General features: G+C 60.4%; 224 protein-coding genes, 2 tRNA genes and 4 pseudogenes (2 of these 230 only partly in view). 126 read left to right on the forward strand and 104 right to left on the reverse strand.

The window, feature by feature from the left end:
* On the reverse strand, positions 1-1,608 hold the 5' portion of the coding sequence (locus ACKLNA_RS14255) for a penicillin acylase family protein (protein WP_408986210.1). The gene continues 843 nt to the left of window position 1, outside the view; only the first 1,608 of its 2,451 coding nucleotides appear in the window; its start codon is at positions 1,606-1,608; the stop codon falls past the left edge of the window.
* 144 nt (positions 1,609-1,752) lie between these two features.
* Entirely contained in the window at positions 1,753-2,397 is a 645-nt protein-coding gene (locus tag ACKLNA_RS14260) for a glutathione binding-like protein (protein ID WP_119427228.1), read from the reverse strand.
* Positions 2,398-2,536: 139 nt separating this feature from the next.
* Here ACKLNA_RS14260 and ACKLNA_RS14265 point away from each other — a divergent pair, with 139 nt between their 5' ends.
* Positions 2,537-3,094 (forward strand): cysteine hydrolase family protein, encoded by a 558-nt coding sequence (locus ACKLNA_RS14265; protein ID WP_408986211.1) that lies wholly within the window; start codon positions 2,537-2,539, stop codon positions 3,092-3,094.
* A 78-nt stretch (positions 3,095-3,172) separates the two neighbouring features.
* Here ACKLNA_RS14265 and ACKLNA_RS14270 read toward each other — a convergent pair whose 3' ends face one another.
* The 4 genes from ACKLNA_RS14270 to ACKLNA_RS14285 are packed head-to-tail and all read right to left on the reverse strand — an operon-like array spanning position 3,173 to position 4,887.
* Positions 3,173-3,376 (reverse strand): SEC-C metal-binding domain-containing protein, encoded by a 204-nt coding sequence (locus tag ACKLNA_RS14270; RefSeq protein ID WP_003198420.1) that lies wholly within the window; start codon positions 3,374-3,376, stop codon positions 3,173-3,175.
* A gap of 5 nt (positions 3,377-3,381) precedes the next feature.
* Positions 3,382-3,867 (reverse strand): LEA type 2 family protein, encoded by a 486-nt coding sequence (locus tag ACKLNA_RS14275; protein WP_085712931.1) that lies wholly within the window; start codon positions 3,865-3,867, stop codon positions 3,382-3,384.
* Positions 3,868-3,908: 41 nt separating this feature from the next.
* The gene (locus ACKLNA_RS14280) at positions 3,909-4,385 is read right to left on the reverse strand and encodes a YchJ family protein (RefSeq protein ID WP_085712932.1); all 477 of its coding nucleotides are present in this window, start codon (positions 4,383-4,385) and stop codon (positions 3,909-3,911) included.
* Positions 4,386-4,389: 4 nt separating this feature from the next.
* Positions 4,390-4,887, reverse strand: a complete 498-nt coding sequence (locus tag ACKLNA_RS14285; protein WP_065261926.1) for a DUF6231 family protein — start codon at positions 4,885-4,887, stop codon at positions 4,390-4,392.
* A gap of 199 nt (positions 4,888-5,086) precedes the next feature.
* Between ACKLNA_RS14285 and ACKLNA_RS14290 the strand changes: the two genes are divergently transcribed.
* From ACKLNA_RS14290 to ACKLNA_RS14305, 4 genes are all read left to right on the forward strand, one after another.
* Positions 5,087-5,782 (forward strand): OmpA family protein, encoded by a 696-nt coding sequence (locus ACKLNA_RS14290; RefSeq protein WP_085712933.1) that lies wholly within the window; start codon positions 5,087-5,089, stop codon positions 5,780-5,782.
* Positions 5,783-5,870: 88 nt separating this feature from the next.
* Positions 5,871-6,593, forward strand: coding sequence for an OmpA family protein (locus ACKLNA_RS14295; RefSeq protein ID WP_408986212.1), 723 nt, complete (start codon positions 5,871-5,873; stop codon positions 6,591-6,593).
* 163 nt (positions 6,594-6,756) lie between these two features.
* Positions 6,757-7,035, forward strand: a complete 279-nt coding sequence (locus ACKLNA_RS14300) for a DUF1145 domain-containing protein (RefSeq protein ID WP_114881704.1) — start codon at positions 6,757-6,759, stop codon at positions 7,033-7,035.
* Positions 7,028-7,786: a collagen-like protein gene (locus tag ACKLNA_RS14305; protein WP_408986213.1), complete on the forward strand. Its 759-nt coding sequence runs from the start codon at positions 7,028-7,030 to the stop codon at positions 7,784-7,786. Before ACKLNA_RS14300 ends, ACKLNA_RS14305 begins: the two co-directional genes overlap by 8 nt.
* Before the next feature lie 90 nt (positions 7,787-7,876).
* Here the strand turns inward: ACKLNA_RS14305 and ACKLNA_RS14310 are convergent, their stop codons facing one another.
* Positions 7,877-8,341: a CopD family protein gene (locus tag ACKLNA_RS14310; RefSeq protein ID WP_408986214.1), complete on the reverse strand. Its 465-nt coding sequence runs from the start codon at positions 8,339-8,341 to the stop codon at positions 7,877-7,879.
* Positions 8,342-8,440: 99 nt separating this feature from the next.
* Here ACKLNA_RS14310 and dinG point away from each other — a divergent pair, with 99 nt between their 5' ends.
* The 5 genes from dinG (at position 8,441) to pdxH (ending at position 16,161) form a co-directional block, all read left to right on the forward strand.
* Entirely contained in the window at positions 8,441-10,585 is a 2,145-nt protein-coding gene (dinG, locus tag ACKLNA_RS14315) for an ATP-dependent DNA helicase DinG (RefSeq protein WP_408986215.1), read from the forward strand.
* A 95-nt stretch (positions 10,586-10,680) separates the two neighbouring features.
* Positions 10,681-13,038, forward strand: a complete 2,358-nt coding sequence (locus tag ACKLNA_RS14320) for a beta-agarase (RefSeq protein WP_408986216.1) — start codon at positions 10,681-10,683, stop codon at positions 13,036-13,038.
* A 94-nt stretch (positions 13,039-13,132) separates the two neighbouring features.
* Positions 13,133-14,278: a serine hydrolase domain-containing protein gene (locus ACKLNA_RS14325; protein WP_408986217.1), complete on the forward strand. Its 1,146-nt coding sequence runs from the start codon at positions 13,133-13,135 to the stop codon at positions 14,276-14,278.
* Positions 14,279-14,391: 113 nt separating this feature from the next.
* Complete coding sequence (locus tag ACKLNA_RS14330) at positions 14,392-15,489, forward strand: OmpA family protein (protein WP_408986218.1); 1,098 nt, start codon at positions 14,392-14,394, stop codon at positions 15,487-15,489.
* Positions 15,490-15,513: 24 nt separating this feature from the next.
* Entirely contained in the window at positions 15,514-16,161 is a 648-nt protein-coding gene (gene pdxH, locus ACKLNA_RS14335; RefSeq protein ID WP_408986219.1) for a pyridoxamine 5'-phosphate oxidase, read from the forward strand.
* A gap of 5 nt (positions 16,162-16,166) precedes the next feature.
* On the opposite strand, the gene ACKLNA_RS14340 is transcribed toward pdxH, so the two are convergent.
* Entirely contained in the window at positions 16,167-16,403 is a 237-nt protein-coding gene (locus ACKLNA_RS14340) for a hypothetical protein (RefSeq protein WP_085712943.1), read from the reverse strand.
* Between the two features lie 168 nt (positions 16,404-16,571).
* On the opposite strand from ACKLNA_RS14340, the gene ACKLNA_RS14345 reads away from it, so the two are divergent.
* Complete coding sequence (locus ACKLNA_RS14345; RefSeq protein ID WP_007969461.1) at positions 16,572-17,036, forward strand: glycine zipper 2TM domain-containing protein; 465 nt, start codon at positions 16,572-16,574, stop codon at positions 17,034-17,036.
* A gap of 75 nt (positions 17,037-17,111) precedes the next feature.
* Here the strand turns inward: ACKLNA_RS14345 and ACKLNA_RS14350 are convergent, their stop codons facing one another.
* The 3 genes from ACKLNA_RS14350 to nhaA all read right to left on the reverse strand — a co-directional run bounded on the left by ACKLNA_RS14350 (position 17,112) and on the right by nhaA (position 19,880).
* On the reverse strand, positions 17,112-17,363 hold the full coding sequence (locus ACKLNA_RS14350; RefSeq protein ID WP_408986220.1) for a pyocin S6 family toxin immunity protein: 252 nt from the start codon (positions 17,361-17,363) through the stop codon (positions 17,112-17,114).
* An 11-nt stretch (positions 17,364-17,374) separates the two neighbouring features.
* Positions 17,375-18,571 (reverse strand): S-type pyocin domain-containing protein, encoded by a 1,197-nt coding sequence (locus ACKLNA_RS14355; protein ID WP_408986221.1) that lies wholly within the window; start codon positions 18,569-18,571, stop codon positions 17,375-17,377.
* Positions 18,572-18,692: 121 nt separating this feature from the next.
* A complete protein-coding gene (nhaA, locus tag ACKLNA_RS14360; protein WP_408986222.1) occupies positions 18,693-19,880 on the reverse strand; it encodes a Na+/H+ antiporter NhaA in 1,188 nt (395 codons plus the stop codon).
* A gap of 246 nt (positions 19,881-20,126) precedes the next feature.
* On the opposite strand from nhaA, the gene ACKLNA_RS14365 reads away from it, so the two are divergent.
* The gene (locus tag ACKLNA_RS14365; RefSeq protein WP_096819518.1) at positions 20,127-21,221 is read left to right on the forward strand and encodes a PLP-dependent cysteine synthase family protein; all 1,095 of its coding nucleotides are present in this window, start codon (positions 20,127-20,129) and stop codon (positions 21,219-21,221) included.
* Positions 21,222-21,287: 66 nt separating this feature from the next.
* Here the strand turns inward: ACKLNA_RS14365 and ACKLNA_RS14370 are convergent, their stop codons facing one another.
* The 3 genes from ACKLNA_RS14370 to ACKLNA_RS14380 all read right to left on the reverse strand — a co-directional run bounded on the left by ACKLNA_RS14370 (position 21,288) and on the right by ACKLNA_RS14380 (position 24,309).
* On the reverse strand, positions 21,288-22,901 hold the full coding sequence (locus tag ACKLNA_RS14370; protein ID WP_408986223.1) for an NAD(P)/FAD-dependent oxidoreductase: 1,614 nt from the start codon (positions 22,899-22,901) through the stop codon (positions 21,288-21,290).
* A gap of 95 nt (positions 22,902-22,996) precedes the next feature.
* Positions 22,997-23,650 (reverse strand): COG3650 family protein, encoded by a 654-nt coding sequence (locus ACKLNA_RS14375; protein ID WP_408986224.1) that lies wholly within the window; start codon positions 23,648-23,650, stop codon positions 22,997-22,999.
* Positions 23,651-23,709: 59 nt separating this feature from the next.
* Positions 23,710-24,309 (reverse strand): short chain dehydrogenase, encoded by a 600-nt coding sequence (locus tag ACKLNA_RS14380; RefSeq protein ID WP_085712951.1) that lies wholly within the window; start codon positions 24,307-24,309, stop codon positions 23,710-23,712.
* A 103-nt stretch (positions 24,310-24,412) separates the two neighbouring features.
* Between ACKLNA_RS14380 and ACKLNA_RS14385 the strand changes: the two genes are divergently transcribed.
* Entirely contained in the window at positions 24,413-25,327 is a 915-nt protein-coding gene (locus tag ACKLNA_RS14385) for a LysR family transcriptional regulator (protein ID WP_085712952.1), read from the forward strand.
* Here the strand turns inward: ACKLNA_RS14385 and ACKLNA_RS14390 are convergent.
* The 9 genes from ACKLNA_RS14390 to ACKLNA_RS14430 all read right to left on the reverse strand — a co-directional run bounded on the left by ACKLNA_RS14390 (position 25,318) and on the right by ACKLNA_RS14430 (position 32,923).
* The gene (locus tag ACKLNA_RS14390; protein WP_408986225.1) at positions 25,318-25,791 is read right to left on the reverse strand and encodes a DoxX family protein; all 474 of its coding nucleotides are present in this window, start codon (positions 25,789-25,791) and stop codon (positions 25,318-25,320) included. The genes ACKLNA_RS14385 and ACKLNA_RS14390 overlap by 10 nt on opposite strands.
* Entirely contained in the window at positions 25,788-26,546 is a 759-nt protein-coding gene (locus ACKLNA_RS14395; RefSeq protein WP_408986226.1) for a DUF2063 domain-containing protein, read from the reverse strand. Before ACKLNA_RS14395 ends, ACKLNA_RS14390 begins: the two co-directional genes overlap by 4 nt.
* Positions 26,543-27,430, reverse strand: a complete 888-nt coding sequence (locus ACKLNA_RS14400; protein ID WP_408986227.1) for a DUF692 domain-containing protein — start codon at positions 27,428-27,430, stop codon at positions 26,543-26,545. Before ACKLNA_RS14400 ends, ACKLNA_RS14395 begins: the two co-directional genes overlap by 4 nt.
* 25 nt (positions 27,431-27,455) lie before the next feature.
* Positions 27,456-27,764, reverse strand: a complete 309-nt coding sequence (locus ACKLNA_RS14405; RefSeq protein WP_085712955.1) for a DUF2282 domain-containing protein — start codon at positions 27,762-27,764, stop codon at positions 27,456-27,458.
* A gap of 157 nt (positions 27,765-27,921) precedes the next feature.
* Entirely contained in the window at positions 27,922-28,623 is a 702-nt protein-coding gene (locus ACKLNA_RS14410; protein ID WP_003222380.1) for an ABC transporter ATP-binding protein, read from the reverse strand.
* Positions 28,624-29,391 carry a high-affinity branched-chain amino acid ABC transporter ATP-binding protein LivG gene (gene livG / locus ACKLNA_RS14415; RefSeq protein ID WP_007969480.1) on the reverse strand — a complete coding sequence of 256 codons (768 nt, stop codon included), beginning with the start codon at positions 29,389-29,391 and terminating at the stop codon, positions 28,624-28,626. It lies immediately after the preceding gene.
* A complete protein-coding gene (locus ACKLNA_RS14420) occupies positions 29,388-30,644 on the reverse strand; it encodes a high-affinity branched-chain amino acid ABC transporter permease LivM (protein WP_408986228.1) in 1,257 nt (418 codons plus the stop codon). The genes livG and ACKLNA_RS14420 overlap by 4 nt, the downstream gene beginning before the upstream one ends.
* Positions 30,641-31,564 (reverse strand): high-affinity branched-chain amino acid ABC transporter permease LivH, encoded by a 924-nt coding sequence (livH, locus tag ACKLNA_RS14425; RefSeq protein ID WP_169429164.1) that lies wholly within the window; start codon positions 31,562-31,564, stop codon positions 30,641-30,643. The genes ACKLNA_RS14420 and livH overlap by 4 nt, the downstream gene beginning before the upstream one ends.
* A 231-nt stretch (positions 31,565-31,795) precedes the next feature.
* On the reverse strand, positions 31,796-32,923 hold the full coding sequence (locus ACKLNA_RS14430; protein WP_408986229.1) for a branched-chain amino acid ABC transporter substrate-binding protein: 1,128 nt from the start codon (positions 32,921-32,923) through the stop codon (positions 31,796-31,798).
* A gap of 352 nt (positions 32,924-33,275) precedes the next feature.
* Between ACKLNA_RS14430 and ACKLNA_RS14435 the strand changes: the two genes are divergently transcribed.
* Positions 33,276-33,581, forward strand: coding sequence for a DUF2288 domain-containing protein (locus ACKLNA_RS14435; protein ID WP_096819503.1), 306 nt, complete (start codon positions 33,276-33,278; stop codon positions 33,579-33,581).
* 302 nt (positions 33,582-33,883) lie between these two features.
* Here ACKLNA_RS14435 and ACKLNA_RS14440 read toward each other — a convergent pair whose 3' ends face one another.
* A complete protein-coding gene (locus ACKLNA_RS14440; protein ID WP_085712961.1) occupies positions 33,884-36,085 on the reverse strand; it encodes a hypothetical protein in 2,202 nt (733 codons plus the stop codon).
* A gap of 197 nt (positions 36,086-36,282) precedes the next feature.
* Between ACKLNA_RS14440 and ACKLNA_RS14445 the strand changes: the two genes are divergently transcribed.
* On the forward strand, positions 36,283-37,179 hold the full coding sequence (locus ACKLNA_RS14445) for an NAD(P)-dependent oxidoreductase (protein ID WP_408986230.1): 897 nt from the start codon (positions 36,283-36,285) through the stop codon (positions 37,177-37,179).
* On the opposite strand, the gene ACKLNA_RS14450 is transcribed toward ACKLNA_RS14445, so the two are convergent.
* A complete protein-coding gene (locus tag ACKLNA_RS14450; protein ID WP_408986231.1) occupies positions 37,070-39,352 on the reverse strand; it encodes a putative bifunctional diguanylate cyclase/phosphodiesterase in 2,283 nt (760 codons plus the stop codon). The genes ACKLNA_RS14445 and ACKLNA_RS14450 overlap by 110 nt on opposite strands.
* 148 nt (positions 39,353-39,500) lie before the next feature.
* Positions 39,501-39,854 carry a YkgJ family cysteine cluster protein gene (locus ACKLNA_RS14455; RefSeq protein WP_119427285.1) on the reverse strand — a complete coding sequence of 118 codons (354 nt, stop codon included), beginning with the start codon at positions 39,852-39,854 and terminating at the stop codon, positions 39,501-39,503.
* A gap of 302 nt (positions 39,855-40,156) precedes the next feature.
* On the opposite strand from ACKLNA_RS14455, the gene ACKLNA_RS14460 reads away from it, so the two are divergent.
* Complete coding sequence (locus tag ACKLNA_RS14460; RefSeq protein ID WP_119427253.1) at positions 40,157-41,506, forward strand: MFS transporter; 1,350 nt, start codon at positions 40,157-40,159, stop codon at positions 41,504-41,506.
* A 67-nt stretch (positions 41,507-41,573) separates the two neighbouring features.
* Here the strand turns inward: ACKLNA_RS14460 and rapA are convergent, their stop codons facing one another.
* On the reverse strand, positions 41,574-44,420 hold the full coding sequence (gene rapA / locus ACKLNA_RS14465; protein ID WP_408986232.1) for an RNA polymerase-associated protein RapA: 2,847 nt from the start codon (positions 44,418-44,420) through the stop codon (positions 41,574-41,576).
* A gap of 241 nt (positions 44,421-44,661) precedes the next feature.
* On the opposite strand from rapA, the gene ACKLNA_RS14470 reads away from it, so the two are divergent.
* From ACKLNA_RS14470 to ccoM, 3 genes are all read left to right on the forward strand, one after another.
* Positions 44,662-45,003 carry an aspartate-semialdehyde dehydrogenase gene (locus tag ACKLNA_RS14470; protein ID WP_085712966.1) on the forward strand — a complete coding sequence of 114 codons (342 nt, stop codon included), beginning with the start codon at positions 44,662-44,664 and terminating at the stop codon, positions 45,001-45,003.
* 141 nt (positions 45,004-45,144) lie between these two features.
* Positions 45,145-45,306 (forward strand): hypothetical protein, encoded by a 162-nt coding sequence (locus tag ACKLNA_RS14475; RefSeq protein WP_408986233.1) that lies wholly within the window; start codon positions 45,145-45,147, stop codon positions 45,304-45,306.
* A gap of 146 nt (positions 45,307-45,452) precedes the next feature.
* Positions 45,453-45,569 carry a cytochrome c oxidase subunit CcoM gene (gene ccoM, locus ACKLNA_RS14480; RefSeq protein WP_007959205.1) on the forward strand — a complete coding sequence of 39 codons (117 nt, stop codon included), beginning with the start codon at positions 45,453-45,455 and terminating at the stop codon, positions 45,567-45,569.
* Between the two features lie 680 nt (positions 45,570-46,249).
* Here the strand turns inward: ccoM and ACKLNA_RS14485 are convergent.
* Positions 46,250-47,725: an inorganic phosphate transporter gene (locus tag ACKLNA_RS14485; protein WP_085712967.1), complete on the reverse strand. Its 1,476-nt coding sequence runs from the start codon at positions 47,723-47,725 to the stop codon at positions 46,250-46,252.
* Positions 47,726-48,101: 376 nt separating this feature from the next.
* A complete protein-coding gene (locus ACKLNA_RS14490; protein ID WP_007957826.1) occupies positions 48,102-48,302 on the reverse strand; it encodes a hypothetical protein in 201 nt (66 codons plus the stop codon).
* Positions 48,303-48,946: 644 nt separating this feature from the next.
* On the opposite strand from ACKLNA_RS14490, the gene pcaR reads away from it, so the two are divergent.
* The 11 genes from pcaR to pcaC all read left to right on the forward strand — a co-directional run bounded on the left by pcaR (position 48,947) and on the right by pcaC (position 59,791).
* Positions 48,947-49,789, forward strand: coding sequence for a pca regulon transcriptional regulator PcaR (gene pcaR, locus ACKLNA_RS14495; RefSeq protein ID WP_007963153.1), 843 nt, complete (start codon positions 48,947-48,949; stop codon positions 49,787-49,789).
* A 294-nt stretch (positions 49,790-50,083) separates the two neighbouring features.
* A complete protein-coding gene (locus ACKLNA_RS14500) occupies positions 50,084-51,430 on the forward strand; it encodes an MFS transporter (RefSeq protein WP_408986234.1) in 1,347 nt (448 codons plus the stop codon).
* A gap of 188 nt (positions 51,431-51,618) precedes the next feature.
* Entirely contained in the window at positions 51,619-52,476 is an 858-nt protein-coding gene (locus ACKLNA_RS14505) for a CoA transferase subunit A (RefSeq protein WP_003222404.1), read from the forward strand.
* Positions 52,476-53,255: a CoA-transferase subunit beta gene (locus tag ACKLNA_RS14510; protein ID WP_248742786.1), complete on the forward strand. Its 780-nt coding sequence runs from the start codon at positions 52,476-52,478 to the stop codon at positions 53,253-53,255. Before ACKLNA_RS14505 ends, ACKLNA_RS14510 begins: the two co-directional genes overlap by 1 nt.
* Complete coding sequence (gene pcaF / locus ACKLNA_RS14515) at positions 53,252-54,457, forward strand: 3-oxoadipyl-CoA thiolase (RefSeq protein WP_408986235.1); 1,206 nt, start codon at positions 53,252-53,254, stop codon at positions 54,455-54,457. The genes ACKLNA_RS14510 and pcaF overlap by 4 nt, the downstream gene beginning before the upstream one ends.
* 36 nt (positions 54,458-54,493) lie before the next feature.
* Positions 54,494-55,198, forward strand: coding sequence for a protocatechuate 3,4-dioxygenase subunit beta (pcaH, locus tag ACKLNA_RS14520; protein ID WP_007957831.1), 705 nt, complete (start codon positions 54,494-54,496; stop codon positions 55,196-55,198).
* A 1-nt stretch (position 55,199) separates the two neighbouring features.
* Entirely contained in the window at positions 55,200-55,766 is a 567-nt protein-coding gene (pcaG, locus tag ACKLNA_RS14525; RefSeq protein ID WP_408986236.1) for a protocatechuate 3,4-dioxygenase subunit alpha, read from the forward strand.
* Positions 55,767-55,877: 111 nt separating this feature from the next.
* Complete coding sequence (locus ACKLNA_RS14530; RefSeq protein ID WP_408986237.1) at positions 55,878-57,173, forward strand: MFS family transporter; 1,296 nt, start codon at positions 55,878-55,880, stop codon at positions 57,171-57,173.
* 46 nt (positions 57,174-57,219) lie between these two features.
* On the forward strand, positions 57,220-58,584 hold the full coding sequence (locus ACKLNA_RS14535; RefSeq protein WP_408986238.1) for a 3-carboxy-cis,cis-muconate cycloisomerase: 1,365 nt from the start codon (positions 57,220-57,222) through the stop codon (positions 58,582-58,584).
* Between the two features lie 12 nt (positions 58,585-58,596).
* The gene (pcaD, locus tag ACKLNA_RS14540; RefSeq protein WP_408986239.1) at positions 58,597-59,388 is read left to right on the forward strand and encodes a 3-oxoadipate enol-lactonase; all 792 of its coding nucleotides are present in this window, start codon (positions 58,597-58,599) and stop codon (positions 59,386-59,388) included.
* A 10-nt stretch (positions 59,389-59,398) separates the two neighbouring features.
* Entirely contained in the window at positions 59,399-59,791 is a 393-nt protein-coding gene (pcaC, locus tag ACKLNA_RS14545; protein WP_011332825.1) for a 4-carboxymuconolactone decarboxylase, read from the forward strand.
* A gap of 51 nt (positions 59,792-59,842) precedes the next feature.
* On the opposite strand, the gene ACKLNA_RS14550 is transcribed toward pcaC, so the two are convergent.
* The 5 genes from ACKLNA_RS14550 to emhA all read right to left on the reverse strand — a co-directional run bounded on the left by ACKLNA_RS14550 (position 59,843) and on the right by emhA (position 68,142).
* On the reverse strand, positions 59,843-60,649 hold the full coding sequence (locus ACKLNA_RS14550) for a methyltransferase domain-containing protein (protein WP_408986240.1): 807 nt from the start codon (positions 60,647-60,649) through the stop codon (positions 59,843-59,845).
* A gap of 177 nt (positions 60,650-60,826) precedes the next feature.
* The gene (locus ACKLNA_RS14555) at positions 60,827-62,086 is read right to left on the reverse strand and encodes an OprD family porin (RefSeq protein ID WP_408986241.1); all 1,260 of its coding nucleotides are present in this window, start codon (positions 62,084-62,086) and stop codon (positions 60,827-60,829) included.
* 291 nt (positions 62,087-62,377) lie between these two features.
* Positions 62,378-63,838 (reverse strand): efflux RND transporter outer membrane subunit EmhC, encoded by a 1,461-nt coding sequence (gene emhC, locus ACKLNA_RS14560; RefSeq protein WP_085712977.1) that lies wholly within the window; start codon positions 63,836-63,838, stop codon positions 62,378-62,380.
* Complete coding sequence (emhB, locus tag ACKLNA_RS14565) at positions 63,835-66,984, reverse strand: efflux RND transporter permease subunit EmhB (protein WP_248738080.1); 3,150 nt, start codon at positions 66,982-66,984, stop codon at positions 63,835-63,837. Before emhB ends, emhC begins: the two co-directional genes overlap by 4 nt.
* A gap of 3 nt (positions 66,985-66,987) precedes the next feature.
* Positions 66,988-68,142, reverse strand: a complete 1,155-nt coding sequence (gene emhA / locus ACKLNA_RS14570; protein ID WP_085712979.1) for an efflux RND transporter periplasmic adaptor subunit EmhA — start codon at positions 68,140-68,142, stop codon at positions 66,988-66,990.
* A gap of 267 nt (positions 68,143-68,409) precedes the next feature.
* On the opposite strand from emhA, the gene emhR reads away from it, so the two are divergent.
* A complete protein-coding gene (gene emhR, locus ACKLNA_RS14575) occupies positions 68,410-69,042 on the forward strand; it encodes an efflux system transcriptional repressor EmhR (RefSeq protein WP_408986242.1) in 633 nt (210 codons plus the stop codon).
* A gap of 240 nt (positions 69,043-69,282) precedes the next feature.
* Here the strand turns inward: emhR and ACKLNA_RS14580 are convergent, their stop codons facing one another.
* The 3 genes from ACKLNA_RS14580 to ACKLNA_RS14590 are packed head-to-tail and all read right to left on the reverse strand — an operon-like array spanning position 69,283 to position 71,865.
* Complete coding sequence (locus ACKLNA_RS14580) at positions 69,283-70,332, reverse strand: alkene reductase (protein ID WP_408986243.1); 1,050 nt, start codon at positions 70,330-70,332, stop codon at positions 69,283-69,285.
* A 32-nt stretch (positions 70,333-70,364) separates the two neighbouring features.
* Positions 70,365-71,528, reverse strand: coding sequence for an MFS transporter (locus ACKLNA_RS14585; RefSeq protein ID WP_408986244.1), 1,164 nt, complete (start codon positions 71,526-71,528; stop codon positions 70,365-70,367).
* A gap of 34 nt (positions 71,529-71,562) precedes the next feature.
* The gene (locus ACKLNA_RS14590) at positions 71,563-71,865 is read right to left on the reverse strand and encodes a helix-turn-helix transcriptional regulator (RefSeq protein WP_007957866.1); all 303 of its coding nucleotides are present in this window, start codon (positions 71,863-71,865) and stop codon (positions 71,563-71,565) included.
* 171 nt (positions 71,866-72,036) lie between these two features.
* Between ACKLNA_RS14590 and ACKLNA_RS14595 the strand changes: the two genes are divergently transcribed.
* On the forward strand, positions 72,037-72,609 hold the full coding sequence (locus tag ACKLNA_RS14595; RefSeq protein ID WP_408986245.1) for an ACP phosphodiesterase: 573 nt from the start codon (positions 72,037-72,039) through the stop codon (positions 72,607-72,609).
* 14 nt (positions 72,610-72,623) lie between these two features.
* Here the strand turns inward: ACKLNA_RS14595 and ACKLNA_RS14600 are convergent, their stop codons facing one another.
* Both ACKLNA_RS14600 and olsB read right to left on the reverse strand, forming a co-directional pair.
* Positions 72,624-73,418, reverse strand: a complete 795-nt coding sequence (locus ACKLNA_RS14600) for a lysophospholipid acyltransferase family protein (RefSeq protein ID WP_408986246.1) — start codon at positions 73,416-73,418, stop codon at positions 72,624-72,626.
* Positions 73,418-74,173 (reverse strand): L-ornithine N(alpha)-acyltransferase, encoded by a 756-nt coding sequence (gene olsB, locus ACKLNA_RS14605; protein WP_408986247.1) that lies wholly within the window; start codon positions 74,171-74,173, stop codon positions 73,418-73,420. Before olsB ends, ACKLNA_RS14600 begins: the two co-directional genes overlap by 1 nt.
* A 153-nt stretch (positions 74,174-74,326) precedes the next feature.
* Here olsB and ACKLNA_RS14610 point away from each other — a divergent pair, with 153 nt between their 5' ends.
* The 5 genes from ACKLNA_RS14610 (at position 74,327) to ACKLNA_RS14630 (ending at position 78,473) form a co-directional block, all read left to right on the forward strand.
* The gene (locus ACKLNA_RS14610; protein ID WP_408986248.1) at positions 74,327-75,232 is read left to right on the forward strand and encodes an acyl-CoA dehydrogenase; all 906 of its coding nucleotides are present in this window, start codon (positions 74,327-74,329) and stop codon (positions 75,230-75,232) included.
* Positions 75,233-75,263: 31 nt separating this feature from the next.
* A complete protein-coding gene (locus tag ACKLNA_RS14615) occupies positions 75,264-76,343 on the forward strand; it encodes a serine hydrolase domain-containing protein (RefSeq protein WP_408986249.1) in 1,080 nt (359 codons plus the stop codon).
* Entirely contained in the window at positions 76,340-76,642 is a 303-nt protein-coding gene (locus ACKLNA_RS14620; protein WP_408986250.1) for an amidase, read from the forward strand. The genes ACKLNA_RS14615 and ACKLNA_RS14620 overlap by 4 nt, the downstream gene beginning before the upstream one ends.
* Before the next feature lie 81 nt (positions 76,643-76,723).
* A complete protein-coding gene (locus ACKLNA_RS14625; RefSeq protein WP_134825748.1) occupies positions 76,724-77,314 on the forward strand; it encodes a YceI family protein in 591 nt (196 codons plus the stop codon).
* 1 nt (position 77,315) lies between these two features.
* Positions 77,316-78,473 carry a phospholipase D-like domain-containing protein gene (locus ACKLNA_RS14630; protein WP_408986251.1) on the forward strand — a complete coding sequence of 386 codons (1,158 nt, stop codon included), beginning with the start codon at positions 77,316-77,318 and terminating at the stop codon, positions 78,471-78,473.
* A gap of 53 nt (positions 78,474-78,526) precedes the next feature.
* On the opposite strand, the gene bglX is transcribed toward ACKLNA_RS14630, so the two are convergent.
* Positions 78,527-80,818: a beta-glucosidase BglX gene (bglX, locus tag ACKLNA_RS14635; RefSeq protein WP_408986252.1), complete on the reverse strand. Its 2,292-nt coding sequence runs from the start codon at positions 80,816-80,818 to the stop codon at positions 78,527-78,529.
* A gap of 260 nt (positions 80,819-81,078) precedes the next feature.
* On the opposite strand from bglX, the gene ACKLNA_RS14640 reads away from it, so the two are divergent.
* The 4 genes from ACKLNA_RS14640 to ACKLNA_RS14655 all read left to right on the forward strand — a co-directional run bounded on the left by ACKLNA_RS14640 (position 81,079) and on the right by ACKLNA_RS14655 (position 84,406).
* Complete coding sequence (locus tag ACKLNA_RS14640) at positions 81,079-81,687, forward strand: LemA family protein (RefSeq protein WP_265812086.1); 609 nt, start codon at positions 81,079-81,081, stop codon at positions 81,685-81,687.
* 13 nt (positions 81,688-81,700) lie between these two features.
* Positions 81,701-82,453, forward strand: coding sequence for a TPM domain-containing protein (locus tag ACKLNA_RS14645; RefSeq protein ID WP_408986253.1), 753 nt, complete (start codon positions 81,701-81,703; stop codon positions 82,451-82,453).
* 28 nt (positions 82,454-82,481) lie between these two features.
* Positions 82,482-83,099 (forward strand): TPM domain-containing protein, encoded by a 618-nt coding sequence (locus tag ACKLNA_RS14650; RefSeq protein ID WP_119428784.1) that lies wholly within the window; start codon positions 82,482-82,484, stop codon positions 83,097-83,099.
* An 89-nt stretch (positions 83,100-83,188) separates the two neighbouring features.
* Positions 83,189-84,406: a class I SAM-dependent methyltransferase gene (locus tag ACKLNA_RS14655; RefSeq protein WP_408986254.1), complete on the forward strand. Its 1,218-nt coding sequence runs from the start codon at positions 83,189-83,191 to the stop codon at positions 84,404-84,406.
* Here ACKLNA_RS14655 and ACKLNA_RS14660 read toward each other — a convergent pair.
* Positions 84,396-85,310, reverse strand: a complete 915-nt coding sequence (locus tag ACKLNA_RS14660; protein ID WP_248742805.1) for a DMT family transporter — start codon at positions 85,308-85,310, stop codon at positions 84,396-84,398. The genes ACKLNA_RS14655 and ACKLNA_RS14660 overlap by 11 nt on opposite strands.
* 169 nt (positions 85,311-85,479) lie before the next feature.
* Here ACKLNA_RS14660 and ACKLNA_RS14665 point away from each other — a divergent pair, with 169 nt between their 5' ends.
* A complete protein-coding gene (locus tag ACKLNA_RS14665) occupies positions 85,480-86,061 on the forward strand; it encodes a DJ-1/PfpI family protein (protein WP_408986255.1) in 582 nt (193 codons plus the stop codon).
* A 22-nt stretch (positions 86,062-86,083) separates the two neighbouring features.
* A complete protein-coding gene (locus tag ACKLNA_RS14670) occupies positions 86,084-86,428 on the forward strand; it encodes a YegP family protein (RefSeq protein WP_065257599.1) in 345 nt (114 codons plus the stop codon).
* Between the two features lie 61 nt (positions 86,429-86,489).
* Here ACKLNA_RS14670 and ACKLNA_RS14675 read toward each other — a convergent pair whose 3' ends face one another.
* Both ACKLNA_RS14675 and ACKLNA_RS14680 read right to left on the reverse strand, forming a co-directional pair.
* Positions 86,490-87,371 carry a dihydrodipicolinate synthase family protein gene (locus tag ACKLNA_RS14675; RefSeq protein ID WP_408986256.1) on the reverse strand — a complete coding sequence of 294 codons (882 nt, stop codon included), beginning with the start codon at positions 87,369-87,371 and terminating at the stop codon, positions 86,490-86,492.
* A gap of 26 nt (positions 87,372-87,397) precedes the next feature.
* The gene (locus ACKLNA_RS14680) at positions 87,398-88,180 is read right to left on the reverse strand and encodes an aldolase (protein ID WP_007957912.1); all 783 of its coding nucleotides are present in this window, start codon (positions 88,178-88,180) and stop codon (positions 87,398-87,400) included.
* Between the two features lie 108 nt (positions 88,181-88,288).
* On the opposite strand from ACKLNA_RS14680, the gene ACKLNA_RS14685 reads away from it, so the two are divergent.
* Positions 88,289-88,831, forward strand: a complete 543-nt coding sequence (locus tag ACKLNA_RS14685; protein WP_085710196.1) for a helix-turn-helix domain-containing protein — start codon at positions 88,289-88,291, stop codon at positions 88,829-88,831.
* On the opposite strand, the gene ACKLNA_RS14690 is transcribed toward ACKLNA_RS14685, so the two are convergent.
* Positions 88,832-89,851, reverse strand: a complete 1,020-nt coding sequence (locus tag ACKLNA_RS14690) for a DUF4917 family protein (RefSeq protein ID WP_408986257.1) — start codon at positions 89,849-89,851, stop codon at positions 88,832-88,834.
* A gap of 154 nt (positions 89,852-90,005) precedes the next feature.
* Here ACKLNA_RS14690 and yiaY point away from each other — a divergent pair, with 154 nt between their 5' ends.
* A complete protein-coding gene (yiaY, locus tag ACKLNA_RS14695) occupies positions 90,006-91,154 on the forward strand; it encodes an L-threonine dehydrogenase (protein WP_408986258.1) in 1,149 nt (382 codons plus the stop codon).
* Here yiaY and ACKLNA_RS14700 read toward each other — a convergent pair.
* From ACKLNA_RS14700 to ACKLNA_RS14710, 3 genes are all read right to left on the reverse strand, one after another.
* Positions 91,151-92,317, reverse strand: coding sequence for an MFS transporter (locus ACKLNA_RS14700; RefSeq protein ID WP_408986259.1), 1,167 nt, complete (start codon positions 92,315-92,317; stop codon positions 91,151-91,153). The genes yiaY and ACKLNA_RS14700 overlap by 4 nt on opposite strands.
* Positions 92,318-92,334: 17 nt before the next feature.
* Entirely contained in the window at positions 92,335-93,570 is a 1,236-nt protein-coding gene (locus ACKLNA_RS14705) for an aminotransferase class I/II-fold pyridoxal phosphate-dependent enzyme (RefSeq protein WP_408986260.1), read from the reverse strand.
* A gap of 209 nt (positions 93,571-93,779) precedes the next feature.
* A complete protein-coding gene (locus ACKLNA_RS14710; RefSeq protein WP_408986261.1) occupies positions 93,780-94,268 on the reverse strand; it encodes a DMT family transporter in 489 nt (162 codons plus the stop codon).
* A 78-nt stretch (positions 94,269-94,346) separates the two neighbouring features.
* Between ACKLNA_RS14710 and ACKLNA_RS14715 the strand changes: the two genes are divergently transcribed.
* From ACKLNA_RS14715 to ACKLNA_RS14750, 8 genes are all read left to right on the forward strand, one after another.
* Complete coding sequence (locus ACKLNA_RS14715) at positions 94,347-95,258, forward strand: LysR family transcriptional regulator (protein ID WP_408986262.1); 912 nt, start codon at positions 94,347-94,349, stop codon at positions 95,256-95,258.
* A gap of 18 nt (positions 95,259-95,276) precedes the next feature.
* On the forward strand, positions 95,277-96,008 hold the full coding sequence (locus tag ACKLNA_RS14720; RefSeq protein WP_408986263.1) for a hypothetical protein: 732 nt from the start codon (positions 95,277-95,279) through the stop codon (positions 96,006-96,008).
* Positions 96,009-96,047: 39 nt separating this feature from the next.
* Positions 96,048-96,767: a hypothetical protein gene (locus ACKLNA_RS14725; RefSeq protein WP_408986264.1), complete on the forward strand. Its 720-nt coding sequence runs from the start codon at positions 96,048-96,050 to the stop codon at positions 96,765-96,767.
* A 4-nt stretch (positions 96,768-96,771) separates the two neighbouring features.
* On the forward strand, positions 96,772-97,188 hold the full coding sequence (gene fos / locus ACKLNA_RS14730) for a fosfomycin resistance glutathione transferase (protein ID WP_408986265.1): 417 nt from the start codon (positions 96,772-96,774) through the stop codon (positions 97,186-97,188).
* A 60-nt stretch (positions 97,189-97,248) separates the two neighbouring features.
* On the forward strand, positions 97,249-97,887 hold the full coding sequence (locus ACKLNA_RS14735) for a LysE family translocator (RefSeq protein ID WP_408986266.1): 639 nt from the start codon (positions 97,249-97,251) through the stop codon (positions 97,885-97,887).
* A gap of 76 nt (positions 97,888-97,963) precedes the next feature.
* Complete coding sequence (locus ACKLNA_RS14740) at positions 97,964-99,313, forward strand: bifunctional diguanylate cyclase/phosphodiesterase (RefSeq protein WP_248742817.1); 1,350 nt, start codon at positions 97,964-97,966, stop codon at positions 99,311-99,313.
* 117 nt (positions 99,314-99,430) lie between these two features.
* On the forward strand, positions 99,431-99,586 hold the full coding sequence (locus ACKLNA_RS14745) for a KGG domain-containing protein (protein ID WP_082302357.1): 156 nt from the start codon (positions 99,431-99,433) through the stop codon (positions 99,584-99,586).
* Positions 99,587-99,661: 75 nt separating this feature from the next.
* Positions 99,662-100,165 carry a DUF4142 domain-containing protein gene (locus ACKLNA_RS14750; RefSeq protein WP_408986267.1) on the forward strand — a complete coding sequence of 168 codons (504 nt, stop codon included), beginning with the start codon at positions 99,662-99,664 and terminating at the stop codon, positions 100,163-100,165.
* Positions 100,166-100,209: 44 nt separating this feature from the next.
* On the opposite strand, the gene ACKLNA_RS14755 is transcribed toward ACKLNA_RS14750, so the two are convergent.
* Positions 100,210-100,620 carry a low affinity iron permease family protein gene (locus ACKLNA_RS14755; protein WP_408986268.1) on the reverse strand — a complete coding sequence of 137 codons (411 nt, stop codon included), beginning with the start codon at positions 100,618-100,620 and terminating at the stop codon, positions 100,210-100,212.
* Between the two features lie 213 nt (positions 100,621-100,833).
* Here ACKLNA_RS14755 and ACKLNA_RS14760 point away from each other — a divergent pair, with 213 nt between their 5' ends.
* Together ACKLNA_RS14760 and ACKLNA_RS14765 are read left to right on the forward strand one after the other, a co-directional pair.
* A complete protein-coding gene (locus tag ACKLNA_RS14760) occupies positions 100,834-101,919 on the forward strand; it encodes a type I restriction endonuclease (protein ID WP_119428768.1) in 1,086 nt (361 codons plus the stop codon).
* Positions 101,920-102,080: 161 nt separating this feature from the next.
* On the forward strand, positions 102,081-102,905 hold the full coding sequence (locus ACKLNA_RS14765; RefSeq protein ID WP_408986269.1) for a methyltransferase domain-containing protein: 825 nt from the start codon (positions 102,081-102,083) through the stop codon (positions 102,903-102,905).
* Between the two features lie 41 nt (positions 102,906-102,946).
* Here ACKLNA_RS14765 and ACKLNA_RS14770 read toward each other — a convergent pair whose 3' ends face one another.
* Positions 102,947-103,675, reverse strand: a complete 729-nt coding sequence (locus ACKLNA_RS14770) for a class I SAM-dependent methyltransferase (RefSeq protein WP_408986270.1) — start codon at positions 103,673-103,675, stop codon at positions 102,947-102,949.
* 508 nt (positions 103,676-104,183) lie between these two features.
* Between ACKLNA_RS14770 and ACKLNA_RS14775 the strand changes: the two genes are divergently transcribed.
* Positions 104,184-104,552: a DUF6124 family protein gene (locus tag ACKLNA_RS14775; protein WP_408986271.1), complete on the forward strand. Its 369-nt coding sequence runs from the start codon at positions 104,184-104,186 to the stop codon at positions 104,550-104,552.
* An 80-nt stretch (positions 104,553-104,632) separates the two neighbouring features.
* Here the strand turns inward: ACKLNA_RS14775 and ACKLNA_RS14780 are convergent, their stop codons facing one another.
* The 10 genes from ACKLNA_RS14780 to ACKLNA_RS14825 all read right to left on the reverse strand — a co-directional run bounded on the left by ACKLNA_RS14780 (position 104,633) and on the right by ACKLNA_RS14825 (position 110,917).
* Positions 104,633-104,992, reverse strand: coding sequence for a type II toxin-antitoxin system HigA family antitoxin (locus ACKLNA_RS14780; RefSeq protein WP_065257616.1), 360 nt, complete (start codon positions 104,990-104,992; stop codon positions 104,633-104,635).
* Entirely contained in the window at positions 104,992-105,294 is a 303-nt protein-coding gene (locus ACKLNA_RS14785; RefSeq protein ID WP_408986272.1) for a type II toxin-antitoxin system HigB family toxin, read from the reverse strand. Before ACKLNA_RS14785 ends, ACKLNA_RS14780 begins: the two co-directional genes overlap by 1 nt.
* Positions 105,295-105,511: 217 nt before the next feature.
* The gene (locus ACKLNA_RS14790; RefSeq protein ID WP_408986273.1) at positions 105,512-105,919 is read right to left on the reverse strand and encodes a type II toxin-antitoxin system HicB family antitoxin; all 408 of its coding nucleotides are present in this window, start codon (positions 105,917-105,919) and stop codon (positions 105,512-105,514) included.
* A 34-nt stretch (positions 105,920-105,953) separates the two neighbouring features.
* Positions 105,954-106,133, reverse strand: coding sequence for a type II toxin-antitoxin system HicA family toxin (locus ACKLNA_RS14795; RefSeq protein WP_085710214.1), 180 nt, complete (start codon positions 106,131-106,133; stop codon positions 105,954-105,956).
* Positions 106,134-106,355: 222 nt separating this feature from the next.
* Entirely contained in the window at positions 106,356-106,766 is a 411-nt protein-coding gene (locus ACKLNA_RS14800) for a PaaI family thioesterase (protein WP_408986274.1), read from the reverse strand.
* A gap of 270 nt (positions 106,767-107,036) precedes the next feature.
* Positions 107,037-107,110: transfer RNA gene (locus ACKLNA_RS14805), tRNA-Gly, on the reverse strand.
* 169 nt (positions 107,111-107,279) lie between these two features.
* The gene (locus ACKLNA_RS14810) at positions 107,280-108,167 is read right to left on the reverse strand and encodes an alpha/beta fold hydrolase (RefSeq protein ID WP_085710215.1); all 888 of its coding nucleotides are present in this window, start codon (positions 108,165-108,167) and stop codon (positions 107,280-107,282) included.
* Positions 108,168-108,479: 312 nt separating this feature from the next.
* Positions 108,480-109,172: a pseudouridine synthase gene (locus tag ACKLNA_RS14815; protein WP_408986275.1), complete on the reverse strand. Its 693-nt coding sequence runs from the start codon at positions 109,170-109,172 to the stop codon at positions 108,480-108,482.
* A 33-nt stretch (positions 109,173-109,205) separates the two neighbouring features.
* A complete protein-coding gene (locus tag ACKLNA_RS14820; protein ID WP_408986276.1) occupies positions 109,206-109,424 on the reverse strand; it encodes a cysteine-rich CWC family protein in 219 nt (72 codons plus the stop codon).
* A gap of 5 nt (positions 109,425-109,429) precedes the next feature.
* Complete coding sequence (locus ACKLNA_RS14825) at positions 109,430-110,917, reverse strand: diguanylate cyclase domain-containing protein (RefSeq protein ID WP_408986277.1); 1,488 nt, start codon at positions 110,915-110,917, stop codon at positions 109,430-109,432.
* Between the two features lie 207 nt (positions 110,918-111,124).
* Between ACKLNA_RS14825 and ACKLNA_RS14830 the strand changes: the two genes are divergently transcribed.
* On the forward strand, positions 111,125-111,382 hold the full coding sequence (locus tag ACKLNA_RS14830; protein ID WP_192553046.1) for a hypothetical protein: 258 nt from the start codon (positions 111,125-111,127) through the stop codon (positions 111,380-111,382).
* A gap of 178 nt (positions 111,383-111,560) precedes the next feature.
* On the forward strand, positions 111,561-111,950 hold the full coding sequence (locus ACKLNA_RS14835; protein ID WP_085710220.1) for a hypothetical protein: 390 nt from the start codon (positions 111,561-111,563) through the stop codon (positions 111,948-111,950).
* Positions 111,951-112,001: 51 nt separating this feature from the next.
* Here the strand turns inward: ACKLNA_RS14835 and ACKLNA_RS14840 are convergent, their stop codons facing one another.
* Positions 112,002-113,114, reverse strand: a complete 1,113-nt coding sequence (locus ACKLNA_RS14840; protein ID WP_408986278.1) for an enoyl-CoA hydratase/isomerase family protein — start codon at positions 113,112-113,114, stop codon at positions 112,002-112,004.
* 132 nt (positions 113,115-113,246) lie between these two features.
* On the opposite strand from ACKLNA_RS14840, the gene ung reads away from it, so the two are divergent.
* Positions 113,247-113,942 (forward strand): uracil-DNA glycosylase, encoded by a 696-nt coding sequence (gene ung, locus ACKLNA_RS14845; protein WP_085710669.1) that lies wholly within the window; start codon positions 113,247-113,249, stop codon positions 113,940-113,942.
* Between the two features lie 3 nt (positions 113,943-113,945).
* Here the strand turns inward: ung and ACKLNA_RS14850 are convergent, their stop codons facing one another.
* From ACKLNA_RS14850 to ACKLNA_RS14870, 5 genes are read right to left on the reverse strand one after another with little or no spacing between them, the layout of a single operon-like run.
* Positions 113,946-114,974 (reverse strand): AbrB family transcriptional regulator, encoded by a 1,029-nt coding sequence (locus ACKLNA_RS14850; RefSeq protein WP_408986279.1) that lies wholly within the window; start codon positions 114,972-114,974, stop codon positions 113,946-113,948.
* Positions 114,967-116,481 carry a tripartite tricarboxylate transporter permease gene (locus ACKLNA_RS14855; RefSeq protein ID WP_085710226.1) on the reverse strand — a complete coding sequence of 505 codons (1,515 nt, stop codon included), beginning with the start codon at positions 116,479-116,481 and terminating at the stop codon, positions 114,967-114,969. The genes ACKLNA_RS14850 and ACKLNA_RS14855 overlap by 8 nt, the downstream gene beginning before the upstream one ends.
* A gap of 1 nt (position 116,482) precedes the next feature.
* Positions 116,483-116,941, reverse strand: coding sequence for a tripartite tricarboxylate transporter TctB family protein (locus tag ACKLNA_RS14860; protein ID WP_114886620.1), 459 nt, complete (start codon positions 116,939-116,941; stop codon positions 116,483-116,485).
* Positions 116,942-116,999: 58 nt separating this feature from the next.
* Positions 117,000-117,977, reverse strand: coding sequence for a tripartite tricarboxylate transporter substrate binding protein (locus ACKLNA_RS14865; RefSeq protein WP_119428757.1), 978 nt, complete (start codon positions 117,975-117,977; stop codon positions 117,000-117,002).
* Positions 117,978-118,016: 39 nt separating this feature from the next.
* Positions 118,017-119,309: an OprD family porin gene (locus tag ACKLNA_RS14870; RefSeq protein ID WP_408986280.1), complete on the reverse strand. Its 1,293-nt coding sequence runs from the start codon at positions 119,307-119,309 to the stop codon at positions 118,017-118,019.
* 238 nt (positions 119,310-119,547) lie between these two features.
* On the opposite strand from ACKLNA_RS14870, the gene ACKLNA_RS14875 reads away from it, so the two are divergent.
* Both ACKLNA_RS14875 and ACKLNA_RS14880 read left to right on the forward strand, forming a co-directional pair.
* Entirely contained in the window at positions 119,548-120,219 is a 672-nt protein-coding gene (locus ACKLNA_RS14875) for a response regulator (RefSeq protein ID WP_085710230.1), read from the forward strand.
* Positions 120,212-121,597, forward strand: coding sequence for a sensor histidine kinase (locus tag ACKLNA_RS14880; RefSeq protein ID WP_408986281.1), 1,386 nt, complete (start codon positions 120,212-120,214; stop codon positions 121,595-121,597). Before ACKLNA_RS14875 ends, ACKLNA_RS14880 begins: the two co-directional genes overlap by 8 nt.
* Before the next feature lie 3 nt (positions 121,598-121,600).
* Here ACKLNA_RS14880 and ACKLNA_RS14885 read toward each other — a convergent pair whose 3' ends face one another.
* Entirely contained in the window at positions 121,601-122,422 is an 822-nt protein-coding gene (locus tag ACKLNA_RS14885; RefSeq protein WP_114881789.1) for an HDOD domain-containing protein, read from the reverse strand.
* A 35-nt stretch (positions 122,423-122,457) separates the two neighbouring features.
* On the reverse strand, positions 122,458-123,402 hold the full coding sequence (locus ACKLNA_RS14890) for a YgfZ/GcvT domain-containing protein (protein WP_408986282.1): 945 nt from the start codon (positions 123,400-123,402) through the stop codon (positions 122,458-122,460).
* A gap of 149 nt (positions 123,403-123,551) precedes the next feature.
* On the opposite strand from ACKLNA_RS14890, the gene ACKLNA_RS14895 reads away from it, so the two are divergent.
* Positions 123,552-123,806 carry a succinate dehydrogenase assembly factor 2 gene (locus ACKLNA_RS14895; protein ID WP_065257636.1) on the forward strand — a complete coding sequence of 85 codons (255 nt, stop codon included), beginning with the start codon at positions 123,552-123,554 and terminating at the stop codon, positions 123,804-123,806.
* Positions 123,790-124,242: a protein YgfX gene (locus ACKLNA_RS14900; RefSeq protein ID WP_408986283.1), complete on the forward strand. Its 453-nt coding sequence runs from the start codon at positions 123,790-123,792 to the stop codon at positions 124,240-124,242. The genes ACKLNA_RS14895 and ACKLNA_RS14900 overlap by 17 nt, the downstream gene beginning before the upstream one ends.
* Here the strand turns inward: ACKLNA_RS14900 and nadB are convergent.
* On the reverse strand, positions 124,211-125,827 hold the full coding sequence (nadB, locus tag ACKLNA_RS14905) for an L-aspartate oxidase (RefSeq protein ID WP_408986284.1): 1,617 nt from the start codon (positions 125,825-125,827) through the stop codon (positions 124,211-124,213). The two genes, ACKLNA_RS14900 and nadB, sit on opposite strands and share 32 nt — an antisense overlap.
* A gap of 558 nt (positions 125,828-126,385) precedes the next feature.
* On the opposite strand from nadB, the gene rpoE reads away from it, so the two are divergent.
* The 4 genes from rpoE (at position 126,386) to ACKLNA_RS14925 (ending at position 130,213) form a co-directional block, all read left to right on the forward strand.
* Positions 126,386-126,967, forward strand: coding sequence for an RNA polymerase sigma factor RpoE (gene rpoE / locus ACKLNA_RS14910; RefSeq protein ID WP_003172477.1), 582 nt, complete (start codon positions 126,386-126,388; stop codon positions 126,965-126,967).
* A gap of 31 nt (positions 126,968-126,998) precedes the next feature.
* Complete coding sequence (locus tag ACKLNA_RS14915; protein ID WP_408986285.1) at positions 126,999-127,586, forward strand: sigma-E factor negative regulatory protein; 588 nt, start codon at positions 126,999-127,001, stop codon at positions 127,584-127,586.
* 8 nt (positions 127,587-127,594) lie between these two features.
* Positions 127,595-128,557 (forward strand): MucB/RseB C-terminal domain-containing protein, encoded by a 963-nt coding sequence (locus tag ACKLNA_RS14920; protein WP_085710237.1) that lies wholly within the window; start codon positions 127,595-127,597, stop codon positions 128,555-128,557.
* Positions 128,558-128,764: 207 nt separating this feature from the next.
* Positions 128,765-130,213, forward strand: coding sequence for a DegQ family serine endoprotease (locus tag ACKLNA_RS14925; protein ID WP_134825788.1), 1,449 nt, complete (start codon positions 128,765-128,767; stop codon positions 130,211-130,213).
* Positions 130,214-130,277: 64 nt separating this feature from the next.
* On the opposite strand, the gene ACKLNA_RS14930 is transcribed toward ACKLNA_RS14925, so the two are convergent.
* On the reverse strand, positions 130,278-131,711 hold the full coding sequence (locus ACKLNA_RS14930) for a M48 family metalloprotease (RefSeq protein WP_408986286.1): 1,434 nt from the start codon (positions 131,709-131,711) through the stop codon (positions 130,278-130,280).
* 97 nt (positions 131,712-131,808) lie between these two features.
* Here ACKLNA_RS14930 and ACKLNA_RS14935 point away from each other — a divergent pair, with 97 nt between their 5' ends.
* Together ACKLNA_RS14935 and ACKLNA_RS14940 are read left to right on the forward strand one after the other, a co-directional pair.
* On the forward strand, positions 131,809-132,048 hold the full coding sequence (locus tag ACKLNA_RS14935) for a sulfurtransferase TusA family protein (protein ID WP_007963279.1): 240 nt from the start codon (positions 131,809-131,811) through the stop codon (positions 132,046-132,048).
* Between the two features lie 32 nt (positions 132,049-132,080).
* Positions 132,081-133,151 carry an AI-2E family transporter gene (locus ACKLNA_RS14940; RefSeq protein WP_408986287.1) on the forward strand — a complete coding sequence of 357 codons (1,071 nt, stop codon included), beginning with the start codon at positions 132,081-132,083 and terminating at the stop codon, positions 133,149-133,151.
* Between the two features lie 34 nt (positions 133,152-133,185).
* Here ACKLNA_RS14940 and ACKLNA_RS14945 read toward each other — a convergent pair whose 3' ends face one another.
* On the reverse strand, positions 133,186-133,659 hold the full coding sequence (locus ACKLNA_RS14945) for a peroxiredoxin (RefSeq protein WP_408986288.1): 474 nt from the start codon (positions 133,657-133,659) through the stop codon (positions 133,186-133,188).
* Positions 133,660-133,669: 10 nt separating this feature from the next.
* Positions 133,670-134,230, reverse strand: a complete 561-nt coding sequence (locus ACKLNA_RS14950) for a glycine cleavage system protein R (RefSeq protein ID WP_085710242.1) — start codon at positions 134,228-134,230, stop codon at positions 133,670-133,672.
* A gap of 312 nt (positions 134,231-134,542) precedes the next feature.
* Here ACKLNA_RS14950 and dapA point away from each other — a divergent pair, with 312 nt between their 5' ends.
* The 18 genes and pseudogenes from dapA to ACKLNA_RS15040 all read left to right on the forward strand — a co-directional run bounded on the left by dapA (position 134,543) and on the right by ACKLNA_RS15040 (position 148,180).
* The gene (gene dapA, locus ACKLNA_RS14955; RefSeq protein WP_085710243.1) at positions 134,543-135,421 is read left to right on the forward strand and encodes a 4-hydroxy-tetrahydrodipicolinate synthase; all 879 of its coding nucleotides are present in this window, start codon (positions 134,543-134,545) and stop codon (positions 135,419-135,421) included.
* 17 nt (positions 135,422-135,438) lie between these two features.
* Entirely contained in the window at positions 135,439-136,554 is a 1,116-nt protein-coding gene (bamC, locus tag ACKLNA_RS14960; RefSeq protein ID WP_085710245.1) for an outer membrane protein assembly factor BamC, read from the forward strand.
* 4 nt (positions 136,555-136,558) lie between these two features.
* A complete protein-coding gene (locus tag ACKLNA_RS14965) occupies positions 136,559-137,320 on the forward strand; it encodes an MBL fold metallo-hydrolase (protein WP_085710246.1) in 762 nt (253 codons plus the stop codon).
* A gap of 28 nt (positions 137,321-137,348) precedes the next feature.
* Complete coding sequence (gene purC / locus ACKLNA_RS14970) at positions 137,349-138,062, forward strand: phosphoribosylaminoimidazolesuccinocarboxamide synthase (protein WP_007958019.1); 714 nt, start codon at positions 137,349-137,351, stop codon at positions 138,060-138,062.
* Positions 138,063-138,145: 83 nt separating this feature from the next.
* Positions 138,146-138,235, forward strand: a tRNA-Ser gene (locus ACKLNA_RS14975).
* Positions 138,236-138,994: 759 nt separating this feature from the next.
* Positions 138,995-139,123, forward strand: a pseudogene (locus ACKLNA_RS14980) (DUF2116 family Zn-ribbon domain-containing protein); the annotation flags it as partial.
* A gap of 36 nt (positions 139,124-139,159) precedes the next feature.
* Positions 139,160-139,663: a hypothetical protein gene (locus ACKLNA_RS14985; protein ID WP_408986352.1), complete on the forward strand. Its 504-nt coding sequence runs from the start codon at positions 139,160-139,162 to the stop codon at positions 139,661-139,663.
* Entirely contained in the window at positions 139,663-139,932 is a 270-nt protein-coding gene (locus ACKLNA_RS14990) for a hypothetical protein (protein ID WP_408986289.1), read from the forward strand. The genes ACKLNA_RS14985 and ACKLNA_RS14990 overlap by 1 nt, the downstream gene beginning before the upstream one ends.
* A complete protein-coding gene (locus ACKLNA_RS14995) occupies positions 139,929-140,300 on the forward strand; it encodes a hypothetical protein (RefSeq protein ID WP_408986290.1) in 372 nt (123 codons plus the stop codon). Before ACKLNA_RS14990 ends, ACKLNA_RS14995 begins: the two co-directional genes overlap by 4 nt.
* Positions 140,297-142,534 (forward strand): hypothetical protein, encoded by a 2,238-nt coding sequence (locus tag ACKLNA_RS15000; RefSeq protein ID WP_408986291.1) that lies wholly within the window; start codon positions 140,297-140,299, stop codon positions 142,532-142,534. The genes ACKLNA_RS14995 and ACKLNA_RS15000 overlap by 4 nt, the downstream gene beginning before the upstream one ends.
* On the forward strand, positions 142,531-142,833 hold the full coding sequence (locus ACKLNA_RS15005) for a hypothetical protein (RefSeq protein ID WP_408986292.1): 303 nt from the start codon (positions 142,531-142,533) through the stop codon (positions 142,831-142,833). Before ACKLNA_RS15000 ends, ACKLNA_RS15005 begins: the two co-directional genes overlap by 4 nt.
* A gap of 298 nt (positions 142,834-143,131) precedes the next feature.
* Positions 143,132-143,299, forward strand: coding sequence for a hypothetical protein (locus ACKLNA_RS15010; RefSeq protein WP_408986293.1), 168 nt, complete (start codon positions 143,132-143,134; stop codon positions 143,297-143,299).
* Positions 143,300-143,319: 20 nt separating this feature from the next.
* Positions 143,320-143,958: a helix-turn-helix domain-containing protein gene (locus ACKLNA_RS15015; RefSeq protein WP_408986294.1), complete on the forward strand. Its 639-nt coding sequence runs from the start codon at positions 143,320-143,322 to the stop codon at positions 143,956-143,958.
* Between the two features lie 530 nt (positions 143,959-144,488).
* On the forward strand, positions 144,489-144,794 hold the full coding sequence (locus ACKLNA_RS15020) for a hypothetical protein (RefSeq protein ID WP_408986295.1): 306 nt from the start codon (positions 144,489-144,491) through the stop codon (positions 144,792-144,794).
* Positions 144,795-145,078: 284 nt separating this feature from the next.
* Positions 145,079-145,216 carry a multidrug transporter gene (locus ACKLNA_RS15025; RefSeq protein WP_408986296.1) on the forward strand — a complete coding sequence of 46 codons (138 nt, stop codon included), beginning with the start codon at positions 145,079-145,081 and terminating at the stop codon, positions 145,214-145,216.
* A gap of 60 nt (positions 145,217-145,276) precedes the next feature.
* Positions 145,277-145,492: a hypothetical protein gene (locus tag ACKLNA_RS15030; protein ID WP_408986297.1), complete on the forward strand. Its 216-nt coding sequence runs from the start codon at positions 145,277-145,279 to the stop codon at positions 145,490-145,492.
* A 127-nt stretch (positions 145,493-145,619) separates the two neighbouring features.
* Positions 145,620-146,174 (forward strand): tyrosine-type recombinase/integrase, encoded by a 555-nt coding sequence (locus ACKLNA_RS15035; protein WP_102688293.1) that lies wholly within the window; start codon positions 145,620-145,622, stop codon positions 146,172-146,174.
* Between the two features lie 1,256 nt (positions 146,175-147,430).
* Positions 147,431-148,180 (forward strand): hypothetical protein, encoded by a 750-nt coding sequence (locus ACKLNA_RS15040; RefSeq protein ID WP_408986298.1) that lies wholly within the window; start codon positions 147,431-147,433, stop codon positions 148,178-148,180.
* A gap of 129 nt (positions 148,181-148,309) precedes the next feature.
* On the opposite strand, the gene ACKLNA_RS15045 is transcribed toward ACKLNA_RS15040, so the two are convergent.
* Together ACKLNA_RS15045 and ACKLNA_RS15050 are read right to left on the reverse strand one after the other, a co-directional pair.
* Positions 148,310-149,776, reverse strand: a complete 1,467-nt coding sequence (locus tag ACKLNA_RS15045; protein ID WP_408986299.1) for a tyrosine-type recombinase/integrase — start codon at positions 149,774-149,776, stop codon at positions 148,310-148,312.
* A gap of 200 nt (positions 149,777-149,976) precedes the next feature.
* A complete protein-coding gene (locus ACKLNA_RS15050; protein WP_408986300.1) occupies positions 149,977-150,267 on the reverse strand; it encodes a DUF3077 domain-containing protein in 291 nt (96 codons plus the stop codon).
* Between the two features lie 219 nt (positions 150,268-150,486).
* Here ACKLNA_RS15050 and ACKLNA_RS15055 point away from each other — a divergent pair, with 219 nt between their 5' ends.
* The 3 genes and pseudogenes from ACKLNA_RS15055 to ppk2 all read left to right on the forward strand — a co-directional run bounded on the left by ACKLNA_RS15055 (position 150,487) and on the right by ppk2 (position 151,805).
* On the forward strand, positions 150,487-150,675 hold the full coding sequence (locus ACKLNA_RS15055; RefSeq protein ID WP_408986301.1) for a hypothetical protein: 189 nt from the start codon (positions 150,487-150,489) through the stop codon (positions 150,673-150,675).
* A pseudogene (locus ACKLNA_RS15060) lies at positions 150,668-150,883 on the forward strand (type II toxin-antitoxin system HicB family antitoxin); the annotation flags it as partial. The gene ACKLNA_RS15055 and the pseudogene ACKLNA_RS15060, both read left to right, overlap by 8 nt.
* Before the next feature lie 97 nt (positions 150,884-150,980).
* Entirely contained in the window at positions 150,981-151,805 is an 825-nt protein-coding gene (gene ppk2 / locus ACKLNA_RS15065; protein ID WP_408986302.1) for a polyphosphate kinase 2, read from the forward strand.
* Positions 151,806-151,892: 87 nt separating this feature from the next.
* Here the strand turns inward: ppk2 and ACKLNA_RS15070 are convergent, their stop codons facing one another.
* Positions 151,893-152,084, reverse strand: coding sequence for a DUF1508 domain-containing protein (locus ACKLNA_RS15070; protein WP_064383113.1), 192 nt, complete (start codon positions 152,082-152,084; stop codon positions 151,893-151,895).
* 279 nt (positions 152,085-152,363) lie between these two features.
* Between ACKLNA_RS15070 and ACKLNA_RS15075 the strand changes: the two genes are divergently transcribed.
* The 7 genes and pseudogenes from ACKLNA_RS15075 to ACKLNA_RS15105 all read left to right on the forward strand — a co-directional run bounded on the left by ACKLNA_RS15075 (position 152,364) and on the right by ACKLNA_RS15105 (position 159,007).
* Positions 152,364-153,332, forward strand: a complete 969-nt coding sequence (locus ACKLNA_RS15075) for a glycosyltransferase family 2 protein (protein ID WP_408986303.1) — start codon at positions 152,364-152,366, stop codon at positions 153,330-153,332.
* 3 nt (positions 153,333-153,335) lie between these two features.
* Complete coding sequence (locus tag ACKLNA_RS15080; protein ID WP_408986304.1) at positions 153,336-154,046, forward strand: class I SAM-dependent methyltransferase; 711 nt, start codon at positions 153,336-153,338, stop codon at positions 154,044-154,046.
* Between the two features lie 14 nt (positions 154,047-154,060).
* A pseudogene (locus ACKLNA_RS15085) lies at positions 154,061-154,228 on the forward strand (GtrA family protein); the annotation flags it as partial.
* The gene (locus ACKLNA_RS15090; RefSeq protein ID WP_408986305.1) at positions 154,228-156,324 is read left to right on the forward strand and encodes a DUF6311 domain-containing protein; all 2,097 of its coding nucleotides are present in this window, start codon (positions 154,228-154,230) and stop codon (positions 156,322-156,324) included. The pseudogene ACKLNA_RS15085 and the gene ACKLNA_RS15090, both read left to right, overlap by 1 nt.
* A gap of 72 nt (positions 156,325-156,396) precedes the next feature.
* On the forward strand, positions 156,397-157,317 hold the full coding sequence (locus tag ACKLNA_RS15095) for a LysR family transcriptional regulator (RefSeq protein ID WP_085710257.1): 921 nt from the start codon (positions 156,397-156,399) through the stop codon (positions 157,315-157,317).
* A 62-nt stretch (positions 157,318-157,379) separates the two neighbouring features.
* Entirely contained in the window at positions 157,380-158,588 is a 1,209-nt protein-coding gene (locus ACKLNA_RS15100; RefSeq protein WP_408986306.1) for a low temperature requirement protein A, read from the forward strand.
* Between the two features lie 53 nt (positions 158,589-158,641).
* Positions 158,642-159,007, forward strand: coding sequence for a 5-carboxymethyl-2-hydroxymuconate Delta-isomerase (locus ACKLNA_RS15105; protein ID WP_134825796.1), 366 nt, complete (start codon positions 158,642-158,644; stop codon positions 159,005-159,007).
* A gap of 3 nt (positions 159,008-159,010) precedes the next feature.
* Here ACKLNA_RS15105 and ACKLNA_RS15110 read toward each other — a convergent pair whose 3' ends face one another.
* Positions 159,011-159,946, reverse strand: a complete 936-nt coding sequence (locus ACKLNA_RS15110) for a LysR family transcriptional regulator (protein WP_085710261.1) — start codon at positions 159,944-159,946, stop codon at positions 159,011-159,013.
* Between the two features lie 213 nt (positions 159,947-160,159).
* A pseudogene (locus ACKLNA_RS15115) lies at positions 160,160-161,344 on the reverse strand (cyanate transporter).
* Positions 161,345-161,652: 308 nt separating this feature from the next.
* Between ACKLNA_RS15115 and ACKLNA_RS15120 the strand changes: the two are divergent.
* From ACKLNA_RS15120 to ACKLNA_RS15135, 4 genes are all read left to right on the forward strand, one after another.
* A complete protein-coding gene (locus ACKLNA_RS15120) occupies positions 161,653-163,296 on the forward strand; it encodes a phosphoethanolamine transferase (RefSeq protein ID WP_408986307.1) in 1,644 nt (547 codons plus the stop codon).
* A gap of 131 nt (positions 163,297-163,427) precedes the next feature.
* A complete protein-coding gene (gene rnd, locus ACKLNA_RS15125) occupies positions 163,428-164,561 on the forward strand; it encodes a ribonuclease D (RefSeq protein ID WP_408986308.1) in 1,134 nt (377 codons plus the stop codon).
* Complete coding sequence (locus ACKLNA_RS15130; RefSeq protein ID WP_408986309.1) at positions 164,558-164,851, forward strand: YcgL domain-containing protein; 294 nt, start codon at positions 164,558-164,560, stop codon at positions 164,849-164,851. Before rnd ends, ACKLNA_RS15130 begins: the two co-directional genes overlap by 4 nt.
* A gap of 106 nt (positions 164,852-164,957) precedes the next feature.
* Positions 164,958-165,890, forward strand: a complete 933-nt coding sequence (locus tag ACKLNA_RS15135; protein WP_085710268.1) for a D-2-hydroxyacid dehydrogenase — start codon at positions 164,958-164,960, stop codon at positions 165,888-165,890.
* 47 nt (positions 165,891-165,937) lie between these two features.
* Here the strand turns inward: ACKLNA_RS15135 and ACKLNA_RS15140 are convergent, their stop codons facing one another.
* Positions 165,938-166,531 carry a nitroreductase family protein gene (locus ACKLNA_RS15140; protein ID WP_007958056.1) on the reverse strand — a complete coding sequence of 198 codons (594 nt, stop codon included), beginning with the start codon at positions 166,529-166,531 and terminating at the stop codon, positions 165,938-165,940.
* Positions 166,532-166,813: 282 nt separating this feature from the next.
* On the opposite strand from ACKLNA_RS15140, the gene ACKLNA_RS15145 reads away from it, so the two are divergent.
* Positions 166,814-167,263, forward strand: a complete 450-nt coding sequence (locus tag ACKLNA_RS15145) for a YcgN family cysteine cluster protein (protein ID WP_085710269.1) — start codon at positions 166,814-166,816, stop codon at positions 167,261-167,263.
* A gap of 50 nt (positions 167,264-167,313) precedes the next feature.
* Complete coding sequence (locus ACKLNA_RS15150; protein WP_408986310.1) at positions 167,314-168,543, forward strand: hypothetical protein; 1,230 nt, start codon at positions 167,314-167,316, stop codon at positions 168,541-168,543.
* 3 nt (positions 168,544-168,546) lie between these two features.
* On the opposite strand, the gene ACKLNA_RS15155 is transcribed toward ACKLNA_RS15150, so the two are convergent.
* The 4 genes from ACKLNA_RS15155 to ACKLNA_RS15170 all read right to left on the reverse strand — a co-directional run bounded on the left by ACKLNA_RS15155 (position 168,547) and on the right by ACKLNA_RS15170 (position 170,682).
* Entirely contained in the window at positions 168,547-168,924 is a 378-nt protein-coding gene (locus ACKLNA_RS15155; protein WP_096819384.1) for a DUF2892 domain-containing protein, read from the reverse strand.
* A gap of 81 nt (positions 168,925-169,005) precedes the next feature.
* Complete coding sequence (locus ACKLNA_RS15160; RefSeq protein ID WP_007958066.1) at positions 169,006-169,476, reverse strand: RNA methyltransferase; 471 nt, start codon at positions 169,474-169,476, stop codon at positions 169,006-169,008.
* A gap of 98 nt (positions 169,477-169,574) precedes the next feature.
* Positions 169,575-169,946 (reverse strand): YajD family HNH nuclease, encoded by a 372-nt coding sequence (locus ACKLNA_RS15165; RefSeq protein ID WP_007944009.1) that lies wholly within the window; start codon positions 169,944-169,946, stop codon positions 169,575-169,577.
* Between the two features lie 49 nt (positions 169,947-169,995).
* Positions 169,996-170,682, reverse strand: coding sequence for a hypothetical protein (locus tag ACKLNA_RS15170; protein ID WP_114881810.1), 687 nt, complete (start codon positions 170,680-170,682; stop codon positions 169,996-169,998).
* 78 nt (positions 170,683-170,760) lie between these two features.
* Between ACKLNA_RS15170 and ACKLNA_RS15175 the strand changes: the two genes are divergently transcribed.
* On the forward strand, positions 170,761-171,045 hold the full coding sequence (locus ACKLNA_RS15175) for a hypothetical protein (RefSeq protein ID WP_265812015.1): 285 nt from the start codon (positions 170,761-170,763) through the stop codon (positions 171,043-171,045).
* Here the strand turns inward: ACKLNA_RS15175 and ACKLNA_RS15180 are convergent.
* Together ACKLNA_RS15180 and ACKLNA_RS15185 are read right to left on the reverse strand one after the other, a co-directional pair.
* Entirely contained in the window at positions 171,042-171,515 is a 474-nt protein-coding gene (locus tag ACKLNA_RS15180; RefSeq protein ID WP_408986311.1) for a cyclic nucleotide-binding domain-containing protein, read from the reverse strand. The two genes, ACKLNA_RS15175 and ACKLNA_RS15180, sit on opposite strands and share 4 nt — an antisense overlap.
* Positions 171,516-171,624: 109 nt before the next feature.
* Positions 171,625-173,679, reverse strand: coding sequence for a S9 family peptidase (locus ACKLNA_RS15185; RefSeq protein WP_408986312.1), 2,055 nt, complete (start codon positions 173,677-173,679; stop codon positions 171,625-171,627).
* Positions 173,680-173,778: 99 nt separating this feature from the next.
* On the opposite strand from ACKLNA_RS15185, the gene ACKLNA_RS15190 reads away from it, so the two are divergent.
* From ACKLNA_RS15190 to ACKLNA_RS15200, 3 genes are read left to right on the forward strand one after another with little or no spacing between them, the layout of a single operon-like run.
* Positions 173,779-174,279: an MFS transporter gene (locus ACKLNA_RS15190; RefSeq protein WP_085710282.1), complete on the forward strand. Its 501-nt coding sequence runs from the start codon at positions 173,779-173,781 to the stop codon at positions 174,277-174,279.
* A gap of 16 nt (positions 174,280-174,295) precedes the next feature.
* The gene (locus ACKLNA_RS15195) at positions 174,296-175,072 is read left to right on the forward strand and encodes a class II glutamine amidotransferase (RefSeq protein WP_003222625.1); all 777 of its coding nucleotides are present in this window, start codon (positions 174,296-174,298) and stop codon (positions 175,070-175,072) included.
* 14 nt (positions 175,073-175,086) lie between these two features.
* Positions 175,087-175,629, forward strand: a complete 543-nt coding sequence (locus ACKLNA_RS15200) for a DUF2937 family protein (protein ID WP_085710286.1) — start codon at positions 175,087-175,089, stop codon at positions 175,627-175,629.
* Between the two features lie 34 nt (positions 175,630-175,663).
* Here ACKLNA_RS15200 and ACKLNA_RS15205 read toward each other — a convergent pair whose 3' ends face one another.
* The gene (locus tag ACKLNA_RS15205) at positions 175,664-176,575 is read right to left on the reverse strand and encodes a LysR family transcriptional regulator (protein WP_408986313.1); all 912 of its coding nucleotides are present in this window, start codon (positions 176,573-176,575) and stop codon (positions 175,664-175,666) included.
* A gap of 146 nt (positions 176,576-176,721) precedes the next feature.
* Between ACKLNA_RS15205 and ACKLNA_RS15210 the strand changes: the two genes are divergently transcribed.
* Genes ACKLNA_RS15210 through ACKLNA_RS15225 form a run of 4 tightly spaced genes read left to right on the forward strand, consistent with a single transcriptional unit; the run spans position 176,722 to position 180,433 of the window.
* Positions 176,722-178,008, forward strand: coding sequence for an MFS transporter (locus tag ACKLNA_RS15210; RefSeq protein WP_085710290.1), 1,287 nt, complete (start codon positions 176,722-176,724; stop codon positions 178,006-178,008).
* A gap of 60 nt (positions 178,009-178,068) precedes the next feature.
* Positions 178,069-178,821: a 5-oxoprolinase subunit PxpA gene (locus tag ACKLNA_RS15215; protein ID WP_408986314.1), complete on the forward strand. Its 753-nt coding sequence runs from the start codon at positions 178,069-178,071 to the stop codon at positions 178,819-178,821.
* Positions 178,818-179,522: a 5-oxoprolinase subunit B family protein gene (locus ACKLNA_RS15220; protein WP_408986315.1), complete on the forward strand. Its 705-nt coding sequence runs from the start codon at positions 178,818-178,820 to the stop codon at positions 179,520-179,522. Before ACKLNA_RS15215 ends, ACKLNA_RS15220 begins: the two co-directional genes overlap by 4 nt.
* Complete coding sequence (locus ACKLNA_RS15225; RefSeq protein WP_408986316.1) at positions 179,519-180,433, forward strand: biotin-dependent carboxyltransferase family protein; 915 nt, start codon at positions 179,519-179,521, stop codon at positions 180,431-180,433. Before ACKLNA_RS15220 ends, ACKLNA_RS15225 begins: the two co-directional genes overlap by 4 nt.
* Before the next feature lie 36 nt (positions 180,434-180,469).
* Here ACKLNA_RS15225 and ACKLNA_RS15230 read toward each other — a convergent pair whose 3' ends face one another.
* The 3 genes from ACKLNA_RS15230 to ACKLNA_RS15240 form a co-directional block, all read right to left on the reverse strand.
* Positions 180,470-181,648 carry a VWA domain-containing protein gene (locus ACKLNA_RS15230; protein WP_007956512.1) on the reverse strand — a complete coding sequence of 393 codons (1,179 nt, stop codon included), beginning with the start codon at positions 181,646-181,648 and terminating at the stop codon, positions 180,470-180,472.
* Positions 181,649-181,660: 12 nt separating this feature from the next.
* Positions 181,661-182,506 carry a MoxR family ATPase gene (locus tag ACKLNA_RS15235; protein ID WP_007911294.1) on the reverse strand — a complete coding sequence of 282 codons (846 nt, stop codon included), beginning with the start codon at positions 182,504-182,506 and terminating at the stop codon, positions 181,661-181,663.
* Between the two features lie 176 nt (positions 182,507-182,682).
* Entirely contained in the window at positions 182,683-183,759 is a 1,077-nt protein-coding gene (locus ACKLNA_RS15240; RefSeq protein ID WP_408986317.1) for a DUF748 domain-containing protein, read from the reverse strand.
* Between the two features lie 129 nt (positions 183,760-183,888).
* Here ACKLNA_RS15240 and cysK point away from each other — a divergent pair, with 129 nt between their 5' ends.
* Entirely contained in the window at positions 183,889-184,863 is a 975-nt protein-coding gene (gene cysK, locus ACKLNA_RS15245) for a cysteine synthase A (protein ID WP_085710303.1), read from the forward strand.
* Positions 184,864-185,050: 187 nt separating this feature from the next.
* Positions 185,051-185,989 (forward strand): aspartyl/asparaginyl beta-hydroxylase domain-containing protein, encoded by a 939-nt coding sequence (locus ACKLNA_RS15250; RefSeq protein WP_408986318.1) that lies wholly within the window; start codon positions 185,051-185,053, stop codon positions 185,987-185,989.
* Positions 185,990-186,036: 47 nt separating this feature from the next.
* Here ACKLNA_RS15250 and ACKLNA_RS15255 read toward each other — a convergent pair whose 3' ends face one another.
* Positions 186,037-186,216: a hypothetical protein gene (locus ACKLNA_RS15255; RefSeq protein ID WP_139831861.1), complete on the reverse strand. Its 180-nt coding sequence runs from the start codon at positions 186,214-186,216 to the stop codon at positions 186,037-186,039.
* Positions 186,217-186,648: 432 nt separating this feature from the next.
* On the opposite strand from ACKLNA_RS15255, the gene ACKLNA_RS15260 reads away from it, so the two are divergent.
* Positions 186,649-187,512 carry a DMT family transporter gene (locus ACKLNA_RS15260; protein ID WP_408986319.1) on the forward strand — a complete coding sequence of 288 codons (864 nt, stop codon included), beginning with the start codon at positions 186,649-186,651 and terminating at the stop codon, positions 187,510-187,512.
* Positions 187,513-187,569: 57 nt separating this feature from the next.
* Here the strand turns inward: ACKLNA_RS15260 and ACKLNA_RS15265 are convergent, their stop codons facing one another.
* The gene (locus ACKLNA_RS15265) at positions 187,570-188,478 is read right to left on the reverse strand and encodes a DMT family transporter (RefSeq protein ID WP_408986320.1); all 909 of its coding nucleotides are present in this window, start codon (positions 188,476-188,478) and stop codon (positions 187,570-187,572) included.
* Between the two features lie 84 nt (positions 188,479-188,562).
* The gene (locus ACKLNA_RS15270) at positions 188,563-190,188 is read right to left on the reverse strand and encodes a methyl-accepting chemotaxis protein (protein ID WP_408986321.1); all 1,626 of its coding nucleotides are present in this window, start codon (positions 190,186-190,188) and stop codon (positions 188,563-188,565) included.
* A 417-nt stretch (positions 190,189-190,605) separates the two neighbouring features.
* Here ACKLNA_RS15270 and aceK point away from each other — a divergent pair, with 417 nt between their 5' ends.
* The 5 genes from aceK to ACKLNA_RS15295 all read left to right on the forward strand — a co-directional run bounded on the left by aceK (position 190,606) and on the right by ACKLNA_RS15295 (position 198,687).
* Positions 190,606-192,327 (forward strand): bifunctional isocitrate dehydrogenase kinase/phosphatase, encoded by a 1,722-nt coding sequence (aceK, locus tag ACKLNA_RS15275; RefSeq protein WP_408986322.1) that lies wholly within the window; start codon positions 190,606-190,608, stop codon positions 192,325-192,327.
* A gap of 123 nt (positions 192,328-192,450) precedes the next feature.
* Positions 192,451-196,362, forward strand: a complete 3,912-nt coding sequence (gene hrpA, locus ACKLNA_RS15280) for an ATP-dependent RNA helicase HrpA (protein WP_408986323.1) — start codon at positions 192,451-192,453, stop codon at positions 196,360-196,362.
* 212 nt (positions 196,363-196,574) lie between these two features.
* Positions 196,575-197,696, forward strand: a complete 1,122-nt coding sequence (locus ACKLNA_RS15285) for a beta-ketoacyl-ACP synthase III (protein ID WP_114881826.1) — start codon at positions 196,575-196,577, stop codon at positions 197,694-197,696.
* 149 nt (positions 197,697-197,845) lie between these two features.
* On the forward strand, positions 197,846-198,457 hold the full coding sequence (locus ACKLNA_RS15290; protein WP_408986324.1) for an RNA polymerase sigma factor: 612 nt from the start codon (positions 197,846-197,848) through the stop codon (positions 198,455-198,457).
* On the forward strand, positions 198,451-198,687 hold the full coding sequence (locus ACKLNA_RS15295) for an anti-sigma factor (RefSeq protein ID WP_248742865.1): 237 nt from the start codon (positions 198,451-198,453) through the stop codon (positions 198,685-198,687). Before ACKLNA_RS15290 ends, ACKLNA_RS15295 begins: the two co-directional genes overlap by 7 nt.
* A gap of 135 nt (positions 198,688-198,822) precedes the next feature.
* Here the strand turns inward: ACKLNA_RS15295 and ACKLNA_RS15300 are convergent, their stop codons facing one another.
* Positions 198,823-200,154: a putative porin gene (locus tag ACKLNA_RS15300; RefSeq protein WP_408986325.1), complete on the reverse strand. Its 1,332-nt coding sequence runs from the start codon at positions 200,152-200,154 to the stop codon at positions 198,823-198,825.
* Between the two features lie 280 nt (positions 200,155-200,434).
* On the opposite strand from ACKLNA_RS15300, the gene ACKLNA_RS15305 reads away from it, so the two are divergent.
* A complete protein-coding gene (locus tag ACKLNA_RS15305; protein WP_408986326.1) occupies positions 200,435-201,559 on the forward strand; it encodes a GNAT family N-acetyltransferase in 1,125 nt (374 codons plus the stop codon).
* A gap of 18 nt (positions 201,560-201,577) precedes the next feature.
* Here the strand turns inward: ACKLNA_RS15305 and aqpZ are convergent, their stop codons facing one another.
* From aqpZ to ACKLNA_RS15330, 5 genes are all read right to left on the reverse strand, one after another.
* Complete coding sequence (gene aqpZ, locus ACKLNA_RS15310) at positions 201,578-202,273, reverse strand: aquaporin Z (protein WP_408986327.1); 696 nt, start codon at positions 202,271-202,273, stop codon at positions 201,578-201,580.
* Positions 202,274-202,458: 185 nt separating this feature from the next.
* Positions 202,459-204,291 carry an ABC transporter ATP-binding protein gene (locus tag ACKLNA_RS15315; protein ID WP_408986328.1) on the reverse strand — a complete coding sequence of 611 codons (1,833 nt, stop codon included), beginning with the start codon at positions 204,289-204,291 and terminating at the stop codon, positions 202,459-202,461.
* Positions 204,292-204,379: 88 nt separating this feature from the next.
* Entirely contained in the window at positions 204,380-204,943 is a 564-nt protein-coding gene (locus ACKLNA_RS15320) for a peptidylprolyl isomerase (protein WP_408986329.1), read from the reverse strand.
* Between the two features lie 3 nt (positions 204,944-204,946).
* Positions 204,947-205,750, reverse strand: a complete 804-nt coding sequence (locus ACKLNA_RS15325; RefSeq protein WP_085710330.1) for an alpha/beta fold hydrolase — start codon at positions 205,748-205,750, stop codon at positions 204,947-204,949.
* Between the two features lie 14 nt (positions 205,751-205,764).
* Entirely contained in the window at positions 205,765-206,688 is a 924-nt protein-coding gene (locus ACKLNA_RS15330) for a LysR family transcriptional regulator (protein ID WP_007956543.1), read from the reverse strand.
* Positions 206,689-206,737: 49 nt separating this feature from the next.
* Between ACKLNA_RS15330 and ACKLNA_RS15335 the strand changes: the two genes are divergently transcribed.
* The 3 genes from ACKLNA_RS15335 to ACKLNA_RS15345 all read left to right on the forward strand — a co-directional run bounded on the left by ACKLNA_RS15335 (position 206,738) and on the right by ACKLNA_RS15345 (position 208,915).
* Entirely contained in the window at positions 206,738-207,052 is a 315-nt protein-coding gene (locus ACKLNA_RS15335) for a 3-phosphoglycerate kinase (protein WP_085710332.1), read from the forward strand.
* Positions 207,053-207,221: 169 nt separating this feature from the next.
* A complete protein-coding gene (locus ACKLNA_RS15340; protein ID WP_134825822.1) occupies positions 207,222-207,821 on the forward strand; it encodes an FMN-dependent NADH-azoreductase in 600 nt (199 codons plus the stop codon).
* Positions 207,822-208,033: 212 nt separating this feature from the next.
* Positions 208,034-208,915 (forward strand): carboxylate/amino acid/amine transporter, encoded by an 882-nt coding sequence (locus ACKLNA_RS15345; protein WP_408986330.1) that lies wholly within the window; start codon positions 208,034-208,036, stop codon positions 208,913-208,915.
* Here the strand turns inward: ACKLNA_RS15345 and ACKLNA_RS15350 are convergent.
* On the reverse strand, positions 208,860-209,765 hold the full coding sequence (locus ACKLNA_RS15350; RefSeq protein ID WP_408986331.1) for a LysR substrate-binding domain-containing protein: 906 nt from the start codon (positions 209,763-209,765) through the stop codon (positions 208,860-208,862). The genes ACKLNA_RS15345 and ACKLNA_RS15350 overlap by 56 nt on opposite strands.
* A 169-nt stretch (positions 209,766-209,934) precedes the next feature.
* On the opposite strand from ACKLNA_RS15350, the gene ACKLNA_RS15355 reads away from it, so the two are divergent.
* Positions 209,935-210,576, forward strand: coding sequence for a hydrolase (locus tag ACKLNA_RS15355; protein ID WP_007956548.1), 642 nt, complete (start codon positions 209,935-209,937; stop codon positions 210,574-210,576).
* A gap of 63 nt (positions 210,577-210,639) precedes the next feature.
* On the opposite strand, the gene ACKLNA_RS15360 is transcribed toward ACKLNA_RS15355, so the two are convergent.
* Positions 210,640-211,938 carry a mechanosensitive ion channel family protein gene (locus tag ACKLNA_RS15360; protein WP_085710335.1) on the reverse strand — a complete coding sequence of 433 codons (1,299 nt, stop codon included), beginning with the start codon at positions 211,936-211,938 and terminating at the stop codon, positions 210,640-210,642.
* A 191-nt stretch (positions 211,939-212,129) separates the two neighbouring features.
* On the opposite strand from ACKLNA_RS15360, the gene ACKLNA_RS15365 reads away from it, so the two are divergent.
* Positions 212,130-213,470 (forward strand): DEAD/DEAH box helicase, encoded by a 1,341-nt coding sequence (locus tag ACKLNA_RS15365; protein ID WP_085710336.1) that lies wholly within the window; start codon positions 212,130-212,132, stop codon positions 213,468-213,470.
* A gap of 62 nt (positions 213,471-213,532) precedes the next feature.
* Here ACKLNA_RS15365 and ACKLNA_RS15370 read toward each other — a convergent pair whose 3' ends face one another.
* The 4 genes from ACKLNA_RS15370 to ACKLNA_RS15385 form a co-directional block, all read right to left on the reverse strand.
* Positions 213,533-214,132, reverse strand: a complete 600-nt coding sequence (locus ACKLNA_RS15370) for a hypothetical protein (protein WP_408986332.1) — start codon at positions 214,130-214,132, stop codon at positions 213,533-213,535.
* Between the two features lie 12 nt (positions 214,133-214,144).
* Positions 214,145-214,729, reverse strand: coding sequence for a papain-like cysteine protease family protein (locus tag ACKLNA_RS15375; RefSeq protein ID WP_408986333.1), 585 nt, complete (start codon positions 214,727-214,729; stop codon positions 214,145-214,147).
* Between the two features lie 221 nt (positions 214,730-214,950).
* Positions 214,951-215,226, reverse strand: coding sequence for a hypothetical protein (locus tag ACKLNA_RS15380; protein ID WP_408986334.1), 276 nt, complete (start codon positions 215,224-215,226; stop codon positions 214,951-214,953).
* Positions 215,227-215,307: 81 nt separating this feature from the next.
* Complete coding sequence (locus ACKLNA_RS15385) at positions 215,308-216,042, reverse strand: DUF899 domain-containing protein (protein WP_408986335.1); 735 nt, start codon at positions 216,040-216,042, stop codon at positions 215,308-215,310.
* Positions 216,043-216,218: 176 nt separating this feature from the next.
* Here ACKLNA_RS15385 and ACKLNA_RS15390 point away from each other — a divergent pair, with 176 nt between their 5' ends.
* On the forward strand, positions 216,219-216,611 hold the full coding sequence (locus ACKLNA_RS15390) for a transcriptional regulator (protein ID WP_085710345.1): 393 nt from the start codon (positions 216,219-216,221) through the stop codon (positions 216,609-216,611).
* A gap of 58 nt (positions 216,612-216,669) precedes the next feature.
* Here the strand turns inward: ACKLNA_RS15390 and ACKLNA_RS15395 are convergent, their stop codons facing one another.
* The gene (locus ACKLNA_RS15395; protein WP_408986336.1) at positions 216,670-217,539 is read right to left on the reverse strand and encodes a DUF6279 family lipoprotein; all 870 of its coding nucleotides are present in this window, start codon (positions 217,537-217,539) and stop codon (positions 216,670-216,672) included.
* A 71-nt stretch (positions 217,540-217,610) separates the two neighbouring features.
* Positions 217,611-217,806: the end of a TorF family putative porin gene (locus ACKLNA_RS15400; RefSeq protein WP_408986337.1), read on the reverse strand. It continues 521 nt past the right edge of the window; the window shows 196 of its 717 coding nt (coding positions 522-717); the start codon falls outside the window, past its right edge; the stop codon is at positions 217,611-217,613.

Raw genomic sequence — 217,806 nt, forward strand, 5'->3', positions numbered from 1 at the left:
GCCGGCCAGTTCCGCGAGGCGCTCGCCACGCTCCGGCGCGGCCCAGGAGTTGGACAACTGCATGCCGTAGCCGTGAGGAATGACCCGCTGGTTGGCGGTGCCGAGCCAGCCCTGCGCCGGATCCTGATCGTAGGGGTGCAGCATCGGGTCGGCGTAACCGTCCCAGTCGTAGCGACCGTCCCAGCCCGGCGACGGCAGCAGGCCTTCGCCTTCGCGGCGGTTCGGGAAACGCCCGGTGACCTGCCAGCCGATATTGCTGGCGTCGGCAAACACCAGGTTCAGCGCGATGGCGCGGATTTCCCGGCTGGCGTCCGAGGCGCGTTCAGCGGTTTGCGCGCGGCTCAGATCGAAAAACGCATCGAGGGATTTGTCGTCGGTGAAGCTTGGCGTCTGCAAGGCCAGACCGAAACCTGCGCCTTGAGCGGCGGCCTGAGCACTGTTGAGCAGCGCGCCGTGGCGGGTTTCGTACACTGCTTCACGAATCGGCCGCTGGCCTTTGACGAAATAGGTTTCGTTGCGCACGCCCAGCGGCTGCCATTTGCCGTTGACCTCGTAGGTCAGGCTGCTGCCCTGGCGTCGGATTTTTTCCAGGAACAGGTCCTGGTTGTCGCCGAAGACGCTGGTCGCGCTCCACGCCACTTTGCCGTTGAAACCACCGAGGACCATCGGCAGACCGGCCACGGTGACGCCGGCGGCCTGGTATTTCGGTGCGTGAATCTGCACGAAACTCCACAGCGACGGCGCGGCCAGCGGGCCATGACTGTCGCTGGCCAGCAGGCTCTTGCCGCTGCGGCTGCGTTGCGGGGCAATCGCCCAGTTGTTCGAAGTGCCGGCGCCGAGCAGGTTCATCGCCGCCAGTTGTTCGCTGGCGTTGCTCAGCTCGCTCAAACCGGGAATCTGCCCGTTGAGTTTGATGCCTTGCAGCTTGTCGGCTTCGGCCACCGGCAGGTTTTCGTCCGGGGCGGACGGGGTCAGCCAGGCGAGCTTGTCGTTGGTCACGGTCTGGGCCAGCACCAGCGAAGCGATTTCTTCTGGCAGGTTGGCCGACTGGCTGAAATTCAGCAGGCAGAAAATCAGCGCCGAATCTTCCGGTTTCCAGTATTCAGGCTTGTAGCCGCTGGAAGCCAGATCCCCCGGCAACTTGTCGGCGTAGCGGAACAGGTAGGCGTTGACGCCCCGGGCATAGACTTCGAAGAAGCGCTTGAGCCGTGGCGACGAGGCCTTGTACAGCTCGCCGGCGCTTTTTTTCAGGTTGACGGCGCGCATGTAGCGGTCGGCGTCGAGCATCGACGCACCGGACATTTCCGCCAGACGCCCCTGGGCCAGCAGGCGCAGGGTGACCATCTGATTGATGCGGTCGCTGGCGTGCACATAACCGAGGGCGAACAAGGCGTCGTGGAAGCTGTTGCTTTCGATCAGCGGCATGCCCATGGCATTGCGGCGTACCGAAACGTTTTGCGCCAGGCCCTTGAGCGGCTGTACACCGGAGGTCGGCGGGAGGGAGTCCTGAGCATTCCAGGTCTGGCAACCGGAGAGGCTCAAGACACCGGTCACTGCAGCGGCAACGCCGAACCGGGGAAGAAAATGTGAAAGGGCTGGCGAGGCCATGGCAAAGCTCCTGCGGGGGTGTAGAGGCTGGGGGCGCAATAAAGCCGCTACGTTAGTGAGCAGGAGGGGGCCGCGCAAGCGGGGCAAGCGGTTATTTCTGCCCGTTGATCGTTCCCGCGAACGGGAACGATCAGGCCGGGTGACTCAAGCCTTCGGCGGATTGATCTTCTGCACCAGCGCGTAGGCCTTCACGGTCGCCGGGCGATCCTTGATGTGGTTGAACCAGCGCAGCACGTTCGGGAAGTCTTCGAGGTTCTGGCTCTGCCATTTGTGCGAGACGATCCACGGGTAGATCGCCATGTCGGCGATGCTGTATTCGCTGCCGGCGACGAACTCATTGTTGGCCAGTTGTTTGTCCAGCACCCCGTACAGACGGGCGGTTTCATCGATGTAGCGCTTGATCGCGTAGGGGATTTTTTCCGGGGCGAACTGACTGAAGTGATGATTCTGCCCGGCCATCGGCCCCAGCCCGCCCATCTGCCAGAACAACCATTGCAGCGCCACCTGACGGCCACGCAGATCCTTGGGCAGGAACTTCCCGGTCTTTTCCGCGAGGTACAACAGAATCGCGCCGGACTCGAACAGCGACAACGGCTCGCCGCCATCGGCCGGCTCATGATCGACGATGGCCGGAATGCGGTTGTTCGGCGCGATCTTCAGGAAGTGCGGCTGGAACTGCTCGCCCTGGCTGATGTTGATCGGGTGCACGTTGTAGCGCAGGCCGGCTTCTTCGAGGAACAGGGAAATCTTGTGGCCGTTGGGCGTGGTCCAGTAATACAGGTCGATCATGGAAAGCTCCAAATCAGGAAGGGTACGGACAGCAAACGCCGGCTTCAGGTTGTCCTGTGTGCGTTCGATAGCTTGCTTAGTGACAGGAGGTGATGCTCAAGTACGGGAAATTCAATGACCGCGCGTGAGAAAAATCGCCATGGAGCTCAAGGCCAACGCTGCACTGATCATCATCGACCAGCAAAAAGGCATTCTGGAGCCGCGTCTGGGGCGGCGGAATAATCCGTTGGCCGAAGAGCGTATCCTCGATTTGCTGAACTTTTGGCGGCGCAGCGGGCGGCCGGTGATCCATGTGCAGCACTTGTCGCGCTCACCGGATTCGGTGTTCTGGCCCGAGCAGTCCGGGGTGGAATTTCAGGAAAGGTTCTTGCCGCAGGGCGGGGAGTGGCTGGTCCAGAAACAGGTGCCGGACGCGTTTTGTGCAACAAAGCTTGAAGTGAAGTTGCGTGAGGCCGGGATCGGGCAATTGGTCATCGTCGGCGTGGCAACGAACAATTCGGTAGAGTCCACGGCGCGCACGGCGGGCAACCTGGGGTTCGAGACGTGGGTGGCGGAGGATGCGTGCTTTACCTTCGACAAGGCCGATTATTTCGGCACGCCGCGTTCGGCTGAAGAGGTGCATGCCATGTCGCTGGGAAATCTGGATGGGGAGTATGCGACGGTGGTCGATACCGAGCAGGTTCTGGCAGCAGGCTGAAAGCTGCGGAGGAGGGTGCTATCGCGAGCTGGCCCGCGATAGCGATCTATCGGGCGAAACGAAAGTCCGCCCGAAACATCAAGCGCCGTGGCACTTCTTGAATTTCTTGCCGTTGCCGCACGGGCAAGGGTCGTTGCGGCCGACGTCTTTCAGGGCGTTGCGCACCGGTTCCTGGTGGGCGTGGCCGCAGTTCGGGCCGTGGACATGGCCATGGTCGTGATCATGGTGATGGTCATGATCGTGGTTGCAGTCTGGGCCATGGACATGAGGTTGCTGGGTCATCGGGGTCACTCCGTAATCAAATCGGCGGGGATTATCACGCCATTGCGCTCCAGGTGCACGTAGTGGGCGATGAATAAACCGGTTTCCATCTCGCCTTGCAGCCGGTAGGGAACCTGCTGGTGCGGATTCTTCAGCATTTTCACCACGTCCTTGACCTTCGGCCACAGGTTGGTGCGGATCGGCACCTTATAGAAAGCACTGCTTTTGGCGCCGACGGTGATCCAGTGCTCGTGCTCGCCCTCGGCCAGCAGCATGTCCGCCAGATGTACGCGGTACTCCAGGCCGCGCACGGTCAGCTCGCTGTCATTGGGATTGTCGATGCGAAAGTGCAGGATGAATTTCTGTTCGAGCAACTTGGCGCGCACCACTTCGACTTTCACCAGGTGCACGGCGGGGTCGAGGGTGTCGTCGGCGAACCATGAGGCACAGCCGCCGAGCCCCAGAAACAGCAGCAGCGTGAAGGCTTTGAATGTGTGCCATTGACCGACCATCGCAGAACTCCCTTTTGCGCCCAGTCTAGTCGCCACTCACCTCACGCGCCGAAATAGCCCGCGCAACACTTCTTGAACTTCTGCCCGCTGGCGCAAGGGCAGCTATCGTTGCGCCCGAGCTTGAGCTGCACGGTCGGGTCGATGAAGTACCAGCGCCCGCCGTTCTGTACGAACGAGGAGCGCTCGCGGTGACTGTGCTCACCCTGACTGTCGTGCCAGCGTGCGGTGAAGGTGACAAAGGCGTGTTCCGGCTGGCCGCCGAAGACTTCCGAGCTCTCGACGTTGAGGCCGAGCCAGGTGCTCGATGCGCTCCAGTTGCTGATCGACTGCCGATCGAGCCCGGCTTGCTGGGCGGGCAGGGTGGTCGCCACCAGATAATCGATCAGGCCCAGCACGTAGGCGCTGTAGCGCGAACGCATCAGGGCTTCGGCGCACGGAGCCGGATGGCCGGCGTGATAATGGCCGCAGCAGGCATCCAGCAGGTTGCCGCTGCCGCAGGGGCAAATGGCTGTACTCATTGCATTACCACCAGTATTTCCCGAAGTTTTCCGGATTGGCCCAGAACCGCGAGTTGAGCCAGTCGGGGACTTGTTTGTAGTCAAGCAGATCATAGGTGAACAGGGTCAGCACCTGTTCATCCCGGGCGAAGCGTTCGCTGGCCTGGAGGGCGAGCGAATAGAAATCGGTTTCCTGCCAGCCGCTGGCCGGCAGGTCGGCCAGCACGGCGATGCGGCTGGCGTTGAGGTTGCGAATCCCGCCGAGCAGATTCAGGCCATCGCGCTTGGGCAGATGCTCCAGGCAATCGACCACCAGCGCGAGGTCGAAACGCTGCGCGGCGAGGTCTGCGGGCAAGGCGCCGGGCGCGGCGTGAGCAACGCAAGTGTCCGGGTGCGCATCCTTGAAAGCGGCCAGCGCCGGAAATTCGCTGGCGCCGATCAGCAGCAGACGTGCCGGGGCGTAGCGGTCGAGCAGAGCGGCCAGTGCCTGCTGTGGCGTGCGGGAAGAAATCGCGACGTTCATCGAAGCTCCTCAATCAGATCGCCAAGACTAGCCTGCCCGAGCGTCGAGGCCTAGATCTCTGTTCTGCGGGTTTGCGGCAAATGCCTCGAAGTCCTGTGAACATGCTCGCAAACAGCAGTGGCCTATTGCTGGCGGAGATTAAAACTCCGGTCTTTACTCCCTGAATCGGTTCTAAGCCGATCCCTCAGGAGAAAACTAGATGAGCATAGTTCGGACAGCATTACCCTTGGTTCTGCTAACCAGTGTGTTGACTGGTTGCGCAGGTTTGCAGAAAACCGACTGGCCGACCTGTGCGGCAGTCGGCGGTGTCGTCGGTGCGGGTCTCGGCGCGACGGAAAGCTCTGCATGGGCAGGCTATGGCGCATTACTCGTTGGCGGTACGGCGGCAGCCTATTGCTGGGTGCACGGTGATGGCGATGAAGACGGCGACGGTGTGCCGGACAGTCGCGACAAGTGCCCGCACACGCCTCGCGGCACCAAGGTCGACGCAGACGGCTGCCCATTCCCGGCCCCTGCACCCGTGGTTGAAGAAGCTGTAGTGGTCAAGGAAGAAACCATCGTCATCCGCGATGTGCACTTCCAGTTCGACAAGGCCACCCTGACGCCTTCCGACAAGCTGGTTCTCGACAAGGTCGCCACGCGCCTGAAACAGGAATCGAGCACAGCGCGGCTGACCGTGACCGGTCATACCGACAGCGTGGGCAGTGATGCCTACAACAAGAAACTGTCGGATCGTCGCGCGCACTCGGTGGTGGAATACCTGATCCATGACGGTGTGCCACGTTCCAGCTTCGTTTCGGTGACCGGTGCCGGTGAAAGCCAGCCAGTGGCGGACAACAAAACCGCCGATGGCCGCGCGCTGAACCGTCGCACGGAAATCAAAATCGAGCGTTGACGCCCTCGCATCCGCGGCTTGTGCAGTCGCGGATGCGGGTCTTTACTCCTGTGTAACCGGTATGGGCCGGTGACACAGGAGCTTTCATATGAGTGTTCTCTCACGGTCCGTCTTACCGGTGCTGCTGGCAGGCAGCCTGTTGACCGGCTGCGCTACCCACAGCGATGGCACTGCCCCCCTCAATCAACGTACCTGGCCGATCTGCAGCGTCATTGGCGGACTGGTCGGCGGCGGTCTCGGCGCCATTGAAAACGGTGGCTGGGCCGCAGGCGGCGCGGCACTGGGGATCCTTACCGGCGGGCTGATCTGTTATGCCCAGGATGGCGACGAAGACGGCGATGGCGTGTTCGATCGCCGCGACCGTTGCCCTGACACCCCGGCCAACACCCCGGTCGACCATCGCGGCTGCCCGCTGCCGCAATACCCGGTCACCGAGAAACCGGCCGAACCGGTCCCGCAATCCGAAGTCATCACCCTGAGCGATGCCGGAAACGTGTTGTTCGCGTTCGACAAGTCCGACCTGACTCCGGCCGCGAAAAGCCAGCTCGATGCGCTGATGGACAAGTTGCGCAATGCCGACGTGGTGAGCATCAAGGTGATCGGCCACACCGACAGCAAGGGCACCGATGCCTACAACCAGGCTTTGTCGGAACGTCGCGCGAGCAGCGTGGCTGCCTATCTGTTGAGTCAGGGGCTGGCGCCGGAAAAACTCACCAGTGAAGGGCGTGGCGAGCGCGAACCGGTCGCCGACAACGAGACCGAAGAAGGGCGCGCGCAAAACCGCCGCGTGGAACTGCACATCAATCGCTAGGACTCTTCTGTAGTCCGCAGGCTAGAGCTGTCGGTCGACGATCATCGTCGAACCGGCAGCCATCCGACGAGTGCCCGGAACTTTTTTATTTGCCCCTCTGGCTTATCCCGTACGGAAGCCGTTACTGTGCGCCCAAAGAATAATTCGCAACACGGGGGAGCGTATGAAGGTGTTCTGTGGGCTGGGGCGATTGTTGACCCTGGTGTTCTGCTGCGTGGTACTGGCCAATCAGCTGGTGCCGTTTGTTCATCCGTTGCATCTGCTGGTCAATCTGGCTGGCGTCCTGCTGCTGGCCATCCACCTCCTTGAAGTGCTGCTGTGCAACGCCAGCCTCAAGGGGCGGCCGCACCCGTGGCGTGATCGTGGCCGTGTCCTGCTGTTCGGCGTTTTCCACCTGCAAACCATCCCGGCCCCGGCCGCTCCGGAGGCTTCCCATGCGTAAACTCTGCCTGCTCGCTGCATTCATCAGTCCACTGGCCTGCGCCCAGGTGGTCAGTGTCGAAGCCAACTCCCTGATGCGTCTGCCCAACACGGCCAGCACGCTGCAGCTGGAAAAACTGGTGGTCGCCGATTACGGCACCTTGCTGGTGCCCTCGAACGTAACCGAGCTGAGCGTCGGCGAACTGCAGCTGGGCCACGAAGCGCGCATTGCCATCGTGCCGGGCGAACAGGCGCTGGACATGAAAGTCATCCGCGCCCGGTTTGCCGACGGTAGCCGCATCACGGCCCACGGCGCACCGGGCACTTATGAAAAAGCGGCTCGCGCCGGGCGTAACCTGAACCTGCAATTCAAGGCGCTGGAGGCTCCACGGCTGATTGTCGATGCCCGTGGCGGCACCGGTGCACCGGGCTTTGTCGGGCTCGACGGGGCCAACGGTCAGGAACCGGGCTGCACATGGGGCCAGGCCGGGCACGGCTTCGACGGCAGTGACGGCAGCAACGGCCAGCCGGGTGCCCCGGGCGCGCTGGTGCGGCTGGAAGTGCCACGGGAGTTTCCGGTGGAGCTGATCAAGGTCGACGTGGCCGGTGGTGCCGGCGGGGTGGCGGGGCCAGGTGGCAAACCGGGCGCCGGTGGCAAGTCCAAGGGCTGCCTGGTGTATCGCGCCGATGGCGGCAAGAACGGCAAGCCGGGGGCTGACGGTCAGCCGGGGCCGGCCGGTGCGGCGGGTTCGGTGACGGTTCAGCGCCTGTAACCTTTCATCAGTTTGCTTCCGTGCCGTTGATCGTTCCCACGCAGAGCGTGGGGAACGATCAATAACCAAGCGGGAACGATCCGCACCCCATCAGAACGAAGGTCGTGCCGCCGCAATCGCCACCAGCAGCACGCCGACCAGCAAATTGATCCCCACCACCCGACGAATCCGCCCCAGTACCGCCGCACCCGCCGGCCAGTCCTTCGCTTGAACCGCCGTGCGCAGTTCCGGCAGCATCAGCCCCTGAACCCGGATGAACAGCGCGGTCATCACCACGTACAACCCCATCATCACCTGCACGTACTTCGGCGCGGTCTCAAAACCGATGTGCTGCAGATGCAACATGCCGACCCCGGTCACCGGCAGCAGAATTACCGCACCCCACACCCAGCGGAAAAAACCTTGAAACACTTCCACCCACAGGGTCAGCCGTCCGGGGCCGTCCAGAGCCTTTACAGCCGCGGGGCGCAGCACCATCCAGGCGAAAAACATGCCGCCGACCCACACCAGGGCGGCCACTACATGAAGGGGGTAAACGAGGCTAAAAGGTGTCATTGGGGTACTCCGATCTGCGCAGGATTGATTAGCGGGGTATGATAGCGGCCGATCCGAACCACTGAAAATTTATCCAGCGTTTTTTGCGCCCGACACTCAATGATCACCACTGAACTCAAAACCACGATCCAGGGCGCCTACTCGCGTTTTCTAGAGGCCAAGAGCCTCAAGCCGCGTTACGGCCAGCGCCTGATGATCGCTGAAGTCGCCAAGGTCCTCGGGGATATCGACACCGACGACGAAGGCCGGCGCAGTGGCGACCCCGCGATTGTCGCGGTGGAAGCCGGCACCGGTACCGGCAAGACAGTAGCCTACAGCCTGGCCGCGATCCCCACGGCGAAACTGGCCGGCAAGCGCCTGGTGATCGCCACCGCCACCGTCGCCCTGCAGGAGCAGATTGTCTACAAGGACCTGCCCGACCTGATGCGCAACAGCGGGCTGAACTTCAGCTTCGCCCTGGCCAAGGGCCGTGGCCGCTACATGTGCCTGTCCAAGCTCGACATGCTGCTGCAGGAAGGCCACGCGCAAACCGCCACGGCGCAGCTGTTCGAGGAAGAAGGCTTCAAGATCGAGGTCGACGAGGCCAGCCAGAAGCTGTTCACCAGCATGATCGAGAAGCTCGCCGGCAATAAATGGGACGGCGACCGCGACAGCTGGCCCAACGCGCTGGAGGACGCCGACTGGGCGCGCCTGACCACCGATCACAGCCAGTGCACCAACCGTCATTGCCCGAACTTCGGCCAGTGCGCCTTTTACAAGGCCCGCGAAGGCATGGGCAAGGTCGACGTGATCGTCACCAACCACGACATGGTGCTGGCCGACCTGGCGCTGGGCGGCGGGGCGGTACTGCCCGATCCGCGCGACACCATCTACGTGTTCGACGAAGGCCATCACCTGCCGGACAAGGCCATCGGCCACTTCGCCCATTACACGCGCCTGCGCTCCACCGCCGACTGGCTGGAAACCACCGCCAAGAACCTCACCAAACTGCTGGCCCAGCATCCGCTGCCGGGGGACCTCGGCAAACTGATCGAGCAGGTGCCGGAGCTGGCGCGGGAGATCAAGACCCAGCAGCAGTTCATGTTCACCGCCTGCGAACAGATCGCCGACTTCAAACCCGGCGAAGACGTCGAGGGCCGCGAGCGCCCGCGCCATCGTTTCATCGGCGGGGTGATTCCCGAGCACATGCGCGAGATGGGCATCGAACTGAAGAAAGGCTACTCACGTCTCAACGACCTGTTCACCCGTCTGACCGACCTGCTCAAGGAAGGCATGGACGGCGAGGTCAACATCGGCATCGCCAGCAACCAGGCCGAAGAATGGTATCCACTGTTCGGCAGCCTGTTGTCCCGTGCCTCCGGCAACTGGGAGCTGTGGACCGCGTTCACCGCCGAAGACCCGGAAGAGAGCCCGCCGATGGCCCGCTGGCTGACCCTGGCCGAAAGCGGTTCGCTGTTCGACATCGAGGTCAACGCCAGCCCGATTCTGGCCGCCGAAACCTTGCGTCGCAGTCTGTGGAACGTGGCCTATGGCTGTCTGGTGACCTCGGCGACATTGACCGCGCTCGGCACGTTCGACCGTTTCCGCATGCGTGCCGGGCTGCCGAAAAAAGCCGTCACCGCCGTGGTGCCGAGCCCGTTCCATCACGCCGATGCCGGTGTGTTGCGGGTGCCGGACCTGAAAGCCGATCCGCGTGATGCCGCCGCCCACACTGCCGCGATCATCCGCGATCTGCCGGAGCTGGTTGAAGGCTCGCGCGGCAGTCTGGTGCTGTTTTCGTCGCGCAAACAGATGCAGGACGTGTTCGACGGCCTCGACCGCGACTGGCGCAAGCAAGTGTTCATTCAAGGCAACCTGTCGAAACAGGAAACCCTGAACAAGCACAAGGCGCGGGTCGATGGCGGTGATTCCAGCGTGCTGTTCGGTCTGGCCAGTTTCGCCGAAGGGGTGGACTTGCCGGGGGCCTATTGCGAACACGTGGTGATCGCCAAGATTCCGTTCTCGGTGCCGGACGATCCGGTCGAGGCTGCGCTGTCGGAGTGGATCGAGGCCCGGGGCGGCAATCCGTTCATGGAAATCTCGGTGCCCGACGCCTCGCTGAAGCTGGTTCAGGCCTGTGGCCGTCTGCTGCGTACCGAGGAAGACCGCGGCACCATCACCTTGCTGGATCGGCGACTGGTCACCCAGCGCTACGGCAAGGCGATCCTCAATGCGTTGCCTCCTTTCCGTCGTGAAATATCCTGAGACATCGGTGGGCAGTTTTGCCCGCCGCGTTGTCTATCTCTACGCCATCGCTTTTCCATTGGCCATTGCTGGTCGTTAGGGAGAAATCCGTTCTCATGATTCGTCGTTCGTTGCCTGCACTTTTTGCCCTGGTTTTCGCTGCGCCTCTGTTGGCGGCACCTGCCGGGCAGCAGACCTTGTTCAACTTTGTCCGCCCCGCCGACGTGGTGAAAGTGGCGACCGAAAACGCCGACCTGCCACAAGCCAACGCCGAGCAGACCCCCGAGGGCGAAGTGCTGCGCCGGGTGACTTTCAACCCGGTGGCGCGCCCGACCTTGCGCCTGACGCCTCAGACCGGTGCCTGGGACTGGTCGCAGTCCGGGATGATGAGCCTGCGTATTCAGAGCGCGATGAACTGGGCGGTGACCGTTTACGTACAGATCCAGAGCAACGACGGCAAGACACTGGTCAGCCGCGTCGATCTGCCGGCCGGGCCGGCGCAGACCTTGCTCGTACCGTTGACCGCAACCTCGCCACTCAGCCAGGGCATGAAAGCCGGGCCGTTGATGCCGATGACCATCGACGGGCAGCGCATCCTGCTGGCCAGCAGCAGCGGTGAGCTGGATCGCAGTCAGGTGGTATCCGTCAGTCTGTCGATGGACCAGCCGAAAGCCGCGCAAAGCCTGTTGCTGGAGCGCTTCGGCGTGCAGGACGAGGGCGAGGTGATCAAAGCCGCCTACGGCAATCTGGTGGATGCCTACGGTCAGTCGACCCGCAGCAAGTGGCCGGAAAAAGTCGCTAATGACGAACAACTGAAGTCCTCCGCCGCCAGGGAACAGCAACAGCTGAAAACCTGGCTGGCCGAACGCGAAAAGTCGTCGCTGGACAAGTTCGGCGGCTTGAACAAAGGCCCGACGTTCAAGGCCAGCGGCTTCTTCCGCACCGAAAAACTCGACGGTCGCTGGTACCTGGTGACGCCGGAGGGCCATCCGTTCTATTCCCTGGGCGTGAACACCGTCAGCCCCGAGGTCAACCAGACCTACGTGGCCGGGCGCGAGTACATGTTCGAGTCCCTGCCGAAATCCGATGAGCCACTGGCCATTCACTTCGGTGAAGGCGACAACCGTGGCGGTAATGGTGCTGATCAGGGCCGTGGCTACGGCAATGGACGCTGGTACGACTTCTATGGCGCCAACCTGCAGCGCCTGTACGGCGAACCTTGCGCGACGCCGGCGGCGACCGAGAAAGCGCCTGCTGCGCCGTGCAAGGCCGCCATCGACGAGCAGAAGTGGGCCAGCCATACCCTCGACCGCCTGCAGGCGTGGGGCTTCAACACCGTCGGCAACTGGAGCGCACCGCAACTGGGCGACGCCGAGCGCGTGCCGTACACCTTGCCGCTGTCGATCGTCGGCGATTACACCAGCATCAGCACCGGCAACGACTGGTGGGGCGGCATGCCTGACCCGTTCGATCCGCGTTTCGCCATGGCCACCGAGCGCGCCGTGGCGATTGCCGCCCGTGATCACCGCGACGATCCGTGGCTGATCGGCTACTTCGCCGACAACGAACTGGCCTGGGCCGGTCCCGGTGATGATGCTAAGTCGCGTTACGCGCTGGCTTACGGCACTTTGAAAATGACCACCGACGTCCCGGCCAAGCGTGCATTCCTCAAGCAGTTGCGCGACAAGTACCGCAACCAGGCGGGGCTGTCGAAGGCCTGGGGTATCGATCTGCCGGCGTGGGAATTGATGGAGGACCCGGGGTTCGAGGCACCGTTGCCGAATCCGGAACACCCGGAAATCGAGGCGGACTTCAAATACTTCCAGAAGGTCTTCGCCGACACCTACTTCAAGACCATTTCCGATTCGCTGAAATGGCACGCGCCGAACCAGTTGCTGCTCGGTGGGCGCTTCGCCATCAGCACCCCGGAAGCGGTGGCCTCCTGCGCGCAGTATTGCGACGTGCTGAGCTTCAACATGTACACCCTGAAACCGCAGGACGGTTATGACTTCGCCGCGCTGCGCAGTCTCGACAAACCGGTGCTGATCACCGAATTCAACTTCGGCTCCACCGATCGCGGCCCGTTCTGGGGCGGCGTGACGCCGTTGAACAAGGAAGAGGACCGTGGCCCGGCCTACGCCAACTTCCTCAAGCAGGCGTTGAGCGAGCCGTCGATTGTCGGCGTGCACTGGTTCCAGTACCTCGATCAACCGGTGACCGGGCGTCTGCTCGATGGCGAAAACGGTCACTTCGGTCTGGTTGGCGTGACTGACTTGCCGTATCAGGGTTTCGTCGAAACCGTGCGCAAGAGCAATCTGGCGACCCTCGATCAGCTCGGCAAAGAAGCCGAGAAAGCCGCAGCGGCGGCGGACAAGGCCGGTCACGAGACCGAAGGCGGCCGCAAGGGCGAGGCCGGCAAAGGCCCGGGGCAGGGCGCCGGCCATACCGGCGGGCACTCCGGCAACGGTCATTAAGGCAGGACCGCCCGGCCCGCCGCTGTTCCCAAAACCCTCAAGGGCTGGAACAATGCGGGCCACTTTGTAGAGCGTTTTCGCGGGGGAGTTGCGGGTGCAGATTCAGGGACATTACGAGCTTCAATTCGAAGCGGTGCGCGAAGCCTTCGCGGCACTGTTCGACGATCCCCAGGAACGTGGCGCCGCGTTGTGCATCCGGGTCGGCGGGGAGACCGTCCTCGACCTCTGGGCCGGCACCGCCGACAAGGACGGCAGCGAAGCCTGGCACAGCGATACCATCGCCAACCTGTTCTCCTGCACCAAGACCTTCACCGCCGTCACCGCGCTGCAACTGGTGGCCGAAGGCAAGCTGCAACTCGATGCCCCGGTCGCCCGTTACTGGCCGGAATTCGCGGCGGCTGGCAAGGAGTCCGTGACCCTGCGCCAACTGCTTTGCCATCAGGCCGGTCTGCCGGCCCTGCGCGAACTATTGGCCCCCGAAGCCCTGTACGACTGGCAAACCATGGTCGACGCCCTCGCGGCGGAAGCGCCGTGGTGGACGCCGGGCACCGGTCACGGATATGCCGCAATCACTTACGGCTGGCTGATCGGCGAGTTGCTGCGCCGGGCCGACGGTCGCGGGCCGGGGGATTCCATCGTGGCGCGGGTCGCCAAACCTCTAGGGCTGGATTTCCATGTCGGTCTGGCCGACGAAGAGTTTTACCGCGTCGCGCATATCGCACGGGGCAAGGGCAATGTCGGCGATGCCGCCGCCCAGCGCCTGCTGCAAGTCTCGATGCGTGAACCAACCGCCATGACCACCCGTGCCTTCACCAATCCGCCGTCGGTGCTCACCAGCACCAACAAGCCGGAATGGCGGCGCATGCAGCAACCGGCGGCCAACGGCCACGGCAATGCGCGCAGCCTCGCCGGGTTCTACGCGGGTCTGCTCGACGGCAGCCTGCTGGAAAGCGAAATGCTCGACGAGCTGACCCGTGAACACAGCCTCGGCGAGGACAAGACCTTGCTGACCCGCACCCGTTTCGGTCTTGGTTGCATGCTCGATCAGCCTGATGTGCCGAACGCCACCTATGGCCTCGGCCCACGGGCGTTTGGTCATCCAGGCGCGGGTGGCTCCATCGGTTTTGCTGATCCGGAGCACGATGTGGCCTTCGGATTTGTGACAAATACCCTGGGGCCGTACGTCTTGATGGATCCGCGCGCGCAGAAGCTGGCGCGGGTACTTGCCACTTGTCTGTAAAGCGTTACCCGAGGATCCAGGGCCGGAACCTCATGCGGTTTTTCGATTCAAAGCGTCTGTTTATCCGGGCGAAAGTCCTCTGATAGTCCATTACTAATTTTTGTGGGTTTCCAATGTCGTCCAAACAAACTCTCGCTCTGGCCCTGTGTTTCGCGATCACCGGTTGCGCTCAGACTCCCAAGAATGACGCCGATGGCGGCAGCTGGTGGCCGTTCGGTTCCTCCGACAAGGTCGCGGCCAAGGAGCCGGCCCCTGCACCTGCACCGGTGAAACCCGCCGCTACCGCCCCTGTCGCCAAGACCGAGAGCAGCAGCCACTGGTACTGGCCGTTCGGCTCCGACGATTCGGCCGACAAGGCCAAGGCCGACGTGAAGCCCGAAGTCAAACCGCAAGCCGCGCCTGCTGTCGTTGCCAAGGCTGATGCCGACACCGGCACCAAATGGTGGTGGCCGTTCGGCGGCAAGTCTCAGGACACCGCCAAAGCCGTACCGATGCCTGACCCGAAAGTGACCCAGGCCTGGCTCGACGACTACGAGCCGCGCCTGCGTGACGCGATCAAGGGCAGCAACCTGCAATTCGAGCGCCGTGAAAACGTCCTCGTGGTAACTGCGCCGGTTGAAGGTTCGTTCAACCCGAAACGCCCGGCCATGCTGTTGCCGGTGACCCTGAGCCCGTTCACCAATATCGCCAAGATCCTCGAAGCCGATCCGAAAACCGCGGTGCTGGTGCTGGGCCACAGCGACAACGCCGGTGTCGCAGCAGACAACACCAAACTGAGCCAGGAACGTGCCCAGTCGGTGGCGGCAATCTTCCGCCTCAGCGGCTTGCAGCGCGATCGCCTGATGCTGCGCGGCATGGGCGCCGATGCCCCGCGTGCGGCCAACGACAGCGTTGAAGGCCGTGCCCTGAACCGTCGCGTCGAACTGCTGGTGACCCCGCAGAACACCATGGTCGCGCTGCTGAGCAAGTACAACATGCCGGCACCGAAGCCGGTGACCATGGTCGCGGCCCAGGACGTCAAGCCAGTCGCCAAACCTGTGACTCCGGCACCTGCCGCGAAGAAAGCCGCTGTCCCGGCCACCAAAAAGGCACCGGCCAAGAAGGCTGCTGCCAAGGCGCCAGTGAAGAAGGCCCCGGCGAAGAAAACCGCTCCAGCCAAAGCCGCCGCAACCGACAAGAAAGTCGCGGCGACCGACGCGGCAAAACAGTGATCCGCTAACGAAAAGGAATGCGCCATGACCCAGGCTCTGGCAGATATGCGTCGTGATTACACCCGGGACGGCCTGACCGAGGCGCAAGCCCCGGCCGAGCCTTTTGCGCTGTTCCACCAGTGGTTCGCCGACGCGGTGAAAACCGAGCAGGCGCCCGTGGAGGCCAACGCCATGACCCTGGCCACGGTCGATGCGGACGGGCGTCCGCACTGCCGCATTCTGCTGCTCAAGGGCCTGGACGAGCAGGGCTTCACCTTTTTCACCAACTACGAAAGCGCCAAGGGCCAGCATCTGGCCGTGAATCCGTTCGCAGCCATGACGTTCTTCTGGCCGACCCTGGAGCGCCAGGTGCGCATCGAAGGGCGAGTGGTGAAGGTCACGCCGCAAGAGTCCAACGCCTACTATCAGGTGCGTCCGCTGGGCAGCCGTCTGGGCGCCTGGGCTTCACCGCAGAGCCGGGTGATCAACGGCCGGGGTGAACTGGAAGATTTGCTCAAGGCCACCGAGCAACGCTTCACCGACACCCAGCCCGACTGCCCGGAACACTGGGGCGGTTACCGTTTGCTGCCGGAGCGCATCGAGTTCTGGCAGGGCCGCGCGAGCCGTCTGCACGATCGCCTCAACTACCGTTTGCAGGGCGCCGACTGGATTCTTGAACGTCTGGCACCTTAAGCAGTCTACCGAGCGGGATAGCCTGCCGCAGCGGCCTCAAGCCACTTCGGCAGGTCCCGACGCCTGATCTTCTGTGATCGGGCTTGCGCCAGCCGTTCGAGCATGTAGGCGCGTTTGCCTTCATCCTTGCCGGCCAGCGACAATGCCAGATCGCGGTCCATCCAGCGTTTGATCCGCACGTACAACCACCAGTGGAAGTACAAACCGGCGACGGTTGTGACGACAATGATGAAGTAATCCATGAAAATCCTTGGGGTCGGCGGCGCAAGCTCTGTATTTTGGCGCTACTGTTGGGTGAGTTCGTGGAGGCCCTGTACCGGGCCTGAATGAAACCAAATTTATCCGGGCGGCGCCGTGACAGGCGTCAAGCTGCGGAGTTTAATGAATACCTGTCCTTTGGAGTTGATCCTATGCGTAAGTCTGTTCTGCTGGTTGCTTCCTTTTCCACGATGGCGATGTTGCTTACCGGCTGCCAATCGAGCCTGACCGGTGACTCCTACTCCCGTGACGAAGCGCGTCGCGTGCAGACGATTCGCATGGGCACCATCGAATCCCTGCGTCCGGTGAAAATCGAAGGCACCAAGACCCCGATCGGCGGCGCTGCCGGTGCAGTGGTCGGCGGTGTCGGCGGCAGCGCCATCGGCGGCGGTAAAGGCAGCATCGTTGCAGCCGTTATCGGTGCCGTGGCCGGCGGCCTGATCGGTTCCGCCACCGAAGAAGGCCTGACCCGTACTCAAGGTGTTGAAATCACCGTGCGCGAAGACGACGGCAGCATGCGCGCCTACGTGCAGCAAGTGCAGGAGAACGAAGTGTTCCGCGTCGGTGAGCGCGTACGGATTTCGACTGTCGGCGGGACCAGCCGCGTTTCGCACTAAGCGGGAACGAGCGGTAAAGGAAAACCCCGATCAGGTGACTGGTCGGGGGTTTTTGTTTGTTGCCGGCTTGTAGTGTCAGTACTTGGCACAGGTGCCCATAAAATATTCCAGACCCTTCGGGAAGCTGACATTTAGAAGGGCCTCCAGTGCCGTTACCTGATCTTTGCTCAGTAACAATTCGCCAGGCTCCAGTTCGCTCAGGGGCTTGGACTCAATGAGCTGTGCAACTTTTTCATTCATTTCGTTGCCGTTGATATCTAACTCGAACTGCAGTGTGTCGTCTTGGACGTCATCTGGGTAAAAGCCGGTTATGGAAAGGAAGAGCATGGTTTTTATCCTTAATTTTTAGTGGTTCTTCTATCTGGCTCTGCGGGACCGATTTGCTCGCCTGTAAGGTGATTGAACTCCCCCAAATGTGTGGTTCCTAGTTTGTCGTATTTTTCTACTGCATTACTTTTGTAATCCCACTCATAAATCCGGCCTTTACGGTCTACCCAACGTGCTCGCCGCTTTCCTCCACCTCGAACCGATGACTTCGACTTCACCCTGATTGCATCAGGGAACGCTGGTAGCGTTTTTGGATGACCGTAATAAGCATGGTCGGGGGGCTGGCTGAGAACGATGTATAACGGCTTAACTCCAGAATCCGCCGGAAACACCAATATGAAATCCCGATACTCTGGCGGATAAACCGGATTCACCAGAATCCCGTCCGCCGCTTTCGTCGGCGGATACACCCAGATATGCGGTGCCTGCGGAGCGGCTTCCAGCGCGGGGATGCCGAGGATGTCGGAGCCGTCCACGGCGGGCGTCCAGATCAGTTCGATGCCTTCGCCGAGGTCTGCGACAAACCGGTTACCGCGTGCGGTGAACTGCGCGACATCGACCATTTCCCAGTCGCGGTTCTTGCCGGTGTAGAAGCCGTAACCCTTGAGGCTGCCGTCGGCCTGCTGTTCGACGTGCAGGCGCACGCGGGTTCGAGCCTGTTTGAGGGCGCGCAACTGGTCTTCGGTGTAGAGGGCGCTGTCGCCGAGGGTTGGCGTCCAGAGCGCAGCGACCAGGCCCGAGAGTAAGGCAGCTCCGCCCGCCCCGAGTGCCGTGATCGTTGGAAGCGCGAGTGCCGGTGCCCTGAGTGCAAGTCTGCCGATTTCGAGTGAAACCGTGCTGCCGCTGATGGTTTCAAGATTCAGCAGGCCTGCATCGTCAACTTCACGAGCACCGAGCCAGACGACCTCGCCGTAATCTTTCAGGCTGTCCGTCGGCACCATCCCCGAAGGGTTCGTGTAATCGATGATCGCGTCCGGCAACTTGCAGGACTTGGCAAACGTGCAGCCGGCGCGTACCGGCTCAGGCTTGTTCGACGCGACCTTACGGCCGCGTTCGAAGGCGTCCTGCCGCGCCAGCATGGCGTCGTACTTGTTTTGTCGCTCGTCCTGATCGGCCAGTTCGGTGGCCGTAAGGTAGCGGTAGGTGATGTGATGGCCGTCGCCTGCCGGTGGGTTGGGAACCCGGGGAATGTCCTTTTGACCAGCCACTGATTGTCCTTTCGTTCATGCATCGGCAGCCCCTCGGAAGGGGCTGCACGACGTTAACGAAGCAGGAAAATCGTGGCTGTAGGACGCGTCTCTAAAGACGTGGGGATTGTTCGCTACGGCATCAGGAAGGCAGCGCGGTGTTCTTTTTGCTTGCCGCCAAAGTCACCGCATAACCGATCAATGCGGCGAACACCGAGCCGGTGAGAATGCCCATCCGGTCCATCCCGGCGTATTCACTGGCGCCCGGCACGAAGGCGAGGGAGCCGACAAACAGGCTCATGGTGAAGCCGATCCCGCAGAGGATCGCCACGCCCAGCACCTGGCCCCAATTGGCGTTCTGGGGCAGGGCGGCGATGCCGGTTTTCACGGCGAGCCAGGTCAGGCCGAACACGCCGATGGTCTTGCCCAGCAACAGGCCGACGGCGATGCCCATCGGTACGTGGTGAGTGAAGCTTTCGGCGGTCACACCGGTCAGCGACAGGCCGGCGTTGGCGAAGGCGAACAGCGGCAGGATGCCGTAGGCCACCCATGGGTGCAGCGCATGTTCCAGAGTCAGCAGTGGCGAAGGCTCTGCGTTTTTCGTGCGCAGCGGGATGCAGAATGCGAGAGTCACGCCGGCCAGCGTCGCGTGGACACCGCTTTTGAGCACGCAGACCCACAGGATCAAGCCGATGATCATGTACGGCCCGAGCTTGACTACCCCGAGCCGGTTCATCGCCACCAGCGCCGCGATGCACGCTGCCGCCAGGCCCAACGACAGGGTCGAGAGTTCGCCGGAATAGAAGATCGCGATGATCACAATGGCGCCAAGGTCGTCGATGATCGCCAGGGTCATCAGGAACAGCTTCAGCGACACCGGCACCCGCTTGCCGAGCAAGGCCAGCACGCCGAGGGCGAAGGCGATGTCGGTGGCGGTGGGGATCGCCCAGCCATCGAGGGCGGCCGGGTTGTCACGGTTGAGGAACCAGTAGATCAGCGCCGGCACCAGCATGCCGCCGATGGCCGCCGCGCCGGGCAGGACGATCTGCGACGGCTTCGACAGCTGGCCGTCGAGCACTTCGCGCTTCACTTCCAGGCCGATGAGCAGGAAGAACAGCGCCATCAGGCCGTCGTTGATCCACAGCAGCAGGGGTTTGGCGATTTTCAATGCGCCGATCTGCGCGACCACCGGGGTGTCGAGCAGGCCGGTGTACAGCCACGACAGCGGCGAGTTGTTGATGATTAGAGCCAGGATGGCCGCGGCGATCAGTAACAGACCGCTGGCAGCTTCCAACTGAAAGAAACGCGTGAAAGTGCTACGCAGAGGCAAGGTCGCTCTCCATCGATAAAGTCAAAAGGTGGGACACCCTAACCCGTACTGTTAGTTGTTAAAACAAAAGTTATATTCTTTTTTGTTATATATGGTTACAAGGCGCATGCCAGACCTGCAGCAGAGCCTAGCAGTTGCCGACGGTATTGAAGTTCAGCTGTATCTGTCAGTGCAGTAGGATTTTTCCTAAGCTTGGGGGCTAAGCCTGTGAAGGCACTTCTGCCCGATTCAACGAGAACAACAGCCATGAGCGACAACCGACAGTGGGCCCGCGAAGCCATCCGGATCATCGAAGCGGACTTCCAGCGCAGCGCCGACACCCACCTGATCCCCTTGCCGCTGCCGGGGTTTCCGGGCATCGAGTTGTACTTCAAGGACGAGTCCAGCCATCCCACCGGCAGCCTCAAGCATCGTCTGGCCCGTTCGCTGTTTCTCTACGCCTTGTGTAACGGCTGGCTCAAGCCCGGCGCGCCGGTGATCGAGGCGTCCAGCGGTTCGACGGCGATTTCCGAAGCGTACTTTGCGCGGATGCTCGGGCTGCCGTTCATTGCGGTGATGCCGGCGACCACCTCCAAGGAGAAGATCGCCCAGATCGCCTTCTATGGTGGCAAAAGTCATCTGGTGGACGATCCGACCCAGATCTACGCCGAATCCGAACGTCTGGCCCGGGAGCATGACGGCCACTTCATCGACCAGTTCACCTACGCCGAGCGCGCCACCGACTGGCGGGCGAACAACAACATCGCCGAGTCGATCTTCCAGCAGATGCGCTACGAGCAGCACCCGTGCCCGGCGTGGCTGATTTCCAGCCCCGGCACCGGCGGCACCACCGCGACCCTCGGTCGTTATGTGCGTTATCGCCAGCACTGCACCCGCGTGCTGTGCGCTGATGCCGAGCGTTCGGTGTTCTTCGACTTTTACCAGACCGGTGACGCGAGTTTGCGTCTGGACCACGGTTCGCGGATCGAAGGCATCGGCCGGCCACGGGTGGAGGCCTCGTTCCTGCCGAAGGTGATCGATGCGATGGTCAAGGTGCCAGATGCCTTGTCGCTGGCGGCCATGCATTACCTGGCGCAGCGTCTGGGCCGACATGTGGGCGGGTCGAGCGGCACCAACCTGATCGGCGCGCTGATGGCGGCGCAGCAGATGAAGGCGGCGGGGGAGTCGGGGTCGATCGTGGCGATCCTGTGCGATGGCGGCGAACGCTACGCAGACACCTATTACGATCAGGCGTGGCTCAAGGCGCAGGGCTATGAGCTGGATGGATTGATGGCGGCTGTGGCAGCGAGTGCCGAAAAGGGTGAGGCGCTGCCGGCCTCGGTGCTGCGCGCCAATATCTGACGCCGGAAACGACTGTGGGAGCGAATTCGCTCCCACAGTTTTTTGCATCGCTTAAGGTGTGGCGTATCAGGCCTCGAGGCCCAGGATGTCACGCGCCACAGCTTCGGCAATCCGAATCCCGTCAACGCCCGCCGACAGAATCCCGCCCGCATAACCCGCGCCTTCACCGGCCGGGAACAGACCTTTGACGTTCATGCTCTGCAGCGACTCGTTCCGCGTGATCCGCAGCGGCGACGAAGTCCGCGTCTCGATCCCCGTCAGCACCGCATCGTGCAGCGAATAACCGCGAATCTGCTTCTCGAACGCTGGCAAGGCCTCGCGGATCGCCTCGATGGCAAAGTCCGGCAAGGCCAGCGCCAGGTCGCCCAGCGCCACACCCGGTTTGTACGAAGGCTCAACCTCGCCCAGCTCGGTGGACGGCGTACCGTTGATGAAGTCGCCAACCAGTTGCGCCGGCGCCTTGTAGTCGCTGCCGCCGAGGATGAACGCGTGGGACTCCAGACGCTCCTGCAACTCGATCCCCGCCAGCGGGCCGCCCGGATAATCGACTTCCGGGGTGATGCCGACGACGATGCCGGAGTTGGCGTTGCGCTCGTTACGCGAGTACTGGCTCATGCCGTTGGTGACCACGCGATTCGGCTCGGAAGTCGCCGCCACCACGGTGCCCCCCGGGCACATGCAGAAGCTGTAGACCGAGCGGCCGTTCTTGGCGTGGTGCACCAGTTTGTAGTCGGCAGCGCCGAGTTTCGGGTGACCGGCGTATTTGCCCAGTCGCGCGCGGTCGATCAGCGATTGCGGGTGCTCGATGCGGAAACCCACCGAGAACGGCTTGGCTTCCATGAACACGCCACGGCTGTGGAGCATGCGGAAGGTGTCGCGGGCACTGTGGCCGAGGGCCAGGATCACGTGTTTCGAATGCAGGGTTTCGCCGCTGGCCAGCTCGACGCCGACCAGTTGGCCGTCTTCGATCAGCACGTCGGTGACGCGCTCCTGGAAGCGTACTTCACCGCCCAGGGCGCGGATCTCTTCGCGCATGGTCTCGACCATGCCGGTCAGACGGAACGTACCGATGTGCGGCTTGCTGACGTAGAGGATTTCTTCCGGCGCGCCGGCCTTGACGAACTCGTGCAAGACTTTGCGGCCGAGGAATTTCGGATCCTTGATCTGGCTGTACAGCTTGCCGTCGGAGAACGTGCCCGCGCCGCCTTCGCCGAACTGCACGTTGGACTCGGGGTTGAGCACGCTTTTGCGCCACAGGCCCCAGGTGTCCTTGGTGCGCTGGCGCACTTCTGTGCCGCGTTCGAGGATGATCGGCTTGAAGCCCATCTGCGCCAGCAGCAGGCCAGCGAAGATCCCGCACGGGCCGAAACCGACCACGATCGGGCGCTGGTTCAGGTCGCTTGGCGCCTGGCCGACGAATTTGTAGCTGACATCCGGCGCCACGTTGACGTTGCGGTCATCGGCGAACTTGTCCAGCACTTTCGCCTCGTCGCGCACTTCGAGGTCGATGGTGTAGATGAAGCACAGTTCGGAAGATTTTTTGCGCGCATCGTAGCTGCGCTTGAACAAGGTGAAATCGAGCAGGTCATCGCTGGCGATGCCCAGGCGTTGCACGATTGCAGCGCGCAGGTCTTCGTCGGGATGGTCGATCGGCAGCTTGAGTTCAGTGATTCGTAACATGACAGGATCCGGTTCGCGGGGCGCACAACTGCGCCAGGGCGTTTGAAGGCGGCGATTATAAGCCGCAACGGCCGGATCCCGTGAGGGTAAAACGATCAGTCGTTGCGCGAACCGCCGAAATACCCGCAACCGCGTTGCACCTTGCCGTCGATACGCAACTCGGCGCTCATGTGCTGCACGCTGCCGGTGTTGCTGTCGACGCAGCGCTGCGGCGCTACCCACAACTCGATGCGCTGGTTGTTGGCTTCGCTGCTGAGGTTGAAACGACCGTCGCCCAACTGTTCTTCGACGTAAGGCACGGCGAGCGGTGGCTGGCCTTCGCGATCGATGACCATGCCTTTGCCGCTGACCTTGACGTTCCACTCCGGGCCATGGCCGGCGCCGCGAAGGATCAACTGTTTGAAGTTCGGATCATCGCAAGCGGTGCCGGAGCGTTCGACGCGATAGAGCTGGGTCAGGTCGAGACGGTCACCGGCGATCTTGCCGCGCACGTCGGCGAACAGCTTGCCCTGCTGGTCGGCAAGGGTGGCGGCCTCTTGCAGAATGCTGGTGCCGCCAATGTCGTTGACCACGTACTGACGCTGTTCGCCGCACGACTGGAACACCAGCTTGCCGTCGGCAGCGGTCAGTTGCCCCTGCATCCGCGTCTGGCCGACGTGGGAGGCGCTGGTCCGCGCACCGTCGAACAACTGGCACGCGGCAAACAGAGGGAGAAGGGCAACAACGATCAAGGAACGGGCAACACGCATCTTCGGCTCTCCAGACAAGTGCCGCCACGTTACGCAGGCTGACCGTTCATCACAAGGGTTTAGCCCACGTGAAATGTCTGACCTGTCTGCAAGCCTTCGACACTTTTGGCGTAGGCCAATGCCACATCCGCTGCCGGAACCGGCTTGTAGCCGCGGAAGTACGGGGCGTAGCTGCCCATGGCTTCCACCAGCACGGTCGGGCTGATCGAGTTCACGCGCAGGCCTCGTGGCAGTTCTATCGCGGCAGCACGGACGAAGCTGTCCAGCGCGCCGTTGACCAGGGCCGCCGAAGCACCGCTGCGGATCGGGTCGTGGCTGAGTACGCCGGTGGTGAAGGTGAACGACGCGCCATCGTTGGCGAATTCACGGCCGATCAGCAGCAGATTGACCTGGCCCATCAGCTTGTCTTTCAGGCCGAGGGCGAAGCTGTCTTCGTTCATGTCGCCCAGCGGGGCGAAGGTCACGTTGCCGGCGGCGCAGACCAGGGCGTCGAACTTGCCGGTCTTTTCGAACAGCTTGCGAATCGACGCGCTGTCGCTGATGTCCACCTGGAAATCGCCGCTGCTGCGGCCGATGCGAATGACTTCGTGACGCTGCGACAGCTCTTTGTCCACGGCCGAACCGATGGTGCCGCCGGCGCCGATCAACAGAATTTTCATCGTGCTTGCCTCGAGTGATTGAACGAGCTTTCAGTCTAGAGTGGTTTTTTCCGCTGATAAGCGCGCTAATGGGCAACCTTTGGTTTTCAAATGGAAACAATCCATGAGCGAGATGGATGATCTGGCGGCGTTCGCGGTATTGATCGAGGCTGGCAGTTTTACCCTGGCGGCGCAGCAACTGGGGTGCAGCAAGGGACAATTGTCCAAGCGCATCAGTCAGCTGGAGGCGCAGTTTTCCGTGGTGCTGCTGCAACGCACCACACGTCGGCTCAGCCTGACGGCGGCCGGTGCGGCGCTGTTGCCCCAGGCTCAGGCGCTTGTCGTCCAGGTCGAAAGGGCGCGTCAGGCATTGGCGCGTTTGAAGGACGACATGGCAGGCCCCGTGCGGATGACGGTGCCGGTGTCGCTAGGGGAAACCTTCTTCGACGGCCTGGTGCTGGAGTTTTCGCAGAAATACCCCGAAGTGCAGATCGAGCTGGAGCTGAACAACAGCTATCGCGATCTCTCCCGCGATGGCTTTGATCTGGCGATCCGCACCGACGTCGCCAATGACGAGCGTCTGGTGGCCAAGCCTTTGCTGGCCTGGCAGGAAATGACCTGCGCCAGTCCGGCCTACCTTGAGCGTTTCGGCGAACCGGCGACGCCACAGGCGCTGGCCGAACATCGTTGCCTGCTCAACAGCCACTACGGCGGTCGCGAAGAATGGCTCTATCACCAGCAGCACGAGTTATTGCGGGTGCGGGTATCGGGGCCGTTCGCCAGCAATCACTACAGCCTGCTGAAAAAAGCCGCACTCGCTGGCGCCGGCATCGCCCGCCTGCCGTCCTATCTGTTGCAGACGGAATTGGCTGACGGCCGATTGCGCTGGCTCCTGCGGGATTTTCAGACCCGGCGTATGCCGATGTACCTGGTGCACCCGTATCAGGGTGGGTTGCCGAAGCGTACCCAAGTGCTGGCGGATTACCTGATCGACTGGTTCAAGCGCAGTGGCGAGGCGCTCGACCGGCTTCAGCGGTAACGCCGGGCGATCAGATGATCGATCGACAGTTTGCCCGGGCCGGTGGCCATCAGGTACAGCAGAACGGCGGCCCAGGTTCCGTGGGTCGGGTAGGCGTCGGGGTACACGAACAGCTCGATGACCAGCGTCATGCCCAGCAGCGCCAGCGCCGAGAATCGCGTAGCGAAGCCGACAAGGATCAGGATCGGGAAAAAGTGTTCGGCGAATGCCGCCATGTGCGCGGCGATTTCCGGTGACAGCAGCGGCACGTGGTATTCGCTCTGGAACAGCGGAATCGTCGAGTCCGCCAGGTGCGGCCAGCCGATCTGGAAGGTGCCGTCGATCAGGTCGATGGCCAGGCCCTCGACCTTGGTCTGCCCGGATTTCCAGAACACCGCCGCGATGGAAAAACGTGCGATGAAGGCAATCAGGCTGTGCGGGATCTTTTCCAGCAGCGCGATGGCGCGGGCAATGAGGCTGTTCATGGCGAAACCTTGTGATGTAAGTGGGTGATGGCGTGGCGACTGATCAACAGGGCGAGGGTCTGGCTGAGATCGAAGGCTTCTGCGGACTCCAGCGCCTGGGTGAGTGACAGGCCGGCCTTTAGCTGGCCGATGAACTGGCTGGCGCCGGGATCCACGGCGAACACCTCGACCTCCAGGCCGTTGCGCAGGATCAGCGCGTGCTGGGCCTGATTCAGATCGATCCCGGCCAACGTGGCGTCTTGCTGATGCGCGGCCCAGATATCCACCACCGCAAAGGCTGAATCGAGCACGTGCAGCGAAGGATGCAGACCGATTTGCAAGCGACTCAGACCTTCCTGATCCGCGAAGGCCGCAGCGATCCGGTCCTGGCTGAGTGGCGCGATATCGGCGGAGTGGTAGGCCAGCGTGCGCAGGCGTTCCAGTCGCGCTACATCCGCCAGGTAAGGCACGCTCGACGCCGGTTCGAATCCGCTGATGAAACCCGCCAGATCACTGCCGTACTCGCTCATCAACGGGCTTCGTGGTGGATGGTTTTGAATGAAAACGCCGGCCATGGCGCGGAAGAATTCCTCACCCACCAACTGCATCACTACGGGGTAGCTGTCGGCCAGTGCATTGCTCAACGAGCCTTGCACGTTGTTGCGGTACACCGCGAATCGACTGGCCGGATCGGCCCCGTTGGCGCTGCACAATCCGTCTGGGCAGGGCAGGCCGGCATCGAGCAGTGCGGCGCTGAACACGGCTTGGGTACTCATGGCCGACCTCCTGCGCAAAGCAGAAGCTCGTCGGCCTGTTGCGCCTCGGCCATCAGCACGTCGAAGGCCGGCACCTGATTGTCCCGTTCGATCAGCGTCGCCACCGGGCCGACGCGTTTCAGCGCCTGCCGGTACAGCGACCAGACGGCCTGATCGATCGGTGCGCCGTGATCGTCGATCAACAGGCGATCGCCGAGGTTGTCGGAATCTTCGGCAAACCCCGCCAGATGGATCTCGCCGGCGGCGTGCAACGGCAGTGCGTCGAGGTAGGCCAGAGGATCGCGTTGATGATTGATGCACGAGACGTAGACATTGTTTACGTCCAGCAACAGACCGCAGCCGCTGCGCCGGATGACCTCACGGATGAACTCCGCTTCGTCAATCGTCGAACGCTCGAACGCCAGATAGGTCGCCGGGTTTTCCAGCAGCATCGGACGCTTGAGGGTGTTCTGCACCTGGTCGATGTGATCGCAGACGCGATTCAGCGTCGGCGTGTCGTAGGCCAGGGGCAATAGATCATTGAGAAACACCGGGCCGTGAGTCGACCAGGCCAGGTGTTCGGAAAAGGAGTGGGGTTGATAGCGCTCGATCAGCGCGTTCAGGCGTTTGAGGTGTTGCACATCCAGCGGGCCTTCGGCACCGATGGACAGGCCGACACCATGCAACGACAACGGATATGCCTCGCGGATCAAACCCAGAAAGTGATGAAACGGGCCGCCGGCCACCATGTAGTTTTCGGCGTGGACTTCGAAGAAGCCGATGTCCGGTAGAGAGCCGAGCACTTCACGAAAGTGCCCGGTCTTGAGCCCCAGCCCGGCACGGGGCGGGAGCCCGGTGAGGGCTGCCCGAGTGCGGGGGGAGGCATGGTCGCAGGAAGTGATCATGATCGACACTCGGGCAGCCTCCGGATCAGGACTTGGCCTTGAAGGCTTCCATCTGACCGAAACCGGTCGGCGAGGTTTTGCTTTCGGTGGTGGTGCAGGTGCCTTTCGGAACGAACTTCCAGGAGTTGGCCTGGTAATCCATTTTCGCCGTGCCTGCGCAGGTGGTGCCGGCACCGGCGGCGCAGTCGTTATGACCTTTCATGGCCACGCCGAAGCATTTTTCCATGTTGCTGTTATCGGCCGCCTGAACGGTCGAAACGGCGGCCATGCTCAGAGCAGAACCAAGGGCCAGAACCAGGGCGGTAGCGGACAGGGTACGGGTGGTAGCAGTCATGATGTTTCTCCGGTTTCAACTTGGGTTGGAACAAGCGATGTGCGCTTGCTTACCCCACTAGAGAAACGACCTGGTGATGCGTTACAGCGATCGACAAAATATTTTTCAAAACGCAAAAAAAACGGCCCGAAGGCCGTTTTTTGTTTGAAGCGATCCATCAACCGCCGAGGTACGCCTCGCGCACTTTCGGGTCGGTCAGCAACGCTTCGCCGGTGCCTTGCATCACCACCCGGCCGTTCTCCAGAACGTACGCACGGTCAGCGATTTTCAGCGCCTGATTGGCGTTCTGTTCGACCAGGAACACCGTCACACCGTCCTTGCGCAGTTGCTCGATGATGTCGAAGATCTGCTGGATGATGATCGGTGCCAGACCCAGCGACGGCTCGTCGAGCAGCAGCAGTTTCGGCTTGCTCATCAGCGCCCGGCCGATGGCGAGCATTTGCTGTTCACCGCCGGACATGGTGCCGCCGCGCTGGTTGAAGCGTTCTTTCAGGCGCGGGAAAAGTCCGAGAACCTTGTCCATCTGTTCCTGATAGTCGCCCTTGTCGGTGAAAAATCCGCCCATGGACAGGTTCTCTTCGACAGTCAGTCGGGCAAACACCCGACGACCTTCCGGCACCACGGCGATGCTCTTGCGCATGATCTGCGACGAGTCCTGGCCGACCAGTTCCTCACCCATGTAGCGGATGCTGCCGCTGTGGGCCTGCGGCGAACCGCACAGCGTCATCAGCAGGGTGGACTTGCCGGCACCGTTGGCACCGATCAGCGTCACGATCTCGCCCTGACGGACTTCGACGTTGACGCTGTGCAGTGCCTGGATCTTGCCGTAGAAGGTGGAAACGTTTTCGAACTGCAGCATTTACGCTTCCCCCAGGTAGGCTTTGATCACTTCAGGATTATCACGGATCTGTTCCGGCGTGCCGTCGGCCAGAGGCGTGCCCTGGTTGATCACGACGATGTGGTCGGAAATGCTCATGACCAGTTTCATGTCGTGTTCGATCAGCAGCACGGTCACATTGTGCTCTTCACGCAGCACACTGATCAGCGCCTTCAGGTCTTCGGTTTCCTTCGGGTTCAGACCGGCGGCCGGTTCGTCGAGCATGAGGATCCGCGGGCGGGTCATCATGCAGCGGGCGATTTCCAGACGACGTTGCTGACCGTAGGCCAGGGTGCCGGCGGTACGGTTGGCGAACTCCTTGAGGTTGACCTTTTCCAGCCAGTATTCGGCGTATTCCATGGCCTCGCGCTCGCTCTTGCGGAACGCCGGGGTCTTGAACAGGCCGGACAGGAAGTTGGTGTTCAGGTGACGGTGCTGGGCGATCAACAGGTTCTCGACCGCCGTCATGTCCTTGAACAACCGCACGTTCTGGAAGGTGCGCACCACGCCCTTGAGGGCGATCTTGTGCCCCGGCAGGCCCTGGATCGGCTCGCCGTCCAGCAGGATGCTGCCGCCCGACGGCTGATAGAAACCGGTCAGGCAGTTGAACACGGTGGTCTTGCCCGCGCCGTTCGGCCCGATCAGCGCCACCACTTGTTTTTCCTTGACGGTCAGGGCCACGCCATTGACCGCCAGCAGGCCGCCGAAGCGCATGCTCAGGTTTTCGACTTTAAGGATCTCGCGGCTCATTTTCGCAACTCCATATGTGGGCGTTGCATCGGCAGCAGACCTTGTGGACGCCAGATCATCATCAACACCATCAGGGCACCGAACATCAACATCCGGTACTCGCTGAACTCACGCATCATTTCCGGCAACAGGATCATCACCACGGCCGCGAGAATCACGCCCAGTTGCGAGCCCATGCCACCCAGCACCACGATGGCGAGAATGATCGCCGACTCGATGAAGGTGAACGACTCCGGAGTCACCAGTCCCTGACGGGCGGCGAAGAAGCTGCCGGCGAAACCGGCGAAGCTCGCGCCCAGGGTGAACGCCGACAGCTTGATCACGGTCGGGTTGAGGCCGAGTGCACGGCAGGCGATTTCATCTTCACGCAACGCTTCCCACGCACGGCCGATCGGCATGCGCAGCAGGCGGTTGATGATGAACAGAGCGGCCAGCGCCAGCAGCAGGGCAACCAGGTAAAGGAAGATCACCTTGTTGATCGAGTTGTATTCCAGGCCGAAATACTCGTGGAAGGTTTGCATGCCTTCCGCGGCCTTGCGTTCGAAGGTCAGACCGAAGAACGTCGGCTTCTCGATGTTGCTGATGCCGTTCGGGCCACCGGTGATATCGGTCAGGTTACGCAGGAACAGACGGATGATCTCGCCGAAGCCGAGGGTCACGATCGCCAGGTAGTCACCGCGCAGACGCAAGACCGGGAAGCCCAGCAGGAAACCGAACGTTGCCGACATCAGGCCGGCGATCGGCAGGCAGATCCAGAAGCTCAGGCCGTAGTAGTGCGACAGCAGCGCGTAGCTGTAGGCGCCGACGGCATAGAAGCCGACGTAACCCAGGTCGAGCAGACCGGCCAGACCGACCACGATGTTCAGGCCGAGGCCGAGCATCACGTAGATCAGGATCAGCGTCGCGATGTCCACCGCGCCCCGTGAGCCGAAGAACGGCCACACCAGTGCACCGAGAATCAGCGCAATGATGATGTAGCGCTGGGTGGTCGGCAGGGTCAGGAAGTTGCTGGCCTTTGCCGGGATCAGCGGCAGGCCCGGCGAGGATTTCCAGGCCTTGCTGATCTGCTGGTTGAACAGCACCCGCAGGAACATCAGCACCGAGCAGATGGCGATGGTTGCCAGGATGGCCGGACTGGTGTTGTGAACTTCCAGGTTGATGCCGACGATGGTCAGCTTCAGACCCAGTACCGGGTAGGCCACGGCCCACACCAGCAAAGCGCTGAACAGCGCCTGTTTGAGATTCCTGTTCATACTTTCTCAACCTCCGGACGGCCCAGAATGCCGGTCGGACGGAACAACAGCACCAGAACCAACAAGCCGAAAGCCACGACGTCCTTGTACTGGTCGCCGAAGATATCGGCACCAAAGGCTTCCGCCACCCCGAGCACCAACCCGCCGAGCATGGCGCCGGGGATGCTGCCGATCCCGCCCAGTACCGCGGCGGTGAAGGCCTTGAGGCCGACGAGGAAACCGGCGTTCGGGTTGATCACGCCGTACTGCATGCTCAGCAGTACCGCAGCGACTGCCGCCAGTGCGGCACCGATGACGAAGGTCAGGGCGATGATGTTGTTGGTGTTGATGCCCAGCAGGTTGGCCATCTTGATGTCTTCGGCGCAGGCGCGGCAGGCACGACCCAGGCGAGAGCGGGAGATGAACATGGTCAGGCCGAGCATGGCGACCAGGGTCACCACGAACACCACGATTTGCATGTAGGAAATCAGCACTTCATGTGCGCCACCTGGCCCGATGGAAAAGTTTCCGGGGATCAGGTTGGGGATGGATTTGTCCTTGGAGTCTTGCGCCAGCAGAACCGTGTTCTGCAGGAAGATCGACATACCGATGGCGGAGATCAGCGGAATCAGACGGTTGCTGCCGCGCAGGGGGCGGTAGGCGATCCGTTCGATGCTGTAACCGTAGGAACTGGTGACGACGATGCTGGCGATGAACGCCGCAGTCATCAACAGCGGAACGTTGTCGAGTCCCATCATGGCCAGCCCGGCGATGGCGATGAACGCCACGTAGGAACCGATCATGTACACCTCGCCGTGGGCGAAGTTGATCATTCCAATGATGCCGTAAACCATCGTATAGCCGATGGCGATCAGGGCATACGTGCTGCCAATGGTCAGACCATTAACCAGCTGCTGGAAGAAGTGATAGATGTCAGGCATTACAGCGCTCCTAAAAACCTGATACGCATTTCACTGGTGGAGTCATTTTCCCGCCCGGTCCCGTGGATCTTCATCCACTTCGAATCCGGGTTTTGCCAGCGAACCGCTGATGACGGTTTTGAGATTTTCAGGTGGGGAGACTGGCGGATCACGCCAGCGCGGCCCAATACATTCGTAAAACAAAGCCCACGGCACGCCGTGGGCTTTATTGGCAGTCAGTCAGGCAGCGCCTTACTGAGGCGAAACTTCGGTTTTAGGTTTGCCGAAGTGCCACTCGTAGACCACGAATTTGAAGTCCTTCAGGTCGCCCTTGGCGTCGAAGCTCAGGTCGCCGGTCGGGGTCTTGAAGGAGCCGGCGTGAATGGCAGCGGCCACTTTGGCAGGGTCTTCGGATTTGGCTGCAGTGATACCGCCGGCAATCACTTCAACTGCCGAGTAGGACGGGAACACGAACGGGCCGCTCGGGTCTTCTTTCTTGGCCTTGAATGCATCAGCCAGCGCAACGTTGGCCGGATCCTGGTCGAAGGACTTCGGCAGGGTCACCAGCAGGCCTTCGGACGCGTCCTTGGCGATCTGCGAGATGGAGTCGTTACCCACGCCTTCCGGACCCATGAACTTGGCTTTCAGGCCTTTTTCCTGGGACTGACGCAGGATCAGGCCCAGCTCCGGGTGGTAGCCGCCGTAGTAGACGAAGTCGACGTTGGCTTGCTTGAGTTTGGAGATGATCGAGGAGAAGTCCTTGTCGCCGGCGTTGACGCCTTCGAACACGGCGACTTTGACGCCTTTCTTCTCCAGAGTTGCCTTCACGGCGGTGGCGATGCCTTCACCGTATTGCTGTTTGTCGTGCAACACGGCAACGATTTTCGGCTTCACGTGATCGGCAATGTAGTTACCGGCGGCAGGGCCCTGGGCGCTGTCCAGACCGATGGTGCGGAACACCATTTTGTAACCACGATTGGTGATATCCGGGCTGGTGGCAGCCGGGGTGATCATGATCACGCCTTCGTCTTCGTAGATGTCGGAAGCAGGCTGAGTGGAGCTGGAGCACAGGTGACCGACCACGAACTTGACGCCGTCGTTGACGACCTTGTTCGCAACGGCTACCGCTTGTTTCGGGTCGCAAGCGTCATCGTATTCAACGGCTTCGAGCTTCTTGCCGTCGACGCCGCCCTTGGCGTTGATCTGCTCGATGGCCATTTTGGCGCCACTGAACTGCATGTCGCCGTACTGGGCTACCGGGCCGGTTTTAGGGCCGGCGATACCGATCTTGATGGTGTCAGCTGCGAACGAATGGCTGGCAACCCCGGCCAGTACCATAGCGGCAAACAGTTTGGAAATCTGCTTAGTAGCCTTAGTCATAGTGCTCCACTCTTACTGTTGTATTTTTTTAGAGTCCTGACGCCGTAGCAGCAGAACCGGGCTGGGTATCTTCGCGATACCGTCCGGAAATGCCCCCGGCAACTGTACCGGTACAGTGTAGAGCGCCGGTTGTTGGCCTGGGAAGCTGGCGCCCAGGGGCAAATTCTGGAGATGTCGCTTTAGTGAAAGAAAAAGACAGAATTGCGGCGGGGCTTTCTAAGGGCTTATGCCCCAATCATCAGCATTCCTTGGCTTTCCTGCGCTTTTCGTTCGGTACAGCCTTTTGCTATCGGGTTTTTCTGCCGAACCACCGACGTTATCATTCGCGCCGATTTCTTTTCCGGACAGTCCCATGAATCAAGAACCTAGCACCCTCTATGCCAAGCTGCTTGGTGAAACCGCATCTATTACCTGGAAGGAGCTGGAGCGCTTCTACGCCCAGGGTGCCCTATTGTGGGTCGACGCTGACCTGGATTTGATCGCCGTGGCCGAGGCCGTGGCATCGGATCAGGGCGAGAAAGTCGCTGCCTGGCTGGCTGAAGACAAGGTCGCCAAGCTGTCTGAAACGCGGGCGCTGGATATTTTCGAACGTGATCCGCAGATGTGGGCGGTGGTGGTCCGGCCGTGGATTCTGGTCCAGGAAAGGGCGTCGGCCTGAGGGATTGCACCTCGTTGGTGCGACAGACTGCCGGAAAAAAGTGTGTAGCCGAGTAGCGTGATGGCACGTTGCCGTAGAGAAATGCCACAAGCGTGCGTGGCATAACGGTGACGTAAACGTAACGGGCACAGTTTAGTAAGCAGCCTAACGGCTGCTTAATTGTTTCTGGATGTTGGAAAGGCTGAGCTGTGTGGCGTTTTCACGGGCCCCATCGCGAGCAAGCTCGCTCCCACAGGTTTTGTGCTCGACACGAACACTGTGGGAGCGAGTTTGCTCGCGAATGGCGGCGACGCGGTCTTGGATCAGACCGAGTAAGTCTTGCCGGTATGGTTGTTCAGCGAAATAACCTTGGTCTTGCCGATCCGGTGGCGATAAATCTCGCGCAGGTATTTGATCGACTTCTTCACGCAATCACGCGACAGACGAATGTCGTTGATCGAGACAAATTTCTCTTTGTCGTTGATCAGCTCGCGGTATTTCTTCTCGTACATCGGCTTGATCGCGTACCAGTTGGTATCGAGGATCTTCGCCGGGTTCTCGAATTCGTTGAGCAGGTCATCGATACGTTCTTCGTCGAATTCTTCATTGATGATGAAGTCGAGGATCGAGTTGTCGAGGGTCTCGTCGAAACGGTACGGATTCTTCGCGAAGCAACGCTTGATGAACGCCACGATCAGGGTCAGGAAGTCGTCCGACAGGCACGGGCTCTTGGCGATCAGGGTGGTCAGCGACAGGTTGGCCGAAGCACCGATCACCAGCGCGTAGCGCTTGAGCGTGGTGTTGGGGAACAGGCTGTTGAGGTGGGTCTTCAACCGGTTCAGGTCCATGTACGACAGCTTGTAGTCTTTCGGCAGCGAAACGATCGAGACCACCGACGAGCAGTTCTTGAAGAAGTGCAGGTCGTGCAGCGCGGCCGCGTCGTAGCCGGAATTCTTGTACTGCTCCAGCGACGCGCGATAACGCTTGGATTCGATCGGCAGCAGGCTGATGCCTTCGATGGCCTGGGTCACCTTGTTGAAGTGTGGCAAGTCGATCGAGCGGAAGAACAGATCATCGATGTTCAGGCGCTGTGGCTCTTTGTCGAACACCTTGAACTTGTCGCTGCTCGGCGGCGGGGTTTCCGGCACCACGGATTCGGCGTAGGCAATGGCGACCGGGCCGGCCAGGCTCATGAACAGGTCGTTGGCGTCCAGGCGAATGGTCTCGCCGATGTCGATGCCGGCGCGACGGAAATAGTTCTGGTCGTAGTCGGTGGTGACGGCCTGGGCCGTCAGAATGTTGAAGATCTGCTGCGAGATGTACTGGTTGGCGTGCTTCTCCATCGCATTGACATCAATGTTCTGGATGTTGCCGTCGTCGCTCTCTTCGGCGTAACGCATGATGTCGTTGGAGATCAGCATCATCGCGTTCCATGGGCGGATACGGCCCATGACGCTGGCTTCGCTGCTGTCTTCATTGGCGAAGTTGTACGAGAAATCCCATTCTTCCGACAGGTATTTGCACAGCAGGCGACCGGCGTTGATGTGCAGCGCCTCGGACATTTCGCTGCGGTGGTCGGAAATGTTCGGCAGCACGCAGATGCCGCTGGTGAAGATCGGCTCGAACACGAACGAATGACCGCTCTTGCCGTCATGTTCGTCCATCGGCTTGGTGTCGAACGTCTTGTTCATGTACGAGTGCTGCTGGGCCAGGCCGAATTCCGAGGCCATGCCCGAACCGGTACCGCCGCCGGCACTGAAGATCGAGAAGTACAGGCGCGACTGGTTGGCCTTGATGCCGCAGCTGTCGATCAGGTACGAGTGGATCATTTTCCAGTCGGGGCTGGAGAAGCGCTGGGTGTCCTTGTTCAGGATGATCTTCGCCAGGTACTGGCCGAGGATCGGCGCGTTACCGGCACCACCGGCGTGGACTTCGGACAAGTCCATGATCTTCATTTTGCTGTAGTCGCGCAGGAAGCCGCTTTTCTCGCCCTTGCGCGAGAAACGGATGCGTCCGGCAATATCCTTGTCCAGGTCGCCGAGCATTACCAGCGGCTCGACCAGGAACACCGGTTTGGTCGACTTGTTCGGGCCGATCCGCAGGTTCTGCTTGATCCACTGGGCCGGGCTGTAGCCTTTGTCGGAGGCCAGACGACGGTCAGCCACGCGGTCTTCGTTGTTGAATTCGTTGAGGTAGAACTTGCGCGCGTTGTACACCAGCTCCGCCACGTCGAGGGCGATGTTGGAGCCGCAGCGACCGAGGCCGATCAGGCACACCGACGGGAATTCCTGGTCGTTGTGCTGCTCGTTGTCGCCTTCCAGGTGCGGCGGACGCGGGAATACCAGGTCACGCAGGCCGTCGAGGTTGTCGAGGATGCGGTCAGTATTGGTTTCGGTGAAGTACAGGTATTGCTGGGTGCCCAGAGGGCGCGAGGGAGGTAATGGCTTCATCGGGGCAGGGCTGTTCGCCGCAGGGCTCAGGGTCAGATCGGATACCGCGGTGGCCGGATTGTTTTTAGAAGTCATTGTGCGCCATTTACCTGGACTGGTTGGCTCGGCGACCACTGTCGTCGAGCCTCACGGAATGGGAATCTCGCGTCTTTTTGCTGCGCGTATTTGGCCCGTGCGTCAGGTGCTTTGCCTGTGTGTCGCACGGGGGAATCCTTTCCTGATTGATGATGGATCGGCCATTATTCGGCGATCTTTAATCAAAAGGAGGCTAAATGATGTCAACGCTACCTTCGTTGGGGTTTGCCGGAATCGGCCTGATGGGGCTGCCGATGTGCCGGCGTCTGCTGGCGGCGGGTTATCCGCTGACCGTGTGGAACCGCAACCCGGCCAAGTGCGCGCCGCTGGTGGAGGCGGGTGCCCGGCAAGTCGCGACCCCGGCCGAACTGTGCGGGCAGGCCGACGTGGTGATGCTCTGCCTGGCCGATACGGCGGTGGTCCGCGAGGTGGTGTTTGGCCCGGCCGGTGTTGCTGAAGGCGCAAGGAACGGTCAGTTGCTGGTGGACTTTTCCAGCCTTGAACCGACGGCGACTCGCGAGATGGCAGCAGAACTGGCGCAAAAGACCGGCATGGCCTGGCTCGACTCACCGGTGTCCGGCGGCGTCGTTGGCGCGGAGGCTGGCAGCCTGGCGATCATGGTCGGTGGTGATGCTGCAGATCTTGATCGGGTTCGCCCGATGCTGCTCGCCCTCGGTCAGCGCGTCACGCACATGGGCGGGATCGGCGCCGGCCAGGTGACCAAGGCCTGCAATCAAATGATCGTTGCCTGTAATGCGCTGGTGATTGCCGAAGTGGTCGCGCTGGCCGAACAGTCCGGGGTCGACGCCAGCCTGATTGCCGAGGCGCTGGCCGGTGGTTTTGCCGATTCGAAGCCGCTGCAGATCCTCGCCCCGCAAATGGCCGAAAGCCGTTTCGAACCGGTGAAATGGCACGTGCGCACGCTGCTCAAGGATCTCGATACGGCGGTGAAGTTTTCCCGTGAAGTCGGCTCGGCCACGCCAATCAGCGGATTGGCCGCACAACTGATGCGCCTCCATGGGGCGCAGGGCTTTTTGGAGAGAGATCCATCGACACTGGTGAAAATGTACCGCGAGCCAGCGTCAGCGGATTGACCGAGTGGGCGTGTTTGCGCTGGTTGATCTCTTCGAGAACCGCGCGCAATTCGTGCAGCGGCACCGGACGGCTGAGCAGATAACCCTGAATGAAGTCGCAGCCGGAACGCTCGAGGAATTCGTATTGCTCCAGGCTTTCCACGCCTTCGGTGACGACCTGCAAGTGCAGGGTGTGGGCCATGACGATGATCGCCTGGACGATTTCCATGTCGGCGGTGGCCTTGGGAATGTCGAGAATGAACGAGCGGTCGACCTTCAAGGTGTTGAGCGGCAGACGCTTGAGATAGGCCAGGGACGAATAACCGGTGCCGAAGTCATCGATCGATAGCGACACACCCAGGGCGCGGATCTGCCGCAACAGCACCAGCGTATTGGCGATGTTGCCCATCAGGGCGTTTTCGGTCACCTCCAGCTCAAGGCGTTCGGGGGCGACGCCGGCGCTGCGCAAGGCGCGTTCGATTTCATTGGCCAGTTCTTCCCGGGCCAGATTCAGGGGGGAGCAGTTCCAGGCGATCTTCAGGTCATCGCAGCCGTGGCGCGACAATTCACCCAGGTCTTCGCAGGCCTTGCGCAGCACCCAGTTGTCGAGCTCGGCGATCAGCCCGTTGTTTTCGGCGATGGCGATAAAACGATCCGGGGTCAGCAGGCCATGTACCGGATGCTGCCAGCGAATCAGCGCTTCGAGCTTGGTGACCTTGCCGGTCTTCAGTTCGAATATCGGCTGGTAATACAGCATCAACCCGTTCTCTTCGCGCAGCGCATGACGCAGTTCTTCCTCCAGTTGCAGTTCCAGGCTCGCACGGTTTTTCAGGTTGGAATCGAAAAAGTGCACGCCGTTGCGCCCGGCGCCCTTGGATTGATACAGCGCCAGGTCCGCGTGCTTGAGCAGTTCATCGCAGGTGGTGCCGTCTTCGGGAAACAGGCTGATGCCGATGCTGGTGGTCATCACCATGCGCCGCCCGGCCAGTTCGATCGGCTCCTTCATCTTGAGCATGATGCGCTGGGCCAGGTTGCGTGCTTCTTCGCGGTCGCGCAGGCCAATGAGAATGCAGAACTCATCACCGCCGAAACGGGCGACCACGTCTTCGTGGCCACGTACCGATCCCTTGATGTGCTGGGCGATGACCTTGAGCAACTCGTCACCGGCATCATGACCGAGGCTGTCATTGATGCGCTTGAAGTGGTCGATGTCGAGAAACATCACCGCGAGCATGCCGCCCTCGGTGGATTTCTGGCTGAGCTTTTCGGCAAAGAGCTGGTTGAAGCCGCGACGGTTGATCAGGTTGGTCAGGGCGTCGTAATTGGCGGCCTGTTGCAGCGACATCCGCGCCTGATCGAGCTGGCTGAGCAACATGTTGACCCGGCGCAGGTCTTGCTCCTTGTTCTGCAGTTTCTTGTCGGCGAGTGCGGCGCTGATGGCGCTGCCGAGGATCAGCAGGGTGATGAAGGCGACGGTGAGCCCCAGCTGCAGGTGGCTGGTTTCGGCCCTCAGTGTGGGAATGCTTCCCTCCGGCAGGACCAGATGCAATGCCGCCATGCCGGTGAAATGCATGCTGATGATGCCGGCCCCGAGAATCAGGGTGGCCACGTATTTGAGCATCTGGTTGTGCAGGCCGCTGCCTTCACGCAAATTCCCGGCCACCCACAGCGCGGCGAAACTGGCACCGATGGCAATCAGGATCGACAGACCGAACAGGGTTGGCTCGTAGTAGGCGGTGGCGGCGGACTGCATGGCGGCCATGCCGACGTAATGCATGCCGGCAATGCCCAGGCCGATGACGATGGCGGTCTTGAAGTATTGCAGCAGGCTGGGCTGCGGTTCGCTGAGGGTGTGCATCGCCAGCCAGGAGGCCAGCACGGCGATCACCAGGGAGAACAGGGTAATGGCCAGGTCGTACTGGATGTCGATCGGAGTCTGGAACGCCAGCATGCTGATGAAATGCATGGCCCAGATGCCGCCGGCCAGGCAAGTGGCGCCGATCCAGCGCCAGAGCCGGCGCGATCCGGGGTCTTCGGCATGGCCGACGCGTTCCGCCATGTCGAGGGTGGCGAAACTCGCGGCGCACGCCACCAGATAGGCGACCAGCACCAGCAAGGGGTTGTGTGTGCAATTGAGGATGACCTGCCCGCTCTCCGGCAGCTCGGCAACAAACTGCAAACCAAGCCACTCCATAGCATGCCCCGTCTCTGAGTGCTTCCTTACTGCGTCATCAACGCAGGCGAATGAATGCAGTATAGAGGCCGATTTCGGGGCGCAAGCCGTGGTGGCACATTGGTTCTAATGATTTTGGCATGAGCGCCATAGCGATTGGCGCTAAGGCTCAGGCGACCTCGTTCCAGTGCGGTTGCAACGGCGGCAGGCCGAAACGGGCGCGGGCCTTGTCACAGTCAATGTTTTGTTCACCGTTTTCCCACGATGCCTCGAACTCGCGGCAGGGGCTGGAGCGCTTGTCGTAGATCGTGCAGCTCACGGCCTTTCCGACTTCGCCTTCCAGCGCGGTGCAGCGTGGCGCCTTGCGGTCGGTACCGATCATGGCGACCCGGCTGGGCGTGATCTGGGTGACCAGTTCATCAGGTACGGTTCCGCCGGAGGATGCGCATTCACCCCAGAAAAATGACACACGAAAATGGGAACAGCAGGCACCGCAATTCAGACACGGACTGACATCGGACATGGGAGGGGCATCAAAGGGATTGATCGGCTGGATCCGGACGGATCCGGCGGCCATTCTAGGCTTTGCCACGGCGTTGGGAAGGGGGGCGCGAAAGTATTTTTTCATTGCCGGATTTTTCCGCAAAACCCCCGGTTTTCGGGGGAATCTAGCCTTTTCAAGGGCTTACGTTTCGTTACAGTGCCATGGGTCAACATCAGCCTGACGAATGATGACAGACAGGTCCTACCTGCCTGACTAGATTGCAGGTTCCGGGCTCGGATGCGTCGGCAGTGAAGCCCTATAACAATAAAAGAGACGGACCCATGCAGAACTCGACCCAAGCGGCGAATGCCTGGCGCATTCTGTTCCTGTTGTTCCTCGCCAACCTGTTCAATTTCTTCGATCGCACCATCCCGGCGATCATCATCGAGCCGATCCGCATGGAATGGCACCTCAGCGACTTTCAGCTGGGGATCGTCGGCACCGCGTTCACCATCGTCTACGCGATTGCCGGCCTGCCGCTGGGGCGCATGGCCGACACCGGCTCGCGCAGCAAACTGATGGGCTGGGGCCTGGCGACCTGGAGCGCGCTGACGGCGGTCAACGGTCTGGTCGGCAGTTTCTGGAGTTTTCTGCTGGTGCGCATGGGCATCGGCATCGGCGAGGCCAGTTACGCGCCGGCGGCCAACTCGCTGATCGGTGACCTGTTCCCGGCCCACCGTCGGGCGCGAGCCATGGGCATCTTCATGCTGGGCCTGCCATTGGGGCTGCTGCTGGCGTTCTTCACCATCGGTGCGATGGTCAAGGCCTTTGACAGCTGGCGTGCACCATTCTTTATCGCCGCGGTGCCGGGGCTGCTGCTGGCGGTGTTCATGTTCTTCATCAAGGAACCCAAGCGCGGTGCAGCGGAAACCGTGCAGGTGTCGCAAGAGAAAGTCGACAAGCCGATCCGCCGGGTGCTGGCGGTGCCGACGTTCCTGTGGCTGGTGCTGGCGGGGCTGTGCTTCAACTTTGCGACTTATGCCTGCAACTCGTTTCTGGTGCCGATGCTGCAGCGCTATTTCCTGATGCCATTGCAGGAGGCGGCGGTGGCCACCGGGATGATCGTCGGGGTGACCGGCTTGATCGGCCTGACCCTGGGCGGCTGGATCGCCGACAAGATTCACCAGCGCGTGGCCAGCGGCCGGCTGTTGTTTGCGGCGTTCAGTCTGATCATCTCGACGGTGTGCACCGCTTGGGCGCTGCATGCCGGACGGATCGAGATCGGTGTGTTTGTCGCGCTGTTCAGTGTCGGCTGGCTGTTTGCCTATAACTTCTACACCTGCGTCTACACGGCGATTCAGGACGTGGTCGAACCGCGCCTGCGGGCCACGGCGATGGCGCTGTTCTTTGCCGGGCTGTATCTGCTCGGCGGCGGTCTGGGGCCGGTAGTTGTGGGTGGTTTGTCGGATCACTTTGCCAAGTCGGCGATGATTTCGGCGGGTGCCGAGCAGATGACCGAGGCGTTCAAGGCTGTCGGCCTGCATGACGCGATGTACCTGATCCCGGTGGCGCTGTTCTTTACGATGGTGTTTCTGTTTCTGGCATCGCGGTGTTTTGTCCGGGATGCCAAGCGGATGAAGGAGGGGTTGTCGGCAGTGGTGGAGCCGGATGGCGCAGCGGTGACTGCGTAACCTCAGACAAACAAAAAGGCCCGCATCGCTGCGGGCCTTTTCGTTTTTGGCGATGGAGCAGGGCGGTTTAGCCTGCGACCAGCACCCGGATCGCTTCCAGTCGCAGCGCAGCCTTGTCGAGCATGGCCAGGCCTTGCTCGCGCTGTTTGCGCAGGGCCACCAGCTCGCTGTCGCGCACGGTCGGGTTGACCGCCTGCAACGCGGTCAGGCGCGCCAGTTCTTCATCGGTATCGGCTGCCAGACGACGGCGGGCCTCGGCCACGCGCTCGGCGTGACGCGGGGTGACCTTGTCTTCACCGGCGTTGATCCGTGGCGTCAACTGATCGCGCTGAGCCTGGATGAACTTGTTGGCGCTGGCGCGAGGTACGCTTTCCAGCTGATCGTTCAGGGTTTCGAACGCCACACGGGCCGACAGGTCGTTGCCGTTGGCATCGAGCAGGCAGCGCAGGGCGGCCGGTGGCAGGTAACGGCCCAGTTGCAGCGAGCGCGGCGCAACCACTTCGCTGACGTACAGCAGTTCCAGCAGTACGGTGCCCGGCTTCAACGCCTTGTTCTTGATCAGCGCGACGGCGGTGTTGCCCATCGAACCGGACAGCACCAGGTCCATGCCGCCCTGCACCATCGGGTGTTCCCAGGTGATGAACTGCATGTCTTCGCGCGACAGCGCCTGGTTGCGGTCGTAGGTGATGGTCACGCCTTCGTCGTCGCCCAGCGGGAAACTGGCGTCGAGCATCTTCTCGCTCGGCTTGAGGATCAGGGCGTTTTCCGAATGGTCTTCGCTGTCGATGCCGAAGGCGTCGAACAGGGTTTCCATGTAGATCGGCAGGGCGAACTGGTCGTCCTGTTCCAGAATCGCCTCGACCAGTGCTTCACCTTCGCCGGCGCCGCCGGAGTTCAGTTCCAGCAGACGGTCGCGACCGGTGTGCAGCTCGGCTTCCAGACGCTCGCGCTCGGTGCGTGCTTCGTCGATCAGCGTCTGCCACTCGCCGTCGTCAGCCTCTTCGAGCAGCGGCAGCAGGCGCGGGCCGAACTGATGCTGCAAGGCGTTGCCGGTCGGGCAGGTATTGAGGAATGCGTTCAGCGCTTCGTGATACCACTGGAACAGACGCTCTTGCGGGCTGGTTTCCAGGTACGGCACGTGCAGTTCGATGATGTGTTTCTGGCCGATCCGGTCCAGACGACCGATCCGCTGCTCCAGCAGGTCCGGGTGCGACGGCAGATCGAACAGCACCAGGTGGTGAGCGAACTGGAAGTTGCGACCTTCACTGCCGATTTCCGAGCAGATCAGCACCTGTGCGCCAAACTCTTCGTCGGCGAAGTAGGCGGCGGCGCGGTCACGCTCGAGGATGTTCATGCCTTCATGGAACACCGTGGCCGGGATGCCGGAACGCACGCGCAGGGCGTCTTCCAGGTCCATCGCGGTTTCGGCGTGGGCGCAGATCACCAGCACTTTGGTGCGTTTGAGCATTTTCAGCTGATCGATCAGCCACTCGACGCGCGGGTCGAATTTCCACCAGCGTTCTTCTTCGCTGGCGTCCGGTTGGGCCTGGAAGCTGACTTCCGGATACAGCTCGGCGTGATCGCCCAGTGGCAGTTCGAGGTATTCGTCCGGGCACGGCAGCGGGTACGGGTGCAGCTTGCGCTCCGGGAAACCCTGCACGGCGGCGCGGGTGTTACGGAACAGCACGCGGCCGGTGCCGTGGCGGTCAAGCAGTTCACGCACGAGGCGGGCGCTGGCTTCGGTGTCGCCATCGTTGACGGCGGTCAGCAGGGCTTCGCCTTCGTTGCCGAGGAAACCGTGAATGGTCTTGTGCGCTTCGGCCGAGAGGCGGCCCTTGTCCAGCAGCTCCTGAACGGCTTCGGCCACCGGGCGATAGTTCTCGCTTTCGGCGCGGAAGGCAGCCAGGTCATGAAAACGGTTCGGGTCGAGCAGGCGCAGGCGGGCGAAGTGGCTGTCCTGGCCGAGTTGTTCCGGGGTGGCGGTAAGCAGCAGCACGCCCGGGATCGTCTCGGCAAGCTGCTCGACCAAGGAGTATTCCGGGCTGACCTTGTCTTCGTGCCACACCAGGTGGTGCGCTTCGTCGACCACCATCAGGTCCCAGCCGGCGGCGAACAGCGCGTCCTGGGCCTTTTCGTCTTCGACCAGCCACTCCAGGGCCACCAGGGCCAGCTGGGTGTCTTCGAACGGGTTGGAGGCATCGCTTTCGATGAAGCGTTCTTCGTCGAACAGCGCAACCTGCAGGTTGAAACGGCGGCGCATTTCCACCAGCCATTGGTGCTGGAGGTTTTCCGGCACCAGGATCAGCACGCGATTGGCGCGGCCGGAGAGCAACTGGCGATGGATCACCAGACCGGCTTCGATGGTCTTGCCCAGGCCCACTTCGTCCGCCAGCAATACCCGTGGCGCGATGCGGTCGGCGACTTCACGGGCAATGTGCAACTGGTGCGCGATCGGCTGCGCACGCACGCCGCCCAGGCCCCACAGGGAGGACTGCAACTGGCGGCTGGTGTGTTCCAGGGTGTGGTAGCGCAGGGAGAACCACGACAGCGGGTCGATCTGCCCGGCGAACAGACGGTCGCTGGCCAGACGGAACTGGATGAAGTTCGACAGCTGGGTTTCCGGCAGGGTGACGGCTTCGTTCTCGGCGTTCAGGCCGTGGTAGACGAGCAGGCCATCGGCATCCTCGACTTCGCGCACGGTCATCTTCCAGCCTTCGAAGTGAGTGATGGAGTCGCCCGGCGAGAATCGCACGCGGGTCAAAGGCGCATTCCTTAGCGCGTACTGGCGGGTTTCGCCAGTGGCCGGGTAAAGCACGGTCAACAAGCGGCCGTCCTGTGCCAGAACGGTGCCTAAACCAAGCTCTGCTTCGCTGTCACTGATCCAGCGTTGCCCCGGTTGATACTGCTGCGCCATGCTGCCTGACTCCCACCTTGAAAAAGCGGGCTATCTTAACGGAATGAGGCCCTGAGGCCAAAGGATTAGGCGTCGCGTACGGCTATTAAATGCCGACGGCCGACTGAGGGAAGATTAGGTCATGCGTCGGTTTCAGGAGCGCTGGCGGCACGATTGAGTGCCAACCCGGTCACAAGTTTTCGACCGATGGCTCAAGGCCCCGATGCCGCAGCCGATAGCCTGCTGACAGGAGACCCTTCATATGCTGCCACCGATGCTCCCCCTGAGCGCCGTGCCGATCACATCCCAGCAGGACCCGATCCGCCAGCGGCCGGACATTCCCCCGGTGGTGCCTGTGCAGGAAAGCTCCAACGAAAGCACCATCGACCTGCAAAAGCGCGACCCGGAAGAAGACGGTTATCTGCTGCGCGAAGAACAGCGGCGCCAGCAGGAGCGTGAGCGTCGCAAGCGCGAAGCCGATGAAGATCCGGAAGAACACCTCGCCGTGCCGGGCACCGAACTCAATGCCGACAACACTGTGCCGGTGGTGCCGCTGATGGAAGACCAGCCGCGTCAGGGCTTGTGGGTCGACATCGAGATCTGAGGCTGTCCGACCATCGCGTCTTGAATACACGATTTGTTGTACGTCGATGGCTGGTCAGCGCCGGCCCGAGGCCGCATTATTGGCGCAGTCCTGTCGGCGATCCGGCAGTTGTGATTCAGTCCAAGCGATGCATCGAACGCCATGAGCCAAGACGACAAACTGATCGACCTCAGCACCGAACGCGCCAAGCGGGTTCACGACCTCAACGAAAAACGCCTGAATGAAGTGCGCAAGGCCTTCGAACAGGCCATGCCGTTGGGAAAAACGAAGAAAAAGTCGAAAAACAAACCGAAAAAGCGTTGATCTCCCCCTGTATCCGTTGATGCAGGTCAGTTATTTCCCTTCCTTTCCTACGCACCTTGACCGGCATTGATCCCGGTCAATTCCTGTGCCTGCCTGATTGGTTAACTTAGCTCCATCGCAGCAAAGCAGGGGCCAGGAGGCCAGTCATGTTTTTCGATAACGTGGTGTTTGCCGGGGTTCTGACGGTGGGGCTCATGGTTCTGTTTTTTGCAGGGTTTGGATTTTTTATCTGGAAGGATGCGAATAAGCGCAAGAAGCCTTAGTTCTTCCGGGTTTGATGAGCACGCAAGGCATTTTGGGCAACTTCGGTTGCCCTTTTTTTTGTGTCTTGGCGGCCTTTGGGCCGACCATGCTTTGGGTGTTCTTTGTGAATATCCGTTGCTTCGGGTGTTGCGGCTGGCGGTTTCGCTCTTACAGCGAGTCACTTTTTTCAAACGCCAAAAAAGTAACCAAAAACGCTGGGCCCCGGCGTACGGCACCTCGCTGAGGCTCGGCGTTCCTTCGTTCCGGGATTCATCCGGGGGCATCGCCTACGGTTTGCTTCGCTGCACCTCCTCTCGATGTGTTCGACTTCGTCGAACGGCGCTTCGCGCCCACCCCCGGATGAATCCCTCCACTCAGCCTGCCGAATGGGCCAGCACGTCAAAAGCGGTACTCGAGCTAACGCTCATTGTGTTGAGTGGTGGGAAGCCAAAGCCAAAGCCAAAGCAGGTGCGGGATGTGGGTTTTTGAGGACCGGAGTTCACCTCGGTATCTCACGTCGGCGTACCTTGCTCAATCAACTCGGTCGGCTCCCTCTCCCTACGGGCGGTCCGACGTTTCGGGAGGGCTGGGGTGAGGGCGCTTTTGATGTTTATCATTCTCAGGCTCTTCATTCCCTTTCTAAAACCAACAAAAAAGGCGTGATCCTCTCGAATCACGCCTTTTTCATTACCACGATCTATCAGCTACCCAGCGCCTTCGACGCCAGCCAGAACAAGCCGGCCGACAGGGCCACTGTGGCCGGCAGGGTCAGGACCCAGGCCAGCAGGATGGTTTTCACCGTGCCGCCTTGCAGGCCGCTTTTGTTGGCGACCATGGTGCCGGCCACGCCCGAGGAAAGGACGTGGGTGGTGGACACCGGCAGGCTGAAGATGTTGGCCAGGCCGATCATGCTCGCAGCGGTGATCTGTGCCGACATGCCCTGGGCGTAGGTCATGCCTTGCTTGCCGATTTTCTCGCCGATGGTCAGGACCACGCGTTTCCAGCCGATCATGGTGCCCAGGCCCAGGGCCAGGGCGACCGCCAGAATCACCCAGAACGGGGCGTATTCGGTGGTGGTGGTCAGGTCTTTGCGCAGCTTGTCCAGGTCGGCCTTTTCTCGAGCCTCAAGGCCCGGGAGTTTGGCGACTTTCTTCGCGGTGTCGTCCAGGCAGAGCAGGTAGCGGCGCACTTCGATGCGGCTTTCCGCCGGCAGCGAGTGGTAGTCCGATACACCTTTGAGGGTGTGGAGCAGGGCGGAAATGGTCGGTTCGGTCTGCTGCGGGTTGCAGCGGAATTTCTCCGGCAGGTCGCCTTCTACGCTTTTGCCCAGGGCCAGGAACTCGCCAAGGGTGGCGGCGTTGCGCTGGTAGAACTGGCTCAGGTGCAGGGTCGCGTCACGGGTGCGTTCGATCTGATAGGTGGTGCTGTTCAGGTCGAGCACGAACTGCGCAGGCACGATACCGATCAGGACCAGCATGATCAGGCCGATGCCTTTCTGACCATCGTTGGAGCCGTGCACGAAGCTCATGGCCATGGCGGACATCACCAGCACCAGGCGATTCCAGAACGGTGGATGTTTCTTGTCGTCGATCTTGCGGCGTTGTTCCGGCGTCTTGTGCATCTTCGACAGCGGGCGCCACCACTTCAGGCCGATCAGCACCAGTGCGGCCACCAGGAAGCCAGCCATCGGCGAGAACACCAGCGAAGCACCGATATCGATCGCTTTCTGCCAGTTCACGCCATCACCCAGCGGAATGTCGTTGATCAGGGCGTTGGCCAGGCCGACACCGAGGATCGAACCGATCAGGGTGTGGGAGCTGGAGGCCGGGATACCGAAGTACCAGGTGCCCAGGTTCCAGGCGATGGCGGCGGCGAGCAGCGAGAACACCATTGCCAGACCATGGCCGGTGTTCACGTTGATCAACAGTTCTACCGGCAGCAGGTGGACGATGGCATACGCCACGCCGACGCCGCCCAGCAATACGCCGAGGAAGTTGAACACGCCCGAGAAGAACACCGCCAGGTGAGGCGGCATCGCTTTGGTGTAGATAACAGTGGCTACCGCGTTAGCGGTGTCATGAAATCCATTGATGAACTCGAAGGCGAGGACAAATGTCAGGGCGAGCAGGAGGCTCACAAGCACCCAGGCATCCAGTCCGCTGAATAAATCGATCATGAAGGTTTTCTGACCCGGTCATAAGGGGGCGCGATTATGCCAGAAAAGACTGGAAATCGATCCCCTACCTGCTCATCGGTAACCTTCTTCGCCAAATTAATTTGTATCAAGGTGCATTGCCCGAGCTTTTTGCAGGGTTTTGCAAGCTATTGATTAGGTTGATAAAAATACAATAAGACGGCTTGTTGGCCGGTGTGCGGGAGGGTACAGCGGCTTGTATGAAATATCTGAGAAACGTGTCTGACATGCTCCAAACCTGTGCAATACAGGGAGAGTTGGCCGCTGCCCGCGGGTAGCGGGCGCGCAAGGCATCGTCAGTCCACCGTGCTTGTAACCCGGTGAGTACGCTTACCCTCGAAAGTCTCAAAGGAAGGCATCAAGGCTCCTCGGCTTTGAGTTCCTCTTCCATTTTTTTCAGTTCTTGCTGGAAGACCTGATCCTGAACGGTGGGGCGTTTACGCCATGCTTTGCGTTCCGGTTCCGGCTGAGCGGCGTAGGTGGTGACTTCCCCGCCGTAAACTTCCTTGTAACGTTGTTCCTGGCGCTCAAGTTCCGCGCGCAGTTCGTCTTTCGTCACAGTGCTACCTGTATGAGTTGAGATAAATGTCTGGTGAAACGCACTGCAACGAATCGATTGAACCGGTTCGCCAGCAAGACGCGGCCTGAACAGGCAGCGGTGTTGTCGGCAGGGCGGTCAAGACTTCCATGTTACAGGCGGCTACGGCACCAGATTAAAACTGACGCAGCATCAGTTTCCTGTTTCAGCGAGCGCGCTGGCGGTGCATGGGTGATGATCATCAGGCGCTGGCCGGGGCTGAAGGCAATGGACATTACCTCAGCGAATGACGTCGACGGCCAATAAAAGTGCGACGCCATTGAGGTGCATTATAGCGGCCGATTCGGGATTGACTATCTTTGCCAAGTTAAAAACGGTTCCGGATGTGTGATTGTTTTGTGACTCGCAACTTTTACCGGTAGTTGCATCGTTGTTTCCGGGTGTTGTGTTTCTGGCGTCATTTAGTCGATCAACTAAGGGGGCGGGCGAATGAGTGATATCGCGTTGGAAACTTTACAGAGTCGCTTCATCCGGGTTGGAGGGCGCGTTTGCGATTATCGGTCGACGGTTCGATAATCGCCCGGTGTTGGCGATCTGGCGCTTGTGCATCTATCTGCGAGCCGCTTGTATAGCCTTTGATCCGAACAAGAAAAAAAGGACCTGACATGAACGATCAAATGCGCAATTCCTTCACCTCGGTAGCGCCGCCGATCGTCGCCTCGCCGGCCAAACGCATCCAGGCCCTGACCGGCGATCCGGACTTCATGACTTCCCTGGCCCGAGGCCTGGCGGTGGTCCAGGCGTTTCAGGAGCGCAAGCGCCACCTGACCATCGCCCAGATCAGCCACCGTACGGAAATCCCCCGCGCCGCCGTGCGCCGCTGCCTGCATACCTTGATCAAACTCGGCTACGCCACTACCGACGGCCGTACTTATTCGTTGCTGCCCAAAGTGCTGACCCTCGGTCACGCCTATCTGTCTTCGACGCCGCTGGCAGTCTCCGCCCAGCCGTACCTCGACCGCATGAGCGAACAACTGCACGAAGCCTGCAACATGGCCACCCTGGAAGGCGACGACATTCTTTACATCGCTCGTTCGGCCACCACCCAGCGCCTGATTTCGGTGGACCTGTCGGTGGGCGGGCGCCTGCCGGCGTATTGCACGTCCATGGGCCGGATTTTGCTGGCGGCACTGGACGACACGTCGTTGCGCGAATACCTCGACCACGCCGAACTGGTGGCCAAGACCAGTCGCACACTGCACACCCCCGAGTCCTTGCTCGAATGTCTGCAGGAAGTGCGGCAGCAGGGCTGGTGCATCGTCGATCAGGAACTGGAGCAAGGCCTGCGTTCGATTGCGGTGCCGGTGTATGACGCTTCCGGCCAGGTGGTGGCCGCGCTCAACGTCAGCACCCACGCCGGTCGCGTCAGCCGTACCGAACTGGAACAGCGCTTTCTGCCGGGTCTGCTGAGCGCCAGTCGCGACCTCAGCGCGCAGTTGTTCGCCTGATGAAGCTGTTCGATAAACGCACAGAGTTGCGTTTATCGAATTGACGCTAAAACCCCCGGATCATTAATGTCGCGGCAGCGTCATCCGGCGCTATTGTGAATGAGCCCGCCGGATTGTCGACTCCCATAATAATGACAAGAGGCAACTTCCCATGCGCACGTTCCCCGACTGTCGCCGCTCCCGTTCCTGTTGCCGGTTTTAGCGCAACGCCTGATTCCCTCCTTATATGCTTGTGTCCGTGCCAGTCTTTGGCCGGTCGCCGTTCGACTGCGTTTTTTGCGTGGAATAAAAATAATGAACCAGCCTCAGTCCGCTGTAGGTCACTGCCTCGACGTGCAGTCCTTCATCAACGCCCAACCGATCTCGCGCTATCAGTGGCGGGTGGTGATTCTGTGTTTCCTGATTGCCTTTCTTGATGGCCTCGACACGGCGGCCATGGGGTTTATCGCGCCGGCCCTGTCCCAGGACTGGGGCATCGACCGCGCCAGCCTCGGCCCGGTGATGAGCGCCGCGCTGATCGGCATGGTCTTCGGCGCACTGGGCTCCGGGCCGTTGGCTGACCGCTTCGGGCGAAAAGTCGTACTGGTCGGAGCGGTCTTTCTGTTCGGTGCTTTCAGCCTGGCGTCGGCCTACGCCACCAACGTCGAGCAATTGCTGGTGCTGCGTTTTCTCACCGGTCTGGGATTGGGCGCGGGCATGCCGAACGCCACCACGCTGCTGTCGGAATACACCCCGGAGCGCAAGAAGTCGCTGCTGGTGACCAGCATGTTCTGTGGCTTCAACCTCGGTATGGCCGGCGGCGGATTCATCTCGGCCAAGCTTATTCCGGCGTTCGGCTGGCACAGCCTGTTGCTGATCGGCGGGATTCTGCCGCTGATCCTCGCCGTGGTGTTGCTGCTCTGGCTGCCGGAATCGGCGCGTTATCTGGTGGTGCGTAACCGTGGCACCGACAAAGTGCGCAAAACCCTTGCGCCCATTGACCCGGCCATCGTCGCCCAGGCAGCAAGTTTCAGCGTGCCGGAGCAGAAAACCGTAAAAGCCCGCAATGTATTCGCGGTGATTTTCTCGGGCACCTACAGCGTCGGCACGTTGCTGCTGTGGCTGACCTACTTCATGGGCCTGGTGATCGTTTACCTGCTGACCAGCTGGCTGCCGACCCTGATGCGTGACAGCGGCGCGAGCATGGAGCAGGCGGCCTTCATCGGCGCGTTGTTCCAGTTCGGCGGGGTGTTGAGCGCGGTCGGCGTAGGCTGGGCGATGGACCGGTTCAATCCGCACAAGGTCATCGGCATTTTCTACCTGCTGGCCGGGGTGTTTGCCTACGCGGTCGGGCAGAGCCTGGGCAACATCACGCTGCTGGCGACGCTGGTGCTGGTGGCGGGCATGTGCGTCAACGGCGCGCAATCGGCGATGCCGTCGCTGGCGGCGCGATTTTACCCGACTCAAGGCCGGGCTACCGGTGTGTCGTGGATGCTCGGGATCGGTCGCTTCGGTGCGATTCTCGGCGCATGGATGGGCGCGACCCTGCTGGGCCTGGGCTGGAATTTCGAGCAGGTGCTGACGGCGCTGGTAATTCCGGCCGGGCTGGCCACGGCCGCGGTGGTGATCAAGGGTCTGGTCAGTCACGCGGACGCGACCTGATATCGGGATTGATCGCTTCGCACTCGGGGGTGATCATTAGGTTGATAACAATCTGTTCGATAAACGAACACTCAGTCGATTATCGGATTGTTTGGCGAAAATCAGCGGCTTAATCTTCAGTGACTCCGGCGCACAACCTCGCGCCTTTTTATCACTGGCGATCCACTACAAAAACGGGAGCCCGCTCCATGGCTGAGATCCTTTCGCTGCACGACGCGGTGAAGCAATTCGTCAATGACGGCGACACCGTCGCGCTCGAAGGCTTCACTCACTTGATCCCTACGGCGGCGGGTCATGAAATCATCCGTCAGGGCAAGAAAGATCTGACCCTGGTGCGGATGACGCCTGACCTGATCTACGACCAACTGATCGGCGCCGGCTGTGCACGCAAGCTGATCTTCTCCTGGGGTGGCAACCCTGGCGTGGGCTCGCTGCACCGTCTGCGTGACGCAGTCGAGAAACAATGGCCCCACGCGCTGGAAATCGAAGAACACAGCCACGCCGACCTGGCCAATGCCTACGTCGCCGGCGCCTCCGGCCTGCCGTTTGCGGTACTGCGGGCCTACGCCGGTTCCGACCTGCCGAAGGTCAACCCGCTGATCAAGTCCGTGACTTGCCCGTTCACCGGTGAAGTGTTGGCGGCGGTGCCGTCGGTGCGTCCGGACGTGACTGTGATCCACGCCCAGAAAGCCGACCGTCAGGGCAACGTGCTGTTGTGGGGCATCCTCGGCGTGCAGAAAGAAGCCGCACTGGCCGCCAAGCGCTGCATCGTCACCGTCGAAGAAATCGTCGACAACCTCAACGCGCCGATGAACGCCTGCGTACTGCCGACCTGGGCGTTGAGCGCGGTCTGCCATGTACCCGGTGGCGCGCATCCGTCCTACGCCCACGGTTACACCGAGCGTGACAACCGCTTCTATCAGGCGTGGGATCCGATCGCCCGCGACCGTGAGACGTTTACCGCGTGGATCAACGAATACATCCATGGCTGCGCTGACTTCAGTGAGTTCCAGGCCAAGTTGGCCGCTGCTTCGGAGGCCAAGTAATGACTTACACCACCAATGAAATGATGACCGTCGCCGCGGCCCGTCGCCTGAAGAACGGCTCGGTGTGCTTCGTCGGCATCGGCCTGCCGTCGAAAGCCGCCAACCTGGCGCGCCTGACCTCGTCACCGGACGTGGTGCTGATCTACGAGTCGGGCCCGATCGGCGCCAAGCCAAGTGTGTTGCCACTGTCCATCGGTGACGGCGAACTGGCGGAAACCGCCGACACCGTCGTGCCGACCGGTGAGATTTTTCGCTACTGGCTGCAGGGCGGACGCATCGACGTCGGTTTTCTCGGCGCGGCTCAGGTCGACCGTTTCGGCAACATCAATACCACGGTGGTCGGCGATTACCATCAGCCGAAAGTTCGACTGCCGGGTGCCGGTGGCGCGCCGGAGATCGCCGGTTCCGCGAAAAGCGTGCTGATCATCCTCAAGCAGTCGGCGCGTTCGTTTGTCGACAAGCTCGATTTCATCACCTCGGTCGGCCATGGCGAGGGCGGCGATTCGCGCAAACGTCTGGGCCTGCCGGGTGCCGGCCCGGTCGGGATCATCACCGACCTGTGCATCATGGAGCCGGAAGAGGGCACCCACGAATTCGTGGTCACCGCATTGCACCCCGGTGTGACCCGCGAGCAAGTAGTCGCGGCCACCGGCTGGGCCATCCGTTTTGCCGACAGCGTGGCCACCACTGCCGAACCGACCGAGGTCGAGCTGAGCGCTTTGCGCGATCTCGAAGCCCGCACCGCAGCGGCCCACGGCCAGGCACCGGGAGAAGCATGATGCGCGACGTTTATATCTGCGATGCGATTCGTACCCCCATCGGTCGTTTCGGTGGCGGTCTGGCGGCGGTTCGCGCCGACGACCTGGCCGCCGTGCCGATCAAGGCCCTGATGGAACGCAATCCATCGGTGGACTGGAGCGCCATCGACGAAGTATTCCTCGGCTGCGCCAACCAGGCCGGCGAAGACAACCGCAACGTGGCGCGCATGGCGCTGTTGCTGGCGGGTCTGCCGGAGAGCGTTCCGGGCGTCACCCTCAATCGCCTTTGCGCGTCGGGTATGGACGCCATCGGTACGGCGTTCCGCGCCATCGCCAGTGGTGAAATGGAGCTGGCGATTGCCGGCGGCGTCGAGTCGATGTCCCGCGCTCCGTTCGTGATGGGCAAGGCTGATTCAGCGTATTCGCGCAACATGAAGCTGGAAGACACCACCATCGGCTGGCGTTTCATCAACCCGTTGATGAAGGCGCAGTACGGCGTCGACGCGATGCCGCAGACCGCCGACAACGTCGCCGACGATTACGAAATTTCCCGCGAGGATCAGGACGCTTTCGCCCTGCGCAGTCAGCAACGTACGGCCGCCGCCCAGGCTGCCGGTTACTTCGCCGAAGAAATCGTCGAGGTGCGGATCGCCCACAAGAAAGGCGAAACCGTGGTCAGCCAGGACGAACATCCTCGGGCCGACACCACCCTTGAAGCCCTGACCAGACTGAAACCGGTCAACGGTCCGGACAAGACCGTCACCGCCGGCAACGCGTCGGGTGTGAATGACGGTGCCGCCGCGCTGATTCTGGCCTCGGCCGAAGCGGTGAAAAAACACGGTCTGACTGCCCGCGCCAAAGTGCTGGGCATGGCCAGCGCCGGGGTTGCGCCACGGGTGATGGGCATCGGCCCGGTGCCGGCGGTGCGCAAACTCACCGAACGCCTCGGCGTGGCGGTCAGCGATTTCGATGTGATCGAACTCAACGAAGCGTTTGCCAGCCAGGGTCTGGCGGTGCTGCGCGAACTGGGGCTGGCGGACGACGCGGCCCAGGTCAACCCGAACGGCGGGGCGATTGCCCTCGGCCATCCGTTGGGCATGAGCGGCGCACGTCTGGTGCTGACCGCCCTGCATCAACTGGAAAAGACCGGTGGCAAGAAAGGTCTGGCGACCATGTGCGTCGGTGTCGGCCAGGGGCTGGCATTGGCCATCGAACGCGTCTGACGCAAGCCGTGACGAACAAGAACAGAGGAAAGCGAAATGACTGACAAGCCTGGTTACCGCCGCCCGCAGGAAGGCACCCAGCCGCCGTATCTGCACCCGAATTATCAATCCACCAATCTGCGCTCGCCGTCCAAGCCGTTGGTGTTTCTGCCTCACTCGCTGTCGGAAATCACCGGCCCGACCATCGGCGCCGAACGAGTGGCTGACACCGATAACGATCTGACCGCCCAGCATCAGGGCGAACCCCTCGGCGAGCGGATCATCATTCACGGGCGTGTGCTCGATGAAGACGGTCTGCCGGTGCCGGGAATTCTGGTGGAGATCTGGCAGGCCAACGCCGCCGGTCGCTACAACCACGCCCGTGACCTGCACGACGCGCCGCTGGACCCGAATTTCACCGGCACCGGCCGCACCGTGACCGACGCCGACGGCTGGTATCAGTTCCAGACCATCAAGCCCGGCGCCTACCCATGGGGCAACCACCACAACGCCTGGCGCCCGGCCCACGTGCATTTTTCGCTGTTCGGGCCGAGCATCCTGACGCGTCTGGTCACGCAAATGTACTTTCCGGGCGATCCGCTGCTGCCGTACGACCCGATCTACAACTGCGTTCCGGACACCTCGGCCAAGGAACGCCTGATCGCCGCTTTCGATCTGGAAAAAACCATTCCGTCCTACGCTCTCGCTTATCGCTGGGACATCGTGCTGCGCGGCCGCGAAGCCACGCCGATGGAGAAATGAGATGACCCTGACTGCGACCACGTCCCACACCGTCGGGCCGTATTACCACATCGGCCTGACCTGGCTGAACCGCGAAAACCTCGCCAACGAGTTGACCCTTGGCCAGCGCGTGGCGATCTCCGGGCAAGTGGTGGACGGCAACGGCGATGTCGTCAACGACGCCATGCTTGAAGTCTGGCAGGCCAACGCCGCCGGCAAATACGATCACCCGGAAGACGAGCAGGCCAAACCGCTCGACCCGAATTTCGAAGGTTTCGGCCGGGTGCCGGTGGATGCCGAAGGGCGTTTCCGTTTCACCACGATCAAACCGGGTACGGTCGAAGGCCTGAAAGGCGCGACCCAGGCGCCGCATCTGGTGGTGCTGGTGTTCGCGCGCGGTCTGGTGAAGCACTTGCTGACGCGGATTTATTTCGAAGGCGATCCGGCAAACGTGAATGATCCGCTGCTCGAATGCGTACCGGCAGAGCGCCGCAGCACATTGCTGGCGAAGGCGGATGCAGAGGGTGTCTATCAGTGGAATGTGATCCTGCAGGGCACTGACGCGGAAACCGTGTTCTTCGATTATTGAAAGAACACTGCACCTTCCCTGCCACAGGGAAGGTGTGTCGCTGTTCCAATGTGGAACGGGACTGTTGCGAAGTGTGTCTAGACTCTCACTGTCCCTATCGAGTGAAAAACAATGACAACCTCCACCTCTCATTACACCGGCGAAGAGCGCAGCAAGCGTATCTTCGCGATTGTCGGCGCCTCGTCCGGCAACCTCGTCGAATGGTTCGACTTCTATGTCTACGCCTTCTGCGCGATCTATTTCGCCCCGGCGTTCTTCCCTTCGGACAACCCCACGGTGCAACTGGTCAACACCGCTGGCGTGTTCGCGGCCGGGTTCCTGATGCGACCAATCGGCGGCTGGATCTTCGGCCGGGTGGCGGACAAGCACGGGCGCAAGAATTCGATGCTGATCTCGATTCTGATGATGTGCTTCGGCTCGCTGCTCATCGCCTGTCTGCCGACCTACAACAGCATCGGCGTCTGGGCACCGGTGCTGTTGCTGTTCGCGCGTCTGCTGCAAGGCTTGTCGGTGGGCGGTGAGTACGGCGCCACGGCGACCTACATGAGCGAAGTCGCGCTCAAGGGCCAGCGCGGATTCTTCGCCTCGTTCCAGTACGTGACGCTGATCGGCGGGCAACTGCTGGCGGTGCTGGTGGTGGTGATCCTGCAACAGTTCCTCTCTGAAGACGAACTGCGAGCCTACGGCTGGCGGATTCCGTTCGTGGTCGGGGCGGTGGCGGCGCTGATTTCGCTGTTCCTGCGTCGCACCCTGAAAGAAACCACCAACAAGGAAACCCGTGAACACAAGGACGCCGGCAGCATCGCTGCGCTGTTCCGCGATCACAAAGCCGCGTTTATCACCGTGCTGGGTTACACCGCCGGTGGCTCGCTGATTTTCTACACCTTCACCACGTACATGCAGAAGTACCTGGTGAACACCGCCGGCATGCACGCCAAGACCGCCAGTTTCATCATGACCGGCGCGCTCTTCTTATATATGTGCATGCAGCCGCTGTTCGGCATGCTCGCCGACAAGATCGGCCGGCGTAACTCGATGCTCTGGTTCGGTGCCCTCGGTACGCTGTTCACCGTGCCGATCCTGTTGAGCCTGAAAAGCGTCAGCAGCCCGTTCCTGGCCTTTGTGCTGATCACCGTGGCGCTGGCGATCGTCAGTTTCTACACCTCGATCAGCGGCCTGGTGAAAGCCGAAATGTTCCCGCCGGAAGTCCGCGCCCTTGGCGTCGGCCTGGCCTATGCGGTGGCCAACGCGATCTTCGGCGGCTCGGCGGAATATGTGGCTCTGAGCCTCAAGGCCGGGGGCATGGAAAACGCCTTCTACTGGTACGTCACGGTGATGATGGCGGTGGCGTTCCTGTTCAGCCTGCGTCTGCCGAAGCAGGCCGCCTACTTGCACCACGATCTCTAAACCGAAGTGCGCGGGCCGCGATGGCCCGCGCCGGCAAGGACTGTTTATGACTCAGCGACCGGGCAATCAATTGTTCGATGCCTACTTCACTGCCCGCGAAATGCGCGAGGTGTTCTGCGATCAGGGCCGGGTGCAGGCGATGCTCGATTTCGAAGCCGCTTTGGCCCGGGCCGAAGCGCGGGTCGGGGTGATTCCGGCGAGCGCTGTGGCATCCATCGAGAACGCCTGCCGCGCCGAGCTGTTTGATTTCGCAGCCTTGGGCGAAGCCATCGCCACGGCGGGCAATTCGGCGATTCCGCTGGTCAAGGCATTGGGCAAGCGGATCGCGGCATCCGATGCTGAAGCCGAACGTTATGTGCATCTGGGCGCCACCAGTCAGGACGTGATGGATTCCGGGCTGGTGCTGCAATTGCGTCAGGCGCTGGCGCTGATCGAAGCGGAGCTGGCGCAACTGGCTGACTCCCTCGCCACCCAGGCGCAGCGCCACGCCGCGACGCCGCTGGCGGGGCGCACATGGCTGCAACACGCAACGCCGGTCACTCTCGGTATGAAGATCGCCGGCTGGCTCGGGGCTGTGACCCGCAGCCGTCAGCGTCTGCGCGAACTCAAGCCGCGCCTGCTGGTGCTGCAATTCGGCGGCGCGTCCGGCACCCTCGCGGCGCTGGGTGAACAGGCGTTGCCGATTGCTCGTGCGCTGGCCGAAGAACTGCAACTGACCCTGCCGGAACAACCCTGGCACACCCAGCGTGATCGCATCGTCGAGTTTGGCGCTTTGCTCGGACTGATCGCCGGCAGCCTCGGCAAACTCGGCCGCGACATCAGCCTGTTGATGCAGACCGAAGCGGCGGAAGTGTTCGAACCGTCGGCGCCGGGCAAGGGCGGCTCCTCGACCATGCCGCACAAGCGCAACCCGGTGGGCGCGGCGGTGCTGATTGGCGCAGCCACCCGCGTGCCGGGTCTGGTTTCGACGCTGTTCAGCGCCATGCCTCAGGAACACGAACGCAGCCTCGGCTTGTGGCATGCCGAATGGGAAACCCTGCCGGAGATCTGCTGCCTGGTGTCGGGCGCGCTGCAACAGGCGCGGCTGCTGGCTGAGGGGATTGAAGTCGATGCCGCGCGCATGGGCCGCAACCTGGAATTGACTCAAGGCCTGGTGCTGGCCGAAGCGGTAAGCATTGTGCTCGCGCAACGGGTCGGTCGCGACACTGCGCATCATCTGCTCGAACAATGCTGCAAACGGGCGGTGGCCGAACAGCGTCATCTGCGTGCGGTACTTGGCGATGAACCGCAAGTGACCGCCGAACTCAGCGCAACTGAACTGGATCACCTGCTCGATCCCGCCCGTTACCTCGGTCAGGCGCAGGTCTGGGTCGAGCGGGCGGTCGCCGAACACAACGCATTGTCTGATTGAAAGGAGAGGGCTGTGGCTTTCGTTCAACTCGCCGATGGCGAACTGCATTACTCATTGGAAGGCCCGGTCGATGCGCCGGCGCTGGTGCTGTCCAACTCGCTGGGCACCGACCTGCACATGTGGGACGTCCAGATGCCGGCGTTCACCGAGCACTTTCGGGTGCTGCGTTTCGACACCCGTGGTCACGGCCAGTCGCTGGTGACGCCGGGCCCCTACAGCATCGAGCAACTGGGTCGCGACGTGCTGGCGCTGCTGGATGCGCTGCACATCGAACGTGCGCATTTCTGTGGTCTGTCCATGGGCGGGTTGATCGGTCAGTGGCTGGGGATCAATGCCGACCAGCGTCTGAACAAACTGATCGTCTGCAATACTGCCGCGAAAATCGGCGACCCATCGGTGTGGAATCCACGCATCGAAACCGTGCTGCGCGACGGCCCGGCGGCGATGGTCGCGTTGCGCGATGCATCGATTGCCCGCTGGTTTACCCCGGACTTTTCTGCCGCCAATCCGGCAGCGGCCAAGCAGATCACCGACATGCTGGCCGCGACCAATCCTGAAGGTTACGCCGCCAACTGCGCGGCGGTGCGCGATGCGGATTTCCGCGATCAACTGGCGTCGATCACGGCACCGCTGCTGGTGATTGCCGGTTCGGAAGATGCGGTGACGCCACCGTCCGGCGGACATTTCATTCAGGAGCATGTGCGCGGCGCCGAGTACGCCGAGTTTTATGCGGCGCACCTTTCCAACGTTCAGGCCGGCGACGCGTTCAGCGAGCGCGTGCTGACATTCCTGCTGGCCGATTGAGGGGACATTTGTGGACGAGAAACAACGTTATGACGACGGCATGCAAGTGCGCCGCGCAGTGCTCGGCGATGCCCACGTCGACCGCAGCCTGACCACGCTGACCGAGTTCAACTCGGAGTTCCAGGAGATGATCACCCGGCACGCCTGGGGCGACATCTGGACCCGTCCGGGCCTGCCGCGCCACACCCGCAGCCTGATCACCATCGCCATGCTGATCGGCATGAACCGCGAGGGCGAGCTCAAGTTGCACCTGCGAGCGGCGGCCAACAATGGCGTGAGCCGTGGCGAGATCAAGGAAGTGATCATGCAGAGCGCGATCTACTGCGGGATTCCGGCGGCGAATGCGACCTTTCATCTGGCCGAATCGGTGTGGGATGAGCTGGGTACCGAATCACGCGAGTGATCGTCGAATTCGTGGGATCGCAGCCTGTGGAAGGCTGCGATCCTTTGAATTTCACACCTTGGCCACAATGAAAATCCGCTTGAACGGAAACAACGTATGCCCGTCGTCCTCCTGCGGATAATGCGCATGCACCCGCATCAGGTAGTGATAGATGAAGCGCGCCTGTTCCTCTGAGGTCAGCCCCTGCATCACCGGCCGCAGCGCCGACACTTTCACCCAGTCATAAACCGGCGACTTGCCGTCGACCACCTGCAACTGCTCGCTTTCCCAGATATCCAGCGACCGGGTCAGCGGTGCGAGCAAACGGTAGTAATCCTCCAGCGCCAACAACGGCCGCGCCGCCATGCGCTGGCGCAGTTGCGGGCTGCCCAGCGGTTGGCCACCGGGGCCGGCATCCTCGAGGGTATCGAGCATCAGGCGATACCACAGCGCATCGCGCCAGTCCGGCATGTGCGCGGCCAGGCAGCCGCCGGGGTTGAGGTGGCGGAGCAATCCCGGCAACAGCGTTTGATGGTCATCGATGAAATGCAGCACGGCCGCGGCGAACAGCAGGTCGGCCGGCTTGCGGGGTTTCCAGTGTTGCAGCTCGGCGTGTTGCCAGCGCGCCTTGATCGGCAGACAGCGGGCGACCTGAAGCATGTCTGGCGAACTGTCGATGCCCTTGATATCTGCTCCGGGCCAGCGATCTGCAAGAACCTTCGTGGCAATCCCGGTGCCGCAACCGAGATCGTAGATGCGTTGAGGATCGTGCAGATCGACGCGGCCGAGCAATTCATCGACCGGTTGTTGCCTGAGACGGGAAAACTGCTGATACGCCTTGGCATCCCAATCGGGAGCCGGTTTGACTCGAGTGATCATGAGGTGGTCCTCCGATGATCGGCAGTGTCTTCCGGTGACAGCCTGGCTCAAGTCCCGGGGGACCAACATCAACAGATAACGGAAGCGGGAAGGGTGGAGCGCCTGAGTCCTTCAGGTGCATCCACTCTACTCAACGATGGGTGACGATCCATGAATTCTGACGGATGGCGCAGCCCTCTAGAGCAGGTTGATCGGGTAGCTGACGATCACCCGGTTTTCGTCGAACTCGTTGTTGCTGTAGTCACGGCGCATGGTCGAGTTGCGCCACCGCACATTCAGGTTCTTCAGCGTGCCGCTCTGCACGGTGTAGCCCAGTTCCGATTCGCGGCCCCATTCCTTGCCGTCGGTAATGGTGCCGGTATGCACGTTGTCGCCGCTGAGGTAGCGGTTCATCAGGGTCAGCCCGGGAATGCCGAGGGCGGCGAAGTTGTAGTCGTGGCGGATTTGCCAGGAGCGTTCCTGAGCGTTGTCATAGCTTGAGTTGTAGCTGTCGTTGGCCAGGGTCCCGCCGCTGGTGCCGTTGACCCGCATCCAGTTGTTGTCGCCGGTGAGTTTTTGCAGGCCGACGTAAAAGGTGTTGCCGCCGTAGCGCGCGGAGAACAGTCCCGACCAGGTCTTGTTGTCGAGCTTGCCGGCCCGGGCGCTGCCGTCGTCCTTGCCGTAGAAGAATCCGAGGTTGGCGCCCAGGGTCCAGTCGCCGAGTGGCTGGCTGTGGATCAGGTTGATGTATTGCTGGCTGTAGATGTCCTTGAGTTCGGCGTTCCACAGGCCGATCTGCGTGCGCTTGCCGTTGAACGCGTATTCACCGCCCTGGAAGTTGAAGCGATCCGAGGTGAACGCCGGTTTGCCGAACATCGACATGTCGCTCATGCTGCTGTCGTCGCGCGGGCTGTTGGCGCGGAACTGGCCGCCGTAAAGGGTCAGGCCGTCGATTTCCTTCGAGGTGATCTGCCCGCCACGAAAGGTCTGCGGCAGCGAGCGACCGTCATCCGAACGCAGGATCGGCAGTACCGGCATCCATTCCCCGACCTTGATTTCGGTCTGCGACAGTCTGGCCTTGAAGGCCACGTTGGTGCGGCCGAAGGTGTCCGCCGGGCGACCGTCATGATCCAGCGGCAACAGTTGCGTGCCCCCCGTGCCTTTGCCGCCATCGAGCTTCACCGAGTACAACCCCAACACGTCCATGCCGAAACCGACGGTGCCCTGGGTAAAACCGGATTTGGCGTCGAGGATGAAACTTTGCGTCCATTCCTGCGCCAGGCCCTGGGTCTTGGTCGGGTTGGTAAAATTGCGGTTGATGTAGAAGTTGCGCAGGTTCAGGTCGGCCTTGGCACCGTCGATGAAGCCTGCTTCTTCCGCGATCGCGGGCAGGGCGGTGCCGAGCAGAGCCAGGGCAATCAGGCCGGGGAGGGCGTATGGCGCAGTGGGATGGGTCATCGCAGGGTCTCTTTTTTATTTTTTGAAGACGAACGGGATCCGTTGCAGCCGCTTTCAGGGGCTGACACGAGGTTGCAACATCGGGAGGTTTCGGCTGGTGTCAGCCGGACGGGGCAGGGCGCGGATACATGGTGTCGAACCTGTTGTTATTGGTTTTGTGGCTGGAATGGTGCGGGGCGTGAGTGACGCGGTTCAATCGCTGAAAGCGGGTTCCGGGCGATTATCGAACGCAAGATGAGCGGGCAACAAAAAGCCCGCCAATGGGGCGGGCTTCTTGTGTTCACCGGATGATCAGAACAACTTCATCTTCGGCGCTTCTTCTTTCAACGGCTCGTTCTGCGCGGTTTGCGCATTCCAGCCGCCACCCAGTGCCTTGTACAGGTTGACCGCACTGGTCAGCTGCGCGAGGCGGTCGGTGATCAGGGCCTGTTGGGCGCTGAACAGCTGACGCTGGGCATCGAGGAAGGTCAGGTTGCTGTCGACGCCGATGCGGTAGCGACGCTCGGCCAGACGGTAGTAGTCCTGGTTCGCGGCGACGAAATCACGCTGGGCCTGCAACTGCTCGGTGTAGGTCTGGCGCGCGGCCAGGCCGTCGGCGACTTCCTGGAAGGCCGTTTGAATGGACTTCTCGTAGTTCGCCACGCCAATGTCCTTCTGGATCTTGGCGTAGTCGAGGCTGGCGCGCAGGCTGCCGGCGTTGAAGATCGGCAGGTTGATCTGCGGCTGGAACAGCCACGTACCCGAACCGCCCTTGAACAGGCCGGACAGGTCCGGGCTCAGGCTGCCCGCGTTGGCGGTCAGGCTGATGCTCGGGAAGAACGCTGCACGGGCCGCGCCGATATTGGCGTTGGCGGCCTTCAGGTTGTACTCGGCCTGAAGGATGTCCGGACGGCGTTGCAGCAGATCCGACGGCAGACCGGCCGGCACATCGCTGAGCAGGTCATCCGACAGCGGTTTGGCCGCTTGCAGGTTGGCCGGCACGCCGGTGCCGAGCAGCAGGGTCAGGCTGTTTTCGTCCTGGGCCACCTGGCGGGTATAACGCGCCAGTTGGGCACGGGCGTTCTCGACCGAGGTACGCGACTGCGCCAGGTCCAGCGCCGAGGCCACACCGACTTCGTTGCTGCGGCTGGTCAGCTTGTAGCTTTCCTCGAAGGCACCGAGGGTGTCCTGAGTCAGCTTCAGCAATTCCTTGTCGGCCTGCCAGGTCAGGTAGGCGTTGGCCACGCTGGCCACCAGGCTGATCTGGGTGCTGCGGCGCGCTTCTTCGGTGGCGAAGTATTGTTGCAGCGCTTGTTCGCTCAGGCTGCGAACCCGACCGAACAGGTCGAGCTCGTAGGCGCTGATGCCGACGGTGGCGGTGTAGGAGCTGGTGATGTTCGCTTCACCGGTCTGCGACGCACGGGCCGGAACCCGCTGACGGCTGCCGCTGGCATTGGCCGAAACCGCCGGGAACAGGTCGGCACGCTGGATGCGGTATTGAGCCGCGTAGGCGTCGATGTTCAGCGCCGCGACACGCAGGTCGCGGTTGTTTTCCAGGGCGACCTGGATCAGCTGTTGCAGGGCAGGGTCATGGAAAAACTGCTTCCAGCCCTGCTCGGCAGCGGCCTGCGCCGGTGCCTGGGCCGGCGAGTACGCCGGGCCCTGCGGGAATTGCGCGGCCACCGGTGCTTCAGGCTGCTGATAATCCGGTATCAGCGAGCAACCGCTCAGCACGAAGGCGGCGACTGCGATGGAGAGTAGCGACTTGCTCATTGGCCAGCCTCTTTAGGAGTTTCTTTGGTGTCATCCTCGCCAGCGATTTTGCGCTGACCCATGGACGACACAGTGACGAAGAACAGTGGGACCCAGAAGATCGCCAGGATCGTGGCCGTGAGCATACCGCCAATCACGCCCGTACCGATCGCGTGTTGACTGCCCGAGCCTGCGCCGGTGGAGATGGCCAACGGTACTACACCGAGGACGAACGCCAGCGAGGTCATGATGATCGGTCGCAGACGCATGCGGCAGGCTTCGATCGCCGCATCGCGCAGACTGCGCCCTTGCTCGTGCAGCTCCTTGGCGAACTCGACGATCAGAATGGCGTTTTTAGCCGCCAGGCCGATGGTCGTCAACAGGCCCACCTGGAAGTACACGTCGTTCGACAGACCGCGCAGGCTGGTAGCCATCAGTGCACCGATGATCCCCAGCGGCACCACGAGCATGACCGCGATCGGAATCGACCAGCTTTCATACAGCGCCGCCAGACACAGGAACACCATCAGCAGCGACAGGGCGTACAGCGCTGGCGCCTGCGAGCCGGACAGACGTTCCTCGTAGGACAGACCGGTCCAGGAGATACCGACACCCGGCGGCAGCTTGGCAGCAATCGCTTCGACTTCGGCCATTGCTTCACCGGTGGAGTAACCCGGCGCCGGAGAACCGAGGATTTCCATCGCTTCTACACCGTTGTAACGCGCCAGTTTCGGCGAACCGTAGATCCACTCGCCCTTGGCGAACGCGGAGAACGGAACCATGGTGCCGGCGCTGTTGCGCACGTACCACTTTTTCAGGTCTTCAGGGCTCATGCGAGCACCGGCCTGACCTTGTACGTAAACCTTCTTCACACGACCACGGTCGATGAAGTCGTTGACGTAGCTACTACCGAAGGAGATCGACAGGGTGCTGTTGATGTCGGACAGGCTCAAGCCCAGGGCACGGGCCTTCTCGTCGTCGATTTCCAGGTGGTATTGCGGCTCGTCGTTCAGACCGTTCGGACGCACCTGGTAGAGCACCTTGCTCTGCGCGGCCATGCCGAGGAACTGGTTACGGGCTTCCATCAGCTTGTCGTGACCGATACCGGCGCGGTCCTGCAGGAACACGTCGAAACCGGTGGCGTTACCCAACTCCAGTACGGCCGGCGGGGCAAAGGCAAACACCATCGCATCGCGGAAGCTGAAGAAGTGCTGCTGGGCGCGCTGGGCCAGGGCGAACACGCTGTTGCTCGCGTCACGCTCGTGCCAAGGCTTGAGCATGATGAACGCCAGACCGGAACTCTGGCCGCGACCGGCGAAGTTGAAGCCGTTCACGGTGAACACCGAGGCTACCGAACTGGACTCTTTATCCAGCAGGTAGGTACGCATTTCATCGATCACCACCTGCGTGCGTTCGGCACTGGAACCGGCAGGCGTCTGTACCTGGGCGAACAGTACGCCTTGGTCTTCTTCCGGCAGGAACGCGGTCGGAATGCGGGTGAACAGCCAGATCATGCCGACCACGATCAGGATGTAGGCCAGCAGATACGGCGCCTTGCGCTGCAGAATGTTGCCGACACCGCGCTCGTAGCTGCGCACGCTGCGGTCGAAGTTGCGGTTGAACCAGCCGAAGAAACCTTTTTTCGGCGTGCCGTGCTCGCCTTTCGGAATCGCCTTGAGCATGGTGGCGCAGAGCGCCGGGGTGAAGATCAGCGCAACCATTACCGACAGGGCCATGGCCGAGACGATGGTGATCGAGAACTGACGGTAGATCACACCGGTGGAACCGCTGAAGAACGCCATCGGCAGCAGTACCGCCGACAGAACCAGGGCGATACCGACCAGGGCGCCCTGGATCTGGCCCATGGACTTCTTGGTCGCCTCTTTCGGTGACAGGCCTTCCTCGGCCATCACCCGCTCGACGTTTTCCACCACGACGATGGCGTCGTCCACCAGCAAGCCGATGGCCAATACCATACCGAACATGGTCAGGGTGTTGATGCTGAAACCGGCGGCCGCGAGGATGCCGAACGTACCGAGCAATACCACCGGCACGGTCATCGTGGTGATGACGGTGGCGCGGAAGTTCTGCAGGAACAGGAACATCACCAGGAACACCAGCGCGATCGCTTCGACCAGGGTTTCAACCACACCCTTGATCGATTCGGTCACCACCGGGGTGGTGTCGTACGGGAACACCACTTCCATGCCTTGCGGGAAGAACGGCTTGAGGTCGTCAATCGTCTTGCGCAGGGCCTTGGCGGTGTCGAGGGCGTTGGCACCGTTGGCCAGTTTCACGGCCAGACCGGAAGCCGGTTTGCCGTTGAACTGGGCCGCGATGCTGGAGTTTTCACCGCCCAGACCGACGTCGGCGACATCACCGACACGTACTTGCGAGCCATCCTGGTTGACCTTCAGCAGAATCGCCTTGAACTGCTCGGCGGTCTGCAGACGGGTCTTGCCGATGATCGTGGCGTTCAGTTGCTGGCCTGGCAGCGCCGGCAGACCGCCGAGCTGACCGGAAGAAATCTGCACGTTCTGCGCCGAGATCGCGGCGCTGACATCGGCCGGGGTCAGGTTGTACTTGTTCAGCTTGGCCGGGTCGAGCCAGATACGCATCGCGTACTGGGCACCGAAGACCTGGAAGTCACCGACACCGGCGGTCCGCGAGATCGGGTCCTGCATGTTCGACACGATGTAGTTGGACAGGTCGTCCTTGGACATGCTGCCGTCACGCGATACCACGCCGATTACCAGCAGGAAGTTCTTCACTGCCTTGGTCACGCGGATACCCTGTTGCTGCACTTCCTGCGGCAACAGCGGGGTGGCCAGGTTCAGCTTGTTCTGGACCTGGACCTGCGCGGTGTCGGAGTTGGTGCCTTGCTCGAAGGTCGCGGTGATGGTCATGCTGCCGTCGGAGTTACTTTCCGACGACACATAACGCAGGTTGTCGATACCGTTGAGCTGTTGCTCGATCACCTGTACCACGGTGTCCTGGACCGTCTGTGCCGAAGCACCCGGGTAGGTCACGGAAATCGCAATGGCCGGTGGCGCAATGCTCGGGTACTGGTTGATCGGCAGCTTGAGGATCGATAGAGCCCCGACCAGCATGATCACCAGGGCAATTACCCAGGCGAAAATCGGACGGTCGATAAAAAATTTCGACATGAGTTACTCCCCTTTGCCGCCGTAGGCTTTGTCAGCTGCCTTGGCGGGTGCCGGGTTCTTGGCTACGTTGGTCGCTTCGGTCGGATTGACCTGAACACCAGGGCGGACGAATTGCAGCCCTTCGGTGATCAGACGATCCCCGGCTTTCAGGCCGTCTTCGATCAGCCACTGGCTGCCGACGGTGCGGCTGGCCTTGAGCTGACGCAGTTCGACCTTGTTGTCCGCACCGACGACCAGCGCGGTCGGGGTGCCCTTGAGGTCACGGGTCACGCCTTGTTGCGGCGCCAGGATGGCGGCGGCGTTGACACCGGCCTGCAGCTGGGCGCGCACGAACATGCCTGGCAACAGGGTGTGATCCGGGTTCGGGAACACGGCGCGCAGGGTCACGGAGCCGGTGGTCGGGTCGACCGACACTTCGGAGAATTCCAGCTTACCGTCGAGTTTGTACTGGCTGCCGTCTTCCAGGGTCAGCTTGACCGCAGCGGCGTTGTCACCAGCCTTCTGCAGACGACCGCTTTCCAGTTCACGGCGCAGTTCCAGCAGTTCGACCGAGGACTGCGTCACGTCGACGTAGATCGGGTCCAGTTGCTGGATGGTCGCCATCGCATCGGCCTGACCGCTGCTGACCAGCGCGCCTTCGGTGACCGAAGAACGGCCGATACGACCGGAGATCGGCGCGTAGACCTTGGTGTAACGCACGTTGATCTGCGCGCTCTGCAGCGAAGCTTCCGATTGCAGGCGGTTGGACACGGCGGTGTCGTATTCCTGACGGCTCACGGCCTGCTCGTCGACCAGTTGCTTGTAGCGGTCGGAGATCGACTTGGTCGAACGCAGGTTGGCTTCGGCGCTTTTCAGGGTCGCTTCATAGACCGACGGATCGATCTGATACAGCTGCTGGCCGGCTTTGACATCGCCGCCTTCCTTGAACAGACGCTTGAGAATGATGCCGTTGACCTGCGGACGGACTTCAGCGATGCGGAACGCACTGGTGCGGCCCGGAAGTTCCGATGTGAGGGTAAAGGCTTGTGGTTGCAGGGTGACGACGCCGACCTGAGGAGGTGGTGCGGCGGGAGCCGCCTCTTCCTTTTTACATCCGCTGAGCAGCGATGCCAGGGCGACGGCAGTGACCAGAGCGGTAACAGCTGGCTTGAATTGCATGAAGATCCTCGGGTCAGGCGCGCGAAAAGCGCACAAGAAGTGTGGAAGGGTAAAAAAAGGTTACCGGGTGGATAAGTAGCTTGCTAAGGAATATACTTACGTTCATGGTTGTTTGTAAACACCTTGGCTGCGTACCCAACCGGTTACAAAGGTCGTGGCAAGGTCTGAAATTGTAGGCCGGGGGAGTCGATCCGCGAGAGATCCACCCCTTTTTATTCAGCGGATATTCAGCCATCCCTGAAACATCCTGTTTGAGGTTTTACTGCCATGGTTCGTCGTACCAAAGAGGAAGCTCAGGAAACGCGAAGCCAGATTCTGGAAGCCGCCGAGAAAGCTTTCTATGAAAGGGGCGTGGCCCGTACGACGCTGTCCGACATTGCGAGCCTTGCGGGTGTAACGCGCGGCGCCATCTACTGGCACTTCAGCAACAAGGCCGATCTGTTGCAGGCGATGCTCGATACGCTGAAGGAACCGCTGGATGAACTGGCAAAGGCCAGCGAAAGCGAGGACGAACCCGATCCGCTGGGCTGTATGCGCAAGCTGTTGATTCATTTGTTTCATCAAATTGCGCTGGACCCTAAAACCCGGCGTATCAACGAAATTCTGTTTCATAAGTGCGAATTCACCGATGAAATGTGCGATCTGCGCCAGCAGCGCCGGACCGCCAGCCTCGATTGCAATGTGCATATCGCGCTGACATTGAGTAATGCAGTCAATCGTGGGCAACTGCCGGCGGACCTCGACACCGCCCGCGCTGCCATCAGCATTCACGCCTTTATCGATGGCATCCTGTATCAGTGGCTGCTGGCCCCGGACAGCTTCGAGCTGTACGCCGAAGCCGAGCGCTGGGTCGATACAGGGCTGGATATGCTGCGCCTGAGCCCAAGCCTGCGCAAATGAAACAAAATGCGTAATTGGATCTGCTTGTGTCAATGAAGGAGGCGGATGAAGATCCCTGTTCGTTCGCCTCGCCGCAGTGGATTGCTTTTATATACCTCAACCCATCGAGTTGATACGTAGCGAACTACGTATTTTGTAGGGATTTTGTGTCAAACCTGTGAGCGATTCGCGAACCCCGCGCCCAATAAAAAGCCCCCGGCTCTCACGAGTCGGGGGCTTTTTGCGTTTCTGCGCTGCGACTTACAGCGTCGGGTAGTCGAGGTAACCGACTGCGCCTTTGCCGTAGAAGGTTTCCGGGTGCGGTTGGTTCAGCGGCGCGTCGGCCTTCAGACGGGCCGGCAGATCCGGGTTGGCAATGAACGGGATGCCGAATGCCACGGCGTCAGCCTTGCCCTCGGACAGCCACGCGTTGGCGCTGTCCTTGGTGAAGCGCTCGTTGGCGATGTACGCGCCGCCGAAGGCTTCTTTCAGTTGTGGGCCGAGGCTGTCGGCACCTTCTTTCTCACGGGAGCAGATGAATGCGATGCCACGCTTGCCCAGTTCGCGAGCGACGTAGGTGAAGGTCTCGGCCAGGTTGTCGTCGCCCATGTCATGGGAGTCGGCACGCGGAGCCAGGTGTACGCCGACACGGCCGGCGCCCCAGACTTCGATGGCGGCGTCGGTCACTTCCAGCAGCAGGCGGGCACGGTTTTCCAGGGAACCGCCGTAGTTGTCGGTGCGCTGGTTGGTGCTGCTTTGCAGGAACTGGTCGAGCAGGTAGCCGTTGGCGCCGTGGATTTCCACGCCGTCGAAGCCGGCGGCCTTGGCGTTTTCCGCACCGACGCGGTAGGCGTCGACGATGTCGGCGATTTCAGCGGTTTCCAGCGCGCGTGGGGTCGGGAAGTCGGCCAATGGGCGAACCAGGCTGACGTGGCCTTTAGGCTGGATGGCGCTCGGTGCAACCGGGGTTTCGCCGTTCAAGTACGACGGGTGGGAAATCCGGCCCACGTGCCACAGTTGCAGGACGATCTTGCCGCCGGCGGCGTGTACAGCCTTGGTCACGTTGGTCCAGCCACGTACCTGATCGTTGGACCAGATGCCCGGGGTGTCCGGGTAGCCGACGCCCATCGGGGTCACCGAGGTGGCTTCGCTGAGAATCAGGCCGGCCGAAGCGCGTTGCACGTAGTACTCGGCCATCAGCGCGTTCGGTACGCGACCTTCGTCGGCGCGGCAGCGGGTCAGCGGCGCCATGATGATGCGGTTGGACAGCTCGAGGTCGCCCAGTTTGATCGGATCGAAAATTGTTGCCATGAGATACAACCCTCGTGAAGTAAGTGAGTGAATCAGTTAGCGGTGGCCAGCTCGGGATTACCGTTCCGGCGGAATGTGATCAGGGTTACCAGCAGGGCCAGGATCGCGAGCGCCGCAGCAGCCAGAGGCACGCTGGTCAGGCCGTAGCCGTGGGCGATGACGCTGCCGCCGACCCAGGCGCCGAGGGCGTTGCCGACGTTGAAGGCGCCGATGTTCAGGGTCGACACCAGGTTCGGTGCGGCCTGGCCGTAGGTCACGACGTTCACTTGCAGGGCAGGCACGGCGGCGAAACACGCGGTGGCCCAGAGGAACAGGGTGATTTCGGTCGGGATCAGCGCAATGCTGGTCCAGGTCAGGACGGTGGAGGTCACGGCCATGGCGATGAACACGCCGATCAGCGTCGCGGCCAGGCCTTTGTCGGCCATCTTGCCGCCGATGATGTTGCCGACGGTCAGGCCCAGGCCGATCAACATCAGGGTCCAGGTCACGCCACGGGGCGAGACGCCGGTGACATCGCCCAGCAGCGGCGCGACATAGGTGAACAGGGTGAATACAGACGCAGCGAACAGTGCAGTCATACTCAGCGACAGCCAGATCCCGGCGCCCTTGAGCGCGGTCAGTTCGGCGCGCATGTCGAGTTTTTCTTCGTCACGCTTGGCCGGCAGGAAGCGGATCAGGCCGATCAGCGCGATCACACCGATCACGGTCACTGCCCAGAAGGTCGAACGCCAGCCGGCTTCCTGACCGAGGGCTGTGCCCAGCGGCACGCCGAGGACGTTGGCCAGGGTCAGGCCGGTGAACATCAGGGCCACGGCCGAAGCACGTTTGTTCGGCGCCACCAGGTTGGCCGCCACCACCGAACCGATGCCGAAGAACGCACCGTGACACAGGGCGGTGACCACTCGGGCGAACATCAGCACCTCGTAGTCAGTGGCGATGGCGCAGAGCAGGTTGCCGATAATGAAGATGCCCATCAACGCCACCAGTGCAGCCTTGCGCGGCAGTTTGGCGGTGGCCATTGCCATGAACGGTGCACCGATGGCCACGCCCAGGGCGTAACCGGTCACCAGCCAGCCGGCGCCGGGAATCGACACGCCGAGATCCGCCGCCACATCGGGCAACAGGCCCATGATGACGAATTCCGTGGTGCCGATGGCGAAGGCGCTCAGGGCGAGTATGAGGAGCGAGAGGGGCATCATTTAGTCCTTTTCGGCTGGCTGACGTTAAGGGTCAGAGCTCTTTACTGAGAGTGCTGAGGAACGCCTGGATCACGTCCTCGTTGCGTTTGAAAAAGTGCCACTGGCCGGCCTTCTGGCTGCTGATCAGCCCGGCCCGTTGCAGGGTGGCCAGGTGGGCGGAGACGGTCGATTGCGACAGGCCGCAGCGTTGGTCGATCTGCCCGGCGCAGATGCCGTACTCGTGGTTGTGGATCTGTTCCGGAAACTGGGCTTTCGGGTCTTTCAGCCAGTTGAGGATGTCTCGCCGTACTGGGTGTGCCAGGGCTTTTATTATTTCGTCGAGGTCAATGTTCATGGCTGGTTGCTCGTGATGTGTGTAGCGCTATATCGCGATGAGGCGAACTTTAAATCGGTATTTCGCGATATACCAATATGAATTCGATCTGACGACCGCATAAATCGGTATATCGGGTTATAACGATATGTGAGGTGTAAACAAACGCGGGCGCGGTGCTAAGCTGCGCCCATGAACTATCTCGCACATTTGCACCTCGGTGGCCAGCGCCCCGGTCAACTGCTCGGCAGTCTGTATGGCGATTTCGTCAAAGGACGGCTGCAAGGGCAGTTCGACCCGGAGATCGAAGCGGCGATTGCCTTGCATCGTCAGATCGATGTGTTCACCGATCGCCACCCTTTGGTGGACGCTTCATTGGCGCGGTTTTCCTCGACCCGCCGCCGTTACGCCGGCATCGTTCTCGACGTGTTCTTCGACCATTGCCTGGCCCGCGATTGGGCGTTGTACGCCGACCGGCCGCTCGGCCAGTTCACCACCGACGTTTACCGCGTGCTGTCCAGCGAGCGGCAATTGCCCGAGCGCCTGGCGAAAATCGCCCCGCACATGGTGGCCAATGACTGGTTGGGTTCGTATCAGGAGTTCGAAGTGCTGGACCAGGTGCTACGCGGGATTTCCCGGCGTCTGAGCAAGCCTGAAGAACTGGCGGGGGCGATGCAGGAATTGCGGCGGTTGTATGAACCGCTCAGTGATGACTTTCGCTTGTTCTACCCACAGCTGCAGGACTTCGCCGGCCGGCAGCTGTAGGCAGAGGATGACGATCAGGCAGCGATGAGTTCGCCTGCGCGACGCGGTTCGGCCGGTTTGGCCACCTCGCCGAACAACGCTTTCTGTACCGCTTGCTGGGCTTCGTACGCCAGTGCAGCGCGTTCCCGGCCCTGACAGGCAATCGGCTTGAGCAGGTGAACTTCCACCTCGCCGCAATCGTTGCTGAACAGACGCATCAGGTGCGACAGCAGATCATCGTCACCAATGAACGGTGCCAGCGAATCGATTTCGCCATCGCGCAGATAACGGATCGCCACCGGTTGCAGCATCACTTCCGAATCAATCGCCGCCGACAGCAGACGACCATGAAAGGTACGCAGCGAACGGCCATCCGTGGTGGTGCCTTCCGGGAACATCAGCAGCGGGTGATCGGTTTGCAGGTGACGGGTCATCTGCTTGCGGATCAACTGGCTGTCGCCCGAGCCGCGACGGATGAACAGGCTGCCGGCCTTCGCTGCCAACCAGCCCGCCACCGGCCAGGTGCGCACCTCGGCCTTCGACAGAAACGACAGCGGCGTGAGCATGCCGAGCAGCGGAATGTCAGTCCACGACACATGGTTGCTGACCCACAGCATCGGTTGCTTCGGCAGCTCACCGTGCACGGTTACGCGAAAGGGCAGGGCATTGCTCAGGCGCGCCATGAAAAACCGCGACCAGCGCTGCCGGCGTTGCATCGAATGAGCCAGCCCCAGACGTTCGAAAACCCCGAAGACACTGGCCATGCTCAAGCCCAGCGTCACCACCAGCAGCACCCGCGCGATCCGCGCGTACACCCGCAGCCGGCTCATCACACGGCCGCCTTGAAGTGCTTGGCGTAGCGCGGGCAGAGCTCGTCGCGCTTAAGCAGGATGAACACGTCGGCGACCTGGAAGTCTTCGTCCCAGCACGGCTCGCCGCAAATCTTCGCGCCCAGGCGCATGTAAGCCTTGAGCAGCGGTGGCATTTCGGCGATCACGTTCGAAGGAAGATCCAGCGTTGGCAGCGGGTTCTTCGGCTCGGCGCGCAAGTGTTCGGTGCACAGATAACGTTCGCGCAGGCGCTGCATGATCGCGTGGGCCTGCACGCCGCCGTCCTGCATCGGGATGCTCGCGCAACCCATCAGGTAGCTGTAGCCGCCCTGTTTGAGGACTTCGGCCAGTTCACCCCAAAGCACGGCGATGGTGCCGCCGTTGCGGTAGGCCGGGTCGACGCAGGTGCGGCCGATTTCCAGGATCGGGCCTTGCAGACCGGCGAGGCCGTGCAGGCTGAATTCTTCTTCGCTGTAGAACTTGCCCAGGCTGCTGGCGGCGGTGTGATCGAGCAAACGAGTGGTCGCCACCAGGCGGCCGGTGTTCAGGTCACGCACGCCGATGTGGCTGCAGTGAACATCATAGTCATCCATGTCCAGACCCAGTTCCGCGCCTTTCAGCTTGGCGTTGAACTCGCCGCTGAACACGTTGAAACGCAAGGCCTGGGCTTGCTGCAAGGCCTCGGCGCCGATCAGGCGTTCGGCTTGCAGGCGGCGTTCATTGCCGGTGTCGCTGATGCGGGCGATCTGAGTCATTTGAATCTCCGTACGGGCCTTTAACCCGTCGTGGGTTACAGCCGATCGACTTTCTTTATGCAGCTGTGTTGTGCAAAGTCAGGCTATGTAGCCCCGGTGTCATCGCCATGAATGTTTGGTGATGCTTATATGACAGCCCACGAGGAGCCTCTGATGACCTGGTCGACCCTGCTTGAGTGTCGCGAACGCCTGCCCGCCGTTGCCGATCTGGCGGAGGGTTTCGCCACGCTGCTGCATCAACTGGGCAGCGTCACGCCGTTCGAACTGGCGGTGGCGGGAGGGCGGCGGATGGCGACGCCGGGGCTGGCGTTTCTGGTGGGCTATCAGGCCGCGTTGCGCATGCTCTGGCCGAGCGCGCCGCCGAGCCTGGGCGCGTTGTGTGCGACCGAACAGCGCAGCCTGCGCCCGGCGGACATGCAGACCCGGCTGACGGATTTGCGCCTGAGCGGGCAGAAGGATTTCGTCACCGCCGGCGACGCGGCGGACTGGCTGCTGATCGCTGCGCGCAGTGAGCAACCCGGTGAATCACCGCGCCTGAGCCTGGCGGTGGTGTACCCCGGCGAATCCGGCGTGCGTGTGGAAAAACTCCCGGCATTGCCGTTGATGCCGGACATCAGCCATGGCCGCTTGCACCTCGACGACGCCCTGTGCGAGCTGCTCGCCGGGGACGGTTGGGACGCTTACGTCAAACCGTTCCGCACCCTTGAAGATGTTTACGTGTTGAGCGCAATGACTGCATGGCTGTACGGCGTAGGTCAGGACAGCGGCTGGCCGCAGCCGCTGCAATTGCGCTTGCTGGCGCTGTTGGCCGGGTGTGCGGAAGTCAGTCGCCAGCCGCCGAACAACTCGGCGGGGCATGTGTTGCTCGGTGGCTTGTTTGCACAATTCGACGGGCTCAAAGCGGAAGTCGATCAGGCTCTGCGCGACGGCAATCCTGAGTGGGCGGCGATGTGGCAGCGCGACCAGGCACTGATGCAACTGGCAGCAGGCGCACGGGCCAAGCGACTGGCCAAGGCGCTGGCGGCAAGCCAAAACACATCTGTCATGAACGCCGGCTAGGCTTGGCAGGTTCATCCCCAGAGCCCTCACCATGTTCAAAGGCCTGTCCCTGTTTCTGCTGCTGATCAGCTTCACGGTTCAGGCCGAACAATGGCCAGGCGAGCAGTGGCCGGCCGGTCCGAAAATCGCCGGTCCGGCCGTCGAAGCACTGGAGGCTTATGCCTTCCCGACCCGTGATGACAACACCCGCCAGGGCATCCGTACCGACGCCTTGCTGGTGATCCGCGACGGTCAGCTCATCTACGAACGCTACGCCGCCGCGACCACCGCCGACACCCCGCACCTGACCTGGTCCATCAGCAAAAGCCTGATGGCCACGGTGTTCGGCGTGGCGTACGGCGAAGGCTTGTTCAAACTCGATGACCCGGCCGCAAAATATTATCCGGTGCTGGAAAAACACCCCGCCATCACGATCAAGGATCTGCTGCACTGGGCCTCGGGCATCGACTGGCAGGAAGACTACGAATACGCCCCGCTGAAATCCTCGGTGGTGGCGATGCTCTACACCCGTGGCCACCGCGACATGGCCGCCTTCACTGCCGATCACGACAGCTACGCGCCAGCGGGTCAGGCGTTCCGCTATTCCAGCGGCGACAGCAATCTGTTGGCCGCCGCGCTGAAAACCATCGTTGGCCCGCAGCGTTATCCGGACTATCCGTGGACAGCGCTTTTTGATCCCTTGGGCATCCGCCACTCCACCTGGGAAACCGATGCCACGGGCACCTTCGTTGCCTCTTCCTACGCTTATTTGACCGCCCGGGATCTGGCGCGAGTCGGCCTGCTGATGGAACGGGACGGACGCTGGAACGACCGGCAGTTGTTGCCCAAGGATTGGGTCGCGTTCAACCGCCAGCCCTTCACCGGCTACAAGGCTCACCAGGACGAAGCCGTGCCCGGTGGCCACTGGTGGCTCAATCGCCCGGCGGACGGCGCGCCCTCGCCGTGGCCCGACGCACCGCCCGACACCTTTGCCGCCCTCGGCCATTGGGGCCAGGCGCTGTACGTGATCCCGAGCGAAAAACTGGTAATCGTGCGCTACGGCGATGACCGCGACGGCAGCTATCGACACAACGAATTGCTCAAGCGCGTGCTCGCGGCAGTGCGGCCATGAAACTGTTCAGACGAATCCTTCTGGTGCTGCTGGTCGTGCTGATGGGCTGGTGCTGGCACGAGCGCGAGAACCTGTGGGCCTTCCCGGACATCATCAGTGCCTATACCGCCAAGGAATACTGTTCGTGCCGCTACGTGATGAACAACGACGCCGAATACTGTCGGGGCTACGTGAAGCAGTGGCTGCCCGGCGAGCTGACCGATGACAGCACGCAAAAACTCGTCAGCGCCAGTGGCATGGGCCGTAGCAACAGCGCCCAATGGCAGGGCGAACGTCAGGGCTGTCGCCTCAAGCCCTGATCCGCAAAATCAACTACCGGTTTGCATCCCGGCTTCAGGCAGTTAAGGTTCGTGCAGGTTTATCGGCCCCACGAGTCTTCAATGTTCAACCGTTCTCTGTGCAACGCCTTCGCCGGCCTGCTGCTGGGCGCCGCCGCGCTGCCGGCCCAGGCCAACTGGTATCTGGACGGCGAGTCATCGCGGCTGTCGTTCGTCAGCACGAAAAACGCCAATATTTCCGAGGTGCAGCGCTTTCTGGTGTTGCACGGCAAGGTCGATCCCGATGGCCGCGCCGAAGTCGAGGTCGAGCTCGATTCGATCAACAGTGGCATCCCGCTGCGCGACGAGCGCATGCGCAAGGAGCTGTTCCAGATCGAGCAATTCCCCGAAGCGACCATCACCACGCAAATCGACCTGCGCCCGATCAACGATCTGGCCCCCGGCGCGCAGCTTGAATTGCGCCTGCCGCTGACCGTCAACCTGCACGGCAAGCAACACGAATACCCCGCCGAACTGCTCGCCACGCGTCTCGATGACCGACGCTTTCAAGTGGTGACCCTGGAGCCGCTGGTGATCAGTGCCGAGGATTTCGATCTGCTGCCGGGCCTGGAAAACCTGCGCAAAATGGCCGGCCTGTCGGCCATCAGTCTGTCGGTGCCGGTGGGTGCGGTGCTGATCTTCACGGCGCGCTGACATGCGCGGCGCAGTGTTCCCGTGGCGTGACGGCAACCGCTTCGAACTGTTGATCGACGGCCCGCAATTTTTCCCGCGCATGCTGGAGGAAATCGCCAGCGCCCGTGAGCAGATCGAACTGGAGCTGTATCTGGTGGAGGCCGGCGCCTGCGCCGAAACCGTGATTCAGGCACTGGTGCTGGCGGCCGAGCGGGGCGTGCGGGTGCGTTGCCTGTTCGATGATTACGGCAGTCTTGCGCTCACCCTGACCTTGCGTCAGCGCCTGACCCTCGCCGGGGTCGAGCTGCGTTTCTACAACCGCTTGAGCTGGCGGCGCTGGGTCGGCAACTTCTATCGCGATCACCGCAAACTGTTGCTGGTCGACCAGCGTCTGGCGGTGGTCGGCGGCACCGGGCTCACCGACGAGTTCTGGCAGCCGGGCCACGACACCAGCGAATGGCACGAAGTGATGGTGCACATCACCGGCCCCCTGGTGCTCGACTGGCAACTGCTGTTCGACCGCCAATGGATTGCCAACCGCCATCGCCGCGCCTGGAAACCCCATGCGAATTTCGGCCTGCCGCGATTGCCGCGCGTACCCGACACGGGGGCGGGCATGGGCCGCGTGGCCTATGCCGATGCCCGCCAGCATCGCGACATTCTGCAATCGCTGTTCCGTGCCCTGAACAGCGGCCAGAAGCGCATCTGGCTGGCCACGCCGTACTTCCTGCCGACCTGGAAAATCCGCCGTTCCCTGCGCAAGGCCGCCGCCCGTGGCCTCGACGTGCGCCTGCTGCTGACCGGGCCGCGCACCGATCACCCGTCGGTGCGTTACGCCGGGCATCGCTACTACCCGCGCCTGCTCAAGGCCGGAGTGAAGATCTTCGAATACCAGCCGTGTTTCCTGCACTTGAAAATGGTGCTGGTGGACGATTGGGTAAGTATCGGTTCGTGCAACTTCGACCACTGGAATCTGCGTTTCAACCTTGAGGCGAATCTGGAGGCGCTGGATCCGTCATTGACGGCAGCGGTGGTGGCGAGTTTCGAGAAGGACTTTGGCCTGAGTCAGCAGGTGAGTCTGGAGGAGTGGCAGCGCCGGCCGTTGTGGCGGCGGGTGAAGCAGCGTATCTGGGGCTGGGTGGATCGGGTGGTGGTCAATTTGCTGGATAGACGCGGCTAAGCGCAGTTGATCGTTCCCACGCAGAGCGTGGGAACGATCGGAGCGAGGCGGGATTACAGCAATTCAAAGCTCTGCTGCGTCACGTCCTGGGAGTCCAGGCCGATCTGCACGTTGAACTTGCCAGGCTCGGCCGCGTACTTGAGCTGGGCGTTGTAGAACTTCAGGTCGTCTTCGCTGATGGTGAAGTGCACGACTTTCTGTTCACCGGCCTTGAGCATGATTTTCTGGAAGTTCTTCAGCTCCTTGACCGGACGGATCATCGAACCGGTGACGTCCTGGATGTACAGCTGCACCACGGTTTCGCCGTCACGCTTGCCGGTGTTTTTCACCGTGACACTGGCGTCGAGCTTGCCGGTGGCGTTCAGGGTGGTCGACGACAGCGCCATGTCGCTCAGGGCGAAATCGGTGTAGCTCAGGCCGAAACCGAACGGGAACAGCGGTCCGGTGGTGTCATCGAAATACTGCGAGGTGTAGTTGCCCGGTTTGCCCGGCGTGAACGGCCGGCCGATGCTCAGGTGGTTGTAGTAGGTCGGGATCTGGCCCACGGAACGCGGGAAGGTCACCGGCAGTTTGCCCGACGGGTTGTAGTCGCCGAACAGCACGTCGGCGATGGCGTTGCCGCCCTCGGTGCCGCTGAACCAGGTTTCCAGGATCGCGTCAGCCTGTTCTTTCTCCTGAAGGATCGTCAGCGGACGGCCGTTCATCAGCACCAGCACCAGCGGCTTGCCGGTGGCTTTCAGGGCGCGGATCAGCTCACGCTGGTTTTCCGGGATGTTCAGGTCGGTACGGCTCGACGATTCGTGGGACATGCCACGGGATTCGCCCACGGCCGCGACCACCACGTCAGCGTCCTTCGCGGCTTTCACCGCTTCGTCGATCAGCACGTTGGCCGGGCGCGGGTCATCGACCACTTCCGGTGCGTCGAAGTTGAGGAAGTTCAGGTAGTCGAGGACTTTCTTGTCGCTGGTGATGTTGGCGCCACGGGCGTAGATCAGGTTCGACTTGTCGCCGATCACGTTGCTCATGCCGTCGAACAGGGTGACCGATTGCGCCGGACGGCCGGCGGCGGCCCAGCTGCCCATCATGTCGATCGGGGCCTTGGCCAGCGGGCCGACCAGGGCGACTTTCGCGTTTTTCTTCAGCGGCAGGGTTTCGTTCTGGTTCTTCAGCAGCACCAGGCTGCGACGCGCCACTTCGCGGGCGTCGGCGCGGTGCAGACGGCTGTCGGCGTAGGTGTCTGCCGGGTCGTCTTCAGCCTTGCCGATGCGCAGGTACGGGTCCTTGAACAGGCCCATGTCGTACTTGGCGGCGAGGACTTCGCGCACGGCGTTGTCGATGTCTTTCTGTTCGATCTCGCCGGACTTGAGCAGCCCCGGCAGCTCTTTGCCGTACAGGGTGTCGTTCATGCTCATGTCGATGCCGGCCTTGATCGCCAGCTTCGCCGCTTCGCGACCGTCGGCGGCGACGCCGTGCTTGATCAGCTCGAAGATCGCGCCGTGGTCGCTGACCGCCAGGCCCTTGAAGCCCCATTCCTTGCGCAACAGGTCGTTCATCAGCCAGGTGTTGGCGGTGGCCGGGATGCCGTTGATCGAGTTCAGCGCGACCATCACGCCACCGGCGCCGGCATCGATCGCGGCGCGGTACGGCGGCAGGTAGTCCTGGTACATCTTCACCGGGCTCATGTCCACGGTGTTGTAGTCGCGGCCACCCTCGACCGCGCCGTACAGGGCGAAGTGCTTGACGCTGGCCATGATGCTGTCGGCCGCGCTCGGCGTGTCGCCCTGATAGGCCTTGACCATGACTTTGGCGATGCGCGAGGTCAGGTAGGTGTCCTCACCGAAACCTTCGGAGCTGCGGCCCCAGCGCGGGTCGCGGGAGATGTCGACCATCGGCGCGAAAGTGATGTCGAGGCTGTCGGCGGCGGCCTCTTTGGCGGCGATGCGCCCGGACTGGCCGATGGCGTCCATGTCCCAGCTTGATGCCAGGGCCAGGGGAATCGGGAAAATCGTACGGTGACCGTGGATCACGTCGTACGCGAAAAACATCGGGATCTTCAGGCGGCTGCGCATGGCAGCGTCCTGCATCGGACGGTTTTCCGGGCGGGTGATCGAGTTGAACGTGCCCCCGATGTTGCCGGCGGCGATCTCTTTGCGGATCAGTTCGCGGGGCATTTCCGGGCCGATGCTGATCAGGCGCAACTGGCCGATCTTCTCGTCGAGGGTCATTTGTTTCATCAGGTTACTGATGAACGCGTCCTTGTTTTCCAGGGGTACCGGGGTCGTGGCGGCCAGTACTTGATGACTGGCCAGGCTGACGAACAGGCCCAGCAAACACAGCTTCTTCATGAATAGTTTTCTCAAGGGCCTAAACGGCGTTACAACGCCGGCCAGCCAAAATTTAGGGAGCGACTATTGTTGTTCGGGTGCTGATTCAAAAAACGACAGCCGAATGTACGGCGCCAGTTTCGGCGACGTGATCGCGCAGGGCCTCTTTTTAGCCCATCGGCCCGCTGCAATCCAGTGGCGCGGGCGATTATGCCCCAAGAGCCGCCCCGGAAGGTTTCAAGCGCGATCATTCATGAAATGTGCAAGGGAGCTCCCGAACGATGAATGTCAGTCCTGTCTACCGCTCGCGTTTGCAGGTCGCCACCTTGCTGGTGCTGGCCACGTTGCTGACCGCCTGCGGCATCAACAACATCCCGACCCTCGACGAACAGGCCAAGGCAGCCTGGGGCCAGGTACAGAACCAGTACCAGCGCCGTGCCGACCTGATCCCCAACCTGGTGGAAACCGTGAAGGGCTATGCCAAGCATGAAGAGGCCACCCTGACGGCGGTGGTCGAGGCCCGGGCCAAGGCAACGTCGATCCAGGTCGATGCCAGCACCCTCGACAACCCGGAAAAGCTCAAGCAGTTCCAGCAGGCCCAGGATCAGCTGACCGGTGCCTTGAGCCGTTTGATGGTGGTGTCCGAACGTTATCCGGACCTGAAGGCCAACCAGAACTTCCTCGCCCTGCAATCGCAACTTGAAGGCACGGAAAACCGCATCGCCGTGGCCCGCCGGGATTTCATTCTGGCAGTGCAGAAGTACAACACCGAAATCCGCACCTTCCCCGGTCGCCTGTGGCACAGCGTGATGTACAGCGACCTGCCGATCCGCGAGACCTTCGAAGCCACCAGCCCCGGCGCGGACAAGGCCCCGGAAGTGAAATTCTGAGCCGGTGATGCCCATGCGTGCGTTGAAGATGGGCCTGGTGCTGATGCTGTGGTTGTTCGCCATCAGCGCCCGGGCCGAGTTGACTTTCCCGGCGCTGACCGGGCGGGTGGTGGACGACGCGCAGATGATCGAGCCGGCGGTGCGCGCGCAGTTGAGCCAGCAGTTGCAGGCCCACGAGCAGGCAACCGGCGAGCAACTGGTGGTCGTGACGTTGCCGAACCTGCAAGGCGCCACCATCGAGGACTACGGCGTCGAACTCGGCCGGCACTGGGGCATCGGCCAGAAGGACAAGAACAACGGCGCCTTGCTGATCGTCGCCCGGGACGAGCGCAAGTTGCGCATCGAAGTCGGCTACGGGCTGGAGGATCGCCTGACCGACGCCCAGAGTTCAGTGATCATCCATCAGGTGATCACGCCGGCGTTCAAGGCCGGCAATTACAGCAAAGGCATCAGTGACGGCGTGGCGGCGATGCTGGTGGTGCTGGGCGGCAATCCGCTGGACGAGCCTTCCACGGTGTACGAATCGTCCGGCGATCCTTCGGACGACTTTGTCTCGCGGCATCCGGGAATTTTCGTATTTCTGGTGATGTTGTTCATCCTGACTGTTTTTGTCTGCCAGATGCTCGGTATCCTTCCCGTCGGCCGGGGCGGGTCCGGAGGAGGGGGCGGCTTCGGTGGCGGTGGTTTTGGCGGCGGTGGTGGAGGCGGGGGCTTCAGCGGCGGCGGTGGCAGTTTCGGCGGGGGCGGTTCCTCCGGCGGCTGGTGATAACAATAATGAGCAGGCACTTCACGACATGGCATTACTGACTGAACACGAACAACGCAAGGTCGCCGAGGCCATCGCCCGGGTCGAGCGCGACACCGACGCCGAGCTGGTGACGGTGCTCGCGGCCCGTGCCGATGACTACGCGTACATTCCGTTGCTGTGGGCCAGCCTGCTGGCGCTGGTGGTGCCGGGCATCCTGCATTACCTGACCGGCTGGCTGACGATGCACAGTCTGTTACTGGTGCAATGGATCAGTTTTGTCGTGCTGTGCCTGGTGTTTCGTTTGCCCAAAGTCACCACCCATCTGATCCCGCGCCATGTCCGCCACTGGCGCGCCTCGAACCTGGCGCGTCGGCAGTTTCTCGAACAGAACCTGCATCACACGGTGGGTAGCACCGGCATGCTGATCTTTGTCTGCGAGGCCGAGCGTTACGTGGAAATTCTGGTGGACGAAGGGATTTCCAGACGGCTGGACGACAAGAGCTGGGACGCGATTGTCGCGGCGTTTACCGAGCAGGTGCGCCAGGGCCAGACGTTGCAGGGGTTCGTGACCTGCATCGAGGCATGCGGGGAATTGCTCAAGGTGCATGTGCCGGTGACGCAGGTGAGGAATGAGTTGCCCAATCGCCTGGTGGTGCTGGGATAAGCCGTTCGGGAAATTAGCCGTGCCCTCGAACGCCATCCCCCCTAAACTAGCGGCCATTCCCGATTTGCCCGTCCGAGGCCGTTTTCTGCATGTCTGCCACCGCCGTTTCTACCCCCGATCACCACGCCCGGTTCATCGAGCTGCTGCAAACCAGCCTCGAACAGAACGGTTTCATCAAACTGGTGCTGGCCAAGTACGTCGGCGAAGAAGCGGAGCTGCAGCGGATCATCATCAAACCGGTGACGGTCAAGGCGCAGCCGAACCTGTCGTTCGTGTATCGCTACAAGACCCGCGACATCACCAAGAACCTGCCGCTGGACGAGGCGGTGGCAATGATTGCCGAGCTGCTGCCGGCGGCGTTCAAGAATGCGCATTTGCTCACGCTGACTGACGAAGCCCAGCTCGAATACAGCAAAAAGGGCAAGAGCTCGCTGTTCATGAGCAAACCCCAGCAATTGCGCGAAGTGCCGTCCGCCGAGCATAACCGCGAGAAAAACCGCTTCCTCGAGTTGAGCCGTCCTTTCCTCAAGGATCTGGGCGTGACCAATGCGCAACACGAGCTGATCCCGGCGATGTCACGCAAGTGGAAGCAGATCAACAAGTTCATCGAAGTCTTCAGCCACGCGCTGACGTCCTCGCCGCTGGCCCTGGACAAACCGGTGCGGGTGGCGGATTTCGGATCGGGCAAGGGTTACCTGACGTTTGCCATTCATGACTATTTGCGCAACACGTTGAAGGCCGAGGGCGAAGTCACCGGCGTCGAATTGCGCGAAGAGATGGTCAATCTGTGCAACACCGCCGCGCAGAAGCTCGAGCACCCGGGGCTGGTGTTCAAGTGCGGCGATGTGCGCAGCGTGGCGCCGAGCGAGCTGGAAGTGATGATCGCTTTGCACGCCTGCGACATCGCCACCGACTACGCGATCCACACCGGCATCCGTTCCGGCGCAGCGATCATCATGTGCTCGCCGTGCTGCCACAAGCAGATTCGCCTGCAGATCCAGAGCCCGGCGCTGCTCAAGCCGATGCTGCAATACGGTTTGCATCTGGGCCAGCAGGCGGAAATGGTCACCGACAGTCTGCGTGCGCTGTTCCTCGAAGCCTGCGGTTACGAAACCAAGGTGTTCGAGTTCATCTCGCTGGAACACACCAACAAGAACAAGATGATCCTCGCCGTGAAGCGCGCCGAGCCGGTGGACCCGGCCCAGTTGCTGGTGAAGATTCAGGAACTCAAGGCGTTCTACCACATCAGCGAGCACTGCCTGGAATCCCTGCTGCTCGCCGATGGTTTGCTGCCGCTCAAGGCTTGAGCTGGACCCCGGCCGGTAACGTGCCCGGTTGAGCCGGGCGCACCGCCGTCTTGCGCCCAAGCATCACCGTCGCGATCACCCCGCAGGCGAACAGCCAGGTGATCGGCTCCACGTGTTCGCCGAAGAACAGCGCGGAAAATGCGATGGTGAAGAAAATCTGCAACAGCTGGATCTGACTGACCCGGGCAATGCCGCCCATGGCCAGCCCGGCGTACCACGCGAAGAATCCCAGGAACTGCGAAAACAGCGCGACGTAACCGAAGGCCCACCAGGTTTTCGTCGACACCGCGCCCTGATGCTGCAACGCCAGATACAGCACCGGGCCGATCAGCAAAGGCGTCGACAACACCAGCGCCCAGCAGATCACCTGCCAGCCACCCATCTCCCGGGCCAGACGCCCGCCCTCGGCATAACCCAGACCACCTACCGCAATCGCACCCAGCATCAACAAGTCACCGGCCTGAATGCTGCCGGCGCCGGTGTACAACGCGTAACCCAACACCAACGCACTGCCTAAAGCGGCGCAGGCCCAGAAGGCTTTCGATGGACGCTCGTGGGACAGCCACGCGGCATACAGCGCCACGCACAGTGGCTGCAAGCCGTTAACCAGCGCGCCGTGAGACGCCGGTAGCGTCTGCATGGCCCACGCCGACAGCACCGGGAAACCGAGAATCACCCCGGCGATCACCAGGCTCAGGCCCTTGACCTGCTGCCAGGTCGGCCACTTTTCCCGGCGCCACAACAGCAGCAACGCCGCCGGAATTGCCGCGAACAACGCACGGCCGAGGCCATTGAGCAACGGATGCAGTTCCTGCACCACGATGCGGGTGAAGGGCAGGGTGAGGCTGAAGATCACAACGCCGAGCAGGCCCAGGGCCATGCCGGTGTTTTCGCGCGAAGACATGATGGCAACCAGATTCGAAGGTGGCAGGGAGGTGCGTTCATCTAGCCACAAACCACGGCAACCGGGCTGTTACAGCTGGGCGCAGAGTTATCCATACAGTTTGCGGACGCCATCGCGGTCCTTGGACTACTTTGAATACTCCTGTGCATTCACCAGAGGAGTCCTGTCCATGGCCGCGAAAAAGATTCTGATGCTGGTCGGCGATTACGTCGAAGACTACGAAGTGATGGTGCCGTTCCAGGCCCTGCAAATGGTCGGTCACACCGTGCATGCCGTGTGCCCCGATAAAGCCGCCGGCAAGACCGTGCGCACCGCGATTCATGATTTTGAAGGCGATCAGACTTACAGCGAAAAGCCCGGTCACCAGTTCGCCCTGAACTTCGATTTCGCCAAGGTCGACGCCAAGGACTACGACGCGCTGCTGGTGCCCGGTGGTCGTGCGCCGGAATACCTGCGGCTGAACGAAAAAGTCCTGGAACTGGTGCGAGCCTTCGACAAGGCCGGCAAGCCGATTGCCGCTGTCTGTCATGGCGCACAACTGCTGGCGGCGGCGGGGATTCTCGAAGGACGCGAATGCAGCGCCTATCCGGCCTGTGCCCCGGAAGTACGGCTGGCCGGCGGCACTTACATCGATATCCCGGTCACGGACAGTCATGTCCAGGGCAATCTGGCCACGGCTCCAGCGTGGCCGGCGCATCCGAAATGGCTGGCCGGGTTCCTGGGACTGCTAGGGACTAAAATCACCCTGTGACCCATCGATAAGGAGACGCAGCATGTCCGGATGGTATGAATTGAGCAAAAGCAGCAACGGCCAGTTCAGGTTCGTGCTGAAAGCGGCGAATGCCGAAACCATTCTGACCAGCGAGTTGTACACCTCTCACAGTGCCGCCGAAAACGGTATCGCGGCGGTGCAGGGCAACAGTCCGCTGGATGAGCGCTACGAGAAGAAAACGACGAAGGACGGCCATCCCTACTTCAACCTGAAAGCGGCCAATCACCAGATCATCGGCAGCAGCGAGTCCTATTCATCGGACGCCGCGTGTGCCAAAGGCATCGCTGCCGTGAAGAGCAATGGGCCGACGAAGGTGATCAAGGACAAAACCCTGCCGGTACTTTGAATCCAGCACAAAACCTGTGGGAGTGAGCTTGGTCCCACAGGTTTTTTTGTGTTGCCTGAAGTCAGCGCAGGGTTTTGAGAATGGCCTGCAACTGATTGCGTCCGGCCTCGCTCAGCGGGAACACCGGCAAGCGTGGATCACCCACTTCCAGCCCGGTATCACGCAGCCCGGCCTTGATCGTCGCCGGCAAACCACCCTTGAGGATGAAATCCAGCAGCGGCAACTGGCGGTAGAACAGTTCCCGTGCCTTGCCCAGATCCCCCGCCAGCGTGGCTTCGTACAGATCCAGGTTGAGCTGCGGAATCAGGTTCGGCGCCGCCGTGCACCAGCCCTTGGCGCCGGCCGCAAAGGCTTCCAGCGCCAGCGGGTTGCAGCCGTTGTAGAACGGCACCCGGCCTTCGCCGAGCAGTTGCAGCTTGTGCATGCGCTGGATGTCGCCGGTGCTCTCCTTGACCATGGTCACGTTTTCCACGCCGTTGACGATGCGCAGGATCAGTTCCACCGACATGTCGGTGCCGCTGGTGGCCGGGTTGTTGTAGAGCATGATCGGCACGCCGATGCTGTCACCGATGGCGCGGTAATGAGCGAGGATTTCTGCTTCGGTGAGCTTCCAGTAGGACGCCGGCAGCACCATCACCACGTCGGCGCCATGGGCTTCGGCGAAACGTGCGCGACGCACGGCGTTGGCGGTGGTCAGGTCGGAGACGCTGACCACAGTCGGCACCCGTTTGGCCACGTGCTTGATGCTGAATTCGGCGACCTGGTCCCACTCCGCATCGCTCAGGTAGGCGCCTTCGCCGGTGCTGCCCAGTGGCGCGATGGCGTGGACGCCGCCGGCGATCAGGCGGTCGATCGAACGGCCGAGGGCCGGCAGATCAAGACCTTCGCCGTTGGCGCCGAACGGGGTGATGGTGTAGCCGATGATGCCGTGAATGTTGGTCATGTGAGTGCTCCGCAAGGATGGGGTATTCAGTTCAGGCAATCGGCGTGCTGGCGCAGGTTCTGCCGGGCGTAGTAGTTGAATGCAGCGGCGTGGCGTTTGGGTTTCGAGACCCAGTCATGGGCCTCGCGACCCAGCTCGGGGATGATCGGTTTGATCGTCCCGGCGGCCATGGCCAGCAACTGCAGTTTGGCGGCGCGCTCGATCAATTGGGCGATGACACAGGCTTCCTCGATGGTCGTGCCGGTGGACAGCTGACCGTGGTGGGAAAGCAGAATCGCCCGTTTATCGCCCAACGCCCCGGCAATCAACTCGCCTTCTTCGTTACCCACCGGGACGCCCGGCCAGCCTTCAAGGAACGCGCAGTCGTCGTACAGCGGGCACAAGTCCATGTGGGAAATCTGCAACGGTACTTCCAGCATCGACAGCGCGGCAATGTGCGTCGGGTGGGTGTGAATGATGCAGTTCACATCCGGTCGGGCGCGGTACACCCAGCTGTGGAAACGGTTGGCCGGGTTGGCCATGCCGTGACCTTCGAGCACTTCCAGGTCTTCGTTGACCAGCAGCAGATTGCTTGCGGTGATTTCATCGAACCCCAGCCCCAGTTGCTGGGTGTAGTAAGTGCCCGGCTGCGGGCCACGGGCGGTAATCTGCCCGGCCAGGCCCGAATCGTGGCCGTTTTCGAAGAGGATCCGGCAGGTCAGGGCCAGCTTTTGCCGGTCCGTCCACGTATTATCCGCCAGGCTTTTTTGCATCTGGGTCAGCGCTTGCTTGACCAGTTCGTCTTTGGGTAGTGCTAATGTCTTCGCCATATCCGTGTCCTGTGGTGGTTGCCATGGATGACACTTAAGAGGCTATATGACACTTTGTGTCATTGGCAAGGACAAATCGTCTTTCCTTTGCTGGATTAATCGCTTCGCATGTCTATCCGTTTGAAATTATTGAGAAAAAAACTTGGCGTAACCCTTGAGGCACTCGCCGAGAAATCCGGCATGACCAAGAGTTATCTGTCGAAAGTCGAACGCGGGTTGAACACGCCGTCGATTGCCGCCGCGTTGAAACTGGCGAAAGCGCTGAACGTGAAGGTCGAGGAATTGTTCTCCGAAGACAACGTCAGCCTCGACAGCTACAGCCTGGTGCGCAGCCACGAGCGCCAGTCATTGGCGGCCAATGATCACAGCCCCGGCTACGCAGTGCTGGCCCATCAGGTCAGCGAGCGCAGCCTGCTGCCGTTCATCATCTATCCGCCGACTGAATTCACCGACAAAACCTTCAAGGAGCATTTGGGCGAGGAGTTTTTGTTCGTTCACGAAGGCCGGGTCGAAGTGGACTTCATGAACGAACGGGTGCTGCTGGAGCGGGGCGACGCGTTGCACTTCAATGCGCAGAAACCGCACCGGATACGCTCGGTGGGCGAGGAGCAGGCACAACTGCTGGTGGTGGTGCACAGCAGCGAAGAGTGATCAGACCTCGACCGGCACCGACAGCTTCGGATTCCCCAGCGCATGGCTCTTGGAATCAAAGAATCGCAACTCGGCGCCCGTGCCCTCGAATACCTTTGCGTAATGCCGCTTCTGGTGCTGGATGAACGCCGCGCTGCGCGGGTAGATCGAGATCGCCACGGTCTTCGGTTTCGCCAGTCGCAGGGCACGCACGATGTGGCTGTCCTGCTCGCCCAGGGCGTGGCCGAAGATGCACAGGCTGTCGCCGTGTTCGAGCAACTGGTCGTAGCAGAACGACAGGTAATCGGAGCTGCGGATGGTCTTGAGCTTGTCCGCGCTCGGCCCTTCGTTGACGAACAGCGGCACGTCGTCGAGGGTCTTGAGGGTGTTGTTGATCGCGAAACTGCCGAGCAACGTGCCTTCGGTGGCGGTCAGTTTGCGGGCGCTGCCGTCCTGGTTGCGCACCAGATGCAGGCCGCCGTGCAGGTACAGCAGGCGCGGTTTGTCAGTGCTGCTTTCGCACAGATCAAAGCTGGCGTCGGGGCCGTTGAACAGGTCGTCGATGGCCTCGCCCTGATGCTGCAGCGCCCAGTAGTTGAGCAGGTCGTAATTGGTGGTGAACACCGTGCGATAACTGGCCAGTTCGCGGTTCAGGATCGTCAGGGTCGATGCTTCGACCAGTCGCCACGGAATGTGCAAATCGTGGACGGCATTGATCAGCGCTTCCTTGATCGCGTAATAACGGTTGCGCGGCGCGGCCGAGCTGACAGCCAGTGCCTTGTTGACCCGGCTGGTGGTTTTCAGCGCGCCGAGCACCTGCTCGAAACTGCGTGTCTGCAGGGCGTCGAACACGCTCAGTTCCGACGGGCTCAGCGGCTTTTCTTCCACTGTGCGGGCGTTTTCGAACAGCGAGTCGTAGCCGAAATCGTCCCACACCGCGCGGCTGGCGCCGTTGCCCACCAGCAAGCCGCTGAAGTCGGTGGTGGCGCGTAACGCGTTCCAGTCTTCGAGGGTGGCGTCGACATCCAGAAAATCGGTCATTGCAGGGCACGTCTCAAAACAAGGGGCAGATGGGCGGCGACTTTATCACGAGCGGGCATTGAGCCAGATCAACATCCGCCGTGACCGATCGGTCGATCCTGTATGCATCCGCCGGATCGCAGGAGTCGATCCGGCCCCTGTCAGGAGACGCGCCATGAGCAGCACCTTTTTCATTCCCGCCGTAAACATCATGGGCAGCGGCTGCCTCGACGAAGCCATGAATGCCATCCGCAATTACGGTTTTCGCAAGGCGCTGATCGTTACCGACGCGGGCCTGGCCAAGGCTGGCGTGGCGACGATGATCGCCGAGAAACTGGCGATGCAGGACATCGATTCAGTGATCTTCGACGGCGCCAAACCCAACCCGAGCATCGCCAATGTCGAGGCCGGGCTGGCGCTGCTCAAGGACAGCCGCTGTGATTTCGTCGTGTCACTCGGCGGCGGCTCGCCCCACGACTGCGCCAAGGGCATCGCCCTGTGCGCGACCAACGGCGGACAGATCCGTGATTACGAAGGCGTCGATCAATCGGCCAGGCCGCAATTGCCGCTGATCGCCATCAACACCACGGCCGGCACGGCCAGCGAGATGACCCGGTTCTGCATCATCACCGACGAAGCCCGCCACGTAAAAATGGCCATCGTCGACCGTAATGTCACGCCGCTGCTGTCGGTCAACGATCCGGCGCTGATGGTCGCCATGCCGAAAAGCCTGACCGCCGCCACCGGCATGGACGCACTGACCCATGCCATCGAAGCCTATGTGTCCACCGCCGCCAACCCGATCACCGACGCCTGTGCGCTGAAGGCGATGACCCTGATCAGCAACAACCTGCGTCTGGCGGTACGCGACGGCAGCGATCTGGCGGCGAGGGAAAACATGGCGTATGCGCAGTTCCTCGCCGGCATGGCGTTCAACAATGCGTCCCTTGGCTACGTGCATGCGATGGCGCACCAGTTGGGCGGTTTCTACGATCTGCCTCATGGCGTGTGCAACGCGGTGTTGTTGCCCCATGTGCAGACGTTCAACGCGCTGGTCTGCGCTGATCGCCTCACCGATGTGGCCCACGCCATGGGCGCCGACATCCGTGGTTTCAGCCCGGAGGAGGGCGCAAAAGCTGCGATTGACGCAATCCGTTGCCTGGCCAAAGACGTCGACATCCCCGGCGGCTTGCGTGACCTCGGCGCCAAATGCACCGACATCCCTATTCTTGCCGCCAATGCCCTGAAAGACGCCTGCGGTTTCACCAACCCGCGGGCGGCGGATCAGCGGCAGATCGAGGAGATTTTCCGCAGCGCGTTTTAAGCGGACTGACGATCGGGCGTGAACCTCGTGCAGAGCACCGCGCCCGCCGCCAGAAAGCAACACAGCAGCGACAGCGGCCACGCGTGTGGACCGGCCAGCAGGCTGGCCACCGCGCCGATCAACGCGGCCATCAATTGATGAATGAAACCGCTCAGGGCCATCGCATAAGCGCCGGCAATCGGCGCTCCATCGTTGGCCCGCGAGAGGCTGATCGGATAGTTCAGCGACTGGCCGAACACGGCGACGCAGTAAGGCAACCAAAGCAGCCAGGCAACGGAGCTGGCCAACAGGCTGCCCGCCAGCATCACCCCGCTTCCGGCCATTACCAGGCCCACACCCGACGCCATCAACCGATGCTGACCGGTACGCAGCACAAAGCGATTGACCGCCAGCGCCCCCAGAAAATACGCCGCACTGATCGGCCAGCCCAGCAGCCCATAGTCGGTCGTCGACCAACCGAACGGGCCTTGCAGAATCAACGGCGCAGCGCTGTTGAACGCGATGATCACGCCATAACCCAGACCGCCCGCGAGCGCCGGCAGAAGAAACGCCCGATGGCTCAGAATTGTTCCGTATACCGCCCAGGGCGACGCGGTTGCGGGCGTCTCGACGAGTTTCGGAAAATTCAGGCGCGAAACAATCGCGGCCATCGACAGGCTGACCGCACCCAGCAGATAGAAGATCGCCTGCCAGCCCAGCGTCACCTGAATCAGCGAGCCGGCGTATTGCCCGATCCCTAGCGCGACAACGAACGAAATCGAAATCCACGACAACGCCTTCGCCAGCAGATTGCCCCGGAAACTGTCTCGGATCAGCACCCGCGCCATCACCGAAATACCGCTGGCGCCGATCCCTTGAAGCAGTCGCAACAGCAGGAACGATTCCAGCGTCGAACCCAGCGGCAACGCCAGGTTCGCCAGCCCGTAAATCCCCAGTGCCGCCAGCAGCACCGGTTTGCGCCCGATGCGTTGTGCAAGGCTGCCCCAGAGCAACATTGGCAATGCCATGCCGATCAGGTACAGCGACAAGCCCCAGGCCACCTGCGTTGCATCGACCTGCAAGTGCCCGGCGATCTGCGGCAGCGCCGGCAGGTAAATGCTCATGCCCAGTTGGGCGAGGAACACGGTGGAGCAGGTGATGAGCAGGATGAGTCCGGGATTCATGAGTCGTCCGTGAAGGTTCAGCGGTTGCGATGGCCGCCGTGAGTCAGTAACAGTCCGGTGATCAAATCACAGAAGTGGTGGATCAGTGTCGATTCCATGTCGGCACGCAGGGTCACGCGGATCGCAGCTTTACCTTGCGCCACCACCGGGAAGAACACGGCGCTGGTGAAAAAGCCGTGTTCGGCCAGTTCAATGGCGATTCGAGTGGCCAGGGCGGCCTCGCCGCAGTTGATCAAACGGATGGCCATGGGGCTGCCGTGCTGTTCGGTGCTCACCAGGCTGTCGAACAGGCGAATATTGGCCTGGAGCCGAACCTGCAACGCGCGCAGCTCTGCACTACGATGCAGCTGGATCGAGGCCAGGCCCGCACCGATGGCCGCGCAATTGAGGCTTTGCGACCAGTTGCTCGGCCCGCCGTAACGCTGGATCAGTTTCCGCTGCCGCTCATTGCCGAGCATCACCAGACCGCCGCTGGCCCCGAACGATTTGGCCAGTGACGCGACGATCAGGCAGTCCTCATCCAGCGCCGGCATTCTTGGCCGTACAAGACCGGCGCCGCTGCTACCCACCGCCGACAACGCGTGGGAGTCATCGAGATAAAGAAACAGGCCGTAACGTTCTTTCAGGTACAGCAGACCGTCCAGATTGGCCACGCCGCCCATGCTGTAGGCACCGTCGGCGATGTAGGCGACGGTGGTGTGGCGCTGGCACACCGATTCGAGAAAGTCCATGTCGTTATGGGGGCAGGTCAATACCTGGGTTTCGTCGGCGCAACTGGCCTTCAGGTGATTCATCGAATAGTGAGCCAGACGATCGAACACCATCACCGGTGGACGGCCCAGGGTAAACACACCGCTGGCCAGCAGCGGCAGGATCCCCGCACTCGCGGCGCTGCAGGACAGAGTGCTCAGACACACGGCGCCAAACAATCGCGACAGCTCGCTTTCGTATCGCTCGAGCAGCGCCAGTTTGCAGCGGTTTTTCGAGTTGGCAACGCGCAGTGTGCCGGTTTCACGTAATGCCGCGATGGCGCCTTCCAGCAGGGCGGGGTGGTGATCCAGGCCCAGATAGGACGTGGTGCAGAAATGATGGAACTGGCGCCCGTGCTGATCGAGCAACTGGTTGCAGCCTTTGACCTCAACATTGAGGGCGGCGACCTTTCCGGCTTCGGCGGCCTCCCAGTCGTGGTCGGCCAGCGCGATGACTTTGCGGTAGTTGGAGAAGGTGTTGGCGGATTCCGGCGAGTGATTCATAGGCAGCTCTCCTTGAGCATGGCAATCCATGGGGTGTTGCAATTTGTGTGTGTTGCCAGACTTTACAGAGCGCGATGCCGGGTCAGAATCGGCTGTATCCGATAGCGCTGAGGGCTGTTGGTGTTTTGCTTGTAGGGCGATGCCTCGCCAGGTTGTAAGGCGGTGAAATGCCCGACAACCAAGGTAGTGAAGGGCTTACCTTTGCCCTGTTATCCAACGGTGGTGGCGCTCTTTTCCAGCGCCGGGGAGAACTGGATCAGCACCACGCCCGCCATCAGCAACACCGCGCCGAATACCCGGGGCAACGTGAGTTGCTTCTCCAGCAGTCCGAACCACCCGAAGTGATCCAGCACCATCGAGGCCAGCACCTGGCCGGCCAATGCCAGCGCGACAAAACCCGATGCCCCGAGCTTCGGCACCAGCACCACCGCCAGTGCTACAAAACACACCCCGAACGCGCCACCGGCCCACATCCACAACGGCGCCTTGCCGATGAACGCCAGCGATGGCAACGGCAAGCGCAGCGCGACTATCACCGGCAACAACACCAGAACGCTGACCAGCAATGACGCCAACGTCGCCCACAACGGATGTCCCAGCCCCCGGGCCAGGTTGGTGTTGATCGCACTTTGAAACGGTACGACGGCCCCGGCCAATGCCGCCAGCAGCAACAGACCGGCCCAATGCAACGTACTCATGATCGTTCTCCAGCAAGGTTTTGCTGGACTCTAGGGTATTCGTCGCGCAGATTTAAATTCTGTTTTGTCATGCGGAACATGCATCAGATGAATGATCTTCGGCGCATCGATCTCAACCTGCTGGTGATTCTCGATGCCTTGCTCAGCGAGCAGCACGTTACTCGTGCTGCGGAGCGTCTGCACTTGAGCCAACCGGCGGTCAGCCATGCGCTGGCCCGATTGCGCGACTTGCTTGGTGATCCGCTGCTGGTGCGGGCCGGTGCGGGACTGGCGCCCACCGCCCGGGCGCTGGAACTGGTTGCGCCGCTGGCCGAAGCCCTGGCCCAGCTGCAATCGTTGCTGGCGCCGAACACTTTCAACCCGGCCAGCGCGCGCCGGACTTTTCGGCTTGCGATGTCGGATTACGGAGCGGCGATTATCCTGCCTGGTTTGATTCGCACGTTGCGCGCGGAAGCTCCGGGTATTGATCTGCAAATCAGCCATGCCAGCCGCGAAGGGATGGTCGAGGGGCTGCTCAACGGCGACATCGACCTGGCTGCTGGCGTGCTCCCGGAATTGCCCGGTGAGTTGTGCAGCACGCCGCTTTTCGAGGAGCGCTATGTCTGCCTGCTGGATCGTCAAAGCCTTCCCGCCGAAGGTGTTCTCGACCTGCCAACCTACCTTTCCCGACCCCACGTTCTGCTGGAAATGCGCGGCAGCGGCACCCCGGAAATCGAACGTACCCTGACCGCCCTGCGCGAGCGCCGCCGCGTTGCCGTCAGTCTGCCGCACTGGAGCGTCGCGCCGCAGTTCATCAGTGGCACGGACCTGATCCTGACCGTGGCTTCGCGAGCGTTGAAGGATGTGGATGACGACTCGCTGATCGTCGTGCCGCCGCCGTTCGAGATCGCACCGTTTACCTTTGTCTCGGCATGGCACAAGCGGCGTGGTGGGGATCAGGCGTTGAACTGGTTGAATCGGCGGATCGGGGAGGGGATAGTGCGCGGCTGAAACTTTAAGGAGCGGGGCGTGACAGTGAAGTCTGGGGTGATGGGGTGTCTGGCGCTGTGTGGGGCGTTGATGGCGGGGCTGGTGTGGGCTGATTGTGTGCCTGCGCCGGTTGCGAACGAGCGGGATTTTTCTGTTTGCAAGGATTGGCCGGCTTATCCCGGACTGACGCTGAATGCGGTTTCGAAGTTTGAGCCGGATCCGGTGTATGGCAAGGACAATGATGTCGGCAGTTATGACCTTGGGTTATCGGTTACGACACATGAGTCGAAAGCGCTTGCCACCTATCATTTGCCCTCTGCATTCATGTCCGATGCCATCGCGTTGGAAAGCGTGGAGTTCGATACGGCGCGTTATAAGCTCACTCCCGAGCTTCGGGCTTTTGGCGTTCGTGTGAGATTCAAGGGCTCCTCTCGCGTAAATCCTATGGATCAAGTCCTGTTGTCGCTCTATGTGAAAGAGGGCGACAAGTTGCGTCCGGTGCTGGATCGACTGGTGATGTATGACTACGGTGGCGAATGGGATGGTGGGTGCGCGGGTGAGCGTTATTACACGGAACGCACCATTGAAATCGGTAAAACCAGTTCGCACGGTTACGCCGACCTGATTCTTAAGTCCGTCTCTACCGGCCTTGTGGGCGAGGGGCCACCGGAGACTTGTGAATTGAAGACTACGGCCGATAAACCCGTATTGACCACACTTCGGTATGACGGCAAGTCTTACGTCCTGCCTCAAGGTTTCAAAGGTTCGTGACTGACGCCTGCTTAACACGACTTATTTCAAGGAAGAACAATGCTCACCCCAACCCGACTTTTCATCGCCCTCGGTTTTCTGGTCGTCACCACTCAGGCCCACGCCGCCTGTGAGATAAAGAAATTCGACGGTCACTCCCTGTCACGCTGCAAAGTGTGGCCGGCCTACCCGGACAAGGCGATCTCGGCAAAGTCCACATTCGTGTCCGACTCCGAAGGTGATCACGACGGCGTATTCGATCTGGAGTTGTCGCTCCTCAACGCCGCGAATGCCAAGCCGTTGGCGACTTACGCCAAGCCTGGAGCCTACAACTCCGATGCCATCCGTTTCGAGGACCTGACCATCGACACGGCTCGCTACCGCCTGGCGTCCGACGTTCGCGCATTTGGCTTGCGTACGAAGTTTGCCGATCAGCTTTCTCGGGCCAACCCCTACGCGAAAACCGATCTGGCGCTGTATGTACGCGAAGGCGTCAAATTGCGACCGGTGCTGGAAGGGCTGGTCATTCGCAAGGAATTTGGTGAGGGTAGCGGTGAGTGCGATACCAAAGACACGAAAATCCTCAGGACCGTGGAAATCGGCCCATCCAGCCATAATGGCTTCGCTGACCTGATCGTTTCCTCAAGTGGAGTGGTGTACACCTCGACCCAGTCAGGCAATGAGTGCGTTTCCAAAACCACCGACCTGAAAAACACCCAAATCACCCTGACCTACGACGGCAAGCAATACACCATCCCCGAAGACCTCCGAGGTTACTGACCTGATGCTCACCGGCCTCAACCACCTGACCCTCGCCGTCAGCGACCTGGATCGCAGCCTCGCGTTCTACCGCGATGTCCTCAAGCTGCGAGTCGAGGCCACGTGGGACGCCGGCGCCTACCTGTCGCTCCCGGGCCTGTGGTTGTGCCTGTCCCTCGATGCGCAACGCCAACCCGAGCCTGCCGCCGACTACACCCACTACGCCTTCAGCCTCGGCGCGGCGGACTTTCCACGATTCGTGCAACAGCTTCGCGCTGCGAACGTGCAGGAATGGCGCGACAACCGCAGCGAAGGTGCGTCGTTCTATTTCCTCGACCCGGACGGTCACAAGCTCGAAGCGCATGTTGGCGATCTGGCCTCGCGACTGGCCGCGTGTCGGCAAAAGCCTTACGCGGGGATGCGTTTTTTCAACGAGTCGTGAATATTCACAAACCGCTGGGATAGACTGGCGGCCACGTTTTCCGGCGCTTGCAGGTATTCCATGACTCCATCGTTGCTTTTGGCCGTGCTGGCCTCGGGTTTCATCTACGGCATCACGCCGGGGCCGGGTGTGCTGGCGGTGTTCGGCATTGGCGCCGCGCGCGGTCGTCGGGCCGGGGCGGGATTCCTGTGCGGGCATCTGCTGGGCGATGTGATCTGGTGCAGCACCGCGCTGATCGCGATTGTCGGCGCCCGGGAAATCGGCAGCACCGCATTCGACGTGCTCGGCGTACTCAGCGGTCTGTACCTGTTCTGGCTCGGCTGGCGTGCGGTGCGGGCCAAACGCAGCAACGGTGATCAGCCTCAGGGCGCGGCGCGTCAGCCGTTCTGGCACGGCATCCTGTTCGGCCTGACCAACCCCAAGGCCTACCCGGTGGCGGTGGCGACGTTCACCGCGCTGCTGTCGAGCCGCGCCGAACTGCTCAACTGGTCGATGCTGCCGATGCTGATTGCCCTGAGTTTCCTCGGCGGATTGCTCGCCTACGCTATTCTCATTGGCGTTGTCGGCGCCCGTCAGGTGCGTACGCTGTATCAGCGCCATGAACTGGCCATCACCCGGTTGTGCGGGGTAATGTTCATCGGTTTCGCCATCAATGCTCTGGTGCACGCGTTGCCGGGGCTGATGCCGAGCAAGACTTAAAAAAATCGCTGGGATGCGAGGTTGAGGTCAGGGACGGTTGATCAGTGCTGCATTGCCCGGACACCCACGCTGAACCATGGAAAGCCGAAATTCTGCGCCCTTGGCGAGTTACATCGATCTGTTGCTGGACGCCGTTTGCGCGGTCGACAAACAAGGTCGCTTCGTTTTTGTCAGCGCAGCCTGCGAGCGGATTCTCGGCTATACCCCTGACGAGTTGATCGGCCAGTCGATGATCGACTACGTCTATCCCGCCGACCGTGAGCGCACCCTGGCGGCCGCCAGCGACATCATGGGCGGCGAGCCCAAGCACAATTTCGAAAACCGCTACGTGCGCAAGGACGGCAGCCTTGTGCACATCCTCTGGTCGGCACGCTGGTCGGAAGTCGATCAACTGCGCATCGCCGTGGCCCGGGACATCACCGAACGCAAACTGGCCGAGTCCCGTCAGGCCGCGTTGTATGCGATCTCCGAAGCGGCCCATGCGGCGGAGGATCTGCTGGCGCTGTTCAAACGCATCCACCTGATCATCGGCGAGTGGCTGCCGGCGCTGAATTTCTCCGTGGCGCTGTACGACGAACACTGCGCAAAACTGAATTTCCCCTATCACGTCGACGATGACGAGTTGCAACCGGAGCAACCCGGCACCGTGACCGGTCGCCTGTGCGCCGAGGTCATCCGCAGCGGCCAGCCGATCCTGCTGACCCCGGATTGCCCGCAGGCCCCGGCAGGCTTCGAAGCGCTGGTGGCGGGGCAGCAATCACCGTGCTGGCTCGGCGTGCCGTTGAACTCGAAGAACGGCACCATCGGCGCCCTGATCGTCAAAAGCCTGCCCGGCGGCGAACGCTATACCGAGCGCGACAAGGAACTGCTGCAATACGTCTGCGCCCAGGTTGCCACCGCCATCGAGCGCCAGCAGTTGCACGCTCGCCTGCGCCGTATGGCGCAATACGATCAATTGACCCAATTGCCCAATCGCGAGTTGTTGCGTGATCGACTGAAGGCGGCGCTGGCCAGCGCTCGCGAAACCTCGGGGCACATGGCGCTGCTGTATGTCGATCTGGATCGCTTCAAACAGGTCAATGACACCTTCGGCCACGGCGTCGGCGACATGCTGCTGCAGACCGTGGCCAACCGCCTCAAGGGCTGCGTGCGCGAGACCGACACCGTGGCGCGGATCGGCGGCGACGAGTTCGTGGTGCTGCTGCACAGCGTCCACGCCCCCGACGATGCCGACAGCGTGGCGGAAAAAATCCGACAGGTGCTGGTGCAACCCATGCGCCTTGACGGGCACAACCTGCACATCGAGCCGAGCATCGGCGTCGCGCGCTTTCCCGAACATGGCCATCATGAGCAGCAACTGTTTCGCCACGCCGATCAGGCCATGTACGCCGCCAAACGGGAAAATCATCGGGCGCGGGATATCTGACTGGCGGCCGCCGTTCGTCGCGGCAACGGCAACTTTTCTAAACCTTTGGGGGCTGGCGAATTCTCAATCCAGGCGGGCATCTGCTCGCTGACGATCAATACCAAGAGGAAGAGAATCATGCCTAACTCAAGAAACTCGAACTCGGGAAACTTTGCCAACGATCGAACGAAGGCCTCTGAAGCCGGTCGCAAGGGTGGGAAAACCACCACCACGACTGTCGATAAAGAACCTAAAACTGAAATGGGCCGCAAGCCCGCTCAGAAATCGAAGTAGTCGGCGAAGGTTGTTTTGATTGAGAGGCGGGGGCGCAAGCTCCCGCTTGAATTTGCCGAGAAGGAGGGCGCGACCATGAGCCGGATGGCCACCCGAGTATGCAACATCAGTTTTGTCACCCTGCTGGGCCTGAGTGCCGGCAGCGCATTTGCCCAGTCGCCCGCCGACTTCATCAACGAAGCCTCGGCCAAAGGCATGGCCGACATCGAAGCCAGCCGCCAGGCCCACAGCAAGGCTGAATCCAAAGAGGTCAAGGATTACACCATCGTGGTCATCAACGACCGCACCACGGCCAACCAGCATCTGGCGAAAATCGCCAAGAAACTGGACCTGCCCATCGCCCCCCGTGAAGAAATCGCCGACAAGGCCAAAGCGCTGATTCCGGAAGTGAAGGACGGCGTGTCTTTCGATCAGGCCTATGCCGCCAGCCAGGTCAAAGCCACGGAAGAAGCCATCGAACAGATTCAGCAGGAAGCCCAGACTACCGACGTACCGGAGATCAAGGCCTTCGCCGACGAGACCCTGCCGAAGCTGCAAAGTCACCTGGAAATGGCGCGGGCGCTGCAGGCCAGTCGCTGAAACCGGGTTAAATAAAAACGGCGCTCAAGGCGCCGTTTTTTTGCTCAGCAGTCATTCAGGTCCTGCTTCGGTTTGCTCTTTTCACCCAACCCGTCAAGGTTGAAAACCTCGCCTTCACCCAATGCCCGGTAGTGTTTGCGCAACGCTTCAAGTTGTTTGAGATCCAGCGCTTCAAGCCCGAGCATCGCGTTCTGCGCTTCTTTGGTTACCAGCAACAATTCGTCGATCTTCAAATGCAGGATGTCGGTATCGCGGTTCTGGGTGTTCTGGATCAGGAACACCATCAGGAACGTGATGATCGTGGTCGAGGTGTTGATGATCAACTGCCAGGTGTCATTGAAATGAAAAATCGGCCCGCTCAACCCCCACAACCCGATCAGAATCAAAGCCCCCATGAACGTCTTCGGACTGCCGGCCCAGAGTGCAAGCTTCTGGGAAATCTTTGCGAATTTCATGGCGGTGTTCCTTGTGGAGGGAGCTTGAAATTCAGACAGCGGGGGAGGGAGGAAAATTCTGCTTGCCGATGCTTGCGGTCGATGGGAAATGATTGCCCTGCATCAGGGGTTTAGCTGGAAGACTTTCATTGTCTGGGTTTGCGTCTACGATCAAATGGCAATCAATTTGCCAGCATGCGAATGCACAGATAGAAACCCAGTCAGAGGCCGCTCATGGAATTCTTCGAAAAGTTAGCCAGCCTTGCCGCCAAAGTCCGGTTGCAGAGCGCTGCAATCCAGACTGAAGAGGCGACAAAAAATGCGTTTGTCATGCCTTTCATCAGTACGGTTCTGGGTTACGACGTATTCGACCCGACAGAGGTGACGCCGGAGTTTGTCTGCGACATCGGCACGAAGAAGGGCGAAAAAATCGATTACGCGATCATGAAAGAGGGAGAGGTACAGATCCTCATTGAGTGCAAGAAGATCGGCGAGCCCCTGCACATCAATCACGCCTCGCAGCTGTTCCGTTATTTCCACGTCACCAGTGCCAGGATTTCCATCCTCACCAACGGTCAGGTCTACAAGTTCTTCACCGATCTGGATGCGCCGAACAAGATGGACGAGAAGCCCTTCCTTGAACTGGATCTTCTGGATATCGATGAGTATTCGGTGCCAGAACTCATCAAACTCACCAAGTCCGCATTCGACGTCGAGTCGATCATCAATGCCGCAGGTGAGTTGAAGTACGTCAGCCAGATCAAGAAGGTCATCGCCTCGCAGGTCAGCAAACCGGATGACGACTTCGTTAAGGTTTTTGCTTCCCGAGTCTACGACGGGGTTATTACGCAGAAGGTGCGTGATCAGTTTCATGAGCTGACGAGAAAGGCAGTCGTACAGTTCCTGAATGATCAGATCAATGATCGTCTCAAGTCCGCCATGAGTGGGGCGATCCAGCCGGCGTTGGCATCTATTCCGACGGTAGCCAGTGGAACAGATCCGGTCGAGTCTCGTGATGAGTCAGACGACAAGATCATGACCACTCTGGAAGAGCTGGAGGGTTATCACATTGTTCGGGCAGTCGTTCGATCAATTGTCGATGCCAAACGAATCGTACAGCGTGACACCCAGAGTTATTTCGGAATCTTGCTCGATGACAACAACCGGAAACCGATTTGTCGCCTGCACTTCAATCGTTCGCAAAAATACATTGGCATTTTTGACGAAGAGAAAAACGAAACTCGCCATCCCATTAGCTCGGTAGACGATATCTACGAGTATTCGGAGCAGTTGAAGAAGACAGTTGGCTATTACGACTAGTGCGGAGTCTTTCAAAAAACCGGCCATCGGCCGGTTTTTTATGGAAGCGAGGTCCTCGAAAAGAAACACTCAATGCCGCCACGTCTTAAGTCGGATAGGGAATGCACAGGGAGTCGATGTATCGTAGCGAACCACTGCAAAAGTCCTGACAGGAGAACGCAATGACCTGGTCCGCCAAACAATACGTCGCTTTCGAAGATGAACGCACCCGCCCGGCCCGTGACCTGCTGGCGGCGATTCCCACGCGAGAGGCGCGTTCCGTGGTTGATATCGGTTGTGGCCCCGGCAACTCGACCGAGCTGTTGGTGGAGCGTTTTCCGGGGGCGAACGTGCAGGGGCTCGACAGCTCGACGGACATGATCGATGCCGCGCGCAAGCGTCTGCCGCAGTTGCAGTTCGAGGTGGCGGACATGATCGATGCCGCGCGCAAGCGTCTGCCGCAGTTGCAGTTCGAGGTGGCGGACATTGATCAATGGGCGGATGCGGGGCCGTTCGATGTGATCTTCGCCAACGCCGTTTTGCAGTGGGTGCCGGATCACGGGGCGTTGTTGCCGGCGCTGGCGGGCAAGCTGGCGCAGGGTGGCAGTCTGGCGATTCAGATGCCGGACAACCTCAACGAGCCGTCCCATCGATTGATGCGCGAAGTCGCTGCCAACGGGCCTTGGGCCAGCAAACTGGCCGGTGCAGCGGGGCAGCGGACCGAGATGGCGGATGCCAGTGCCTATTTCTCGATGCTGCGTCCGCATTGCTCGCGGGTCGATGTGTGGCGCACCACCTATCACCATCAACTGGCGGGCGGCGCTTCAGGCGTTGTCGAGTGGTTCAAGGGCAGCGGTTTGATTCCATTCCTCAGCCCGCTGACGGAAACGGAGCGGGCGGAGTATCTGACGCACTATCTGGCGGAGGTTGCGAAGGCTTATCCGGCGCTGGCGGATGGTTCGGTGTTGTTGCCGTTTCCGCGGTTGTTCATCGTCGCCACACGTTGAAATGAAAAAGGGCCGATTGGATCGGCCCTTTCTTTTTGCGGTCAGCGCTGTACGGCGACCAGCATCATCATCGGCCGCTCGCGTTCCTCGGCGAGCGCCGGTTGTGCGGCCACTTCTGCATCGCTCGGGCCCCATTCGTTGACGTGTTGAATCGTGAACCCGGCGTCGATCAACGCGTTGAGCAGCGTGCCAACAGTGCGATGTTGCTTGATCACGCCGTCCGCCAGCCAGTTCGTAACCCGTTCGCCTTCCATCTGATAGCTGTCCAGCGGCCAGCGCTTGTTGCCTTCGCTGTCGACCAGCCAGCCCGGATTGCGCGGCGCCATGAAGATCGGGTGCTCGATGGAAAACACGAAGTGCGCACCGGGTTTAAGCGCGGCATGCAGCTTGGCAAACAGCCCCGAGAGATCCTTGATGTAGTGCAGGGCCAGCGAGCTGTAGGCCAGATCGAAAGTACACGCAGGCAAGTCGAGCTGTTCCAGGTCGGCACGTTCGTAGCGGATGTTCGCGGCCGAGGTGGTTTCCTTCGCTCGTTCGAGCATTTTCTCCGAGACATCCAGCCCCAGCACCTCGGCTGCACCCTGTTCGCTGGCCCAGCGGCAGAACCAGCCATAGCCGCAGCCCAGATCCGCTACCTGCAAACCGTGCAGGGAAGGCAACAAGGCTTTCAGCGCCGGCCATTCCGGCGCGGCGTCGAGGCCGCCGATGGAGCGGTTCATCTGGCTGTAGCCCTGGAAAAATTCGGGGTCGTCGTAGATGTTTTGGGTCATGGTGCGGTGCTCATTTGAATTTGATTTGAGTGGCGCAACGGCCACGATTTGAAGTCCCTCGAAAGGTGATGGCGCGTATTCGTCGATGGCCGGGTGGGTGATGGGGAAATGCTAGCGGGTCGTGGCGAGCGTGAGAACCGACGGAGTGTTGGGGATCTGTAAACGTGGTTTTTCGATTCGGGATGTTTAAAGAGTGGGTCCAGTTTGCTGATCCTTCCCACAAGGTTTTCAGGTTGTCCGTCGGAAGTGCGGGCTCTAGCCTGTGAGGGTCGCTGATGAATCGGCGATCGGGATTGGAACCCCCGCGACTTCACTGAATGCAAAGCGCCGTTCATGACGTATGCTTGCGCACCTTGATGGTGTGCACTCTGTTATGGCGGCTGTGCGCGGGAGACTTCGAGTCTGTCGGGTTTTGCTCAGTGGCCCGGGTTCCAACCTGCGTACAGCTGCCACCCCTTCGCGTGGAACCGAATGGGTCAGCTCTAACCATCACACTGGGTATCAAATCATGTTCAAACCAACGCCGAATCCACCCGAAGTCGAAACCGATCCAACGTCCCCCTACACCTCAATCGACTCCAGAAAACTCAACGACGCCGCCAATCGCGCCCTCGATCACTATCTCTGCCCCGGCGCCAATGTCATGGGCACGACCAACCAGCCTGAACCGATGTTCCTCGCCAACCCGGCCTACAACGCCGAATCCCTGCTCGCCAACGCCTGCGAATCCCTGGGCTCGGCCAGCGAAATGCTCAGCAACTTCGCCGCCGTGCTCGATCCGTCCCATCGCAAGACGGCACTGGGGATCGCGCAGGTCGTGATGCTGGGGGAATTGGCGGTGAATCAGGCGCTGGATCATGTTGAGGTGAAGGGCTGAATTGCAGCTGTTCTGGCAGGCATAAAAAAACCGGTCATCGCGACCGGTTTTTTGGTTTCCGTATCCCTGGATGATTTCTGTCAGGAAACGCCCGAAAGCAAACTTTCGTAAGGAATTCGCAATCCATCGTGAAGGCGTTTGATCATCGACAGGCTCAATTTTCGTTTGCGGTTCAGTACTTCTGACACGCGTCCGCTGGTGCCAATGAAAGGCTCCAGGTCACGAGGAGTCAGGCCTTGCTGTTCCATGCGAAATTTAATTGCCTCAATCGGATCAGACGGCGGTATTGGGTAATGTTCTTCTTCGTACTTCTCGATGAGTAGCACGAGGATTTCCAGTTCATCACCTTCAGCCGAGCCGATCTCGGCTCCCCAGAGCTGTTCTACTCGTGTCAACGCCGCAGCCAGATCTTCCTGGCTACGAATTGGCTTGATGTTCATTACACGGTCTCCGCGTTGATCTGGTCATACTGGGCATGGGTGCCGACGAACCGGATGAAGCCAAGCTGCCGCTGGTAATCAATTGCCAGAATCACTCGATATTTGTTTCCACCGATATTGAAGACAACCCTTGCACCCTTGAGGATGCTGGCTGTTCTGAGCTCGGCCTTGATCTCTTGTGGCGTGCGGTAGAGTGCCTTTTCCATATGGCGATACCATTCAACCAGCGGGGTCTGGGAATCAAAATGAGCTGGATTGCTCTCCCAAAATTCCCGCAAGGTTGCTCTTGCAATTATCCGCATCCATGCCTCCTCCCGTTTTGGGAGATAGTAGTCTTCGCCTAACAGAGATGCAATCTCTGATATCCATTGAGCAAAGCGGGTGAGTCGCTTTGTCGTAAGCGTAGGGGCCCACGTTGAAGCATGTGATCTGAATTATTTATCAAGGAATGACGGCCTGAGGTTTCATCAAAAACGGACATAAAAAACCGGTCATCAGGACCGGTTTCTCAATTTAGCTTCAACCTTGCTGCAACACCTTGAGCGCCGCCGAGGCCAGGAATCCGGAGCGGCTTTTCTCTTCCGGGTGGTGCAACACGTATTCATCAATACGGTTCAGCAGGTAGCCCGGCAATGTGATGGTGAGTTTCTGGGCTTTGCCCAGGTATTTGGTTACATCGATGTCCACCAACGCCCACGTGCAGCCAGCGTATTTTGGATTGGCGGCATGCAGCGTGACCTTGTTGGCTGGCGGGATCGGCGAACCGTCCTCGGCCAGAATCTCGAAATGGCCTTCGATGGCTTCGCGAGCCATGGCCATTGCGTCGTCCAGATCATCTCCAGCGGAGAAGCAGCCCGGAATATCCGGCACCTCCACTCCCCAGGCATGTCCTTCATCACCCACTGAAATCGCGATCGGGTAAAGCATGTGTCGTCCTCCACGGCGCAGTTGACCGAACGAGTCAAAGCAGCGCCTGTTGCAAAATGCTGATGGCCGTTTTCTTGAGCAGATCCTTCTTCGGGTGAGGCACTGTGACCAAACCAGGTTTGGTCGGATGCTTGAAGTGATGATGACTGCCCCTGATGCGCACCAGATACCAACCGTCTGCGACGAGCTGGCCAATTAGAAAACGGCTGTTCACAACACCTCCTTGTGGTGTGCTTGGTGGGTACTATACCCACGATTTTTTTACGATCAACACTATAACCACCGAGCGGTCATCGTCCTTTGATGAGGCTGGTGTTCACGAAGGAGTCTAGGCGGGGGTCATGCAGCAGGATCAGAAGTGTATTGCGGGCCGTTGCTGCGAAATGAAACGGGCACAAAAAACCTGTCATCAGACCGCTTGGATTCGTCTGGGGTACTACTGCGGCACAGCGAACACTGCGCTGGCACGGGCAACCATTCGATCACCGACATGCAACCCGACAGTGGCAAACGCTAACTGCCGTCCTTTTTTGGAGTGCTCAACGCGTACCTCGAGCCACTCATTGATCTGCACAGCGCTGAGGTAGTCCAGGGTCATGCTCGCCGTGATCAATGGCAGGGGAGGGTCGCTGGAGAATGCCATGGCGTAACCCATGCCGACGTCCGCCAATGTCGCCAGGACCCCGCCATGCAACGTGCCCCGTCCATTGGCATGTCGTGAGTCTGTCCGCAGACCGATTTCAAGTTGCAAGCCGCTGCCTCTGGTATAGATCGGGCCAAGCAAGTCGAGCAGCGGACTGCTGCGGGTCAGCGAAGTGAAGCCCTCGGGAATAGCAGTGTCGTTCATGGTCAATCCCTGTGCCGGTTGGTTACCAGCTTCTTTGGCCTGAATACGGAGCGTTGCTTATGAGGGTTTAAACCTGACTTCGCCGTCGGAGAAGGATCATACGTATGCGGAATTTGCAGCGATAAGCTGATCACGATGGAGGCGACGGTAACGATCTTTGGATTTACCAATGAAAACTCAAATCGCAGACACAAAAAAACCGGCCATCAAGGCCGGTTTTTTCTGTTTGCGCATCCCCCGTCAAACCACGACGCAGGACATGAATTCGATTGGAGCGGGTGAAGGGAATCGAACCCTCGTTATCAGCTTGGGAAGCTGGAGTAATGCCATTATACGACACCCGCTCAGAGCGGCTGACTTTGTACCAGACTCGGCCACGGATTTGAAGTTTTCTTTGCGTGTGGCGAGCGGAAAAGCCTGAATCAGAGCCGGATCGGTCAATCGCGGGCAAGCGCTGAGGGCTGGAGGACGGCTTTATCTCAGACCCGCAGGCTTGCTCGCGACGACGCTGTTTCAAACGGCCAATGCATGGTGATCCTGAGTAAACGGGTGACGCGTTCGGCTGATGGGCTGCTGTGCAGGTTTCAGGAAGCCGAGCAGGGCGTTCTGGCTGTCCCGGCAAGCGGACTTGTGTTCCATGTCGAGAAAGTGCCCGGTGGCCTGCAGGGTGGTGAAGGTGCTTTGCGCCACGTGGTTGCCGAACAGCCGGGCATCTTCGGCGGCGGTGTATTCGTCCCATTCGCCGTTCATGAACAGCACCGGCACGTTGATCTTCTTCGCCGCGTTCAGGTAGCACTGGCGATCACTGTTCAGCACGTTGCTGATGTGAAAGTGCATCTGCCCGTATTCGTGCTCGGCGAGGCTGCTGACATGGCGATAGTTGAAGCGCTTGAACAGCGAGGGCAGGTGCTTGCCGATGGTGTTGTTGACCAGATGGCCGACCCGGTCGCCGTCGCGTTTGCCGAGGCATTCGACGCCGCGCTCCAGGTAGTCGAGCATGTGCGCGTTGACCACCGGAGAGAAGGAGCTGATCACGGCTTTTTCGATGCGCCGGGGCTGGTGCGCGAGAGCGACCATGGTCGCGGCGCCCCCCCAGGAAAACGACAGCACATGTTCGGCGGCGAAGTGGTCGATCAGTTCCAGCAGGATCAGACCTTCGACTTCTTTCGTCAGATGTTTCTCGTGACGATTGTGGATTTTCGACCTGCCCGCGTAGGGCTGGTCGTAGCAAACCACGTTGAATTGCGGGTGCAGATTTTTCACGGTCTGTGCAAACGACGCAGTCGTGGCCATCGAGCCGTTGACCAGAATAATGGTCTTTTCCGCGGCGTCTGCGCGATAGAACTCCGTGTAAACCCGATACTGACCCTGTATATCCAGCACAGCGATTTCTGGCCTCATGTCATAAGACTCCTGGCAAGCGGGTATGCGCGCAAATAGAGATTGCACGAGCTTTGTGACAGGTAGGCATACGCCTGGAATTTTGGAGCCCATGTCGATCCGGAACGGCAGGTCGACGGGTATTGTTATTGGCGGGCAATCTGCCGGCTGAGGCGGAGCCCTGATGGCTCTCTACCGGCAAAAGGTTTCTTAGAAGTTATGTGTGACTCGTCGGTCACAATTTGGCCGACGTCCTGATTCAAGCAGGGGGATCCGGATCGCGCAAGTGCCGTTGGTAAATTGTTCGACAACTTCTGCTGAGCGGTCGGCGGCTTAGAACAAATGGATCTCTTCGGTGCGCAGGGCGCGGTATTCGCCCGGTTTTAGCGCGTTATCCAGGTGCAGCAGGCCCATGGATTCGCGGTGCAGGCGCAGCACTTTATTGTTGAAGTGACCGAACATGCGCTTCACCTGATGGTAGCGACCCTCGACGATGCTCAGCCGCGCTGTTCGCGGGCCGAGCACTTCCAGCTGCGCCGGTTGGGTGGTCAGGTCTTCGAAGGCGAAGTAGATCCCCTCGGCGAACGTGATCGCATATTCCGGGCCGATCTCCTGCTCGGTCTCGACGTAATAGACCTTCGGCAGTTTGGTCTGGGGCTGGGTCAGGCGCCGGGACCAGCTGCCGTCGTTGGTGATCAGCATCAGGCCGGTGGTGTTGAAGTCCAGGCGCCCGGCAATGTGCAGGTCATCCTTGTCCGGCTCATGGATCAGGTCGAGCACGGTCGGATGCTCGGGATCGCGCGTCGCGCTGACGTAGCCCCGGGGTTTGTGCAGCATGAAGTAGCGCGCCGGTTTCCCCGTTTGCAGCACTTCGTCGTCGACTTCGACGCGGCTGAATTCCAGGACTTCGCTGTGGGGATCGCTGACGACTTTTCCGTCAATGCGCACGCGCTTTTCCACCAGCAACAGGCGAACCTGCTTTCGGTTGAAGCGGGGCAGGTTACTGAGGAAACGGTCGACACGCATGATCAGGAATCGGCAGGGAGCGGGGCGCGCATCTTACGGGATCGATGGCTTGGCCGCTTGCAGTTGTGCCTCGACCCGGGCGCAACGCGGGCACAGGCAGGACTTGTCGCGCAGTTCCGGCGGCAGGGCTTCGAGCACTGCCGGGTCAATGGACACGCCGTAGCACCAGCAGGCGTGGTCGGCGGTGCGCGGGTCGGCCAGGGTGCAGCCGTTGCGGGCGCCGCAGGCCGGGCAGAGGTCAGGTTTGTTCATGGGGCTCAGGCATAGGTCGATTGATGCATTTCCACGCAGATGCGGTTGCGGCCGGTCTGTTTCGCCCGGTACATCGCATGATCGGCCCGGGACAGCAGGCTGTGCAAGGTGTCATCTCGTTGCAGGGTGGTGGCGCCGATACTGACCGTCAGATTCAGGGTGTGACCGTTGTAGGCATATTCATGCTGTTCGACGTGCTGGCGGATTTTCTCGGCAATCTTCTGACCGGTCTCGCCGTCGGTGTCCTTCAGCAGAACGATAAATTCCTCACCGCCCCAACGACAGACGATGTCGGAATGGCGCAGACAGCTTTGCAGGTCCCGGGCGAAACCGATCAAAACCTGATCGCCGGCCATATGCCCGTAGGTGTCGTTCAACACCTTGAAGTGATCGAGATCCAGCAGCAGCGCGGTCAGCGGTTTCGGCTCGCGATGGGCTTCCTGCAAGGCCTGCCCGGCGAGCAGGTCGAAACCCCGCCGGTTGGGCAGTTCGGTGAGGCTGTCGAGGGTAGCCTGGGCGTGGATCTTGTCCTGATAGCGTTTGATCAAACGATTGACCAGCGCCAGCACGATCAACGTCACCAGCAGGCAGATCAGCAGGTTGAGGTACAGCGACTGGCGAATCTCGCTCAGTGCACTGTCTTCGCGTTTATCGACGAACAGGTACCAGTTCAGCTCCGGAATAAACCGCACGTTGAGGAAATGTCCCTGGCCGTGGGCGGAATATTCGTAACTGCCGCTGTGGGGTTTGGGTAACTGGCTGACCAGACCTTTCATGCTGTCGAGATCCGTCAGGCTTTTCCCGACCCGCGCACCTTCCGGCCCGCCCTCGGCGCCGGTCAGTACCAGTCGGCCAAAAGTGTCGACGAAGTAAACGCTGCGTTGATAGCGCTGCTGGTACTTGTCGATCAGCTTGATCACGGCATCCACGGTCAGTCCCACGCCGGCGGCGCCGATGAAGCGATCGTTGTAATCGAAGACCTTGTAGTTGATGAAAAAGGTCATGTTGTCTTTGTTGGCCAGATCCGGGTCGACGTTGATCTCGTACGGATCCTTCATGTCGCGCACGCGGAAGTACCAGGCGTCGCGCGGCTCGTCGATCTTCACCTGCTTGAGCACACCCTTTGCGTGATAGTAGGTGTGGCTGCTGTTGGAGACGAAGAATGCGGTGTAGGCACCGTAGTGGGTCATGACCTCGTCGAGGTAGCGGGTCATCTGGTCGCTGTCTTTCTCGCCGTTCACCACCCAGTCGCGCATGAAGGTGTCGCGGGACATCATCGAGGAAATCAGGATCGGTCTGACAAGGTCTTTCTGGATTTCCGAATAGACGGTGTCGGAAGTCAGCGGCAGTTCGGTGTTGACGATGTTGTCGCGGATCGAGGCGCGCGAGGCGTAGTAGCTGAGCAGCGAGGTGGCGAGGAAGCCTGCGCCGAGGAGGGCGACCAGCGTCAATACCAGCGAACGTTGGGAGTAAAACGCAGATCTGAGCGGCATTGGCAATTCCGTTGACGGTGGCCCGATGGCAGCATTCTAGTGGCAGTGGCGGGGAAAAGGTTGCGGCATATTTGCCTGAAATGAGCAGCCTGTTGCGCCGCTGATCCGACGGGCGATGGAAGTTGGCACTCGGCAGCGGTCAGCCAGTCAAAACTGTTGTCAGCCGGTCTGTGCCGACTGCTGTCACAGGTCTTCCAGGAGGCCGTCATGAGAACTGCAAAATTGCTGCGTCGGGTGCTGCTGGGAGCAGTGCTCGGTCTGGGGCTGTCCGGCTGTTATTACTACGGTGGCGGCTACGACGTTTACTCCGCGCCTTATTACTATCCAGGCTATTACTCGCCCTATTACTACGGTGGCTACTACGGCCCGCGCTATTACGGTGGCGCCCGTTACTACTATGGCGGTTACGGGTATCGAGGCTACGGGCGAGGTTATCGCGGCGGCTATCACGGCTGGCATCACTGATCGGTGGCTGAGTGCGGCGTCGTTTTCGTGAACAAGGTTTCATCAAGCACATGTTTCAAGTTGTTACAGAAACGCACCAGATTCCGAAAACGCTGTCAGATATTTCGTCAGTCGCCGAATGAAAGACTGACGCCTGCCAGCGTCGCTGGTGTGGCTACCCGCGGTCCAGGAGGCCGCCATGTATCGCCGAATTCTTCTGCTTGCCGCGTTGCTTTTTTCCGTTGCCGGTTGCGTCCCTTATTCCTACGGAGACAGCTATTACAGGTCAGAGGTCTACACATCCCCCGCACCGGCTTATTACACAGGTGGCGGCACTTATTACAGCGGTGGCAGCACCTATTATTCAGCCCCGCGTTACTACCAGCCTGCACCACGCTATTACCAACCGGCGCCACGTTATTATTCGGCGCCCCGGTACTACCAACCGGCCCCGCGCTACTACGAGAGCCGCCGCTGGCACGGCGATGATCGTGGACGCTGGGATGGCCACCGTCGTGGTGGCTGGGACGATCATCGCGGTCGTGGTAACCATGACCGTGGCGATCACTGGCGCGGCAACCGCTGGTAACCCCCCGCAAAAAAGCGGCGCATTGAGCGCCGCTTTTTTTATGCCCGGATTTCAGTAACTGGAGAGATCCGCCAACGGATGCCGCCCCTCCCAGACCTTGTGAAAGTGCGCCTCGACCACCGCTTCCGGCACCCGTGCGATGTCCGGCCAATGCCAGTGCGGTTTGTGATCCTTGTCGATCAACCGCGCGCGAACCCCTTCGCTGAACTCCGGATGCCGGCAGCAATTGAGGCTCAGGGTGTATTCCATCTGAAAGACTTCGGCCAGTGACAAGTGGCGGGCGCGGACGATCTGTTCCCACACCAGATGCGCGGTCAGCGGCGAACCTTCACTCATGGTTTTCGCCGCCCGGGCAATCAGCAGGTCGTTGCTGTCCCGTTGCAGGCTGATGGCTTTCCAGGCGCAGCTCACGTCGCTGACATCCAGCAGATCATCGATTGCCTGACGACGCGGCAGCCATTGCGCCTCAGGCATTTGCGCCACAGCTTCCTGCTGCAACGCCTTGAGCAGGCTGTTGAGCTGCATCGCGGTCTGTTCCTGCCAGTTCAGTTGCAGCAGGCCATCGATCAGTTCCTGCTGCTGTTCGTCGAGCAGGAAGCGGTCGGCCAGATCCAGGTCGAGCGCATCACGGCCATTCATGTGCGCGCCGGTCAGGCCGAGGAACAAACCGAGCTTGCCCGGCAGTCGCGACAGAAACCAACTGGCACCGACATCCGGGTACAGGCCGATACTGATTTCCGGCATCGCCAATCGACTGCTCGGCGTGACGATCCGGATGTGTGCGCCTTGCAAGAGGCCCATGCCGCCGCCGAGCACATAACCATGACCCCAGCAGATCAACGGCTTCGGGTAGGTGTGCAGGCTGTAGTCGAGACGGTATTCCGCGCTGAAAAACTGCGCAGCCAGTGGCGGCACTTCGCCGGGATGGGCGCGGCAGGCTTCCACCAGGCTGCGCACCTCGCCGCCGGCACAGAAGGCCTTGGCGCCATTGCCGCGCAGCAGCACGCAGACAATTTGTGGATCCTTGGCCCAGGCGTTCAGTTTGTCGCTCAGGGCGTGGATCATCGGCAGGGACAGTGCATTGAGCGACTTTTCGGCATCCAGCGTGGCTATGCCGATGCGCGCGCCGTCGGTGCCGGTCAGTTCTTCGAAGTGCAGATTCATCGTGACCTCGATCGGGAATTTGAACGATCAGTATGATCGCTGTGTGGGAAAGTGCCGGATCTGCGTCAGATCAATTGACAAGCGTGGTCGGCTTTCCTAGGGTTCGCCCCATTGTTTTTGCCGGGTATGACCATGACTGCTGACGACCGTATCAAACTCGAACCGAGCTGGAAGGAGGCACTGCGTGCTGAGTTCGACCAGCCCTATATGGCAGAGTTGCGCAATTTTCTGCAGCAGGAGCGGGCGGCCGGCAAGGAAATCTATCCGCCGGGACCGCTGATTTTCAATGCACTGAACTCGACGCCGCTGGACAAGGTGAAAGTGGTCATCCTCGGCCAGGACCCCTACCACGGCCCGGGCCAGGCCCACGGCTTGTGCTTCTCGGTGCAACCGGGCGTGCCGGCGCCGCCGTCGCTGGTCAACATCTACAAAGAGCTGAAACGCGATCTGAACATCGACATCCCCAACCATGGCTATCTGCAGAGTTGGGCCGATCAGGGCGTGCTGATGCTCAACACCACCATGACCGTCGAGCGTGCCAATGCCAACGCGCACAAGGACAAGGGCTGGCAGTTTTTCACTGACCGGATCATCGAAGTGGTCAGCCAGCGGCAGCCGCATCTGGTGTTCATGCTCTGGGGCTCCCATGCCCAGAGCAAACAAAAGCTGATCGACGCCACCAAGCATCTGGTGTTGACTTCGGTGCACCCGTCGCCGCTATCGGCCTATCGCGGCTTCCTCGGCTGCGGGCACTTCAGCCGTACCAACAAGTTCCTGGAGCAGAACGGCGAAGCGCCGATCGAGTGGCGCCTGCCGTCGGTGGTCTGATGCTCAAGGCTGGCGGTTCCAGTATTTGAACAACGGTTCCGCCAGAAACAACACGAACAACAGCCGCATCACCTGCATCGCCGTCACCAGCGGCACCGACAGTTGCAGGGTTTCCGCCGTCAGGCTCATCTCGGCGATCCCCCCGGGCATCATGCCCAGGGTCAGCGAACGCAGATCCAGATGCGTCATTGCGCTCAGCCCCAACGCCGCCAATGTGGCGATCAACATGGTCAGCGCCGTGCCGATCAACGTGCGCCCCATGAACGACGGCGCACGTCGGAAGAACTGCCGGTTGAAGTGACAGCCCAGTCCGCTGCCGATCAGCCACTGACCAACCTGACTGCCACCATTGGGCAGACCGATATGCAGATCCCAGCCAATACTCACCGCCGCGCTGACCAGCAACGGCCCGAACAGCCACGGATTGGGTTGACGCAGACGTTGCCAGAGCCAGGCGAGCAAGCCGCCCGCCGGAAACAGAATCGCCAGCCAGCGCCAATCGACGCTGCCGGCATGAGAAATCGGGGCACCATCGCCCAGCAGATATTTGAATGCCGCCGGCACACACAGCACTACCACCAGCACCCGCAGACTCTGCCCGGCCGCGACATGGCTGAGCAGCGCGCCGTTGCGTGCGCCGAGGTTGACCATCTCGCCGGAGCCGCCAGGCATGCTGGAGAAAAACGCCGTGGCGCGGTCTTCGCCGGTGCGGCGCATAAGCCACACGCCAACCACTGCCGACAGGCTGGTGACCAGCGCCCCGAAGAAGATCAGGCCAAAGTGACTCAGCACCTGCTCCATCACCAGCGGGGTGAAGTGCAGGCCGATGCCGATCCCGACGATCCACTGGCCGCACTTGCGGCCGCCGGGGATTTCGGTGAGTTGCCACGGCGTCAGGCAGCGCACCAGGATGATCGCCAGCAACGAGCCGACCATCCACGGCAGCGGCCAGCCGATCTGGCTGGCGATGAAACCGCCAAGCAGACCGACCAGCGGGGTTCCCCACCAGGTTTTGAAGGACCGATCAAACATCGGCGATGGCGCGCCGCGCGACCGAACGTTTGCGCCAGATCCGCAGCAGCGGCATCAGCAACATGATCGCGGTCAGCACCCAGACGCCGAAGGTGATCGGGCTCGACCAGAGGATTTCCAGCGCACCGTTGGAGATCGACAGCGCACGACGCAGGTTCTGCTCCATCAGACCACCGAGGATGAACCCCAGCAGGACCGGCGACAGCGGGAAGTCCAGTTTGCGCAGGATGTAGCCGAAGATGCCGATGCCGACCATCAGGAACAGGTCGAACGTGGTGGCATGCACCGCGTACACGCCGATCCCGGTAATGATCGCGATCACCGGCACCAGCGCCCAGTTCGGCACGGCGAGGATGCGGGTGAAGATGCGGATCATCGGGATGTTCAGGATCACCAGCATGATGTTGGCGATGAACAGCGACGCGATCAGGCCCCAGACGATGTCCGGTTGTTGCTGGAACAACAGCGGGCCCGGAGTGATGTTGTACAGCGACAGGGCGCCGATCATCACCGCCGTGGTGCCCGAACCCGGAACACCGAGGGTCAGCATCGGCACCAGCGCGCCGCAGGCGGATGCACCGATGGCGGTTTCCGGGGCGGCGAGACCGCGCTTGTCACCTTCGCCGAATTTGCCGTCGGCACCGGCGATGCGTTTCTCGGTCATGTAGGCCACGGCACTGGCCAGGGTCGCGCCGGCGCCCGGCAATACGCCCATGATGAAGCCGAGCAGGCCGCAACGGATGTTCACCACGAACACTGACGCCGCTTCCTTGAAGTTGAACATCATCCGCCCGGTGGCTTTCACCGCTTCCTGGCCGCGATGGGTTTTCTCCAGCAGCAGAAGGATTTCGCTGATCGAGAACAGGCCCAGCACCAGCACCACGAACTGAATGCCGTCGGTCAGGTGAATGTTGTCGCCGGTAAAACGGTATACGCCGCTGTTGGCGTCGATGCCGACGCTGGACAGGAACAGACCGATCAACGCTGCAATGAACGTCTTCAGCGGTCGGTCACCGGCCATGCCGCCGAGGCAGACAATCGCGAACACCATCAGTACGAAATATTCCGCGGGCCCGAAGGCAATCGCCCATTTCGCCAGCAACGGCGCGAACAGCACCATGCCGCAGGTGGCGATGAACGCACCGATGAACGAGCTCCACGCCGACAGCGACAACGCAACCCCGGCCAGACCCTGGCGGGCCATCGGGTAGCCGTCGAGGGTGGTCATCACGGTGGAGGCTTCGCCGGGAATGTTCAGCAGGATCGAACTGATCCGGCCGCCGTATTCGCAGCCCAGGTACACCGCCGCGAGCAGGATCAGCGCCGACTCCGGCGGCAGACCGAGGGCGAAGGCGATCGGAATCAGCAACGCCACACCATTGATCGGGCCGAGGCCCGGCAACAGCCCGACCACGGTGCCGATCAGCGTACCGGTCAGCGCGGTGACCAGGTTGTACGGGCTCAGCGCGACGCCGAAGCCCTGTCCCAAATATCCGAGCGTATCCATATCAGTTCTCCAGAACGTCGAGCAGGCCGAGGGGCAGCGGTACGTCCATCAGGCGGTCGAACAGCAGGTACAGACCGATGGCCATCAGCGTGGTCACCACAATGCTGGGCAACCAGCGGCCGCCGTACAGGCGCGCCATCGGGATGCCGATCAGGCAACTGCTGAGGATGAAGCCCAGCGGCTCGAACAGACCGGCGAACACCAGCAGCAACAGCACGCAGATGCTGATCTTGGTCAGGGTTTCGCGGTCCAGCGGCGGCTCGTCTTCACTGTGTTTGATCGGTGCCGGGCGAAACACCATGTACAGCAGCGCCAGGCTCATCAGGCCAAGCATCAGCAGAGGAAACGCCCGCGGGCCGACCGGCTCGTAGGAAAACGCAGCCTGATAGGGCCAGGCCATCAGTGCCAGACCGGCACAAGCCAGCAGCAACACCGAGGCAAAAATGCGTTGAATCAGCATGAGGAACTCCTGGGCCATGACCTCGATGCGCGAGGCCATGACCGCTAGACAGAGACGATCACTGGATCAGGCCGAACTCTTTGGCCAGCACTTTGTAATCCGCGACTTGCTTCTTCACATAGGTGTCCAACTCCGGGCCGGTCATGGCGAACGGGAACAGTTCACGCTGATCGCGCAGCTTGGCGAACTCGTCGGAAGCCAGCAGTTTGTCGAAGGCACCTTTCCACCAGGCGTAGTCTTCATCGCTGACTTTCGGCCCGAGGTAGAAACCGCGAACCACCGGCCAGACGATGTCGTAGCCTTGCTCGCGAGCGGTCGGGATGCCTTTCATTTCCGGCTCGTCCAGACGGTTTTCGGCGAACACGGCCAGCAGGCGCATGTCGCCGCTCTGGATGTGCGGCATGGAGTCGGAGATGTCGGTGCTGCCGACCTGGATGTGGCCGCCGAGCAGGGCGGTGGCGATCTCGCCGCCACCTTCGAGGGCGACGTAGCGCAGGTCACGCGGGTTGATCCCGGCGGCTTTGGCGATCAGTGCGGTCTGCATCCAGTCCTGGCTGCCGACAGTGCCGCCGGAACCGATGACCACGGCGCTCGGATCTTTCTTCAGCGCCTGAACGAGATCATCGAGGGTTTTGTAGGGCGAATCGCTTTTCACTGCGATGGCACCGTAGCTGGTGCCGACCGCCGCCAGCCAGCGCACGTTGGTTTCATCGAAACGGCCGAACTTGCCTTGTGCCAGGTTCAGCAGAGAACCGCTGGACCAGGCCACCAGCGTACCGGCGTCTGCCGGGCGCTGCGCCACAACGGCGTTGTACGCCACCGCGCCGACACCACCGGGCATGTAGGTCACGCGCATCGGTTTGGTCAGCAGTTTTTCGTTGACCAGCGCGCTTTGCGCCAGTTTGCAGGTCAGGTCGAAACCGCCACCGGGGGAGGCCGGGGCGATGCATTCCGGACGTTTCGGTTCAGCCATCAGTTGACCGGCGAACAGCATGACGCCAGCGGCCAGAGCGACTTTACGCAGTGATAAGTTCATCTATGTCTCCTTGGGAGTTGTTGTTATGGACGTACTGAATTACCAAAGGGCAACGCTATAGCTCACCAGCAGACGCACTTCATCGGCATCGCGAGCGGAGTAGTTGGAACGGTAAGTGGCATTACGCAAACGCACGGCAACGTCCTTCAGGGCGCCGCTTTGTACTACATATTTGATCTCGGTGTTGCGCTCCCACTCCTTGCCTTCATCGCCGTTCTTGAGCTTGATGTTGTCACCGCTCAGGTAGCGGCTCATGAAGCTCAGGCCGGGGATGCCGAGTCTGGCGAAGTCGAAGTCGTAGCGTGCCTGCCAGGAACGTTCTTCGGCGCCGGCGAAGTCGTTGATCTGCACGAAGTTGACCAGGTACGGGTCGCTGCCATCGACATAAGGGAAGGCGCTGTCGCCGGACATGTGCTGATAACCGGCGGTAAACTTGTGGCCGCTCAGGGCATAACTGACCAGACCGTTGAGCGAGCGGTTGTCGATCTTGCCGCCACGGGCGGCGCCCTGATCGTCACTGACGGCGAAACGCAAGTCGGTGGCGAAAGTGCCCGGGCCCATCGGCCGCGAGGCGACCAGTCCGAAGAAGTGCTGGTTGTAGACTTCGTCGAGCTGGGCGAAGTGGTAACTGCCGGTGATCTTGTCGGTGAACTTGTAGTCCACGCCGGCAAAGTCGAAGTGCTTGCCGGCGACGGTGCCGGCGAAACGGCCGTTCTTGTTGTTGAGGGCAATGTCCTCGAAATCGGTGCTGTCGCGGTCCTTGGCCTTGTCCAGACGGCCACCGGTGAAGGTCAGATTCTTGATCTCTTTGGAGGTCAGCAAACCACCTTCGAAAGTCTGCGGCAGGATGCGCCCGTCGTTCGGCTTGAGGATCGGCAGTTCCGGAATCAGGCTGCCGATTTTCAGTTCGGTGGCGGAGATCTTCACTTTGCCGGTCAGGCCAACCTTGGAGTATTCGTTTGCCGCGCGCCCGTCATCGTGAGTCGGCAGCAGGCCGGTGCCAGTGCGGTCCGGGCTTGAATCGAGCTTGACCCCCAACATCCCCAGTGCATCGACACCGAACCCCACGGTGCCGTCGGTATAACCCGATTGCAGATTGAGCATGAAGCCGTGGGCCCACTCGTCGCGCTTGGACTGCTGGGCACTGGTGCCGTCGCGAAAGTCGCGGTTGAAATACATGTTGCGGGTTTCGAAGGTGGCGGAACTGTCTTCGATGAAATCGGCGTAGCTCATCGGTGCAAAACCGGCGAGGGCGGCGGCACTGGCAAGGGCGGTGTGGCTGAAACGGGAAGGACGGACAGGCGTAGGAGCCTTGGTCTGCAAGGACGGCATGCGGGGTGTACTCCGTTTATTGTTCTTATTGGTCGAAAACGCTTCGAGGCGTTTTTCGTATCGCGGTGTGGCAGCAGCGACGGAAGCCGAAACATTCCGTAACCCGACTCTATCGGCCAAACCTTTCGCTAACCTTTCAGCGGGCTTTAACGCGTTTTCGGGCTTCACAGCGGCGGTTGCGGCTGTAAACTCCGCGGCAAAGAATGGCGCCGGCCATCCCTGAATGAGGTAGAGATCCATGCGTGTTCTGCTCGTCGAAGACCATCTGCAACTGGCCGAAAGCGTCGCCCAGGCGCTCAAGAGCACCGGTCTGACCGTGGACGTGCTGCACGATGGCGTGGCCGCCGACCTGGCGCTGGGCAGCGAGGAATACGCGATGGCGATCCTCGATGTCGGCCTGCCGCGCATGGACGGATTCGAAGTGCTGGCGCGTCTGCGGGCACGGGGCAAGAACCTGCCGGTGCTGATGCTGACGGCCCGCAGCGACGTCAAGGATCGGGTTCACGGGCTCAATCTCGGCGCCGACGATTATCTGGCCAAACCATTTGAATTGACGGAGCTTGAGGCCCGGGTCAAAGCCCTGTTGCGTCGCAGCGTGCTCGGCGGCGAACGCATCCAGCGCTGTGGCGTATTGGCCTATGACCTGGAGACCCGGCGCTTCACTCTTGGCGAAGAACTGCTGACACTGACGTCCCGCGAACAAGCGGTGCTCGAAGCGCTGATCGCCCGCCCTGGCCGGGTGATGAGCAAGGAGCAACTGGCGTCGCAGGTCTTCGGGCTCGACGAGGAAGCCAGCCCCGACGCCATCGAAATCTACGTGCATCGCCTGCGCAAGAAACTCGACGGTCATGCGGTGGCCATCGTGACCTTCCGTGGCCTGGGTTATCTGCTGGAAAGCCGCGATGCATAAGCCCAGCAGTCTGCGCTGGCGGTTACTGTGGAACCTCGCACTGCTGCTGGTGGTGTTGATGCTGGCCAGCGGCCTGAGCGCTTACTGGAACGGTCGCGAAGCCGCCGACACCGCTTATGACCGCACGTTGCTGGCGTCGGCGCGAACCATCGCCGCCGGCCTTTCGCAGCGGGACGGCAGCCTCAGTGCCGACGTGCCTTACGTGGCCCTCGATACCTTCGCCTACGACAGCGCGGGACGAATCTATTACCAGGTCAACGACATTCACCAGAAGCTGATTTCCGGCTATGAAAACCTGCCGGGCCCGCCGCCGGGAACGCCGAGAACCGACAGCTATCCGGCACTCGCGCGCTTTTACAACGCCACGTATCAGGGGCAGAACGTGCGCGTCGTCAGTCTGTTGAAAGCCGTGACCGAACCGAACATGAACGGCATGGCGGAAATCCGCGTCGCCGAAACCGACGAAGCACGCGTCAGCATGGCCCGCAGTCTGGCGGCCGACACTTTGTTGAGGCTGGGCATGCTGGCAATCGGAGCATTGTTGCTGGTGTGGTTTGCGGTCAGCGCGGCGTTGCGACCGATCGAGCGACTGCGCACTGCAGTGGAGGAACGTCAGCCCGACGATCTGCGACCCTTGCCGTTGGTGGAAGTGCAGCACGAATTATGGCCGCTGGTGCGGGCGCTCAATCACTTCACCGAGCGCTTGCGCGGGCAATTCGAGCGGCAGGCGCAATTCATCGCCGATGCGGCCCACGAACTGCGTACGCCGCTGGCGGCGCTCAAGGCGCGTCTTGAATTGGGGTTGCGCTCGAGCGAGCCGCAAACCTGGCGCGACACGCTGGAATCATCGGCACAAAGCACCGATCGCCTGACCCATCTGGCCAACCAATTGCTGTCGCTGGCCCGGGTGGAAAACGGCGCCCGGGCGATTGCCGAGGGCGGCGCGCAGTTGCTCGATCTAAGCCAGTTGGCCCGGGAGCTGGGCATGGCCATGGCGCCGCTGGCTCATGCGCGCGGCGTGGCGTTGGCACTGGAAGCGGACGAACCGGTCTGGCTGCGCGGCGAGCCGACCTTGCTCAACGAGCTGCTGAGCAATCTGGTGGACAACGCGCTGGCGCACACGCCGTCGGGGGGCAACGTGATCTTGCGAGTGAAGTCGCCGGCGGTGCTGGAGGTCGAGGACGACGGCCCGGGCATTCCCCAGGATGAGCGTGACCGGGTGTTCGAACGTTTTTACCGACGCAATCAGCAGATCGCCGGTTCCGGGCTGGGGCTGGCGATTGTCGGGGAAATCTGCCGCGCGCATCTGGCGCAGATCACGCTGCATGATGGCGAGCAGGCGGGGTTGAAGGTGCGGGTGAGTTTTATTGCGGGTTGAGACTCAGTAGAACATCGACCGCGATTCTTCCAGATCCGCGCACAACACCTTGTTGTCGATGTCGATCCCGAGCTTGCGAAAGGCCGGAACGCTGAGCGGGTCGATCCGGGCGAGGGGATGATCGCTGTCCTTGTGGCAATACAGGCTGGCCACTTGCACCAGATCCACGTAATCGACCTGGGGCGATTCGCGTTTCAGGTCCTGATACAACCCCGGCAACTCCACGAGGCGCTCCGGGAATTCCCAGACCCGCAGCAACTTGTCGCCGATAAGCGGATGAATGTGGTCGATCACATGATTGAGGCTGACGGGGTCCGACAGCAGTTCGTAATGGTCTTCGGCATAGGTCAGGATCGGCAGTACGCCAATCTGATGCACCAGTCCGCCCAGCGCAGCCTGATCGGGCTTGAGCTGGGTATAGCGGCGGCACAATGCGTAGCTGACCCCGGCGATTTCCAGACTCTTGCGCCAGACTTCGCGCATTTTCTGTTCCACCACCTCGGAGCGGGCGTGGAAGATCTGCTCCATCACCAGACCGATCGCCAGGTTACTGCTGTAGTTGACGCCCAGCCGGGTGATCGCGGTGTGCAGGTCGGTGACTTCCTGGGTGGCGCGCAGCAGCGGGCTGTTGACCACTTTGATCAGGCGCGCCGACAGCGCCGTGTCGCGGCCAATCACTTTGCTCAGGTCGCTGACGCTGATATCCGGGTCTTCGGCGGCCTTGCGAATCTGCAGGGCCACTTCCGGTAACGTTGGCAGAACCAGGTCATCGTTATCGATGGCCTCAACTAAATCCTGTTGGACCTTATCCGCCAGATCACTCATGTCATTTCTCTAGGGTGTTGCAACAAATGCTGCGATCAACGCTGGATTTCGCGGTCGCGATCCAGTTCGTAAGGCAGGTCGAGCAAGTGCAGCGCCGGACCTTCTTCGGCCGTGCCCAGATGCAAATCGCCTGCGTCGGCAGCTTCGGCCTGCAACACCGCCAGCAGTTCAATATTTTTCTCGGCGCGGGCGGCCAGCACCACTTCGCCGATGGAACTGCCGTGGCTCGGGGCGAACAGCGGGGTGCCAGGCTCCGGCAATTCACTGGCGTCCAGTTGCACGCGGTACAGGCGACGCTTGAGCTTGCCCAGGTACTGCATGCGCGCGACGATTTCCTGCCCGGTGTAGCAGCCTTTCTTGAAGCTCACGCCGCCGACGGCTTGCAGATTGAGCATCTGCGGAATGAACAGCTCGCGGGTACTCGGCATGACCTGGCCGATACCGGCGCGGATCTGGCCCAGCAGCCATTGATTGAGTTCGGCTTCGCTCAGTTGTGCAGACAGCTTGCCTTTGATGGCGTCGGCCTGATCGGCTGGCGCCCAGAGTTCGGCACGATCGGGGGAGACGCGAATCGCGATCAGCCCTTCGTGGCGAACCACGCTGTCGGTGTCCACCGGCAGTTCCAGACCCAGGCTGCTCAGGGCTGCGTCCCCATGCTCCAGCCCGAAGCGCACCCATGAGGCACTTTCCTCGGTCAGTTTCGATTTGGAAAACACTGCGTATTTTTTCAGATCCGCCAGTTGCGGCTCCAGCAGTTCGCCGGCCATGGCCAGCAGCACGCCGTCGCCTTCAAGCACGATGCGGAAACTCGACTGCATCCGGCCTTTCTGCGTGCAACGGGCGCCGAGGCTGGCCCGGTCATCACTCAGGTAATTGATGTTGCAGGTCAACTGGCCTTGCAGGAATTTGCCGGCATCCGCGCCGCGAACCGCGAGAACGCCTTCATGAGACAGGGTGCAGAAAAAAGCAGAATCGGCCATGGGTCATCGCAGGGTAAATAGACTGGGGCACATCATAAGGGGGTGGTGTTGAAATGGGTAGTTCATAAAGGATCGGTGGTGCCCGACCAAAGCCGACTGTTCGGCCCGCCTCGGGCCTGTATACTTGCGGCCTATTTGAGGAGCGCTCCATGGTCGAACAAGTTGAACTGAATCGCCTCTTTTGGCACAGCCGTCGCGGCATGCTTGAGCTTGACGTGTTGCTGGTGCCGTTCGTGAAAGAGGTCTACTCGAATCTGAACGAGGTGGACCGTGCGCTGTATGTCCGCCTGCTGGAATGCGAGGATCAGGACATGTTCGGCTGGTTCATGGAACGCAGCGAATCGGAAGATCCCGAGCTGCAACGCATGGTTCGCATGATTCTGGATCGTGTCCAGCCCAAGTAACACGTTCGAATGCCGCTGGCAGGCCTCACGGCAATTGCTGGCGGCGTATCTCCTGGCTCAGGCGTTCGCCCTGTGCGCCCTGTTTCTGCTTGTCATCCCTTTCTGGGTCAGTCTGCTCGGTGCAGTCGCCTGCCTGATCCATGCGTCGTGGGTGTTGCCCCGCCAGATTCTGCTGAGTCATCCCAAGGCATTCTGCGGATTGCGTCGTGACGCCGATGGCTGGCAATTGTGGAATCAGGCCGATGGCTGGCAGCCGGTGCAGTTGCGCCCGGACAGCCTGGCGCTGCCATTGATCGTGGTGCTGCGCTTTCGGTTGCGCGGCGAGCGTCGGGTCAGGTCGATCTGCGTGCCCCGGGATGCGCAGGCGGCGGATCTGCACCGACGCCTGCGGGTGCGGCTCAAGTTCAGCCGGCGTAGGTGGGCGGCACCAGAATAGTGTCGAGCGCTTCGGGCAGCAGATCCGGGTAGTCGAGGGTGTAATGCAGGCCTCGGCTCTCCTTGCGCTCCATGGCTGAGCGGATCATCAATTCCGCCACTTGTGCCAGATTGCGCAACTCGATCAGGTCGCGGCTGACTTTATAGTTGCTGTAGAACTCGTCGATTTCGTCCAGCAACAGACGTACACGGTGTTGTGCCCGTTGCAGACGTTTGTTGGTGCGCACGATGCCGACGTAGTCCCACATGAAGCGCCGCAGCTCGTCCCAGTTGTGCGCGATGATCACGTCTTCGTCGGAATCGGTCACCTGGCTCGCATCCCAGGCGGGCAGGGCGCGGGGGATGGCGATATCGGACAGTTGTTCGAGAATGTCCGCGGCTGCCGAACGGGCATAAACGAAGCATTCCAGCAACGAATTGCTGGCCATGCGGTTGGCGCCGTGCAGGCCGGTGAAGCTGGTTTCGCCGATGGCGTACAGGCCGGGCACGTCGGTGCGGCCCTGTTGGTCTACCATGACGCCGCCGCAGGTGTAGTGCGCCGCCGGGACGACCGGGATCGGTTGTTTGGTGATGTCGATGCCGAATCCGAGGCAGCGCTCGTAGACGGTCGGAAAGTGCGATTTGATGAAGGCTTCGGGCTTGTGGCTGATGTCGAGATAGACGCAGTCGACACCCAGACGCTTCATCTCATGGTCGATGGCCCGGGCGACGATGTCCCGTGGTGCCAGTTCGGCGCGCGAGTCGAAACGCTGCATGAAGCGTTCGCCGTTGGGCAACTTCAAATGTGCGCCTTCACCGCGCAGGGCTTCGGTCACTAGGAAGCTCTTGGCCTGCGGGTGATAGAGGCAGGTGGGGTGGAACTGATTGAACTCCAGGTTCGCAACACGGCAACCCGAACGCCAGGCCATGGCGATGCCATCGCCGCAGGCGCCGTCAGGGTTGCTGGTATAGAGGTAGACCTTGGCGGCGCCGCCTGAAGCCAGAATCACGAATCGGGCGCCGTAGGTGTCGACTTCGCCGGTCTTGCGATTGAGCACGTAGGCGCCGAGGCAGCGGTCGCCGTCCAGCCCCAGGCGGCGCTCGGTGATCAGATCAACGGCGACGCGCTGTTCCAGCAACTCGATGTTCGGGCGTTCTTTTGCCTGGGCCAGCAAGGTTGTGAAAATCGCGGCGCCAGTGGCATCGGCGGCGTGGATGATGCGGCGGTGGCTGTGGCCGCCCTCGCGGGTGAGATGGAATTCGAATCCGCCGTCTTCAGTGCCGGACTGTTCATCACGGGTGAACGGTACGCCCTGGTCGATCAGCCACTGGATCGCCTCTTTGCTGTGCTCGACGGTGAAACGTACCGCATCTTCATGGCACAGGCCGCCGCCGGCATTGAGGGTGTCATCGACGTGGGATTCGACGGTGTCTGTGTCGTCCAGCACGGCCGCCACGCCACCCTGGGCCCAATAAGTCGAACCGTTGGCGAGATCGCCCTTGCTCAGTACGGCGATGCGCAAGTGACCGGGCAGGGTCAGCGCGAGACTCAAACCGGCAGCGCCGCTGCCAATCACCAGAACATCGTGTTGAAACTGTTGGCTCATTTCAGGATTCCGCTCAATGCGACCCGGGTCGGGGTTGGCGCAAGACAGGCGGATGGGCGAGTCGAGACAGCCACACAGCCCACTAGTATATAGAGGGGTGGGGCGGCACAATAGCCGGGTGGATATGGCATTGTGAAACTACTGTAACGGTGAAATGCCGACGCTTTGTCGGAAGTTTTTTCCGCCGGTTTTGGGAAAAAGCGACTGTATCGCAGATGAAACACGCTTTTTCCGCTCACGGTCGCCCAATGTCGGCGTGGCCCGTCTATAAATATTTGGAACTTTTGCCAGAGGCCCAAGATCAATAGACAGTTGCCCGAAACAAGGGACAGTGTCGGCTTCAACGCGGAATCTGCGGTTGGATTCTCGCCGGTGAGCCGATGAAAAGATTATTCGCGCAGCCGGTTTATCCCGCGCTGCGTTTTTCGTGCGTGCCAAATCAGAGCCCGCAGGAAACTTGCTTGGAGGGGGAGAACTTTTGCGAAAAGCCCGAGTCTATGTTTGCAAGTCCGGTCGTTTAGTCATGCAAGCTTCCTCCGAGTTTATCGAGGAGTGTTCATGCTAACCCAGGAAGAGGATCAGCAGCTGGTCGAGCGCGTTCAGCGCGGCGACAAGCGAGCTTTCGATCTGCTCGTGTTGAAGTATCAACACAAAATTCTCGGGTTGATCGTGCGTTTCGTGCACGACACCCATGAAGCCCAGGATGTTGCGCAAGAAGCCTTTATCAAGGCGTATCGAGCGCTTGGAAACTTTCGCGGAGACAGTGCCTTTTATACATGGCTGTACCGCATCGCCATCAACACGGCGAAGAACTATCTGGTTTCACGCGGCCGCCGGCCGCCGGATAGCGATGTCAGTTCCGAAGATGCGGAGTTCTATGATGGCGATCACGGCCTGAAAGATCTCGAATCTCCTGAACGCGCATTGCTGCGGGATGAGATCGAAGGCACCGTCCATCGAACCATCCAGCAACTGCCAGAAGATTTGCGCACGGCATTAACTTTGCGCGAATTCGACGGTCTGAGTTACGAGGACATCGCGAGCGTCATGCAATGTCCGGTTGGTACCGTGCGCTCCCGGATTTTCCGCGCCCGGGAGGCCATCGATAAAGCCCTGCAGCCGTTGTTGCAGGAAAACTAAAGACAGCGGCGACAGCCAAGAGAGGAACGCCATGAGTCGGGAAGCCCTGCAGGAATCGCTGTCCGCAGTGATGGATAACGAAGCGGACGAACTGGAATTGCGTCGAGTGCTCAATGCACTGGACGATGTTGAAACCCGCGAAACCTGGGCTCGTTACCAGATCGCTCGGGCAGCCATGCACAAGGATCTGCTGCTCCCACGCCTGGATCTCGCTGCGGCGGTGTCTGCTGCGCTTGAAGATGAAGCCAGTCCAGCCAAAGTGTCCCGCGGTCCATGGCGCAGCCTGGGTCGTCTGGCCGTTGCAGCCTCGGTGACCGTTGCCGTTCTGGCAGGCGTTCGTCTGTATAACCATGACGAAATCGCAGGTGTCGAACTGGCGCAGCAATCCAATCAGCCAGCGCTGGCTACTCCGCAGGTCAAGGGGCCGGCGGTACTGGCAGGCTACAATGAGAGTTCTGAAGCCACGGGTCCTATGGCCAATGGTGTGCTGCAGGGCCAGCCAGGCTGGCACGATCAGCGTTTGCCGGGTTACCTGCGTCAACATGCTCAGCAAGCTGCGCTGAAAGGTACTGAAAGCGCACTGCCTTATGCACGAGCAGCCAGTCTGGAAAACCGTTAAGGAGGATCATGCGCGCCATACCTCTACTTTCGCTTCTGCTCAGTGGCTGGTTCATCGTTCCAGCCCACGCCGATGAGGCCCAGGATTGGCTGACCCGCCTGGGCCAGGCCGAGCAGCAGCAAAGCTTCCACGGCACATTCGTTTACGAGCGTAACGGTAGTTTTTCTACCCACAGCATCTGGCATCGCGTCCAGAACGGGCAGGTTCGCGAGCGGTTGCTCCAGCTCGACGGTTCGGCACAGGAAGTCGTACGCATTGATGGGCATACTCAATGCGTCAGCGGCACCCTGATTGCGGGGCTGGGAGATTCTCCAAACTCTGCCGCTCGTCCACTCGATCCACAGAAGCTGAAGAATTGGTATGAGCTTGCCGTGATCGGCAAGTCGCGTGTGGCCGGGCGTGACGCGGTAATCGTATCGCTGACGCCACGGGATCAGTATCGCTACGGATTCGAACTGCACCTGGACAAGGAAACGGGATTGCCGCTCAAGTCGTTGCTGCTCAACGACAAGGGCCAGTTGCTCGAGCGGTTCCAGTTCACTCGACTGGATACTGCCGAGGTTCCATCCGACAAGGATCTTCAGGCAGCCTCCGACTGCAAGCCTGTCAACCTCGACAGTGACAAGGCTTCAGCCGTCAAGACCGCACAGGTCTGGCGATCCGACTGGTTGCCGCCGGGCTTTGAGCTCACCAGCAGTTCCTCGCACAAGGACCCTGACACCAAGACCCAGGTCAACAGCCTGCTGTATGACGATGGTCTGGCGCGTTTCTCGGTATTCCTGGAACCGCTGAACGGTGCCGTCGTTACGGATACACGTACTCAGCTGGGGCCAACGGTTGCCGTATCCCGCCGTCTGACTACGCCACAGGGCGAGATGATGGTGACGGTGGTCGGCGAAATTCCAATCGGTACTGCCGAGCGGATTGCCTTGTCGATACGCAACGATGGCGCTGCAACCAGCAAGCAGTGAGCTGATTTCAGCAGTTTCCACTTCGTGTTCGAGACATGAAATGTTTGCTGAGCATTTTCATTTGCAAATAATCCAAAAATTTTTTATAGGTCAGAGCCTCACGGCTCTGGCCTTGTTTTGTTGTTCCCGGAACAAAAATGCCGGCCTGTAGTTCCCGGTGTTCCTTGCTCCATATCGCTTAACCCTGCTCGTCGTAACGGGAGCTGTATGTCGATACCAAGCTTGAAGTCTTATCTCTCCATTGTCGCCACCGTGCTGGTGCTCGGTCAGGCTGTTCCTGCAGTCCAGGCGGCTGACGCGGCCAGTCCGGTCAACCTGCCGGATTTCACCCAGCTGGTCGAACAGGCCTCGCCTGCGGTGGTGAACATCAGTACCACGCAAAAGCTGCCGGATCGCAAAGTGAACCAGCAGATGCCTGATCTGGAAGGCTTGCCACCGATGCTGCGCGAGTTCTTCGAACGGGGCATGCCGCCGCAACAACGTTCGCCGCGTGGTGATCGCCAGCGTGAAGCGCAGTCGCTGGGTTCGGGCTTCATCATCTCGCCTGATGGCTACATCCTGACCAACAACCACGTGATTGCCGATGCGGACGAAATCCTCGTTCGCCTGGCGGATCGCAGTGAAATGAAAGCCAAGCTGATCGGCACCGACCCGCGCTCCGACGTGGCCCTGCTGAAAATCGAAGGCAAGGATCTGCCGGTACTCAAACTCGGCAAATCCCAGGATCTGAAAGCTGGGCAGTGGGTCGTCGCGATCGGTTCGCCATTCGGCTTCGATCACACGGTGACCCAGGGCATCGTCAGCGCCGTTGGCCGCAGTCTGCCGAACGAAAACTATGTGCCGTTCATCCAGACCGACGTGCCGATCAACCCGGGCAACTCCGGTGGTCCGCTGTTCAATCTGAACGGTGAAGTGGTGGGGATCAACTCGCAGATCTACACCCGCTCCGGGGGCTTCATGGGCGTCTCCTTCGCCATCCCGATCGACGTTGCCATGGATGTATCCAACCAGCTGAAAAGTGGTGGCAAGGTCAGCCGCGGCTGGCTGGGCGTGGTCATCCAGGAAGTGAACAAGGATCTCGCCGAGTCGTTCGGTCTGGAAAAACCGGCCGGTGCGCTGGTGGCGCAGATCCAGGATGACGGTCCGGCAGCCAAGGGCGGCCTGCAAGTGGGCGACGTGATCCTGAGCATGAATGGTCAGCCGATCGTCATGTCCGCAGACCTTCCTCATCTGGTCGGTGCACTGAAGGCTGGTGCCAAGGCCAGTCTGGAAGTGATTCGTGACGGCAAGCGCAAGACTATCGATCTGACGGTCGGCGCAATTCCTGACGAGGACAAGGAGCTGGATGCCTTGCCGAAATCCGGAGCCGAGAGCAGTAGCAATCGCCTGGGTGTTTCGGTGATCGAGCTGACCGCCGAACAGAAGAAAACCTACGACCTGAAAGGTGGTGTGGTCATCAAGGATGTGCAGGACGGCCCTGCCGCCCTGATCGGCCTGCAGCCAGGCGACATCATCACTCACCTGAACAACCAGGCCATTGGTTCGGCCAAGGAGTTCGGGGAGATCGCCAAGGCACTGCCGAAGAATCGCTCGGTATCGATGCGGGTTCTGCGTCAGGGTCGTGCCAGCTTCATTACGTTCAAGCTGGCTGAATGACCCGATAGCGGTTGAGTAAAAAAAAACCGCCTCGAAAGAGGCGGTTTTTTTATGCCTGCAGCTTTTACCCCATCATGTCCTTGATCATGCGTTCCTGCTCCATCAGTTCGCGCTGACGAGCATCGATCCGTGACGACAGCGGGAAGTTGCTGCCAGCCTTGCGTTTGGCGAAATCCAGTTGCTGGATGGCCTGGCGGTAATCGCCGACCAGCGCGAAATATTCGGCACGGGCCTGATGCAGGCCAATGATGTTGCCGGACAAGCCGCGGGTCTCCGCCACCTGATACCAGACGTCAGGATCGTTCGGGCGTGATTTCAACAAGCCTTCCAAGGCCTTTTCCGCATCGGCGGTGCGGTTCTGTTTCAGCAACAGATCGACGCGTACCTGATTCAGCGGGTAGTTGCCGGGGTATTGAGTCAGCATGCGGTCGACGCGGGACTGCGCATCGGCCAGACGATTGTTGGTGATGTCCAGATCGACCTGGGCGAGGTTGTAGATGATCTCGTTCGGGGATTTTTCCAGCAGTTGCTTGAGATTCTCCCGCGCTTCATTCAACTGGCCACCCTTGATCTGGGCGATCGCCAGGCCATAACGGGCCACATCGTTTTTTGGGTTCTCGTCCAGTTGTGCCCGGAAGCGTTTGGCACCCATCCCCGGGGTTTCTTCGTAGATCAACTGTACCCGCGCGCGGATCAGTTGATAGCGCATGCTGTCCTCGATACCGCCGGGCTTGGCTTGTTCCGCACGGTTGCGGGTGTCGGCGATACGCGATTCGGTCACCGGGTGAGTCAGCAGGAATTCTGGCGGCTTGGCGTCGTAGCGATACTGGCGCATCAGGCGTTCGAACATGGTCGGCATGGAACGCGGGTCGTAGCCGGCCTTCTCCAGGTTGAGGATGCCGATGCGGTCGGCCTCTTGTTCGTTCTGGCGGGAGAAGGTCCGTTGCGACTGGATCGCCGCTGCCTGGGTGCCTGCAATGGTCGCGATCCCGGCCTCGCCGCCACCGGCGGCCGCAATGACGATCCCGGCCAGCAGCGCGGCCATCATTGGCACCTGCATCCGCTGCGACGCCTCGACGCCTCGGGCGAAGTGGCGTTGGGACAAGTGAGCCAGTTCGTGAGCCAGTACCGAGGCATATTCACCTTCGGTCTGGGCATTGAGGAACAGGCCGCCGTTGACCCCGACAATCCCGCCCGGCGCCGCGAAGGCGTTGAGCTGCGGGCTGTTGATCAGAATGAATTCCAGGCGTCGGTCGTTGACCTGACTGGTTTCCACCAGCTTATAGACGCTGGACTCGACGTAGTCCTTGAGTTGCGGATCGTTGAGTTGTGAAACCTGGCTGCGCAGCAGTGCCAGCCAGGCGCGGCCCAATTGATATTCCTGTTGTGGCGAGACGATGGCAGAGCTGGCGTCACCGAGTGACGGCAGGTCGTCGGCGAAGCCCGGTGAGGCGAGCAGGCAAGCGAGCGTCAGCAGGGTAGGGCGCAAAAATGTCATGCACAAAGCCTTAGTCGACAAAGACCTTACTGTAGCCGGACACCGGGCTTGCGACCAGATATTCTAGGCAGCCTGACCCTCTGAACCGGAGTAACGCATGACCGACGCTGTAGCCCATGACTGTGAACTGGACGCCAGCGGCCTGAATTGCCCGTTGCCGTTGCTCAAGGCCAAGATGGAGCTGAACAAGCTGCCCAGTGGCGCAGTGCTCAAGGTGATCGCCACGGATGCCGGCTCGCAGCGCGACTTTCGCACCTTTGCCCGGTTGGCCGGTCATACGCTGCTGCGTGAAGAAGACGAGGCGGGCGTCTACCGGTACTGGTTGAAAAAAGCCTGAAATCGACAGCGTAAAAGACCTAAGGATTATTGATGTTCAAAGTGTTACGCGACTGGATTCAGCGCTACTTTTCCGATGAAGAGGCGGTGGTGCTGGCGGTGTTGTTGATTCTCGCCTTCACTGCTGTGCTTACCCTTGGCGGAATGCTCGCGCCCGTGCTGGCCGGGATGGTGCTGGCGTATCTGATGCAGGGGCTGGTGGTCACGCTTGAACGCCTGCGCATGCCCGGTGGCGCGGCGGTGGGGCTGGTGTTTGCGCTGTTCATGGGCATGCTGCTGTTGTTCATCGTCGTGGTGCTACCGCTGCTCTGGCATCAATTGATCACGCTGTTCAACGAGCTGCCGGGCATGCTCGCCAAGTGGCAATCGCTGCTGTTGCTGCTGCCGGAGCGCTATCCGCATCTGGTGTCCGACGAGCAGGTGCTGCAAGCCATCGAAGCGGCGCGCGGCGAGATCGGTAAATTCGGGCAGTGGGCGCTGACGTTCTCACTCTCGAGTCTGCCACTGCTGGTGAACATCATGATCTACCTGGTCCTGGTGCCGATCCTGGTGTTCTTCTTCTTGAAAGACCGGGTGATGATCGGCGAATGGGTACGCGGTTATCTGCCGCGTGAGCGGGCGCTGATCACTCGGGTTGCCGAGGAAATGAACCGGCAGATCGCCAACTACATTCGCGGCAAGGTCATCGAGATCGTGATCTGTGGCGGGGTGACCTACATCGCCTTCGTCGCCCTCGGGCTGAACTACGCGGCACTGCTGGCATTGCTGGTGGGCGTGTCGGTGGTGGTGCCGTATGTCGGGGCGGTGGTAGTGACGGTGCCGGTGATGCTGATCGCGCTGTTCCAGTGGGGCTGGAGCGATCAGTTCATCTATCTGATGGCGGTCTACGGGATTATTCAGACCCTGGATGGCAACGTGCTGGTGCCGTTGCTGTTCTCCGAAGCGGTCAACCTGCACCCGGTGGCGATCATCTGCGCGGTGCTGTTGTTCGGCGGGTTGTGGGGCTTCTGGGGTGTGTTCTTCGCGATTCCGCTGGCAACGCTGTTCAAGGCTGTCCTTGATGCGTGGCCGCGCAAGGAACCGGTGGTGGCGCCATTGCTTTGAAAGCAATTCGGCGCCCGCCAGGGCGCCGAAAGCATCAGGCCTTGTTCAGCGCCTGAGCAGCCGCCAGCACTGCATCAACGTGACCCGGCACTTTCACGCCGCGCCATTCCTGACGCAGAACGCCATCCTTGTCGATCAGGAACGTGCTGCGATCCACGCCCATGTATTCCTTGCCATAGAGCTTTTTCAGCTTGATCACGTCGAACAGCTGGCAGACGGCTTCGTCCTTGTCGCTGATCAGTTCGAACGGAAACTCCTGCTTGCACTTGAAGTTCTCGTGGGACTTCAGGCTGTCGCGGGAGATACCGAAGATTTCCGTGTTGGCAGCCTTGAACGCGGCGTACTGATCACGAAAACCCTGACCTTCAGTGGTGCAGCCCGGGGTGCTGTCCTTCGGGTAGAAGTAGATCACCACTTGCTTGCCCTTGAGGGCCGAGAGGCTGAAGGTCTGCCCGCTGGTGGCGGGGGCTTCGAAGTCGGCAACCGGTTGATCGATAGCTACGGCCATGAAAGCTTCCTTACATTGGGTTCTGTGGGCGCCACGGTTCGATCAGTGCGTCGAGGTTCATGGCATCGGCGAAGTCCAGGAACTGGTCGCGCAGCCAGCTGATCTGGGTGCCGGCCGGCAGGGTCACGGTGAACGTGGCGTTGAGCATGGTGCCGCCGGTCTGCGGTGCCTGATAGGTATCGCAGGTCAGGTTTTCCAGTTCGACGTTGTGATCCATGAAGAACTGGCACAGCTCGTTGATGATGTCCGGGCGATAGGCCGACGACACGTAAGCCACATACGGCAGGGCTTGCGGACGGTTTTCCAGGGCGGCGCTGCGCACCACGTTGACCGTGAACGAGTGACGTTTGGCCAATGTTGGCAGGCTGCCTTCCAGGCGGGCCAGGGCGTCCCAGCTGCCGGAGACTTCGAGCACCAGTGCGCTGCACTCGCCGTGGCGGGTCAGGCGCGAGGTGACGACCGCGCAGCGGTTTTCATGGCTGGCGCGGCACAGGACGTTGGTCAGCTCCATGGGATTGGCGCCGAGGGCACTGATGACAAGGAATTGTTCGCGAACTGTGGGGGTGGACATGCAGCATTCCTAAAGCGATGAGCGGTCGGTAGAGTGAGGGCGTTGAGTGCCGGGGCATACCTGTCCGCAAGACCCGATTCGCCTGTCGCCACGGCTCCAATAATAAGGGAGCGTAAGGCGGCGGCGCTGGAACGGGGTCTGGAAGGCCGAAACGGGGGGCAGGAACCCGGCGCACAAGCTGATCAGTACCGATCAAAGTCTGAAGGGTAGCGAAAAGCGGCGCCAAGGGGAATGGCGGCGCAGTACTTCGCTTGTGCAAGCATCTTGGCGCCAGTACCATTACCGCTCTCTTTTTCCGGCAGGAGCGGTTTCATGATTGCGGGCAGTATGGTGGCACTGGTCACACCCATGGATGCACAAGGGCGTCTTGACTGGGACAGCCTCAGCAAACTCGTGGACTTCCATCTCAAGAACGGCACCCATGCCATTGTCGCGGTCGGTACTACCGGCGAGTCGGCAACCCTTGATGTAGAAGAACACATTGCCGTCATCAAAGCCGTGGTCAAACAGGTGGCAGGCCGCATTCCGGTGATCGCCGGTACCGGTGCCAACTCGACCCGCGAAGCCGTCGAGCTGACCCGCAACGCCAAGGAAGCCGGCGCCGATGCCTGCCTGCTGGTCGTCCCGTACTACAACAAGCCGACCCAGGAAGGCCTGTACCAGCACTTCAAGCACATCGCCGAAGCGGTCGACATCCCGCAGATCCTCTACAACGTTCCCGGCCGCACCTCCTGCGACATGCAGGCCGAGACCGTGATCCGTCTGTCCACCGTGCCGAACATCATCGGTATCAAGGAAGCCACTGGCGACCTGAAACGCGCCAAGGCAATCCTCGACGGCGTGAGCAAGGACTTCATCGTGCTGTCCGGCGATGATCCGACCGCCGTAGAACTGATCCTGCTGGGTGGCAAAGGCAACATCTCCGTCACCGCCAACGTCGCCCCGCGCGAAATGGCCGACCTGTGCGAGGCCGCGCTCAAGGGCGACGCCGAGACCGCACGGGCCATCAACGAAAAACTGATGCCGCTGCACAAGGACCTGTTCATCGAAGCCAACCCGATTCCGGTGAAGTGGGCTTTGGTCGAAATGGGCCTGATGCATGAAGGCATTCGCCTGCCGCTGACCTGGCTGAGCGCTCCTTGTCATGAAACGTTGCGCTCGGCCCTGCGCCAGTGCAGCGTCCTGGTTTAATTGAGGAAGTACAACGCATGAAGCGAATGGCCGGACTTTCCGCACTTGCCTTGATTATCTCCAGCACCAGTGGCTGCGGATGGATCTGGGGCCCGGAAGGTTATTTCCGTGACCGTGGTAGCGACTACCTGGAAGCGAAACAGACTGCACCGATGCAACTGCCAGAAGGTGTCAGCACCTCCAAGCGCCTGGATCCGCTGCTGCCGATCCCGCGTAACGTAGCCGACGACACCGCCACCGGCGAATACGTGGTTCCGCGTCCTCAGCCACTGTCGGCGATTGCCGACGCCAGCGACTACTCGCTGCAGAAGAGCGGTGATTCGCGTTGGGTCATGGGCCAGCATCCACCGGCCGAAGTCTGGCCAGTGGCTGTGCAGTTCTTCCAGGATAACGGTTTCCGTCTGGATGAGCAGCGCCCGCAAACCGGCGAATTCACCACCACCTGGCAGCATTCCGACGAGCTGTCCGCCGCCATGGCCAAGCGCCTGAGCGCCGCCGGCGTCGGTGCCGACAGCGAGACCCGCGTGCGCGTGCGCATCGAGCCGGGCGTGCAGCGCAATACCAGTGAAATCTACGTGGTCAGCGCCGAGCGTCCTGCCGGCAGCACCGCCAATGTCGATTTCACCAACCGTTCGGTCAACACCGGCCTGGACGCTGCACTGGTCGACGACATGCTTGCGAGCATGAGCCGTACTTCCGAGAAGGGCGGTTCGGTGTCGATGCTGGCATCCCGTGATTTCGATACTCCGAGCCGTGTTGCCCTCAGCGAAGACGGCAGTGGCAACCCGGTGTTGAACGTCGGTTCCGATCTGGATCGTGCCTGGTCGAGCGTCGGTCGTGCGCTGGAGCAAGGTCAGTGGCGCGTTGAAGACATCAACCGCAGCCTGGGCCTGTACTACATCAACCTGGCCGAAAAGGCCGAGAAGAAAGACGAGAAGCCTGGTTTCTTCAGCAGCCTGTTCGGCAGTGCGCCGACCAAGGAAGAAGTTGAAGCCCGTGCCGAGCGTTATCAGGTTCGCCTGAGCAAGGTTGGCGACAACGTTCAGGTCACCGTCGAGAAAAACATCAACACCGTCGCGCCGGCCGATGTGGCCCGCAAAGTGTTGAGCGTGATTCAGGACAACCTGGGCTGATCCAATGCGTTTTGCCGTTCTCGGCAGCGGTAGCCAAGGGAACGGCACGCTGATCGCCAGTGCTGATACGTATGTGCTGGTGGATTGTGGTTTTTCCCTGCGGGAAACCGAAAAACGCCTGTTGCGCCTGGGTGTGAACCCGGCGCAACTGAGCGCGATACTCGTGACCCACGAACATGCCGACCACGTGCATGGCGTGGGTTTGCTGTCTCGGCGCTACAATCTGCCGGTCTACCTCAGTCGCGGCACACTGCGCGGGATGCGCAAACCGATTGAACCCGCAGGCTTCGTGGCCGGCGGCGAGCAACTGCAGATCGGAGCTCTGGACATCCGGGTCATTGCCGTGGCCCACGATGCACAGGAACCGACCCAGTATGTCTTCAGTGATCAGGAACAGCGACGCTTCGGCCTGCTGACCGATCTGGGTTCATACTGTGAGCAGGTGCTGGACGGTTATCGGGACCTCGATGCGTTGATGATCGAGTCCAATCATTGCCGAGACATGCTGGCCCGTGGTCATTACCCGTACTTTCTCAAGCAGCGGGTGGGCGGCGAGCTGGGACATTTGAACAACCATCAGGCGGCATTCCTGGTGGCCGAGTTGGGCTGGCAAGGCCTGCAACACCTGGTCCTGGCCCATCTGAGCAGCAAGAACAACCTGCCGCAGCTGGCCCGGCAATGTTTTGTCGACACCCTCGGGTGCGACCCGGACTGGCTGCAACTGGCCGATCAAGATTCAGGGCTCGACTGGCGCCACATCGCCTAGCCCATCTACTTAGCAAGCGGAGCCCATCATGGAAAAACGTGAAGAACTCTACCGCGGCAAAGCCAAATCGGTTTACAAGACCGACGACGCTGACCGCTTGATCCTGCTGTTTCGCAACGACACCTCGGCGTTCGACGGCAAGCGCATCGAGCAGCTCGACCGCAAAGGCATGGTGAACAACAAGTTCAACGCCTTCATCATGCAGAAACTCGAAGCGGCCGGCATTCCGACCCAGTTCGACAAGCTGCTGGCCGACAATGAAGTGCTGGTGAAAAAACTCGACATGATCCCGGTCGAGTGCGTCGTGCGTAACTACGCCGCCGGCAGCCTGGTCAAGCGTCTGGGCGTCGAGGAGGGCATGAAGCTCAACCCGTACACCTTCGAACTGTTCCTGAAGGACGACGCCAAGGGCGACCCGTTCATCAACGAATCCCACGTCGTGGCATTCGGCTGGGGCACCGCCGAGCAACTGGCGCGGATGAAAGAACTGTCGCTCAAGGTCAACGAAGTCCTGAGCAAACTGTTCGACGACGCAGGCCTCTTGCTGGTGGACTTCAAGCTTGAATTCGGCGTGTTCAGCGACGGCTCCATCGTCCTGGGCGACGAGTTCAGCCCGGACGGCTGCCGTCTGTGGGACAAGGACACCAAGAAGAAGATGGACAAGGACCGCTTCCGCCAGGGCCTCGGTGACGTCATCGAAGCCTACGAAGAAGTTGCCAACCGTCTGGGCGTACCGCTTTAATCGACGCAAGCATCTGATAGCACGGAGAAATTTTCGAAAGAGGGTTTGCTTTCGATAAAAGTGTTGTTATGATGCGCGCCGTTGGAGAGATGCCAGAGTGGCCGAATGGGACGGATTCGAAATCCGTTGTACCTTCACCGGTACCTAGGGTTCGAATCCCTATCTCTCCGCCATACATTGAAAAGCCCCGTAGACTAAGGTCTCGGGGCTTTTTGCATTTCAGGATTCTACGTAACGTTTCTACGTAAAATGCCTGCCGTTAAAAGCCCTCCTGAGCACCCCTGCGGTACGTTTCCACCCTGTCGTGCCTGTGGCTAGCCTGATCGCCTTGAGCGCGTCTGTAGGGTTGTGGGACTCCATCTCGCCAGAGCGTTAGAATCGACTTTGCCATGGCCTTTGCGTACAAGCTGACGAAAGGCTATTGACAATTCTGACGAATGGTACTATGCAAATTGCCTTTTCCGTGGTACAATAGGTCGCAATAGAGAAGATTTTTCTAGCCGCTTTTCACGCAAGCTTCAGCTTCAATGCAGAACACTCCACCGGGCCAGCCATAGCTGAGTTCGGTTTTGCCGTTCCTGCGACTTAAGATTTCCAGAATCACCCACACCGTACCTTTGTTGCCATAGCGTTTGGTGTTCGTGTAGACCGGGGCGGAGGCCTCTCGAAACTGCTGACAGGGCAGTCGGTCGCTCTCTCTGTCAAACAGGCCTTGCTTCTATAAACGGAAGTACATCGCGTCGTTACAGCTCCGGCAGGTCACGAGCTTAGAGGGTGCCTTCCTTCACCCTCGCCCTAAATTCCAGTTTCAAGCTCACGTAACTTCGAATGACTAGTTCAGTCGATAGCCGGACATCGCTCCGGCTTTCTTTTGGTTGGTGCAGGGTTACGCGGACAATTCAAACACACCAAGTCAACTTTCCGGAGGCCATATGGCAGTAACCGCAGTAAGACCGTGCGTGGTCTGTAGCGCACCAATGAACACCCAGCGATCAACTAAGCAGACATGTAGCGAGCGCTGCACGAAAGCCCATTACCGCGCCAAGCAGCGCCAACAAGCAACACAATCCACTATAAAAACAGAAGGAAACAAAACCATGAGTCAGTTGTTCCAGCCAGATGCAGCGCATCTAAAACGTTTACAGGATGTAGAAGTTGAGTTCTACAAGAATCGCACTCAGTGCAATATCCAAGGGCGTGAGCAACTTGGAATGATGGAGTCTTTCGAGATTCAAGGGCTACAACAAGCCTTGGACAAGTATGCTGAGTTGATCAGCGAAGGTTACACACCTTCGGCGGAAATCGAGCATCTACCTAAAATGGTAGCCGGGCCATTGATTGACTGGGTGAATCTGTCTTTGCGTAAGCCAGAGTCGCAAGTTGAACAAGAAATCGCTCAGATCAAGGCTCAGGTGGAGTCTGATTACCTTGCTCGTCTAGAGGCTGAAAAAGCAGCCTGTGTGGCTAAAGAAGTGGAATCACTTTTGGCCAGTGAGCGCCGTAAGCGTCAGCAAGCTGAGCTGGATGCCAAGGCAGCACAAGAGGCAGAAGAATACGCAAGGGTAGAGGCTGAAGTGCTGGCAGCGCTTGGAGGTAAGTAATGGCTGATACCAAGCTAATCGATCCAGCATCATTGAATGGGACAGAACTTCTACTACGTCAGAAACATTGTCCAGAGACGCTTGCTGCAAGCTCTCCAGAGGCCGGGCAAGGCCTTGTAATGGATGATGTGCTAGCAGTGCATCAAGAAGTGCTTAAAGCGTCTAATATGAGTGCAGAAGAGCTAGCTGAGATGATTGAGGTGGAGTTGCGTAATCATCAACTAATTGAAATGGCTAAACAAGCCAAGAAGAATAAAGGAAATCAATGACAAAAACTGTTACACCGAAACAAGAGCTGAAAAAATCTCCGCAACACCACAGCATCACCCGCATGACAAATCCCAAGATTCGCCTGTTCGCCTGTGCAATGGGTCAATGGCTTCGTAGGTGTCATGGCTTTGACGTCGATTACTCTTACCGTTGGGTGCGTCATGTAGATGGCACTCTCTACTTCGCTTTGTCAGGTTCTCGGAGTGTGCAAACTGTTTTCGCTGATTACTTGGGCAGTAATCGAGGCGACTACTACGACAGTTATTCTATCACTCACTACGGGAATAACTCAGTTGCATTTAACCGAGCATTCGCCAAGCTCTTGGAGCTGAAACATGGTCTTGGCGCCTACGGTGAAACGAAATGAGCATAAACGAAGAAATTGCACGTCTAACCGGCAAGCTAGTCTTTGATGTTTCAAGCGCTCCGCTGACAAGGTTTCTCGGAATGCTCAAGACTGCCGAAACGGCTATGGCTCGTGTTGGGAAAGAGGCCCAGCAGCTACAAGCTAAGTTGAACAAAGCATTTAATGTCACAGGTAAAGGCATGAGTGCAGAACGGGTGAAGCTCAATGCCGAAATTCGTAGGTCATTGGACAAAGAACTTACGACGGAAACAAAGCTTTCCAAGCTTCGTCGTCAACAGTTTGCTGAAGGGTTGGCTCAACAACGTTTGATTGCAGCAGGCACACGTCAAGAGAGCTGGATGCAGAGTGCAGCGCTTAAAGATCAAATTCAGCGTGCAGTCGTTGCTGCGAAATTGCAGAAGGTGCAGCAAGAAACGCTCAAAACCAAGTTGGGCGAGGCCAAGCTACAAGGTGCTGCCGAACAGTCGGCACTTCGCCAAGCGCGATTGGCTGACATTCTGCAAAAGAGACAAGCCAGAACAGTGCAGCTTCAACAGCAAGCCGTGTTGGCTCAAAACAAGTTTCAGAGAGCTGAGGCAGCGCTGAACAACGCTCGTGCTAGTGGCATTCGTCAGGCCGAGCGATACGAGGCCTCTAAGGTGGCAGCGGCTGTGCGTGAGGCTCGTGCGGCGGTACGGCAAGATCAGGCGACCCAGCGTTTCACCTTTGCGGCTGAGCGTCACGCGGCTTGGAAGGCCCGTCAGGAGGCACCAAGAGAAATGGATTTCGGCGGTCTCGCCGTTGGCTTCTCAGCAGCTTCAGCAGCGGTGTACAGCCTTGTGAAAGGCATCGGATACCTGAACGAAAGGATTCAACAGCGTCAGGAGAGTGCGAGTACGGCAGAAAGCTTTAACTCAGCACTCCAGTCAGCCGGAGGCAAGAACCCAGCAAACCAGAAATTTGCTCGTGATCAGTTTGTAGATATCTCGAACAAGTTTGGTCAGGAGGTATCGGTAGAGACGGCAAAGTCCTTCGCTCTATTCATCCAAGGTCAATTGGCACTCGGTAAGACACTCACCCAAGCTACCAAGATGTTCGAGGATCAGTCTGCGACATTCCGTGCTGCTGCCCTTGATAAGGAGGCTCAGAAACGAGCGGTTTATCAGTTGAATCAGATCAGGGCAAAGGGGAAGCCTGAGGGAAGCGACGTAAACGATTTGTTTGACGCCGTGGGCGGTGTTGTCGCCGCTTCAATTCGTCAGGCAGCGGCCACACGGTTGAACTTCAAAGGCAAAGTGGAAGAGCAAGCAGGATGGTTCAAGCAGGCTGTAACCGATGGGAAGATTAAGGCTGCTGATTTTGATCAGGGTATGACCAATTTCCTGAACGGTAATAGAGACCTGTTGGAAAGACAGATGAACTCTATTGCGGCGAATCAACAGCGTACAGAAAACCAAGCGTATCTGAACGACAACACAGTCAACACTAATGCTGAATTGAAAGCAGTAATTCTTGATCGGATCAAGGCAGAGAATGAACTCAACACTGCGTTGCAGCCATTGATGAACTCACTCCGCGATTTCGATCAAGGGCTGACTAAATTCAATACGTCGTTGATCCGTATGCTGATCGGACACGATGCAAATGGTAATGCTGTACCAAATGCCATGCAGAAAGATCCGAATGCTCTACCGGGTACGGTTGGTGCTGCTCTTGGCCCAAGACTGAAGCCAGAGTCGCCTGATGAACAAGCAACTTTGGATGATCGTGCTAAGCCCGGACTATTGAATGGCTTACGCCGTCTATTCACGGGTGTATCTATTGAGGATGATCAAGCAGTAGCTAAAGAAAATAGAGAGCGTTGGGGTGACGGTAAATTCAAAATCAACCCCGTCGAGACGGGAAATTTTGACGTTTTCTCTTTGAGGCTGAATTTGCCAGCTTTTGAAGAGAAATTTGCTGATCTTGCTGAACGAGTTGGGGAGTACACACGCTTTCGCGAGGACTCAATACAGCCGATTACCTCAAGAGAGCTAATGAGGGCTTCTGGTTCTTCTGTGCAGTACCCAGTGCAGCAAATCACAACGACAAATGAGCATGTTACAAATAACAACAATAACGAAGTGCGTAACGAGATCACAGTCAATATAACTGCTCCTGCTGGTGCGGATGCTCCCGAGATTGGTAGGGCTGTTCGTGAGGAAGTTGGGAAGATGTTGCGTGAAACTGGCATCAACCAACAAGAGGTGCAATGAGGGTGCTGTCTATCATCAAGGCAGTCATGCTTGGTACGTTGTTGCAGATAGCGGTGGGAACTGGTCTCACCGTTTATTTGTTCAATCATGCAAGCGATATGGCTTTGCAATATGCTCAGATGGCTGAGCGTAATGCTAACGCTTACACGGATATGGCTAAGCACAGTGTAACCAAGGCTGTACATGATCAATACAATCGCCTCCAGCTTGAGCAGAGTAGGGAGCGTGAGGATATGAAGAACTGGGTTGATCGTCGTATTGATTTAAAGGTGTCTCAAGCGTTACAGGGATCAAAATGAGCTATGTACAGGGATCAAAATGAGCTATGTACAGGGATCAAAATGAGCTATTAGTAAGATAGATAATAATAATAAGAATGAAATAATAAGATTGAATTACAGAGCTTCCGCTCACTACGTTCGCTGCACCCTACGGTTTTTTGCACTGCAAAGCAGAAGAGCCTTTTTGTTCTGTGTAAATATTATTTATTGATCATGCAAGAGTCATGGTTTGCGGTGTGCACACCCAGTAGAAGTGAACCCATGCACATAGGTCATTCTGACCTCTGTGAGATTTTACCGTGCAAGGAGAAAATGAATGAATATCCAATTTCGTCAACACAGTCGTGAATGGTTGAAGGCCGGTAACGGCAATGGTGGCCCCAGTGCAGCAGCTCGTGTTGCACAGATGATAGAAATGATTGCCCTCTACCGAACTGGGGCAATGGAAGAATCCAAGTTCTTGGAACAAATGAAAAACCTATAACTCAAAATACGAGGAATACGATGACCGAAACATATTGCCAGCTTCCAGATGAGATTATGCGTGCAACACACTGGATTAGTAAAACTACAGGAGAAATCTTTTCGTTCACTGGTGACCAGAAAATTATATGGGCACAAATGATGCGCCGATATCGTTTCTTCTCAAACCAAGGAAAAGACTGGTTTGACAATCAAGACAAGATCGCTGAGGCGGTGGGGTGTAGCGTAAACACAGTTAGGCGATTCCTGAATGCATTAAAAAAGCATGGATACCTACGAGTGCAGAAGCTAAAGCTCAGAGGTTTTGTGTGCTCTAACATATACACGATTACAGCAGAGCTAGAGGTTTGTACGATTACATCGGCTACACGCTCTTCTGGTCACGCTCAAGGCGATGTAGGTGCTTCAAGTGCGGCAATGGGTGAGTTGCCTTGCGGTTGGTCTGTAATCGCTTCACAGGAGGTCGTAGAACAACCAGTTCCATTTTTTGAAGATATCCCTATTGGAGCGTATGCCGACATGCCATTGGAAGCCCCGGTAGTTGTGCATGAAACATCTCGTGGATTCGCTGATACACTGGATGCGGTGGGGCACTATGAAGTTCCTAGGCTAGCCAAGGGGCTCGCTACTAGCTCAAGTGAGTCGGATCTATGGGGGTGAGATCCTCAGCCAGTTCGTGGCCCTACGATTTTAGGGCCAGCGTTCTTGGGGGGACGAATTATCAAGAGGTTAGTTTGATAGTGACTCGTGAGCAGTCCAGACTTCGATATCGTTTTCTATAACTTGGACTTGGGACGCGCTGAATACATTAAGATCTAGGACAATTACCTTATAGTCCTTGTTAGTAAAACCACATCCGCCTATGAGTTTGTTCACGCCTTGCACAATGTATTTGAGCTGTTTGTCGTAAGCTTCCTCAGTCGGGCAAATGAGCGATCCTTGCTTGAGTGTCTGAGGGGCTGCCATAGCGTTGTGGGAGAGGATCAAGCTGAGGGCGAGCAGTGCAAATCTAATGGCATTCATACGCAATCCCTACGTTGTTGATGCTGATGTGCTATCAGTGTAGGCCCGCATTCCTTTGCGCGTAACCACTTTGGTAGTGGCTCATTGACATATCGTCTACGCTTGCTGTCGAAGGTAGGTAATGCTCGCTTCGCTTGCGGAACAACCAATGACATAGGGACGTGACCATGACGTATTGCATGCTATCGCTAGACCTTGCGAACGCTGATGATGAACAGCGCACCAATTTTTATGCCGTGCTAGAGGCTGATGACTGGGTGAAGCTCGCCGATGTCGATACTGTTTGGCAAAAGCGTTTCAATGACACGTTCATCAGACCCTCCGTTCAGCGGCGGATTATCACAGCCTTGGAAAGCGCTGCTGATAGAGCGCGAATCAAGCTCGTAACGTTTGCTGCTCAGATCGGCAACAACCCGGCTTCTACCGGCAGAACTGTGAAGGTGGTTGGTGGATTCGAAACTTCGTTTAACTAGTCTGAAACCCCATCAAAACCCCCGCTTACAGGTGTGGCTGGCGAACGTTGGTTCAAAGGCCATCCCGTTGAGAGCTAGAGTTTCCGAGGCTTTCAGTAATCCATGGATAAGCTCGATTCGGTGAGAACGCTTCAATCCGAGGTTTCTTCGACAAAACGCAAGTTTTGAGCTGGAATCACCATTTTCTGCAAAATCACACTCTCCTAGGCCATCTTGCACAAAGACCTTCCTCAGCTAGCTTTGATGGTGTCGCCGACGTGGCGACGTGCCATTAAGGAGCTGACATGGCAACGAGATACCGTGATGCGGTCACTGGTGAATACGTGACCAAGGAAGAGGCGGAGAAAAGGCCTAGGGAGACGGTGAAAGAGAAGGACAAGCCTTCACCCAAGAAGCCACCTAGCGGCCCCAAGAAGAAGTAGCTTCGTAGTGAGGGGGGGGGGGCGCGAGGCTTCCCCCGCATCCCCTAAGGACGACACCCCATGACCTCCCAAAATCAGGCCGTAGCAATGGCCGATGCACTGACGTTGCTCCTCCATCAGCAACACGGCATTGCGGCTGCTGTTGAAGAACTCGCCAAATGGGTTGCGAGCCAAGGTGGCAGTGTCGCCGCTGACAACGCCCTAGTGGCGCTCGAAGGATTGGACTTGCACAGTCAAGCGCTGATCGATGCGATCAATACGGTGAGGGTGGGGTAATCGTCAGCGTCCTAATTAACAGAATACAATTGTGTAAATTAGCGAGGCCTTTAATAGCCTTGCTTATAGTGCGGGTGGTGTGTTCTAATTAACACATCGTCATCCGGTGAGCGGGGTGTTAACTAGAATGAATGTTGTAGAAGCGGTGAAGACAGAGGGTGAGGCTAGGACAGTTAGCCGCAAGCTCACGCTCAATGCCAAGGGCAACACCCTATACGCAGACATCTGGGAGTTCGGTATCAACACCGCACTCCGTATCAGCGACTTGCTCACGCTCACCTTTGAGGATGTGCAAGGTGACAAGCTGGTGATCAAGGAAGCGAAGACAGGTAAGACCCGCCAAATCGATTTGAACAGTGGCGCCAAGGCGATCATTGCCCGCCGTCGTCAGGCGAACCCTGACCACATCTTTCTGTTTCAGGTGAACAGCAATCGGGCCAAGGGCAAGGCTGTCAGTCGTGTAGCCGTAGCCACTGCATTTAAGGCTGTCGGTGATGAGATGAGTATCCAGCTTGGCACGCACTCAATGCGGAAGACTCGCGGCTGGCTCATGTACAGCGCAGGTAAGGGAATCGAACTGATTTGTAGGGTGCTGAATCACAGCAGCCCTGCTGTCACCATGGCGTACATCGGTATCACCCAAGCCGAGGTCGATGCCACTTACCATGAGTTCGTGTTCTAACCGTTTCAGGACTGCGCCCAAGCCAGCCTTGAGCGGGTTTTGTTGTCTATGTCAGCTCACATCGTTTCTAGGATTGTGTGCCTCTGACAGCGTCTGATAGCTCTACAGGGCGTCAGGTTATTTCTACTTTTCCAGTGTTTGGATAAGCCCCTATCGCACGCCGTTCAACAGCGCAGGCAAGACCGAGCCAATCTTATTTTTCAGACGCAAACGCAGAAGCTGAGCGAGGGTGCTCAGTGAATTTTGGAGGGGGCCAGGTTCTGGAAATATTGTGCGGGTAGGGCCACCAAATCAGCACAAGCTTGGTGGCTTGTCACTAACCGTTAGCGGGGAGGGCTACGGTGGTGGTGGCACACATCCTCCCATTCGCCGAAACGAAAACGGCGATACTGACGGACAGGGACAGTCTTCTTGCCAACGGTGTTGCATTCAAAGCTAGGCATATGGTCATTCCTTATGCGATTGGGTTGATCGCACACATCAAGATCCGGAATGACCGCCGATCAAACACCGATTGACGTAGTGGCATCAATTCGGTTAAATGGCGTCCTTCTCTTGACGGTGCTAACGCTAAGTCGAAGAGGCGAGTAGTTGTGTCTGTCCTGAGAAAACGTGACATGGCTGCTCGTGAACTTTTTCAACAGAGCTGCCCACATGGGCGGCTTTTTTGCGTCTGATGAATTGTAATCGCATTTCCGAATGCGCTGCAAGGCTTCTGAGGTGCTTTCTACGCATCTTTCGCAATTAGTTGCCCTCCGCCCCCTCATAACTATGTCAAATCGCTTCTGAGGGCCTCTTGGGGGCCTAAAAAGGCCTTTGGTGGCACCATCCGTTGCGTTATTGAGGCGAGCGTCTTCCCTCCGATGAAAGAGCTTTCTCACGAATTGAGAGTCCGAGGAGGCGTAAACCCCAACATCTAGGGTTTCGTAGGGAGGTGACCACAAGATAATGCGTTTTAAGTGAGTGTTGCAACGTACTGCCTGTGGATAACCCTGTGTAACGAAAGTGAGAAAGCAGTCAATCCGCTGGCGTTGACCCTTTGTCACTGATTTCTGAGCGTGCGTCTTTTTTTGCGCAAGCGAACCCTTTCACAAAAATCCTTCTATATAGAGGACGCGATCAGTGCTCGTTTCAGTGGGCGGAAATGCTCACTTCTTTTCAAATGTGGGGGGCATCAGGCTTTATGCATTCCTACGTGTCACGCCATCTCTGTAGTGGCGTGTTAGCATCGCGCTCTTCCAAAAGGGATTGTGCTCATGTTCAAAAACGGAATGGGAAGGCTCATACACCCTCTGACACTGTTCATTTTGGTACTGATTACCGCCTGCTTCACTGCACCTTTAGGCACGCCTCAATTAGCAGCTTTCGCTAAAGATTTCCTTCCAGCAGCAGCCACGTTAATTGCTGCTTACGCTGGCGTTTGGTTTGGTGCATCTCTCACCAGAGCGGCTGCACTGGAGGAGGAGCGGAAACGTCGTATCGGGATAGGTGCTCGTGCAATGTTCACGCTGTGGCGTCAGGTGAACGTGGTTGCACAGATCCAGATTGATTACGTTAATGAATACCGCGACAGCCCATCAGCACCTATTGGTCTGCCCCCGATCAGCTATCCAATGGACGAAACAGGGCGACTCAATATTGATGGTTTGGCGTTCTTCCTCGATCTTGGTAACGCCCAAATTTTGGAAACGCTTTCCATTGCTGAGCAAAGATTTCTAGACGCCATAGATACGATCAAGAGGCGCTCCACACTCCATCTAGTGGAAGTGCAGCCAGTGCTAGAGCGGATCATTCCCAAAGGTGGGCCTTTACCTTACGCGGTTCTGGAGGCTGAGTTGGGGCCTAGGCTGTTTTCCTTGCTAATTGCTCAGACCAGATCATTGATTGTGAAGGTGGATGACGCGGTGATCACGTTGGATAAAGCAGCCACCGAGTTGTACGCTGCTCTGAAAAAGGAGTTTCCAGACGCTAAGTTTCCTCAGCCATCTCTGCCTATAGTGGAGTAGTGGTTAATTATGCTCAGATGATCTAAAAGGTATGGCTGTAATTCTTCGATGGAATAGTGTCTCAACATATATAGGCGGAGCCACAGATCCGTGACTCAGCCTTGCACGCAGTAAGCGAGAGCTTACGTGTCAGCTTGTACGTAGATTTGGAAGTTTTGATATGGCGTCAAGCTTCTGCTTTGGTGATGCTCCATCCGAATACACATCGAAGGTAACGGTGCCGGTTTCGTGGCCTACGAGCTCTTTGATTAGCCTGTCCGGCACGTCAGCTCGTACGAGCTGAGTGATTACCGTCGCACGGATCGAATGGAACACGCGGGTACGATCAAACCCCATCGTTGTTTTCAGTCTGCCAAACGCCTTAGATAGTGCGTCAGACCGAATTCCGTATTTGTTGTTGCTGCCGGTAGGCACCAAATAGCCGTCTGTAGAAGATTTGCTGAGTCGATCCACCAGCGAAGTTATGTTGGGATGAACCGGCACTTGTCGAATCCCCGCTACGGTCTTCGAATCCACGATATCGAACATCGTGACCCCGTCGATTGTAATCACGTGTTCCTTGCGAAGCTGGCACAGTTCCTCAATGCGAGCACCGGTATACCCGCCCAATAGAATCAAGTCTGCCAGCGTATCGAGACCTTGTTCCTTTGATGCTGCGTGAAGGGTGCCGACTTCCTCGATGGTGAAAGCCTTCCGTTTCGCGTCGAGTTTGGCCTTGCCCTTAAGGGAGGGTAGCGTGTGTTTCTCGAACGGGTTCACATGCCCTTTGAAGTTTTGTCGCCACTGTGGCTCATGCGTCATTGCCCACTGCCAAAACTGACTACCAGCGAGCAGGTACTGTTGCTTGGTCTTCGAACTGAGTTTCATGCCCTGTAGCCAAGCACTCACCGAATCAAAGTCGAGCTTGGTGCCAGTCGTTTGCAGATGCTCCGACAGATTCAATAACTTCGACTCTTGTTGATTCACCGTTTTGAGTGCGACGTGATGCTCAAGCCTGTAGGTGCGGAATGAGGCAAGTCGAGCTTTCGTAATCGGGGAGCGAGCTTTGAGAGCAGCCGGGTCTTTCACCAGTGTTTCCAGTTCTTGGCCCTGCTCAGTGGTGAGCCTGTATTCACTGCTAAGACGTTTTTTCAGCAGCTCCTTCATGCCTGCGTTCAATTCATCCTGAATTTCTATACGGCCCTCAAGGCCTCTCTGAAGCCGATCACCCACAAGCATTTTCACTGCTGCCATAAAGCGAGGGCTGTTCATCAGTTTGGCTTGAAGAGCGGGATCAACGTAGGGGAGAGGGGGAGCGGGCTCACCCACAAGTGCTCGCTTCTGGCCGAGTGTTAGCGTATCCAGATCCTCCACAATCTGAGACACATTCTCCTGCCAGCCATCGCCAAGCAGTCTGCCTTCACGTATGGCTTTTATCTGGCTCTTCCAAGCGTGCAGGATGGGCAGGCGACGGAACATTGCCTCTTCTCGCGAGCCAGTTTTCAGCGACAGCGACAGAATACGACGACCACCGAAAGCCTCCCGCACGTCCTTGGGGATATCCATTCTGACGTGGTAGGTGCCGCCCTGAAGTTCGAGATTGTTGGCCTTAGGCATCGTGACTTGCTCCACTCATTCTACGTAAGGAGTCTACGTAAAATCGCCGTGAAAGCCAGTGAATACGGCGTTTGTTGGGTCTCGTGGTTGCGAATGGTGAGTCCCTATCTCTCCGCCATACATAGAAAAAGCCCCGTAGATGAAAATCTACGGGGCTTTTTCGTATGCGCTGAAAAAAGCGCACTCAACGATAGACCAGTTTATTTTGCTTTGCCCACTTCCCTGCCAGGACCTGGTGAAACAGCCTTCATCACATCATCGATTACTGCCTTACCCATCTCCGTCAGGAAATGCGCGGCCCAGGCGTAGCGGTCGGTTTCCCGGATAAACGCCGCATCTTCTGCAAGGGCTTTGGCGAGGGCCAGCAGATCCGATGCCTGCGCCAGTGCTTCGCGCACGGGAACGCCGGCGCTTACGTGGAACAGTGGATTGTCCGAGCAGTAGAGGAAGGGGATGTAGCCGATGGTTTTTTCTACTGATGCGTCGTGCATAAGGAACTCCTTGATTTGTAGAGCTGCCGCATCCGATACCAAGCGAATGGGTGGCAGCTATGCGCAGGTTGGTAAACCGGGGAATCAAGGAAACCGGCACGGCCGAAGCCGTCCCACGCACAGCCGCCATAAAACAGAACCACGGACGGATATCGACCGTAATTGCATGGAGATGCTGTTGCGCTTAATTCCGTCGGGTTACCAAGCCCGGTCGCTGATATGCAGCGACGACTCGAGAATATCCCGCCGGAAGAGGCCAGCAAGGCAGTCACCGGCCTAAACACCCAGCTACTGCCCATTCACACGCAACTCGCGGATTCTGCCTACAAGCCCGTTTTGAGTCACCTGATTATTCTTGTCGGCATGATGCTCGAACCTTCAAGCGATAAGGTGCAACTCGATGAGTGAAATGAACTACAACGGTTACGTCGGCCATGGTGAGTACAGTGCCGAGGACGGTCTGTATGTTGGCCGTATCGCGGGAATAAAGGATGTCGTGGGATTTCATGGCGAGTCGCTCAAAGAACTCCGAGAGGCATTTGAAGAGGCTGTCACCGACTATCTGGAAACCTGCGCAATGCTCGGGAGGGAGCCGCAGGAGCCCTGGATGAGCCGCGGCACGCATTCCCAATTAACTGACTAAACTCCTGCACTCCAGGTCATGGACCACCGGGTCTCCGGCGGTCACCCCCTTCAATGCATGAGGTTCGGTCATGGCAAAGGGAAAGAAGAAAGACTCGCCCAAAGACACCCCCGCAGATCGCCCGAAGCTGTCGAGCAAAGACTATCTGGCGGAGTTGCGTCGACTGCACGTTGAGCTGGTCAAGCTGCAGGAGTGGGTGAGGGCCGAGGGCATCAAGGTTTGTGTGATTTTCGAGGGGCGTGACGGGGCGGGGAAGGGCGGGACGATCAAGGCGCTTACTGATCGGGTCAGCCCGCGGGTCTTCCGGGTGGTGGCGTTGCCGGCCCCGAGCGAGCGTGAGAAGAGTCAGATGTACATGCAGCGTTACCTGCCTTATCTGCCGGCGGCGGGTGAGGTGGTGATCTTCGATCGCAGTTGGTACAACCGCGCCGGTGTCGAGCGGGTGATGGGGTTCTGTACCGAGGATCAGGCCGAAAAATTTCTCAGGACGGTTCCCTTGGTGGAGCATGCCATCGTCGATTCCGGGGTGATTCTGCTCAAATACTGGTTGAACGTCAGTCAGGAAGAACAGACCCGTCGTCTGGAAGAACGTATCAAGGACGGTCGAAAAATCTGGAAGCTCTCACCCATGGATCTCAAGTCCTACAGCCGCTGGTATGACTACTCGCGGGCGCGTGACGACATGATCAAGGCAACCGATACCGAATATGCGCCATGGCTGGTGGCCGATTCGAACGACAAACGGCGAGCGCGCCTGAATATCATCTCCGATCTTCTCAGTCGCATCCCGTACAAGAGTGTTTCGCGCGAGAAGGTCGAGTTACCCAAGCGGCAGAAGCCTGGGGGCTACAAGGAATCGGATTATCCCTTCCGGCACATCCCCGAGAAATTCTGAAGACAGGTATTCGCGTCAGTCTCTGAAAAGCCCCGCAGATGAGAATCCGCGGGGCTTTTTCATTTCAGCAGGGTAATCAGCCAGCCCTCAAATCTCCTTGACCGGCGTATCCCCCTGCACGCCCTTGATCAGCTCGATCACATGCAGGCAGTCCGCCTTGTTCACATACGACTCGCCACTGGCAACCGTCTCATGGTTTCCCGCCCGCAGACGCCAGCGCCATTGGCCCTTGCCGGTGCTGGGGGTGCCCTTGGATTGCCTGTAAATCTCGAAATACATTCAGTTCGCTCCATGCGATGGGATATTGCGACAAGCTGTTTGACGCATGCTCGCAAGCCTAGCGGAGCCTTGCTATTTGGCTATCGGGGATTTGTTTCCAATCGTTCGATAATGTTTCTGCAAGGCGCGGGGCAGAGCGTCGGGATCAGCCTTCGGATTGGCCGGTACGTCCTCGTGGCACCCTTGCATGACATCCAGTGGTGCTGCTTAATACGGTGCGGCTCATGGCGTCGAATCCGCTTCGGCGACCGATAGACACTATAAGAAAAGAGCACTCCATTGACCCAATCGCACGGAACGCCAAACGCGGGGCCGGTGAAGTTGTCGCTGGTGGTTCCCGTCTTCAATGAAGAGGAAAGCCTCGACGGCTTTCTCCTGCGCATCCATCAGGTGTTCGAGCCTGAAGAGCAGATCCGCCTCGAACTGGTGTTCGTCAATGACGGCAGCAGCGATGCGACGCTGGAGCATTTGCTGCACCGCCAACAACGTGATCCACGGATCCGTATCGTCGATCTGAGCCGCAATTTCGGCAAGGAGGCTGCGCTTTCCGCCGGTCTGCAGATTGCAACCGGGCAGCTCGTGGTGCCGATCGATGTCGATCTGCAGGATCCCCCCGAGGTCATTCTGCAGATGATCGAACGTTGGCGCGAAGGTTATGAAGTGGTGCTCGGTCACCGCATCAGCCGCCGCAATGACTCCTGGGCCAAGCAGACTTCTGCCACCTGGTTCTATCGTCTGCACAACAAGATTGCCGAACAGACATTGCCGGAAAACGTCGGTGATTTTCGGCTGATGGACCGTTGCGTGGTGGACGCTCTGCTGACGCTGCCGGAGTCCCGGCGTTTCATGAAGGGGTTGTTCGCCTGGGTCGGTTTTCGCACCACTCAGGTCGAGTACGAGCGCCCGGAGCGTGCGGTCGGGCAGAGCAAGTTCAATGGTTGGCGGCTGTGGAATTTCGCGCTCGAAGGCATCACCAGCTTCAGCACCGAGCCATTGCGGATCTGGACGTATCTGGGGGCGCTGGTGTCTCTGGTGTCGTTTGCCTTTGCCATGTTCATCGTGGTGCGCACGCTGGTCCACGGCGTCGACATGCCCGGGTACGCCTCGCTGATGGTCGCGGTCACCTTTCTCGGCGGCTTGCAACTGATCGGCATCGGCGTGCTTGGCGAGTATCTCGGCCGCACCTATATCGAAGCGAAGCGCCGGCCGGTTTTTCTGGTGCGCCGCATTTACGAATCCAGGGACTGAAGCATGGATCTCAAGGAAACAGACATTCTCGGCGACAGCATCGGCGAGCATTGGTATTACCGCTCCAAAGCGGCAGCGACCCGTCGATTGCTGGGGGAGGCGCCGATCAAACGTATTCTTGACGTTGGCGCCGGTTCGGGGTTCTTTTCCCATCATTTGTTGACTCACACCGCCGCGCGAGAAGCGTGGTGCGTGGATATCAGCTATCCGGCCGACTCCAGTGCCACCACCGCCGGCAAACCGGTGCATTACCGCCGCTCGATCGACACCGTGGACGCCGATCTGGTGTTGCTGATGGATGTGCTGGAGCACGTCGACGACGATCTTGGACTGCTCAAATCCTACGTCGACAAAGTGCCGTCCGGCAGCCGCTTCCTGATGACCGTGCCGGCATTCCAGTTCATGTGGAGCGGGCACGATGATTTTCTCGAACACAAACGTCGCTATACCCTAAGACAGTTCGAGTCTCTGACAATGAACGCCGGATTGACGGTCGAGAAGGGCGCCTACTACTTCGGAGCAGTGTTCCCGATTGCCGTCGCGTCGCGCCTGATACCCGGCGGTTCAGGCGGTTCGGCGCCGCGTTCGCAGCTGAAAAAGCATCACCCGCTGGTCAATACGCTGCTGAAAACCCTGTGCAGCCTCGAACTGCCCTTGATGAGCCTGAACCGCCTGGCCGGCCTGAGTGTTTTTGTGCTGGCGCGCAAACCTTGACGTTCGCAGAGAGAGAAACGCTGCTGCGATTCCTGCTGGTTTCGGCGGGAGGTTTTCTATTGGCGATGTTCGTCGCCTGCGCCGCGCAGATGGCAGGGCTGCATAACCTGCTGGGCATCGTGGCGGTCGCGCTGACCATTCCGGCATTCACTTTCGTGCTACACAATTTCTGGACCTATTGATGAAGGATTCGCGCGAGCACCCGGCACTCTCCTTGCTGCCGCTGCTATTGGGCGTGTTGGTGTTTTTCCTGACGATCGGGCCGCAAGCGCTGAATCCGCAAAACATTGCCTGGCTGGAACAGGGTGATCCGGCGACGCATTATCTGGGCTGGGAATTCTTCCGACGTTCGCCCTGGACATTTCCACTCGGCCTCAATCCGTTCTACGGTCTGGAACTGAGCAGTTCGATCATCTTTTCCGACTCCAATCCACTGTTGGCGCTGTTGTTCAAACCCTTCAGTGCGTGGTTGCCGGACACCTTCCAGTATTTCGGGGTGTGGCTGCTGGCGTGTTGTGTCCTGCAGGCCTGGTTTGGCTGGAAACTGCTCGGGCTGATCACCGGCAATCCTTTGATTCGTCTGTTGGGAACGGGTCTGCTGGTGTTCTCGCCACCGATGTTTCTGCGCATGGGGGCGCACCTTTCCCTGGCGGGGCACTTCCTGATTCTGGCCGCGTTGTATCTGGCGCTGGTACCGGACCTGCGTCGACGTCACTGGTCCTGGGGGGCGTTGCTGGCGGTGACGTCATGGGTGCACGCCTACTTGCTGGCCATGGTGGCCCTGATCTGGCTGGCAGACTTGCTGGGCAAAACATTCAGCCGTCAATTGACCCTGTGTCAGGGGGGGATCGAAGGTGGATTGCTGTTTGCGCTGGTGAGTGTGTGCTGCTGGCAGGCGGGTTATTTCAGCATTGCCGACGGTGCGGTCTCGGGCGGTTTCGGTGTGTACCGGATGAATTTGCTGTCTCCGGTCGATCCGGCGGGCTGGTCGTGGATCCTTCCCGACTTGCCAAAACGCGAGGGCGACTTTGAAGGCTTCAACTTCATGGGGCTGGGCGTTCTCTTGCTGGTGCCGCTGGCGCTGATTGCCTGGATTGGAAACCGGCAACCCTTGAAGGACGAGTTGCGCGCGCGTCCATGGCTGTTGATGGCTTTGTTCGGACTATGGCTTTTCGCGTTGTCGAATCAGATCGGGATCGGCGCATCGACCGTCGGCTATCCACTACCGGAAGTGATTCTCAGGCTGGCCAACATCTTCCGCGCTTCGGGGCGGATGTTCTGGCCGGTGCTGTATGCCCTGATGCTGGGCCTGATTTTTCTGGTGGTGCGCGGTTATCGACCGCGGGTTGTCATTTTGTTGCTCGCGACGGCGCTGGTGGTTCAGATCGTCGATACCCGCAGCGGCTGGCTTGGCCTGAGACAAGGGAAAATGGCCGCGCCATCGGCAACCTGGAACAGCCCGATGCGCGACCCGTTCTGGGCAAGCGCTGCGGCGCGTTACGCGAATGTCCGCAGCCTGATGCCGCAGAATCAGAATGACCGCTGGCAGATGATTGCCGGGTTTGCAGCGGCTCACGGTATGAAGACCGATGCTGTCTATCTGGCGCGCGTGAGTTCTTCGGCTCTGACGCGGGCACAGCAGAAAGCACGACGCATGCTCGACTCGGGCCAATACGACGCAGACTCGTTGTACATCCTCAGCGACGACGTCCTGGCGGACGCCGTGAAAAGCATCAACAGTGAAACCGATCTGCTGACCCGGGTCGACGGTCTCATCGTGCTCGCTCCGGGGTGGAAGCGCTGTACCCGGTGTCTGTCCATGAAGGATGAGGGACAGCAGATATCCGTGATTCCCCTCTCGGGGCCTGGGCAAACGCTGACGTTCAACTACCGAAGCCGACAACTGGCCAATGGCTGGTCGGCACCGGAAAGCTGGGGCACGTGGACGGACGGGCAACAGGCGAAAATCGAAATGCGCCTGGTGCCGCAGGCGCGTTCAATCGTGCTCGACGCATTGGCCTTCGTCCAGCCACAGCATCCCGCCCAGCGTGTGATCGTGAGCCTCAATGGCGAACCGGTACTGAGCACGAGTCTGACGCAGTTCCTCGGCAATCGCCTGGAGATCCCGATCAGTTCCGCGCTAAGTCAGAGCCTTGCGAGGGATGACCGGCTCAATATCGAATTGCAATTACCGGATGCCATCAGTCCCCGGCAATTGGGGATCAACGATGATAAGCGGGTCATGGGCCTGGGGCTGAAGACTCTGACGGTGCAATGACGCATCGTTTTGATGGACGCTGCCCCTGCAGCCTTTCTACACTGCCCGCAATCCGGGGACAGGGGGCAATGGATGAACCGCAATGAACTTCGCAAGGCCGACATCAACCTGATGGTGGTGTTCGAGACCTTGATGCTCGAACGCAACGTGACCCGGGCCGCCGAGAAGCTGTTTCTCGGCCAGCCGACCATCAGCTCGGCGCTCAATCGCCTGCGCACCATGCTCAACGATCCGTTGTTCATCCGCGTCGGCCACCGCATGGAGCCGACGGCCCGCGCCGAAGATATCTATCGCCATTTGAAACCCGCGCTGGACTCGTTGTCGGTGGCGCTGAGCCTGACCCGTGATTTCGATCCCGCCGTCAGCACCATGACCTTTCGCATCGGCCTGTCGGACGACGTCGAGTTCGGTCTGCTGCCGCCGCTGTTGCGCGCCTTGCGCCAGGAAGCACCGAACGTGGCGTTCGTGGTGCAGCATGTCGATTACTGGCGGATTCCCGATCTGCTGGCCGCTGGCGACATCACCGTCGGCATCAGCCAGACCCGTGGCCTGCCGGCCAATGCCAAGCGCAAACTGCTGCGGCATATCCAGCCGAGCATCCTGCGCGCCGACAAGTCCGCCACACCGCTGACCCTCGACGAGTATTGCGCACGGCCCCATGTGCTGGTTTCCCACACGGCCAATGTCAGTGGTTACGCCGATGAATGGCTGGCGGACCTCGGTCGAACCCGTCAGGTGGTGTTGTCGGTGCCGCAATACAGCGCACTGCCGGCGCTGCTGGCCGGCACTGATCTGATCGCCAGCCTGCCGGACTACACCGCCGAAGCCATGGCCGCCTCGGGCCTGCTGTTCAAGGAGCCGTTTCCATTCAAGACCCCGACGCTCGACCTGTCGATGGTCTGGCTCAGCCATGTCGACAGCGACCCGGCCGAGCGCTGGCTGCGTTCGCGGCTGGAGCAATTCATGAGCGAGCGGCCTCACTCGCCGCTCTGACTTGCCGAGCCGTTGTCCGGCTGCTTTGCTGAGTACACCTGAACTCGGTGGAGCCTGGACCCATGAGCATTTCCCGTGGTTTGCTGCGTGGGCGCGGCAGTCTCGACAGCGGCAAGGTCGGCATGGTCGAGCTGTTTTTCGATCTGGTGTTCGTGTTTGCCGTGACTCAGCTTTCCCACACGCTGCTCGCGCACTTGTCGGTTATCGGTGCGGTGCAGGTGACGCTGATAATGGTCGCGGTGTGGTGGGTGTGGATTTTCACATCCTGGATCACCAACTGGCTCGATCCGGAAAAACTGCCGGTGCGTCTCGGGCTGTTCGGTCTGATGATCGCCGGTTTGCTGCTCTCATCCTCGATTCCCAAGGCATTCACCGAGCGCGGCCTGATGTTCGCGGCGGCGTTCGTGTTCATGCAGGTCGGGCGCACGCTGTTCGCAATTTGGGCGGTACGCGGCGAGTCGCTGAACATGACGCGCAACTTCCAGCGCATCCTCGCGTGGCTGACGTTGTCCGGGGTGTTCTGGATCGGCGGGGCGTTGGTTGAAGGCGAGCAGCGGTTGCTTTGCTGGGCGCTGGCGCTGCTGATCGAACTGATTTCGCCGTCGCTGTATTTCTGGGTGCCGGGGCTGGGACGGTCGTCACTGAGCGACTGGAATGTCGAAGGCAATCACATGGCCGAGCGTTGTGCGCTGTTCGTGATCATCGCTCTGGGTGAGTCGTTGCTGGTGACCGGTGCGACCTTCGCCGAGCTGACACCGGGCCGCGATGGACTGCTGGCGTTTCTGGTGGCGGTGCTGGGCAGCATCGCCATGTGGTGGGTGTACTTCGACAGCGGTGCCGAGCGCGCGCACCACCGTATCGCTCATTCCGCCGATCCCGGGCGCCAGGCGCGAATCGCCTACACCTACCTGCATGTGCTGATCGTCGCCGGGGTCATCGTCAGTGCGGTGGCCGACGAACTGGTGTTGGTGCATCCGGATCACGCCAGCGACGCCGGTATCGTCGTGATCATCGCCGGGCCGTGGCTGTTTCTGCTCGGCAATGCGCTGTTCAAGTGGGTCATGGCTGATCGGCCGTTTCCACCGTTGTCCCATGTGTTCGGGCTGGTAGTGCTCACGCTGTTGTTGCCGCCGGCACTCAATCACTGGTTTTCGGCCTTGACGCTGGGCGCGTTGACCACGGCAGTCGTGGTGCTGGTGGCGATCTGGGAAACCCTGGCACTGCGTCGGGAACTTCCCGTTCCTGTGTCGGAAAAAGCCGCAGGAGAGTAGGACGCAGCTGTGTTATATGTACGGCCTTTCTGCCGACCGAATGGAGTCTTGCGATGCCACACCTGCACTTGGAATACACCGCCAACCTGCCGCAACTGAACGCCGACGTGGCGTTGATCCGGCTCAACAACACCCTGGTGGGTTCCGGTCAGTTCGCAGCGGAGTTCGATATCAAGAGCCGTGCGGTCAAGGTCGAAACCTTCAAGGTCGGCACTGCCATGAGCGAGCGGGCCTTTGTGGCGGTGAGGCTGGCGCTGCTCAGCGGTCGCTCCCCGGAGATCAAGAAGCAACTCTCGCAGAACCTGTTGGCGGTGCTGCAGGACCTGTGCGAATGGCCGGCCGGTGTCGAAGTGCAACTGAGCGTGGAACTGCTCGATATCGACCGCGAGTCCTACAGCAAAGTCGCCATCGGCGTGTAAGACTCAGGCCGCCTCCAGCTCCGCGCAGGTCTTGATCACCTGCTCGCGCAGCCAGAGGTTGGCGCTGTCCTGATCGACGTTGTGGCTCCACTGCATGTCGAGGGTGAACCCCGGCAAGCCGTTGGGTGCCTCGCAATGATTGAACACCGCGTCGTTGGTCAGCAAACGCTGGATCCGCCGGGGCAGGGTGAGGATGAAATCGGTGCCGGTGATCATCTTCAATGCTGCGCTGTAGCTGTTGGAGCGGGCGACGATCTGGCGCTTCTGCGCTTGCCGCGCCAGCCAGCCATCGACCATGTTGGTGGTGGACGTCCAGGGCGTCGGGAACACATGTCGGCGTTCTGTGAAGGCCTGCAGGCTGAGGCGCGGTTCCAGCGGCGTCGCACGTTTGTCGAAGACACAGACCAGATCATCCTCCAGCAGCATCCGCGATTTCAGGTCGGTATGGCTGCGGTGAAAATGCGGGCCGAAACAGATCACCAGATCGAGGCTGCCATCGCGCAACTCTTGCGCCGGCACGTCGGTTTCGAACTTGTGCATGTTGACCATCACCGGCAGGTCGTCGAAGTCGAAACGCTTGAGCATGCGCGGCAGGATCAGTTGCTCGAAGTATTCCGGGGCGCAGATGTTGAAGGTCACCGGTTGCGCCATCGGGTCGAAGGTCGGGGCGCCGGCGTGGCACAGGTTGATGCTTTCGAGGATTTTCTGCACATGGCCATACATGCTGCTGGCCTTGTAGGTCGGGCGCATGCCCGTGCGGGTGTTGACGAACAATTCGTCTTCAAAACTGGTACGCAGTTTCTTCAGGCAGTAACTGACGGTGGACTGACTGACAAACAGCGCCTCCGACACATCGGTGACGCTGCTTTGCTCATACACGGCGACAAACACCATGAGATCCTGCATATCGAGCTTTCTAAGCAAGTTACTGTTCAGCATCCGTTCTGTCTCGCTGTGCTCCTTGCGCCGAATCCGCGCAAACGTGTGCGCATGATCGTAACGGAACGATGGTGCCAGGAGAAAGCCCTGTAGGATTTTTCACGGACAGTTGTGGGACAGAAAGTTTTAGTAATACGACGTGTCAAAACGATCCTGTAAAAGATGGCCAGAAGACTTTAGCCAGACGGGTGAAGCACCGTGCACAACGCCCGATCAGCGAAAGTGCCGGGCGTATTGTCGAGGGTCGAAACGCAGCACGATCAGCAGCATGACCACCATCACAGCCGTCAGCGACCACCAGGCCCATTCGAAGCTGCCCAGTCGATCACGGATCACCCCGGCCAGCAGCGGCGACAGGCCGGCAATCAGGTAGCCGATGCCCTGCACGAACGCGGTCAGCCCGCCGGCGCGCTGCGGGTTGTCGAAGTGATCGAGGGAAACGATCAGGCTCATCGGGAACAGTCCGCCAATCCCCAGGCCCAGCAGGCACGGCCACAACAGGCTCATATGTTGCGGGCTGAGGATCAAGCCGCAGAACCCGGCAATGATCAGCACCAGCAGGGTACCCAGCACCAGGCGCCGGTCACGGCTGCGGTTGGCAATGGCGGGAACCACCAGACCGGAAATCACCTCCATGGCCGTCAGAAAACCCAACAGCAGACCGGCATTCTGTTCGCTCCAGCCGTTTTCCACGTAGTACGGCGCCAGCCACGCGAGTACACAGGTGTAGGACGCCGTCCCCAGACCGAAGAAGATGGCGAGCAATCAGGCGCGGGAATGGGTGAAGAAGGCCTCTTTTCTCACTGCTCTGGCTGCGATGTGTGGTGCGTCATCGCGTTGTGACAACCAGAACAGCAACGCGAGCAACGCCAGTAGCGCCCAGATCGCCAGCCCCGCCCGCCAACTGCCGGTCTCGAGCATCACCCGAGGCGCGAACTAGGCGGCCAGCGCGGCGCCGCCCATGATCGACGTGACATACAACCCCATGCACAGCGCCACGTTGTCGGGAAACCGCGATTTGATCAGGGCCGGCATCAAGGCCTGAATCAGCGCGATGCCGATCCCGGCGAGCACGGCGCTGACGATCAACTGCGCCGCCGAGTCGAGAAATAGCCGCGACAGTGTCGCCACACCGATGATCAGCAACGACAGCAGCACCGTGCGCCGTTCGCCCAGACGCTGGCTGATGCCGATCCCGAAAAACATCGCCAGCCCCATGGCCATCACCGGCAGCATGGTCAGCAGCGAGGCGAGGCTGAAGCTCAACGGAATGTCGCCACGAATCGCCGACAGCAAAGGCCCGACGGCGGCCATCGACGGGCGCAGGTTAAGGGCGACAAGGACGATGCCGAGCATCAGCCAGACGGCGGGGCGGGCAGTGGCGCGAACATTTTCCATCTTCAGACCTTTGAATCAGAGGCTGTCGATTAGGCGGACTCGATGCCGGCTCCGGCAAATCAGAAAATCCCGAGAGGTATTTAAAAACTCGATACGCCTCCCGTGCCCTCTGCCGGAACGAGCTGCACTTTTTTCTGAATCACACCTGACGAATGTTCAGGTTTCATGGTTATTTCATGAGCCAACTAATCGTTGGCTTCTTTTTCACAAAAAATTGATGGGGGGCTACGTAGAGTTTTCATTGCCCGGGTCAATGAAGTTTTCACAATTGGCCACGGCGCTTCTTTTCAGGAAATAGCCCCCCTCATATGTTGAAGTTAAAAGCCGTGCGCCCGGAATGGGTGACGTTGTTTGCCAGCGCCTTTCTTTTGATCGGATTCAATTTCGTACTTTGGCAACATCTCCTCGAGATCACCGCTGCCAACGGCATCGCCATGGGCATTGCGTTCGGGGTGATGATCTTCGCGGCCTACAACATCGTACTGACCTTTCTGGCGTTTCGCCCGGTATTAAAACCGGTGTTGACGGCGCTGTTTCTGATCAGTGCCGGTGTCGCTTATTTCATGAGTCAGTATGGCGTGATGATTGACGCCGGCATGTTTCGCAACTTCGCTGAAACCAATGCCACGGAAGTTCGTGATCTGCTGTCGTTGAAGTTGTTCGCCTATCTATTGTTTTTGGGTGTATTGCCGTCGTGGTTGTTGTGGAAGTTGCCCGTTGACTATCGTCGCTGGCATCGAGAGTTATTAAGCAAAGTTGTGGTGTGTGCAGCATCGGTCGCCGTGATTGGTGGCGTGGCACTGGCCAACTATCAGGGCTTGTCTTCGCTGTTTCGCAACCACCACGAATTGCGCCTGATGCTGGTACCGAGCAATTACATCGGCGCATCGGTTGGATATCTGCGTGAGCAGGTGGTTTCCGCCCGGCAGCCGTTCATCAAGATCGGCGAAGACGCCCAGCGCAACCCTGCACTGCAAAACCGTCCGCGCAAATCGCTGACCGTGCTGGTGGTGGGTGAAAGTGCCCGGGCGGAGAACTTCGGCATCCTCGGCTACCACCGCGACACCACGCCGAAGCTGGACAAGGAGGCCGGCCTCATCGCCTTCACCGACGTGCATTCCTGCGGTACGGAAACAGCGGTCTCGGTGCCGTGCATGTTCTCCAACATGAGTCGCCAGGATTACGACGCCAGCAAGGCGAAGAATCAGGAAGGGCTGCTGGACGTGCTCAAGCGCGCCGGCATCGATGTGATCTGGCGCGACAACCAGTCGGGCTGCAAGGGCACCTGCGATCGCGTCACCCTGCAGGACGTCAGCAATCTGAAAGACCCGGCCCTATGCGCCAACAGCGAATGCCGCGACGAAATCCTCCTGCAAGGCCTGCAGAGTTTTATCGATCACCTGGACAAGGACACCGTGCTGGTGCTGCACCAGATGGGCAGCCACGGCCCGGAATACTTCAAGCGCTATCCAAAGGAATACGAGCACTTCACGCCGGTGTGTGAAAGCAACGCGCTGAACAATTGCAGCCGCGAAAGTATCGTCAACGGTTACGACAACACGCTGGTGTACACCGACCACGTGCTGTCGAGCCTGATCGATGTGCTGCGCAGCAATCAGGAAAAAGTCGATACCGCCATGTTGTACCTCTCCGATCACGGCGAGTCCCTGGGCGAGTACAACCTGTTCCTGCACGGCACGCCGTACATGCTGGCGCCGGAACAGCAGAAACATGTGGCGATGCTGGCGTGGTTCTCCGACAGTTATCAGAAGTCGTACTCGGTCGACACCCATTGCCTGCAGTTGAGCCGTGACAAACCGTTGAGCCAGGACAACCTGTTCCATTCGATGCTTGGCCTGCTGGAGGTGCAGAGCAAGGTCTATCAGCACGATCTGGATCTGTTTGCCGGTTGCCGTGGTGCGGTCATCGATGGCGTATTGGCCAAGGACTGATCCGTCGGAATTGTTCTGTAAGACTATTCTTGCTGGCAGGCAGGAGATTTCATCAACGCTCTTGCCCTGCACAGGCGCGGAAAGCGCCGGTGGCGATATATACTGCGCGCCATTCTTGAAGGGAGAGCCGTGTGGCCATCGATATTCACTGGATTCGCGACAACGATAGCCTCGCGCAGTTTTGCGCCGAGTGGCAGCAGTTGCCTTTCGTTGCCCTCGACACCGAATTCATGCGGGTCGACACCTTCTACCCGATTGCCGGCCTGTTGCAGGTCGGCGACGGCAAACGCGCCTATCTGATCGACCCGCTGACCATTGACGCCTGGCAACCGCTGGCGGCGTTGCTGGAAAACCCGGCGGTGCTCAAGGTTCTGCACGCCTGCAGCGAAGACCTCGAAGTCCTGCTGCGCCTGACCGGCAGCCTGCCGGCGCCGCTGTTCGACACGCAACTGGCCGCGGCCTATCTGAACCTCGGGTTCTCGATGGGCTATTCGCGTCTGGTGCAGGAAGTGCTCGGCATCGAACTGCCGAAGGGCGAAACCCGTTCCGACTGGTTGCAGCGTCCGTTGTCCGACACGCAAATCAGCTATGCCGCCGAAGACGCCGTGCATCTGGCGGAAGTTTTCGTACAACTGCGTCCGAAACTGTCCCACGACAAATACGCCTGGGTGCTGGAGGATGGCGCCGAACTGGTCGCCAACCTGCGTCGCGAGACCGATCCGTACGAGGTGTACCGCGAGGCGAAGCTGGCGTGGAAACTGTCCCGCGCGCAACTCGCCGTTCTGCGCGAACTGTGCGCCTGGCGTGAGCGCGAGGCCCGTGCCCGCGACCTGCCGCGCAACCGCATCGTCCGTGAGCATTCGCTGTGGCCGCTGGCCCGCACGCAACCGGACAACCTCAGTGCGCTGGGCAAGATCGAAGACATGCACCCGCGTACCGTGCGTCAGGACGGCGAGTTTCTGCTTGATCTGATCAAGCGCTCTGGCAGTGTGGGGCCTGATCAGTGGCCGCCGGCCGTGCCGGAGCCGCTGCCGATCGAAGCCGCCGCGCTGATCAAGCAACTGCGCGCCCTGGGCCAGGCCGAGGCGGAGCGCCTGGGCATTGCGCCGGAACTGATGCTGCGCAAGAAAACCCTCGAAGCGCTGGTCAAAAGCGGCTTCCCCGAGGGGCCTTACCAATTGCCTGATTCGCTGCGTGGCTGGCGCCGCGAATTGATGGGCCAGAAGCTGCTCGACAGCCTGGCCACTGCCGGAGAACAGCCTTGAAACGTATTTGCTCCATTTACCAAAGTTCGAAGAAAAGCGGCATGTACCTCTATGTGCTCAAGAGCGATGCGCTGGAGCGTGTGCCGGAAGGCCTGATGGCGGCGTTCGGCAAGGCGAAGCATTCCTTCGATCTGGTGCTGACCCCCGAGCGCAAGCTGGCCAGCGAAGACATCACCGTCGTCCTGGAGAACCTCGACAAGCAGGGCTACCACCTGCAGATGCCACCGGCCGAGGAAGAGTACATCGAGCACTTGCCGGAAGAGTTGCTGCGACGCAACGACCCGGTCTGACCTGCGAGGCCCGGTCCCGGGCCTCTTGTAATCCCTGGAACTGTTTTTACGGCGACGACCGCCACGAAGTGGGCGGCCGTCTGCACGGTTTGCGAAAGGTTTGAAGATGCGCGTTCTGATTGCTGAACACGACCACGCGATATACGCCCGGCTGCTGCGTCAGGCGGCCCCGGAGCTTGAAGTGCTGACCAGCGGTGACTCCGCCGAACTGGCTCGCCAGGCCGTCGATTGCCCGGTGTGGCTGGGGCAGCCGGACCTGCTGGCGACCCTGCTGCGTCAAGGCCACCAGCCACAATGGCTGCAATCGACCTGGGCCGGCATCACGCCGCTGCTGGCCGATGGCTTGCGCCGGGATTACCGCCTGACCCGGGCGGTCGGCATTTTCGGTCAGGTGATGGCCGAGTACGTGCTGACCTACATGCTCGGTCACGAGCGCGAAGTACTGGCGCGGCTGGTCAGCCAGGTCGAGCGCAAATGGGACAATCGCACCGGCCAGAGCCTGGTCGGGCGCAAGGTGCTGATCGTCGGCACCGGTGACATTGGCCAGAGCGTGGCGCAGTTCCTGCGGCCATTCGGTGTCGAGTTGTACGGCATCGCCAGCAGTGCGCGGGAGCAGGCGCCGTTTGTCGAAGTCGGTTCGATGGCGGATCTGCCACGGCTGGTGGGCGAAGTGGATTACGTGGTCAATCTGCTGCCCAACACCGAGCACACTCACGACATTTACGACGCGGCGCTGTTCAAGCAATTCAAGCCGACCGGGTTGTTCATCAACGCCGGACGCGGTGTAGCGGTGGTCGATGCGGATCTGGTGGAAGCGCTGAAGGAGGGCCATCTGGCGGGCGCGGTGATCGACGTCTGCCGTCAGGAGCCGCTGCCGCAGCGTCATCCGTTCTGGACCGCATGGGGTTTGCTGTTGACCGGACACAGCTCGGCGCCGACCTCGCCGCCGATGATGGTGCAGTTGTTTCTGGATAACTTGCGGGCGTATCAGGCGGGTGAAGCGTTGCGTGGGGAAGTGGATTTCGCACGCGGTTACTGAGTTCAGAGATCGTTCCCACGTTGCGTGGGAACGATCAGCGGTACGGATTAGAGGGTGAAATCCCCTTCAGCCGCCAGCTCGCTCAACGGACGACGCGGGCTCGGCGTTTCCCGCGCTTGCAGGTAATCCGCCAGGGTTGCCTTGTCACCCAGCTTGCCCACCGCAACGGCGGCGTGCAGCGCATAACCTTGCGGAATGTTCAGCTCCTTGCGGGTCAGCTCCTGATCGAAGCCGGCCATGCCGTGGGTGTGCCAGCCGCTCAGGCTCGCTTGCAGTGCCAGGTGGCCCCACGCGGAACCGGTGTCGAAGGTGTGCCACAGCGCCGGTGTTTCTTCGGTCGCGCCCGGTGCGGTAAAGGTGGTTTTCGAAATCACGATCACCAATGCCGAAGCGTGCTGTGCCCAGCTGCGGTTGAATTCGTTGAGCAGGCCCAGGTAACGCTCCCAGTTCGGCGTGTCGCGACGGGCGTAGAGAAAACGCCACGGCTGCGAGTTGTACGCCGATGGCGCCCAGCGCGCGGCTTCGAAAAAGCTCAGCAGGGTTTCTTCGGAAATCGCTTCGCCGGTAAAGGCGCGGGGCGACCAGCGATCGGTGAACTGCGGGTGAATGGCGTATTCGGCAACGCGAGGGTTGGCACTCATCGAGAGATTCCTTGCTACGTTTGAGGACAGGTTTGAAGCAAAACCCGGCGGGATCAGTTGGGCTGAACGATGGGGGTTGAATCCGAAGCCGTGCAGTTCACCGGAATGCAACGCGGTCGAGCGTTAATGGCACCCGGCCAGGGCTTCTTGAGACAGGCAAAGCTACTTGGCCGCGCAAAAACTGACAAGCCCTGCACAACCGGCAGTCGCCAGCGCTTGGCCCACGGGGCCCTGGGCACTAGACTGGCGGCCTTTTCACCACCTGATGTTGATGCTTGAGCCATGGCCGCCAAAGTCGAACCGTTCTGGAAACGCAAAACCCTCGATCAACTGGATCACGAGGAATGGGAATCGCTGTGCGACGGATGTGGCCTGTGCTGCCTGCAGAAGCTCGAGGATGAAGAAGACAACAGCGTCTATTACACGCGCATCGCCTGCAAACTGCTGGATCTGAAAACCTGCCAGTGCAGCGATTATCCGAACCGCATCAAGTTTGTCCCGGACTGCATCCAGCTCACCCCGGGCCAGGCCGAAGAATTCAAATGGCTGCCGCCGACCTGCGGTTATCGGCTGGTCAGCGAAGGCAAGGACCTGCCGTTGTGGCATCACCTGGTCTGCGGTGATCGCGACGCCGTGCACCACGAGCGGATTTCCCAGTCCGGGCGCATGCTCGCCGAAGGCAGCGTGCCGGAAGAGGATTGGGAAGATCACCTGATTTTCCGCGCCGGATAAGCCCCTCGAGGATCCAGGCCTCGAGGATCGAGTTTCAACAAGGAGTGTGTATGGCTGTGGGATTGCGCCGGACGCTGATCGTCGGACTGCTGATGCTGAGCGCGCCGGTGTGGGCGGCAAAGAAGGTCGATCTGGATTACCGCGTGCGCCTGTTGCCGCAAAGCGATCAGGCGGAAGTGCGCCTGACCCTGGCCAAGGGCGAGGCCGTGCGCAGTCTGGATTTCGACCTTGGCGACGGCAGCCACTACAGCGACTTCAAGGCCGACGGCCAATGGCAACTGACGTCGGGCCAGCAGGCGCGCGGCGTGTGGCGTCCGACGGCGGACAAGGCCAGCCTGACCTACCGCGTACGCATCAGCCACGGCCGCAAGAACGGCAGCTTCGACACGCGCATGACGCCGACCTGGGCACTGATGCGCGGCGATGAACTGGTGCCGCCCGCCAAGCTAGATCAGCAGGAAGGCATCGAACTGGTCTCACGCCTGCAATTCGAACTGCCCGACGGCTGGAAAAGCGTCGAAACCGCTTGGCCGCGCATCGGCAAGAACAAATTCCGCATCGACAATCCGTCCCGTCTGTTCGACCGGCCCACGGGCTGGATGCTCGCTGGTCACCTCGGCAGCCGCCGCACGCGGCTGGGTGAAACCGAAGTCACCGTAGCGTCGCCGCAAGGGCAGGGCATGCGCCGGATGGATGTGCTGACGCTGCTGACTTTCGTCTGGCCGCAGGTGCAGGCGGTGTATCCGCGTCATCCGGGCAAGCTGCTGATCGTCGGCGCCAACGACCCGATGTGGCGCGGTAGCCTCGCAGCACGGGACTCGATCTACCTCAACACGCGTTTGCCGCTGGTCAGCGAAAGCGGCAGCAGTCCTTTGGTCCGGGAACTGGCGCAGGTGTTCGGGCGGATCAACGACGAACAGCGCAGTGACTGGATCAAGGAAGGGTTCGCCGAGTATTACGCCGTCGAACTGGTGCGTCGTGCTGGTGGCATGAGCGACGAACGTTATCAGGCGTATCAGGTGAAACTGGCGAAGGACAGCCAGAAAGTGACAACGTTGCGCGGCGAGCAGATCAGCCCGGCGCAGGTCTCCAAAGCGGTTCTGCTGTTACAGGAGCTGGATCGCGAGATCCGTCTGAAGACCCGCAACAAGCGCTCGCTGGATGATGTGCTGCGCGGAGCGATGCATCTGGGAACGGTGGATACCAAGGCATTTGTGCAACTCGCCGAGAGTGTCATCGGCGAGTCGTCCAGGGTGCTTGATAGCGGATTGATTCAGTAGCGATCAGACCCCGGCTTTGGGCGACTTCACCGAATCATTGCCGGTCACGGTGGCGGTTTTGGTCGCCGCTTCGGCATTGGCTTTGAGCTTGCTCAGCTCTTCACCGGCGCGCTCGATCTTCGTGCGCACGTTGTTCATGTCCTGACGGCTTTTCTCCAGCAGGCTTTTCACCGAACTGTGGCCGGTGATGCCGCGGGCCATGGCCACGCCGCCAATCGCCACCTGGATCAGCCCGAACACGCCGCCACGGCGCAGGCCCTTGCCGACCATGATCACGCCGCCGGCCAGCGAGCCGATGCGCTCCCAGCCTTCGACGTTCTGTTCGGAACGGGTCTGGAACGGGGTGGATTCGATACGCTCGACGCGTTTGAGCTCGGTCATGATCTTTCTCCAGGCAATGAGTGATGGATAAACAAGCTGACTGCCGGGGCGGTCAGCTCGTTCCATCGGATGTGCGGCGTTTCAGCGGAATTTCGGCCCGGAACGGGTGTTCAGGCCTTTGGCCATGCGGTCGTAGAGCACGACGTTGACCGTCGCGGCGAGGTTCATGCATCCGGTGGTCGGGATGTACACGACGTCTTCGCACCAGTCGCGGATTTCCTGATCCAGCGAGCCGTCTTCGGGGCCGAAGATGTACAGGGCGCGATCCGGGTGGGTGTATTCCGGCAGCGGGCGGGCGCCGTCGACCAGTTCCACGGCGACCGGGACGCAATTGAGCGGCAGGATCTTTTTCAGGTCGTCGATGCCGATCAGCGGGATGTCGTAGTGCACGCGCTTGGTGTCGGTGACGAAATCGGCGGCGCGCTCATAGCGCTTGCCGGTGTAGAACACGGTCGACACGCCATAGCAGCCTGCGGCGCGCATCACCGAACCGACGTTTTCCGGTGATTTGGGGTTATACAAACCAATGCAGCTGTACCGTTTGTCTGCCACGAGCGGGGTGCCTTCGGGAAAAAGAGGGCGATTATACGGGGATTGGGGGAGGGCGGCACCGATCATTCCCGCACGGCGCGGGAATGATCACGGGCGGTTCAGTCTTCTTTTTTCATCAGGCCGGCCAGCGCCGCAAACGGGTTGTGCGTGGCCTTGGCGATTTTCGGCGTGCTCAGGGAGCCTTCGCCGAAATACTGCTGGTCGGTGTAGCGCGAGTGTTCGTTGTCGTGGCAGTACAGGCACAGCAGTTCCCAGTTGGAACCGTCCTGCGGGTTGTTGTCATGGTTGTGGTCGCGGTGATGCACGGTCAGCTCGCTCAGGCGCTTGCCGGAGAACTCACGGGCGCAGCGGCCGCACACGTGCGGGTACATCTTCAGGGCCTTGTCGCGGTAGCCCATTTCCTTGTCGCGCTGGTTGTCGGCGAGGATGCGATCCAGCTTCGAAGTGTTGGTCGGGGTGGACGAACTCATGGGTTCACCTTTGTAGAAAGACTAATGACGGTTATGACGCAAGTTTAGCTCAGCCCTTGAGCTTCTCGGCAATCCAGATCGTATGGCGGGTGCCCTTGTTGCCGTGGGCGAAAACCTGCACTTCCTCGGCCTTGAAACCGGCCTTCTTCAATTTGTCGGAAAACTGCCGGTCGGCGCTGGCGGACCATACCGCCAGTACGCCTTTGGGCCGCATCGCCCTGGCGCAGGCGGCGAGGCCGGCGGCGGAATACAGCCAGCTGTTGGCCCTCTGGGTCAGGCCTTCGGGGCCGTTGTCGACGTCGAGCATGATCGCGTCGAAGCCGTTCGGCTCGCTTTGCAGCACCTTGGCCACGTCTTCCTGGCGGATCACCGTGCGTGGGTCGAGCAGCGGGCGTCCGGACTTTTCACCGAGCGGGCCACGGTTCCACTCGACCACACCGGGCACCAGTTCGGCGACCACCACTTCGGCGCTTTTGCCCAGATGCTTGAGTGCGGAGGCGAGGGTGAAGCCCATGCCCAATCCGCCGATCAGCACCCGCGAGTCCGGCCGGCCGGCGACCTTGCGGCACGGGATCTCGGCCAATGCGTCTTCGGAACCGTGCATGCGGGTGTTCATCAATTGGCCGCCGTCACCGCCCTGGATCTTGATGACAAAGTCCTCGCCGTACTCGAACAGGCACAGGGCGCCGCCGTTGTCAGGGATCGGCGTGGTGTCGAGCAGAACGAAACGTTTCATGGAAATCTCTACAGGGGGGAAGGCAAGCAGGCGCGTTGGGAGTAGCCTGAGAGCAGACTTCAGGCAACGGAGCCCTTGATGAAGCGCACCATTCTAACGGTCATTGCCCTGGCCGCGCTCTCGATTACTGCAGTGCAGGCCCAGCAGACGATTCCCGCCAGCCCGACCCCGCAACCGGGTTCGCCCGGCACCGCAACGCCGACACCGTATCCGCAGATCAGTCCGGTATCGATTCCCAAGGCCGGCTCCGGCAGTGGCGGGCCACCGCTGGTGCCGATCGAGATGCCCAGCCCGCCATCCAAGGATCAACCGGTGCCCGGTATCGAACAGCCCGAAGGTAAAACCAAATCCCCTGGCGGCTAGATCTGCTGTGCCGCCAGTTGGCCGTCGGCCATGCGCAGGCGTTTGGACAGGGAAACGGCGAGGGCGCGGATGATCTTGGCGGCGATCTTCGGCGCGTCGTTGAGCATTTTTTCCAGCGAGTCCTTGCCGAGGTTGAGCAACTGACAGTTGCTCGCCGCCACGCAAGTCGCCGAGCGGCGTTCGCCATCGAGCACAGCCATTTCACCGAAGGCCCGACCGCTGCGCAGCGTGGCCATGGTGATGACCTGGCCGTCAGCGCCGGTCTTCTGCACGGCCACCTGGCCGGTGTGGATGATGCACATGAAACTGCCGGCATCGCCTTCGCGAAAGATCGCCTCGCCTTCGGTCACGGTGCTGATGCTGAAGTAGCCCGAGGCAGCGGAGAAGTCCGCCAGTTGCAATTGATCGAACAGGCCGCAGTCCATCAGCCAGTCACGGATTTCGTTGTTCAGTAAGGTCGGTTCTGACATGTCATCGCGGTCTTTTTGTTGTGTCGGGTTACAGGCTCGCCACCGGGAGCCGACTTGATTATCGGCTTCCGGTGCCCGGAATTAAGACCCAAGTGACCGGCGGAGTTCCTCAGGCGATGCCCAGAACCTTGAAAACAAATGCATATTCGAGCGCTACGTCACGTAATCCCTGATAACGCCCGCTCATGCCGCCGTGGCCGGCGCCCAGTTCGGTCTTGAGCAGCAGCGGGTTGTCGTCGGTCTTGGTCGCGCGCAGCTTGGCCACCCACTTGGCCGCTTCCCAATACTGCACGCGGCTGTCGTTGTAGCCGGCGATCACCAGCGTCGCGGGATAGGCCTGGGCGGTGACGTTTTCGTACGGCGCGTAAGCCTTGATTCGTTCGTAGACGTCAGGCTCTTCAGGGTTGCCCCACTCGTCGTATTCGGTGACGGTCAGCGGCAGATCCGGATCGAGCATGGTATTGAGCACATCGACGAACGGCACTTCGGCAATCGCCACACCGAACAGATCCGGGCGCTGGTTGAGCACCGCACCGATCAGCAGGCCACCGGCGCTGCCGCCGCTGATCGCCAGTTGCGGCGCGGTGGTGATGCCGTTGAGGATCAGGAATTCGGCGCAGGCAATGAAGTCGCTGAAGGTGTTTTGTTTGTGCTCCTGCTTGCCGGCGCGATACCAGGCTTCACCCAGTTCGCCGCCGCCTCGGACGTGGGCGATGGCGAACGCCATGCCGCGATCCAGCAGGCTCAGGCGAGCGTGGGAAAACCACGGGTCGAGGCTCGAACCGTAGGCGCCGTAACCGTAGAGGTACAGTGGCACCGGTTTGCCGAGCATTTCGCGCTTCATCACCAGACTGATCGGCACCAGCGTACCGTCCGGAGCCGTGGCCCACAGGCGCTGGCTGACGTAGGCGTCGGCGTCGAACGGGCCGAGCACCGGGGTTTCCTTGAGCACTTCCTGTGCGCCGGAGGCGAGGATCAATTGCCGAACCTGAGCCGGGCGATTCAGTGCTTCATAGCGCAGGCGGATGCGGTCGCTTTCGAATTCCAGGCTGTTTTGCACATAGAGGCTGTAGGCCGCGTCCGGCAATTGCACGCGATAAGGCGCCAGACCGTGTGGGCGCACTTCGATGATCGGCAAACCGCCTTCGCGCAGGCTCAGGGTCAAGGCTTCGGCGTTGAGGGTCACGCCATCGAGCATCACCGAATCGCTGTGGGGAATCAGGTTCTGCCAGTCGGCTTCGCTCGGCGCGATGCCGGTGTCCGGCGCCTGATACAGCGCGAAGTTGATGCCGTCGCGGTTGGTGCGGATGAACCAGGTCCATTCGCCGTCGAGTTTGCCGTGGTCGACATCGTATTCGTGATCCTCGACCCGTGGCGCCAGGCAGGTGAACGGCTGGTGCGGCTGATTGGCATCCAGCGCCCAGACTTCGCTGGTGGTCTTGCTGCCCAGAGACAGCAGCAATTGCTGTTCGGAGCTGGCGCGGTAGCAATGCAGGAAGAAACGTCCGTCCGGCTCGTGGAACACCTCTTCGGCGGCGGTGCCGTCGAGGCGGTAGCGGAACAGTTTGTGCGGGCGATGGGTGTCGTCGAGCACGCCGAAGAACAGCGTCAGGCTGTCGTTGGCCCAGGTCATGCTGCCGTCGCAATCCTGGAATTCCAGTTCGCTGATGCGCTCGCTGGCCAGTTCCTTCACGAACAGCGTGTAAATCTCGTCGCCCGAGGCATCGACGCTGTAGGCCAGACGCTGGTGATCCGGGCTGATGCTGAATGCGCCGAGAGAGAAAAAGCCGCCATTGGCCAGGGCATTCGGGTCGAGCAGCAGTTGCTCGCGGCTTTCGTCGAGGGTCAGGCTGTCATCGGCCGGACGCGGGCAGCGGTAGTGGCGGGGGTATTCGTCGCCGGCCGTGGTGCGGGTGTAATACAGATACGGGCCCCACGGCGACGGCAGGGACAGGTCGGTTTCGAGGATCCGCCCCTTGATCTCCTCGAACAGGGTTTCGCGCAGTCCGGCCTGATCGGCGGTCTGCGCCTGCTGGTAGTCGTTTTCGGCCTTGAGGTAGTCGAGCACCGCGTCGGTGTCGCGTTCCTGCAGCCAGGCATACGGGTCGGCACCGGCATCCTTGCTGGCAATCGGGGCGCTGGTGACGTTGGCGGATACGGGCATGGAGGGCTCTCGAACATGACAAATGAGGACCGCACGGACGGCGGGGAAGCCTGATGTGCGAAAAGTCGTTACTATAAGCGCCTCTTTGCCTGCCTTGCCATGGACACCATGACCGAGAACGACTATCTGATCGCCTGGGGCCTCTACGCCTTTGCTGCCGTAGGCTGCCTGTTGGTATGGATGCGCATGACCCGCTGGATGTGGCGCTGGCTGCGCGAGCCGCTGCGTGTGCTGATGGCGGTGTTGCTGTTCAGCCCGACCATCATCGATCCGGTGAAGGAAAAATTCGCCCCGGCCGTCGCCATCACGGCGCTGGACCTGGCGTTCAAGGTCGGCAACAACGCCTGGCGGGCGATTTCCGAATTGCTCATGTACGCGATGATCGCGTTCGGCCTGTACCTGATTTTCGTGCTGATCCGCTTCCCGATCGAACGCGCTTCGAAGGCGCGCAAGGAGCAGGCCGAGGCCGCTCGCGCAGCCGCCCGTGCCGAAGACGAGCGTGATGGCGATCAACCGTTCGGCGGTGCCGGCGATGATCGTTACGGCCGTCCACCGCTGCCGAGCAATCCGCAGCGCGGACGCGTCGAGCCGCGTCTGTAATCACGAGAGCCCGCACATGTGTGAACTATTGGGCATGAGCGCCAACGTGCCGACCGATATCGTGTTCAGCTTCACCGGGCTGATGCAGCGCGGCGGTCGCACCGGTCCGCATCGCGATGGCTGGGGCATCGCCTTCTATGAAGGTCGCGGACTGCGGCTGTTCCAGGACCCGGCAGCCAGCTGCGAGTCGGAAGTCGCCAATCTGGTGCAGCGTTATCCGATCAAGAGCGAAGTGGTGATCGGTCATATCCGTCAGGCCAACGTCGGCAAGGTCTGCCTGTCCAACACCCATCCGTTCGTCCGCGAACTGTGGGGACGCAACTGGTGCTTCGCGCACAACGGTCAGCTCGCCGATTTCACCCCGATCAAGAGTTTCTACCGCCCGGTCGGCGATACCGACAGCGAGGCGGCGTTCTGCGATTTGCTCAACCGCGTACGTGCAGCGTTTCCGGAACCGGTCGATATAGAAGTGCTGCTGCCGGATCTCGTCGCCGCATGCGCTGAATACCGCAGCAAAGGCGTGTTCAACTGCCTGCTCAGCGACGGCGACTGGCTGTTCTGCTATTGCTCGACCAAACTTGCGCAGATTACCCGGCGCGCACCGTTCGGCCCGGCACGGCTCAAGGACGTCGATGTGATCGTCGATTTCCAGGCCGAAACCACGCCCAACGACGTGGTCACGGTGATTGCCACCGAACCTTTGACCGAAAATGAAACCTGGACCCGCTACGAACCGGGCCAATGGAGCCTGTGGCGACGCGGCGAATGCGTAAGCCAGGGCACGACCGAATAAAGGATCTCTCCTCGATGTTGCTCAGTTATCTACGGCTGGTGTTGTTTGCGGCGGGCCTGTTGATCGGTGTCCAGGTGCCGGGGTTCATCAATGATTACGCCAAGCGGGTCGAAGCGCATCTGATCGAGGCGCAGACCGGTCTGCGAGGCTTCCAGGGCACTGCCGAGCAGTTCTTCAAGGGTGATCTGCAGGCGCTGGTCGCTCACTATCGCGCCAGCGAGGACCCGGTGTTTCGCAGCGATGCCGACAGCCTGAGCACCTTGCTCAACCGTCAACTGGCGCTGGACAAGCAATTCCAGGCCATGCAGGGCCCGTGGTACATCCGCTTCCTGCAAGTGGTGCTGGCCGCCGATCCGGATATCCGCAAGGAAACCTGGAACGGCTACAGCTACCAGATCCTGCTGACGCCTGAAGCAATGATCTGGGGCATGAGTGGTGCGCTGCTGCTGTCGTTCGGCCTCGAGTGCCTGTTCCGTCTGATTGACTGGGTGGTGCTCGGCGGCAAGCGCCTGCGCCAGAGCCGGCCGATCGAAGACAGGGATGTGCGCGGGCTGTAAACCTCGATGCATCGTTCCCACCCCGTGGGAACGATCAACTCAGAACGATGTAATCCGTACCCACCTTGCGCGCATACCCCTCCAGCACCTGCTGACACAGCGTCACAATCTCTTCGACCCATTCCACACCGACCCGCCACGACACCACCACTTGTAGTGCGGGTGGCCGTTGGTCGATGTCGAGCAGGGTCAGTTCGCCCCGCGCCAGTTCTTCGGCCACCAACACCGGTGGCAACGCACCGATACCGAAGCCATCACGCAGCAGCCGGGTGATCGCCGACACCGAATTCACACAGTTCAAGCGTGGCGCCAGCACGCCCTGGGCCTGCATCAGCGCCAGAATGTCCTGATGCGGCCGGGAGTTTTTCGAATAGGTGATGATCCGCTCCTGCGCCAGGTCAGCGAGGTTTGCGTAGTCGCGGTTGTAGATCGAATTGCTGGCGACGATCCAGCCGATAGGGTGGCTGGCCAGTTCCAGACTGCGCACGCTTTCATGGCGCACCAGATCGGTTTGCAGGATCAGATCGAGAAAGCCTTTTTGCAGCTGATCGCAGAGGTTCAGCGAGGTATCCGCCACCAGCTCGATTTCCACCCGTGGGTACAGATCGGTCATCTGCGCCACCAAGGGGCTGAGCCAGGTGTGAATCACCGTGTCCATCACCCCGATGCGCACCCGGCCGACCTTGCTCGATCGGGTCTCGATGGATTGCTTCAGCGCCTGCATCGTGTCGAGCATCTGTTCGGCATAGTCCAGCACTTTCAGGCCTTCCGGCGTCAGGCTGACACCGCGCGAATCCCGGACAAACAGCTTCACCCCAAGCTCGCCTTCGAGCACCGCGATCCGGCTGGAGATCGAAGCCTGGGTGGTGAACAGCTTGTCGGCGGTCAGGCGAAAACTCTTCAGCCGGGCGACCCAGACGAAGGTCTCGAGAAACTTCAGGTTCATGGCAACAAATTTTTCTTATGTCTTGGGCGGGTTTTTATTCGTTGGACGCGACCGGGTGACGCACCCAAGAATCGACGCATCCGGTTCCCACGATAGGCGTCGTCGGAGCTTCGAACAAGACCAATAAAAGCCTGCGGAGACATGCCATGAGTGCGCCCGACACCCTCGACCTCCCCAAGACCACGGCCCGTCCCGGCCCGTTCGACTGGTATCGCAACATCAATCAGCAGGAGCGCCGGACGTTCTGGAGCTGCAAGATCGGCTACGGTCTGGACGGCATGGACACCCAGATGCTCAGCTTCGTGGTGCCGACCCTGATCGCGATGTGGGGCATCACCACCGGTGAGGCCGGGTTGATTCACACCAGCACGCTGATCGCCTCGGCCATTGGTGGTTGGGTGGCGGGGATTCTCTCCGACCGCATTGGCCGTGTGCGCACGCTGCAACTGACGGTGCTGTGGTTCGCCTTCTTCACCTTCCTCTGCGGTTTTGCCCAGAACTACGAGCAATTGCTGATCGCCCGTACCCTGATGGGCTTCGGTTTCGGCGGTGAATGGACCGCCGGCGCGGTGCTGATCGGTGAAGTGATCCGCGCCAAGGATCGTGGTAAAGCGGTGGGCATGGTGCAATCTGGCTGGGCGCTCGGTTGGGGGCTGACGGCAATTCTCTATGCGCTGCTGTTCTCGGTATTGCCACCGGAAGATGCCTGGCGCGCACTGTTCATCCTCGGCATCGTGCCGGCGGTGTTCGTGATTTTCGTCCGCCGTCTGGTGAAGGATCCCGAGATCTACCGCGAGGCGAAAGCCAAGCAAACTCCTGACAGCCCGTCGAAGTTCTACGAGATCTTCGCCCCGGGCATGCTCTTCACCACGTTCCGCGCCTCGTTGCTGACCACGGGTGCCCTCGGTGGTTACTACGCGATCACCTCCTGGCTGCCGACTTTTCTGAAGAACGAGCGCGGCTTGAGCGTACTCGGCACCGGCGGTTATCTGGCGATGGTGATCATCGGTTCCTACGCCGGTTATGTGATCAGCGCCTATTTGACCGACCTGCTGGGGCGCAAGAAGAACTTCATCCTGTTCGCGGTCGGCTCGTTCACCATCGTTCTGCTCTACACCCAATTGCCGGTCAGCAACGGCGTGATGCTGTGGCTGGGCTTCCCGTTGGGCTTCTTCGCCTCGGGGATATTCAGTGGCATGGGGGCGTTTCTGACTGAACTGTTTCCGACGCGGATTCGCGGCTCGGGGCAGGGCTTCTGCTACAACATCGGCCGTGCGCTGGCAGCGTTGTTCCCGCTGCTGATCGGGCTGCTCAGCCAGAAAGTACCGCTGAGTGTAGGCATCGGTGCCTTTGCGGCAGTGTCCTACGGCGTGGTGATCCTGGCGGCGTTGAGCCTGCCGGAAACCCGTGGCAAGCAACTGGACGCGCAGTAACTGATAACCTGCGACAACGCCCTACGATAAAAAAAGACAAAAGCTACAGGAGTGTTCACCGTGAGCCGCCTGCTATTGAACTGTGACATCGGCGAGAGCTTCGGCAGCTGGACCATGGGTCTGGACGCGGAAGTCATGCCGTTCATCGATTGCGCCAACATTGCCTGCGGTTTCCACGCCGGCGACCCGAGCATCATGCGCAAGACCGTCAGCCTGGCCCTGAGCCATGGCGTGCAGATCGGCGCGCATCCCGCCTATCAGGATCTGGTGGGTTTCGGCCGCCGTTCCATGGCCTACACCGCCCAGGAGCTGCAAGACATCCTGCATTACCAGATCGGCGCCCTCGACGGCATTTGCCGTGCCCAGGGTGGAAAGGTCAGCTACGTCAAACCCCACGGCGCGATGTACAACGACATGATGGCCAACCCGGTGCAGTTGCGGGCGGTGATCCAGGCCGTCGCGGCCTACGACAGCAGCTTGCCGCTGATGCTGATGGCCACTCGTGACAACACGGCAGCCCAGCAACTTGGTGACGAATACGGCGTGACCCTGTGGTTCGAAGCCTTCGCCGACCGTGCCTACGACGGTGCCGGCCGACTGGTGTCGCGACAACTGCCGGGCGCGGTGCATCACGACGCCGAAACCATCATCGGGCAAGCACTGACCATCGCCCGTGGCGACAACCTGACCGCCAGCGACGGCAGCGCGCTGCACCTGCAAGCCAACACTTTGTGCGTACACGGCGACAACGCCAGTTCGGTTGCGGCCGTGCAACGTATTCGTCAGGCCTTGAACGAGCAGAGCGCGCCATGAATCCGCGGGTGGAAGTGGTGGCGCTGGATTGCCTGATGCTGCGCCTGTTCGATGAAATCGCCGAAGCCAACATGCCGTGGATGCTCGCCGCCAGCGAGCGGTTGCGCACGGTGTTCGGCGCACATCTGATCGATCTGGTGCCGTCGTACACCACGTTGATGGTGCATTACGACCTGACCGCATTGAATCCGGGTCAGGCTCGGGAATTGATCGCCGAAGCCTTGATCGACCTGTCGCCGAATGCGCGAGCCGGCGGCCAGTGTCATGTGCTGCCGGTGTGGTACGACCTGAGTGTCGGACCGGAATTGAGCCTGCTGTCGCAACGCAGCGGGTTGTCGGTGGAGGAAGTGATCCGCCGTCACAGTGCCCGGGAATATCAGGTGTTTGCCCTTGGCTTCGCACCGGGGTTTGCCTTCATGGGACTGGTGGAAGAAGTCCTGGCGGCACCGCGTCTGAATACACCACGCAAGAAAGTCGCCGCCGGCAGTGTCGGCATCGCCGAGCGCCAGACCGCAGCGTATCCGGTGGTGTCTCCGGGTGGCTGGAACCTGATCGGTCGCACGCCGGCAAAACTGTTCGACCGCGAGCGCGATGGCTACAGCCTGATGCAGCCCGGCGATACCGTGCGTTTCGAAGCGGTGAGCCATGCAGAATTCATCAACCTCGGCGGTGATGACACGCCTCTGGAGGCCCTGGCATGAGCCGACTGACGATTGAAGCGAGCACACCGCTGTGCCTGTTGCAGGACTCCGGGCGCTTTGGCGTGCGCCATCTGGGTGTGACCCAGGGCGGAGCGGCGGACTGGCGGTCGATGGCCTGGGCCAACTGGCTGCTGGGCAATGGCCTGGATCTGCCGGTGATCGAAATCACCCTCGGCGGGTTTGCGGTGGTGGCGCAAGAGGATTGTCTGCTGGCGCTGGCCGGTGCCGATCTGGGCGCGCAGATTGACGGTGAGGCGCTGACGCCGTGGCGCAGTTTCAAGCTGCATAAAGGGCAGACCTTGAAGTTAACCCAGCCATTGCTGGGAGCTCGGGCCTATCTGGCGGCGCCCGGTGGTTTCACTGCGCCGAAAGTATTGGGCAGCAGTGCCACGGTGGTGCGCGAGGAACTTGGTGGTCTCGATGGTTTTGGCTTGCCGCTGACCAAGGGCGCTTCGCTGGATTATCAGGGTGAAACCCTGCTGGTGCGCGAGGTACCGGCACAGCATCGACCGGATCTGCGCCTCGATGCGCCGCTGGATCTGGTGCTCGGCGCGCAGATTGGTCAGTTCAGCGGGCAGAGCCTGTTCGACGCGTTCAACAGTCATTGGACGCTGGACAGTCGTGCCGACCGCATGGGTATTCGTCTATTGGGGACGGCGTTGCAGTATCAGGGCCAGCCGATGATTTCCGAGGGCATTCCGCTGGGGGCGGTGCAGGTACCGCCGGACGGGCAGCCGATCGTGTTGCTCAATGATCGGCAGACCATTGGAGGCTATCCGCGATTGGGCGCGTTGACGCCGTTGGCGCTGGCGCGACTGGCGCAGTGTCTGCCGGGAGCCAAGGTCAGATTGCGCCCGGTGGTGCAGGACGTCGCGCACCGGGAGCATATCGAGTATCTGAAGCGCTTTTGATCGTTCCCCCGCCGTTGGCGGGGGAGCCATTGCGGATTACTTGGACAGAAACCGCATCCCTTCTTCCAGCCCGCGCAGGGTCAGCGGATACATCTGATCCTCGATCAAATCCCGCACGATGTTGGTCGACGAGGTGTAGCCCCAGGTGTCTTTCGGGTACGGGTTGATCCAGATGAGCTTCTTGTACTTCTCCATGAAGCGCTGCATCCACACGTAACCCGGCTCTTCGTTCCAGTGCTCGACGCTGCCGCCGGCCTGGGTGATTTCATAAGGCGCCATGGCGGCGTCGCCGATGAAGATCACTTTGTAGTCGGCGCCGTACTTGTGCAGCAGGTCCTGGGTCGAGGTGCGCTCGGAGGTGCGGCGCATGTTGTTCTTCCACACCGATTCATAAATGAAGTTGTGGAAGTAGAAGTACTCCAGATGCTTGAACTCGGTCTTGCAGGCCGAGAACAGTTCCTCGCAGATCTTCACGTGGGCGTCCATCGAACCGCCGATGTCGAACAGCAGCAACAGCTTCACCGTGTTGCGCCGTTCCGGGCGCATCTGGATGTTCAGCAGGCCGGCATCCTTGGCGGTGTGGTCGATGGTGCCGTCGATATCCAGCTCTTCCGCCGCGCCCTGGCGAGCGAACTTGCGCAGGCGGCGCAGGGCGACCTTGATGTTGCGGGTGCCGAGTTCCACGGAGTCGTCGAGGTTCTTGTACTCGCGCTGATCCCAGACTTTCACCGCTTTGCCCTGGCGCTTGCCGGCGTCGCCGACCCGGATGCCTTCCGGGTTGAAGCCACCGGAGCCGAACGGGCTGGTGCCGCCGGTGCCGATCCATTTGTTGCCGCCGGCGTGACGTTCCTTCTGTTCTTCCAGACGTTTCTTGAACTCTTCGATCAGCTTGTCGAGGCCGCCGAGGGACTGGATCTGCGCGCGTTCTTCGTCGGTCAGCGAGCGCTCGAATTCCTTGCGCAGCCAGTCTTCGGGAATCAGCGCCTGCAAGTGATCGTCGAGCTTTTCCAGGCCGTTGAAGTAGGCGCCGAACGCCCGGTCGAACTTGTCGAAATGCCGTTCGTCCTTCACCAGGATCGCCCGGGACAAGTAGTAGAACTCGTCCATGTCGGCGAAGGTCACGCGCTGTTTCAGCGCGTTGATCAGGTCGAGCAGCTCGCGCACCGACACTGGCACCTTGGCTGCACGCATTTCATTGAACAGGTTGAGCAACATGGCGTCAGCCTCTTAGCGGGTGCCGCGACGGCTCATGAACGCCAGGCGCTCAAGCAGTTGCACGTCCTGTTCGTTCTTCACCAGCGCGCCGGCCAGCGGCGGGATGGCCTTGGTCGGATCGCGTTCGCGCAGCACCGCTTCGCCGATGTTGTCGGCCATCAGCAGTTTCAGCCAGTCGACCAGCTCGGAGGTCGATGGCTTTTTCTTAAGGCCCGGCACCTTGCGCACGTCGAAGAACACGTCCAGCGCTTCGCTGACCAGATCTTTCTTGATGTCCGGGTAGTGAACATCGACGATTTTCTGCAGGGTGGTGCGGTCGGGGAAGGCGATGTAGTGGAAGAAGCAGCGGCGCAGGAAGGCGTCCGGCAGCTCTTTCTCGTTGTTGGAGGTAATGATGATGATCGGACGTTTCTTGGCCTTGATCGTCTCGTCGATTTCGTAAACGTAGAACTCCATCTTGTCGAGTTCTTGCAGCAGGTCGTTGGGGAACTCGATGTCGGCCTTGTCGATTTCGTCGATCAGCAGAATCACGCGCTCTTCGGACTCGAACGCCTCCCAGAGCTTGCCCTTCTTCAGGTAGTTGCGCACGTCGTGGACTTTTTCATTGCCCAGTTGCGAGTCGCGCAGACGGCTGACCGCATCGTACTCGTACAGACCCTGATGGGCCTTGGTGGTGGACTTGATGTGCCAGGTGATCAGCTTGGCGCCGAACGATTCGGCCAGTTGCTCGGCGAGCATGGTCTTGCCGGTGCCCGGCTCGCCCTTGACCAGCAGCGGCCGCTCCAGGGTGATGGCGGCGTTGACCGCCAGCTTCAGGTCATCGGTGGCGACGTAGGCCTGGGTGCCTTCGAACTTCATCTGCTAATCCTCGAACGGTAACGCCGACCTGAACGGGCAGGGCGGGGGCGAAATAATCGGATGCCCGACTATAACGCGCGGCCCGGTCGACTGTGAACGCAGACGGCTTATTCAGTCTCTGAATGGGGCGTCACATGTTGACTCGGTTTCGGCCGAGGGCCAGTTGAACAAGTGCGCTAACCCGCATCCGGCTTCGGCCGCTCATACCGGGCATTGAATGCCTGGATGAATCCATTGCGCAAAATCTGCAAAAACGCTTCGAACGCGCTGATATCTTGCTGATGGACGCTGCCGCTGAGTTCGACCTTGGTTGCGAACTGGTTTTTGGCCTGGTTTTTCAGCACGGTTTCAGTACCACCGACCAGTGCCTCCCAGACTGAGCGGAAGATGCTTTTGTTTTTGTTTTCCACATCCTGCTGCCAGTTGAACACTTCAACGTCGCGCAGTAACGGCTTGATGTAGCCAGTGAGCTGGGCTTTTTTGGCCTGGGCCTCGATGACCACGTCGCCGTGGCCGGCGTTGAAGTCGAATTTGCCGTAGGCCGAGGCGAAGTCGTTCATGCGCTTGAGTTCGAGGTCGCGGGCACGCAGGCGAAATTCGAAATCCTCGAAGTTGCTCAGCGGGTCGAACGTGGCGGAGGTTTCCAGCGGCGCCTGACCGAGCAGCAGTGCCTTGCCTTCGAAGCGGGCATCGCGTTTGCCCTTGGTGTCGACTACGTTGGTCAGGTTGTAAATGCTCGCCTCGACGTTGGTGGCGTTCATGTTCACCGGCGGTTTGGAATTGAAGTTGCGGAAACTGATGCGGCCGTCGTTGATCTGCACTTCGTCGAGGGTGATCGGCAGCAACTTGCCCAGCTGCGCGCGCCAGTCGGTGCCTTTACCGGTCTGGGAGTTCTGTTTGTTGGCACCGCCATCGACGAAATTGACCTCTGGTTTGAAGAACTTCACCTGTGCCACCACCGCATGGTCGTACCACAGCGAATGCCAGCTAACTGACAGGTCGATCAACGGTGCGTTGACGAATGGCACTGGCACCTTGCCGTCGACCTTGACGATCTTCAGTCCGTTAATCTTGTACGCGCCACGCCACAGCGCCAGATCGACGTCGGTGACCTGCCCGCGGTAGTCGCCCATGTTGGCCAGCTTGTCATTCAGATAGTCGCGCACGATGTACGGCAGGGCGATGTGCAGGGCGATCAGCAGTACAACGACAGTGGCGAGGATCCACAACGGCCAGCGGTAGCGACGCTTCATGGCGGCAATTCCCGAGCGGGTGTAAAGCGATTGACTGTCGGCGGTTGCAGACGTTCGACCCGACTGGACTGGCAAGAGCAACAGGCTTACCTTGGAGAGCTGAATTCAACGCTGCACAAGGACCCAGCCATGAGCCGTATTTTTGCTGACAACGCCCATTCCATCGGCAATACGCCGCTGGTACAGATCAATCGCATTGCGCCCCGTGGCGTGACCATTCTGGCCAAGATCGAAGGTCGCAACCCGGGTTACTCGGTGAAGTGCCGGATCGGCGCGAACATGATCTGGGACGCCGAAAGCAGCGGCAAACTCAAGCCGGGCATGACCATCGTAGAGCCGACTTCGGGCAATACCGGCATCGGCCTGGCTTTCGTGGCGGCCGCTCGCGGATACAAGTTGATGCTGACCATGCCGGCCTCGATGAGCATCGAACGGCGCAAGGTGCTCAAGGCATTGGGCGCAGAGCTGGTGCTGACCGAGCCAGCCAAGGGCATGAAAGGCGCAATCGAAAAGGCTGCCGAGATCGTTGCTGGCGACCCGGGCAAATACTTCATGCCGGCCCAGTTCGATAACCCGGCCAACCCGGCCATTCACGAAAAAACCACCGGCCCGGAAATCTGGAATGACACCGACGGTGCCATCGACGTCTTGGTGGCGGGCGTTGGCACTGGCGGAACCATCACCGGTGTCTCGCGGTATATCAAGAATACGGCGGGCAAACCGATTCTCTCGGTGGCGGTGGAGCCCGTATCTTCGCCGGTGATCACTCAGGCCCTGGCCGGTGAAGAGATCAAGCCGAGCCCGCACAAGATTCAGGGCATTGGCGCTGGTTTTGTGCCGAAGAACCTGGATTTGTCGATGGTGGATCGGGTCGAGCGCGTGACCGACGAAGAGTCCAAGGTCATGGCGTTGCGCCTGATGCAGGAAGAAGGGATCTTGTGCGGCATTTCCTGCGGTGCGGCGATGGCTGTCGCGGTGCGCCTGGCAGAAACCCCGGAAATGCAGGGCAAGACCATCGTGGTGGTACTGCCGGATTCCGGTGAGCGTTATCTGTCGAGCATGTTGTTCAGCGATCTGTTCACCGATCAGGAGAATCAGCAGTAAGCGTCCCGTTGATTCAGGTCAGCCAGGGTTCAGGCTCGTTATGTTAATTAGTGCTTTGTTGCGCAATTCTTAACACTGAATCTTGGGTCGGGCGGGTTTTTCCCGGAGCCGGTAGTGTTTATCATGGCCGGCCGCCATGTCGGGTAAATGACATGGCGTGGCGTTGTCTTTTTTCAAGGAGTCGTTGATGACCTTTTCGTTGGCCGCCAAGGTGTTGGTGTTGCTGCTGTTCGTGAGCAGCATCCTCTACGTGCATTTGCGCGGCAAGGCGCGTTTGCCGGTGCTGCGCCAGTTCGTCAACCATTCGGCGCTGTTCGCTCCGTACAACGCCTTGATGTACCTGTTTTCCGGTGTGCCGTCCAAACCGTACCTGGACCGCAGCAAGTTCCCGGAACTGGACGTGCTGCGCGACAACTGGGAAACCATCCGCGACGAAGCGATGCACCTGTTCGACGAGGGTTATATTCGCGCTGCCGAGAAGAATAACGACGCCGGTTTCGGTTCGTTCTTCAAGAAGGGCTGGAAGCGTTTCTACCTCAAGTGGTATGACAAACCGCTGCCTTCGGCAGAGACCCTGTGCCCGAAAACCGTGGCGCTGGTCAGTGCCATTCCCAACGTCAAGGGCGCGATGTTCGCGCTGTTGCCGGGCGGCAGCCATTTGAACCCGCACCGTGATCCGTTCGCCGGTTCCCTGCGTTATCACTTGGGCCTGTCGACGCCGAACTCCGACGATTGCCGGATCTTCGTCGACGGTCAGGTTTACGCCTGGCGCGACGGTGAGGACGTGATGTTCGACGAGACCTACGTGCACTGGGTCAAGAACGAAACCGAACAGACCCGCGTCATCCTGTTCTGTGACGTCGAGCGTCCGCTGAGCAACCGCCTCATGACCCGCATCAACCGCTCCATCAGCGCCTGGCTGGGCCGTGCCACCGCACCGCAGAACCTCGACGACGAACGCGTCGGCGGGATCAACCAGGCCTATGCCTGGACCAAGAACTTCAGCGACCGGTTCAGCGGCGTGGTCAAGCAGTGGAAGCGCCGCAATCCAAAGGCCTACCGCGTGATGCGGCCGGTGCTGGCGGTGGTGTTGTTGACGTTGCTGGGGTATTGGCTGTTCGGTTGAGGCTGGATGCAGGCGTGTAAAAAAACCGCTCCTTGTGAGCGGTTTTTTTATGAGGGAAAGGTAAACGACGCGCCGGCGAGAACACCCCCTGGCTCTTCCACTGCTGGATTAGCCAATGTCTCTCTAATTCGGAGTAGCTCCTTTTCAGATAACTCTCCAGAAGAGCGCTTACCTTTGGCCTTTACAAGTTTGGCGTCTGATGCTTTGTTTTCAACGACAGCTTTCATGGTGCCTCCACTATGGACGTTGCAATAACAAACGAGCCTATGCGCCTGCTCTCAGCCTGTCGCTAGCGGCCCTTTGCCCAACTCATTGCAATCCATGTCGCAGGCTGGTTATAGTCGGCGCTCGTGAGTTCTACGGCTCACCTTTCAACCCTTCAAAAAAGATCAGCCCAGATGCCTGCATCCCTCATCAACGCGGTAGTCGATTCAGCGGTCAACGCTGGCGTCGTGCCGTGCGGGAATCAGCAGCCTGTGCAGATCAGCCATTACCCCCCACCTGTCAGTAGCACGCCGGTGTGCGCAGTCGTATCACCGCCGGGTGTTGGCGTTTCGGGCTGATCAGCGTTTTTTGCTGACCCCTGTGCCCGCCTGAAAAAACCTACTGAATTTCAGCTTCGGCTGAGTTGGCTATTTGCCTGACTACAGGTGGTATTCATGTTTGTCCTTTCGAAAAAGTCCGCGCTCGCGGCGGCGTCCACGAGCCTGTTCGTTCTGCTGTGGAGCAGCGGGGCGATCTTCTCCAAGTGGGGGCTGGCCCACGCTTCACCCTTTGCCTTTCTGCTGATGCGTTTTGTGATTGCCCTGTGCGGGCTGGTGCTGCTGGTGCCGTTGCTCAAGCTGAAACTGCCCAAGGGCGGCCGGCCGATGCTGTATGCGATGGCTACCGGGGTGGTGCTGTTGGGTGCTTATCAGATCTTTTATCTGCTGGCGCTGGATCTGAAGGTCACCCCCGGGGTGATGGCGACCATCATGGGCGTACAGCCGATCCTCACCGTGGTGATCATGGAACGACAGCGCTCGGCGAGCCGCATCTTCGGTCTGGCGCTGGGACTGGCCGGTCTGATCATGGTGGTTTACCAGGGCATCGGCCTGGCCGGGATGTCGCTGGCGGGGATGCTGTTCGGTTTGTTGGCATTGGCGAGCATGACGTTCGGCTCGATCATGCAGAAACGCATCACTGACAATCCCCTTGGCACGCTGCCGGTGCAGTATCTGGCCGGGCTGTTGCTGTGCGGGATCTTCGTGCCGTTCCAGCCGTTCCACTTCGAGCACAGTGCCGGTTTCATCGTGCCGGTGCTGTGGATGGGTTTGGTGGTGTCGGTGCTGGCAACCTTGCTGCTGTATCGACTGATCGCCCGGGGCAATCTGGTGAATGTCACCAGTCTGTTCTATCTGGTGCCGGCCGTGACCGCGGTAATGGACTACCTGATCTTCGGCAATCGCCTGGCCGCGTTGAGCGTGTTGGGAATGCTGTTGATCATCGTCGGTCTGGTATTCGTGTTCCGTAAGTCGGAATAACAGCCAAAAATGAAAAAGGCCCGGGAGGAAACTCCCGGGCCTTTTTGCATCTGTCGATCAGCGAGTCGCGACTTCTGCCGGTTTCACCGCCGCCGGCTTCAGTACCAGCCACAACGCAATCGCGATCAACACCCCGCCATACACATGGGCCATCGACAGCGGTTCGTCGAGAAACAGCGCGCCCCACAACACGCCGAACGGCGGGATCATGAAAGTCACGGTCATCGACTTCACCGGCCCGATGGAACTCAGCAGGCGGAAGTAGATGATGTAGGCAAACGCGGTACAGCCCAGACCCAGGCCCAGCAGCGACAGCCAGACGTTCCAGCCGCCCCAGCTCACGGGTGGCTGGGTGATGACGCTGTAGCCGAACAGCGGCAACAGGAACAGTGTCGCACCGAGCATGCTGCCCAGCGCCGAAAGACGGCTGTCGAGCCCGCCGGCCTGATCCAGCCAGCGCCGGGCGAGGAAACCGGCGAAGCCGTAGCAGGTCGTTGCGAGCAGGCAGGCGACGGCACCCATCAACAGCGGCAGGTCGAAAGCGACCGGGCCGGCGCGGGTCAGCACGCCCACGCCGAGCAGGCCAAGAAACACCCCGGCCAGTTTGGCCACCGTGAGTTTTTCACTGAAGAACAGCCCGCCGATCAACACGCCCATCAGCGGCGTGGTGGCATTGAAGATTGCGGAGTACCCGGCGGGCAGCACCTGCGCCGCAACGGAATACAGGGTGGCCGGAACGCCGGAGTTGATCACCCCCAGCATCATCACGGTCTTGAGTTTGCCTTTGAAATCCCAGCTGATACGCATCAGGCCAAGGATCACCAACAAACCGACCGCCGCGATCGAGACCCGGAAAAAACCGGTCGGAACGGTGCCGATCGCGGGGGCGATGATGCGCATGAACAGGAAGCTCGCACCCCAGATCGCAGCCAGCGACAACATGCGGAAAATATCGACAGGGCTCACGGGTAACTCCTTCCTTGATGGGGACGAGAGTGTTGCCGAGCGCCCTGACGATGGCAACCGCTAATCGGGCATTTAATTTCCCCGTCAGAGCACGAAGCGCGTCACCAGCCCGTTGAGGTCGACGGCCAGGCGCGACAGTTCCTGACTGGCGGCAGAGGTCTGGGTGGCGCCAGCGGCAGTTTGCGTGGACAGGTCACGGATGGTCACCAGGTTTTCATCGACTTCCCGGGCTACCAGCGCCTGTTGTTCGGCGGCGCTGGCAATCACCAGGTTGCGCTGGTTGATCTGCGAGATCGACGCGGTGATTTTCTCCAGTGCATGGCCGGCGCTGTTGGCCCGGCGCAGGGTCTGGCTGGCCTGCTCGGCGCTGCTTTGCAACGCGCCGACGGTGGCACCAGTGCCTTGCTGGATGCTGCTGATCATCAGCTCGATTTCTTCGGTGGAATTCTGCGTGCGCTGGGCCAGCGAACGGACTTCATCGGCGACCACCGCAAACCCGCGCCCGGCCTCGCCGGCCCGCGCCGCTTCAATGGCGGCATTGAGCGCCAGCAGGTTGGTCTGGCCGGCGATGCCGCGAATCACTTCCAGCACCTTGCTGATGTCCTGGGCCTGGGTCGCCAGGCCCTCGGCCTGTTCGGACGCACCGAGCACCGCGCTCACCAGTTCCTGAATCGAACTGATGGTCTCGCTGACCTGCACATGCCCGTGCTTGCTGTCCTCGTTCGAGGCTTCGGACGCTTCGGCGCTGGACACGGCGTTGGCCGCGACTTCATCCACCGCCGTGCTCATCTCGGTGACGGCCGTGGCGGCCTGTTCGATCTGGTCGTTCTGCTGTTGCAGGCCACGGGTGCTTTGCTCCATCACCGAGCTCATTTCCTCGGCGGCGGAGGCCAGCTGTTGGGCCGACTCGCTGATACCGCGAATGGTCGAGCGCAGATTGCCCTGCATCTCGGCCAGCGCGGTGAGCAACTGTGCCGCCTCATCCCGGCCATCGCTGTCGATGCGGCCGCTGAGGTCACCGGAGGCAATCCGCCGCGCCACGTTCAGCGCCTGATTGATCGGCGCGGTGATGCTGCGGGTCAGCAGCCACGCCAGCAGCAAGGTGGCGATCAGGGCGATGACAATGATTGTCGCGACGATCCACAGTGACTGCTGATAGGTCGCGGCAGCGGATTTTGCGGCGGCATCGGCGCCTTGCTGATTGAGGGTGATCATTTGCTCAAGGGTCTTGTCGAGCACGCTGCCCTGAGGCGCCAGTTCAGTGGTCAGCCGCGTGTAGGCCTGATCGTTCTGCCCGGCGTCGATCTGTTTGATGATCTGGTCGAGGATGCTCAGGTACTTGGCGGTATCGGCGCTCAATCCTTCAAGCATCGCCCGTTCCTGATCGTTGGCGAGCAGGGCTTTGTGATCGTCAAGGCGCTTGAGCAACTCCTGACGCTGCGCCGTGAGGATGCCCTTGCTGCGTTCGCGCACAGCGGCCTGGGTACTGGTGATCAGGCGCAGGGATTCGAGGCGGATGCTGGCGATGTTCGCCGCTGCGTCATGAATGCTTTCGATGCTGGGCATCCACGATTCTTCGATCACCGCTGCGCTTTCACGCAGGGCTTTCATCTGGCCCAGACCGAACAGGCCCACCACCATCAGCAGGCTGGCCAGAACGGCAAAACTCAAACTGGCGCGCAAACCTATGCGCAGATTCCGGATAGACATTAATGTGCTCCTTGATCGTTGAGAAAGAGGGCGTCCTTGTGGGCCGAGGATCTTGTTGTGAGGCGGGTGATGGCAGGCTGTATATCAAAGTGCCATCACCTTGGTAAGGTCGCTGCGCAATCGAGGTCACGGGCGATGGGCGGGAATGCACAGGCCGGGCAAAGCCTCGGAATAGAGATGTCGCTGCTTGATTGGATCCGAAACCCAGAGAACTCGCGGGCTGGCGCCGAACGGAGAGAAAGACTGATGGGCGTGTTTGCTGACCGAACGGTCGATTAAAAAAACTTTGATAAAAACTGTGTCGTTGTACAACCCGGTCGCGGATTTGGCAGAAATTACGCTTCTCCTGCCCCCGGTTCCGTGGCTAAGCTCAGGCCTTCGAGCACAGATTCTTCAATTCCCGCAGAGGTCTCATCTATGCCGCAGCAATGGCCAGCCACCGACATCGCCCGCATGATCCTCGATGGCTTTGATGATTACCGCGAGCATTTCCGGCGGATCACCGACGGCGCCCGGGAGCGTTTCGAGCAGGCGCGCTGGCAGGACACGCAAACTGCGTCGGCGGCGCGGATCAACCTCTACGAAGACAAGGTCGGCGAAACCGTCGCGCGCCTGCGTGAGTATTTCGAGCCGGACACGCTGATGGAAGTCAGTTGCTGGCCGTTGGTGAAAAGCGCCTACATCAGCATCATCGACCTGCGCTTCGACGATGAGCTCTCCGAGACCTGGTACAACTCGATTTTCTGCGGCCTGTTCAGCCACGACCTGATCAGCGACGGCTGCATGTTCATCCACACCACCCGGCCAAGCCTGCGCCGCGCCCGGGCCGCGCAAACCCGCACCTACAAACCGCAAGGGCAGTTGTCCGGCATGCTCGCGAGCATCTTTGCCGATTACCGATTCAGCGAGGATTACGCCGATCTGCCCCGGGATCTGCAGCGCCTTGAAGCGCAACTGCGCGAGAACCTGCCGGACTGGGTGTGCAAGGACCCGGAACTGAGCGTCGAGCTGTTTTCCTCGGTGCTGTACCGCAACAAGGGCGCCTATCTGGTGGGGCGCATCTACACCAACGACGACCAGTGGCCGCTGGTGATTCCGCTGCTGCACCGCGAGGGACGCGGGATTCAGATCGATGCGCTGATTACCGACGAAGCCGACGTGTCGATCATCTTCTCGTTCACCCGCTCGTACTTCATGGTGGATGTGCCGGTGCCGGCGGAGTTCATCGGTTTCCTCAAGCGCATCCTGCCGGGCAAGCACATCGCCGAGCTGTACACCTCGATCGGTTTCTACAAGCACGGAAAATCCGAGTTTTATCGCGCGCTGATCAATCACCTGGCCAACACCGACGACCAGTTCATCATGGCCCCGGGCGTGCGCGGCATGGTCATGAGCGTATTCACGCTGCCGGGTTTCAACACCGTGTTCAAGATCATCAAGGACCGCTTCTCACCGTCGAAAAACGTCGACCGCGCCACGGTGATCGAAAAGTACCGACTGGTAAAAAGCGTCGACCGCGTCGGGCGCATGGCCGATACCCAGGAGTTCGCCGATTTCCGTTTCCCGATGAGCAAGTTCGATCCGGCGTGTCTGGCGGAATTGCTGGAGGTCGCGCCGTCCACGGTGTCGCTGGAAGGCGAAACCGTGCTGATCCGCCACTGCTGGACCGAACGCCGGATGACCCCGCTGAACCTGTATCTGGACAACGCCAACGAAGCCCAGGTGCGTGAAGCGCTGGAGGATTACGGGCTGGCGATCAAGCAACTGGCGGCAGCCAACATCTTCCCCGGCGACATGCTGCTGAAGAACTTCGGCGTCACCCGCCATGGCCGGGTGGTGTTCTACGACTACGACGAGATCTGCTTCCTCACCGAGGCCAACTTTCGCCATATCCCGGCACCGCGTACGCCGGAGGACGAAATGGCCTCTGAGCCTTGGTATTCGATCGGGCCGCTGGATGTGTTTCCCGAGGAGTTTCCGCCGTTTCTGTTTGCCGATGCGAAGCAGCGAAAGCTGTTCGATCAGTTGCATGGCGAGCTGTACAACGCCGATTACTGGAAGGGGTTGCAGGAGGCGATCCGGGCCGGAAAAGTCATCGATGTCTTCCCGTATCGGCGCAAGGGCCTGGATAACGAGTAAAGCCACCGCAAGCAGCAAGCTACAGGTCCCGCTTTCAACTTGCGGCTTGTAGCTTGGCGCTTGTAGCTGCTTTTCTGCGACAATCGCGTCCTTGCGCCACTAGACGACCGAATTGCGTACCCGATGACCGACGAATCGCCCTCCATCGACAAACTGCTGAAAAACCTCGATCACGCCATGCTCGCCGACCGCCACCGGCTGCGGCGGCAGTTGCTTGAGCTGCGCAAGAAGCCCGACGATGCCAAGCTGGCCCAGTGGGTGGCGCGCATGCAGGCGTCCTGCGATCAGGTACTGGCGCGCAAGGCCAGCCTGCCGGTGATCCGTTACGACGACAGCCTGCCGATTGCGGCCAAGCGTGACGAAATCAAGAAGGCCCTGGAAAAGCACCAGGTGCTGATCATCGCCGGCGAAACCGGCTCGGGTAAAACCACCCAGTTGCCGAAAATCTGTCTGGAAATCGGCCGGGGCCAGCATGGCCTGATCGGCCACACCCAGCCGCGTCGGATTGCGGCGCGCAGCGTGGCCAGCCGGGTCGCCGAAGAGCTCGGCACACCGCTGGGCGCGCTGGTCGGCTATCAGGTGCGCTTCGAAGACCAAAGCGATTCGAACACCCTGATCAAACTGATGACCGACGGCATCCTGCTGGCGGAAACCCAGAACGACCGCTACCTCGAGCGCTACGACACGATCATCGTCGACGAAGCCCACGAACGCAGCCTCAACATCGACTTCCTGCTGGGTTACCTGAAAACCCTGCTGCCGCGTCGTCCGGACCTGAAAGTCATCATCACCTCCGCGACCATCGATCTGGAGCGTTTCTCCAAACATTTCGACGATGCGCCGATTGTCGAGGTGTCCGGCCGCACCTTCCCGGTGGAAACCTGGTATCGCCCGCTGACGCTTGAGCAGGACGAAGAGGGCAACCGCGTCGAAGACGACCTGACCGTGGATCAGGCGATCCTCGCCACCCTTGACGAAATCGCCGCTTACGAGCGCAGCGAGCGCCGCAGCCCTGGCGACGTGCTGGTGTTCCTGCCCGGCGAACGCGAGATTCGCGACGCCGCCGACATGCTGCGCAAGGCGCAGCTCAAGCACACCGAAATCCTGCCGTTGTACGCGCGCCTGTCGCCGGCCGAGCAGCAGCGGATTTTCCAGTCCCACCCCGGCCGTCGTGTGGTGCTGGCGACCAACGTCGCCGAAACCTCGCTGACCGTGCCGGGCATCCGTTACGTGATCGACAGCGGCACCGCACGCATCAGCCGCTACAGCTACCGCGCCAAGGTCCAGCGCCTGCCGATCGAAGCGATTTCCCAGGCCAGTGCCAACCAGCGTAAAGGTCGTTGCGGCCGGGTCGAACCGGGCATCTGCGTGCGCCTGTACAGCGAAGAGGATTTCCTCGGTCGCCCGGAATTTACCGATCCGGAAATCCTGCGCACCAACCTTGCAGCCGTGATCTTGCAGATGCTGCATCTGCGCCTCGGCGAGATCACCGCGTTCCCGTTCATCGAGCCGCCGGACGGCAAGGCGATCAGCGACGGTTTCAACCTGCTGCAAGAGCTGTCAGCGGTTGATCGCAACAGTCAGCTGACGCCGCTCGGCCGCCAATTGGCGCGCCTGCCGGTGGACCCCCGCATGGGCCGGATGCTGCTCGAAGCGGCGAAACTCGGCAGCTTGCAGGAAGTGCTGATCGTCGCCAGTGCCATGTCGATTCAGGATCCGCGCGAGCGTCCGCCGGAGCGTCAGCAAGCCGCCGATCAGGCCCATGCGCAGTGGAAGGACGCCGATTCGGACTTCGCGGCGCTGGTCAATCTGTGGCGTGGCTTCGAAGAACAGCGCCAGGCGTTGACCGCCAATCCACTGCGCAACTGGTGCCGCAAGAATTTCCTCAACTACCTGCGCTTGCGAGAGTGGCGTGATTCCCATCGCCAGTTGAGCCTGATCTGCCGCGACTTGCAGTTGAGCCTGAATAAAGAGCCGGCGGACTATCCGAAACTGCACAAGGCTGTGCTCGTCGGCCTGCTCAGCCAGATCGGCCAGAAAACCGAGGACGGCGACTACCTTGGTGCCCGTCAGCGGCGCTTCTGGATTCACCCGTCGTCGGGCATCGGCAAGAAGCGCCCGCAGTGGGTGATGACTGCCGAACTGGTGGAAACCACCAAGCTCTACGCGCGGATGGTGGCGAAGATCGACGCCGACTGGATCGAGCCGCTGGCCGGGCATCTGATCAAGAAGAACCACTTCGAACCGCACTGGGAGAAGAAGCGCGGCCAGGTCGTCGCGTTCGAACAGATCACTCTGTTCGGGCTGATTGTGGTTGGTCGCCGACCGGTGCATTACGGCCCGGTGGATCCTGTGGTTTCGCGAGAACTGTTCATCCGCGAAGGCCTGGTGCGGGGCGAGATTCAGTCCCGGGCCAAGTGCCTGACTGCCAACAAGCAATTGCTGGAACAACTCGACGAACTGGAAGCCAAGGCCCGTCGACGGGACATTCTGGCCGACGAGGAAACCCTCTACGCGTTCTACGATGCGCGACTGCCGGCGGAGATCCACCAGACCGCGACCTTCGACAGCTGGTATCGGGTCAACAGCCAGAAAGATCCGCAACTGCTGATCATGCGCGAAGAAGACGTGCTGGCCCGCGAAGCCAGCGAAGTCACCGCCCAGCACTATCCGGACACCCTGCACATCGGCGATCTGGAACTGGCCCTGAGTTACCACTTCGAACCGAATCACCCGCGCGATGGCGTGACCCTGCGTGTGCCGGCGCCGCTGTTGCCGATGCTGCCGCCGGAACGTCTGGAATGGCTGGTGCCGGGGCTGATCGAGGCCAAGTGCATTGCGCTGGTGCGTAACCTGCCCAAGGCCCTGCGCAAGAACTTCGTGCCGGTGCCGGACTTTATCAAGGCTGCGTTGCAACGCATGACGTTCGCCGAAGGTTCGTTGCCGCAAGCGCTGGGCCGTGAACTGCTGCGCATGACCGGTGCGCGGGTCAGCGACGAAGCCTGGGCCGAAGCGGCGCAGCAGGTTGAAAGTCATTTGCGGATGAACCTGGAAATCGTCGACGGCCAAGGCAAGTTCCTCGGCGAAGGCCGGGATCTGGCAGAGCTGACCGCGCGTTTCGCCGAAGCCAGCCAGGCCGCGTTGGCCGTGCCGCAAAGTGCGAAAAGTCAGCAACCGGTGGAGGCCAAGGTCTTCGCGCCGGTGGCGGAAAAGACCCAGCAGAAGATTGCCGGGCTGTCGATGACGGTGTATCCGGCGCTGGTGGAAGAGGGCGGCACGGTCAAGGAAGGGCGCTTCTCGACCCCGGCCGAAGCCGAGTTCCAGCATCGCCGCGCCTTGCAGCGTCTGCTGATGCAACAACTGGCCGAACCGGCCAAGTTCCTGCGCGGCAAGTTGCCGGGACTGACCGAACTGGGCCTGCTGTACCGCGAGCTGGGTCGGGTCGATGCGCTGGTGGAAGACATTCTGCTGGCCAGCCTCGACAGCTGCATTCTCGAGGGCGAAGACCCGTTGCCTCGCGACGGCGCAGGGCTGGCGGCACTGGCCGAGCGCAAGCGTGGCAGTTGGACCGAGCACGCCGAACGGGTGGCGCGTCTGACCCTGGAAATTCTCAAGCTCTGGCACGGTCTGCAAAAACGCTTCAAGGGCAAGATCGACCTGGCCCAGGCAGTGGCGCTGAACGACATCAAGCTGCAGCTCAGCCATCTGGTGTATCCGGGCTTCGTCCGGGAAACGCCGATGCTGTGGCTCAAGGAGTTGCCGCGCTACCTGAAGGCCGTCGAGCAACGTTTCGAGAAGCTTGGCGCCCAGGTGCAGAAGGATCGGGTCTGGAGCGGCGAACTCGCCGGCCTCTGGACGCAATACCAGACTCGCGCCGCCAAACATGCCCAGGAAGGCAAGCGCGATCCGCAGCTCGAGCTGTATCGCTGGTGGCTGGAGGAGTACCGGGTTTCGCTGTTCGCCCAGCAGTTGGGGACGAAAGTGCCGATCTCCGACAAGCGCCTGAACAAACAGTGGACGCAGGTCGAGGCCTGACCTCCGATCCTGCAAAAGGCGCCAAATGCCAAGGTTTATGGCAAACTTCGCGCCTATAAACGCCGGCCCCGCGGTTTTGAGCCTTGTCAGCCGCGGGCGAGGTCGGAATAAAGCGATGCCAGGTTTTTGCGTCCCCTGGATGGGAAAAGACCCTTTGCGTGTTGGCACGTCGGTGCCAGCACTTTCTGCCTGAACAGATTAGAGAAACGACCATGCATAACGTCGTCATCAGCGGCACCGGCCTGTATACCCCGGCCAACAGCATCTCCAACGAAGAGCTGGTGCAGTCTTTCAATACCTACGTCGCGCAGTTCAACGCGGACAACGCTGACGCCATCGCCAGCGGCGAGATCCAGGCTCTCACCGAATCCAGCGCCGCGTTCATCGAAAAAGCTTCCGGCATCAAGAGCCGCTTTGTCATGGACAAGGACGGCATCCTTGATCCGCAACGCATGGCACCACGCCTGCCGGAGCGTTCCAACGACGAATGGTCGGTGCTTTGCCAGATGGCCATCGGTGCTGCCGAGCAAGCCCTGCAGCGTGCCGGCAAGACCGCCGCCGACATCGACGGCGTGATCGTCGCCTGCTCCAACCTGCAACGCGCCTATCCGGCCATCGCCATCGAAGTCCAGGAAGCACTGGGCATCCAGGGTTTCGGTTTCGACATGAACGTTGCCTGCTCGTCGGCGACCTTCGGCATCCAGCAAGCCGCCAACACCGTGCAACTGGGCCAGGCCCGGGCGATCCTGATGGTCAACCCGGAAGTCTGCACCGGTCACCTGAACTTCCGTGACCGCGACAGCCACTTCATTTTCGGTGACGCCGCTACCGCCGTCGTCATCGAGCGTGCCGATACGGCAACGTCGAAGCACCAGTTCGACGTGGTCAGCACCAAACTGCTGACCAAGTTCTCCAACAACATCCGCAACAACTTCGGCTTCCTCAACCGTGCAGCGGAAGAAGGCATCGGTGCCCGCGACAAACTGTTCGTGCAGGAAGGCCGAAAGGTGTTCAAGGACGTGTGCCCGATGGTGGCCGAGCTGATCGGTGAACACCTGGAAGAGAACAAGCTCAACGTCGGTGACGTGAAACGCTTCTGGCTGCACCAGGCCAACCTGAGCATGAACCACCTGATCGTGCGCAAGCTGCTGGGCCGCGAAGCCACCGAAGAAGAAGCACCGGTGATTCTCGACACCTACGCCAACACCAGCTCCGCCGGTTCCGTGATCGCGTTCCACAAATATCAGGACGATCTGGCGGCCGGTTCGCTGGCGGTGCTGAGTTCGTTTGGCGCCGGCTACTCCATTGGTAGCGTGATTCTGCGCAAGCGTTGAGATTGAGGTTAATTTCCTCTTAACCGCGCTGATCTTTCCTACAGCCTGATCAGCTATAACGCTGTAATTTTCGACGTTGACGGCAGGATGGTGTGTTGCGCGCCATCCTGCCGTTATCATTTTCGAAGTCAGGACAAGGGGATTGATGGATGGCGGCTGATGACACCCAACTGCTGGCACGTTTGCTGGCTGGTGAGCAAAAGGCTTTCAAGGAATTGGTCACCACCTACCAAAGCGCCATGCGCGCGGTGGCCTATGCCATTGTCGGTCAGCGTCATGTCGAGGAAGTGGTGCAGGACGCCTGGCTGTCGGTGGTGCGCCATATCGGCAGCTTCGAAGGGCGCTCCAGCCTTAAGACCTGGCTGCTGACCATCACCGCCAACTCGGCCAAGGGCCGCTACAAGCAGAACCGTCGCGAAGTGCTGATGGATGATCTGCCATCGCCCCACGGCACCATCGACGATGATCGTTTTTCCCCCGGCGACGGCCACTGGCTGGTCGCACCGTTCGCCTGGCATCAGGACACGCCCGAAGCGCTGCTGACCGAAAATGAACTGCGCGAATGCCTGGAACACACGCTGCTCAGCCTGTCAGAACTGCAAAGCAGTGTGCTGTTGCTGCGCGAGCGTCAGGGCCTGGAGCTGGAAGAGATCTGTAATCTTCTGGAGATCTCGCTCTCCAATGTCCGTGTGCTGCTGCACCGGGCACGTTTGAAGGTCTTCGCGACCGTGGAACATTTTGAGGAGACAGGCGAATGTTGACCTGCAAGGAGCAAGTGGCACGATCCAGCGATTATCTCGATGGCCAGTTGAGCTTTCGCGAGAAGCTGATGGTGCGTCATCACCTGATGTTCTGCCCCAATTGCCGGCGTTTCATTCGCCAGATGCGGCTGATGCAGGCGACATTGCGGGTGATGCCGGAGAAACCGGATGAGGGTGTGGATGCGTTGGCCGAGCGGCTGGCGGCGCAGCGCCGCAAAGATAATTCCTGAGGCAAAAAACAGCCCGGCGTAACAGCAGCGAACGGATGATGGGGATCGCTGCTGCGGGGCCGGGCTGTAGGAGAAAATCAGCTTCAGGCTACAAATGAGGCATTCACTGGTTGCCTGAAGCTTGTCACTGAGGTGTTAGAACTTGGCTTCGGCATCCAGTTGCAGGGTGTTGATGTCGGAGTCGGTCTTCTTCAGGCTGGCGTTGGTGTAGTCCGAGTTAGCCATGAAGTAGGTGGCGCCGAGGGTGAAGTTCTTGTCCAGCTCGTAGCTCACTTTCAGCTTGCTGCCGCGGGAACCGGTGTAGCCGTTGGCGAAGTCGGAGTCGGTGAAGGCACCCACCACCGCGTTACGCTGTACGTCGCGGTAGTTGTAATCGATGCCGAAGCCGTAAACCTTGGTCTTCACACCGGCCAGCCAGCCAGTGTCCTGATCGTTGCTGGCGTCGTTGTTGTTCACGTACTGACCGTAGATCGACAGCGGAACCGGCAGGTTGGCGATGTCCAGCTGACCGAAGCCTTCATACAGTTTGAAGGTTTCGTTCGGGCTGTTGCCGTTGACGGCCAGGGCGCATGGCGCAGTAACGGTGCCGCTGGTAGGGCAGGCGCTGTCCTTGTCGTTGTCGTAGGAGTAGATGCTGCCGCCCAGGGTCAGTTTCAGGCTGTCGGTCAGTGCGAAGCGACCGCCCAACTGACCAGCGTACAGACGCAGGTCATGCTTGAACTGCACGCCTTCGCCGTCGACGTTGTCCTTGAGGGTGTAGTGACCGGCGCTACCGAACAGTTCGGCGCTGCCGTTCAGCGGGTACTTGTAGGTGACGGCCAGACCTTCCGGGTTGATGTCGCTGTCCCAGATGATGTCGCCCATGCTCACCCAAGGCTGGTTCATCTTGCCGGCGATCAGGTGCAGGTTCTTGATGGCGTCAGGGTGGTAGTCGACATAACCCTGGTCGAGCCAGATCTGCTTCTTGTCGAAGTAGTTGTTCAGGTCCTGGTTGGTGGAGCGGGCGTCATCGCTGCTGCCGGTGGCGATACGGATACCGGTATCAACCTGCGGGTTGATTTCGGTGTAGGCACCCAGACGGGCACGAATGCGCTGACGGTCCTGGTCCTTGGCGTTCGGTACGCCGTCGTTCTTCACGGTTTCCTGACGGAAACGTACGTCACCCTTGAACTGGGTCTTGGCAGCCCAGGCCAGCTTCTGGTCGAAGCTGCTCAGCTCGTTGGTTTTCTTCGCGGTTGCCGCGATTTGCTCGTTGGTCTCTTGCTGCGCCTGCTGCGCGATTTGCTGGGCCTTCTGATCCTGGGCCAGTTCGGTTTGCAGTTCTACGTACTGCGCCTGGGTGATGGAACCGTTAGCCTTGAGCATGTCGAGCAGTTTGGCGTCGACTGCGGCACTGGCCGGAACACTCATGGCCAGCAACAGGCCACCGCACAGGGCCGCCGCAGTTTTCGTGGAAGCAAGACGCATAGCAATCTCCGAAGATGAGAGGGATGGCTGAACCATCCTGGGCACAACCGACGATTTGAACGTCGGAAAACTGTGTCCGGGTAGAACCCGGCGCTCTAAAAACAGGCGCCAGTATCGCGATGGTTTATGACAGAGCAGTGGCACGGTGATGGCAGGTTGATGACGATACAAAACTTGCGTGAACTATTGATCTAGAGCGCTGTCGCGCAATCGGACGTGGGCAAGACCGGGCCGATCAGCGATACTCGCGAGGCTTTCAGGGCAAAAAGTGGAGAGGAAAATGCCGTTGCAGCGCCTGCAAAAACTGTCGGAAATCGAACCGGCACTCTGGGATGCACTGGTGCCGGACAACCAGCCGTTTCTACGCCATGCCTTCCTCGGCGCGCTGGAAGACAGCGGCAGTGTCGGCCCGCACACCGGCTGGCAGGTGGAGCATTTGCTGCACGTCGAAGACGGTCGTCTGATCGCGGCGCTGCCCGGTTATCGCAAGTGGCATTCCTACGGCGAATACGTCTTCGATCACGGTTGGGCCGATGCCTGCGCCCGTGCCGGCATCGATTACTACCCCAAGTTTTTGAGTGCGGTGCCGTTCAGCCCGGTCACCGGGCCGCGCCTGTTGGCGGCGAATGTCGAGGATGGCTTCGAACTGCTCAAGAGCCTGCCGGGTTACCTGGAGATCGAAGAACTCTCCGGCGCCCACATCAACTTCACCGATGCCTTCACCGACGCCGCCATGGCCGAGCAGCCGGGCTGGCTGCAACGCATCGGCTGTCAGTATCACTGGCAGAATCGCGGCTATCGCGACTTCCAGGACTTTCTCGACGTGCTCAGTTCGCGCAAGCGCAAGCAGATGCGCAAGGAGCGCGAGCAAGTGGCGGGGCAGGGCTTCGAATTCGAATGGCTGGAAGGCCGCGAGCTGGACGAAGCGCAGTGGGATTTTGTCTACGCCTGCTACGCCAACACTTATGCGGTGCGCCGTCAGGCGCCGTATCTCACGCGAGAGTTCTTCAGTCTGCTGGCCGAGCGCATGCCGGAATCGATTCGTGTCGTATTGGCCAAACAGGGGTCAAGGCCTGTGGCGATGGCGTTCAGTCTTGTGGGGGGCGACAGTTTTTACGGGCGTTACTGGGGATGCCTGGCCGAGTACGACCGGCTGCATTTCGAAACCTGTTTTTATCAGGGCATGGATTACGCGATTGCCCAGGGTTATCAACGTTTCGACGCCGGCGCCCAGGGCGAACACAAACTGATTCGCGGCTTCGAACCGGTGATCACCCATTCCTGGCACTACCTGCGTCATCCCGGCCTGAAAGCCGCCGTGAAGGATTTTCTTCAGCAGGAACGCGCCGGTGTACTGGCTTACGCGGAAGAGGCGAGGAGCGCCTTGCCATATAGGCAAGCCTGATCCTCGCCTCTTCTGCCTTCAACTGTCTTCCTTGCCCAGCCAGCGATAGACCACGCCGCCCACCACCGCGCCCAGCAGCGGCGCGACCCAGAACATCCACAACTGCGCGATCGCCCAGCCGCCGACCATCAGCGCCGGGCCCGTGCTGCGGGCCGGATTGACCGAGGTGTTGGTCACCGGAATCGAGATCAGGTGGATCAGTGTCAGGGCCAGGCCGATGGCGATCGGTGCCAGTCCCGCAGGGGCGCGTTTGTCGGTGGCGCCGAGGATGATCACCACGAACATCGCGGTCATGACCAGTTCGGTGATGAAGCCGGAGGCCATGGAGTATTTGCCCGGCGAGTGCTCGCCATAACCGTTTGAAGCAAGGCCGGCGGCGATGTCGAAACCCTCCTTGCCGCTGGCGATGTGATACAGCAGTGCTGCTGCCAGAATCCCGCCGATCACCTGGGCGATGATGTAGGCGGGCAGTTCTTTGGCCGGGAACCGACCACCGACGACCAGACCGACCGACACGGCCGGGTTGAGATGACAGCCGCTGATGTGGCCGATGGCAAACGCCATGGTCAGCACCGTCAGGCCAAACGCCAGGGCCACCCCCAGCACGCCGATCCCCACAGGGGAGGACGCGGCGATCACCGCACTGCCGCAACCACCCAGCACCAACCAGAACGTACCCAACAACTCCGTGGCTGAACGTTTTAACAGAGACATGAGAGAGTCCTTGATAGACGCGCTATCGAGACTGCATCGAGTTGTGCTTCCTTGCAATTACGACAGGTTCATCTCCAGAGCCTTCGCTGAGTACAGCAGGGAATGCGGGGATTTCCAGCAGCCATGAAAAAACCGCCAGAGCCCGTGGTGGAAGGGCTGTGGCGGTTTTTGCGTTTCGTGCCGGATCAGTCGATGCCGACAAACCCTCCGGTCTGGTGCGCCCACAACCGTGCGTACAATCCGCCATGGGCCAGCAGTTCGGCATGGTTGCCGGTTTCGGCGATCCGGCCGTTCTCCAGCACCACCAGCCGGTCCATGCGGGCAATGGTCGAGAGGCGGTGGGCGATGGCGATCACGGTCTTGCCCTGCATCAGGGTTTCCAGGCTTTCCTGGATAGCGGCTTCGACTTCCGAGTCCAGTGCCGAGGTCGCTTCGTCCATGATCAGGATCGGCGCGTCCTTGAGCAGCACCCGCGCTATCGCGATCCGCTGGCGCTGGCCGCCGGACAGTTTGACACCGCGCTCGCCGACATGGGCATCGAAGCCTGTGCGCCCCTCGGCATCCGACAGCAGCGGGATGAACTCGTCGGCCCGGGCCTTGCGCACCGCTTCCCAGAGTTCGGCATCGGTGGCGTCAGGCTTGCCGTACAGCAAGTTGTCGCGGATCGAACGGTGCAGCAGCGACGTGTCCTGGGTGATCATGCCGATCCGCGCACGCAGGCTTTCCTGGCCGACCTCGGCGATGTTCTGGCCGTCGATCAGGATCCGCCCGCCCTCGACGTCGTACAGCCGCAGCAGCAGGTTGACCAGGGTCGATTTGCCGGCGCCGGACGGGCCGATCAGGCCGATTTTCTCGCCGGGTTTGATGGTCAGGTTGAGGTCGCCGATGATGCCTTTCTTCTTGCCGTAGTGAAAATCCACGTGCTCGAAACGCACTTCGCCACGGGCCACGGCCAGCGGTTTGGCCTGCTCGTGATCGGTGACGCTGACCGGTTGCGAGATGGTCTGCAGACCGTCCTGGACCATGCCGATGTTCTCGAAAATCCCGGTGACCACCCACATGATCCAGCCGGACATGTTGACGATGCGGATCACCAGGCCGGTGGCCAGGGCGATGGCGCCGACGCTGATCACCGATTGCGTCCACAGCCACAGGGCCAGCCCCGTAGTGCCGACGATCAGCAGGCCGTTCATGGTGGTGATGGCCACGTCCATGCTGGTGACTACGCGGCCGGCCAGTTGGGCTTTTTCGGTCTGTTCCTGGATCGCCTCGCGGGCGTAGTGTTGTTCGAAGTTGGTGTGGGCGAACAGCTTCAGGGTGGCGATGTTGGTGTAGCCGTCGACGATGCGCCCCATCAGTTTCGAGCGTGCGTCGGAAGCGGCGACGGAGCGGTCCTTGACCCGTGGCACGAAGTAGTAGAGCGCGCCGATGTAGGCGGCGATCCACGTCAGCAGCGGGATCATCAGGCGCCAGTCGGCTTCGGCGAACAGCACCAGCGAGCTGATCGCATAGATCAGCACGTGCCACAACGCATCCACCGCCTGCACCGCGGAATCACGCAGCGAGTTGCCGGTCTGCATGATGCGCTGGGCGATGCGCCCGGCGAAGTCGTTCTGGAAGAAATTCAGGCTCTGCTTGAGCACGTAACTGTGGTTCTGCCAGCGGATGAGGCTGGTCATGCTCGGGCTCAGGGTCTGGTGCACCAGCATGTCGTGCAGGGCCAGGAACAGCGGTCGCAGGAGCAGGGCCACCACGGCCATCCACGCCAGTTCCGCGCCATGCACCTTGAAGAAGTCGACGTTCGGCGTGCCTTGGGCAAGGTCGATGATGCGGCTCAGGTAGCTGAACAGCGCCACTTCGATCAGGGCACCGAACAGGCCGACGATCAGCAGGGCGGCGAAACTCGGCCAGACCTGCTTCAGGTAATAGGTATAGAAGGGCAGTACACGGTCCGGCGGAGATGCCGTAGGCGCGTCACGGAATATGTCGATCAGTTGTTCGAAACGGCGATAGAGCATCAGATAACCGCCCGGAGTACGGGCTCTCCTTTTATCAGTGTGAGCGGCGCGGTGTTCAACCGTCGCCGCTCGATATGCCCTGTAAAGCTTAGTCGATGCGCTTGGCCGACTTGATGATCACAGGGTCGACAGGCACGTTTTGCATGCCCTGTTTGGTGGTGGTCTGGGAGTTGACGATGATGTCGACCACGTCCATGCCCTTGACCACTTTGGCGAACACGGCGTAACCGGCGTCGCGGCCCGGATCGAGGAAGGCGTTGTCGGCGACGTTGATGAAGAACTGGCTGGTGGCCGAGTTCGGATCGGAAGTGCGGGCCATCGACAGGGTGCCGCGAACGTTGTGCAGACCGTTGCTGGCTTCGTTCTTGATCGGTGCCTTGGTTTCTTTCTGCTGCATCTGCTGGGTAAAGCCGCCGCCCTGGGCCATAAAGCCCGGGATCACACGGTGGAAAATGGTGTTGGTGTAGAAACCGCTGTCGACGTAATCGAGGAAGTTCTTGGTACTGATCGGCGCCTTGACCGGGTCCAGCTCGATTTCGATGGTGCCGTTGGTGGTCACCAGTTCGACGTGTGGCGCCTTGGCCGGCGTGGCAGCCATCAGGTTGGCGGCGAACAGCACGGTGCCGGCGGCGAGGGCGATTTTTTTCAGCATGGGTCAGTGATCCTGAGGGTGAATATCGGCTGTGGCGAGAAACGCCAGCAGCGTTTGATTGAAGCGTTCGGGTTGATCGAGCGGGGTGGCGTGGCGCGAATCGGCGATCACCACCAGCCGCGCATCGGGCAGCAGTCTGACATAGGTTTCTTTCAGCGAGACGGGGGTGTAGTCCCGGTCGGCGCTGACGACGAGCGTTGGACAGGAGATCCTCGAAAGTCGTTCCTGAACCCCCCAGCCAACAATCGCATCGAAGCTGGCGAGATAAGCACGTTTGTCGTTTTTTGCCCAGCGCTCGGCCATCTTCTGGCGCAAATCCGCCTGCTCCGGTTTGGGGAACAGTTTGGCGCCCAAGGCCTTGCCGATGGTGGCCAGACTCAGCAAACGCATCAGGCTCCAGCGCTTGAACCACTGCCAATAGTCGTCGCGACTGCGCACCTTGACCTCGGGCGCGCTGTTGACGATGGTCAGGCTCTTGAGCATCTGCGGCTGATCGACAGCGAACTGGAAGCCGATCATGCCGCCCATGGACAGCCCGGCGTAGTGCACCGGGCCGAGCTTCAGGTGTTCGATCAGGGCGACGATGTCGGCGCTGAAACCGGCGATGCTGTAGCGCTCGCGGGGCTTGTCGGAGCGGCCATGACCGCGCACGTCCGGGACGATCACCCGGTATTGCGCGGCCAGTGCCGGGATCTGCATTTCCCAGTCCAGGGTGCTGGAACCGAGCCCGTGAACCAGCAGCAACGGATCGCCGTGGCCATATTCCTCGTAGTGCAGGTTGCAGCCTTCATGCTCGAAATACGCCATCGGTGAACTCCGTGTCAGGCTTGTTCGGGGGCGGCGAACGGTGCGTCCAGCGGCAAGGTGTCGAAGGTGCGCAACAGTTCGACGAGGATCTGCGAAGCCGGGCCCAGCGGTTTGTCCTTGTTCGAATACAGATAGAAACTCGGATTGCGGCTGCCGCCCTGATCCAACGGTAGCAGCTTGAGCAGGCCTTCCTTCAATTCACGTTCGATCATGTGCCGTGGCAGCCAGGCGAATCCCAGGCCGCTGGAAACGAAATTGGCGGCGGTGGCGAGGCTGCCGACGGTCCAGCGCTGCTCCGCACCGAGCCAGCCGACATCCCGGGGTTGCTGGCGGCCGGAGTCGCGGATCACCACTTGCATCTGGGTTTCCAGGTCCTGGAAATTCAGCTCGCGGTTCAGCCGATGCAGCGCGTGTTCGGGGTGGGCGACGGCGACGAATTCCACGTCGCTCAACTCCGCGCCGAGGTAGCCGGGAATGCTCAGGCCGGTAATCGCCAGATCGGCCACGCCTTCGAGCAACACCTCCTCGACACCCGACAGCACTTCTTCACGCAGACGCACACGGCAGCCACGGCTCTGCGGCATGAATGCGGTCAATGCACGAACGAGGCGGGCGCTCGGGTAGGCGGCATCGACCACCAGCCGCACTTCGGCTTCCCAGCCTTGTTCCATGTGATGGGCGAGGTCTTCCAGTTGGCTGGCCTGTTTCACCAGTTGTCGCGAACGCCGCAGCAATACGCCGCCGGCTTCGGTCAGCACAGCCTTGCGGCCGTCGATGCGCAGCAACGGCACACCGAGTTGGTCCTGCATGCGGGCGACGGTGTAGCTCACCGACGATTGCGAACGGTGCAGGGCTTCGGCGGCCTGGGCGAATCCGCCGTGGTCGACCACTGCCTGCAACGTTCGCCATTGATCGAGGGTCACGCGGGGCGCTTTCATCGATAGCTCCTCTTGTCCTAAGCTGGCTGTCCCTCATGGAGACTGCCGAATGAAAAAATTCTGTTGTGTGGTACTGGCGCTGCTGCCGCTGACCGCGTTTGCGTATCCGATCGATGTGCAGAAAAATCTCAATGGCCTGAAGATCGACTACGAGTCCTTCGATACCGATAAAGACATCGGCTCCATCCGGGTCGCCAACTACGGCGAGGTCGACGCGGTCTGCAAGGTCGTGTTCAGCAATGGCCCGGAAGCGCCGCGCACCCGCAATATCGAAGTGCCGGCCGGCAAACATACCAATGCCACCGCCAAGTTCTCCCGCGAGATCATCAAGCTGCGAGTCGAGCTGAGCTGCAACCCGAAATAACGGTTTTGCCTCTCTGTGGGAGCGAGTCAGCCCGCTCCCACAGGCATAGCTTGCATCTAAACGAATATTTCGATGGTTTGCAGCAATTATTTGCGCTTTTTCATCGATACGACTCTGTTTAACCTTCACTCCATCGACTTACAACATTCTCGGAAGGAGGCTACACACCATGTCCCGCGTTCTGATCATCGAAAGCAGCGCCCGCCAGCAAGACTCGGTATCCCGTCAACTGACCCAGACTTTCATCAGTCAGTGGAAAGCTGCACACCCGGCCGATCAGATCACCGTTCGTGACCTCGCCGTGAACCCGGTGCCACACCTGGATAGCAACCTGCTGGGCGGCTGGATGAAGCCCGCTGAACAGCGCAACGCCAACGAACAATCCTCGCTGGATCGCTCCAACGAACTGACCGACGAACTGCTGGCCGCCGACGTGCTGGTGATGGCCGCGCCGATGTACAACTTCGCGATTCCAAGCACCCTGAAAGCCTGGCTCGACCACGTGCTGCGTGCCGGCGTGACCTTCAAGTACACCGAAACCGGCCCGCAAGGCCTGCTCAGCGGCAAGCGTGCCTACGTGCTGACCGCTCGCGGCGGCATCTATGCCGGCGGCCCGGCGGATCACCAGGAACCGTACCTGCGTCAGGTGATGGGTTTCATCGGCATCCACGACGTGACCTTCATCCACGCTGAAGGCATGAACCTGGGCGGCGACTTCCAGGAGAAAGGCCTCAACCAGGCCAACGCCAAACTGTCCCAGGTCGCTTGATATGTTAATCGCCAGATAATCGCCGATTGTTCTAGTGACCTGGCGCAACCCCTTCAAGGCTCTACGCGCATCGAACCTCCCTTTGCACTTGTTGCTCCTGAGTGCTGTAGCCCGATTGAACGCTTTAGCGAGATCGGGCTTTTTTTTGCCCGGGATTTAGCGATGGCCGGCAAAAAACGCTATCGTCGCCGCCATTCGAAATCGAGGCGACCATGGGCTATCTACTTATTGTCACGCTGATCCAGGCGTTTTCCTTCAGTCTGATCGGCGAATACCTGGCCGGGCATGTCGACAGCTACTTCGCGGTGCTGGTGCGCGTGGTGCTGGCCGGGCTGGTGTTCATCCCGCTGACGCGCTGGCGCTCGGTGGAACCGGCGTTCATGCGCGGCATGCTATTGATCGGCGCATTGCAGTTCGGCGTGACTTACGTCTGCCTGTACCTGAGCTTCCGGGTACTGACGGTGCCGGAAGTGCTGCTGTTCACCATCCTCACGCCGCTGCACGTGACCCTGATCGAAGATGCTCTCAACCGCCGCTTCAACCCGTGGGCGCTGATCGCCGCACTGGTGGCGGTCGCGGGTGCGGCGGTGATTCGCTACGACCGGATCAATCCGGACTTCTTCATGGGTTTCCTGTTGCTGCAACTGGCCAACTTCACCTACGCCGCCGGGCAGGTGCTGTACAAGCATCTGGTGGCGAAGCACCCGAGCGATCTGCCGCACTACCGGCGCTTCGGTTTCTTCTATCTCGGCGCACTCGCGGTGGCGCTGCCGGCGTTCCTGCTGTTCGGCAAATCCAATTTCTTGCCCGAAGCACCGCTGCAATGGGGCGTGCTGGTGTTCCTGGGTCTGGTCTCGACCGCACTCGGCCTGTACTGGTGGAACAAGGGCGCGTGCCTGGTCAACGGCGGCACCCTGGCGGTGATGAACAACCTGCATGTTCCGGTGGGGTTGCTGCTGAACCTGCTGATCTGGAATCAGCATGAGGAACTCGGGCGGTTGTTCCTCGGTGGCAGCGTGATTCTGGCGGCGGTGTGGATCAGCCGGTTGGGGATTCGCAAGACGGCGCCAGTTGCCCCACCAGAAACTCGATAAACGCGCGCGTCTTCTGCGGCACCCGCCGCGCTGACGAATACACCGCGTTGATGGTGATCGCCGGCGCTTGCCATTCGCACAGCACCGGCACCAGTCGCCCGGCCGCGAGTGCTTCTTCGACGATGAAGTCCGGCAGCAGCGCGATGCCCATGCCGGCCTCGGCCGCCTGCGCCAGCAGGTCGCCGTTGTTGGCGTGCAGCGGCCCGGTGACATTGACCCGTTGGGTTTCCTTGCCATTGCACAGCTGCAGGCTGACGCCGCTCTGCAGATAGCCGTAGTTCAAGCATTGATGCGAGCGCAGATCCTGCGGGGACTGCGGCGTGCCTGCGCGTTCGAGGTAAGCGGGGGAGGCGACCATGATTCGCGGCGCCGGCGCCAGTTGCCGGGCGATCATGGTCGAGTCGGGCAGGCTGGCGATGCGGATGGTCACGTCGAACCCGCCGCGCACCGGATCGACCTGCTGGTCGCTGAGCACCAGTTGCAGCTCGATGTTCGGGTGTTGTTCGTGGAACAGCGGAATCAGCTTGCCCAGCCGCCGCAGGCCGAACGACATCGGTGCGTTGACCCGCAACACACCGCGCAATTCGCCCACCCCGTCCCGTGCTCGCTGCTCGGCCTCGTCCAGTGCCGCGATCACTTCCCGCGCCGCTTCGAAATATTCGGCGCCAGCCTCGGTCAGGTGCAGGCTACGGGTGGTGCGTTGCAGCAGTTGCACACCGATGGCTTCTTCCAGCGCCTGAATCTGTTTGCTGACTTTCGACCGGGGCACGTCCATGGCCCGGGCGGCGGCCGCGAAGCCGTTCTCGCCGACCGTCACCACGAAGGCGCGCATGCATTCGATGCGATCCATGATTGTCCCTTTTTTAGAATCAATGATTCTCGATTTTAGGGAATTGTCCCTTTATCGGCCAGCCCCTAAAGTGACATCCAAGCCGAGACAACAACGCCGCAGACGGCAAGCCACTCGACTCACCCATTACCCAATCGAAACGCTGAATCGACATCAAAAGGAACGCGCCATGTCTATCCGTGAACTGCTGAACCCGACCAACTCCGCCCTGATCCTGATCGACCACCAGCCGCAAATGGCTTTCGGCGTGCAGTCGATCGACCGTCAGACCCTGAAGAACAACACTGTCGGCCTGGCCAAGGCAGCGAAGATCTTCAACGTGCCGACCATCTACACCTCGGTCGAAACCGAAAGCTTCAGCGGCTACATCTGGCCGGAACTGCTGGCGGTACACCCTGAGCAGAAGCCGATCGAGCGCACCTCGATGAACTCCTGGGAAGACAAAGCGCTGGTTGACGCGGTGAAGGCCACCGGCCGCAAGAAGCTGATCATCGCCGCGCTGTGGACCGAGGTCTGCCTGACCTTCCCGGCTCTGGAAGCCCTGGCCGAAGGCTACGAGGTGTACATCGTCACCGACGCGTCCGGCGGCACCACCAAAGAAGCCCACGACATGTCGGTACAGCGAATGATTCAGGCGGGCGCAGTGCCGGTGACCTGGCAACAAGTGCTGCTCGAGTACCAGCGTGACTGGGCGCACAAAGACACTTATCAAGCGGTGATGGACCTGGTGCTGGAACACAGCGGTGCGTACGGCATGGGCGTCGACTACGCCTACACCATGGTGCACAAGGCACCGCAGCGTCAGGCCTGATAAGTCGGCCGGACAAAAAAAGACGCAACCCGGGTTGCGTCTTTTTTTGCGCTGAAGAAAGCGCTACATCAGATGTTTTTCGGCTTCTGGAATGTGGCTCGCGCCAAGGACTGCCGGCAGTATCCCGGAGCGCAAATCCCCACCACTCGGCTGCTGATACAGGCTCAACCCGAACTCTGGCAGCACCGCCAGCAGGTAATCGAAAATATCCCCCTGGATCCGCTCGTAATCGGCCCACACCGTGGTGGTGGTAAAGCAGTAGATTTCCAGCGGAATGCCCTGGGCCGTGGTCTGCATCTGGCGGACCATGCAGGTCATGTTCGGCTGGATCTCCGGGTGGCTCTTCAGATAGGCCAGCGCATAGGCGCGGAAGGTGCCGATGTTGGTCATGCGCCGGCGGTTGGCCGACATCGCCGCGACGTTGCCCTGGGCTTCGTTCCACGCCTTGAGCTCGGCTTTCTTGCGGCCCATGTAGGCGGTCAGCAGGTGCACCTGGGACAGTTTCTCTTCTTCATCGTCGCGGATGAAACGCACGCCGCTGGCGTCGATGAACAGACTGCGCTTGATCCGCCGCCCGCCAGACTGCTGCATGCCGCGCCAGTTTCGGAACGATTCGGACATCAGGCGCCAGGTCGGGATCGAGACGATGGTCTTGTCGAAGTTCTGCACCTTGACCGTGTGCAGGGTGATGTCGACCACATCGCCATCGGCGCCGACTTGCGGCATTTCGATCCAGTCGCCGACCCGCAGCATGTCGTTGCTGGTCAGCTGCACGCTGGCGACGAACGACAGGAGCGTGTCCTTGTAGACCAACAGGATCACCGCCGACATCGCACCCAGACCCGACAGCAGCAACAGCGGCGAGCGGTCGATCAGGGTGGCGACGATGATGATCGCGCCGAACACGTACAAAACCATTTTCGCCAGCTGCACGTAACCCTTGATCGAGCGGGTGCGGGCGTGTTCGGTGCGGGCGTAGATGTCCAGCAGGGCATTGAGCAGGGCGCTGACCGACAGCAGCAGGAACAGAATGGTGAACGCCAGCGCGACGTTGCCGAGGAACACCATGGCGGTCTTGCTCAGCTCCGGCACCAGATGCAGGCCGAACTGGATCACCAGCGACGGCGTCATCTGCGCCAGACGCTGAAACACCTTGTTATGCCGAAAGTCGTTGATCCAGTGCAGCGCGGGCTGGCGACCGAGCATGCGGCTGGCATGCAGGATCAGGTAACGCGCCACTCGTCCGAGGACCAGCGCGATCACCAGCAGCAGGATCAGCGCCAGGCCGGCGTGCAGGAGCGGGTGCTGATCGAGGGCACCCCAGAGGTCTTGGGCGTTGAGCCAGAGCTGTTTGAAATCCATGAGGGCAACGATTCTTCTGTAGGACGCGACGGGGGATTAGAGCATTTAAGACGCTGTGTATTACCGTTGGAGACAAATCGAGCAACAAAAAAGCCACTGATTGCGGCTGATTTCATAAAGAAACTCGGCCTGAGCGCTCGAAACCGGTAACCTATGCAGCTGTTTTTCTGCATATCTTCGAGGTAGCACCCGTGTTTTCCCAATTCGCCCTGCACGAACGCCTGCTCAAAGCCGTGGCCGAGCTGAAATTTGTCGAGCCAACGCCTGTGCAAGCCGCGGCCATTCCGCTGGCGCTTCAGGGGCGTGACCTGCGGGTGACGGCGCAAACCGGTAGCGGCAAGACCGCCGCGTTTGTCCTGCCGATCCTCAACCGCCTGATCGGCCCGGCCAAGATCCGCGTCAGCATCAAGACCCTGATCCTGCTGCCGACCCGCGAGCTGGCCCAGCAGACCCTGAAGGAAGTCGAGCGCTTTTCGCAGTTCACTTTCATCAAGTCCGGCCTGATCACCGGCGGTGAAGACTTCAAGGTCCAGGCCGCCATGCTGCGCAAGGTGCCGGACATCCTGATCGGCACCCCGGGCCGGATGATCGAGCAACTGAACGCCGGCAACCTCGATTTGAAAGAAGTCGAAGTGCTGGTGCTCGACGAAGCCGACCGCATGCTCGACATGGGTTTCGCCGAAGACGTGCAGCGTCTGGTCGACGAATGCCCGAACCGTCAGCAGACCATGCTGTTCTCCGCCACCACCGGCGGTTCCGGCCTGCGCGAGATGATCGCCAAGGTGCTGAACAACCCTGAGCACCTGCAGCTCAACGCGGTCAGCCAGCTGAACGACACCACCCGTCAGCAGATCATCACTGCCGACCACAACCAGCACAAAGAACAGATCGTCAACTGGCTGCTGGCCAACGAGACCTATCAGAAGGCTATCGTCTTCACCAACACCCGGGCCATGGCCGACCGCATCTACGGTCGCCTCGTCGCCCAGGAATACAAGGCATTCGTGCTGCACGGCGAGAAAGACCAGAAGGATCGCAAACTGGCGATCGACCGTCTGAAGCAGGGCGGCGTGAAGATCCTGGTGGCCACCGATGTGGCGGCCCGTGGTCTGGACGTTGATGGCCTGGATCTGGTGATTAACTTCGACATGCCACGCAGCGGCGACGAATACGTACACCGCATCGGTCGTACCGGCCGTGCCGGCAACGACGGTCTGGCGATCTCGCTGATCTGCCACGGCGACTGGAACCTGATGTCGAGCATCGAGCGTTATCTGAAGCAGAGCTTCGAGCGCCGCACCATCAAGGAAGTCAAAGGCACCTACGGCGGACCGAAGAAGGTCAAGGCCTCGGGCAAGGCCGTCGGCGTGAAGAAGAAAAAGACCGACGCCAAGGGCGACAAGAAAAAAGCCGCCGCCAAGACTCCGACCAAGCGCAAGAGCGCCAACCGTCCGAAGCCGGATTCTCTGGTGAGCAGCGACGGCATGGCCCCGCTCAAGCGCCGCAAGCCGGCAGCACCTGCGGCCGAGTAAGGCGTTTCAGGCAGGCAATAAAAAAACCGGACAGTGTCCGGTTTTTTTATTGCCTGCGTTTATCAGCTGCCCAGCTGCCCACGGGTGTCGGCATCAAAGCGCTGCTTGGTCTGATCCGCCTTCGGTTTGAGCTGCGCGAGCAGGGCGGCCTCGCTGTACAGCCCGGTCAGGGCCAGCTCCTTGGGCGTCGGCTCGATCGGGATCAGCACATCTTCACCGGCCGCGTGCAGCCAGATCGCTACGACATGCAGCGCCGAAACGAACAGCACTCGCAGCTCGACGGTTTTGCCCTGCAACTGCGGCGATTGCTCGGCCAGTTTCAGCGCATCGACCGTGGCGGTGGCCAGGTTGCCATGGTTCAACGAGGCAAACTCGACGTGACCGCGGACTTCGGCCAATTGCGCATCGGCAATCGACACGCCGTCGGCAAACACCAGGTAATGCCAGTCGCCGAGTCGGGCGTCCTTCAGGCCTTTGCCCTGGCTCAGGTCCTCCAGGCTGAGCGAGTAGCCGCGATAGGCCTCACTGAGGCTGATTTTCGCCGGCGCCGCACTGGCGAACTGGCGATTGATGCCAAATCCCTGGGTTTGCAGCGCCGCTTCCAGCACCGGACGCAAGGTCTGTACGCCGTTGGAAGGCGCCTTTGGATAAGTCAGTTGCATGATGTCGCCCTCCTAGTTTTTCGCCGTGAAGTAAGTGTGGGTCCAGTTGCCGCCGCCGTTGTAGGAACCGGGGAACGAGCTCAGTGCGCGGGTCGAATAGCCGTAGATCGAATCCGCGACCAGCACGTAGTTGCCGTTGGTGCCGTAGATCGTCAGGAAGTGCGCGCCGCCGCCGTACCAGGCACAACGCAGACCGACAGGCCGGCCCATGTTGATCTGGTTCTGGATGGCCGACATCTGCAACGAACCCTGATTCATCCCGTTGTAGCTGCGGGTGGTTTGCAGGGCCGAATCCAGATAGCCGTAGACGTTGCACGGCCCCGGCTGGCTGCAGCAGTTGCGGTTCAATTGGGTGCTGGCAACGCCGCACTGGGTCCAGGACCCGGTGCCGTAATAGTTGCCGACCGAAGCGGAAACCGCCGCCCAGCACCAATTGGTCTGGGTCTGTTGCTGCATCGTGAAGTTCAGGCTAGAGGCCACCAGAGCCTCGGCCTGTGGCGTGGCTTCGACCTCGACCAGTTGCGCGTCGAACAGATGGCCGGTCAGGCACCCGGGCAGGGTGTTGCCGGTGAATTGCGTTGTTTCAGTGGTTAACATTTTTCAATCCTCCATGAATGAAAACAAATGTCCTGCATGTATTACGAGCCGTCGGCGGTTAAGGGGTGCCACTTCTGCGGCGGGTTCCGAGCAGGCTCGAGGTAACCCTAGGTCTGAATATGCATATGTGCAAATAAATAAATGCACAAATGCAATTATGCGGACGAAAGGACACTGCTTTGAGCATGTCCTTTGTGGTGGAGGCTGAAGCCCGAGGCCCGTTAACCCTCGGTTTTGTGCTCGGCCGAATCCAGCTCCTTCAAGCGCTGGTCGATCAACTGGCATTTGTCCGGTAGATCGGCAGAGGCGGTGCCCAAGTCCATCTTCTGCAACTCGGCATTGATTTCCTTGGCCTTGGTCGGGTTTTGCTCGGTGAGTTTTGCCACTTCCTGGGCCAGTTGTTCGCGTTTGGCAGTGGCTTCTTCCGGGGTGCAGGCCCAGACGGGCAGGGCGCAGGCGAGGGTGGCGGCGAGTGTGAGGGTAAGCAGGGTTTTCATGGGGGCAGGCCTCGGATCCGGTTAAGGCGGGTTAACCGGTTGAGGGCCGTGACCAGTGAAAAGTTCAGTGTCTTTGCCGGCTCAGTCGCCGTGGCAGCAACTGGATTTTTGTTCTCCGTCATACCGATCATGATGCCGTACCCACTCCATGATTTCGTCCTCGTTCCGCCCCTTGGGCGTGAGGTCGAGAAAGTTGTAGGCGCCGACCAGCATGTCCAGACCCCGGGCGTAGGTTGAGTAGGTGTGGAATATCTCGCCGTTATTGGCGCGATAGAACACGCTCAGCCCCGGCATTTCCTCTTCGCCACTGTCAGTCTTTTCGTAGTTGTACGTAGCCTTTCCGGCTTCGGCGTCTTGGGCACGGGCGCACACGCCGAAGTCGTAGTTGAAATCGGAACCGTCCGACGACACCCAGTCGAACTTCCAGCCCATCCGCCGCTTGAACGTCTGGAATTCGGCGAATGGCGCGTGGGATACCGCCACCAAAGCAATGTCGTGATGGGCCAGGTGCAGATTGGCGCCGTCGAAGTGGTCGGCGAGGAACGAACAGCCCTGGCAGCCTTCCTCCCAGCCCTTGGCGAACATGAAGTGATAGACGATGAGCTGGCTGTGCTGGCCGAACAGGTCGGCGAGTTTCAGTTCGCCGTCCGGCCCCATGAAGCGATAGTCCTTGTCGACTTTCACCCACGGCAGCGCGCGGCGTTTGGCGCTGAGGCGGTCGCGTTCCCTGGTGAAGGCCTTTTCATCGGCCAGATGCTGCTTGCGGGCGGCGAGCCATTCTTCGCGCGACACAACCGGATGATTCTCAACGTTCATGATGATTTCTCCTGCGGGGGTTGAAACCGTCTGTCTCAGACTAGTCGCTTAACGCCGTCGGAAATCGACAGACCGCTGGTCGGTCGTTGCGGTAAATGAAGCTGAACGGCTATTGCCCGCTCGGGTCACAACCTAAGACAGCGCCATTAATCACGCGCACCGGAGGTTGAATCAGGATGACGACTTATAACTGGGATTTGATTGAACGCCTGCTGCATGAAGTGCAGAACGGCGCAGGCCACAGCTTTGCACCGCGGTCCTATGCCGAAGACTACGCAGCGGAAAAAGCGGCGGCAGGCGAGCCGATCGAGAATCTGGATCATCTGAAAACCATCGCCTGTGAATACGAGCAGAAGCTGTTGCTGCGCGGCTTTATCGAGCCACGGGGCGACGATGAGGGCAGCACCGGCAACAATTTCAGCCTGACCCCGCGCGGCTCGAGCCTGTTGAGCCTGATCGACAGCAGCATTCCCGGTAATGATCATCCGCGTCAGGTGCTGGATGAGCAGGAGGATGCACTGGATGAGGCGACATTCGACCGTGTGGCGTCAAAAGCGCAGATTGCCTGAGCGCCTGCTGCGATCCCTCTGGAGCCGGGTTTTCCGGCTCCCGCAGGTTCAATGAACCTCAGCCTGCTTTCGCCGCTTTCAGACACTTCAAATCATTGAAGTCCTTGCGCACCCCTTCGATTTTCTTCAACAGGCGCTGGCGTTGTTGCGGTGTGCTTTCAGCCATCAGATCCACCGCCAGCGAGCGCGCCTGGGCCTCGGTGTCGGCGTAGGCCTTGCGGTAATCCGCTGTCCATAAACGCTCGCGATAGACCAGAAGTGTCTCGATCCGCTGTGGGAATTCCGGACTTTTACGCTGGGCAACGGCGGCGCTGAACTGCTGTTGCCAGTGCGCACGGTTGGCGATCCATTGGGTGTTCTGGTCGCCGAGTGCGGTTGACCACGCCATCACCCGTTGTTCTTGCGTGGTGCTCAAAGGCCCGAGCCAGTCGTTAAGGCGCTTGTCCATGCGGGCACCACGCTCGGCGATCTGCTGGGCCAGTGGCGGCTTCACATACTCCTGCTGACGTTTGCGCAGGTCCTTGGCAAACGCATCGTTCATGTCGGCGACCTGTTTGTCGTCCAGCCCTTGCAGCAACTCGATGGCCGACGGGGTAATCTCCCGGGCGGTTTCGGCAATCGCCTGCTTGGCTTCCACGGTGCGGGCCTGGAGCGCGGCGTCGGTGACCTGATTGGTCTCGACCATGGTTTGCAGGCGATCCAGCCAGTCCAGATAACCCGGCAATTGCGTGGTGCAGTGCCAGCTCAGATGTTCCTTGAGGCGTTCGTTGAACCAGCCTTTCTGCTCGCCGGTCATGTCCAGGTAGTCGCTGAGCGTCCATGGAATGATCACGTCGAGATTGCGGTAGGCCAGGCCGACGCGGCTGCACGCGCCGAGGGCGAGGGTGAGGATCAACAGGGTGGCGCAGTGTTTGAACCAGCGAGACATGAGCGAGTCCTTGCGAAAGCCTGGCGTCTGATTCTTATGTGAACGCAGGATGCTCCCGGCAGTTCAGCCAATCAATAGAACGCGCGTTCGGCCTTGAGCGTGACCAGCCCGTCGCACTGGCTGTTGTGCCCGGAATAGGCGGAGCAATCGCTGCCGCTGAGGCTGGAGTTGCTGTAGATCAGGTCCAGGTCGATGCCCATCACCGGCCGGGAAAATTTCACCGACCAGTCGGTAAAACTGCTGACATACCCGCCGTCCACCGAGACC

The sequence above is a fragment of the Pseudomonas sp. UV AK001 genome (genome assembly GCF_046097675.1).
GTDB classification, from domain to species: domain Bacteria; phylum Pseudomonadota; class Gammaproteobacteria; order Pseudomonadales; family Pseudomonadaceae; genus Aquipseudomonas; species Aquipseudomonas kribbensis.

What these genes read in the sequence shown, in the direction of transcription:
- ACKLNA_RS14260 (WP_119427228.1), bottom strand. Translation starts at nt 2,397, where the DNA reads ATGATCGACCTGTATTACTGGACCACGCCCAACGGCCACAAGATTTCC.
- ACKLNA_RS14265 (WP_408986211.1), top strand. Translation starts at nt 2,537, where the DNA reads ATGGAGCTCAAGGCCAACGCTGCACTGATCATCATCGACCAGCAAAAA.
- ACKLNA_RS14270 (WP_003198420.1), bottom strand. Translation starts at nt 3,376, where the DNA reads ATGACCCAGCAACCTCATGTCCATGGCCCAGACTGCAACCACGATCAT.
- ACKLNA_RS14275 (WP_085712931.1), bottom strand. Translation starts at nt 3,867, where the DNA reads ATGGTCGGTCAATGGCACACATTCAAAGCCTTCACGCTGCTGCTGTTT.
- ACKLNA_RS14280 (WP_085712932.1), bottom strand. Translation starts at nt 4,385, where the DNA reads ATGAGTACAGCCATTTGCCCCTGCGGCAGCGGCAACCTGCTGGATGCC.
- ACKLNA_RS14285 (WP_065261926.1), bottom strand. Translation starts at nt 4,887, where the DNA reads ATGAACGTCGCGATTTCTTCCCGCACGCCACAGCAGGCACTGGCCGCT.
- ACKLNA_RS14290 (WP_085712933.1), top strand. Translation starts at nt 5,087, where the DNA reads ATGAGCATAGTTCGGACAGCATTACCCTTGGTTCTGCTAACCAGTGTG.
- ACKLNA_RS14295 (WP_408986212.1), top strand. Translation starts at nt 5,871, where the DNA reads ATGAGTGTTCTCTCACGGTCCGTCTTACCGGTGCTGCTGGCAGGCAGC.
- ACKLNA_RS14300 (WP_114881704.1), top strand. Translation starts at nt 6,757, where the DNA reads ATGAAGGTGTTCTGTGGGCTGGGGCGATTGTTGACCCTGGTGTTCTGC.
- ACKLNA_RS14305 (WP_408986213.1), top strand. Translation starts at nt 7,028, where the DNA reads ATGCGTAAACTCTGCCTGCTCGCTGCATTCATCAGTCCACTGGCCTGC.
- ACKLNA_RS14310 (WP_408986214.1), bottom strand. Translation starts at nt 8,341, where the DNA reads ATGACACCTTTTAGCCTCGTTTACCCCCTTCATGTAGTGGCCGCCCTG.
- dinG (WP_408986215.1), top strand. Translation starts at nt 8,441, where the DNA reads ATGATCACCACTGAACTCAAAACCACGATCCAGGGCGCCTACTCGCGT.
- ACKLNA_RS14320 (WP_408986216.1), top strand. Translation starts at nt 10,681, where the DNA reads ATGATTCGTCGTTCGTTGCCTGCACTTTTTGCCCTGGTTTTCGCTGCG.
- ACKLNA_RS14330 (WP_408986218.1), top strand. Translation starts at nt 14,392, where the DNA reads ATGTCGTCCAAACAAACTCTCGCTCTGGCCCTGTGTTTCGCGATCACC.
- pdxH (WP_408986219.1), top strand. Translation starts at nt 15,514, where the DNA reads ATGACCCAGGCTCTGGCAGATATGCGTCGTGATTACACCCGGGACGGC.
- ACKLNA_RS14340 (WP_085712943.1), bottom strand. Translation starts at nt 16,403, where the DNA reads ATGGATTACTTCATCATTGTCGTCACAACCGTCGCCGGTTTGTACTTC.
- ACKLNA_RS14345 (WP_007969461.1), top strand. Translation starts at nt 16,572, where the DNA reads ATGCGTAAGTCTGTTCTGCTGGTTGCTTCCTTTTCCACGATGGCGATG.
- ACKLNA_RS14350 (WP_408986220.1), bottom strand. Translation starts at nt 17,363, where the DNA reads ATGCTCTTCCTTTCCATAACCGGCTTTTACCCAGATGACGTCCAAGAC.
- ACKLNA_RS14365 (WP_096819518.1), top strand. Translation starts at nt 20,127, where the DNA reads ATGAGCGACAACCGACAGTGGGCCCGCGAAGCCATCCGGATCATCGAA.
- ACKLNA_RS14370 (WP_408986223.1), bottom strand. Translation starts at nt 22,901, where the DNA reads ATGTTACGAATCACTGAACTCAAGCTGCCGATCGACCATCCCGACGAA.
- ACKLNA_RS14375 (WP_408986224.1), bottom strand. Translation starts at nt 23,650, where the DNA reads ATGCGTGTTGCCCGTTCCTTGATCGTTGTTGCCCTTCTCCCTCTGTTT.
- ACKLNA_RS14380 (WP_085712951.1), bottom strand. Translation starts at nt 24,309, where the DNA reads ATGAAAATTCTGTTGATCGGCGCCGGCGGCACCATCGGTTCGGCCGTG.
- ACKLNA_RS14385 (WP_085712952.1), top strand. Translation starts at nt 24,413, where the DNA reads ATGAGCGAGATGGATGATCTGGCGGCGTTCGCGGTATTGATCGAGGCT.
- ACKLNA_RS14390 (WP_408986225.1), bottom strand. Translation starts at nt 25,791, where the DNA reads ATGAACAGCCTCATTGCCCGCGCCATCGCGCTGCTGGAAAAGATCCCG.
- ACKLNA_RS14395 (WP_408986226.1), bottom strand. Translation starts at nt 26,546, where the DNA reads ATGAGTACCCAAGCCGTGTTCAGCGCCGCACTGCTCGATGCCGGCCTG.
- ACKLNA_RS14400 (WP_408986227.1), bottom strand. Translation starts at nt 27,430, where the DNA reads ATGATCACTTCCTGCGACCATGCCTCCCCCCGCACTCGGGCAGCCCTC.
- ACKLNA_RS14405 (WP_085712955.1), bottom strand. Translation starts at nt 27,764, where the DNA reads ATGACTGCTACCACCCGTACCCTGTCCGCTACCGCCCTGGTTCTGGCC.
- ACKLNA_RS14410 (WP_003222380.1), bottom strand. Translation starts at nt 28,623, where the DNA reads ATGCTGCAGTTCGAAAACGTTTCCACCTTCTACGGCAAGATCCAGGCA.
- livG (WP_007969480.1), bottom strand. Translation starts at nt 29,391, where the DNA reads ATGAGCCGCGAGATCCTTAAAGTCGAAAACCTGAGCATGCGCTTCGGC.
- ACKLNA_RS14420 (WP_408986228.1), bottom strand. Translation starts at nt 30,644, where the DNA reads ATGAACAGGAATCTCAAACAGGCGCTGTTCAGCGCTTTGCTGGTGTGG.
- livH (WP_169429164.1), bottom strand. Translation starts at nt 31,564, where the DNA reads ATGCCTGACATCTATCACTTCTTCCAGCAGCTGGTTAATGGTCTGACC.
- ACKLNA_RS14430 (WP_408986229.1), bottom strand. Translation starts at nt 32,923, where the DNA reads ATGACTAAGGCTACTAAGCAGATTTCCAAACTGTTTGCCGCTATGGTA.
- ACKLNA_RS14435 (WP_096819503.1), top strand. Translation starts at nt 33,276, where the DNA reads ATGAATCAAGAACCTAGCACCCTCTATGCCAAGCTGCTTGGTGAAACC.
- ACKLNA_RS14440 (WP_085712961.1), bottom strand. Translation starts at nt 36,085, where the DNA reads ATGACTTCTAAAAACAATCCGGCCACCGCGGTATCCGATCTGACCCTG.
- ACKLNA_RS14445 (WP_408986230.1), top strand. Translation starts at nt 36,283, where the DNA reads ATGATGTCAACGCTACCTTCGTTGGGGTTTGCCGGAATCGGCCTGATG.
- ACKLNA_RS14450 (WP_408986231.1), bottom strand. Translation starts at nt 39,352, where the DNA reads ATGGAGTGGCTTGGTTTGCAGTTTGTTGCCGAGCTGCCGGAGAGCGGG.
- ACKLNA_RS14455 (WP_119427285.1), bottom strand. Translation starts at nt 39,854, where the DNA reads ATGTCCGATGTCAGTCCGTGTCTGAATTGCGGTGCCTGCTGTTCCCAT.
- ACKLNA_RS14460 (WP_119427253.1), top strand. Translation starts at nt 40,157, where the DNA reads ATGCAGAACTCGACCCAAGCGGCGAATGCCTGGCGCATTCTGTTCCTG.
- rapA (WP_408986232.1), bottom strand. Translation starts at nt 44,420, where the DNA reads ATGGCGCAGCAGTATCAACCGGGGCAACGCTGGATCAGTGACAGCGAA.
- ACKLNA_RS14470 (WP_085712966.1), top strand. Translation starts at nt 44,662, where the DNA reads ATGCTGCCACCGATGCTCCCCCTGAGCGCCGTGCCGATCACATCCCAG.
- ACKLNA_RS14475 (WP_408986233.1), top strand. Translation starts at nt 45,145, where the DNA reads ATGAGCCAAGACGACAAACTGATCGACCTCAGCACCGAACGCGCCAAG.
- ccoM (WP_007959205.1), top strand. Translation starts at nt 45,453, where the DNA reads ATGTTTTTCGATAACGTGGTGTTTGCCGGGGTTCTGACGGTGGGGCTC.
- ACKLNA_RS14485 (WP_085712967.1), bottom strand. Translation starts at nt 47,725, where the DNA reads ATGATCGATTTATTCAGCGGACTGGATGCCTGGGTGCTTGTGAGCCTC.
- pcaR (WP_007963153.1), top strand. Translation starts at nt 48,947, where the DNA reads ATGAACGATCAAATGCGCAATTCCTTCACCTCGGTAGCGCCGCCGATC.
- ACKLNA_RS14500 (WP_408986234.1), top strand. Translation starts at nt 50,084, where the DNA reads ATGAACCAGCCTCAGTCCGCTGTAGGTCACTGCCTCGACGTGCAGTCC.
- ACKLNA_RS14505 (WP_003222404.1), top strand. Translation starts at nt 51,619, where the DNA reads ATGGCTGAGATCCTTTCGCTGCACGACGCGGTGAAGCAATTCGTCAAT.
- ACKLNA_RS14510 (WP_248742786.1), top strand. Translation starts at nt 52,476, where the DNA reads ATGACTTACACCACCAATGAAATGATGACCGTCGCCGCGGCCCGTCGC.
- pcaF (WP_408986235.1), top strand. Translation starts at nt 53,252, where the DNA reads ATGATGCGCGACGTTTATATCTGCGATGCGATTCGTACCCCCATCGGT.
- pcaH (WP_007957831.1), top strand. Translation starts at nt 54,494, where the DNA reads ATGACTGACAAGCCTGGTTACCGCCGCCCGCAGGAAGGCACCCAGCCG.
- pcaG (WP_408986236.1), top strand. Translation starts at nt 55,200, where the DNA reads ATGACCCTGACTGCGACCACGTCCCACACCGTCGGGCCGTATTACCAC.
- ACKLNA_RS14530 (WP_408986237.1), top strand. Translation starts at nt 55,878, where the DNA reads ATGACAACCTCCACCTCTCATTACACCGGCGAAGAGCGCAGCAAGCGT.
- ACKLNA_RS14535 (WP_408986238.1), top strand. Translation starts at nt 57,220, where the DNA reads ATGACTCAGCGACCGGGCAATCAATTGTTCGATGCCTACTTCACTGCC.
- ACKLNA_RS14550 (WP_408986240.1), bottom strand. Translation starts at nt 60,649, where the DNA reads ATGATCACTCGAGTCAAACCGGCTCCCGATTGGGATGCCAAGGCGTAT.
- ACKLNA_RS14555 (WP_408986241.1), bottom strand. Translation starts at nt 62,086, where the DNA reads ATGACCCATCCCACTGCGCCATACGCCCTCCCCGGCCTGATTGCCCTG.
- emhC (WP_085712977.1), bottom strand. Translation starts at nt 63,838, where the DNA reads ATGAGCAAGTCGCTACTCTCCATCGCAGTCGCCGCCTTCGTGCTGAGC.
- emhB (WP_248738080.1), bottom strand. Translation starts at nt 66,984, where the DNA reads ATGTCGAAATTTTTTATCGACCGTCCGATTTTCGCCTGGGTAATTGCC.
- emhA (WP_085712979.1), bottom strand. Translation starts at nt 68,142, where the DNA reads ATGCAATTCAAGCCAGCTGTTACCGCTCTGGTCACTGCCGTCGCCCTG.
- emhR (WP_408986242.1), top strand. Translation starts at nt 68,410, where the DNA reads ATGGTTCGTCGTACCAAAGAGGAAGCTCAGGAAACGCGAAGCCAGATT.
- ACKLNA_RS14580 (WP_408986243.1), bottom strand. Translation starts at nt 70,332, where the DNA reads ATGGCAACAATTTTCGATCCGATCAAACTGGGCGACCTCGAGCTGTCC.
- ACKLNA_RS14585 (WP_408986244.1), bottom strand. Translation starts at nt 71,528, where the DNA reads ATGCCCCTCTCGCTCCTCATACTCGCCCTGAGCGCCTTCGCCATCGGC.
- ACKLNA_RS14590 (WP_007957866.1), bottom strand. Translation starts at nt 71,865, where the DNA reads ATGAACATTGACCTCGACGAAATAATAAAAGCCCTGGCACACCCAGTA.
- ACKLNA_RS14595 (WP_408986245.1), top strand. Translation starts at nt 72,037, where the DNA reads ATGAACTATCTCGCACATTTGCACCTCGGTGGCCAGCGCCCCGGTCAA.
- ACKLNA_RS14600 (WP_408986246.1), bottom strand. Translation starts at nt 73,418, where the DNA reads ATGAGCCGGCTGCGGGTGTACGCGCGGATCGCGCGGGTGCTGCTGGTG.
- olsB (WP_408986247.1), bottom strand. Translation starts at nt 74,173, where the DNA reads ATGACTCAGATCGCCCGCATCAGCGACACCGGCAATGAACGCCGCCTG.
- ACKLNA_RS14610 (WP_408986248.1), top strand. Translation starts at nt 74,327, where the DNA reads ATGACCTGGTCGACCCTGCTTGAGTGTCGCGAACGCCTGCCCGCCGTT.
- ACKLNA_RS14615 (WP_408986249.1), top strand. Translation starts at nt 75,264, where the DNA reads ATGTTCAAAGGCCTGTCCCTGTTTCTGCTGCTGATCAGCTTCACGGTT.
- ACKLNA_RS14620 (WP_408986250.1), top strand. Translation starts at nt 76,340, where the DNA reads ATGAAACTGTTCAGACGAATCCTTCTGGTGCTGCTGGTCGTGCTGATG.
- ACKLNA_RS14625 (WP_134825748.1), top strand. Translation starts at nt 76,724, where the DNA reads ATGTTCAACCGTTCTCTGTGCAACGCCTTCGCCGGCCTGCTGCTGGGC.
- ACKLNA_RS14630 (WP_408986251.1), top strand. Translation starts at nt 77,316, where the DNA reads ATGCGCGGCGCAGTGTTCCCGTGGCGTGACGGCAACCGCTTCGAACTG.
- bglX (WP_408986252.1), bottom strand. Translation starts at nt 80,818, where the DNA reads ATGAAGAAGCTGTGTTTGCTGGGCCTGTTCGTCAGCCTGGCCAGTCAT.
- ACKLNA_RS14640 (WP_265812086.1), top strand. Translation starts at nt 81,079, where the DNA reads ATGAATGTCAGTCCTGTCTACCGCTCGCGTTTGCAGGTCGCCACCTTG.
- ACKLNA_RS14645 (WP_408986253.1), top strand. Translation starts at nt 81,701, where the DNA reads ATGCGTGCGTTGAAGATGGGCCTGGTGCTGATGCTGTGGTTGTTCGCC.
- ACKLNA_RS14650 (WP_119428784.1), top strand. Translation starts at nt 82,482, where the DNA reads ATGGCATTACTGACTGAACACGAACAACGCAAGGTCGCCGAGGCCATC.
- ACKLNA_RS14655 (WP_408986254.1), top strand. Translation starts at nt 83,189, where the DNA reads ATGTCTGCCACCGCCGTTTCTACCCCCGATCACCACGCCCGGTTCATC.
- ACKLNA_RS14660 (WP_248742805.1), bottom strand. Translation starts at nt 85,310, where the DNA reads ATGTCTTCGCGCGAAAACACCGGCATGGCCCTGGGCCTGCTCGGCGTT.
- ACKLNA_RS14665 (WP_408986255.1), top strand. Translation starts at nt 85,480, where the DNA reads ATGGCCGCGAAAAAGATTCTGATGCTGGTCGGCGATTACGTCGAAGAC.
- ACKLNA_RS14670 (WP_065257599.1), top strand. Translation starts at nt 86,084, where the DNA reads ATGTCCGGATGGTATGAATTGAGCAAAAGCAGCAACGGCCAGTTCAGG.
- ACKLNA_RS14675 (WP_408986256.1), bottom strand. Translation starts at nt 87,371, where the DNA reads ATGACCAACATTCACGGCATCATCGGCTACACCATCACCCCGTTCGGC.
- ACKLNA_RS14680 (WP_007957912.1), bottom strand. Translation starts at nt 88,180, where the DNA reads ATGGCGAAGACATTAGCACTACCCAAAGACGAACTGGTCAAGCAAGCG.
- ACKLNA_RS14685 (WP_085710196.1), top strand. Translation starts at nt 88,289, where the DNA reads ATGTCTATCCGTTTGAAATTATTGAGAAAAAAACTTGGCGTAACCCTT.
- ACKLNA_RS14690 (WP_408986257.1), bottom strand. Translation starts at nt 89,851, where the DNA reads ATGACCGATTTTCTGGATGTCGACGCCACCCTCGAAGACTGGAACGCG.
- yiaY (WP_408986258.1), top strand. Translation starts at nt 90,006, where the DNA reads ATGAGCAGCACCTTTTTCATTCCCGCCGTAAACATCATGGGCAGCGGC.
- ACKLNA_RS14700 (WP_408986259.1), bottom strand. Translation starts at nt 92,317, where the DNA reads ATGAATCCCGGACTCATCCTGCTCATCACCTGCTCCACCGTGTTCCTC.
- ACKLNA_RS14705 (WP_408986260.1), bottom strand. Translation starts at nt 93,570, where the DNA reads ATGAATCACTCGCCGGAATCCGCCAACACCTTCTCCAACTACCGCAAA.
- ACKLNA_RS14710 (WP_408986261.1), bottom strand. Translation starts at nt 94,268, where the DNA reads ATGAGTACGTTGCATTGGGCCGGTCTGTTGCTGCTGGCGGCATTGGCC.
- ACKLNA_RS14715 (WP_408986262.1), top strand. Translation starts at nt 94,347, where the DNA reads ATGCATCAGATGAATGATCTTCGGCGCATCGATCTCAACCTGCTGGTG.
- ACKLNA_RS14725 (WP_408986264.1), top strand. Translation starts at nt 96,048, where the DNA reads ATGCTCACCCCAACCCGACTTTTCATCGCCCTCGGTTTTCTGGTCGTC.
- fos (WP_408986265.1), top strand. Translation starts at nt 96,772, where the DNA reads ATGCTCACCGGCCTCAACCACCTGACCCTCGCCGTCAGCGACCTGGAT.
- ACKLNA_RS14735 (WP_408986266.1), top strand. Translation starts at nt 97,249, where the DNA reads ATGACTCCATCGTTGCTTTTGGCCGTGCTGGCCTCGGGTTTCATCTAC.
- ACKLNA_RS14740 (WP_248742817.1), top strand. Translation starts at nt 97,964, where the DNA reads ATGGAAAGCCGAAATTCTGCGCCCTTGGCGAGTTACATCGATCTGTTG.
- ACKLNA_RS14745 (WP_082302357.1), top strand. Translation starts at nt 99,431, where the DNA reads ATGCCTAACTCAAGAAACTCGAACTCGGGAAACTTTGCCAACGATCGA.
- ACKLNA_RS14750 (WP_408986267.1), top strand. Translation starts at nt 99,662, where the DNA reads ATGAGCCGGATGGCCACCCGAGTATGCAACATCAGTTTTGTCACCCTG.
- ACKLNA_RS14755 (WP_408986268.1), bottom strand. Translation starts at nt 100,620, where the DNA reads ATGAAATTCGCAAAGATTTCCCAGAAGCTTGCACTCTGGGCCGGCAGT.
- ACKLNA_RS14760 (WP_119428768.1), top strand. Translation starts at nt 100,834, where the DNA reads ATGGAATTCTTCGAAAAGTTAGCCAGCCTTGCCGCCAAAGTCCGGTTG.
- ACKLNA_RS14765 (WP_408986269.1), top strand. Translation starts at nt 102,081, where the DNA reads ATGACCTGGTCCGCCAAACAATACGTCGCTTTCGAAGATGAACGCACC.
- ACKLNA_RS14770 (WP_408986270.1), bottom strand. Translation starts at nt 103,675, where the DNA reads ATGACCCAAAACATCTACGACGACCCCGAATTTTTCCAGGGCTACAGC.
- ACKLNA_RS14775 (WP_408986271.1), top strand. Translation starts at nt 104,184, where the DNA reads ATGTTCAAACCAACGCCGAATCCACCCGAAGTCGAAACCGATCCAACG.
- ACKLNA_RS14780 (WP_065257616.1), bottom strand. Translation starts at nt 104,992, where the DNA reads ATGAACATCAAGCCAATTCGTAGCCAGGAAGATCTGGCTGCGGCGTTG.
- ACKLNA_RS14785 (WP_408986272.1), bottom strand. Translation starts at nt 105,294, where the DNA reads ATGCGGATAATTGCAAGAGCAACCTTGCGGGAATTTTGGGAGAGCAAT.
- ACKLNA_RS14790 (WP_408986273.1), bottom strand. Translation starts at nt 105,919, where the DNA reads ATGCTTTACCCGATCGCGATTTCAGTGGGTGATGAAGGACATGCCTGG.
- ACKLNA_RS14800 (WP_408986274.1), bottom strand. Translation starts at nt 106,766, where the DNA reads ATGAACGACACTGCTATTCCCGAGGGCTTCACTTCGCTGACCCGCAGC.
- ACKLNA_RS14810 (WP_085710215.1), bottom strand. Translation starts at nt 108,167, where the DNA reads ATGAGGCCAGAAATCGCTGTGCTGGATATACAGGGTCAGTATCGGGTT.
- ACKLNA_RS14815 (WP_408986275.1), bottom strand. Translation starts at nt 109,172, where the DNA reads ATGCGTGTCGACCGTTTCCTCAGTAACCTGCCCCGCTTCAACCGAAAG.
- ACKLNA_RS14820 (WP_408986276.1), bottom strand. Translation starts at nt 109,424, where the DNA reads ATGAACAAACCTGACCTCTGCCCGGCCTGCGGCGCCCGCAACGGCTGC.
- ACKLNA_RS14825 (WP_408986277.1), bottom strand. Translation starts at nt 110,917, where the DNA reads ATGCCGCTCAGATCTGCGTTTTACTCCCAACGTTCGCTGGTATTGACG.
- ACKLNA_RS14830 (WP_192553046.1), top strand. Translation starts at nt 111,125, where the DNA reads ATGAGAACTGCAAAATTGCTGCGTCGGGTGCTGCTGGGAGCAGTGCTC.
- ACKLNA_RS14835 (WP_085710220.1), top strand. Translation starts at nt 111,561, where the DNA reads ATGTATCGCCGAATTCTTCTGCTTGCCGCGTTGCTTTTTTCCGTTGCC.
- ACKLNA_RS14840 (WP_408986278.1), bottom strand. Translation starts at nt 113,114, where the DNA reads ATGAATCTGCACTTCGAAGAACTGACCGGCACCGACGGCGCGCGCATC.
- ung (WP_085710669.1), top strand. Translation starts at nt 113,247, where the DNA reads ATGACTGCTGACGACCGTATCAAACTCGAACCGAGCTGGAAGGAGGCA.
- ACKLNA_RS14850 (WP_408986279.1), bottom strand. Translation starts at nt 114,974, where the DNA reads ATGTTTGATCGGTCCTTCAAAACCTGGTGGGGAACCCCGCTGGTCGGT.
- ACKLNA_RS14855 (WP_085710226.1), bottom strand. Translation starts at nt 116,481, where the DNA reads ATGGATACGCTCGGATATTTGGGACAGGGCTTCGGCGTCGCGCTGAGC.
- ACKLNA_RS14860 (WP_114886620.1), bottom strand. Translation starts at nt 116,941, where the DNA reads ATGCTGATTCAACGCATTTTTGCCTCGGTGTTGCTGCTGGCTTGTGCC.
- ACKLNA_RS14865 (WP_119428757.1), bottom strand. Translation starts at nt 117,977, where the DNA reads ATGAACTTATCACTGCGTAAAGTCGCTCTGGCCGCTGGCGTCATGCTG.
- ACKLNA_RS14870 (WP_408986280.1), bottom strand. Translation starts at nt 119,309, where the DNA reads ATGCCGTCCTTGCAGACCAAGGCTCCTACGCCTGTCCGTCCTTCCCGT.
- ACKLNA_RS14875 (WP_085710230.1), top strand. Translation starts at nt 119,548, where the DNA reads ATGCGTGTTCTGCTCGTCGAAGACCATCTGCAACTGGCCGAAAGCGTC.
- ACKLNA_RS14880 (WP_408986281.1), top strand. Translation starts at nt 120,212, where the DNA reads ATGCATAAGCCCAGCAGTCTGCGCTGGCGGTTACTGTGGAACCTCGCA.
- ACKLNA_RS14885 (WP_114881789.1), bottom strand. Translation starts at nt 122,422, where the DNA reads ATGAGTGATCTGGCGGATAAGGTCCAACAGGATTTAGTTGAGGCCATC.
- ACKLNA_RS14890 (WP_408986282.1), bottom strand. Translation starts at nt 123,402, where the DNA reads ATGGCCGATTCTGCTTTTTTCTGCACCCTGTCTCATGAAGGCGTTCTC.
- ACKLNA_RS14895 (WP_065257636.1), top strand. Translation starts at nt 123,552, where the DNA reads ATGGTCGAACAAGTTGAACTGAATCGCCTCTTTTGGCACAGCCGTCGC.
- nadB (WP_408986284.1), bottom strand. Translation starts at nt 125,827, where the DNA reads ATGAGCCAACAGTTTCAACACGATGTTCTGGTGATTGGCAGCGGCGCT.
- rpoE (WP_003172477.1), top strand. Translation starts at nt 126,386, where the DNA reads ATGCTAACCCAGGAAGAGGATCAGCAGCTGGTCGAGCGCGTTCAGCGC.
- ACKLNA_RS14915 (WP_408986285.1), top strand. Translation starts at nt 126,999, where the DNA reads ATGAGTCGGGAAGCCCTGCAGGAATCGCTGTCCGCAGTGATGGATAAC.
- ACKLNA_RS14920 (WP_085710237.1), top strand. Translation starts at nt 127,595, where the DNA reads ATGCGCGCCATACCTCTACTTTCGCTTCTGCTCAGTGGCTGGTTCATC.
- ACKLNA_RS14925 (WP_134825788.1), top strand. Translation starts at nt 128,765, where the DNA reads ATGTCGATACCAAGCTTGAAGTCTTATCTCTCCATTGTCGCCACCGTG.
- ACKLNA_RS14930 (WP_408986286.1), bottom strand. Translation starts at nt 131,711, where the DNA reads ATGACATTTTTGCGCCCTACCCTGCTGACGCTCGCTTGCCTGCTCGCC.
- ACKLNA_RS14935 (WP_007963279.1), top strand. Translation starts at nt 131,809, where the DNA reads ATGACCGACGCTGTAGCCCATGACTGTGAACTGGACGCCAGCGGCCTG.
- ACKLNA_RS14940 (WP_408986287.1), top strand. Translation starts at nt 132,081, where the DNA reads ATGTTCAAAGTGTTACGCGACTGGATTCAGCGCTACTTTTCCGATGAA.
- ACKLNA_RS14945 (WP_408986288.1), bottom strand. Translation starts at nt 133,659, where the DNA reads ATGGCCGTAGCTATCGATCAACCGGTTGCCGACTTCGAAGCCCCCGCC.
- ACKLNA_RS14950 (WP_085710242.1), bottom strand. Translation starts at nt 134,230, where the DNA reads ATGTCCACCCCCACAGTTCGCGAACAATTCCTTGTCATCAGTGCCCTC.
- dapA (WP_085710243.1), top strand. Translation starts at nt 134,543, where the DNA reads ATGATTGCGGGCAGTATGGTGGCACTGGTCACACCCATGGATGCACAA.
- bamC (WP_085710245.1), top strand. Translation starts at nt 135,439, where the DNA reads ATGAAGCGAATGGCCGGACTTTCCGCACTTGCCTTGATTATCTCCAGC.
- ACKLNA_RS14965 (WP_085710246.1), top strand. Translation starts at nt 136,559, where the DNA reads ATGCGTTTTGCCGTTCTCGGCAGCGGTAGCCAAGGGAACGGCACGCTG.
- purC (WP_007958019.1), top strand. Translation starts at nt 137,349, where the DNA reads ATGGAAAAACGTGAAGAACTCTACCGCGGCAAAGCCAAATCGGTTTAC.
- ACKLNA_RS14985 (WP_408986352.1), top strand. Translation starts at nt 139,160, where the DNA reads ATGAGTCAGTTGTTCCAGCCAGATGCAGCGCATCTAAAACGTTTACAG.
- ACKLNA_RS14990 (WP_408986289.1), top strand. Translation starts at nt 139,663, where the DNA reads ATGGCTGATACCAAGCTAATCGATCCAGCATCATTGAATGGGACAGAA.
- ACKLNA_RS14995 (WP_408986290.1), top strand. Translation starts at nt 139,929, where the DNA reads ATGACAAAAACTGTTACACCGAAACAAGAGCTGAAAAAATCTCCGCAA.
- ACKLNA_RS15000 (WP_408986291.1), top strand. Translation starts at nt 140,297, where the DNA reads ATGAGCATAAACGAAGAAATTGCACGTCTAACCGGCAAGCTAGTCTTT.
- ACKLNA_RS15005 (WP_408986292.1), top strand. Translation starts at nt 142,531, where the DNA reads ATGAGGGTGCTGTCTATCATCAAGGCAGTCATGCTTGGTACGTTGTTG.
- ACKLNA_RS15010 (WP_408986293.1), top strand. Translation starts at nt 143,132, where the DNA reads ATGAATATCCAATTTCGTCAACACAGTCGTGAATGGTTGAAGGCCGGT.
- ACKLNA_RS15015 (WP_408986294.1), top strand. Translation starts at nt 143,320, where the DNA reads ATGACCGAAACATATTGCCAGCTTCCAGATGAGATTATGCGTGCAACA.
- ACKLNA_RS15020 (WP_408986295.1), top strand. Translation starts at nt 144,489, where the DNA reads ATGACGTATTGCATGCTATCGCTAGACCTTGCGAACGCTGATGATGAA.
- ACKLNA_RS15025 (WP_408986296.1), top strand. Translation starts at nt 145,079, where the DNA reads ATGGCAACGAGATACCGTGATGCGGTCACTGGTGAATACGTGACCAAG.
- ACKLNA_RS15030 (WP_408986297.1), top strand. Translation starts at nt 145,277, where the DNA reads ATGACCTCCCAAAATCAGGCCGTAGCAATGGCCGATGCACTGACGTTG.
- ACKLNA_RS15035 (WP_102688293.1), top strand. Translation starts at nt 145,620, where the DNA reads ATGAATGTTGTAGAAGCGGTGAAGACAGAGGGTGAGGCTAGGACAGTT.
- ACKLNA_RS15040 (WP_408986298.1), top strand. Translation starts at nt 147,431, where the DNA reads ATGTTCAAAAACGGAATGGGAAGGCTCATACACCCTCTGACACTGTTC.
- ACKLNA_RS15045 (WP_408986299.1), bottom strand. Translation starts at nt 149,776, where the DNA reads ATGCCTAAGGCCAACAATCTCGAACTTCAGGGCGGCACCTACCACGTC.
- ACKLNA_RS15050 (WP_408986300.1), bottom strand. Translation starts at nt 150,267, where the DNA reads ATGCACGACGCATCAGTAGAAAAAACCATCGGCTACATCCCCTTCCTC.
- ACKLNA_RS15055 (WP_408986301.1), top strand. Translation starts at nt 150,487, where the DNA reads ATGCAGCGACGACTCGAGAATATCCCGCCGGAAGAGGCCAGCAAGGCA.
- ppk2 (WP_408986302.1), top strand. Translation starts at nt 150,981, where the DNA reads ATGGCAAAGGGAAAGAAGAAAGACTCGCCCAAAGACACCCCCGCAGAT.
- ACKLNA_RS15070 (WP_064383113.1), bottom strand. Translation starts at nt 152,084, where the DNA reads ATGTATTTCGAGATTTACAGGCAATCCAAGGGCACCCCCAGCACCGGC.
- ACKLNA_RS15080 (WP_408986304.1), top strand. Translation starts at nt 153,336, where the DNA reads ATGGATCTCAAGGAAACAGACATTCTCGGCGACAGCATCGGCGAGCAT.
- ACKLNA_RS15090 (WP_408986305.1), top strand. Translation starts at nt 154,228, where the DNA reads ATGAAGGATTCGCGCGAGCACCCGGCACTCTCCTTGCTGCCGCTGCTA.
- ACKLNA_RS15095 (WP_085710257.1), top strand. Translation starts at nt 156,397, where the DNA reads ATGAACCGCAATGAACTTCGCAAGGCCGACATCAACCTGATGGTGGTG.
- ACKLNA_RS15100 (WP_408986306.1), top strand. Translation starts at nt 157,380, where the DNA reads ATGAGCATTTCCCGTGGTTTGCTGCGTGGGCGCGGCAGTCTCGACAGC.
- ACKLNA_RS15105 (WP_134825796.1), top strand. Translation starts at nt 158,642, where the DNA reads ATGCCACACCTGCACTTGGAATACACCGCCAACCTGCCGCAACTGAAC.
- ACKLNA_RS15110 (WP_085710261.1), bottom strand. Translation starts at nt 159,946, where the DNA reads ATGCTGAACAGTAACTTGCTTAGAAAGCTCGATATGCAGGATCTCATG.
- ACKLNA_RS15120 (WP_408986307.1), top strand. Translation starts at nt 161,653, where the DNA reads ATGTTGAAGTTAAAAGCCGTGCGCCCGGAATGGGTGACGTTGTTTGCC.
- ACKLNA_RS15135 (WP_085710268.1), top strand. Translation starts at nt 164,958, where the DNA reads ATGCGCGTTCTGATTGCTGAACACGACCACGCGATATACGCCCGGCTG.
- ACKLNA_RS15140 (WP_007958056.1), bottom strand. Translation starts at nt 166,531, where the DNA reads ATGAGTGCCAACCCTCGCGTTGCCGAATACGCCATTCACCCGCAGTTC.
- ACKLNA_RS15145 (WP_085710269.1), top strand. Translation starts at nt 166,814, where the DNA reads ATGGCCGCCAAAGTCGAACCGTTCTGGAAACGCAAAACCCTCGATCAA.
- ACKLNA_RS15150 (WP_408986310.1), top strand. Translation starts at nt 167,314, where the DNA reads ATGGCTGTGGGATTGCGCCGGACGCTGATCGTCGGACTGCTGATGCTG.
- ACKLNA_RS15155 (WP_096819384.1), bottom strand. Translation starts at nt 168,924, where the DNA reads ATGACCGAGCTCAAACGCGTCGAGCGTATCGAATCCACCCCGTTCCAG.
- ACKLNA_RS15165 (WP_007944009.1), bottom strand. Translation starts at nt 169,946, where the DNA reads ATGAGTTCGTCCACCCCGACCAACACTTCGAAGCTGGATCGCATCCTC.
- ACKLNA_RS15170 (WP_114881810.1), bottom strand. Translation starts at nt 170,682, where the DNA reads ATGAAACGTTTCGTTCTGCTCGACACCACGCCGATCCCTGACAACGGC.
- ACKLNA_RS15175 (WP_265812015.1), top strand. Translation starts at nt 170,761, where the DNA reads ATGAAGCGCACCATTCTAACGGTCATTGCCCTGGCCGCGCTCTCGATT.
- ACKLNA_RS15180 (WP_408986311.1), bottom strand. Translation starts at nt 171,515, where the DNA reads ATGTCAGAACCGACCTTACTGAACAACGAAATCCGTGACTGGCTGATG.
- ACKLNA_RS15185 (WP_408986312.1), bottom strand. Translation starts at nt 173,679, where the DNA reads ATGCCCGTATCCGCCAACGTCACCAGCGCCCCGATTGCCAGCAAGGAT.
- ACKLNA_RS15190 (WP_085710282.1), top strand. Translation starts at nt 173,779, where the DNA reads ATGGACACCATGACCGAGAACGACTATCTGATCGCCTGGGGCCTCTAC.
- ACKLNA_RS15195 (WP_003222625.1), top strand. Translation starts at nt 174,296, where the DNA reads ATGTGTGAACTATTGGGCATGAGCGCCAACGTGCCGACCGATATCGTG.
- ACKLNA_RS15200 (WP_085710286.1), top strand. Translation starts at nt 175,087, where the DNA reads ATGTTGCTCAGTTATCTACGGCTGGTGTTGTTTGCGGCGGGCCTGTTG.
- ACKLNA_RS15205 (WP_408986313.1), bottom strand. Translation starts at nt 176,575, where the DNA reads ATGAACCTGAAGTTTCTCGAGACCTTCGTCTGGGTCGCCCGGCTGAAG.
- ACKLNA_RS15210 (WP_085710290.1), top strand. Translation starts at nt 176,722, where the DNA reads ATGAGTGCGCCCGACACCCTCGACCTCCCCAAGACCACGGCCCGTCCC.
- ACKLNA_RS15220 (WP_408986315.1), top strand. Translation starts at nt 178,818, where the DNA reads ATGAATCCGCGGGTGGAAGTGGTGGCGCTGGATTGCCTGATGCTGCGC.
- ACKLNA_RS15225 (WP_408986316.1), top strand. Translation starts at nt 179,519, where the DNA reads ATGAGCCGACTGACGATTGAAGCGAGCACACCGCTGTGCCTGTTGCAG.
- ACKLNA_RS15230 (WP_007956512.1), bottom strand. Translation starts at nt 181,648, where the DNA reads ATGTTGCTCAACCTGTTCAATGAAATGCGTGCAGCCAAGGTGCCAGTG.
- ACKLNA_RS15235 (WP_007911294.1), bottom strand. Translation starts at nt 182,506, where the DNA reads ATGAAGTTCGAAGGCACCCAGGCCTACGTCGCCACCGATGACCTGAAG.
- ACKLNA_RS15240 (WP_408986317.1), bottom strand. Translation starts at nt 183,759, where the DNA reads ATGAAGCGTCGCTACCGCTGGCCGTTGTGGATCCTCGCCACTGTCGTT.
- cysK (WP_085710303.1), top strand. Translation starts at nt 183,889, where the DNA reads ATGAGCCGTATTTTTGCTGACAACGCCCATTCCATCGGCAATACGCCG.
- ACKLNA_RS15250 (WP_408986318.1), top strand. Translation starts at nt 185,051, where the DNA reads ATGACCTTTTCGTTGGCCGCCAAGGTGTTGGTGTTGCTGCTGTTCGTG.
- ACKLNA_RS15255 (WP_139831861.1), bottom strand. Translation starts at nt 186,216, where the DNA reads ATGAAAGCTGTCGTTGAAAACAAAGCATCAGACGCCAAACTTGTAAAG.
- ACKLNA_RS15260 (WP_408986319.1), top strand. Translation starts at nt 186,649, where the DNA reads ATGTTTGTCCTTTCGAAAAAGTCCGCGCTCGCGGCGGCGTCCACGAGC.
- ACKLNA_RS15270 (WP_408986321.1), bottom strand. Translation starts at nt 190,188, where the DNA reads ATGTCTATCCGGAATCTGCGCATAGGTTTGCGCGCCAGTTTGAGTTTT.
- aceK (WP_408986322.1), top strand. Translation starts at nt 190,606, where the DNA reads ATGCCGCAGCAATGGCCAGCCACCGACATCGCCCGCATGATCCTCGAT.
- hrpA (WP_408986323.1), top strand. Translation starts at nt 192,451, where the DNA reads ATGACCGACGAATCGCCCTCCATCGACAAACTGCTGAAAAACCTCGAT.
- ACKLNA_RS15285 (WP_114881826.1), top strand. Translation starts at nt 196,575, where the DNA reads ATGCATAACGTCGTCATCAGCGGCACCGGCCTGTATACCCCGGCCAAC.
- ACKLNA_RS15290 (WP_408986324.1), top strand. Translation starts at nt 197,846, where the DNA reads ATGGCGGCTGATGACACCCAACTGCTGGCACGTTTGCTGGCTGGTGAG.
- ACKLNA_RS15295 (WP_248742865.1), top strand. Translation starts at nt 198,451, where the DNA reads ATGTTGACCTGCAAGGAGCAAGTGGCACGATCCAGCGATTATCTCGAT.
- ACKLNA_RS15300 (WP_408986325.1), bottom strand. Translation starts at nt 200,154, where the DNA reads ATGCGTCTTGCTTCCACGAAAACTGCGGCGGCCCTGTGCGGTGGCCTG.
- ACKLNA_RS15305 (WP_408986326.1), top strand. Translation starts at nt 200,435, where the DNA reads ATGCCGTTGCAGCGCCTGCAAAAACTGTCGGAAATCGAACCGGCACTC.
- aqpZ (WP_408986327.1), bottom strand. Translation starts at nt 202,273, where the DNA reads ATGTCTCTGTTAAAACGTTCAGCCACGGAGTTGTTGGGTACGTTCTGG.
- ACKLNA_RS15315 (WP_408986328.1), bottom strand. Translation starts at nt 204,291, where the DNA reads ATGCTCTATCGCCGTTTCGAACAACTGATCGACATATTCCGTGACGCG.
- ACKLNA_RS15320 (WP_408986329.1), bottom strand. Translation starts at nt 204,943, where the DNA reads ATGCTGAAAAAAATCGCCCTCGCCGCCGGCACCGTGCTGTTCGCCGCC.
- ACKLNA_RS15325 (WP_085710330.1), bottom strand. Translation starts at nt 205,750, where the DNA reads ATGGCGTATTTCGAGCATGAAGGCTGCAACCTGCACTACGAGGAATAT.
- ACKLNA_RS15330 (WP_007956543.1), bottom strand. Translation starts at nt 206,688, where the DNA reads ATGAAAGCGCCCCGCGTGACCCTCGATCAATGGCGAACGTTGCAGGCA.
- ACKLNA_RS15335 (WP_085710332.1), top strand. Translation starts at nt 206,738, where the DNA reads ATGAAAAAATTCTGTTGTGTGGTACTGGCGCTGCTGCCGCTGACCGCG.
- ACKLNA_RS15340 (WP_134825822.1), top strand. Translation starts at nt 207,222, where the DNA reads ATGTCCCGCGTTCTGATCATCGAAAGCAGCGCCCGCCAGCAAGACTCG.
- ACKLNA_RS15345 (WP_408986330.1), top strand. Translation starts at nt 208,034, where the DNA reads ATGGGCTATCTACTTATTGTCACGCTGATCCAGGCGTTTTCCTTCAGT.
- ACKLNA_RS15350 (WP_408986331.1), bottom strand. Translation starts at nt 209,765, where the DNA reads ATGGATCGCATCGAATGCATGCGCGCCTTCGTGGTGACGGTCGGCGAG.
- ACKLNA_RS15355 (WP_007956548.1), top strand. Translation starts at nt 209,935, where the DNA reads ATGTCTATCCGTGAACTGCTGAACCCGACCAACTCCGCCCTGATCCTG.
- ACKLNA_RS15360 (WP_085710335.1), bottom strand. Translation starts at nt 211,938, where the DNA reads ATGGATTTCAAACAGCTCTGGCTCAACGCCCAAGACCTCTGGGGTGCC.
- ACKLNA_RS15370 (WP_408986332.1), bottom strand. Translation starts at nt 214,132, where the DNA reads ATGCAACTGACTTATCCAAAGGCGCCTTCCAACGGCGTACAGACCTTG.
- ACKLNA_RS15375 (WP_408986333.1), bottom strand. Translation starts at nt 214,729, where the DNA reads ATGTTAACCACTGAAACAACGCAATTCACCGGCAACACCCTGCCCGGG.
- ACKLNA_RS15380 (WP_408986334.1), bottom strand. Translation starts at nt 215,226, where the DNA reads ATGAAAACCCTGCTTACCCTCACACTCGCCGCCACCCTCGCCTGCGCC.
- ACKLNA_RS15385 (WP_408986335.1), bottom strand. Translation starts at nt 216,042, where the DNA reads ATGAACGTTGAGAATCATCCGGTTGTGTCGCGCGAAGAATGGCTCGCC.
- ACKLNA_RS15390 (WP_085710345.1), top strand. Translation starts at nt 216,219, where the DNA reads ATGACGACTTATAACTGGGATTTGATTGAACGCCTGCTGCATGAAGTG.
- ACKLNA_RS15395 (WP_408986336.1), bottom strand. Translation starts at nt 217,539, where the DNA reads ATGTCTCGCTGGTTCAAACACTGCGCCACCCTGTTGATCCTCACCCTC.